We start from the raw sequence: 226,659 nt of genomic DNA, 5'->3' as shown, positions 1-226,659 counted from the left end.
ACCGGCGTCGGCAAGATCAGCAAGAAGCAGCTGCGCTCCGCCGCCGGACAGTCCTGACCGTATCGAGAGGCACCCCCCATGGCACTTCCCGCCATCGCCCCCTATCCGCTCCCGGAACCGGACGAACTCCCGGCGAACCGCGTGTCCTGGACCGTGGACCCGGCGCGTGCCGTCCTGCTCGTGCACGACCTCCAGCAGCACTTCCTCGGCGCCTTCCCGGCCGGCGAGCAGCCCCTGACCGGAATGCTCGGCAACACCGCCCGCCTGCTGAAGGAGTACCGCCGCCTCGGCGTACCGGTCGTCCACTCCGCCCAGCGCGGCGGTCAGACCCGCGACCAGCGCGGCCTCCAGTTCGACTTCTGGGGCCCCGGCGTCCCCGACGACCCGGAGCGGCTCGCCGCGCCCGGGGAGGCCGCCCCCGAGGACGGGGAGACGGTGCTCACCAAATGGAAGTACAGCGCGTTCGTCCGCACCGGGCTGGCGGACCTGATGCGCGAGCGGGGCCGCGACCAGATCGTCGTCGCAGGCGTGTACGCGCACATCGGCGTGCTGATGACCGCCGCCGACGCCTGGCAGCGGGACATCCAGGCGTTCGTCGTCGCCGACGCCGTCGCCGACTTCTCCCGCGCCGACCACGACATGGCACTGGGCTACGCCGCCGGCCGCTGCGCGGTCGTCACCACCACCGACGCGCTTCTTTCGAAGGACTGACCCATGACGCTGAGCATTGAGCGGATACGCGCAGACGTCGCCGACTGCCTCGGAGAGGACCCGGCGGACATACCCGTGGACGAGAACCTCGTCGACCACGGTCTCGACTCGATCCGCGTCATGACGCTCCTGGAACGCTGGCGCCGCGATCACGCCGTGACCGCTTCCTTCGCCGACCTCGCCGAGCGGCCCGCCATCGAGGCGTGGGCGCCCCTGCTGGGGGCGGTATGAGGGTCCTGCCCCTGACGGCGGCCCAGTCGGGCATGTGGTTCGCGCAGGCATTGGACCCGCTCAGTCCCGCGCAGAACACCGCCGAGTACCTGGAGATCGACGGTCCGCTCGATCCGGTGCTGTTCGCCCGCGCCCTGCGCCGGGTCGCGGACGAGGCCGAAGCGCTTCGGGTCCGGATCGAGGACGCCCCGGACGGCCCCGTGCAGCACGTGCCCGAAACGATCGAACTGCCGCTGACATTGCGTGAGTCGAGCACCGAGGCGGAGGCCGTGGCGTGGATGCGTGCCGACCTCGCGGAGCCGTTCGACCTGTCCTCCGGGCCGCTGTTCCACCACGCACTGTTCCGGGTCGGCGCCGAGCGGTGGCTGTGGTACCAACGTATCCACCACCTCGTCATGGACGGCTACGGCTACTCGCTCCTGGTGCGCCGCACCGCCGAGGTGTACTCGGCGCTCGTTTGCGGCGAGGAGCCCGCCCCACGCGACTTCGGCCACCTGGCCGACCTGGTCGCGGACGACACCGCCTACCGGGAGTCGGCCGCGTTCGAGGTCGACCGGGCGCATTGGGCCGAGGCGTTCGCCGACCGGCCGGAGGCAGCACGGCTCGCGGGCCGCGGTGCGCTGCCGTCCCGCACCTTCCTGCGCCGCACCGCCCACCTCTCCCCCGGCACCACCGGGCGGCTCAAGGACCTCGCGGCCCGGCTCCGCGCGACCTGGCCGGACGTGCTGATCGCCGCACAGGCCCTGTACACCGCCCGCGCCACCGCCCGTACCGATGTGGTGCTGGGCCTGCCGATGATGGGCCGCATGGGCTCGGTGGCGCTGCGCGTGCCCGGCATGGTCATGAACGTACTGCCGCTCAGGCTGGCCGTCTCCCCCGAGGAGACCTTCGCCGAACTGGTCCGGCGGGTGGTGCTCGGCGTCCGCGAGGTCCGCCGCCACCAGCGCTACCGCTACGAGGACATCCGCCGCGACCTGGGCCTGCTCGGCGAGAGCCGGGCGCTGGTCGGCCCGCTCGTCAACGTCATGCCCTTCGACTACGGTGTGGACTTCGCGGGCGCTCCCGCCCGGGCGAAGAACCTGTCGGCCGGCCCGGTGGACGACCTGACGGTCAATGTCTACGACCGCGCCGACGGCCGGGGCCTGCGCGTCGACCACGACGGCAACCCCGCGCTGTACGAGGACTCCGACCTCGCCGCGCACCAGGAACGGTTCCTGAACCTGCTGGACCGGCTGGCCGGCACCGACCCGCAGCAGCCCCTCGCGGTGCACACCGTCGCGACCTCGGCGGAGGTCGGCCTCGTCGTCGACGAGTTCAACCGCACGGAGCGGCCACTGCCGCCGACCACGCTCATCGGACCGATCGAGGCGCAGACCGCCCGCACCCCTGACGCCACCGCGCTGGTCCTCGGGGAGACCACACTGACCTACGCGGAGCTGAACACCCGCGCCAACCGGCTCGCCCGGCACCTCCAGACCCTGGGCGCCGGGCCGGGCACGGTGGTGGCGGTGGCGGTGCCGCGCTCGGTGGAGCTGATCGTGACCCTGCTCGCGGTGCTGAAGGCGGGCGCGGCCTATCTGCCGCTGGATCCGGACTACCCGGCGGCCCGCCTGACGTACATGCTGCGGGACGCGGCGCCGGTGTGCGCCGTCACCGACCGCGCCGACCGCCTCCCTGACGGCACCGACGCCGAGGTGGTCGTACTGGACGGACTCGACGTGTCGTCGTACCCCTGGACCGACCCGGCCCGCGCCCTCACCCCCGCCCATCCCGCGTACGTCATCTACACCTCCGGTTCCACCGGCCGCCCCAAGGGCGTGGTCGTGCCGCACCGCGCGATCGACAACCGGCTGCGGTGGATGCAGCACGAGTACGGGCTGACGGCCGCGGACCGGGTGCTCCAGAAGACCCCGTCGTCGTTCGACGTGTCGGTGTGGGAGTTCTTCTGGCCGCTGCGCGAGGGCGCGACGCTGGTCGTCGCCGAGCCCGGCGCCCACAAGGACCCGGTCCGCCTGGCCCGGCTCATCCGCGAACAGGACGTCACCACCTGCCACTTCGTCCCGTCGATGCTTCAGGTGTTCCTGGGCACCCCGGAGGCCTCCGGCTGTGCGGCGGTGCTGCGCCGAGTGTTCTGCAGCGGCGAGGCCCTCCCTCGCGAGACCGTGTCCGCGTTCGCCCGCGCCCTGCCCGGCGTGCGGTTGCACAACCTCTACGGGCCGACCGAGGCCGCCGTCGACGTGACGTACCACGCGTGCGACCCGGCGGACCGGGGCCCGGTCCCCATCGGGCGGCCGGTGTGGAACACCCGCCTGTACGTCCTGGACGCCGCTCTCCAGCCCTGCCCGCCCGGTGTCACCGGTGAGCTGTACCTGGCGGGCACGCAGCTCGCCGACGGCTACCTGGGCCGGCCGGAGCTGACCGCGGCCCGTTTCGTCGCCGACCCCTTCGGTCCGGCCGGCACCCGGATGTACCGCACCGGAGACCTGGCCCGGTGGACGGAGAAGGGCGAGGTCGAGTACCTCGGCCGCACCGACCACCAGGTCAAGCTGCGTGGCCAGCGCATCGAACTCGGCGAGATCGAGGCGGCGCTGGCCGCCCGTCCCCGCGTGGGCGCGGCGTGCGCCCTGGTCCGTGACGACCGGCTCGTCGGCTACGTGACCGGCGGCGCCGATCCGGCCGGGGTCCGGGCGGCGCTGGCCCGGGAGCTGCCCGAGCACATGGTCCCGGCGGCCGTCGTCGCGCTGGACGCCTTCCCGCTCTCTCCGAACGGCAAGCTGGACCGGCGTGGCCTGCCGGCCCCCGTGTTCGTCGGCGGCACCGGCGGACGGCCGTATGCCTCCGCCCGTGAGGAAGCGCTGTCCGGCCTGTTCGCCGAGGTTCTGGGCGTGGCGGGGATCGGCCCCGACGACGCGTTCTTCGACCTGGGCGGGACCTCGCTGCTCGCGGTGCGCCTGGTCGGCCGGGTCCGCGAGGAATTCGACGCCGAGCTGACCCTCGGCTCCCTGTTCGAGGCGCCGACGCCGGCCGCGCTCGCCGCCCGGCTGGACGCCGCCGCACCGGCTGCGGGGGACGCCCTCGGCGTCGTCCTGCCGCTGCGCACCGAGGGCGACCTGACGCCACTGTTCGGCATCCATCCGGCAGGCGGCCTCGCCTGGTGCTACGCGGGACTCGCCTCCCGGCTCGGACCGCGGCAGCCGGTGTACGGGCTCCAGGCCCGCGGCCTGACCGGTGACGAGGCCCTGCCGCGCACGCTCCAGGAGGAGGCCGAGGACTACGCCGGGCGGATCCGCGAGGTCCAGCCGCACGGCCCGTACCGCCTGCTGGGCTGGTCGGTCGGCGGCGTCCTCGCGCACACGGTCGCCGTACTGCTCCAAGAGGCCGGCGAGGGGGTCGAACTCCTCGCGCTGCTGGACGCCTTCCCCTCCGAACAGTGGCGCGATCGGGCTGCTCCCGAGGAGGGCGACGCGCTGACGGCCGTCCTGCGCATGGCGGGCTTCGACCGCACCGGCGAACGCACCCGAGAGGACGTGCTCGCCACGCTGCGCCGGGCAGGCAGCCCGCTGGCCGGACTGACCGACCGCGCCCTGTCCCGGATCGTCGACATCGTGCCCAACCACGCCCGCATGATGCGCGAGCACGAACACCGCCCGTACGACGGCGACGTGCTGTTCTTCACGGCCGCCGCCCCGCGCGCCGAGGACTGGCTGACCAGGGAGTCCTGGCGGCCGCACGTCACCGGCACCGTCGACAACCACGACCTCGACTGCACCCACCCGCAGCTGATGCGGGACCGGTACCTCGACGACGTCGCGACGGTCCTGGCCGCCCGGCTGAAGGAGCTGGACGCATGACTCCGGAACCGGCCGGCCCCTTCGGCCCCTGGCATTCGCCCGTCGGCCGGGAGGGCCACCTGCTGCTGGAGAACGCCGCGGGCCACCGGCCCTGTGGCCCGCGTGGCGAGCGGTGCCGTCCGGCTGGACTCCCCGCTTCGGCCCCGCACCGCGCGGGCGGTGCGTGCACCGGGTGACGAGGGGCCGGGGGTGACATCCGAAGCAAGACTCAGCGGCCCAGCAGTTCCACCAGTCCGTCCGCCAGTTCCGTACGCCAGCAGAGGTAGTCGTGACCGCCGTTGAACTCCCGGTAGGAGGAGTCGTGGTAGCCGAGGGCCGTCAGGGTGTCGCGCAGTCTGCGCGCGGCGGGCAGGGCCACCCATTCCTGTGTGCCGAAGGAGAGCCGGAACCGCACCGGCAGCCGGGGCAGACCGGCGAGGGCCCGGGTGAGCCACTCCGCGTCCGGCCCTACCGGCCACCAGAACGAGCCCGACTGGACGAGGGCGTTGCCGAAGCGGTGCGGTGCCGCCGCCGCGGCGTATGCGGCGGTGAGCCCGCCGAGGCTCTGTCCGGCGATCACGGTGTGCGCCGGATCGTCGCTGAGGGGCAGGAGTCCTGCCGCCCACGGCAGCAGCTCGCCCGCGAGGAAGTCGACGTAGTCGGGCCGGCAGGACAGTTCGGCCCAGCGGGTGGCCTCGTCCACGGCCTCCGGCAGTACGGCGGCGACGGGCGGGACCCGGCCGTCCGCGATGAGGTTGTCGAGGAGGTGGGAGAGCCCGAGGCGGGGCTGCCAGTGCTCGCCGTCGAGCAGTACCAGCACCGGCAGCCGCTCCGACTCCCCTACTGTGCCGGGCGGTTCGTACAGCCAGACCCGGCGGGAACCGCCGAGGCGGGTACTCGCCACGGTGTGCTCCGTGACGGTGCCGCGCGGGACGCCGGGCCGCGGCTCCCAGTCCACCGCGTGCGGGGCGGCCGGGAGTTCGGCGTACGACACCGGCTCGGCCTGCCAGCGATGAGGCAGCCTGCGGGGGTTGAAGGGATCGGTGCGGCGCAGGGCGCGCAGACGGCGCTGGTACGCGGGTGTTCCCGGGCCCGGACCGTCGCCGTCGTCGACGTACAGGTCGTAGGTGCCCCGCCAGTCGTGCCGCAGGCGCAGGGTCCAGTGCCAGACGTCCGTGCCGGGGACGTGCTCCATGAGGTTGCCGTCGGGGTCGCGCGGGTCGCCGAGCTTGTTCGGCAGCACCTGGACGGCCCGGGTGCCCGCAGTGCCGCGCCACAGGAACGTCACCGCCCGGTGGTCGGCGCTGCCTCGCGGGTCGGGGCCCACGAGGGGCGTACCACCGCGGGCCCGCACGTCTGCCCAGAAGGCGTCCTCGCCGCCCGGCCCGGGCAGCGTGCACGTCGGCCGGGCGAGACGGGGCACCGGATGCGGCCTGGGCAGGCGGGGCGGGTGACCGGGGGTGTTCTCCGGAGACCTCGGGAGATGCGTGGGTGCGGATCGCAATTGACTGTCCATGATCTATAGATTAGGTTAGCCTTACCTTACTAGGTCGCACATCGTGATCCGCGCCGGCTGTCGCCGCCCCGACGTGCCCTCTCTCTCGAACGTCCTCCTCCATGACGTTTCGCCTGCCAGGAGCAGCCCTCATGACCTCTGACAGATCCGCTTCGCCCTCCGGTGCCCGGCTGAGCCGCGTGGTCGCCCTTCCTCCCCCCACCTGAGCCACTTGTCCCTCTGCAGTTGTCCGTTGATTCCCCAGAAGAGGAGCTTCACCACCATGTCCAGCCCTGCCACCCCCATCCGCCGCCGCACCGCGGTCGCCACCGCCGTCGCCGTGGCGGTCGCCGCGGGCAGCACCCTGACCCTGGCGGGCACCGCCTCCGCGCACCCCGCCGGCTCGCAGGTCACCACCGCGAAGCTCACCAAGGGCCTGTACCAGTCCTCCTACTCCGAGCGGAACGACACGCTGTGGGTCACCGCCGCCGTCGGCCGCCCGCCGGTCACCGAGTCCCATCTGCTGAAGGTCGACCCGAAGACCCTGGAGATCGAGGCCGACCTCAACCCGCCTGTCACCGACACCACCACCGGCGCCGTCGAGGCCGTCTACGGCGTCGCCGTCGACGACGAGCACAACACCGTCTGGACGACCAACACCCGCAACAACACCGTATCCGTCTACAGCCAGCGCACCGGCGAGCACCTCGCCAGCCTGCCGAACGTCAACCACGCCCGCGAGATCGTCGTCGACGAGAAGCACAACACCGTGTGGGCGAGCGCATTCGGCGACGGCGCCCTGGTCGCCTTCGACACGAAGACCCTGAAGGAGAAGGAGCGCATCACCGTCGAGGGCGCCGGCCCCACCGGCCTGACCGTCAACGAGAAGACCGGCGCGCTCTACGCGGCCGACCTCAACAACGACCGCCTGATCGAGCTGCGGCGCGGATCCGCGACCCCGCGCTTCCTCCCGACCGGTGACGGCCCGATCTCGGTCTCGCTGTCCAAGAACGGCAGGATCGCCTACACCGCCGACCAGACTTCGGGCACCCTGTCCGTGGTCGACCTCCGCAAGGGCGTCCTCACCAAGTCCGTGGCGACCGGCGCCGGCGCCCTGTCCGTGGCCACCGACGAGCGCTCCGGCGACGTACTGGTGGTCAACCGCACCGACGCGAACGTGACACGGGTCGACGTGAAGAAGGGCGTGATCGAGGAGACCATCGCCACCGGCGCCAACCCGAACCACGTGGAGATCGCCGACGGCATCGCCTACGTGGTCGACAAGTCCGGCGCCACCGCGACCGAGGACACCATCACCCGGATCCGCCTCGCGCGCTGACGTCTCCGTACACCGGTGCCCGTCATCTCCCGTCGCCTTTCAGTGGCGGTAGGTGACGGGCCCCGTCCACATGCCGACGACGTTCAGGCCGACCAGGCCGTCGGCGGTCTCCCCCGCGGCGCCTTCGGACACCCGCGAGCGGCCGAGGACCAAGCGAACCGCGCAGGATTACCTTGCGCTCCCGGACAGGGTGTACGCCCTTCATACGGCTGTACCGTCTGCGCCGTCACGCGACTGCAGGAGCCGCAGCCACCCCGCGCGAACGCCGCAGCTGCCAGGCAGGCGGTGAACGGACGCATCGGACGCTCCCCAGTACACCCCGGAAAGGCGGCCCAGCCATGCCCACGTCCTCGCGTCGCCGAAGAGCCACGCACGTTCTGCTCCTCGGTGTCGGTCTGCTGCTCAGCGGCTGCGGCCTCTACTCGGACGACACCGATTCCGCGGACGGCGGCCCGCTCACCCTCGGGTTCGTCAACGGTGGCGAGAGCCAATTCCACACCTGCCTCCAGCAGTCCGTGGAGATCGCCGCCAAGAACAACTTCGCGCGGCTGGTCACGGCCAACTCCCGGCAGGACGCCTCGACCGAGCTGAGCAACATCGAGGACATGATCGCGCGCAAGGTCGACGCGATCATCCTGCAGACCGTCGACACCGACGCCTTGAAACGCGACATCGAGAAAGCCGAGGCGGCGGACATCCCCGTCTTCCTGACCTCCGTGAGCACCGACCCGGACAGCATCCTGGGGGCGGTGGTGGTCGACCTGAAGGCCGTCGGACGGCTCGACGCCCAGTGGATCACCGACGACGCCGACGGCCGGGACGTACAGGTCGCCGTCATCGCGGGGGCACCGGGCGCCGCCTCCGACCTGCTCACCGACGGCTTCACCGAGGCCCTGCCCGCCAACGCCGAGGTGGTCGCCGAGGAGCCCGGCATGTTCGACGCCGACAAGGCCGGAGAAGTCGCCGCAGGCATGGCCCGGACCCACCCCGGCCTGGACTACGCCTTCGTCGCCAACGAGCAGATGGCCTTCGCCGCCCGCGAAGCCTTCGACGCGGCCGGAGCGGACCGGGTCAGGATCGTCACGGTCAACGGCACCGACGAGGCCCTCGACGCGCTGAAGGACGGACGCTTCTCCGCGACGGTGTCCAACTCGGCCGGGAACACCGGTGAACTGGCCGTCCGCAACACCATCGCCCTGCTGCGCGACAGGAAGGCCGAGAAGATCGATCACACCCCGATCCGGCTGGTCACCAAGGGCAACGCCGACACGGCCCCTTTGTACTGCCCCGCCGACTACTGATCCGGTGCGGGCACCGGCCGACCTGCCGCCCGCCAGGTCGGGGGATCTACGACGGCCGATGCCGCCCCTGGGACCTGCACCGGCCGCCTCCCTGCTGCGTGTCCGGCACCCTCTGCCGACTCGCATCATGCATCATCCGAAACGAACCGCGACTCACGTGACGAGACGCGAACTCACGTCCATCACTGGGCGCGGCCCCGCGAGACGCCGGTGTACGGCGTCGGAGGCCGGGGCGTCGAAGATGTCCGGACCATGCCGTGTCCTCCGTCCCAGTGGCCTGTTCGGCCTGTTCCGGCGCGTGACAGGACCACCCGCCCCTGTTCCGGACACATCCCTGTGGGGTAGGGGCTGAACCGGATGCTCAGGCGAAGACGATGGTGTGGTTACCGTCGCGGATGACCCGGTCCTCGGCATGCCACAGCACCGCGCGGGACAGGACGGCCCGTTCGACGTCGGCGCCGCGGCGGGTGAGATCGGCGGCGGTGTCGGCGTGGCTGACGCGGACGACGTCCTGCTCGATGATCGGGCCCTCGTCCAGGTCCTCGGTGACGTAGTGGGCGGTAGCACCCACCAGCTTCACGCCGCGTTCCTTGGCCTTGGCGTAGGGGCCGGCCCCGATGAACGCCGGCAAGAAGGAGTGGTGGATGTTGATGACCGGGACGCCGACCCGTTCAATGAAGTCTCCCGAGAGGATCTGCATGTATCGGGCGAGGACGATGAAGTCGACGTTTCCCTTGAGCAGCTTGAGGTGCTCGGCCTCGGCGGCGGACTTGTCCGGGCCCATGGACGGTACGTGGAAGAACGGGATGCCGAAGCCGCGTACCTCCTCGGCCACATCGGGGTGGTTGGAGATCACCATCGGGATGCTGACGGGCAGCTGGCCCTGCCGGTGACGCCAGAGCAGGTCGAGCAGGCAGTGGTCGGACTTCGAGGCGAAGATCGCCATCCGCTTCGGCACCGACATGTCCCGCAACGTGTACGCCAGGCCGTACTTGTCCACCAGCGCCGCGTCGAGGTCGGCGCGCACCGCGGGCAGCGCGGCCCGCAGGCCGTCCAGGCCGAAAACGGTGCGCTGGAAGAAGGAGCCGCGCTGCGGATCGTCCGAGTACTGGTCGAGCGAGACGATGTTCGCGCCGTGTTCGCTCAGCACCGAGGCGACTGCCGCGACGATGCCGGTCGCGTCGGTGCCCTGGACGATCAGGGACGCCTGGTGACCGGCTCTCTTGTCCCTCCGGGCGGGGGTGACGGGGGCGGCCTGGGTGACCGTCATGCGCGAGCTTCCTTCCTGAACTGGACGATCCAATCGCAGGTGGCCTTCAGGCCGCCGAACGTGTAGAAGTGGACCTTCACTTCGCCGTGGCGTCCCCGGTCGTAGCCCTCCGCGAGGGCACCCAGGAACTTGTCCGGGCCGGCCGTTCCCATCAGGTTGGTGAGGGACAGTCCGTACTTCTTGGCGATGGAGGCACTGGTGCCGACGCCGAACCGGGTGGCGTACGACATCAGCCGCCGCACACCGGCGGGCCCGGGCACACCGACGCGGACCGGCAGCGTGATGCCGTGGCCGCGGATCTGTTCGATCCAGGTGAGGACCCGGTCGACGTCGAAGCCGAACTGGGTGATGACGCTGCCGTCCAGCCCCTGGGCGGTGAGGGCGGCATTCTTGCCGCGCAGCGCCGACCAGAGCACGTCTTCGACGATGGCGGGGTGACCCTCCGGGTATCCGCTGATGCCGACGTGCCGCACGCCGTACTCCGGCAACAGCCCCGACTCGATGAGGGAGAGGGAATCCTCGTACGGGCCCTCGGGCCGGGCCGGGTCGCCGCCGACGGTGAAGACGTCCGTGCCGGTTCCGCCGTCGCGCAGTCCGGCGAGAAACTGCTCGAAGGCCGCCCGGGAGCCGAGACGGCGGGCCGAGATGTGCGGTACGGGGACGAAGCCGAGGCGTTTGACCGCCCGGGCGGCGTCCAGGCGCATCCGCAGGGTCTCGTTGCCGAGGAAGGTGACGTTGACGCGGGTGCCCTGCGGGATGAGGCCGGCGGCCTCCTCCAGCTTGGGCATGTCCTTGCCGGTCATCTCCAGGGAGAAGTCCTCCAGCAGTGGCGTACTCACCGCTGGGGAGGGTGTGCTGACGGGGTTCATGATGCCTCCTGGGGAAGGATTTCGGGGCAGCCGGCCGGGCGCCCGGTTCCGACCCACCGAGCACGGGGGCCGGGCGGGCCGACCTGCATCGCACCGGTCGGGGCGGCATCCGGCCGACCGCCGCGGCACGGCGGCGTCCGCACACCTGCTGCCGGACTTGGTCAGGCGTCGCGGCGGTAGTCGGTGCGAGCGTGCCGGTCGAACGGGCTGGGCTGAACGGTGGCGCGGATGCGAGGGAACCCGAGGTCGGCCTCGGGGGCGGTACCTCGGCCCGGGTGCTCGCCCCAGACCACGGTGACCTCCGTGCCCGGTGCAGCGTGCGCCGGATCGATCAGGGTCAGGGACAGCACGGTGCCGACCGGGTCGATGGCAGCGGTCTGCATGGTGACACCGGCCAGACCGGCGGAGGTCTCCACCCGGTGGCGGGCGTAGCTGAGCACGAAGCCGGGGCCCGCTCCCCCGCCGACGACCCGGCGCACGTCGTCCGGGTCGAAGACGAGGGTCACCTTCTTGCGCAGGTTTTCGCTCTCCTTGGCCGCGAGCAGGGCGTCCCGGCCGTGGAACTCGTGCCCGAAGTGGATCATCTTCCCGTAGCCCAGCTCGAACGGGGAGACGTAGTAGTCCTCGATGTTCTCGGAGTAATAGCTGCCGTGGAGCGGGCGTTTGCCCTCGATACCGAACAGCGGGAGCCAGTCGCGATACCCGGCCAGCTCGGGATCGGTGTAGATGCCGGGGACCGGCGAGGGGATCCAGCCGCTCTCCACGCTCGGCGTGGCGTACGCCAGGGCGCCGACCTGGATCAGGCCGAGCGGCTCCCCGGCCTTCACGAACGCCTCGTGCACGTAAGCGGCGTGCTCCCACGGGCCGACGAACTCGTAGCCCGCCTGGCCGGCCATGCCGTGCCGCAGCGCCTTGAAAGCGCGGCCGTCCAGGGTGACCGGCGTGGAGTGGAAGAATTTGGTCTGCGGGACCGGGCTGCCGAAGATCTTCGCTATGAGTTCGAGGGCGAGCGGTCCCTGGATCTGGTAGCGGAACAGCTTCGGGTCACCACCGCCGGGCCGGAACGCGGACGACGGGTCGGTGGCGAAGGAGACGTCGTGGCCGGCCTTCTCCGCGTGGTACTGCACCCAGTGCTGGGAGGCGGGGACACCGCTGAGCACGTAGGCGTTCTCGGCCTCCCGGGAGAGGATGCCGTCGGTGACGATGTGACCGTGGCGGGTCACCGGCACGTACTGCTTGGCCTGGCCGACGGCGAACCTGTCGAAGTTGTTGGCGCCGTACTCGGCCAGGGTGCGGGTGGCGTCCGGGCCCTCGATCCACAGGTCGAACATGTGGTGCGACAGGTTCAGCAGCGCCACGCCCTCGTGCCAGGCACGCTGCTCCGTGCGCCAGCCCGCGTACTCGCGCTCCACCACCTCGGGCGTCCAGGGCTCGGCGTCCGGCTGCCACAGCAGGTCGACGGGCGAGCCCGCCTTGTCGATGCCGTCCTGAAGGCTGGGGGTTGTCATGCGACTCCTAGTTTCCAGGTGGTTGGGTCCCGTCGGCTCCGACCGGGGAAGTGCCGCGGCCCAGTGGCCACTTGCTCGGGCCTCGTGCTCGGGACGGAAACGGGGCAAGGGCCACTCGTCTGAGCTAGAACGATCTAGCGCAAGCTAACAGAAGGGCGGGAAGGCTGACCAGACTCGTGCGTCGACTACCGCGCCGAGGCGTCGGCGGCCTCCTCGGACAACTGCAGACCACCGGCCGGTGCGCTGGAATAGCCGAATCGATGTGGCAGGCACGTCACAACGCTTCGCCAAATCGTTCTAGGCCTGCGGTCATCTCTCCGGCGGTGAAGGGGGCGGTGAAGACGCCGGTGCTCAGCTCGGCGAGGGCTCACGAGCGCTGCGGTGAGCTGGTGTCCGGGAATGCCTCGGGCTACGTCGTACCGGCGCGAGGCGGGGTGCCGGCGGCCGGGCCGCGAGCGCGCGGTGCGGGCGAACGTCGTGCCGTCGCGGTCGCGACGTGGGAGGCGTAGAGCCGGAGGCTCCGGTGAGCCGCAAGGTCACCTTGCGCGCGGTGCCGGGCCCGGCCCGCCCATCGCCGCCGCTGCCGCTGCCGCCGCGGAGGACAGGCGGAACGGCTGAGCATGAGCACGGTCTCGACGGCCCCGTCGACCGGACCGGCCGACGTCTGACCTCACAACGGCCGGGCCGCAGGGGAGAGCTGTCAGCCGGGGTGTGAGCGCGTTTCCCACCACCCGCACCCGGCCACTGACCGCACTCTGGAACCGCCTCAGCGACGAGGCTCGTACGTGAGAGCCTTCACCTGCCGGAGGGTGGGCACCGTTTCGACGGCACGGACGCCTCGTATCGAGCCGACCCGGTCGGCCAGGTAGGCGAACAGCTCCTCCGGGGTGCGGCACAGCACCGAGACGACGACGTTGGCCTCGCCGCTGACCACCGCGGCGAACCGCACTTCGCGGTGGCCGGCAAGGAGCTGTCCGGCCGAACGGAGCCGTGTCGGGTCCACTCTCAGCCACAGCACCGCCTCGGTGCCGTGCCCGAACGGTTCGAGGTCGTACTCGATGTCGAAGTACAGCACTCCTGCCCGGCGCAGCGCTCGCAGCCGTCTTTTGACCACCGTCTCGGTCTGCCCGGTCGCGGTGGCCAGATCGGTGCCTGTGGTCCGCCCGTCCTTGCGCAGCAGCTCCAGCAGTTCCTCGTCGAGACGGTCGAGGAGGGCCGTCTCCGCCGCGTTCCCTGGCGGTTGCGGCCGCAATGCCGCCTCCTGCGCCGGGTCCAGCGCGTCGATCTTGTTCAGCCGGCCGAACGGTCCGCCGTAGAATTGGTGCAGGACGCAGCAGGCATCGACCGAGGTGACCCGACGGGTCTTCGGAAGCCGTTCCAGCAGGAGGTCGTCGCGGTCCTGCCGACTGCGCGGCTTCATCGCGCACATCACCTCGGTGCCGCCGGACATCAGCCCGATGTACGAGGTGTCGGGCCGGCGGGCCAGCGCGTCCGCCAACTGCTCTGCGGCATCGGGGTTGCAGCGCAGCCGGACGATCCAGTTGGTGCGGCCCAGCCTGGTGTGGTCGGCCATGCCCAGCACTCTGAGCCGGGCCTCGGTGCGCAGTCTGCGGTATCGGCGGGCGATCGTCTGGTCGGAGACGCCGAGGACGTTCGCGATCCGGCTGAAGGGCGCGCGGCCGTCCAGTTGCAGGGCCCGCAACAAGGACAGGTCGAGCGCGTCGGGCTGGTACACGAGGGTCGCCTTTCCTGAGAACGCGGTCTGCAGCGGAGGGTCACACGGGGCGGGGGCCACGCGGGCGCTGCGACACGCGAACGCTGTGTCCCTGGCCCTCGCTCGGTGAGGGCCAGGGACGGGGCGGCCGGTGCCGCCCCGTCCCCACGGATGGGCACGGGGTCGCCGCGCTGCCGCCGCGGCGGGGCAGAGGTCCGGGGATCCGCGGCGGGCGAACTCCCGTCCCGGGGGAGCATGTCGGTTACGTCCGGTCGGCCACCACGCCGGTCGTGGTGGTCCGGGCCTGCCCCGTCTCGGCCGGCCGGCCACCGGCCGAGACGACGGCACGGCCGCCACCCGCGGGCCGCAGCAGCAGGCCCGCGACGGCGGCGCCGAGCAGCATGACCACGCCCGAGACGACCAGGCACAGCCGCAGTCCGTCCAAGAAGGACTGGGACAGGGCATGCATGGCCGGCCCGGTGTCCGGGCCCAACGGCAGGCCGGCGACGGCTCCGAGGCCGTCGACGTCCACGGCCCGCAGGATCTCGCCGCTGACCGGTCCGGACAGTCCGACGGCGGCAAGATGATCGGGCAGGGTGGCGAGCCCCCTGCCGGTCAGCAACGCGCCCAGGATGGCGGGCCCCAGAGCGCCGCCGACCTGTCGGAAGGCGTTGTTGCCCGCCGCCGCCATGCCCGCCTGGTGGTGCGGCACCGAGGAGACGGCGGTCGCGGTGATGCAGGGGAAGGCCAGCCCGAGCCCGAGGCCCAGCAGGGCCAGGCGCCATCCCAGCGACACGAAGGACGTGTCGGTCCCCACGCCCGTCAGGGTGAAAAGGGCCACTGCCGTGGCGGTCAGCCCACCGGTGATCAGAACACGGGGCGACAGGTAGCGCATCAACCGTCCCACGACGGCGCCCAGGACCATGGGCGGCGCCGTGACCATCAGCAGCCGCAGACCGGCATCCAGGGTGCTCAGCCGCTGCACCGTGCCCAGGTAGAGGCTGAGGACGAAGAAGAAGCCGATCAGGCCCAGGAAACTGATCATGACGACCAGTGCCGAGCCGGTGAAGGCGGCACTGCGGAACAGTGTCAGGTCGAGCATCGGGCTCGGGCTGCGCCGCTCGCAGACCACGAAGGCCGCGCCGGAACAGACCGCGACCGCCAGGGCGACGATCACCCGGGTGTCCCCGAAGGAGCCGGCGCCGCCCTCGATGACGCCGTAGACCAAGGCGACGATGGCGAGAGCGGCGGTGGTCTGCCCCGGCCAGTCCAGCTTCCGGCCCGCCTGGCCGGTGGACTCCGTGAGGACGAATCCCGCGACGACCATGGTGGTCAACGAAAGCGGGATGGGCAGCAGGTAGATCCAGCGCCAGGCGGCGTGCGCCGTGACGACGCCGGCGATGAGCGGGCCGACGGCCAGTGAGCCCATCATCGAAGTCGTCCACAGTCCGATGTACTTGCCCCGCTCGCGCGGGTCGGGAACCGCGTGGCTGATGAGCCCCAGTGTCATCGGCAGCAGCGCGGCAGCACCCACGCCCAGCAGGGCCTGTCCGATCCACACCTGGGTGATGGACCGGGCCGACAGGGCGACCGCGGCACCCACCACACAGAATCCGAGACCCGCCTGGAAGACCTTCTTGCGCCCGTGCACGTCGCCGAAGACCCCAGCCGTCAGGATCAGCGCGGCCACCGGCAGCACGAAGGCGTCGGACACCCAGGACAGGTCGGCCGTCGACGCGCCGAGTGCCTGTTGAATGACCGGCAGGCTGACGGAGACCGTGGTCACCGGGAAGTAGCCGACGAACACCCCCAGACAGGCCATGACAAGCGCCGCTGTTCGCCGGTCACGGCGTTGTTCCACTGCTGCACCCACTCCGAACTCCTTCTCGACCGCGGACGTGCCGCTGTCGGTCGAATGACTCGGGAACCATGGAGCGCAGCCGGAGGACGAGGCGAACCACATTCCCCGTGAAGCCCGAATCCGACAGAACCCACACCCGCGGAGGCGGAAACTGCCGTCGCGATCACACGCGCGGCGACGGCCCGGAACGCACGCCGTGTGACGGCAGTGCACCCGGCGCCGGCCGGGGATCCTAGAATGTCCGTGCGCCGGCCCGCAGGGCGAACGGTGCGCCGACCGCATCGGAGCAGGGGTAATGGGCAGTTCCGGAAGAGTCACGCTGAACGACGTGGCAGCGGCCAGCGGTGTGTCCCGCGCCACGGTGAGCTTCGTCCTCAACGACGACCCCCACCAGACGATCTCCGCCGCGACCCGGGACCGGGTCAAGCAGACCGCCCGGGAACTGGGGTACGTACCGCACGGAGTCGCCCGCGCCCTGCGCGAGGGCTCGTCGCGTGTCGTCGTGCTGAACATCGACGCCGGCCTGGAAGGGCACTATTCCCGGAGCTACATCCAGGGCCTGGACGCCGAGCTCGCCGCCCACGACCATGTGCTGCTCGTCCGGCACGGTCGGCACACCCCGCAGTCCACCCAGCAGATCCTGGACGTCATAGCGCCCCGCGCGGTCATCCGCTTCGGCGAGACCTACCTCACCGGCCGCGAACTCGACGACCTCGGTGGCGGCTGGCGCGACGGCCTCGCCGCCCACGCCGCGATGCAACTGCGTCACCTGGTGGAGTCCGGCCACTCCGCCGTCGCCGTTGCCCTGCCCGACACCGAGTCCCCGCTGGCCGCGACCCGGCTGAAGTTCACCGGGCACGCCGCGCGCGATCTCGGCATTCAGGTCCCCCGGACCTTCGTCACCCCGCCGGAGCGCTCCGCCTGCGCCGAAGCCGTACAGGCGTTCCTGACCGGCGCTCCCGAGGTGACCGCCATCGCCGGCTTCAACGACGACATCGCCCTCCGCGTCCTCATGGCCCTGCGCGACCTCGGCCGTCGGGTGCCGGACGACGTAGCCGTCATCGGCTTCGACGACAACGGCTACGGCGCCTACACGACCCCCGGGCTGACCAGCGTCCATGTCGACGCCGAGGCCCACGGCCGGCTCAGCGCCCGCCTCGCCCTGAACCTCGACACGGACGGCCTGCGCCCGCCGCCCGCCCGGGTCGTCGTCCGCGAATCGGTCTGACCGACCGTTCCCTCGGCGCGCGCCGTCGGCCGGACGCGACCACAGTCCTGTGGTGCGTGCCGGCGCGGGCACTGTGACAAGTCGTGACCGCCGTGGACCGGCCGTGCCTGATGCTCACCCTGCCGACCGGGGCGCGGGCAGCCCTCCGGCCGGGGCACCTGCGCCCCGCGACGGTTCCGAAGCCGCCGGGGCGCCGCTCGTCCTGCCGGTCCCACCCGGGTGCCGTGTTCCGGGCCCGAGGCTTCGTCAGAGGCCGAGGTCGCCCGCGCCACCCGGTGGTCGTCCCAACGAGCGGCGCGGGCGGGTCGTCGCCGCATCGGGGCAAGGCCGCGCCGCCCGCCCTTCTCGGAGCGTGCCGACGACTCAGCGACCGTGTCCGGAGGCGAGCGGGTCGCCGGCCTTGCGGACGACCTCGGCGATCCAGGCCATGGCCTCGGGCACGTCGTAGTTGCCGGCGTGCGGCTGATTCCAGGCGAGCTGGTAGTCGAGGTTGTCGACCTGCTTGTCGCCGGCGAGGGCGCGGTCCAGGTTGACCGAGACGGTGAACGCGGTGTCCCGGTCGCGGGTGCCGTGGCGGACGTACCAGTTCGGCGCCGTGTCCGCCTTGGTGCCGATGAAGTCCATCGGGTTGATCAGGTGCACCTGGTCGTCGACGGTGGTGCTCTTCTTCGCGGTGTACTGCTTCCAGGTCAGCCCGGTGTCGTCGAGGCCGCTGCCGTCGCCGGCCACGTCGTTGTGGTCCCAGCTGTAGGCGGTGTAGTTCATGTACTTCTGCGTCGGCGGGCCGAAGAGGTCGGTCTCGGTGCCGCTGGTGATGTTGCCGTCCACGCCCACGGCGTCGAAGGCCGGTGTCGTCTTCAGCCTGTTCTGGGTGGCGACGAACGCGAGGTACTTCGTCATGTCGACGGAGCGGACCTTGCCGGTGGCCGCGTCCACGTCGATCCAGTCGTTGACGTACGACTTGGTGGCCGAGCCGGACGCGATCTCGAAGGTGCCGCCCAGCGGCGGGATGGTGTGAGCCGGGTCGGCCTTCAGGTAGGTCTCGGCGGAGTCGATGACCTCCTGTTCGACGGTGTCGAGCATGGAGGCGGCGGTGAGCCTGGAGCCGTCGGGGTTGCGCAGCCCGAGACTCCTTTCGTACGCCGCGAAACGGGACGCCATCTCCTCGGCCGCCTCGGGCGAGGGGTTGGAGCCGACGGTGTCGCGGGTGTCGAGGACGTTGTACAGCCACTCGTAGGCGACGTCGGCGTTGCCCAGGTCGGTGATCGGGCAGTACGCGTTGACGGCGAAGACGTCGTCGCGCAGGGTGCTGCGGCCCTTGGCGTCGATTCCGGCGGCGCCGATCTCGGCGAGGTAGGGGTCGTACTCGGCGGTGTTGCCGGAGGCGCCCAGGATCGACACCAGCGCACCGCCGCCGCTGGTGCCGTTGACGACGATGCGCTCCGCGCTGCCGGGCATCGCGGCGTCGTTCAGACGCAGGTAGCGGACGGCGGCCTTGGCGTCGACCGCCGCGGCGGGGGCCTTGCCGGGAGCCGTACCGTCGGCGCCGGCCAGACCACGGCTGCGGTTGGCGACGTCGACGAACACGTAGCCCGCCTTCAGGGCAGCACCGACCTTGCTGGTCGCGCTGGTGTAGGAGGCGCCGGCGGTCACGCTCGCCCGCAGGTAGCTGGCCTTCCAGCCGCTGTTGTTGACGGCGAAGTAGATCGGGGTGCGCTGGTTGCCGAAGGCGCTCTCGGGGACGAACACGTTCATGCTCTGGTAGCCGCAGGCGGTGTCGGTGATCGTGGTCGTGCCACCGCCGGGGCCGCCGGGCTGCTGGGCTGCCGCCGCGACGGGCTTCGCGACGTAGCAGATCTGCTTGTACCAGCGCACGTTCACCGGACTGCCGTCCACGGTCACGGTGATCGTCGTGTAGGCGGCGGAGTCGAAGTCCAGCGCGGCGTCCTGCGGGTCCACCGTGTGACCCCGGCCGGCGGTGGGGGCCGCCACGGCGGCGGAGGTGGGCACCGCGAGGGCCGCGAGCGCGAGGGAACCCGCGAACGCCACACCTCTGAGCAGGCGTGTGTGGGTCACCGGACGTCCTTTCCGTATACCGGTCGAGTGGCTGAGTGTGTCGCGTCCGTGGGACGCCGAGAGCCGCTGCACGGGGTCTCCCTCACTGGGCATCGAATGAGTGGCCGATGCCTCGGGATCGAGGCGTCACGCACGCTACAAGATTGTTAACAATATGCACAGCAATCTCGCGGCCGTTTTCTGCGACTCACGCTCACCTCTCCCTCGTGAAGGGTTGCCCGCCTCCCGCCCGCCGGCTTCCCTGTGCCCTGCGACAAGACCGTTGACATGTTGATCGCGCGAACGTAAAAGATCGTCATCAGCCGTACTTTTCCTTCGGCTTCTGAATGGGCCGCATCTCAGCTCACGCCCCCGAGCCGCCGGGTGCGTCGGGACCACCAGCAACCACCTGACCCAGTGACGTGCGCGGACCGATTCGCCGTACGCCCGATACCGGCTCGCCGCACACAGTGTGGCCGGGACCACCGCAGCCCCGGCCGTCATCCATCAGGCCGTTCGAGGCCGAAGCCGATGTCTGAGCGGCTGCACGGCGACGACCGATCCCGCCAACCCTGCCTGGAACACGACCGGGTCGGCAGCCGTGTACAGCCAGGTATACGTCCCGTCGGACAGAGCTGAAGTCGGCGCTGGCGAAGGTTTCGGTCTTCGTCGGCGGCGGCTGGCAGGACCCCATCAATCAGAGGTACCTGACTCACCACCGCGGCCCGCTGCGCGCGCTACGGGACCTGACCGCGGCCGGTGTGCACGTGCAGAGCGACTTCATCGACGGCGGCCACCAATGGTCCGTGTGGCGCATCCTGCTCAGGGACTTCCTGACCCGGGTGGCCTTCCTGCCGCAGACCTCCGCCACCGCGGACTGGGGTGCCTGAGCCGGCCCGAGCCGAATTCGCCGGCGTCTTGTGCGGGAGCTGTCAAGGCGTGGCGCGTGTCCGACCGTCCGGTCGGCGGCGCGGCGGGACAGCTCCCGCACAGGTTTCCACAGCGGTCCCACTGGTGGCTCTGCCATATGCGCGCAGGGGTTTCCCAACGACGCACGCGATCAACCCTCATTTTCTGCAAGGGAGATGACACCGTGCACCGATGGAAGGGAACCCGCCAGTGAGGGTGAACGACGCGGACGACGAGAAGAGCCGTGGCCATCGCAGACCGCTGCGCCGCCGGGCGTTCCTGGGCGGTTCTGTCGTGGCGGCGACAACGACCGCCGCGGGCGGCGCCTGGGCGGTGACCGCCGACGCGGAGACCGGTAGCGGCGAACCGCGGGCCGGCGCGGAGCGGGCGGTGATCGAACTGCCGTCGTCGACGCTCCCGCTGGACGGCTTCACCACCGTCCACGACGACCTCTTCGTACGGGTGCTGCTGGTGCGCGGCGCCGAGCAGAGCGGCGCACTGGTCGTCCTCGATCTGACCTCGATCAGCTCCAAGGGGGTCGCCGCGCTGCGCACGATCGCCTCCGACGCGGCCGACGTCGAGCCGGCCGACATTCTCTTGACCGTCACCCACCCCTTCTCCACCCCGCACATCCAGCCGGGCAGCGGCGTGTCGTCACCGTTCATGGCGCAGGTCTCGCCAGCCGCCTCCACCGCGGTCGCGGCGGCCGTCGCCTCCCTGCGCGCGGCCTCCCGGTGGTCTCGGGTGTCTCAGTGATCATGATCAGCAGCAGCCCTTCGCGTCGGCGTCGGCGCAGGACCGGTCGGTCTCGACGGCCACGACGGCGGTGCGCAGGTCGTCCAGGGCGTGGCCGATGCGGTCGTCGGTCAGTTCGTATCGGGTGCGGCGGCCGTCGGGCACGGTGACCACCAGGCCGCAGTCGCGCAGGCAGGCCAGGTGGTTGGAGAGCCGCGTGCGGGAGACCCCAGTGCGTCGGCCAGGTCGGCCCAGTGGTCCTCGTCGGCGGGCAGCCGCCCCGTCTCGGACGTGGTGCAGACCAGCCAGGGCAGGGTTCGCGGCACCGACCGCACCGGCTACGACGCCTGGCTGGGCATTCCCTACGCCGGCGCCGGCCGCTGGGACGCGCCCCGGGCCGCCGCCAAGTGGTCCGGCGTCCGCGACGCCACCTCCTTCGGCGACCGGTGCGCGCAGAACACCGGCTGGGACCCCGGCTACGAGCAGACCATCACCACCGAGGACTGCCTCGACCTGAACATCTACGTCCCCGACACCGCCCGCGCCAGGACACCCGTGCTGGTGTGGATCCACGGCGGCGGCTTCACCGGCGGCGCAGGCCAGGACACCGACCCGCGCAAGTTCGTCACCCAGACCGGCGCGATCGTCGTCACCATCAACTACCGCCTCGGTGTCCTGGGAACCCTCAACCTGCCCCAGCTGCAGGCCGAGAGCAAGGACGGCCCCGGCAACTACGGCCTCCTCGACCAGCAGGCCGCGCTGCGCTGGGTGCACTCCAACATCTCCCGCTTCGGCGGCGACCCGGACAACGTCACCATCGCCGGCCAGTCGGCCGGCGCCGGCTCGGTCTGCGACCACCTGGCCTCGCCCACCGCCAAGGGACTCTTCTCCCGCGCGGTCATCATGAGCGGCGGCTGCAACCTCCAGTCCGCCGCCTCCGGCCAGGCCCAGAGCACCGCCTTCGCCAAGGAGGCCGGCTGCGCCACCGCCGCCGACGTCCTGGCCTGCCTGCGCGCCAAACCCGCCGCCGAGCTGCTCGCCGCGCAGAAGGAGTCCGGCGTCAGCCTGTCCACCGGCGGACGCGCCTTCCCGGTCAACCCCGCGACCGCCGTCCGGACCGGCGCGTTCAACCGGGTCCCGGTGATGCTGGGCCAGACCGACAGCGAACGCGGCCTGTCCACCTTCCAGAACTACGACGATCTCGGCACGCCGATGACGGCCGCCCAGTACGAGTCCGCCGTCCGCTCCGCCTACGGTGCGGACGCCGTCGCCGTACTCGCCGAGTACCCGCTCGGTGACTACGCCACCCCGGGCGAGGCGTGGACCGACGCCCAGAACGGCTCCACCTCCTACACCCGCTGGCAGCTCACCCGCACCCTGTCGAAGTGGGTGCCCACCTACGCCTACGAGTTCGCCGAGAGCGACACCCCGCACTTCACGTCCATCTTCCGCATCCAGCAGGAGAACCCGTCCGCCCGCGACTTCCCGTTCGGCGGGGCGATCCACGTCGAGCGGCGACGCCCCGGCCACCTGCTCCAAGGCGAGCCGTGACTTCCCCGCGGAACACAACCTCGCCTTCTGGCAGAAGCCGCTGGCCTGACCGGTCCGCACAGCGGCGGTGCCCGGCACGCATCCCGCGTGCCGGGCACCGCCGCTGTTCGGTTCAGCGCACCCTGGGCAGCACCTCCTCCCCGAAGGCGCGCAGCGTGCGTTCCAGTTCGTCGAGGCCGCCGCGGTTGGCCAGCCACATGCGGCGCGCGCCGCGGCCGGCCAGTTCCTCGATCCTCCGTATCCAGTCGGATGCGTCGCCCGCCATGCCCCAGCGGTCCATCGCGAAACCCGCCAGCCCCAGCTCCCCCATCAGCCGCGCGTTGCCGCCGTCGGCCCGCTGGTGGTCGGCCAGGGCGTAGGCGTCCACGTACTCCCGTACGGCCGCGTGGTGGCGTTCGGGCACCAGCCGGTCCTCGACTCCGTGCCGCATGCTGTGGTGCAGGATCGAGGCGAGCGAGGGAAGCAGCCGGTCCCGCGCGGCCTCCCGGTCGGCGTCCAGAGCGCTGCGGACGGTGAACCACGGCTCGGCGGCCGTCCGCCGGCCTCGCTCCCGCGCTCCTTGACGGAGCTGTTCCAGGGACCACGCCACGACCTCGGGGGTGAGGCCGGTACCGATGGAGGCGGCGTCGCCGACGGCCCCGGCCAGCCGCAGCATGCGCGGTCCCTCCGCGCCGACCGAGATGCGCACCGGGTCGCGCGGGCCGGTGAATACGCGGATGTCGCGTCCGTCGTAGCGCCCGTGGCCGGTGGCCAGGAGGTCGCGGACGCAGGTGACGTACTCCTCCAGGCGGGCCCGGGTGGCGGGCCGACGGCCGACACTGCGCACAGCGGAGTCACCCGTGGCGACCTCCATGAAGGCACGGCCGCCGGTGATGCCGTCGATGGTGGCCAGGAAGGCCGCCGTGATCTGCGGGTCACGCGTCCAGGGGTTGGTGGGGCGCATTCCGACGTAGGTGTGGGTGGTGCCAAGCGCGAGCAGGGTGACCCGGGCCGCCGCCTCGTTGAGACGGAAGCCCGTGTCACCGACACCGATGGAGTGCAGTCCGTAGTCGTCCGCCATCCTGGCCAGGTCGGTCAGCCGACGGGCATGCTCGCGGGTGAGGATCGGTTCGAGCACGGTGAACTGCATGGCGAACCGCGGTGCCCCGGTCATCTCACTCCTTCTCGCGGGGCACCAGGGCCACACCGTCCTCATCCACGTGCACGGTGTCACCCGGTGTGAACACCACGCCGCCGAACACCACCGGCTGCCCGGCCGTGCCGGTCCCGGCCTTGCCGCTGCGGCGCGGGTTCGACCCGAGGGCGAGCACCCCCAGGTCGGTGTCGCGCAGCCGGGCAACGTCCCGCACCGCGCCGTGCACGATCACGCCCGCCCAGCCGTTGCCCCTGGCCAGTTCGGCCATCGCGTCGCCCATCAGCGCCGTGCGCAGCGATCCGGCCCCGTCGACCACGAGCACCCGGCCCTGTCCCGGCCGGGACAGGGCGGCGCGCACGAGCACGTTGTCCTCCAGGCACGAGACTGTCTCGACGCGACCGGAGAACCTGGTCCGGCCGCCGTAGGACCGCAGTTGGGTGGTGCAGGTCTGGACCGTGCCGTCCAAGCGGTCGCAGATGTCCGCCGTGAGTTCCTCGCTCACTGTCCGGCCCCGTCGTTCTGCCCGGTCAGCGTGTGCGGAAGCCGCATGTGCCGACTGAGCACGGACCGGGCGGTGCGTACGTCGACGACGGCGAGCCCGGGGCGCAGCGCCTCCTTGAGGATCTCCCCCGCTCCGGCCGCGTCCAGGGTCGCCGACCGCGCGCCGAAGGCTGCGGCGAGCGGGGCGATCGCGGGCGGCGGGACGACGGCGGCCCCGGCGTTGTCGCCGTCGCGGTGCAGGCGCTGGTACTCGGTGCCCAGCGCCTGGTCGTTGAGGACGAACACGGTCAGGTCGGCCCCGGCGCGGGCCGCGGTGTCCAGTTCCTGTATGTGCATCATGAACGCGGCGTCCCCCTCGAAGACCACGGTCTTGCGGTCCGGGGTGCCCAGGGCGACGCCGATGGCCGTGGTGAGCGCCTGGCCGATGGAACCGAAGCCCTGGGCGGCGAAGAAGCGGCCCCGTGCGGGCACGGTGACGAACGCGGCGGCGAAGCCCGAGCAGTGGCCGTTGCTGATGACGACGGTGGCGTCCTCGGGCAGGCGCTCGCTGATCCCGGCGACCGCGCGCCGTGGGTCGACAGTGCCGTCGGCAACCGGCGGGGCGAAGTCCCGCAGGTCCTCCCGCCAGCAGTCGGCGGCCGGGCCGACCGGGCCGAACCACGGTCGGCGCGCACCGCTCAGCGCCCGCGTCAGGGACACGGTGCGGCGCAGGGTGCCCGCCGCGTTGCCGCGCAACGTCTCCGTCCGGCCGCCGCCTCCCGGCGCCCCCGCAGAGCTCCCGCCCGGTACCTCGTCGACGACCCTGACGACGTGCGCCCGGGCGAACAGGCGCCGGGACTGGGTGGTGCTGCGGCCCATGGAGGCGCCGAACGCCACGACCAGGTCGGCGGAGCCGAGCAGGCGCTCGGCGGCGGGGTGGGCCAGACCGCCGGCGATGCCCAGGTCGAGGGGGTGGCCGTCGAACATGCCCTTGGCGGGCAGGGTCGTGGCCAGGCCGGCGCCGAAGTGGTCGGCCAGTGAGCGCAGGAGGTCGGGAGAGTGACCGTCCGCCGCGCCGCGGCCCGCTAGCAGCACCGGGCGTTCGGCGTCGGTGAGCAGCCGGGCCAGCCGGTCGGCCGCGACGGCGTCGTCCTCGGCGGACGGTGCCCCGGACGGAGCGGGGAACACCGCCGGTCCCCGCGTTGCGCGTTCGGCCGCAGGGGCGGTGAGGAGGTCCGCGGCGATTCCCAGGACGACCGGCCGCGACCGGTTCCGGGCCACGGCGAGGGCCGCGGTGAGGGCTTCCTCGGGGTCGTCGTCCCGTCCCATGGTGCGGTAGACGGCTTCGCAGGAGGCGGCGAAGGACGCCTGGTCGAAGCGCTGGGCACCCTGGTAGCCGGCGGGTGTCTCGGCGGCGATCACGACGAGCGGCGTGCGGTTGCGCGCCGCGACCACCAGGGACGTCGCCACATGGGTGAGTCCCGGTCCGTGGGTGACCGAGCAGATACCGGTCCGCCCCGCGGACCAGGTGTATCCCTCGGCCATCGCCACGGCGGCGCTCTCGTGCCGGACCTCCACCACGCCGACGCCGCGTTCCTCCAGCGCCAGCAGGAGGTGCATGTTGCCGTCTCCCATGAGGGCGAAGACATGGGTGCAGCCGGTGCGGGCCACGGCGTCGGCCAACGCCGTGGCACCGGTGGCGGTGCGGGCCCGGGTGCCGGTGGCGGCGGCCAGGTCGGTGTTGCTCAAGAGGACTCCTTCGCCGGCTTCCGTGCGAGGTACTTGGAGAAGAAGGGCAGCACTTCGTCCTCGAAGCGCTCGGGGACGCGGTTGCCGTGGTTGCCTTGGTAGACCTCGAAGGTGTGCGGCACGTCGTACGAGGTCAGGACCCGGTCGAACTCGGTGAGGTTCGCCAGGATGTTGGTGTCCTCGTTCCCGACGTCGAAGGCGATGTGCTGCTTTCTGAGGTTGTTGACGTACTGGTCGACCATGGCGAGCGGCCGGTTGGCGGTCATCCGGGCGAACACCGCCGGGTCCAGCTCGCCGTTCCGGACCGGGGAGTCGTAGTAGAGCGGCGGGTTGTCGGGGTCGGGGGCCCACGCCGCGGCGGCGGCGACCGCCGTCCTGATGTTGGACGGGACCTGGGTGTAGTCGTCGGGGCGTTCGGTGAACGCCTCGAACGCCGCCATCTCCTCGGGGGTGTCCGGGATGTTGCTGGTCGGCGAGATGCAGCAGGAGCTGAGGATGTAGAGGGAGGAGAAGACCTCGGGATGCTTCATCCCGATCCGCATCGCGCCGTAGCCGCCCATGGAGTGGCCCGCCAGCCCGCGGGCCTCGACCCGGTCGATGGTGCGGAAGTGCTTGTCCACGTACGACACCAGGTCCTGGGAGACGAACGACTCCCAGTCCCCCGTGGTCGCGCCGCTCGAGTAGTTGCTGCCCCCGTAGACGGTCATCGCGTTCGGCGTGACGATGATCATGTCGCGGGCGGTGCCGCCCTCGATCGCCCGGTCGGTGATGGTCGGGATGTGGGTCCCGGCACCGTCGCCGAAGTAGCTCAGGTCCGTGTTGGTGAATCCGTGCAGCATGTACAGCACGGGATAGCGCCGGTGGGAGTCGGACTTGTAGCCGGGAGGCAGGTACACCGAGACGTCCCGGTCCGGTGAATCGCCCTCCAGGTTTCCCTCGAGCGACTTCCCGTGCACCTTCACCCGCAGCACGGTTCCGGTGGAGTCCCGGCCCGCCCGGGCGGCGGCGTCCGTGGCGTCGGCGCCTCCGGCGGCGGACGGGGCCGCCGCCGCAAGGCACATCGCGACGAGAACGCCGGACGTCACCACACTTGCCGCGCGACGGCCGAAGCCGCGTCTCTTGCCTGGGGATGTCATGTGACTCTCCTCTCCGGTTCCCGCCATGGTCGGAAGCCGGGGCCGGAGAGCGCAATGCCCGGTTCGAAAGCATCCGTGATGAGCCGATAAGCAGCCGTGGTGCCCCGTGCGTCAGGTGGTCCGCCGGGGAAGGTGTCTGCGGGCGTGGGCCGGCAGGAGCAGCGCGGCCAGCGCGGCCAGCGCCGCGACCGCGGCGCACGCGGCGGCCAGGGACAGCGCGCCGGCCAGCGCGGCGACGGCGAACGGCGCCACGGACGGACCCAGTTCGGTGGCCAGCCGCCAGGAACCGAGGAACGGTGCGGGTGACCGCGGGTCCGCGAGGTCGGAGCCCACGGTGGGCACCACCCCGCCGCTCCACCCGTTGGCGATCGCCATCAGCGCGGTGCTGCCGAGGAACCAGAGCACCGCGAACGGCAGTCGCGGCGCGAACGCGAGGCCGAGGTGGCAGACACCGAAGACCACCAGGGCCGGCAGGGCCACCGCGACTCTTCCCCAGCGGTCGGTCACCACTCCGCCCGCGTAGAACAGGGAGAAGTCGAGCCCGGCGGCCAGGCCGACCACGACGGTGACGGTGACCTCGTCCAGCCCCACCGCGGTCCCGACCAGCGGCACGAGGATGCGCCGGGTGGTCCGCATCGTGCTGACCACGGAGAGGGTGAGACCGAGAGTGAGCAGCACCCGGCGGCGCTCCCAGACGGTACGCAGCACGCGTGGCGCCGCCTCGTCGCCCGCGCCGTCGCAGCCCGCCTCCTGGAAGGGGGCCGACCCGACCAGCACCGCCAGCGGGACGCACGCGACGACGACCACCAGGAACCCGCCATGGACACCGCTGGTGAGGCGCATGGCGGCGGCGGCCAGCAAGGGGCCTGCGAACAGACCGAGCCGGGTGGCCCCGGCGAGTGCGGACAGCGAGCGGCCGCGCACCGGGGCCGGCACCGCGACGGTGACCCAGGTGTGGCGGGCCATGGTGAAGACGGCCGCACCGCTGCCGATCACCAGCGCTCCCCCAGCGAGCAGCCACACCGAGTGCGCCAGGTACGCCGTCATGCCTCCCGCCGCCGTCACCGCAGTCGCCAGCAGCATGACGCGCCGCTCCCCGTACCGTCCGACCAGCCATCCGGCCGGCAGCGCCAGCAGCAGCTGTCCCACGGTCAGCAGAGCCGTGACCGTCGCGGCGGCGGCCGAGGAGCCGGTCAGCGCCTTCGCGGCCAGCAGCGTCACGGGCATCGCGGCGCCCTGGCCGCAGCCGTGCAGCACGTTGGGGACGAGGGCGGTCGGCAGCAACTGCCGCCAGGGAACGGCCGGCTCTGACACGCGCATCGGTCTCCTTGGCTGTCACGGGTGGAGCACGGCCCGGCCCAGCGGACGCGTTCGGTCACGTCGGCACCGTTTCGCACGCGCGGTGTGACGTGTACTGTCCCTGACGTCATCGCTGCTGCCGACGATATTGTCGACGATTCGCCGTAACCGATCAGTGCGCAAGAGGGCCGCCCGTGATGTTCTCCGTCCCGGCGATAAGACCGGGCTTATCGGTGAAGTAGAAACCCGACGCTTACCGGTCCTGACGCACGGCCCTACTGTTTCCCAGCAGTTACGGACTTTTGCGTCTCCCCCCGAGAACAAGGAAGTTGGAGGCTGGGGCAGCATGAGAATCCGAAAGGTACTCGTCGGAATAGCGGCCGTGAGTTCGCTGTTGCTGGCCGGGTGCGGCGGTTCCGGGAGCGGCACCTCCGAGAATTTGCCGAAGAACGTCGCCGACGCGGGGGGCATGGACTCGCTGATCGAAAAGGCCAAGGAAGAGGGCGAGGTCAGCCTGTACGCCGCCACGACGGAGAAGTCGACCACGGCCTGGATTGAGCATTTCGAGAAGAAGTACGGCATCCAGGTCAAGCTCTACCGCGACGGCAGCACCACGCTCTTCCAGAAGTGGGCGCAGGAGGTCGGCGGCGGTGTGGACAACGCGGACGTCGTCATCCAGAACGTCTACCAGCTCTGGCAGGACGCCGAGAAAGAGGGCTGGATCACCGACTACCAGACCCAGAACTACGACGCCTACGACTACGACAAGGTCCTGCCCGGCACCGGACTGGCCGGGAAGATCTACCCCCTGCACCAGAGCATCGGTGCCATCGCGTGGAACACCGAGGTGACCACGCCCGAGCAGCAGAAACTGCTTCGCGAGGACCCGGTGGCCGCCCTGGCCGATCCCGCGTTCAAGGGCAGGATCGCGCTGGGCGACACCGGCGGCGCGACCACGGCGGGCAACTACGCCAACGTGATCCTGCACCAGTCCGACAAGTACGGCTGGGACTGGCTGGACGGGGTGGCCGACAACGACCCGGCACTCTTCGAGAGTCAGATCCCCATCGCCGAACAGCTGGTGAAGGGCGAGTACGCCGTCACGTTCGGCACCGACACGCTCTACAACGACTACATCGACGAAGGCGCCCCCGTCGAGTACGCCTACCCGACGCCCACCAACGCCGCCCTGTGGATGATGGGCCTGCCGACGGCGACCCCCCATCCGTACGCCGCTCGCCTCTTCCTGGAGTGGGCCAGCTCCGACGAGGGTCACGACCTGATGGCCACCTACGGGACCGGGGCCGGCAGCCGGACCGGGTGGGTGGACGAGCGGGCCATCGCCAAGGAGACCTGGTACTCCAAGCCGGAGATCTGGTACGGCATGGCCACCCAGCCCGAGTTGCAGGGCGACGGCTTCGCCGACTTCGTCAGCAAGGTCAACGCCACGCTGAAGAAGTGAGCGGCCGTTCCTGACGCCTCCCACCCGTCCCGGGGAGGGCCTGGCCTGCCAGGTCCGCCCCGGGCTTACGCCTGCCCGGTCCTGCTCGCCCGACAGGAGGAACCATGATGTTCGAAACCAGCGCCTGGCGTCACACCAGCCGCCAACGGCTGATCGCGGGACTGACGTTCGACCAGATGTACACCTTCCAGACCCTCGTCCGCGCCGGCTCCTTCCGCGCCGCCGCCGCCGAGCTGGCCCTCACCCAGCCCGCGGTCTCCCAGCGCATCCGGCACCTCGAACGCCTGCTGGGCTGCACCCTGCTGGAACGCCGGCAGGGTGCACGGTCCGAACTGACGGCCGCGGGGCGGGAGCTGCTCGGCTTCGCCGAGGAGGTACTGACCCGCACCGACCGGTTCCACCAGCGGTTGGAGCGGATGAAGGAGCTGCCGGAGAGCTCGGCGGTGACCGTCGTCAGCGACTCCGACCACATCAAGCACCTGCTGGTCGGCGCGGTCATGGCCATGAAGGAGACGGCGCCGTCGGTCCGGGTCGTCATCAAGCACGAGCCCTCCCGGCAGGCGTGCACGCGGGCCCTGGCGGACGGCCGGGCCGACTTCGGCATCTGCCGTTACCCGGCGCCCAGCGAGTTCCCCACCCTCGGAGCGATCGAGGAGCGGATGTACCTCTACGCGCGGCCCGACGACGAGATCCACGCCCTGCCCGAGGCCGACCGCGTCCCGTATCTCGCGCAGGCCGACTTCGCCACGTTCGCGGACGGCATGCGCAGCCGTCAGCTGGTCGAGTGCTGGGCCGAGAAGGTGGGTGTCTCACTGCGGGTGGTGCTGGAGTCCCGCGGTCTGGAGGCGATGCGCACCTACGTCACCCGGGGGCTGGCCCTGGCCGTCCTCCCGGAGTTCTGCGTGCACGAGGACCAGCGGGCGGGCCTGCTGCGCCGGGCCGTGGCCCCGGGACTGCCCCTGACCCGGGGCGCCGTCATCCTCGCGCCGCCCGACCGGGAGGTCTCCCGGGCCGCCCGTGCCTTCCTCGGCATGCTGCCGGCCAAGATCGAGTCCTCGCTCAGCCCGGCCCAGCGCACGGCCGCGCCGGTGCCCGCGTGAGGGGCACCGGCGCGGCGCGGTGACGTCAGTTGCCGAGCACCTCCGTGCGCGCACCGACCGGCAGGCCCTCACCCTCGTCCACGGTCGTCGCCGGGCCCGCGTCACCCTGCGGGTCGGCATCCTCGGCGGGGAACCAGGTCACGTTGTCCGGGGTCAGCAGCAGCGTCTGGTCTGCGCCGATCTCCGGTGGCCGGGAGGTCGGCCCCGTGACGGCCTGGACGCGCAAGCGGTGCTCCCCCGCTTCGTAGGTGCGCTCGAAGTGGTCGCCGAGGAACTCGCTGGCCACCAGCCGGGCCCGGAACTCGTTGGCATCCAGCCGGTCCGGCAGCGGTCCGGTCTCCCGGCCCACCCGTATCCACTCGGGGCGGAACACCACCGAGAGCCGGTCGCCCCGGGAGGGGCTGACCGCGGCGGTGGCGTGGGCGATGTCGAGCACGGTGTCCGGGCCGAGCGTGGGCACCTTGACGGTGAAGGTGCGCACGCCCACCTCGACGACGACCGCGGGTACCACGTTGGCCTCGCCGACGAACGTCGCCACGAAGCCGTTGGCCGGCCGGTGGTAGAGCGACCAGGGGTCACCGACCTGCTGGATGACTCCCTTGTTCATCACCACCACCCGGTCGGACATGGACAGCGCCTCCGACTGGTCGTGCGTCACGTAGAGCACCGTGATGCCGGTACGGCGCTGGATCTGCCGGATCTCGTCCCGCATCCGCGCCCGCAGCTGGGCGTCGAGGTTGCTCAGCGGTTCGTCCATGAGCACCAGGCTGGGTTCGGTGGCCAGCGCGCGGGCCAGTGCGACGCGCTGCTGCTGTCCGCCGCTGAGGTCGGTGGCGTTGCGATGGGTGAACTCGCCGAGGCCGACCAGCTCCAGCATGTGCTCGGCCTGGGAGCGGGCCCTGGCCTTCGGCGTCTTCTTCGCCTTCAGGCCGTACATGACGTTCTCCACGGTCGTCATGTGCGGCCACACCGCGTAGGACTGGAACACCATGTTGATGTCCCGCTTGTGCGGTGGGATGTTCGCGTCGGACGCGTACAGCGGCCGTCCCCCCAGGGTGATCTCGCCCGAGGAAGGGGTGTGCAGGCCGGCCACGCAGCGCAGCGTGGTCGTCTTCCCGCATCCGCTGGGCCCGAGCAGGGTGACGAATTCCGAGCGTCCGATCTCCAGACTGAGGTCGGAGACCGCCGTCGTGCCACCGTATTCGGCGAAGAGTCCTCGCACTACCAGGCCGTGGTCCACGGGGTCGCGGTGCGGCTCGTCCATCGATCTGTTCACCTCGTTCACGTTTCGGGCGGCTTGGTCCGTGCGCGTCAGGCGCGCTGGTGCAGTTTTCCGGGCCTCAGCAGCAGCCGCATGACGACGATCCAGGCGATCATCAGGGCGGTCTCCAGGAGACCGACGACGGCGGCGGCCGGCAGTGACGCCTGCTGGGCGTAGTTGAAGGAGAGGATGGACAGCAGCATGGTGTCCGGGGTGTACAGCAGGATCGCGGTGTTGATCTCCCGCACCGTGAACAGGAACACCATGATGACGCCCGCTGCGATCGACGGCCGCATCAGCGGCAGCAGGATGGTCCACAGCATGCGGCCCTGGCCCGCCCCGCACATGCGGGACGCCTCCTCCAGGGACTTGTCGATCTGGGCGAAGCCGTTGCCGGTGACGCGGGTGGCGTGCGGCAGGTAGGAGGCCACGTAGGCGACCACCATGATGGCGAGCGAGCCGTACAGCGGGGTGCCGAGGTAGAGGGCGAATACCCCGGTGGCGAAGACGATGCCCGGAACGGCCAGCGGGGACATGGCGACGGCGTTGAGCAGGCCGGAGCCCCGGTGCCGGACCCGCTCGGTGACGTAGGAGGTCAGGATGCCGACGGCCACCGCACACAGGGCCGTGGCCACGGCCACGATCACCGTGTTGCCGAGCGCGTTCTTCAGCTCGGGCGCCCGCCACACCTGCCGGACGACGTCGAGGGTGAGGTCGATCTCGTCGAGGTTGGTGGACTTGCTGAAGGCCCGCAGGCCCAGGGCCGCGTAGGGCAGCACGGTGGTGATCAGGGCGTAGAGGACCAGCAGGAGGACGAAGAGGTACTTGACGCCGCCCAGGTGAATGCGCTTGCGGTTGCGGGACTTGCCGGTGACGGTCACGAACTTCGAGGACTGCCGCAGCCCGCGCTGGTACAACCACAGTCCGATCACACTGAGCAGCACCAGCATGGTGCCGAGGGCGGCGGCCAGGGCGTAGTCGCTCGGATAGCCGTTGGTGGCCCGGTAGACCGTCACGGCCAGCGGCTGGAAGTCCATCTTGGCGCCCAGCAGCGCCGGCACGGAGAACATGCCGGTGGCGCTGATGGTGACGAACATGACCGACGACAAGGTGGCGTGCCGGACGGCCGGCAGGGAGATCCGCAACGCCGTGTGGAGGGTCCCCCGCCCGTTCATGTGGGACGCCTCCTCCAGACTGGCGTCCATGTTCTGCAGGCTGCCGGAGACCAGCAGGTATCCGTACGGCACGTAGTGCAGGGCCAGGATGACGATCAGCCACTGGAAGGTCATGACGTTGATCGACACCCAGCCGGGCAGTCCGATGTCCCGGGCGAGCTGGTTGAGCAGGCCGGTGCGCGGCGCCCCCAGTTCCAGGAACGCCAGCGCACCGATGAACGGCGACAGGAACAGCGGGGCGATCACGACCAGTTCGAAGAACCGTCGCAGCGGCACGTCGGTGCGGGCCAGCACCCAGGCGAGTGCCCCGCCGATGGCGGTGGCGATGACACCGCAGGCCAGCGACATGGCCATGGTCTCACCCAGCACCCGCCAGATCTCCCACGAGCCGTAGGAGTCCTTCAAGGCGTCCAGGGTGAAGGTGGACAGGGCGTCGCGCGGGTCTTCCGAGACGGCACGGACGAACACCAGCGCGGTGGGCAGGAAGACGAGGACGGCGAGGAGCAGGACGACGAGGACCATGAGGACCCCGGGGCCCCGTCGTCGCGTCCGCGTCCGCTTCCGGTCCGCCCGCGGCGGGGAGGTCGGCTGTCGGGTCAGCGTAGCCATGCGTCTCGGTACCTCCTGTTCGTGATCGTGTGGGGATCAGTCGCCGAGCCGCAGCCGGGCCACGCGTCCGTCGGTCTCCAGGGTGGTGCCGTACTCGGCGGACAGCTGCCGGTAGCGCTCCAGCACCTCGGCGCCGTTGACCTGGTCCGCGGCGAGCGGACGCCCCTCGGTCACGGGGTGCTGCGCCGACTTGCCGGTACCGCGGGTGATCTTCGCCTCCTTCGACACCTCACGGCCCAGCTCGACGGGGTGCAGGGTGATGCCGGTGAGCCGGCCGTCGGTGAGGTGCACCTCGATCACGGCTGAACTCCACCAGGTCGGGGTGGGAGTGTCCAGACCCGGGTGCAGGGGGTGCGCGTCCGGGGTGAGCGTCGGCAGGGCGTCGACGTCGTGGCCCCAGGTCTCGTAGCTGTCGTAGGGGACGCGTTCGAGCAGTTCGGACTGGGCGAAGAAGTTGCCGAGCCCGTAGAAGATGGGCTTGCCCCGGTAGATCTCGATACCGAGGGTCTTGTGCCAGCCGTGGCCGACGAAGATGTCGGCGCCCTCCTCGATGGCGCGGTGGGCGAACTCCCGGACGAACCGCGGCGGCCGGTCGCCGCGCGGGCCCTCGGCGATGTTGAAGTGGTGCGCGACCATGACCAGGTCGGACATGTGGGCCGCCGACCGGATCGCGCGCAGGTTGCCTTCCAGGTCACCGGCGTGGCACTCGGTGAGGATCTGGTAGTCGTCGCCCTCGCGGAAGACCATCTCGCCGGCGGCCGACTGCCCGCCGGGCAGGTTGTACTGGAACTCGTCGTCGCGCAGGACGCGGCCGGTCTTGCCCGGCTTCCAGTCCTTACCGGTGCGCAGGATGTTCAGTCCCTCGGCCGTGGCCTTGAGGTGCTGGGCGGCCTCCCGGGGAATGACGTAGGTCGTCGTGACCCGCAGCGGATTGATGCCGGGACGCCCCTGCATCGTCTCCTTGGGCCGGCCGGCCCACTCGTGCGGCCGGTTGCCGGAGGTGGTCGAGATCAGCGCCATCCGGCCGCGGGGGGTCTCGACGTAGGTGGGCATCCGGGCGTCGTCCAGGTCCCGGCCCGTACCGGCGCCGGCCACTCCGGCGTCCTTGAGGGCCTGGACGGTCGAGAACAGTCCCTTGGCGCCGAAGTCCAGGCTGTGGTTGTTGGCCGTCGACATCACGTCCACGCCCAGCCACCGCAGGTCCTTGGCCACATGGGGCTCGGCCAGCATGTAACTGCCGTACCAGTCGCCGCGGCCCGGGTGCAGATCGGCGGCGTCGCCGAAGTTCATCTCCAGGTGCGCGTAGGCGACATCGGCTTTCTCGAACAGTTCCCGGATGTGCAGGAACTCCGCCTCGGAGTGCATGGAGAACGGCCTCGTCACCATGCACTCGCCGGCGATGGCGACCGACCAGTCGGCGGTAGGGGGCATACGACTCGCACTTCCTTCCGGGTTGCCGGACACAGTCGCCCGTGAACGCGCGGCGACACCCGAGGTGATCGGGCTGTGTTCAAGCTAGGTCGGCACGGACGTGCGCAGAAGCACAGAGTTCCTACTGCGGTCATCACCGGTGGTTATCGCCTGGGCGGCGACGGTGCAGGGGAGCTGTCCCGATGGCCGGTTGCGGATTCGGTCGGGGCGTTCCCCGGAGTCCTGGCCGGCCGAGCGGCCGCGCACGACGGGGCAACGCATGCTCCGCCCGCCACCGGTCGGCGCCCATCACGTAGAGCACGACCGGGTGGTCCGGCCGGGTGAGGGAGTAGCCCCTCAGCCGGCGGCCCAGCCACTCGACGTTCATGCCGGCGTAGTCGACGGCGCCGCCCGGGAAGACGCTGCCGAACTCGTTCCGGGTGAAGCCGCCGTGTCCCCACGGTTCCATCACGAGCCGCTGGGCGTCCCGCACGGCGGGGTCCGCGTGGTCCCTGGTCAGGCAGTACTGCCGGACCGTGTTGGCCGGGAAGTGGGCCAGCCAGCTGCCGATGTGCAGGAGCGGCACCTTGACCTGCTCGGCCTCCGGCCGGGCGAACCTGCTCTCGGCGAAGAAGTCCGGGTCATCGCGGTGCGCGAGGGGCGGCGCCCCGGCCGGCCAACCGACCGAACCGCTCGAGCGCATCATCCGGTCCCGCTACTCCTTCACAGTCACCTCAAAGGCGCGCCTCACGATTCCCTCAGCCGGCGTCCGGACAATCGCCGCATGAACACCTCTCACCTGCCGCGACGCGGTTTCCTCGCCGCCTCGCTCGGCGCCGTCTTCCTTGGGGTCACCGCCTGCGGCACCTCCTCTGACAGCTCCGCCGCCGCCTCCAGCAGCACCCTCACCGCCGAGGCCACCGAAACCACCAAGGCGACCAGCGTCGGGGAACCGCCCAGTCTGGACAACCTGACCTCACAGGTGAAGAGTTCATTCAAGCAGTTCACCTACGAGGACTCGCAGACGGGTGAGTCCCTGCCCTACAACCTGTACATCCCCGAGGGCTACGACGCGTCCAAGTCCTACCCCCTGGTCCTCTACATCGCCGACTCCAGCCTGGTCGGGCAGGACGTCACCGCCCCGCTGTCCCAATACGGCGCGCTCATCTGGGCCAGCGCCGACGAGCAGGCCAAGCACGAGAGTTTCGTCTTGGTCCCCGAATACCCGTCCGTCATCATCGACGACCACGGCAGCTTCACCACCACCGACTACGTCGAGATGACCACCCGTCTGCTCAGCTCGATCACCGGCAAGTACAGCGTCGACGACAAGCGGATCTACGGCACCGGGCAGTCGATGGGCTGCATGACGGTGATGTATCTGACCGCCAAGCACCCCGGCCTTTTCGCCGCCGAACTCTTCGTCTCCGGCCAGTGGGACATCAGCGAACTCGACAACCTCGCCGAGGAGAGGTTCTTCTACATCGCCGCCGGCGGCGACGAGAACGCCTCCGGCGGCCAGGACGACGTCAAGGCCATGCTCAAGGAAGCCGGAGTCTCGTACCAGAGCGCCACCTGGGACGCCACCTGGTCCGCCGCAAAGTACGCCACTGCCGCCGAGAAGCTCTTCGACGCCGGTGACAGCATCAACTTCGCCACGTTCAAGACAGGTACGGTGCTGGAGGCATCCGACTCCGCCTCCTCCGACCCCGCCATGAACAGCGAGCACATGGCGTCCTTCGAACCGGCCTACAAGATCACCCCGCTGCGCGACTGGCTCTTCGAGCAGAGGGCCGCCTGACAGCCCGGTGTCGGGGATGCCCGGTCCACGCGGTACCTGGAATGCGGGTGAGTTGCCGACCGTGAGCGATCAGCAACTCGATCAACAGGACTGACTCACCACCGGTCGTTGCCGAGGCCGGAATGGCGTACGGAAACGAGCCCCCGCCCCGTCGCCCCCGAGCCCAGGTGACAGCGATGCGATGCCGGACGCCGATGGCCGGCGGTCGCCGCGCGGGTCAGTGACCTCAAGACGAACCGCACAGGTGTGGAGCCCCGGCCCTGGCCGGAACAGGAGCCGTGCCCTCCGGTACACAGCGTCTCGGCTCACTCCCGATGCGAGCAGGCCGGTACAACGCGTGAGGGCCGGGCACGCAAGTGCCCGGCCCTCACGACGTCGAACGTCAGGCACCGGGGAACCAGGCACTGGGCGACGGCCCGTACAACGATGTTGTCCTGCGCGACACCCTCTACGAACGGGCCGGCAACGGAGACTGGAGGCGGGACGGCACTGCCGCTGACGCCGTTGAACCGCAGGAAGACACGCATGGCGAGCCATGCGGTGTGCTTGTTGCCGTCGACCAGCGGGTGATTGCGGGCGACGGAGTGCAGGAGCGCCGCGGCCTTCTCGTGCAGCGTGGGATACAGCTCGGCCCGAACACGTTCGTCCGGGGTCGCTCAATCGCCGACACCAGAAGGTCCACGTCGCGCACGCTGTGCTCCGTTCCGTTGACTCCTTCGTCCGGGCCAGGTGGTATGACAAAACTCCGGTGGCTTTGACCTGCGACTGCTCTGATTCAGGTCCTACCGCTTGGGAGGTCACCTGGTCTCTTTACAGGTCTGCTTCACTTCTCGGTCAACGGCCCAGGCGTCGGCGACCGGACCGAGGTGGCCGAGCTTGTCGGGGTTGATGACCGAGCGGATGGTCTGGATCTGCCCGTCGAGCATGTGCTCCTCCACATTCGTCGATGCCTTCACCCCCGAGACGAGGCGGCCCTCGCTCCTGTGACACGGCGCGGTGTGACCCACGTCTCCGCACCGTTCGGGTTCGGGCATGTCACAGGCCCAGGCGCTATCTCGTCTCGGGTGCGGAAGTCCTCGATCAGGGAGTTGACGATGAACGTCGCGCTGTGGATCACCGCTGGAGTGCTCGCCGCTGTCTGTCTGGTGGGCAGCTCAAAGATGTTCGTGCCGCAGAAGAAGCTGGCCGCGGTGGGCGCCTCTGCACAGTGGGTCCTGGAGTTCAGCCCCGGCGCTCTCAAGGCCATCGGCGCAATCGAACTGCTGGCTGCAATCGGGCTGATCCTGCCCGCAGCGCTCGGCATCGCGCCGGTGCTGGTGCCGCTGGTCGCCACCGGACTCGTTCTGCTCTTCGCCTGCGCGGTCACCATGCGCCTGCGCCGTGGCGAGAAGGCCACCATCACCGGCGACCTGATCTACCTCGCCCTGGCTGCCTTCATCGCATGGGGCCGATTCGGTCCCACGCCCTTCACCGGCTGACCACCGGGGCCGGATACCGTCCAGGCCCGACCCGCTCCACCTTGCCGCCGCCCTCCTCGCCGCGCTGCACGGGCTGCACCCGGGCACGGCTTCCTCACCCGACCAGAAGGGGATGGACATGCCTCTGGCGGGCCCAGCGATCTGTCCTGTCGACGTACGGCGCACCGCATCCGCAGGTCAGCGCGCCCTTCGCCGCGGCTTCAGAGGCGCGTTCGGCAGTTCCGGCGCGGGCAGCGGAGCCCCGTCGTAGCCGCGCACCTCGCCGAAGCGGTCGCCCTTCATCCAGTCCTCACGCGCCTGCACGATCTCGTCGTGCGACCGTCCGACGAAGTTCCACCACATGATGATCTCCTCGGGGAACGGCGGTCCGCCGAGCAGCACCAGCCGGGCGGTCGCCGCCGACTCGTTGGTCAGGGTCAGCGTCCGGCGGCCCGGCGCGAGGTAGCCCAGTTCGGTCGGCCGTACGGTGTCGCCGTCGACGCGTACGTCACCGCTGTCGACGAGAACGCCGTGCTCGAACCCCGCGTCGACGTCCAGGGACATGGTGGCCCCCGGGTCCAGCGACACCTCGGCGCCCAGCAGCGGCGTGAAGGTGCTGACGGGTGAGGTGTCCCCGGCGAGCGAGCCGAGGAAGACGCGCACCGTGCCGTTGTCGAGGGTGACCGGTACGGGCGCGTGGTGCTGGAAGTCCCGGCCGGTGCCGCGGTGTTCGTCCGGCAGGGCCACCCAGAGCTGGACACCGTGCAGAAGGGTGGTGCCGGAGGTGGACACCTCGGAGTGGGCGATGCCGGAGCCGCCCGTCATGAGGTTGAGTTCGCCCGGCCTGACCAACGCGTGGGTGCCCAGGCTGTCCCGGTGCTCGATCTCCCCGCTGAAGAGCCAGCTGACCGTCTGGAGACCGGTGTGCGGGTGCGGTGGGACGTTCATGCCGCCCGACCCGGCCACGTCGTCGGGACCGTAGTGGTCGGCGAAGCACCAGGCTCCGATCAGCGTCCGGGCCCGTTGGGGCAGCGTGCGCCGCACCTTCATGGCGCGGGGGCCGCCGAGGGGGACGTCACGGGCGGTGAGGACCTCGATGCCGGCGGCGGGTACGTCGCCCTCCGACGCGCCGCACTTCATCTCCGCGGGGTGTGTCTCCGTGTTGCTCACGCTCACCGCGCCTTCCCCGCCGACGCCGACATGAAAGTTCCACTTTCAACATCCATGGGGTGATGATAGAGCCGGACTAGGACTTCACGAAGTCCAGCAGGTCGGGGTTGAGTACTTCGGGGTGGGTGGCGAGCATGCCGTGCGGGAGTCCCTCGTACGACTTCAGCGTGCCGTTCTTGAGGAGCTTCACCGACAGCGGCGCCGCGTCCTCGTACGGCACGACCTGGTCGTCCGTGCCGTGCGCGACCAGCACCGGGACCTCGATCCGCTTGAGGTCCTCGGTGAAGTCGGTCTCGGAGAACGCCTTGATGCACTCGTAGTGGGCGTTGGCCGCGCCCGTCATTCCCTGCCGCCACCAGTTGTCGATGAGCCCTTGGGAGACCTTCGCGCCCTCCCGGTTGAAGCCGTAGAACGGGCCGGAGGGCACGTCGATGTAGAACTGCGCGCGGTTGGCGGCCAGGGCCGTCCGGAATCCGTCGAAGACCTCGATCGGGGTGCCGCCGGGGTTGGTCTCGGACTTGACCATCACGGGTGGCACGGCGCCGACGAGCACCGCCTTGGCCACCCGGCCCGGCTCGGCACGTGCCACGTAGCGCGCGACCTCGCCGCCGCCGGTCGAGTGCCCGATGTGCACGGCGCCCTGAAGGTCCAACGCGTCGGTCAGCGCCGCGACGTCGGCGGCGTAGGTGTCCATCTCGTGGCCCGTCGAGGGCTGGCTCGAACGCCCGTGGCCGCGCCGGTCGTGGGCGATCACGCGGAAACCGTGGGCGAGGAAGAACAGCATCTGGTTGTCCCAGTCGTCCGCGGTGAGCGGCCACCCGTGGTGGAAGACGACCGGCCGGCCGTCGCGCGGCCCCCAGTCCTTGTAGAAGATGCTCGTGCCGTCGGAGGTGGTGACCCTGCCCATCACTGTTCCTTCCGCGTCTCCGTCAGTTCTGTCAGAAGCGGCCGGCGGACCTGGTTGCGCGACCAGCAACCCCGGTCGAATCCACGCCAGCCACCCTACGCCCATGTCCGGTATGTCTCACCGGGAGAATGCGTTCGGGGCCCCGCGGCCCACGGAAGAGGGAGAGATGGCAACGAGACCGCATGACGTGGGCGTCCTCGTGTTCGAGGGCATGAAGATGCTCGACCTGTCCGGCCCGGCGGAAGTCTTTGCGGAGGCCAATCGGTACGGCGGCCGGTACCGGCTGAGCATCGTCTCGCCGGACGGGGCGGCGGTGCGTTCGTCCATCGGCATGCTGGTGCCCGCCGACGCGGACGCACGGTCACCCGCCGCCTACGACACGCTGGTCGTCGTGGGCGGTGACGTGCCGCCCGCCTCGTCCGTCGATCCGGCGCTCAGCGAGGCCGCGCGGTCGCTGGTGAAGCGGGCGGGGCGCGTCGCCTCGGTATGCACCGGCGCCTTCGTCCTGGGCGCGGCCGGGCTGCTGGAGGGCAGGCGGGCGACGACGCACTGGCAGCACGCCGGCACGCTGGCCCGCCGCTGTCCGTCGACGCGGGCGGAGCCCGACGCGATCTTCGTCAAGGACGGCGCCACCTGGACGTCCGCGGGTGTGACGGCGGGCATCGACCTGGCCCTCGCCCTGCTGGAGGAGGACCACGGGCCCGACCTGGCCCGGAAGGTCGCCCGCTCACTGGTGGTGTACATGCAGCGGGCCGGCGGCCAGTCCCAGTTCTCGGCCTCGCTGCGGGGTCCGGCCCCGCGGACGCCCGTGCTGCGCCGCATCCAGGACGCGGTGCAGGCCGATCCGGCCGCCGACCACAGCCTGGAGGCGCTGGCGGCGCGCGTGCGGGTCAGTCCGCGGCATCTGACCCGGATGTTCCGGGCGGAGCTGGACGTCACGCCGGTGAAGTACGTCGAGCTGATCCGTTTCGACATGGCCAAGGCCCTGCTCGACGCCGGGCACAACGCCACGGAGGCCGCCGCGCTGTCGGGTTTTCCCAGTTACGAGAGCCTGCGCCGCGCCTTCGCACGGCATCTGGGCCTGTCCCCCGCCCGCTACCGGCACCGCTTCGCCACCACGGGGCGGGGCGCCCGCGCGCGGCCGGACGGCGGGTGAGGCGTGGCGGGGTGCCACGGCCGTTTCCGAGGGGTTGTCGGCCATCGGGCAGCGGACACCGGGGTGGTGCCCGGCGGAAAGTGGGGACACGAACGACGGCACCGATCCCCTGGAGGGCAGCCATGGCCGAGACGATCGCCGGTATCGAGATTCCCGACAGCAGGCTCGCGCGGGAGGCGACCGACCTGATCCGGGACACCACACCGCCGCTGATCTTCCACCACTCGCGCCGGGTGTACCTCTTCGGCAGTCTCCAGGCCGCCGCCCTGGGCATCCGCCCCGACCCTGAGCTGCTCTACGTCGCCGCGCTCTTCCACGACACCGGCCTGGTGCCGCCCTACCGCGGTGACGACCAGCGTTTCGAGATGGACGGCGCCGACCAGGCCCGCGCCTTCCTGCTCGCCCACGGCGTCCGCGAGGCCGACGCCGACACCGTGTGGACGGCCGTCGCCCTCCACACCACGCCGGAAGTGCCGTACCGGATGGCCCCCGAGATCGCGGCGACCACCGCGGGCGTCGAGACCGACGTACTGGGCCTGCGCCTGGAGGGGCTCACGCGGGCGCAGATCGACGCTGTCACCGCCGCGCATCCCCGCCCGGATTTCAAGAAACAGATCCTGCGGGCGTTCACCGACGGTTTCGAGCACCGCCCGGAGACCACGTTCGGCACGGTGAACGCGGACGTGCTGGAGCACTTCGTGCCCGGCTTCCGGCGTACGGACTTCGTCGACGTCGTCGAGAACTCCGCCTGGCCGGAGTAGCCGGTCCTCCCCCGTTACGGGCGCACCCCAGCTCGGCCACCAGGTCGGCTGCGGTCGCCCGGGGCGGGGCCCGCGTCGCGTCACCGGGGGCCGGGGAGGAGCCGGACGGGCCCGGCGCCCGCGGGAAATGTTCCTCGGCTTTCTTCCGGGACGACAACCTGAGCGGATTCCGGTTCCGGAGACACCACGGCGAGCCGTGCGAACCGACGCGGGTCGACGATCGTCATCAGACAGGCCTTCGCCGGAGTGGGGCGCCGCGTCCCGGCCGTACACCAGGGCCGGGCTCGCGGGCCCCGCGGAGGGTTCAGTGCCCCGGCACGGCCGGCCCCGCGAGGGCCTTGCCGTGCTGTGCGGCGGTCAGCCGGCGTACGAAGAGGATCGCGAGCACCGCGGCCAGGGCGTCGAAACCGGCACTGGCCATGACCAGTCCGGCCGCGTCGTGGATCGCGTCGATGTCCTGGGCCTTGTCGTACGTCCTGGACGCGTAGCGGTCGAAGACCATGGCCCAGACCCAGGCACCCCACCAGGCGTTCAGGAGTCCCCGGTGCCGCGGCGCCCCGCCGTAGGGGTCGGGCTGGGCGGCTCGCAGCACGTCGGCGGCGATGCCGCGCGGGATCCAGAGGTTGGCGATCGGGATGAACCAGCAGGCGATCGCCCAGCCGGGGGTCCTGCTCTGAGTGTCGGGCGCGAAGACCTCCGCGTTGTGACGGACCCGGTGGAACCAGATGACGAAGACCACGGCCGTCGCCAGCATGGCGAGGACGTACAGCATGGCCGACCCGGCCATCGCGTAGTCGGCGCGGTTCGCCTCGCCCTCGTCGAAGTCGACCACGCCGCCCGAGGCGACCTTGCCCATCAGGGACCGCATGTTGAGCGATGCCGCGACGATCAGCAGATCGGCGACGATGACGACACCGAGCAGCACGGTGACGGCCTGCGCGAGGCCGACGGGCGAGCGCAGCACAGGGCCGGGCGCGGGCGGGTGCGAACTGGGCATGGGTGTGGACGCATACGTCATGACGGGCCCCCCGGGGATGGTGTTGAACGCGGCGACCTGTCCGAGGACGGCGCGGCAGACGACCGTGCGTGCGGTCGGCCTCGGGACTTTATCCCATGTCGGCGGGCGGCTTCCGCCAGCACCCTCGGAGTCACCAGACCGGCCTTCGACCTGGGCCGCGCGTCCGGCAGCCGTCAGGCCGTCAGTTCGCTCTGGACCGGGGCCACGCGGGCGGGCGGGTGCCGGACGAACCACTCCGTCGCCAGCAACCGCTCCCGGGCCTCGGGCGTGAGTCCGGCGATCACACCCGGCAGCGCGCCCCGCCGCACTTCGGAACGGTGGGCCAGGACCGCGGCGATCTTCCGGTCCAGCCAGGGGCGGACGTCGACGGTCGCGGTGATGTGCTCGTCCGGGACGGTGAACCGCGCCTTGCGCGCCCCGACCACCTCGTTCAGGGCCGGGACGGCCGAGTGCGGGTGGGTGGCGAGGTAGAGGGCCCGGGGGCTCCAGGGGGCGCCGGCGTCCGGGTGGAGCAGGTCGAGCCCTGCCGCCTGGACCGCCAGTACGGCCACCCGGTGGGTGTGCAGGTGGTCCGGGTGGCCGGTCAGCCCGCCGTACGCGTCGTGGGTGACGACGATCTCCGGGCGGAAGTCCCGGATGTGCGCCACCAGTTTCCGCACCGCCTCGTCGAGCGGCGCGTCGCGGAGCCTCGGCCTGCCCGGCGCCGACGACGGGACACGCGCGTCGGCGTAACCGAGCATTCGCGGCGCGCCCGCGCCGAGCGTCCGCAGGGCTTCGGCCAACTCAGCGGCCCGCGGGCTGTCCTCGGCCCAGGTCGCCGTGACGACCGCGGTGCGACCTCCCGCGGCGGCGTGCCCGGCGAGCACCCCGCCCGCCGACAACGACTCGTCGTCCGGGTGGGCGAAGACGGCCAGCAGGCTCGGCGGGGGCACGGGCACGGGCATGGACGGAACCTCCGGATCGGACGGGCAGATCGTATGTGTCGCCCGCCCGGAGGGGAACGGACGCCGGCGGCCCGGCCTCACGGAATCTTCGGGCCGACCGGTTCGGGGGTCCCTCCGACCGCGGACGGAGAGCCGGGGGGGAGGACGGCGGCGTACTGCGCCGCGGCGGTCCGGCCGTGCGCACCGAACGCACCGTGTGGGCCGCACGCCGTCCCTGACCGCGTCCCGTTCCCGCGGGCCGGCTCTCTGGAGCCCGTCGCCCCGCCGCCACCGGGCGGCCGGGCGAGTCGACAGCTCCCCGTCGGAGGGAGAGGATGTGAGACATCGGCCCGTCCACCCAGCAGGCCGCCGCTCTCGGTGCGAAGGAGTAGCGATGACCGATCGACCGGGCAGGGTGATCGGCGACATCACGATCTCGGTCGACGGGTTCTCGGCCGGGCTCAACCAGACGCAGGACCGCCCCTTCGGCGACGACGGCGGCGACGGCTCGGGGGCCGGACTGCACGCCTGGATGTTCGACACCCCCGACGAGAACCGGGCCGAGCTCGAGCAGTTGGCCGCCGCGAAGGCGTTCATCATGGGACGCAACATGTTCGGCCCGGTGCGCGGCGCCTGGGACCGGCCCTGGAACGGCTGGTGGGGCGACGACCCTCCGTTCCACGCCCCGGTGTTCGTGCTCACCCATCACGCGCGCGAGCCGCGGCCGATGGAGGGCGGCACCACGTTCCACTTCGTCACCGACGGGATCGCGTCGGCGCTGGCGCGGGCCCGCGAGGCGGCCGGCGACGGCGACGTACAAATCCAGGGCGGCGCCACCACCGTGAACCAGTACCTCGCCGCCGGCCTGATCGACGAACTGCGCCTGCACATCGCGCCGGTGACGCTCGGCGCGGGTACCCGGCTGTTCGACGGCGTACCGCCCTCGCGGTTGGAGCAGGTGTCGTCGCGGTCGGCGAGCCTGGTCACGCACGTCACCTATCGCGTCCGGGGTGTGGTCTGAGGCCCGCCGTCCGGTGACCGGGCGTGGCGAGGGCCGTCTGCGCGGACCGTCGGCCGTTCAGCCCATGAGGGCCTGGGTGATCTGCCGGGTGGTCTGTGCCGCGACCCTCGGGCTGACGGCGGCGTAGTTCGTGAAGGCGTTGAGGCCCGTCGCGAGGGCCCAGCCGCGCCCCCGGGTCCAGGTGGCGTCGTCCACACCGAGCGCGGCGCGGAAGGCCGCTCGCGGCGCGGCCGACATCAGGGTGAAGGCGATGGTCAGGTCGCGGGCGGGGTCGCCGATGCCGAGTCCGCCGAAGTCGATGACCGCGCTGAGGCGGCCGCCGGCGGTCAGCAGGTTGCCCGTGTGGAAGTCGCCGTGGAACCAGACCGGAGGACGGTCCCAGTCCGGGGCGTTCAGCGCCGCGTCCCACAGCCCGGTCATGGCGGCGGCGTCGAACACGCCGTCGAGCTCAGCGATGGCGGCGCGCGTCGCGCGGTCCCGGGCGGCCAGCGGCGAGCCGGCTAGGTCCGCACGGGTGCCCAGTGACGCGGTCTCGCCGGGCGCGAACCGTTGAAGTGCGCTCAGGAATCCGGCCAGTCCGACGGCGGCCTCGCAGGAGTCGCCCAGAGTCCGGACCGTGGCCGCCTCACCGTCCAGCCACCGCGTGACCGCCCAGGCCCACGGGTAGCCGAAGCCGGGGGCGCCCACCGCCACGGGAACCGGGATCGCCAGAGGCAGGTGCGGGGCGAGCCTGGGCAGCCACTCGGAGTCCTTGCTCGCCTGCCCGAGGGCGCCGGCGTGGCAGGGCAGCCGGACGGCGAGGTCTTCGCCGAGCCGGTGGATCACGTGGTCCGAGCCCGCCGGTTCGAACCGCTCCAACGGCAGTTCCGCCCACTGCGGGAACTGGCTGTCCACCAGGTGTCTCACCAGTTCGGTGGTGATCGAGGGGCGGTCCGGAGTGCTTCCGGTCGGCAAGGACGTCTCCTGACGTCTGCCCGCTGCGGGCGGCGGGCGGTCGAAGCCATGGAACGGCGTCGCCCGTCGCCGTGTCGACCGGATTTCTCCGACGCGTCCCGTCCAGGAGTGGCGGGCTCACACGGCCGGGCCTCCGGCCGGGAGGCCGTCCACGTACGTCTCCACGACCTCGATGTCCCCGATGCGCGAGGTGCCGACCCGCCTGGGGTCGTCGCCGAGCACCACCAGGTCGGCCCGCTTGCCCGGGGTGAGGCTGCCCAGGTCGTCCTCCCAGTGGCAGGCGTGGGCGGCGGCGACCGTGTAGGCGTGCAGGGCCTCGTCGACGGTGATCCCCTCCTCGGGGCCGATGGTCAGGCCGGACTCGGAGGCGCGCTCGACCATGAACTGGACGGCGCGCAGCGGTGATCCGTCCGTGACGGGGCGGTCGGAGCTGCCCACCAGTGGGACGCCGTGGTCCAGGAAGGCCCTGCCGCGGTAGAGCCAGGGGGCGCGCTCCTCGCCCATGATCGCGGCGTAGTCGTCGCCGAAGTACCGCAGGAAGTTGGGCTGCACGACCGCGCTGACGCCGAGCCGTGCGAAGCGCGGGAGCTGGTCGGGACGGATCAGGCCGGCGTGCTCGACGCGGTGCCGGACGTCGGGGCGCGGGCGCAGCCGCTGGGCGCGTTCGAGGGCGTCGAGGGCCACGTCGGCGGCACGGTCGCCGATCGCGTGCACGGCGAGCTGCCAGCCGGCGAGGTGGCCGTCCACGATGGTGCCGGCGATGACGTCCGGGTCGTCCTGCAACTGGCCCGCGTGGTCCAGCCCTTGGTACGGGGCGGTGAGTGCGGCGGTGCGTGCCATCATGCCGCCGTCGGTGAAGACCTTCAGCGCGCCGACGGACAGCCGGTCGTCGCCGAAGCCGGTGCGCAGGCCCAGGTCGAGCGACCGGGGGATGCCGTCGCGCTCGTGTGCGGCGACCGGGTGCAGGGTGTCGGCGGCCACCATGAGCCGCACCCTCAGCGGCAGCAGGCCCTTGTCGCGGGCGAGTTGGTAGGCGCCCAGTTCCACCGGGCTGTGTCCCAGGAGGGCGCCGCCGATCCCCGCTTCGGCGCAGGCGGTGACCCCCTCGGCCAGGCAGGTGCGGGCAGCCCGCCCGATCGCCTCGGCCAGCTCCTCCTGGGCGTACGGCAGCCGCAGCGCGCGGGCGGCGCCCATGGCCCCCTCGGCGAGGAAGCCGTTCTCGTGCGGGGTGCCGGCGGGGAGCAGGTCCAGGACGGCGGAGTTGACGACGCAGCCGTGTCCGGAGTCGTGCGTCACGTACAGCTTGTGGCCGTGGCTGACCTTGTCGAGTTCGGCGGCGGTCAGGTGGCGGCCCAGCACCCGCTGGTCGTATCCGGCGATGCTCACCCAGGTGCCGGGCGAACCCGTGCGGGTGACGGCCTCCTCGACGCGGGCGAGGACGTCGTCGATCCGTGTGCGCCCGGCGATGCTCGGGGTGCTCTGCTTGAACCCGGTCCAGGCCAGGTGGACGTGGGCGTCGATGAAGCCCGGCAGTACGGTGGCGCCCTGCAGGTCGACGACCTCGCGGGCGGGCAGGGACGTCACGGCGTCGTCGAGGCCCACGATCCGGCCGCGCCAGACGCCGAGGTCGTGGGCGACGGGGTGGCCGGGGTCCATGGTGAGGAAGCGGGCGTTGGTCAGCCGGGTGTGGAGCACGGTGCCTCAGGCCTCGGTGGCACGGGTGAGGGAACGGGGGCGCAGGTCCGTCCAGTTGGCCTCGACGTAGGCGAGACAGGCGTCGCGGGAGTCCTCCCCGAAGACGGTCGTCCACCCGCCGGGCACCTGGGCGAAGGACGGCCAGAGCGAGTGCTGGCCCTCGTCGTTGACGAGAACGAGGAAACGGCCGTCTGCGTCGTCGAATGGGTTGGTGCTCATACGCGGGGCCTCCCGATGCATTAGGTTAGGCTCGCCTAAATCGAGATCGAGCTTAGCTTTCCCGCTTTCCGCTCCACAAGGAGACATCGATGAGGCTCGTGGAGGAAGAGGCGTTCGCCGTGTACGGGTTGCGCGGCACACCGGGCGGCGACGGCTTCTGGGCGGCCGCGAGCGCGCCCGTGGCGGTACCCGACGGCGACGGCTGGACGACGCTGTTCCTGCGGCGCGGGTCCGAGGCGGCGAGCGTCGTCTTCGAGAGCTGGTCGGAACCGGTGGAGCTGCGCCGGTGGGGTGACACGGACTGCTGGTACGCCGAGGTGCGGATGCCCGCACGGCTGCGGGTGACGTACTGGTTCCGCGTGGGCGGCGCGGCGTACGCCGACCCGCTGAACCCGGTGGGGGCGGGCGGCGACCGGTCCATCGCCGCGACGCCCGACGCACCGGCCCAGCCGCACTGGCCGGCCGTCGGCGCCGACGACGTACTGCCGCTGCCCCGCACCCGGTTGCGCTGGATCGGTGGGCTGCTCGGCGGGCGGCGCACGGTGCGGGTCCACCCGGTGGGCGGCGGTGGGCCGGTGGTTGTGCTGCTGGACGGGGACGACTGGCTGCATCTGCACCCGGCGACGACCGCGTTCGAATCGGCGGTCGCCGGCGGTGACATGCCGCCGGTCACCCTCGTGTTCCTGCCGGCCAGGGACCGGACGGCGGAGTTCGGGTGCCGTCCGGAGCTGTGGGAGGCGGTCCGGGACGAGTTGCTGCCGCTGGTGGCGGATTCCGGGGTGCCCGCCGACCCGGGGCGGCTGGTGGTCGCGGGGCAGAGCCTCGGCGGGCTGAGCGCCCTGTACGCGGCTCTCAGGTTTCCGGACCTGGTGTCGCGGGTCGCCTGCCAGTCGGCGTCGTGCTGGTGGACGCCCGGTTCGGCGGAGCTCGCGGACCCGCTGGGCGGTCCGGTCGGCGGGTCTCTCGCCGAGCTGCTGCGGGAGGGGCCGGATCTGTCCGGCCTGCGGGTCGCCTTCGACGTGGGAGAGCATGAGCGGCGGATGCTTCCGCACTGCGAGCTGGTGGAGAGCCTGGCCGCGGGGGCCGGTGCGACGGTGCGCATCGCGCGGTCGCCCTCGGGCCACGACCGGGCGGGCTGGCGGCACGCGCTGCTGAGGGACGTCGCCTGGGCTCTCTCCGGGTCCTACCGCCGGTCGTAGCGGTGACCCCGCGGCCCCGTTGCGGGCGCCGCGGCGTCCGGGGTGGGTGGCGTCGGCCACCCACCCGGTGCTTCGTACCGCCCTCAGCTCTGCGGACGGCTGCCGTGGTTGGCGCCGTTCTTGCGGCGGGCCTTCTTCTTGCGACGTCGCTTCGAGGACATCGAAACCTCCTGTTTCTCATATTTCCGGACAGTGTGCACCGGATTGTCACCACCGGTGATCACAGAGCCCCTTTCCCAGTCACGCTGTCGCAAACACGCGAAACGGAAGCAAACAGGTGGCGCGCGTCACCGCTCCCGGAGGTCACCGGGCCACCGCCAGGCAGTAGCCCTCGTCGGTGGCCAGGAGGTTGCGGTGCGTGTCCTCGGCGGTGATCACGCCGTCGTCCAGGACGAGGACCCGGTCGGCCACGTCCAGCAGTGCGGGACTGCTGGTGATCACGACGGTGGTGCGGCCCCGGCGCAGCCCGGCCACATTGCGCGCGATGAGCTGCTCGGTCACGGCGTCGACGGCCGTCGTCGGGTCGCGCAGCACGAGGACGTCGGCGTCGGCGGCGAGGGCGCGGGCCAGGGAGAGACGCTGGCGCTGTCCGCCGGACAGGTTCGCGCCCCGGTCGCGGACGGGGTGGTCGAGGCCGTCGCGGTGCAGGGCGACCACGTCGGTCAGCATGGACGCCTCGACGGCCTCGGGGACCGTACGGCTGGTGCCCGAGGGGTCGATGTTGGTGCGCAGGGTGCCGGCGAAGATCTCCCCGTCGTACGGATTGACGAGGAGCTGCGCGCGGAGTGCCTCCACCGACAGGTCCGCGAGGTCCCGGCCCGAGACGCGCACCGCCCCCTCGTAGGCGTCGGGCGGCACCCGCAGGGCGAGCACCGCCGCGAGGTCGGCGGCGGCGCGCGGCTGGTAGGCGGCGATCGCCACGAACTCCCCGGCCGCTACGTGGAACTTCAGCTCGCGCAGGGCGCCGTGGCGCACGCAGTCGACCTCCAGCCCGCCGCCGGCGGCCGGCCGTTCGGTCCCCGGGGTCGTCACCGGCGGCGCGTTCAGCACCAGCGCCATCCGTTCGGCGGAGGCGCGGGCGACCATCACGTACTTCGGCATCTCGGAGAAGAGTTTGAGCGGCTCCATGATGAACTGCGCGAGCCCCACCGCCATGACGAGTTCACCGATGTTGATCCGGCCCTCGAACGCCAGCCAGCCGGCCGTGAGCGTCACGGCGGCGGCGAGGACCGCGTTGAGGGCCAGCGCGGTGCCCGCGTACACGCCGTTCACCTTCGCGACGGTGACGGCCTGCCGCTTCGCCTCCGTGCTGACCCTCCGGTAGGACCGGAACGCCGCGTGGTTGCCGCCGAAGCCGTGCAGCGGACGCAGGCCGGTGATCAGATCGGCGACCTTGGCGCCAGCCCGCGCCACCCGGGCCTGCTGCTCCTGGGTACTGGAGCCGATCCGTCCGGACATCACGCTCAGGACCGTCAGGATGGCGACTGTTCCCGCGATCACGAGCACCCCGAGCCGCAGGTCGGCGAGCCCGAGGGCGACGGCCGCGATCAGCACCGCCACCAGCGAGCTGATCAGCAGCGGCACCACCTCGATGATGTCGGCGGTCTGGTCGGCGTCCTCGGTGGCGATGGTCAGCACCTCGCCGGACTTGAGGTCGACGTCCCTGGCCACCGGCTGGAGTCCGCACTCCGCCACCCGTACGCGCCAGCGGTGGGCCTCGGTGGTGTTGGCCTTCTGCAGGACGCGCATGCCGAACCGCCACGACAGCGACACCGTCGTGATGATCACCGCGAGGGCGGCGATCGACACACCGAGGGAGCCGGGGCTCCGGTCGCGCATCGTGTGTTCGACGATGAGGCCGAGGGCGATGGGGAAGGCGGTCTCACCGGCCTGGTACAGGCCCATGAGGAACGTGCCCCCGGCCATGGCGCCCACATTGCGGCGCAGGGCGGTCCGCAGGATGTCGGACCCCGGTCGGGGCCGCTTCGTGTCAGCAGTGGTCATCTCGTGTCAGTGGTCGTCGAGGTGGCGGGCGATCGCTTCGGGGGTTCGCAGGGTCAACAGGTCGCGGATGGTGATCACCGGACCGTACTCCCGGCGGAGCAGCCCCGTCAGCCGCACCGCCAGCATGGAGTGTCCGCCGAGGGACACGAAGTCGCTCACCGCGCTCACCTCGTCGTCGTCCAGGTCCAGTGCCTCGGCGAAGAACGCGCACACCGCGGTCTCGGTCTCCGTCACCGGACCGCGCTCCCCCGCCGTCGTCAGCGCGCCCAGCGGTTTGGCCTCGGGCAGCGCCTTGGTGTCGGCCTTCCCGTTCACGGTCAGCGGGATGGCGTCGACCTGCGCGTAGTGCGTCGGGCGCAGGAAGTCCGGCAGCCCGGCGCCCACTTCCGCGGCGACCTCCGCCAGGTCGGCGCCGTCCAGCACGAGGTAGGCGGCCAGCCGGTAGGCGCCGTCGACCCGCGGGTCGGGCTGGGCGACCGCGGCGACGAACCGCACTGCCGGGTGCGCCGCGAACACGGCCTCGACCTCGCCGAGTTCGACCCGGTGGCCCCGGATCTTGACCTGCTGGTCGGTGCGGCCCAGGTACGTCAGGTTGCCGTCGGGCCGCCGCGCCACGAGGTCCCCGGTGCGGTACATGCGCTCGCCGGGCGCGCCGAAGGGGCAGGCGACGAAGCGGTGCGCGGTATGCGCGGGCTGCCCGAGGTAGCCGCGCGCGATGCCGATGCCGGAGACGTACAGCTCGCCGGGCACGCCGTCCGGCAGCGGTCGCAGCCACGGGTCCAGGACGTACACGTCGGTGTTGTCGATCGGCACCCCGACCACCGGGTCGGGGCACTCGAAGGTGCCGACGCCGAGGGTGTTGATGGTGTACTCGGTGGGCCCGTACAGGTTGTAGCCGGCCGTCCCCTCCGTGTCCGCGAGCCGCTGCCACAGGGCCGGGGTGACGGCCTCGCCGCCGAGCAGCACCAGCGCGGGCCTGCGCGCCGGGTCGTCGAGAAGGCCCTCGGCGGCCAGTTGCTGCGCGTAGGTCGGGGTCACGTTGACGACGTCGATGCCGTGCTCCAGGCAGTAGGCGACCAGCCGGGGCGCGTCGCGGCGCAGTTCCTCGTCGCAGATGTGCACCTCGTGGCCGTCGGCGAGCCACAGCAGCTCCTCCCACGACATGTCGAACGCGAACGACACCGTGTGCGCGATCCGGAAGACCCGGTGCCCGTGCTCGGCCAGCACCGGTCCGAAGATCCGCCGCTGGTGGTTGACCAGCATGTTGGTGAGTCCGGCGTACTCGGTCACCACGCCCTTGGGCTTTCCGGTCGAACCGGAGGTGTAGATCGTGTACGCGGGGTGCCGCAGCCGGCCGGGGTCGTCGGGGTCGAACGTCGCGAACGGTTCGGCCTCGGGCAGCGGGCGGTCCAGTTCGATCAGGTCGCCGGTCAGGCGGGGCGACACGGCGCTGACCGTGAGGATCACCTCCGGGCGGGCGTCGGCGACGATCGCGGCGATCCGCTCGTCGGGGTGGTCCAGTTCCAGGGGCACGTACGCGGCGCCGACGCGCAGCACGGCGAAGAGCGCCACGATCGAGTCGAGGGAGCGCGGGACCGCGATGCCCACCGTCGTCTCGGGACCGATGCCGCGCCGGGCGAGCACACCGGCCACCGCGCGGCTGCGGTCCCGCAGCTCGGCGAAGGACATGGCCGCACCGTGGGCGACCAGCGCCACCCGTTCCGGGTCGCGGTCCGCGGCCAGGTCGAAGCGGTCGACGACGGTGTCCGTGCCGACGTCCGTGCGGCGGGCGGGAGCCGGCTCGGGCCCCGCCCCCGGCAGTGCGCCGACGGGTCCGGCCGACCGTGTCAGGTCGTCGAGTACACGCAGGTAGTCGTCGAGCAGGCGGCGGGCTCGGTCGGTGTCCTGGTCGCGGTACTCCAGTTTGACGGTGAGCCGGTCGCCGGGGGTGACGACCCAGGTGAACGGGTAGTGCGTGGAATCGTCGGCGCGTACCGAGGTGATGCCGTGCTCGGCGTTCAGCTCGGCGAGGGCGTCCAGGTCGAGGAAGTTCTGCAGCACGAACAGGTTGTCGAAGAGGGTGTCGTGTCCACTGGCCCGCTGGATCTCCCCGAGCCCGAGGTACTCGTGCTCCATCGCCTCGGTGCGAGCCGTCTGCACGGCCGTGAGGTACTCGCGCACCGTGTCGCCCGGCCGGGGCCGCGTCCACGTCGGCACGGTGTTGAGCAGGACGCCGACGACGCCGGACAGTCCCTCGCCCTCCCGGCCGGAGACGGTCACGCCGAACACGGCGTCCTCGCGGCCCGTGCGGGCGCCCAGCAGCAGGCCGAAGGCTCCGGTCAGTACCGAGTTCAGGGTGACGCCGTGGGTCCTGGCGGCCGCCCGCAGCCGGTCGGAACGCTCGGCGGAGAGCGTGTGCACGAGGGCCCGCGGCAGGTCGTCGGGGAGGTCGGGGGCCGGTCCGGCCAGCAGCGTCGGTCCGGACAGGCCGGACAGGTGCCCGGCCCAGAAGCGTTCCGCGACGGCGGGGTCCTTGGCGGCGAGTGACCGGGCGTGGTCCTCGAAGCCCGGCGTGGCCGGGACCGGGGCCGGTGGCTTCCCCGCCAGGACGGCCCGGTAGGCGTCGAACAGGTCCCGCAGCACGATCTCGCGGGACCAGCCGTCCCACAACAGCAGGTGGTAGCTGAACAGCAGTCCGTCGCGGTCGCCGGGCAGGCGCACCACGGTGAGCCGGATCAGCGGGGGCCGCGCCGGATCGAAGCCGGTGCTCCGGTCCCTGGCCCGCAGCGCCTCCACCTCCGCGTCGGTCGCCGCCTCGACCGTGGTGACGTCGACCCGTCGGCCCGCCGAGAGGACCTGTACCGGGTTTCCGTCCGCGTCGGTGGTGAAGCCGGCGCCCGCGACGGGGTGCCGCGCCACCACGTACGCCATCGCGTCGGCCAGCGCGCCCGCGTCCAGGCGCCGGTCGAAGGTGAACCAGTTCTGCGCGACGTAGTGTCCGGCCGGGCCCGTCAGCTGGGCCTGGAAGTACAGGCCGCGCTGGAGCGGGGTGACCGGTGCCGTGCGCTCGGCCGTCGCGGCGGCGTCCGCGATGCGGGCCAGTGCCTCGTGCCAGTGCCCGGTGATCCCGTCGGGGACGCCCTCGGCGAGCGTGAAGGCCGCGTGCAGGCCGCCGGTGGCCTCGTCGGTCCAGGCGTTGACCTCGACTGCGTACGGGCTGCCCTGGTCTCCGGGGGCGAGGGGCAGCGCGCGGGATTCGCTGCCCCGGCCCAGGTAGTTGAGGAGCACCTGGGCGCGGGCGGTCAGCAGGGGCGCCGTCTGCGGGTCGAGGTACCTGAGCCGTCCGTAGGCGGCGTGGGCGTCGTCGTCGGGGCGGCGTGCGTCGGCCTCCTTCGCGGCCGCCACGGGGTCGGTCTGCGCCGTCAGCCGCACGGGCGCGATGGCGGTGAACCAGCCGACGGTGCGGGTGTAGTCGTGGTGCGGGAGGGCGGGCAGGCGGCCGTGCCGCTCCAGGTCGATCGCGAGGTCGGTGGGCTCGGGCTGGACGCGGGTGAGGGCGGCGCGCAGGGCGCCGCAGAGCAGTTCGGTGACGTCGATGCCGAGCGCGGCAGGTGCGGTGCGCGTCAGGCGTTCGCTCACGTCGGGGGCGAGCACGACCGTGGACTCGCGCCGTGCGCCGCCGGTGGGCAGCGGCGCGGGCGCCTGGAGCGCGGTGATCCAGCGGTCCAGGTCGTCGGCCTCACAGACGGGTCGGGAGGCGAGCGCTGCGGCGTACTCGGCGTAGGGGGTGGTCGGTGGGGGCAGGGGCGCTCCGCGCATGGCGGCGGTCAGGTCGTCCAGCAGGATCAGCCAGGAAACCGAGTCGACGGCGAGGTGGTGGACGGTGACCACCAGGGTCCGGGTCGTCTCCAGCCAGGAGAACGCGACGACGTGTCCGGATTCGGGGTCGAGCCGTCCCGCGGCTTCGTTCGCCGCGGTGGTCGCGTCCGAGTCCGCCCGTTCGACGGTGACCTCGCGGGCGGGCCCGGTACGCAGGGACCACACCCCGTGGTCGACGCGCAGCCGCAGCCGCAGGACCGGATGGGCGGCGACGACGGCGCGGGCGGCGCGTTCGGCGTCGGCGAACCCGGTGCCCTCGGGCGCCGGTACTGCCCTGGCCTGGGCGAACCGGGCGAGTGAACCTCCCAGTTCCCGCTGGCGCAGGACGATGGGGGTGGGCGGCAGCGGACCGTCCTCGTGACGGACGGTTGCCTCCTTCGCCACCGGTCGTGGGCCCGCTCCCTCCGTCGCCAGGTGTGCGGCGAGCGCGCGGGGGGTCCTGCGGAGGAACACGTCCTTCGGGGCGACCGACAGGCCGAGGGCGCGGGCTCGGTTGATCACGGTGATGGCGACGATGCTGTCGCCTCCGGCGCGGAAGAAGTCGGTGTCGGCGTCGACGGGTACGCCGGGCAGGGCGTCGGTGAAGATCCCCACCAGGGCGTCGAGCGCGGTACCGTCCGCGCCCCGCGGCACGCCCTCCGCGTGTTCCCGTGCCGCGCGCTCGGTCAGTGCCTTGCGGTCCAGTTTGCCGTTGACCGTCAGCGGCAGGGCGTCCAGGCGCAGCACCCGGCCCGGCACCATGTACGCGGGCAGCCTGGCCGCCAGGGCCCCGGTGAGGTCGCCGGGCGCCCGGCCCACGACGTGCGCGACGAGGTGGTCGCCGCTGTCCGCGACGGTGACGGCCACGTCGGCCACGCCGTCCAGTTCCCTGATCGCGGCCTCCACCTCGCCGAGCTCGATGCGGAACCCCTTCAGCTGGACCTGGTCGTCGGCGCGGCCCGTGAACTCCAGCTCGCCGTCGAGCGTGCGGCGGGCGAGGTCGCCGGTGTGGTACATGCGGGAGCCGTCGCCCGTGAACGGGTTCGCCACGAAGCGGCCCGCGGTGAGTCCGGGGCGCCCCAGGTAGCCGAGCGACAGCTGGTCACCGGCGACGTAGATGGCTCCCTCCTCCCCCGGCCCGACCGGGCGGAGCCGGTCGTCGAGCAGGTGGGTGACCAGGCCGGGCAGCGGGCCGCCGATCGGGCTGGCGTCGTCATCGGTGGTGAAGTCCGCGTCGGTGAGCACTCGGTGGGTGACGTGGACGGTGGTCTCGGTGATGCCGTACATGTTGACCAGTTCGGGCGAGGCGGTGCCGTGCCGGGCGACCCAGTCGCGCAGCCGCCCGAGGTCCAGTGCCTCGCCTCCGAAGACGACGCGGCGCAGTGCGGGCAGCGGTTCGCCGGCCTGCCGGTCGGCCTCCATGAACCGGTAGAACGCCGACGGCGTCTGGTTGAGCACGGTCACCCCCCGGTCGCGGACCAGGCGGTGGAAGTCGACCGGGGAACGGGTCAGGCCGTACTCCGGTACGAGCAGTTCCCCGCCGTGCGCCAGCGCGCCCCACAGCTCCCAGACCGCGAAGTCGAAGGAGAAGGAGTGGAACTGGACCCAGACGTCGTCCGGGCCGAAGGCCATGTCGCGCCGGGTGTTGGCGAGCAGCGTCACCACACTGGAGTGCGGGACGACGACGCCCTTGGGCCGGCCGGTCGATCCGGAGGTGTAGATCACGTACGCCGGATCGTGCCACCCCGGTCCGGTGTCCTGGCCGGTGACGCCTCCCGGCGGCTCGTCCCCCCGGACGAGTACCCGGGCCCGTACACCCGCCCGGGACAGCAGCCGGCTGATCCGGTCGTGCCGCTCCGAGTCGACCAGGACGACCTGCGGGGAGGCGTCGGCGAGGACGTACTCCAGGCGGTCGTCGGGGTAGGCCAGGTCGAGCGGCACGTACGCGGCGCCCGCGCGCACGGTCCCGACCAGGGCGACGACCTGTTCGACGGAGCGTGGGACGGCGACGGCGACCAGTCGGCCCGGTCCCGCGCCGGCCGCGCGCAGTGCCGAGGCCGACGCGGCTGACGCGGTGTCCAGTTCGCCGTAGGTCAGGGATCGCCTGGCGCCGTCGAGAGCGCACTGGGTGACGGCGACGGCCGCGGGATCGCGGCGTGCGGCGGCGTCGAAGAGCCCGGCCAGGGTGGTCCGGACGACCGGTTCGGGGAGTCGGGTCCCCTCGGTGGCCACGTCGTCGACCAGGGCGTCCGGCCGGGTGAGCAGGCCGGTGAGGGTCCGGACGAACGTGCGCAGGAGCCCCTGGGCGCTCGTCTCCCGCAGCAGTTCGCCGTCGTAGATCAGGTTGAAGCGCGGACGGCCGTCGCCGGTGCGTTCCGCCACCAGCGTCAACGGGTAGTGCGGTGCGCCCTCGTTCTCGACGCCGGTGATGACCAGCGTGTCGCCGGGCCGCCGCAGAGCCTCGATGTCGGGCGCGACGTCGAAGACCACCAGGGTGTCGAACAGGGTGCCGGTGCCGGCGGCGCGGGCGAGCGCGGACAGCGAGACGTGCTGGTGGGGCAGTACCGCGCTCTGGTGGTCACGGACCGAGGCGAGCAGTTCACGGGCGCTGGTGTCGGCGGACCACCGGGCGCGCAGGGGGATGGTGTTGATGAACAGACCCACCATGTCCTCGACGCCGGGCACGTCGGCGTCCCGTCCGGACACCGTGGAGCCGAACACCACGTCGGTGCGGCGCAGGAGCCCGCCCAGCGTCACCGCCCAGGCGCTGTGCACGGCCACGCTCAGCGGTACGCCGGCCGACCGGACGGCCGCGTCGATGTCGTCCGCCGGTTCCACCGCCGTGTCGGCGAACCGGTCGGACGGGGTGTGTCCCTCGGCGACGAGTGAGGGGCCGGCGATTCCGGCGAGCTGTTCGCTCCACACCCGGTCACCGAGCCCGTCGTCGCCTCGTGCGAGCCGGCGTACGTGGTCGGGGAAGCCGCCGAGCGGGTACGCCGTCCCCGGCGCGTGGTACTCGGCCAGCAGGGTGCGGAGCATCGGCGTCACCGACCAGCCGTCGGCGACGATGTGGTGGACGGTCTGCACGAGGACGTTCCTGCCGGTGCCCGCGCGGACGAGCGTGCAGCGCATCAGCGGGCCGGTGGCCAGGTCGAAGCCGGCGCGGCGGTCCCGCTCGGCCAGGTCGCGGATCTCGTCGTCGGTGATGCCGGGCCGGTCCAGGGTGGTGAAGGGTGCCTCGGTCCCGCCTTCCAGTACGGAGACCACCCGGCCGTCGGCGAGGGGCACGAACCTGGCGGCGAGGTTCGGGTGGAGCGTGAGCAGACGGGTGGCCGCCGCGGCCAGCCGGCCGGCGTCCACCTCGCCCTCCAGGGTGAGCAGTTGCTGCTCGATGTAGCTGCCGGTGGCGTCCTCGTCGTAGACGGAGTGGAAGTACAGCCCCTCCTGGAGCGGGGTCAGCGGCAGGATGTCCCGCAGCGCCGGGCCGTCCAGGGCGTCGACGTCGGACTGGGTGAGTGTCAGCGGGGCGAAGTCGCTGGGCGAGTGGCCGCCGTGTTCGAGGGCGGCCAGCCCGGTCAGGGCCTGGAGGTAGTAGGCGCCGAGGGTGTCGATGTCCTCCTCGGTGAACGCTCCGTCGGGCCAGGAGAGGGTGGTGGCGAGCCGGTAACCGCCGGCCGGGTCGGGTTCGGCGATCGCGTTGAATTCCAGGAGCCGCGGCAGACGCATCCTCGGGTCCCGGCGTTCGCCCAGCTGCCCGGTGGTGTCGGAGAGTTGCCAGTCGCCGGGCGCACCCGCCTCGAAGCGGCCCAGGTAGTTGAAGAGCACCTGGGGCGCGGGGGCGTCGAACTCGCTGTCGGCGAGGTGGCGCAGGGCACCGTAGGAGACGCCGTTGTCCGGGACCCCGGCGAGGTCTTCCTTGACGGCCTTGAGTGCGGCGGCCAGGTACTCGGGGGTGGTGGGGTCGGCGACCGGTCCGGGGTCCACGGTCACCGGGAAGAGAGTGGTGAACCAGCCGACGGTCCTGGACAGTTCGGGCTCGAAGCCGGCGGTGGGTGCCACGAACCGCGGCTCGCGGCCATGGCCTTCGAGTTCGACGTGGGCGAAGGTCTGGTCCTGTCCGAGGTCGCGGCGCCGGCGGGCGAGGGCGACGGCTAGCGCGGTCAGCAGGACGTCGTTGACGCCCGCGTGGAACTTCGCGGGCGTCTCGCCCAGCAGCGCGGCCGTGACCTCGGGGTCCACCGAGACGGTGCGCAGCCGTTCCCGGGCGACGGTGTCCGACTCGTTCAGCGCCCGCCTGCCCAGCGGCCGGTCCGGGCCCGGCAGGGGCCGGCGGTAGTAGGTGCTGTCCGCGTCGAACGCCGCGCGTTCCAGCAGTTGGGTCCAGCGGCGGAACGACGTGCCGGCCGGGGGCAGTTCGACCGGCGTTCCGGAGGCGTGCTGGCGCCACGCGGTGGCCAGGTCCTCCATCAGGATGCGCCAGGAGACGCCGTCGATCACTACGTGGTGGGCGACGAGGACGAGTCGGCGGGCGTCCCGGTTCCACACGGCGCTGAGCATGGCGCCGTGGTCCGGGTCCAGCCCGGCCGTGGCGAGGGCCAGGCATGCGTCGAGCGGCCGGTCGCTCTCCCGCCACCGGGGCGTGGAGCCGTCCGCCTCCGGGATGTCGAAGCTCCAGCGTTCGCCGCGGACCAGCCGGGCGCGCAGCATGGCGTGCCGGGCGACGAGGGCGGCGAGCATCTCGTCGAGGGCGTCCGCGGTCAGTTCCGCCGGGGTGTTGAGGACGACCGACTGCACGAAGCCGTCGACGGCGTCCGTGGTCTCGCCGAGCCACTGCACGACGGGGGAACCGACCACGGGACCGGTCGCCACGTCGCGGTGGTCCACGACGGCGGTGTCCTCGCCGCTCGCCGCCACCGCCGCGAGCGCCCCCAGGGTGCTGTGGGTGAGGATCTGCCGTGTCGTGACGTGGAGTCCCGCCTCGCGCAGGGCGGCGAGCAGGGAGATCGCGAGGATGCTGTCTCCGCCGAGCTGGAAGAAGTCCTGGTCGACGCCGACCCGGTCCAGTCGCAGCAGTCGCGCGACCGCCGCGCACACCGCGCGTTCCCTCTCCGTCGTCGGCGGCACGGCCGAGGCGGTCGTGAGCTCGGGTTCGGGCAGCGCGTGCCGGTCGAGCTTGCCGTTCGCGGTGAGCGGGAACTCCGCCAGGACGACGACGTGGGCGGGCACCATGTACTCCACCATGTGTTCGCCGGCCCAGGCCTTGACGTCGGCGGCCCGCAGCGTCTCGGTTCCGGCCGGGATCACGTAGCCCACCAGGTAGGTGCCGCCCGCGGCGTTCTTCTTGGCGACGACGCAGGTGTGCCGGACGCCGGGGTGTTCGGCGAGTCCGGTCTCCACGTCCTCGATCTCCAGCCGCATCCCGCGGATCTTGATCTGGTTGTCGGCCCGGCCGAGGAAGTCCAGTGAGCCGTCGGGGTTGTAGCGGGCGAGGTCGCCGGTCCGGTAGAGCCGGGAACCGTCGTCGGCGAAGGGGTTCGCCACGAACCGGGACGCCGTCAGGCCCGGCGCGTTCACGTATCCGCGGCCCAGGAGGAGGCCGCCGACGTACAGTTCGCCGCCGACGCCGACCGGGACCGGGCGCAACTCGTCGTCGAGCACGTACAACTGAGTGTTCGGGTTGGCCTTGCCGATCGACGTCGACAGGCGTTCGGCCGCGCCCCGGTAGACGACGTGGGAGACGCCGATGGTCGTCTCGGCGGGCCCGTAGCCGTGGTACATGGGGATGCCGAGCCGGGTGCGGAACCTTTCGTACAGCTCGGGGGTCAGCACCTCGCCGCCGCACCAGACGTGCCGCAGGCCGTCCAGGCGCCCGGAGTCGCCCGCGATCTCCAGCAGTACGTCGAGCATGGACGACACGAGGTAGGTGAAGGTGACGCGCTGCTCGGCGATGACGCCCAGCAGGTGGTGCGGGTCGCGCTCGCCGCCGGGGCCCAGGACGACCAGGCGGCCGCCGCGGACCAGCGGCAGGAAGATCTCGTTGACGGAGATGTCGAAGGACAGCGGCGCCTTGAACAGCGAGGCGTCGTCGGGACCGAAGCCCAGGATCTCGTGGGCCTGCCACAGCAGGCGCTCGCTGATGGCCTCGTGCCGGATCATGGCGCCCTTGGGACGCCCGGTCGAGCCGGAGGTGAAGATCACGTAGGCCAGGGCGTCGCCGGGGACGGGGACCTCGGGCGCCTGGGCGGGGAGTGCGCCGTGGTGCCAGTCGGCGAGGTCCACGGCGACCGCGGCCGGTTCACCGGCCGGGTGCTCCCCCGAGGCGTTGAGCTGTACGACGACGCCGGCGTCCTCGATGACGGCGGCCCGGCGCTCGGCCGGCCAGTGCGGGTCGAGCGGCACGAAGGCGCACCCGGCCTGGAGCACGCCGAGCAGTCCGACGACCATGTCGGCGGAGCGCTCCAGGGAGATGCCGACCAGTTGTTCGCCGGTGAGCCCCAGCGTCACGAGGCGGTGGGCCAGCTGGGCGGAGAGCTCGGCCGTCCGGCGGTAGGTCAGCGTCCGCCGTTCGTCGACGACGGCGACGGCGTCCGGCCTGGTCCGCGCCTGCTCGCGGAACATCTCCATCAGGGTCGGGCGGACGCGGTCGGCGCCGGTGTCGTTCCACCGGGCCAGTTGCTCCCGCCGCGCCGCCGCGTCGGCCGGTGCGATGGTGCCGAGGGGCCGGTCCGGGAAGTCGGCGAGGTCGTCCAGGGCGAGCCGCGCGTCGTCGGGTGCGACGCCCGCCGGCAGCACGACGCTCCGGCCGTCGGCGCCGGCCGCCCCGCCACCGCTCGCGGAGCCGCCGTTGTCGACCCAGCCGAGTACGTCGGGAAAGAGGGTGCTTGGTGCGAGGTCGATGCCGTCGGGACTGCGGCCGGTGGCCCAGTACTCCAGCCCGACGGCGCAGGCCTCGGCGATGGTGCGGTCGGAGAAGTCGCCGGTGCGGCGGCGGACGCCGGCCAGTTGCCCGGGGGAAAGCGGTATGTGACGAGCGCTCGGTTCCATCATCGAAGACTCAACGCCCCTTCCAAGGAATGAAGGCAGGCTAGCCTGACTTAGGGTTACCTAACTAGGCCGCCTGGCTGCCCTCCCGCCAGGCTCGCCACAGCCGTGCGTACCGGCCGCCCAGGGCGACCAGTTCCTCGTGCGTGCCTTCCTCGACGACCCGCCCCGCGTCCAGCACTACGATCCGGTCGGCCGCCATGGCCTGGGTCAGCCGGTGGGCGACGAAGAGGGTGGTCCGGCCCGCGCAGGCGGCCAGCACGGCGCGTTCCAGCTCGGCGGCGCCCTCGCTGCCCGCCTCCGCCGTCGACTCGTCCAGCACCACCACCGGCGACCGGCTCAGCACCAGCCGCGCCAGCGCGATCTGGGCGACCTTGGTGACGTCGAGGCGTTCACCGCCCTCGCCGACCGCGGTGTGCAGTCCGTCGGGCAGCGCGTCGGCCCAGTAACCGGCTCCCACCGTGCGCAGAGCGTCCGTGAGTTCGGCGTCGGTCGCCCCCGGCGCGGCCAGCCGCAGGTCGTCGGCGAGCGGGCCGGAGAACACGTGCGTCTCCTGGGTCAGGATGCTCACCAGGGCCCGCGCCCCGGCCTCGTCGAGGGACGCCAGGTCGGTCGTACCGATCCGCACCGACCCCGCCTCGGGGGTGCCGATGCCCGCGATGAGCGCGGCCAGCGTGGTCTTGCCCGCGCCGGTCGCCCCGACCAGGGCGAGCGAGCCGCCGGCCGGGATGGTCAGGGAGACGTCCCGCAGCACCGGCTGCTCGGTGCCGGGGTAGCGGAACGTCAGCCCCTTCACCGTCACGGGGTACGGCCCGGCGTCCGCCGTCGCGGACGCGTCGCCCACCAGCCGCTCCTCGGCCTCCTCCCCCAGTACGCCGACCAGCCGGGTGAGTCCGGCGCCCGACTTCTGCGCCTCGTCGAAGGTGAACATGATGGCGCCCAGGGGGGTGAACAGCCGGTGGAAGAGCAGCGGGGCGGCCGAGACCTCGCCCAGGGTGGCGGCACCGGCCTCCAGCAGGGCGTACCCCACCACGATGATCAGGGACAGACCGATGAACTCGGCGCGGTTCTCCCGGCCGACGAACCGGCCGAAGAAGCGGAACACCTCGATGCCGAGGTCGCGCACCCGCCAGGACTCGCGGGTGACCTGCTCGCGGAAGACCTCCTCGAGCCGGTACGCGCGGACCGTGTCGATGCCGTCGAGTCCGCTGATCAGGGCCTGCGCACGGTCGGCCTGGGCCCTGCGCTGCTTCCGGTAGAGCGGCGCGGACCTGGGCAGGTACCAGCGCAGGGCCAGCGCGTACGCGGGCAGCGCGCCGGCGCCCGCGAGACCGAGTCGCCAGTCCAGGCCGAACATCCCGGCAGTGGCGATGGCGACGAGGACGCCCGCCGAGAACACCGTGGGGACGGCGGTGCGGATGCCCTTGGAGATGACGGCCACGTCGTCGCCGACCCGGGAGAGCACGTCTCCCCGGCCGACCTGCTCGACGCGGGCGCTGGGCATCCCCAGTACCGCCCGCACGGCTCCTTCCCGCAGCCGGGCGAGCAGGTCGGCGCCGAGCCGCCCGACGAGGTACGTGGACGCCGCGCCGGCCGCCGCGCCGAGCAGCGCGGCGGCCACCATCAGGGCCCCGATCGTGACCAGGACCGACTGCGACTCGCCCTCGACGACGGCGTCGACCACGCGGCCCAGCAGCAGTACCGGGAGCACCTGGAGCGCGGCTCCAGCCACCGTGGTGAGCACGGTGGCGGTCGTCAGCCACGGCACCTCGCGGCAGTGCGCCGCGACCCAGCGGGCGGCCTCGCGTCCGGTCGCCGTGCGCAGAATCGCCGGGGCGACGGCTGTGTCGGTGCGGCTCACCCCTGCGCTGCCGCTTTGACCAGTTCGTCGATGGCGTAGGGCATGGACAGCAGGGTGCCCTGGGAGATGGCGGCGCCGACCGCCGGGCCCTCGCTGTCGAGCAGGTACGACACCTTGCCGTTCTTCACCGCGTTCAGGTTGTTGAACAGCTCGAACTTCTTCAGCGCGTCCTGGTCCGCCCGGTCGTTGATGACGAAGACGCGGTCGACGTCGACCAGGTCGAGCCGCTCCGGGGAGAGCGTCGTGTAGAAGTCGCCGCCCGCCACCTCGTCGATCTTCGTCTGGTACTTGAACCCGATGCCGGTCACGAGGCGCCCGCGTACGTCGGTGGAGGTGAAGGGCGCCACCGACTTGTCGTACCAGGACAGCACCACCGCGGTCCGGTCCGCGAACTCGGGGTGCTCCTTCTTGGCCGTGTCGAGCTTGGCCTGGATGCCGGCCACCATCTTCTCGCCCTCCTCGGCCTTGCCGAGCGCCTTGGCGATGTGGAGCGCGTTGTCCTGCCAGGGCGCGCTGAAGGGCTCCTTCTCGGTCTTGGTGCGGGCCACCGTCGGGGCGATCTTGGACAGCTTGTCGTAGGCGGCCCGGTCGATCTCGGAGTAGACCGCGACGATCAGGTCGGGGCGCAGGGCGGCGATCTTCTCGTAGTTGGGGCCGTCGTCGCCGTTCTTCATGACGACCTCGGGCCTGGTGTCACCCCACTTGTCCTTCACCCAGGGCCACTGGGTGTTGATGTCGGGACTCTGGCCGGCCGGGTTCGGGTACTGGTCGACCATGCCGACCGGCTTGATGCCGAAGGCCAGGACGGTCTGGTCGTCGGTGTAGCCGACGGAGACGACCCTCTCGGGAGCCTCGGTGACCTTCGTGGTGCCGAACGCGTGCTCCACGGTGACCGGGAAGTCGCCGCCGGCGGACGGGGCGTCGCCCGCCGCCTTGTCCGCCGGGTCGTCGGATTCGGAACCGCATCCTGCGAGGAGGCCGGCACCGAGGGCGGCGGCGGACAGTGCCGCCGCCAGTCGTCGCCAGGACCTGGTACGCGTCGTTCTGAGGAAGAGCATCCGGGGATCCCTTGCTGTCGCGCTGTCCGTGCGCCCCGTCTGAGGGCAGCAAACCTTATCGCGGTTGAGTGAGGTTAGCCTACCCTCACTACGACAACTCCGTTGCCGGTCAGTGGAGTTCGACGTGGGTCCGGCCTATCGGCACGATCAGCGGCCGGTCCCCCACCGGGTCCTCGATCACCTTGGCCCGCAGCCCGAAGGCCTCGTGCAGCAGTTCGGCGGTGATCACGTCGCGGGGGTGCCCCTGCGCCAGGATCGCGCCCTCCCGCATCACGACCAGGTTGTCGCTGTAGCGGGTGGCCAGGTTGAGGTCGTGCAGCACCATGACCACCGTGCACCCGGACTCGTGCAGGTCGTCCACCAGGTCCAGGACGTCGATCGCGTGCGCCAGGTCCAGGTAGGTGGTCGGCTCGTCCAGCAGGAGCAGGTCGGTGCCCTGGGCCAGGGTCATCGAGATCCACACACGCTGGCGCTGGCCGCCGGAGAGGGAGTCGACCGGGCGGTCGGCGAGGTCGGACACGCCGGTCATGGCCAGCGCGCGTGCCACCACGTCGGCGTCGTCCGAGGACCACTGCCGCAGCCAGCTCTGGTGCGGGTGACGGCCCCTGGCGACCAGGTCGGACACCGTCAGCCCCTCCGGCGCGACCGGCGCCTGCGGCAGCAGGCCGAGCTTCTTCGCCACGTCCCGGGTCCGGAGCTTCGCGATGTCGTCGCCGTCCAGCACCACCTTGCCGCCGGCCGGTTTCAGCAGCCGCGACAAGGTGCGCAACAGGGTCGACTTCCCGCACCCGTTGGGGCCGATGATGGTGGTGACGACCCCGGGCGGGACGGTCACGTCCAGGTCGTCGATGACGGTCCGGGCGCCGTACCCGACCGTGACGCCCCTGGCCGCCAGCCGTGCGGCGCCGTCGTTTCCGTCGGTTCCGTCGTTTCCGTCGTTTCCGTCGGTTACGGGCTTCACTCCGGTGATGGACTGAACGACCACAGGGCCCCCTTGTTTAGGCTCGCCTTACTTTGTACCAGCTACCGGCGGTTCGCCCGTACCAGCAGATAGACCAGGAACGGGCCGCCGATCGCGGCGGTGACGACACCGACGGGCAGGGAGACCGGCAACACCGCGCGGGCGACCAGGTCGGAGCCGGTCAGCAGCAGCGCCCCCACCATGCCGGAGGCCACCATGGGCGGGGTGGGATGTCTGCCCAGGCGCATCGCCACCTGCGGCGCCACCAGCGCGACGAACGGGACCGGTCCCGCCGCGCTCACGGCCGCGCCCGCCAGCAGCACCGCGCACAGCAGCAGCACGGCCCGCACCGTCGCGTACCGGACGCCGAGGCCGGCCGCGATCTCGTCGCCGAAGTGCAGGGGCTTGAACTGGAAGGCGACGCACGCCACGACGGCCAGCAGGGCGAGCGTGCACCACAGGGCGAGCGACACCTCGTCCCAGGACCGGTCGTCCAGCGAGCCGACCAGCCACGCCTGGGCCCTGGCCACGTCCCTGAGGTCGGCGGTGACGAGCAGCCAGGTGGTGATCGCCTGCATCATCGCGGTCACCGAGATGCCGATGAGGATCAGCCGGAAGCCGTCGATCCCCCGGCGCCAGGCCAGGAAGTACACCAGCAGACCGGTGCCGAGCCCGCCCGCGAGCGCCGCCGCCGACAGCCCCACGGAGTCGGTGATCGCCGCGGCGGTGCCGCCCGACACGGTCACCAGGAACACCGCGACCGCGCTCGCGCCGCTGGTGATGCCGAGCACGTCGGGGCTGGCCAGCGGGTTGCGCGCGATGGACTGGGTGATCGCCCCCGATACTCCGAGCGCGACGCCGACGACGAGCCCGGCCAGGGCGCGCGGCATCCGCAGGTCCATGATGACGAACGCGTCGACCTGATCGCCGCCGCCGAAGACCGTCGCGACCACCCGGGGCAGGGCGATCGGGAAGTCCCCGACACCGATGGACAGGCAGAACAGCAGGAAGGTCCCCGCCGCCAGCAGCAGGGTGACACCGGCCAGCCAGGGCCGCCAGACGAACGACACACCGCCGAGCCGCACGCCCGGCGCCAGGGACGTCTTCGCGTCCGTCCGATCGGTCCTCACGTCCGCCCCGTTCACGCGCTCTTGAACTTTCCACGCCACACCAGCACCGCGAAGAACGGGGCGCCGAGGAGGGAGACGACGATCCCCGCGTCCAGTTCGCCCGGCCGCACCACCAGGCGTCCCACGATGTCGCAGACCAGGAGGACGACGGCCCCGAGCAGCCCCGCGTACGGCACCAGCCAGCGGTAGTCCGGGCCGGTCAGGTACCGGGCCACGTGAGCCACCATCAGCCCGAGGAACGCGATGGGCCCGCACGCGGCGGTCGCCGCGCCCGCCAGCAGCGTGACGGCGACGATGCCGACGGTCCGGCTCCGTGCGATGTTCAGCCCCAGCCCCCGCGCCACGTCGTCGCCCAGGTTCAGCAGGTTGATCGCGGGCAGCGTGGACAAGGCCAGCAGCAGGCCGAGCGCGATGAACGCCGTCACGGGCCAGATGACGTCGAACCGGACGCCGGCCACCGAGCCCGCGTTCCAGAACCGCAGCGCGTTGAGCGACTCCTTGTCCGACAGGGCGACGGCGGTGGTCATCGCCGCGAGGAACACGGTGACCCCCTGCCCGGCCAGGGCGAGCGTCAGCGGGTTGCCGGCGCCCCGGCCGATGCTCGCCAGCCCGAAGACCACGACACCGGCGGCCGCGGCGCCCAGGAAGCCGAGCCAGACGTACTGGAACGGGCTGGTGAACCCGAACAGGGCGATCCCCGTCACCACGGCGAACGAGGCACCGGAGTTCACGCCCAGCAGGCCGGTGTCGGCGATGGGGTTGCGCGTGTAGCCCTGGATCAGCGCACCGCCGACGCCCAGGGCGACGCCCGCCACGACCGCGAGCACCGTGCGGGGGACCCGTACGGTCTGCACGATGAGCCTGATCTCGGTGAGCCGTTGACCGGACCCGGGTTCCGCGAGCAGCCCCTGCCACACGTCGGCGGGGCTCAAGGCGCGCGCGCCGACCGCCAGGGACGCCGCCGACGCCGCCACCAGGAGCGCCACGAGCACACCGAGGCCCACAACGCGCTTTCGGCGGGCCGGTGTTGTGCCCGGAGGCGCCGTGCTCCGGGGCGCAGTCGTGGTCATGGCGACGTACACTAACGCGCCGCGCTGCCGGTCCCGTCGGTGACCGCGCCGGAAGCGGTGCCGACGCCCCGGCCGAGGAGCGACCGCAGGATCTCGCCGACCCGGATGGCCGTGTTGGACAGCAGGGACGACGTGATGCCGTGGGTGTGCTCCGTGCCGCCCTGGAGGTAGATGCCGCAGCGCAGGCCGGAGTCCGTGGCGACGCGGTAGTCGCGCTCGACCTTGACCAGGCCCTCGTCGTCGCGCAGGCAGCGGTCCGCGACCTCGCCGAGCAGGCCGAGGGGGTCGGCCGGGCGGTAGCCGGTGGCGAAGACCACGACGTCCGCGTCCAGCAGGGTCTCCTCGCCGGTGACCAGGGAGGTCACGGTGGCCCGGACCTTCTCCGGCGTCTCCTTGACCTCGGTGAGCCGGGAGACGTTGAGGAAGCGCAGCCGCTCGGTGCCGAGGACCTTCTCCCGGTACGTCTGCCGGTACAGGTCGTCGATCAGGTCGATGTCCACCACGGAGTAGTTGGTGTTGCCGTGGTAGTCCATCAGCCGGCGTTTGACACCGGCGGGGGCGGCGAAGTACTCGTCCACCGCCTCGGGGTCGAAGATCCGGTTGGCGAAACCGCTGTCGTCGGCGGGGCTGTAGCCGTAGCGGGCGAAGACCGCGCAGACCTCGGCGCGCGGGAAGCGCCGGTGCAGGTAGGCGACGTTCTCGGCGGCGCTCTGCCCGGCGCCGACGACGACGAACCGGGACGGCGAGGTGCCCTCCAAGGCGTCCACCTTGGTGAGGAGTTCGGAGTTGTGCCAGACGCGGTCGCCGCGCTCGACGCCCTCGGGCAGGAGGGGTCGCAGCCCGGTGCCGATGACGAGGTTGCGGGTCCGGTGCACCTCCAGCCCCTCCCCCGAACGGACCGTCACCTCCAGGTGCCGCACGGCCCCGTCCCGCTCGACGGGTGCGACGCCGACGACCTCGTGGCCGTAGGAGACCATGTCGTCGACCTTGGCCGCGGCCCACTCGAGGTAGTCGTGGAACTCGACCCGCAGCGGGAAGAGGTTCTTGTGGTTGATGAAGTCGATCAGCCGTCCCTTGCTCTGGAGGTAGCAGAGGAAGCTGAACTCGCTTGCCGGATTCCTCAGCGTCACCAGGTCCTTGAGGAAGGACACCTGCATGGTGGCGTCGTCGATCAGCATGCCCCGGTGCCAGCCGAAGCGCGGCTGCTGCTCGAAGAAGCGGGCGGTGACCGGCTCCCGTCCGTCGGGGCGTGCGTTGTGCTCACTCAGTGCGATCGCCATGGCGACATTGGACGGCCCGAAGCCGATGCCAATGAGGTCGTGGACCAGTGTTGCGTCATCAGGAAGAACCTGTGACATGTCACTCCCATCCTGCGGCCGCCGAAACTTAGGTGAGCCTAAGCTAATGCGATGCGGACTGTCGATAGGGCGATCGGGAAGCCTCCACCCCCAACCGGGGTGCCGCGCAAGGCCGTTGTCCACTAAGGTAAGCCTTGCTTTACTGCCCGGGCCGCCGTCCCCTGCCTCGAGGAGGTACCCCATGCGGGTCGTCATGTTCGGCTACCAGACCTGGGGGCACCGCACCCTGCAAGCGCTCCTGGACTCCGAACACGACGTGGTGCTGGTCGTGACGCACCCGAGGAGCGAGCACGCGTACGAGAAGATCTGGAGCGACTCCGTCGCCGACCTCGCCGAGGAACACGGCGTCCCGGTGCTGATCCGCAACCGTCCCGACGACGACGAGCTGTTCGAGCGCCTCAAAGAGGCCGACCCCGACATCATCGTGGCGAACAACTGGCGGACGTGGATCCCCCCGCACATCTTCGGGCTGCCGCGCCACGGCACGCTGAACGTGCACGACTCGCTGCTGCCCGAGTACGCCGGCTTCTCCCCGCTGATCTGGGCGCTGATCAACGGCGAGTCCGAAGTGGGCGTCACCGCGCACATGATGAACGACGAACTCGACGCCGGGGACATCGTCCGGCAGGAGGCGGTGCCCGTCGGACCGACGGACACCGCGACCGACCTCTTCCACAAGACCGTCGACCTCATCGCGCCGGTCACCATCGGCGCACTGGGTCTCATCGCCGCCGGCCGGACCGAGTTCACCAAGCAGGACCGGTCCAGGGCCAGCTTCTTCCACAAACGGTCCGCCGAGGACATCCGGATCGACTGGGGCTGGCCGGCCCAGGATCTGGAGCGCCTGGTCCGCGCCCAGTCCGAGCCCTACCCCAGCGCCTTCACCTACCACCGGGGCAGGCGGCTGGAAGTGCTCGCCGCAGTGGTGTCCCAGGGCCGTTACGGCGGCACTCCCGGCCGCGTCTTCTACCGTGAGGGCGACGGCGTGGTGATCGTCGCCGGCGCCGACGCCCGGACCGGCCGCAACCACGGCCTGGCCATCACCCGGGTACGGACCGAGGACGGCCGGGAGCTGCCCGCGACGGAGTACTTCACCTCCATGGGCGGATACCTGACCAGCCGTCCCTGATCCGCACGGCGCGCCGACGGCACGGCCGCCGTCAGAGGCGACCTCCCCGGACCACCCTGAACGTGCCCGGACCGGCGGGCAGTTCCACCGTGTACCGGCTCAGGTACGTGTCGAGGAACGGGGAGCGGTCGCCGGGGGTGGCGACGTCGTCGGCGGGGTCGTCCAGGGCCAGCCGGAGCCTGGCGCCCCGGACCTCGACGGTCTCGCCGGAGGGCGTGTCGCGCCATGAGCCGGTCTGGATCGAACCGATCTCCACGGCCAGGACGTGCCCCGCCGCCAGCGTCCAGTCGGTGGCCTTCAGGTCGACGGTCAGCCGGCCCCGGTCCACCAGGGACACCTGCTCGTCGAACATGACGGCGGTGCCGTCCGGGGCGACGTCGTACAGCTTGAGCATGATGTTGCCCTCGCCCTTGGCGGTCAGGGACACCTGCGGGGTGCCGGTGACGCGCACCGCCTGCTTCAGCGGCTTCGACCACACGAAGAAGCTGGAGCCGACCGCACCGCCCCGCTGCCGCTTCGCCGCCTCCCCGGCGAGTCCCTCAGGGGCGGTGTGCTCGGTGGCCGGTGCGTTCTCCATGTCCCACCGGCCGGCCGGCGGCGCGGGCGGACGCGGTGCCGGGGTGCCGGACGCGGTCAGCGCCGCGCGGGCGGACGCGCCGCCGTCGTCCACGTACGAGCCGCCGCCGAGCGGCAGGGTGACCGACCGCTCGGTGACCGGCCAGGTGCGCTGGGCGCGCCAGGCGCCCGTGGAGTCCTCGACGGCGTAGGCCGGGTAGCGGACTTCCGGCCTGACGCCCTTGAGGTACTGGTCGTAAAAGGACAGCGTCTCCTCGTACCAACCCTCGCGGCCCATGGCGAGACGTCCGTCGGGGGTGCGGTCACCGCCGCGCACGTGGTCCCACTGACCGAGCCAGCCGCGCTCGGGGCCCTCGTGGTTGTCGAGGTACTCCTGCATCTCCTCGGGTTTGGTGTTGGGCTCGACGAAGCCCTGCGTGACGAAGAGCGGTGTGTCGCTGCCCCTGGCCATCCGGGCCAGGTCGCGGGAGGCCCAGTGCTCGTCCCGCTGGTCGGCTCTTCGGTACCCGGCGGAGTTCTCCGTCAGGCACTGTGGACGCGTCTGCTCGTAGCGGGCGTTCGCCCGGTAGCGCGGGTCGTCGTCCGCCATCGGGGGCATCGTGGCGATGGAGTTGTACGCGCCGGCGGTGCCGGTCACGTTCGGGCGGGGCACGCCGTTGGAGTAGATGTACTGGTACATGTCCCACAGGGGTTCCTGGGCGACGACGGCCTTGAGCGCGCGCTGGTCCAGGTTGTTGCCGATGAGGCCGGTTACGGCGTCGTAGGACTTGCCGTACATGCCCACCGCGCCGGTGGACCACGGCTGCTTCGCGGCCCAGTCGATCGCGGCCCTGACGTCGGCCTGCTCGCCGGGTCCGCCCCAGTCGAAGCAGCCGGTGGAGCCGCCGAAGCCGCGCAGGTCCACCATGACGAAGGCGTACCCCTCGTCGAACAGGTCGGTGCCCTCGACGAAGTCCTGGAAGCGGGCCGAGGGCCCGGTGTGGCTCCAGCCCTCCGGGCCGGTCTGCCCGGCGTGGGCGAAGTACGGGCCGACCGAGAGGATGACGGGCACCTTGTCGTCGCGGGACAGCCCCTCGGGCAGCAGGACGTCGGCGTGCAGCTCGGTGCCGGAGTCGTCGGAGGACGGGAAGTAGTGCTGCGTCCAGACCGAGCCCTCGGGGACACGGTCGTTCTCCTCGTGCGTGACGGGGTCGGTCGCGGTGGCGACCGGCGGGGCCTGCGCCTCTCCCGCCGCTGCGGCGGGGCCGGCCAGGCCGGCGGTCAGGGCGAGGGTGGCGATGAGCGCGGAGGTGCTTCGGGCGGCCGCGCGACGTGCTCTCACATGCTCCTCCTCGGACGGTGGGTGCAGGTGGTGCATGTGACGCAGGTGTAGCAGTGATGCGGTCGTACGTCGATGGGGCCTACAAGTTCCCTCCTCCGGCCAGAGTTTGGGGAGCGACGGCGGTGACCGGGCGTCAGTCGCGCAGCTCGGCGAGACGTTGGAGGTCCTCGCGGAGCGACTCCCGTTCACCGGCCGTGAGTCGGACGGCGGCCGCCCGGGCGAGCGCCGACGCCCTGGCTCCCTCGTCGCCCAGCCGCCCGGCGACGTCCGCCCGCAGCACGAGGAGCCGGAGCAGTTGCGCCGGCGTGGGCCGCTCGTCGTCGAGACCGAGCACCCGGTCGACGACCTTCGCGGCGCCCGCCGGGTCCTCCTTCGAGTCCGCGAGGAGCAGGGCGTGGTGCAGGGCACGGGCGAAGGTCTCCTCGGGGGCGCTCCGGCGGCGGGGGCCGGCGGAGGGCTGTCCGACGCGGACGCAGTTGCCGCCCGGGTCGGTCATGAGGAACTGCCGCACCCCGTACGACATGTCCCTGAGCGGCCCGATGCGGGGCAGCCCGCGCGTGGGGATCCTGCCGTACGCCGCCTTGAGCCCCGCCCGGAAGGAGGCGTGCAGCCCGTCCACGTCGTCGGTGAGGACGTAGCAGGTGCCGAGTGACGCGGCGGGCTCGTGCGCCTTGAGCGCGAAGAACTGCAACTCGATGCCGCCCCGCTCGACGACCGCGTACGGGTTGGGGCTGTTCTGCCGGTACGTCACCTCGAAGCCGAGGGCGGTGTAGAAGTCGAGCACGGGCTGGAGGGTCCGGCACGGCAGGATCGGGATCGTCTTCTCGGCCATGCGGCCCAGTCTAGTCAAATTTGACCAGCAAATGTCATCCGTTCACCGTCCACCCCGTCACGCCCACCACCTCCCGGGCGATGTCCACGACCCGGCGCCCGTCGGTTCCCACCCGGACGGTGTCCGCCGGCGCCCCCTCGTCCAGCAGCCGCGCCTTGCGGGCGCTGCCGGCCAGCTCCTGCTGGAGCTCCGAGCCGAGCTCCCGCCCCGTCAGACGCGCGCCGGCGGTGGCGTCGGACGCCGTGAGCAGGACCCGGACGAGCCGCACGTCCGCCCCCATCGCGCGCCGGAACATGCCTTCCGCCTCGGGCAGTACGCTCACGGTGTTCGTGTAGACCATGCGACGGTGGCCGAGCCGGGCGTAGTTCGCCCACACCGCCGTCAGATTGCTCTCGGTGATGCGCGACCTGCGGGGGTCGCCTTCCGGGGCGGGGTGCACCTGGCCCAGGAAATCGCCCTCGACGACCACGTGGGCCACCGAAGCGGCCCGCAGCAGCACCGAAACCTCCCACGCCACCGTCGTCTTGCCGACACCCGCACGTCCTCCGATGAGCAGCACTTCCGTGTGATTCATGGGAGCAGCCTGCCAGTCGCGCGAAATCGCCCGCACGCCGTCCGGTGCCTAAGGTTGGGCACACTGAGGCATACCGGAACTGGGTCGAACCGGGGAGGTACGGCGACATGGCGCGCAGCGTCGAAGCGGTCCGGCGAACGGTCCTGGGCTCCCTGGGGGGCGTACTGGTCGCGGTCGGCCTCGCGCTGCTGGTGCTGCCCGGTCCGGGCCTGCTGCTCGTGTTCGCCGGAATGGTGCTGCTGTCGCGCGCCGTCCCCGCCCTGGACCGGTTCGTCGGTCCCGTCCGGCGGCAGGCCATGCGCGCGGCCGAGGAGAGCGTGTCCTCGCCGTGGCGGATCGCCGGCTCGGTCACGGCCGGGCTGTGCCTCGTCGGCGCGGGCGTGGCCTGGGGCCTGATGCCCCGGCTGCCGTACTCCGGATGGGCAACCGGGGCGAGCCTGATCGTCTCCGGCGTCGTCCTGTTCGCCCTGCTCGCCTGGAGCCACCGGCGCGTCCGCACGGGCCGGCGCGACTGAGCGGGTCCCGTCTTCCGCCGGGCCTGGCACCGGGCCACTTTGAACACAGCGATGACAAAGTATGGACATGTCAAGCGGAAGTCTCCTACCTTGGCGGCGGAACCACAGTCGTACCGCACGAAGACCGGAGCGACATCCGGCACGGTCCGGTCCCCACGTCCCGGAGGACCAATGCGCCCACGCCTGTTCCCGCGTGCCCGAAGACACCTCATCCTCCTGCTGGCGTCGGCCGTCTCGGCCGGCGGCTTCCTCGCCGCCCCCGCGTCCGCAGCGGACCGCGCGGACATCCCGCCGCAGGAACCCGGAGTCACCCTGCGCGTCTTCGACGTGCAGACGCCGCTGAGCGAGATCTGCACCCTCAAGCCCGGCCAGACCCCCAACCACGACAAGCTGATGCCGACGGTCGACTGGTCGACCACCGCCGACTTCGGAGGCATCGCCGACAACTTCGTCTCGGAGGCCACCGGTTACCTGGTCGCGCCGCGCGACGGCACCTACGCCTTCCGGCTCACCAGCGACGACGGCTCACGGCTGACCCTGGACGGCACCACGGTCATCGACCACGACGGACTGCACGGGGCCGAGCCGAAGGACGGCGCGCTCGACCTCACCGCGGGATCGCACCCGCTGCGCGTCGAGCACTTCGACCGCGGCGGCGGACAGCAGCTCACGCTCTCCTGGCGCCCGCCGGGCGAGACCGGGTTCACCGTCGTACCCAACGAGGCGCTGACCACCGACGCCGGGGTCGTCCGCGTGACGGCGCCGGGGCGCAAGGAGTGCGAGGCCGGCACCGACACGCCCGGCGACGGGCTGCCGCTGACCTCGGTGCGTCCCGACCTCACCCTCACCGACCTGCGTCCCGAAGGGTTCGAACCGCAGGTCACCGGCATGGACTGGCTGCCCGACGGACGCCTCGCGATCAGCACCTGGGGCGGCACCGACAACGTTGCCGGTGAGGTGTACCTGCTCGACAACGTCACCGGCGCGACCAGCCGGGACAAGGTCACCGTGAAGAAGGTGGCCGACGGGCTGCGCGAGCCCATGGGCATCAAGTACGTCGACGGTTCGCTCTACGTCTCCCAGAAGCACGAGTTGACGCGGCTGGTGGACGAGAACGACGACGACGTGACCGACGCGTACCGCACGGTCGCCACCTGGCCGTACGGCGGCAACTTCCACGAGTTCGCCTTCGGCCTGCTCTACCGCGACGGCTACTTCTACGTGAACCTGTCCGTCGCCATCGACCTGGGCGGCGCGACCACCGACCCGCAGCCCGCACCGGACCGCGGGACCACTTACAAGATCAGCAAGAAGACCGGGAAGATCACCCCGATCGCGGGCGGTCTGCGTACGCCCAACGGCATCGGCTGGGGCCCCGGCGGCGGTCTCTTCGTCACCGACAACCAGGGCGGATGGCTGCCCGCGTCGAAGCTCGTCCAGATCAAGCAGGACCGCTTCTTCAACCACTACACCGAGCCCGCGGGCCCCTTCGAGGACTCCCCCGTCACCGAGCCGGTGCTGTGGCTGCCGCAGAACGAGATCGGCAACTCGCCCTCCACCCCGCTGCACCTGAAGAAGGGGGTGTTCGCCGGCCAGATGCTGATCGGCGACGTCACCTACGGCGGTCTGCAGCGCGCCTACCTGGAGAAGGTGAAGGGCCAGTACCAGGGCGCCGTCTTCCGCTACACCCAGGGCCTGGAGGCCGGCGTCAACCGCGTCACCATGGGACCGGACGGGGCCGTCTACGCGGGCGGCCTGGGCGCGGACGGCAACTGGGGCCAGGCGGGCAAGCTGAAGTTCGGCCTGCAGAAGCTCACGCCCAACGGCCGCGACACCTTCGACATCCAGAAGATGCGAGCCGTGCCCGGCGGCTTCGACCTGACGTACACCCAGCCGGTGTCCGACGAGACCGCGGCGAAGCTGGCCGAGCGCTACGACGTCCGGCAGTGGCACTACACCCCGACCGCCGACTACGGCGGCCCCAAGATCGCCGAGGAGGAGCTGTCCGTGCGCTCGGCGACCCTCTCGAAGGACGGCCGGACCGTCCGACTGCGCCTGGACGGGCTCAAGCCGGACCGCGTGGTCCACGTGCGCTCACCGCGCCCCTTCACCTCCGCGTCCGGTGAGACGCTGTGGAGCACGGAGGCCTGGTACACGCTCAACGAGATGCCCGGCAAGCAGCCGCCGCCCGCCACCCTCTACGAGGCCGAGGAGGCCCGGCTCACCGGCGAGGCCGGCATCGACACCGACCACGTCGGCTACTCCGGCAGCGGATTCGTCGACCGCTACGCCACCGAGGGCGAGGCCGCCACGACCTTCGACGTGACCGTTCCGAGGGCGGGCACCTACGACGTGGGACTGCGCTATTCCAACGGCCCGCACCCCTTCGAGGGCACCAAGTCCCTCTCCCTGTACGCCAACGGGAAGAAGGTGCGACAGACGGACCTGCCCTCCACCGGGGACTGGGACACCTGGTCCACGCGGACCGAAGGCGTGCGCCTGCGGGCCGGACACAACACGGTCTCCTACCGGTACGACCCCGGTGACACCGGCCATGTCAACCTCGACCTGATCACCGTGCACCGGCGGGGCGCGCCCGTCGACCTGTTCGACGGCACGGCCGCCTCGCAGGACCAGTGGCAGCACACGGACGGCAGGGACGTGGCCTGGCCGCTGGCCGAGGAGCGGTCGATGGAGGTGTGCTGCGGCGACATCCGCACCAAGGACGCCTACCAGGACTTCAAGCTGCACGTGGAGTTCCGCGTCCCGCAACTGCCGCCGGACGTGACGGGCCAGGACCGCGGCAACAGCGGCATCTACCTCCAGGACCGCTACGAACTCCAGATCCTCGACTCCTACCGGGACACCACCCTCGCGGACAACGAGGCCGGGGCGCTGTACCTGAAGAAGGCCCCCGACACCAACGCGGCGACCGCGCCCGGGACGTGGCAGACCTACGACATCGTCTTCCGCGCGGCCCGCTACGACGACAGCGGCCGCAAGACCGCCGACGCGCGGGTGAGCGTGGTGTGGAACGGCGAGAAGGTCCACGACGACGTGGTCCTCGACGGTCCGACCGCGGGCGGCCGGGCCGAGACACCGGCGGCCGGGGCGATCCGGTTGCAGGACCACGGGAACAAGGTCCGGTTCCGTGACATCCGGATTCAGCCGCTGAGCTGATCCCGGGCGGGGCGAGGTGTGCGGGGTGGCCGTCGGCGGCCGCCCCGCACGTCGTGCGCCGTCCGACACTCGGCCCGTATCCGCCGGGGACCACTGGGTACGCTGAGTGAGGAGTCACCGCACATCGAACAAGGAGCGGAATTGAGCGAGCCGGCGTCCATCGCCCTGCAACTGGAGATCGCCCGGGAACTGGAGGTCGCCGAGACCTTCGACGCCGAGCGGGAGATCGAGCGCCGGGTGGCCTTCCTGACCGAGCGGCTGACCTCCACCGGCCTGCGCTGCCTGGTCCTCGGCATCAGCGGCGGTGTCGACTCGACCACCGCGGGGCGGCTGTGCCAGCTCGCCGCGGAGCGGGCCCGGGCCGAGGGGCACGAGGCGAGCTTCTACGCGATGCGGCTGCCGCACGGCGTCCAGGCCGACGAGCACGACGCCCAGCGCGCGCTCTCCTTCATCCAGGCCGACCACGTGCTGACCGTCGACATCAAGCCCGCGAGCGACGCCATGCTCGACGCGCTGCTCGCCGCCGACGTGGCCTTCCGCGACGCCCACCACCAGGACTTCGTGCACGGCAACATCAAGGCCAGACAGCGCATGATCGCCCAGTACGCCGTGGCCGGCGCGCACAACGGGCTGGTCGTGGGGACGGACCACGCCGCCGAGGCGGTCTCCGGCTTCTTCACCAAGTTCGGCGACGGCGCCGCCGACCTGGTCCCGCTGACCGGACTCACCAAGCGCCGGGTGCGTGCCGTCGCCGAGGCGCTGGGTGCGCCGGCCGAGCTGGTGGGGAAGGTCCCGACGGCCGACCTGGAGTCCCTCGCCCCCGGCAAGGCCGACGAGGACGCCCTCGGTGTCACCTACGACGACATCGACGACTTCCTGGAGGGCAAGCCGGTGAAACAGGACGCCTTCGAGAAGATCGTCTCCCGCTACCGGGCGACGGACCACAAGCGCCGGATGCCCATCGGCCCCTGAGGCTCCACCCACGCCCGTCAAGCCGCACTCTATGTGCGGCTTGTCGCTTATCACCTTAATGTGTCGACTGAGAGACGCGGTCGGTCGACGCCGGTCCAGCCGGCGGAAGGTGAGCTTCCATGGCTGCACGGCTCAAGAAGTCAGGTCTGCTCGGTGAACTGTCGGCGGAGTTCGCCGGCACGATGATCCTCATCCTCTTCGGCTGCGGTGTGGTGGCGCAGGTGGCCGCGGGCGGGGCCCTCACCGATCCGGAGGGCGGCCTCGGGGACCACGACAGCATCTCGTGGGCGTGGGGCCTCGGCGTCACACTGGGCGTCTATGTGGCCGCGCGGCTGAGCGGCGCCCACATCAACCCCGCGGTGACGCTCGGCCTCGCGGTGTTCAAGGGCTTCCCGTGGCGGAAGGTCGCGCCCTACGCGCTGGCCCAGACGGCCGGCGCCTTCGTGGCCGCGCTCCTGGTCCGCTGGAACTACTCCGAGGCGCTGGCGAAGGCCGACCCCGGACACACCATCAAGACGCAGACCGTGTTCTCGACGCTCCCCGCCAACGGGAACACCGCGCTGCCGGTCCACGAGTGGGGCGCCTTCCGCGACCAGGTCATCGGCACCGCCATCCTGCTGTTGCTGGTCATGGCCATCACGGACCTGCTCAACACACCGCCGGGCGCCAACCTGGCCCCGTTCATCATCGGCCTGGTGGTGGTCGCCATCGGCATGGCCTTCGGCACCAACGCGGGCTACGCCATCAACCCGGCCCGCGACTTCGGCCCCCGGCTCGCGAGCTTCCTCACCGGATACGGCGGGGCCTGGCGGGACCAGTACGGGAACCTCTACTTCTGGGTACCGATCCTCGGGCCGCTCATCGGCGGCGTGCTCGGAGCGGGACTGTACAAGGCGCTCGTCGGCCGGTTCCTGCCGACCGCGGAGCCCGAGCCGACAGGGCGCGTACCGGCGCCCGAGGACTGACACACCGGCCGGAGAGGCGGCACATCATGGCGGACTTCATCGGCGCGGTGGACCAGGGCACCACCAGCACCCGATTCATGATCTTCGACCACGGCGGCAACGAGGTGGCGAAGCACCAGCTGGAGCACGAACAGATCCTCCCCCGCCCGGGCTGGGTCGAGCACGACCCCGTCGAGATCTGGGAGCGGACCAACTCGGTGATGCAGAACGCGCTGCGCCACAGTGGTCTGTCGGGGACCGACCTCGCGGCCATCGGCATCACCAACCAGCGCGAGACCACGGTGGTCTGGGACCCGCGCAACGGGCGCCCGTACTACAACGCCATCGTCTGGCAGGACACCCGCACCGACACCATCGCGGCGAACCTGGAGCGGTCGGGTCGGGGCGAGGTCATCCGGCGCAAGGCGGGACTGCCGCCGGCGACCTACTTCTCGGCCGGCAAGATCCAGTGGATCCTCGAGAACGTGGACGGCGTCCGGGAGGCTGCGGAAGCGGGCCACGCCGTGTTCGGCAACACGGACACCTGGGTGCTGTGGAATCTGACCGGCGGTCCCGACGGCGGCATCCACGCCACCGACGTGACCAACGCGAGCCGCACCATGCTGATGGACCTGGAGACGCTCGACTGGGACGACGAACTGCTGGGCTTCTTCGGCATCCCCCGCGCGATGCTGCCCACCATCAACCCCTCCTCCCACCCGGAGGCGTACGGCGCGACCCGCACCTCCCGGCCGCTGCGCGCCGCCGTGCCCATCGGCGGGGTGCTGGGCGACCAGCAGGCGGCCACCGTCGGACAGGTCTGCTTCGCGCCCGGCGAGGCCAAGAACACGTACGGCACCGGGAACTTCCTGGTCCTCAACACCGGTACGGAACTGGTCCGTTCCCGCAGCGGACTGCTCACCACCGTGGCCTACCAGTTCGGTGACAGCCCCGTGGTCTACGCGCTGGAGGGCTCCATCGCGGTGACGGGGTCCGCCGTGCAGTGGCTGCGCGACCAGATGAAGATCATCAAGACCGCCGCCGAGAGCGAGGTACTCGCGCGCGCCGTCGAGGACAACGGCGGCATGTACTTCGTGCCCGCGTTCTCCGGACTGTTCGCGCCCTACTGGCGTTCCGACGCTCGCGGCGCGATCGTCGGCCTCGCCCGCTACAACGACAACGCGCATCTGGCCCGGGCGACGCTGGAGGCCATCTGCTACCAGAGCCGCGACGTCGTCGAGGCCATGGAGCAGGACTCCGGCGTCCACCTCGACGTACTCAAGGTCGACGGCGGGGTGACGGCCAACGACCTGTGCATGCAGATCCAGGCCGACGTCCTCGGCGTCCCCGTCAGCCGCCCCGTGATCGCGGAGACCACCGCGCTCGGCGCGGCCTACGCGGCGGGGCTCGCCACGGGGTTCTGGCGGGACACCGACGAACTGCGCACCCACTGGCACGAGTCGAGGCGCTGGGAGCCCCGGTGGTCCGAGGACCGGCGCGCGCAGGGGTACGCCGGCTGGAAGATGGCGGTCCAGCGCACGCTCGACTGGGTCAAGGTCGAGTGAACCGGACCTGACGACCGCTTCGGGCGGGAGACGGGCGTCACCATAAGGTGATCCCCATGTCTCCCAGATTGAGTTCCGCGAGGACGCGCGCCGCGGTGCGCACCACCGCGCGTGTCTCTGCCGAGTTGCTGCTGATACTCGCCATGCTCGCGGTGGCCCTGTGGCTCCTCGGCCGCATGTGGCCGGTCGTGTGGCCGCTGATAGTCGGTCTGCTCCTGACCACGCTGACCTGGCCCGCGGCCCGCTTCCTGCGGCGGCACGGCTGGCCTCCGGCACTCGCCGCCTCCGTGGTGACCGTGGGGTTCCTGCTGGTCGTGGCGGGTGTCGTGGCGCTGATCGCGGTGCCGATGTCCTCCCAGACCGACGAGTTGACCGAGGGCGTGGTTCAGGGCATCGATCGGCTGCGCGAGTGGGCCGCGGGTCCGCCGCTGAACATCGACGACGCCCAGATCACCGGGGCGCTCGACACGGCGCTGGCCCGCGTCCAGGACAGCGTCGACAGCGTGGTCACCGCGGTGGCCACCGGGGTGGGCACGGTGGTCAACGGTCTCATCACCGCCGTCCTGGGCGTCTTCCTGATGTTCTTCTTCCTCAAGGACGGGCCGCGTTTCCTGCCGTGGCTCGGCCGCCAGCTGCCCGGTCGCCTCGCCGCGGACGTCCCGGCCGTCGCCCTGCGCAGCTGGGAGACCTTGGGCTCGTTCGTCCGCTCGCAGGCGCTGGTGGGCCTGCTCGACGCGGTCTTCATCGGCCTCGGGCTGTGGATCCTGGATGTGCCCCTGGTGCTGCCGCTCGCGGTGCTGACGTTCGTGTCCGCGTTCGTGCCCATCGTGGGCGCGCTGTTCGCCGGCTTCGTGGCCGTCCTCATCGCCCTGGTGTCGAACGGCCTGACCGACGCGCTGATCGTGCTGGCGATCATCGTCGTGGTGCAGCAGCTGGAGGGCAACGTGTTCCAGCCCATCATCCAGAGCCGCGGCCTCGGGCTGCACGCCGCGGTGATCCTGCTGGCGGTGACGCTGGGCGGCAGCCTGGCCGGCATCGTGGGCAGCCTGCTCGCCGTGCCGGTCGCCGCGCTGATCGCGGTGGTGTGGAACTACGTCCGCGAGCAGCTCGTCGACCCGCCTGAGCAACCGGCGCCGGCGGACGCCTGAGGGCGGACGGCGCGGGCGGCGGCGGCTGCCGGGCCGGTCCCGTGGCGCGGGTTCCTGGGACGGGTCCGTGGCCCCCGGCGCCTGGACCGGCCCCTCAACCCGGCTCCCCGGGCCAGCCCCACAGCCCCAACCCCTGAACCGACCCCATGACCCGGGCACACGGCTGAAGGCCGCGCCCCCTCCCCCGCACCCGGGTCCGTGGCCCGGGACCCTGCTGGTTCTCCGGGCCGGTCCGTGCCTGCTCTCCGGACGAGTCCGCCCTCCCGCTCTCCGGCCGGGTCCGTGAACCGTCCCCGTCGCACGGCCGCTTGCTGCCGGCTTGCGGCCGTGGCTCTCTTCTCGCGCTCCTGGTCGGCGTTGCGCGCCGCGGTCGCCGGGCTGCGTGACGAGGACTACGCGCGGCCGTCCGGCTGCGCCGGCTGGCTCGTCCGGGACCTGGTGCGCCACCTGGTCGTCGACGCCCAGGACGTCCTGATCACGCTGGCCACCCGCCACCGCGGAACCGACGCGGGACGCGGTGACGTACTGGGACGTCGTCGCCGTCCCGACCGGTGACGACCCGCTCGACGCGCTCATCGTCCGGCTGGCCGCCGCGTACCGGGAGCCCTGGCCCCTCAAGTTCCAACTGGACGACGTCGGTTCCGCCGCCGGCCGGGCCGCCGCCCTCGCGGACCCCGCGGGGCGGGTCGGTACGCGCGACGAGATGCTCACCGCGGGCGACCACCTCGGCGCGTACGTCCTGGAGGGGACATTGCACCACCTCGACCTGGTCGCGCACCTGCCGGACGTGCCGGGACCGGCGAGGCGGGGGGGCTGGCCCGGTCGCGGGAGATGCTGGAGCGGATCGCCCAGGTGGCGTTCCCGCCCTCGTTCGGCGACCACACCGACCGGCGCGGAGCGGGCCGCACCGGGCCGGACGGCCGCGCGGCTGCCCTTCCCGGTCGGCTGACCAGCACCCGGCGCCCGGACGGGTCGTCCGATCGGATGACATGCCCGTCATCCGTCCCGCGAACCGGAAGGAACCGGTGTGCCGACCGGCTCCGCCGCCCGCGGGGTGGAGGCTGGGGCCACCAGCACCCGAAACTCCGGAGCTCCCTCCCCATGACGAACTCATCAGCCGCTCCAGCCGACCTCGCCCTGCTCGCCGCCGCGCACCGCGGGGACACCGATGCCGTCCGGGCGGCGCTCCTGGCGGGCGCCGACGTGGAGGCACGCGACGAGGAGGGCCGTACGGCACTGCTGCGGGCCGCGCTGGCCGACCGGGTGCCGGTCGCGGAGCTGCTGGTCGCCCGGGGCGCCGACGTCAACGCGCAGGACGCCCGCGAGGACAGCGCGTGGCTGGTCACCGGGGTCACGGGCAGCGTCGCGATGATGCGGGCGCTGCTGCCCGGCGCCCCGGACGTGACGCTGACCAACCGCTTCGGCGGAGTGTCGGTGATCCCGGCGAGCGAACGCGGTCACGTGGCCTATGTGCGGGCCGTGCTCGCCGAGACGGCGACCGACGTCGACCACGTCAACCGGCTCGGCTGGACCGCGCTCCTGGAGGCGGTCGTCCTCGGCGACGGCGGGCGTCGGCACCAGGAGGTGGTGGAGGCACTGCTCGCGGCGGGCGCCGACCCCCTGCTGCCGGACGGCGACGGCGTCACGGCCCGGGCCCACGCCGAACGCAGGGGATTCCGCACGATCGCGGACCTGCTGCGGCGCGCCGAAGCGGACGGCGCCGACGCCCACCGCAAGGGCGGACAGCGGTGAACCGGCGCCTTCTCGCTCCGCGCCTCGCCGTGCTGGCCGCCGTGACCGCGACGCTGGCCGGATGCGCGTCCGGCGGCGGCACGGAGGCCGGTGGGCCGGGGTCCGCCCCGCCCGCCGCCACGACCCCCTCCCGCACTCCGGCCCCCGGCACGGACACGGCCACCACGCACGAGGGCATGCTGCTGGTGACGGACTTCGGCGCCGACACCGTCACTTTCGTCGACCCCGGCCGGCGGGGCGCGGCGGCCGGCCTGGGGTCGGTGCGGGTGGGGACGGCTCCCTACGGTCTCGCCGTCGACGACGACGGCACGGCATGGGTCGCGACGGCACAGGGCGTCGCCGTCGTGGACACCCGCACCCGCGAGCGCACCGACCTGATCCCCTACACGACCGACGCCGGTCCCGTGACGACCGGCGAGTACCGGGGCGGCGGCATGGGCATCGCCCTGTCCCCGGACGGCAGCCGGGTCTACGTCGGCGTCAACGTGCCCGGCGGCAACGGCACCCTGGAGGTCATCGACGCCGAACGGCGGAAGGTGACGCGGACCGTGCCGGTGGGGCGCCGGCCCTTCGACGTCGACGTCTCCCGCGACGGGCGGCACGTCTACGCCACCAACCACGACTCCTTCGACGTCACCGTCGTCGACACCGGCGCCTGGACGACCCGCGGCATCGAGGTCGCCCCGTACGGCACCGAGGGCGGCCTCGGTTCGTGGCTCAAGCCGCACTACACCGCCGTACGCCCCTCGGACGGGGCCCTGCTGCTGCCGTTCGAGGGCGAGCGCCTCGCCGTGGTCGATCCGCGCACCGGACGGGTGCGCGTCGAGGACATGACGGCCAACACGCACCAGCACGGCGTGGCGGCCGGTGCCGACGGGACGCTGTACGTCGTGGGGACCGGTCCGATCGATCCGTCCGAGGACGACGGTCCGTCCCTGACGGTACGGACGCCCGGCGGCGACGAGCGGGTGATCCCGCTGGACGGCCCGCACGAGAGTGTCGTCCCCTCGGCGGACGGCCGCACCGCCTACGTCTCCGGCGGCTTCACCCGTGCCGGCTACTGGAACGGTCTGAGCGTGGTCGACACCGCCACGGGCCGGGTGACACGGCTGCCGGTCGGTGAACGGCCTCTGGGCATCGCCGTGCTGCCGGGGATACGTTGAGCCCATCCTGATCATCTCGCTGAGAGGGCACCATGTCCGCCGACGGCCTGTACGAGATCCTGGACGACCGCTTCCGCACCGGGCGCTGCGCGAGCGGCGACAGCAGGCTGGAGGTCCTGCACGACGGCTGCCGCTGGGCCGAGGGCCCACTGTACGTGCCGGCCTGGCGTCAGCTCGTGTGGAGCGACATCCCCAACGACCGCATCCTGCGCTGGGACGAGGCCACCGGCACGGTCGGCGTCTTCCGCTCCCCGGCCGGCCACAGCAACGGCAACACCCTGGACCGGTGGGGCCGCCTGGTCACCTGTGAGCAGGGCAACCGCAGGGTCACCCGCACCGAGGCCGACGGGACCGTGACCGTCCTCGCCGACCGCTACGACGGCAAGCGGCTCAACAGCCCGAACGACTCCGTGGTGCGCTCGGACGGCACGATCTGGTTCTCCGACCCGGACTTCGGCATCCTCAGCGACTACGAGGGGCACCGCGCCGAGTCGGAGATCGGCGCGTGCAACGTCTACCGGATCGACCCGGTGTCAGGTCGGGTGAGGCTGGCCGCCGACGGCTTCGACGGCCCCAACGGCGTGATCCTCTCCCCCGACGAGAAGCGGCTGTACGTCTCGGACTCCCGGGCCGCCCGGATCCACGTGTTCGACGTCCGGGAGGACGGCACGCTGTCGGGCGGCAAGGTCTTCGCCGAGGCCCGCGGCGACGTGCACTTCGACAACATCCGCTTCGACGACGCGGGCCGACTGTGGGCCGCCGCCCTCGCCGACGGTGTCCACTGCTACGACCCGGACGGCACCCTGATCGGACGGCTGCGGGTGCCCGAGCCGGTGTCCAACATCGCCTTCGGCGGTCCCAGGAACAACCGGCTGTTCATCACGGCCACCACCCGTCTGTACTCGCTGGTGATGTCCGTGACGGGCGCGCCGCGCGTCTGAGCAGGCGAACCGGTGTGCGGGCGAGGGCAGTTGCGGCGTAGGTTGTGACGAAGCACCCATGACTCGGCTGAAAGACGGACCGTACCCATGAGCGACCCCGTGACGACCCCCGGACCCGCAGCGCACCAGAGGATCGACACCTCGGTGCCGCACTCGGCCCGGATCTGGAACTACTGGCTGGGCGGGAAGGACAACTACCCGGTCGACGAGGAGGCCGGCGACGCGTACACGGCCGTCTTCCCCGGCATCGTCACCATCGCCCGCAGCAGCCGCGCCTTCCTGCGCCGCAACATCACGTACCTGGTCGCCGAGGCCGGTGTCCGTCAGTTCCTCGACATCGGCACCGGCCTGCCGACCGCCGACAACACCCACGAGGTCGCCCAGCGCATCGCCCCCGAGTCCCGGATCGTCTACGTGGACAACGATCCGATGGTCCTCGCGCACGCCCGCGCGCTGCTCTACTCCACCCCCGAGGGAGCGACCGCGTACATCGACTCCGACGTGCTCGACCCGGACAGCGTCCTGCGGGACGCCGCCGGGACGCTGGACTTCGAACGGCCGGTCGCCCTCATCCTCAGCAACATCCTGGGGCACATCGCCGACTACGACCGGGCGCGTTCCGTCGTCACCCGGCTGATGGACGCACTGCCCTCCGGCAGCTACCTCTCCGTCAACGACGGCTCCCGGGGCATCGATCCGGGGTTCGAACAGGCCCAGGACGCGTACAACGAGAGCGGCGCGGTGCCGTACAACCTGCGCACCGTGGACGAGATCACGGCGTACTTCGACGGGCTGGAGCTGGTGGAGCCCGGGGTCGTCTCCGTCCCCCTGTGGCGTCCGGACGCCGCCTCCCCCGCGCCGGAGCCCATCGGCGAGCACGGCGGTCTGGCCCGCAAGCCCTGAGCGCCGGCCGGCGAGAACATCCAGCCCGGAGAGGAAGGCAAGCACATGTCCACGTGGGAGCTGCCCGAGACGTTCGCCGGCAGTACGGGGGCCGTCCGCTGGAACCGGCTGGGTGAGGCGGGCCGGCAGCCGCTGGTGCTGCTGCACGGCACGCCGTTCTCCTCCTACGTCTGGCGCGCGGTGGCCCGTTCGCTGGCGCGGGACCACGAGGTGTTCGTCTGGGACATGCCGGGCTACGGGACGTCGGAGAAGTTCCCGGGCCAGGACGTGTCCCTGGCCGCCCAGGGCCGGGTCTTCACCGAACTGCTGGACCACTGGGGTCTGGCGGAGCCGGTCGTGGTCGCCCACGACTTCGGGGGCGCGGTGGCGCTGCGCGCCCATCTGCTGCACGGGGCCCGCTACCGGGCTCTGGCCCTGGTCGATCCGGTCGCGCTGGCTCCCTGGGGGTCGCCGTTCTTCCGGCTGGTCCGCGACCACGCCGAGGTGTTCGAGGCGCTGCCGCCGTCGCTCCACCGGGCTCTGGTCGCCGAGTACGTGGGTTCCGCCAGCAGTGCGGGCCTGCACCCGGCGGTACTGGAGCGGCTGGTGGGGCCGTGGCTCGGCGAACCGGGCCAGTCGGCCTTCTACCGGCAGATCGCCCAGGCCGATCAGCGGCACACCGACGAGATCCAGGACCGGTACGCGACCATCGGGGTACCGACGCTGGTCTGCTGGGGCGAGGACGACGCCTGGATCCCGGTGGCGAAGGGACGCGAGCTCGCGGCGGCCGTACCCGGTGCCCGCCTGGAGCCGATCGCCGGCGCGGGCCACCTCGTGCAGGAGGACGCGCCCGCCGAACTCACCGCCGCGCTGCTCGCCTTCCTGCGGCGGCTTGCCTGACGGTGGTGCGAGGGCCTGCGGCAACGGCACGGTGCCCGGGAGCCGAGCGGCTCCCGGGCACCGTGCTCATTTCGGCGGTCTCCCGGTCAGGCGGGGGTGATGTTCTCCGCCTGCGGGCCCTTCTGGCCCTGGGTGATGTCGAAGGTGACGGCCTGGCCTTCCTGCAGCTCGCGGTAGCCCTGGGCGTTGATGTTGGAGTAGTGCGCGAAGACGTCGGGGCCCCCGCCGTCCTGCGCGATGAAGCCGAAGCCCTTTTCGGAGTTGAACCACTTGACGGTTCCGCTGGCCATGCCTTTTGCCTTTCAGCCGATATCGGATCCGCACCGTGCGAACCCGGAGGTGGTCGTCCTGGTCCTCCGGCATTGCACAGCAAACCGCCCGCACTCCGGCGCGGGCGGTCTGGGCGAACCACGACATCTGCTGCTGACGCTACACGGCATGTCCGAGCCCCACCAGTGAGTAAGGGGTCCGAGCGGGAACGATGTTGCGTTCCGGCCGGCCTCGGCGGCACGACGGCCCGGTGCCGCCGGGGCTTTCGGCGGGCGGCCGCGCGGTCGCCTCCTCGGCCATACGGGGGAGACGGCGAGGCGGCCGCACAACCCGGATCCGTTAGTGGAGAAGCAATGAGTAGTCCACCAACGGAGTCGGAGATCGTTATGACCGTCACAAGAGCGCTGGCCCTGGTGATCGGCGCCGTCGTGTGCACCGGCGTACTGGGGACCGGGTGCGCCCAGCAGCCGTCGGAGGAGGCCTCGTCCCGGGACTCGCAGCCGCCCGTCACGTCCGTGTCCCCGCAGGCCGGTCCCCCGCGCGCCTTCCCCAGGCCCCTGCCCGGGGTCGGGCCGGCCATGCGCGCCAGGCTGCCCGACGCCACCCGGCAGGCGCTGGTCGTCACCGGTGCGACGGAGAGTTCGAACCGGGCCCGGGCGGTCCTGTACGAGCGGTACCCCGCGCAGGGCTGGCGTGCCGTCGCCGGTCCCTGGCCCGCGCACAACGGACTGCGCGGCTGGACCGACGACCACGAGGCGGGCGACCTGCACACACCCGTCGGCGTGTTCCGGCTGAGCGACGCCGGGGGCAGACTGCCCGACCCGGGGACCCGGCTCCCCTACGACCAGGACCCGCAGTTCGCGGTGTCGGGCACGGGGCATCTCGGAGAGCCGCTGGAGGGTTCGTTCGACTACGTGATCGCCATCGACTACAACCGGGTGCCCGGCACCACCCCGCTGGACAAGACCCGCCCGCTGGGTGAGGACAAGGGCGGCGGCGTCTGGATCCACGTGGACCACGACGGGCCGACCAACGCCTGCGTGTCCCTGAGCGAGGAGCACATGCGCGCACTGCTCACCTCCCTGGACCCGGACAAGGAGCCGGTCGTCGTGATGGGGCCGGAGCCGGTCCTGGCGCGGTAGGGCGCCCCACGGCGGGTGTCCACCCGCGTCGGACATCCGTTACCGGCTCGTGGAGCACCTGCGAATCCTCATGGACCCCGCGTTCACCGCGGCCGTGGGGGCGGTGAGGCCGGGGGCCGGGGTGGCGGTGCCGCGGCAGGACGGGTCCGCGGTGGGGTACTTCCCGCACGAGCGGGGTCTCGTGGGGCGCGGGCGGGCCGTCGGGCCGGGGCTGTCGGTCAGTCAGGGCGCCGTGCGGGGCCGGGGCGTGCGGCTCGACGCCCGGACGCTGCTGCGGGCCGGCCCGGCCCGGCCCGCTTCGTGTGCGACGGCCGTGCGGCCTCCCGGCCACGGCTGCCCGGAGGGAGCCGTGGCCTGGAACTGGTCCGTCCGGTTCAGCCGACGGGCGGCATGTCGGTGGGGGCCGAGTCGAGGCCGGGCCTGCGCTCACGCCAGGCGCCCCGGGTGAAGTCGGGGATCTCAACCGGGCGTCCGCCCCTGGCCAGCGACTTCACGCTCAGCGGGACGGGCGAGCACCAGGCGGCGGAGTCGTACACGTCGATGTCCGGTACCAGGCCCGCCCGCATCGACTGGACGATGCGCCACTGCAGCACGTAGTCCATGCCGCCGTGGCCGCCGTTGTTGGCCGCGTCGTCGCCGACCTTCTGCCAGAGCCAGTGGTCGTACTCCTTGCGGTAGCCCTCGAAGTCGCGCCAGGTGTGGCCGCTGTGGTCCGGTTCGACGTAGATCCGGGCGCCGGTCGGGGCGGGCCCGGCGTAGTCCTCGACGATGCCCCGGCTTCCCGCGAGGGTGTTGATCCGGCTGTAGGGCCGGGGCGAGCTGACGTCGTGCTCGGCGCGGATCGTCCTGCCCCTCGCCGTCTCGATCATGCAGGTGACCAGGTCGCCGTTGACGTACTCCTCCTTCCAGGACGGGTGGTCCCTCGGGACGAAGCGTGCGCGGTAGTCTGCCAGGCCCTTCGGGGCGGTCGAGGTGGCGCTCAGGGTGGCCATGCGGTCGCCGCGGTTGACGTCCATGGCGGCCGCGATGGGCGCCAGCCCGTGCATGGGGTAGAAGGACGCGGTGCTGCGGGTGTGCCACAGGCGGCGCCAGGAGTCGGTGTAGTAGGTGTCGGAGAACAGAAGTTCCCGCAGGTCGTGCAGGTAGCCGCCGTGGCCGTTGGTGAGGTCGCCGAACAGGCCGTCGTGCGCGGCCTTGAGCATGGCCAGTTCGTTGCGGCCGTAGCTGCAGTTCTCGGAGAGCAGCAGGTGCCTGCGGGTGCGCTCCGAGGTGTCGACCAGGTCCCACAGCTCGCGCAGTTCCGTCGCGACGGGGAGTTCCACCACGGCGTGCCGGCCACTGAGCAGCGCGGCCCTGCCCTGCTCGTAGTGGAACTCCCACGGCGTGGCGATGTAGACGAGGTCGATGTCGTCGCGCCTGAGCATCCGGGCGTAGGAGTCGGCGGAGCCGCCGTACTCGGCGGGCCGGGGGCGGCCCTTGCTCTCCAGGCGGTCGGCGGCGCGCCTGGCGCGGTCGGCACGGATGTCGCAGACGGCGGTCACGGTGCAGCCGGGTACGGCCGCCCAGCCCGTGATCATGCCTCCGCCCCGGTTGCCGAGGCCGACGACGGCGACCCGGACGGTTCCGTGGACGTCGAACGGCACGCCGATCATCGACTTCTGACCGTGCCTGCGGCGGGGGGCGGGCTCGGCAGCCGCCGCGGACGGGGCCGACGCGGTCATCCCGGCCGCGAGCGCGCCGGTGGCGACGGCACCGCCCAGGAGGAGTCGGCGTGAGACAGCGGGCGTTTCGGACATGACGGCAACACTCCTCGTGGGCGGTCGGCATCACGGTGGGGGCACGCTTTCGGGGCATGACTCTGCGGCCTCGACCGTTACATGTCAATACATGCTCGATACAAAGCCGTTCCGAGCACTTCCACGCACCGGGCGTCGCCGCGCACGGCTGAAGCGTCCGCCCGCGACGCGTACGCGGTCCGCGCGCCGTGACTCCGGACCGATCCCCGGCCGCGGCGGTCAGAACAGGCGTTCCTGGGCGGGGGCGGGCCGCCCTCGCCGGCCGCGGCGCGGGGCGGACCGTACGGGCGCCGTTTCACCGAACAGGGGTGCGGTGCCGTACTCGTCCGGCTCGGCGGGGACGGTGGCGGGCCCGGTGCCCACGTTGAGGACGAGTGGCGCGTCCCGGTCGAAGTCGCCGGGTGTCATCGCCACCCACTCACGGTCCTGCCGCTCTGTCACGCGCCGCCACCTCCCTCGCTCCGCCCGCCGCGACCACGCGACGCTACCAGCACCGCGCCGGCACCGTGATCACGGCTCCCGCCCCGGCCGGTCACCCGACCGGCGGACGACGGCGGCCCGAGGTCGCGGCCCGCCGGTACGGCGCGCTGCGCGGCGGGCCGTAACGGGCACACACTGAGGACATGGGTTCCCTCGATCCGGCGACGGTGTCACGACGATTCCCGGGCGGGCCGGTGAGCGTGGCGGCGGCCCGCGGGTTCGTGCGGGCGGCGCTGGACGGAACCACCTCGGACCTGGTGGACACTGCGCAGCTCCTGGTCAGCGAACTGGTCACCAACGCGGTGCTGCACGCGCGCACCGACGCGGAGGTGACGGTGGCCCGCCTCGACGGCCGGGTGCGGGTACGCGTCGGCGACCGGCGGCCCGGCCGCGGCCTGGTGCCGCAGGACTGCCCGCCGTACGCGGGCACCGGGCAGGGGCTGGCCCTGGTGGAGCAGTTGGCGTCCCGGTACGGGGTCGACGTCGGCGATGACGGCAAGACGGTGTGGTTCGAGCTGTGGCCGGACGGGCCGCCCCCGCCCTCGTCCGGCTGGGAGACCGGCCTGGCGCCCTGCCCCGGGGAACGGACGGTGACGCTCGTCGACGTACCGGGCGCCCTCGAGTCGACGTGCCGGCAGTACCGGCACGCCGTCCTGCGGGAGCTGACCCTCCTGGCGTCCGGCGAGGGCCCCGCGGGCGTGCCGCCCGAGGACCTCGACGCCGCCGTCGACGTCAACAACGTGATCAGCGCCTGTGTGACGGCCTCGCCCGGAGAGCCGCTCGCCGAATCCGGCCTGCGCTCCCTGCTGCTGCCGCTGCCGGCCGACGCGGCGGCCGACGTGCGGGCGCTGCGCCGCACCCTGGCCCTGGCCGACGCGGCCGCGCGGGAGGAGAGGCTGCTCACGCTGCCCGCCATGCCGCGCTGCCGGGCGTTCCAGGACTGGTTCTTCGACCAGATCGCCGACCAGTTGGACGGGGGGCGGCCCACCGCGTGGACCGTGATGCCCCACGTTCCGGAGGTCAGCTCCGCCGAGCTGGTCCCGTGGGAGCCCGATCAGGTGCGGACCAGCCGGATCCCGACCATCGCGGCCGACGACGGCAACCGGATCATCGCGGCGAACGGGTCGGCGGCGGACCTGCTGGGCTGGGTACCGGACGACCTCGTGGGACGCCGTCTCACCACGCTCATTCCCGAGCATCTGCGCGGTCGGCACACGGCGGCGTTCAGCTCGATGCTGCTGACGGGCCGCACCCGCATCGTGGGCCGCTCCGTGCCGCTCCCGGCCCGGCACCGTGACGGCGGTGTGGTTCCGGTACGGCTGTTCATCCAGACGCAGGAGACGGCCGACGGCCGCACCGTGTTCGTCGCCCAGCTCGCCCCGCGGGCCACCGCGGCCCTGGACGGGCCGAGTTCTCTCGGCGGCGTCCGGGAACCCGTCCGGACGCCCGGCGGAGACTTTCCGGCCCCCGCCCGGCCGGACGACGCGGGGGCGGACGGTGACGAAGGCCCCGTGCCGGCGCTGGAAGGGCTCTCCCTCCTGGCCGACCTGGGCGCCCAGCTCAGCGACGCCCTGGACCTGGACGAGGGTCTGCAGCGCGCCGGTCGGTTGCTGACGCGGTGGCTGGCCGACTGGTGCGTGCTGGACCTGTTCACCGAGCACGCCCAGGTCGAGCGGGTCTGTGTCGTCCACCGCGACCCCCGAGCCCTGCGCCCCGCCGCGTACGAGGGCAGGCTCCCGGCCGTCTCGGAGGAGGCACGCGGCCCGCTCGCCCGGGTGCTGCGCGGCGCGGGGCCGCTGCTGCTCACCGACGTACCGCCACCGGGCCAAGCGGACAGCGCGCTGGACCGGAACTACCGCGAACTGTTCCACTCGCTGGGGGCGGGCAGCGCCGTCGTCGCCCCGCTGCGGGCCCGTCGGAAGATCTTCGGTGCCCTCACCCTCGCCCGCGCGTCCGGCGGACGGCCGTTCGCCGAGGAGGACCTGGCCCTCGTGGACGACCTGGTGCACAGTCTCGCGCTGGGGGTCGACAACGCCCGTCTGTACCAGGACACCCGCTCCATCGCCGAGCGGCTGCAGCGCTCCCTGCTGCCGGTGCTGCCGCGGGTGGAGGGGCTGGAGCTGGCCGCACGCTACGCCGCGTCGTCGACCACCGCGCAGGTCGGCGGGGACTGGTACGACAGTTTCGTCGTACCCGGCGGGGACACCGCCGTGGTCATCGGCGACGTCACGGGGCACGACCTCGACGCGGCCATCGCCATGAGCCAGTTGCGCAGCATGCTGCGCGGCATCGCGGTGGACCGTGAGGAGCCTCCCGAGGAAGTCCTGCGCCGGCTGGACCTGGCGAATCACAGTCTCCACCGGGAGGCCACCGCCACCTGCGTCTACGGCCTGCTCAGGGGCCGGGCGCCGGGCCGCTGGGAGTTCCGGCACTCGTCCGCCGGCCATCTGCCGCCGCTGCTGACCACGGCCGGGGGCGAGACCCGCTACCTGGACGAGGGAGCGGGCCTGCTCCTGGGCATGGACCCCGAACTGCCGCGCCGCACGGCCCGTCACGTGCTGCCGGCCGGCTCGACGCTCCTGCTGTACACGGACGGCCTCGTCGAGCGCCGGGACGAGCCGCTCGACGAGGCCCTGGGCCGGCTGCGGCGGCACACCGCCGACCTGGCGCGCGAGCCGCTCGACACGTTCTGCGACGAGCTGATGATCGGTCTGGGGGCCGACAACGGCGACGACATCGCCCTCCTCGCCGTCCGCCCCTCGTGACCGCGTCTGCCGGGCGTCAGTCCGTACGGTGTCCTGACAGCAGGCCGGCGATCCGCTCGTGCAGCTCCTCGGGCACCCGGACGGACCAGCGGCCGGCGGCTTCGGCGCTCAGCTCCCGGCTCCACTGCCAGCCGCTCCGGGCCGCCGTGCGCACCTCTGCCTCCCGGGCGGCGGTGGTGGTGGCGATGTAGCGGTCGGTGTCGGCGGCGGGCAGGTCCTGCTCCAGGGCCCGGCTGGGGGTCAGCCAGTGGGCGGTGGAGTCGCGCAGGAGCCGGCACAACTTGAGCTGCAGCGGTGCGACGACCGAGTGCAACAGGCTGTGGGCGCGGGCCACTTCGCCCCGGGCCAGGACGTGGGCCAGCATCAGCGTCCAGTTGGCCAGTTCGTCGCAGAGCTGCTGGGCGGTGCCGGCCGGCTCCGGCGGGCGGAACGCGGCCAGGCGGCGGGCGGCCCGGGTGAGGCGGCCGGTGCGGTCCAGGAGGACGGCTGCCTCGGGTCGGGGCAGATGGACCATGCCCTCCCAGGCCGGGACCTCCTCGATGCCCTCACCGGCGGGCGTGATGTGGAACTCGCCGCGCATCAGGTCGTCGAAGACGACGGCGAGGATGCCGTACATGTTGGTGTACGCCAGCTCAAGCGGGGCGAGCTTCTCGAGGAACGCCCGGGCGTCGAAGTCGTCGAGGTGCTCGTCCTCGACGTACAGATACGCCTCGATGTCGGAGTGGGCGTCGGCCTCGCCGACCGTCCAGGAGCCGTAGAGGAGGACGCCTTCGAGCCGGGGTTCCGACTCGGCGAGCCGGCGCAGGCGGGCGATGCGGTCGTCCAAAGCGGGAGAGGCGGAGCGAAGGGACATGGGTGGCTGTCTCCTGAGTGAGCGCGCGGGCGCGTTGGATCGACGCCCGGCGTGTGCGGGGCGGATGGCTGCGGACCGTGCGGTCGGTTCAGGAGACGCCCATGGCGGGGAGTCTACGCGTTGCCGGTGGGTCAGGGGGTGACGATCGGGAAGCGGTGATCGGGGCGTTGCATGAGGCCGCCCAGGGTGATGAGCGCCGTGAGGTCGCCGTCCGGGACGATCCGACCGGCCGCGACGGCGTCGGGGAAGGTGGTCGCGCGGCCGACCACGGCGTCGAGCGTCGCGCGGGTCAGACGCAGGGTGAGGTGCGGCTTCTCGCCGCGCGGGGCGTCGCCGGGCATCGGGGTGAGGGCGCCGTTGGAGAGCAGCAGCGTCCAGACCTCGGCGGGGGCGTCCGGGGTGCCGTCGGTGATCTCCCAGCGCAGGAGGAGGCGTCCGGCCTCGGCGGCGCGCGGGCCGTCGATCCGTACGGCCATGGACTGGAAGATCTGCTCCGCGGTCAGCGCGGCGACCATGCCGGACCCGCCGCGGCCCGGGGCGCCGAGGACTCCGCCGCGCAGTTCGGCGGCGCCGGTGAGGTAGAAGTTGCGCCAGGGGCCGCACTCTGAGCCGTGGCCGAGGCGTTCTAGGGTGTCGGCCTGGAGGGCGCGGGCCTCGGCGTGTTCGGGTTCGGCGAAGACGACGTGGTTGAGCACCTCGGCGACCCAGCGCAGGTCCCCGCGGTCGTAGGAGAGACGTGCCTTGGCGACCACGGCGTCGGCGCCGCCCATGAACTCGGTGTAGCGGACGGCGGCTTCGCGGGGCGGGTGCTGCCACAGGTGTGCCGGGTTGCCGTCGAACCAGCCCATGTAGCGCTGGTAGACGGCCTTGGCGTTGTGGTTGAGGGAGCCGTAGTGGCCGCCGATGTGGGTGCGTTGTTCCAGCGCGGGCGGGAAGCGCAGTTCCTCGGCGATCTCGGCGCCGGTGTGTCCGGCGTTGATGAGGCGTACGCACTGGTCGTGCAGGTAGGCGTAGGCGTCGCGCTGTTCCTCCAGGAACCGCAGGGCGCGCTCCTGGCCCCAGGTGGGCCAGTGGTGGGAGGCGAAGACCACGTCGGTGGTGTCGGCGAACAGGCGCAGGGTCTCGGTGAGGTAGCGGGCCCAGGCGCTGGGGTCGCGGACCAGGGCGCCGCGCAGGGTGAGGACGTTGTGCAGGGTGTGGCAGGCGTTCTCCGCCACGCACAGCAGCCGCAGGCCGGGGAAGTGGACGTTCATCTCCGCCGGGGCCTCGGTGCCCGGGGTGAGCTGGAAGACCATGCGGATGCCGTCCACGGTCTCGCTCTGGCCGGTGGTGCGGACGTCGAGGTTGGGTGCGATGAGGCCGACGCTGCCCAGGGACGTGGTCTGGCCGAGGCCGCAGCCGATCTGCCCCGCGGGTCCCTTGGGCAGGGCGGCGCCGTACATGTAGACGGAGCGGCGTGCCATGGCGGGGCCGGTGATGACGTTCTCGCCGGCGGCGTGTACGAGGAAGCCGGCGGGTGCGATGACCGGGAGCCGTCCGGCGGAGGCGTCCTCGGGGTCGGCGACGCCGTGGACGCCGCCGAAGTGGTCGACGTGCGAGTGGGTGTAGAGGACACCGGTGACGGGGCGGTCGCCGCGGTGCTCCCGGTAGAGGGCGAGTGCGGCGGCGGCCACCTCGGCACTGATCAGCGGATCGATGACGAGGACGCCGCGGTCGCCCTCTACGAAGGTGACGTTGGACAGGTCCAGGCCGCGGACCTGGTAGACGCCCGGCACCACCTCGTACAGGCCCTGCTTGGCGGTCAGGCGGCTCTGCCGCCACAGGGACGGGTGCGCGGTGGGCGGGCAGTCGTCGTCCAGGAACGCGTAGGCGTCGGCGTCCCAGACGGTGCGGCCCTCGGCGTCGCGCACCACACCGGGGCTGAGCCGGGCGATGAAGCCCCGGTCGGCGTCGGCGATGTCCCGGTGGCCGTCGGGGAGGTGGGCGGAGGGGGTGGCGGGCATGGTGATTCCTCGGTTGGGGGGGCGGTCAGGCGAGGGTGGCGAGACCCTTGGCGATGCCGTTGCGCTGGATCTCCGACGTGCCGGTCAGCACCCGGAACATGCGCATCTTGCGGAACAGGTACTCGATCTCGTGGCCCTGGGTCAGTCCGTCCTTGCCGTGGATCTGCACCGCCTCGTCGAGCAGCCGGAAGGCCGACTCGGCGACGAAGAGCTTGCACATGAACGCCTCGGTGCGCACGTCCTCGCCCCGGTCGAGGGCGGCCAGCGCGGTGTAGGTCATGGAGCGGGCCGCGTAGAGGCCGGCGGCCATGTCGGCGAGCTTGTGCTGGATGGCCTGGAGGGCGAGCAGGGGCCTGCCGTTCACCGTGCGGGTGAGGGCACGGTCGCGGGTGAGGTGGAGCGCGCGGCGGGCGGCGCCGATGGCCGAGGGACAGTGCAGGAGGCGGTTGACGGTGACGCGGCCCAGCGCGATGCGCAGCCCCTTGCCCTCCTCGCCGAGGAGGTTGGCGGCGGGGACGCGGCAGTCGTCGAGGACGATGTCGCTTTCGATGTGTTCCCCGGACATGGGGGTGGCGCCGTCGGTGACCCGGCAGCCGGGGCTGTCGAGGTCGAGCAGGAAGGCGGAGTAGGACTCCTCCTCCGTGCCGGCCATGCGCGCGACCACGATGGCGAAGTCGGCGAAGGGGCCGGCGGAGCTGAACACCTTGTGGCCGGTGAGCCGGTAGCCGTCGCCGTCCCTCACGGCGGTGGTGCGCATGGCCCGCACGTCGGAGCCGGCGTCCGCCTCGGTGAGGGAGAAGCAGCAGGCGCGTTCACCGCGCACCAGCGGCAGCAGGTAGGTGCCGAGCTGGTGCTCGGTGGCGTGGCGGAGGATGTCGCCGGCGCGCAGCGGGCCGCCCATGTCACCGAGGACGCTGTGCCCGAGGACCCGTCCGGAGGCGGCGATCTCCTCCTTGAGCACCGCGAGTTCGGTGTACGTCAGGCCCTGGCCGCCGTACGCCTCGGGGAGGTGGATGCCGTAGAAGCCGAGTTCGCGGCAGCGTTTCCAGACCGGTTCCAGGTCGGCGCGGGTGAGGCGGGAGGTGTGGGTGATGCCGTTGTCGTGTTCGTACTGGGCGAGTTCGCCGTCCAGGTAGCCGCGCAGTCGCTCGACCAGGTCGGCCAGGCGCGGGTCGTCGGGGACGGGGCGGAAGGAGAAGGTCATGGGGGCGGGTCTCCGGGGAGTTCGGTGCGGGGCGGTGGCTTCGCGGCGGCTCGGTGCTGGGCGCCGGGTTCGCGGCGGCTCGGTGCTGGGCGCCGGGTTCGCGGGAGCTCGGTGCGGGGCGGCGGGTGTCGGGGGCTCGGTGCGGGGCGGCGGGTGTCGGGGGCTCGGCACGGTTCAGTGCACGCGGCGAGTGGCGTGCGTCCAGTACGGTTCGCGGACGGCCTTGCGGTCGAGCTTGCCGTTGCGGTTGTGCGGGAGTATGCCGACGAAGTCGACGGAGCGCGGTTTCTTGAAGCGGTCCAGCCGCTCGGCGCAGAAGTCGGCCAGTTCCTCGGCGGTGACCGGGGTGCCGGGGCGGGTGACGACGACGGCCTTGACCGCCTCGCCCCACTTCTCGTCCGGGACGCCGATCACGCAGGCCTCCTGTACGGCGGGGTGCTCGTACAGCACGGTCTCGACCTCGGTGCTGTAGATGTTGAAGCCGCCGGAGATGATCATGTCCTTCTTGCGGTCCACGAGGAACAGGTAGCCGTCCTCGCGCATCCAGGCGAGGTCGCCGGTGTGCACCCAGCCGTCGCGGAAGGTCTGGGCGGAGAGTTCGGGTGCCTGCCAGTAGCGGCGGACGCAGTCGGGTCCGCGCACGATGATCTCGCCGACCTCGCGGGGCGGGAGCTGGCTGCCGTGCTCGTCGACCACCCGGACCTCGGTGTCGTAGGCGGCCCGTCCGCAGGACTGGAGCAGCTCGGGGTCGTCGGTGACGGCGCGGGCGATGTCGGCGCCGGACATGCCGGCCACCACGCTGGTGGTCTCGGCCAGGCCGTACCCCTGGGCGACCACGGGGCCGAACAGGGCGACGGCGTCGCGCAGTCGCTGCGGCGAGACGGGTGCCCCGCCGACACGGACGCTGGTGAGACTGGACAGGTCGCGGCCGGCGGCGCCGGGATGGGCCAGTACGGCGTTGAGCATCGCGGGCACCAGGAACGTGGCGGTGATGCGCTCGCGCTCGACGGTGTCCAGGAACGCCTCGGCGCTCCAGCCGGGCAGCACATGGGTGGTGGAGCCGCCGAAGACGCCGGCGAGCAGCACCATGCCCGTGGCGTGGGTGATCGGACCGCAGGCGAGGTAGCGGGTGTCGGGACGGGGGCGCGACTCGTCGTTCATGAGGGTCTTGCGCATGTTGGCGAGCCGGTTGCCGAAGGTCTGCACCGCCGCCTTGAGCGAACCGGTGGATCCCGAGGTGAAGTTGAGGACGGCGGGCGCGTCCTCGGCGGTCTCCACGGCCACGGTCTCGGTGCCGCCCTCGGCGATCAGGCCGTCGTACGACAGGGAGGTGCCGCGCGCCCCGTCGTCGGACGCGGAGGCGTCGAGCGCCACGGGGAGGCAGTCGGTGCCCGCCGCCGCCACGGCCGCCAGGGCGTCCTCGCGGTGGGCCTCGTCGAAGACGAGGACGCGTACGGGGGCGTCGCGCAGGATGTGCTCGATCTCCGCGCGGCCGAGCCTGGCGTTGACCGGCACCCGGATCAGCCCGGCCTTGTACAGCGCGAACTCCACCTCCACCAGTTCACCGCGGTTCCAGGCCAGAGAGGCCACGGCGTCGTCGGGGCCGAGTCCGCGCCGGACGAGCGCGGAGGCCAGCCGGTTCGCGCGCTCCTCGAGGCGGGCGTAGGTCCAGGTGCGGTCGCCGCAGACCAGCGCGGGGTGTTCGGGCCAGTGGCGGGCGCTGCGGGTCAGGTAGTTGCCGAGGTTCAACGACGGACTCCCATACGAGAACATGAACTCGATGAATGTTTCCAGACAGGTTGTTCGGTAACGCTTGAGCTGTCAAGAGTACGTAGACTGACTGCCGCTCGGGCGGACGCGGACCGCCGGGCCGAGAGGGACGGGACACCGGACAGGGAGACGGACGACGGGGATGGCCGAGGACCGACGCATTCGCAAGACGCGCAGGGCGCTGCGCGACGCCCTGGTCGGACTCGTCCTGGAACGGGGCTTCACGGCGCTGAGCGTCGAGGACATCACCCAGCGCGCGGACGTGGCGCGGGCGACCTTCTACAGCCATTTCCGGGACAAGGACGAGTTGTTCGCCCGGGTCACCCGGGACCTGCTCGACGAACTCGACGAACGGCTGCGCCCGGCGATGGCGGAGACCGCGGTCGGCTTCACCGGCAGGCCGGTGCTGGAGATGCTGCGGCACGCCCGGCAGGAGCGCGACCTGTACCGGATCGTGCTGCGGGGCGAGGGGGACGGCAAGCCGCTGCGGATGTTCACCGAGGCGTGCGCCCGCGTCGCCGCCGAGGAGTTCCGCGGCCGCTCCGAGCGCAACGACGTCAAACCGCGGATCGACGCCGAACTCCTGGCCCGGGTCTGGGTCGGTGAGCAGGTGTCGGTGCTCCAGTGGTGGGTGGAGCACGAGACCCCGCCGCTGCCGGCCGAGGAGGTCGTGCGCATGCTGCTCGACTTCGCGCTGCACGGCCGGTACTGGGCCACCGGGTTCGACCGGCCCGAGTGACGGCGGACCGCCCGCCCCCGCCCGCCCGGCCCCAGGGCCTGTCCGGCAGTTCCCGTCTGCCGCCCCTCGGGCGACGACGGGGACTGCCGGACAGGCCTCACCCGCCGAGGGCGCGGGCGTCGCGGTCCGGGCGGATGGCGAGCATCGCGACCGTGCCGCACACGGCCATCACGGCCGCGGACAGCAGGAAGGCGATCGAGTAGCCGGTCGCCTCGGAGGCCGCGCCGCCCACCAGGCGGCCGGTGAGGTAGGGCACGAACATGCCCGGCAGTGTGCCGGTCGCCGCGACCACGCCGAAGACGGCGCCGCGCCGGGTCGCGGGGACGACGGCCGCCGTGGTCACGTAGTGCAGGGGGATCGCCACCGCGTGGGCGGCGAACGCCACGGCCACCAGCACCAGTTGCGCCGCGCGCTGCTCGGCGAACGGCAGCAGGGCGAGCGCCGCGCCGGACACCAGGACCGCCGCCCCCTGGGCGAGCCCGTCGGCGGCGGGGCCGGCCCGGCCGCGCCGCTTGCGCCGGTCGACGAGGGCCGGGACGGTCAGCAGCAGGAGCAGGCTGAGCACCGAGACCGCGCTGAGGGCGACCGACGCGGTCGACGCGGCCAGGTCGAGCTGGGTCTGCAGGTAGACCGGCAGCCAGGCACTGGAGATCGCGAGCGCCCAGTGGGACCCGAAGGCGGAGAGGACGCTGCCCACGACGGTGCCGCTGAGCAGCAGCCGGGACAGCAAAGGCGCGGGCGTCCGGGCCGCGGGCCGGGAGGCGTCCCGCTCGGGTGCGGCCTCCCCCGCGGCACCGGCGTACGGGCCGTCCTTGCCTACGGCGTACCAGGCCAGGCACCACGCGGCGCTGGTCAGCGCCAGCGCGACGAAGGCCGAACGCCAGCCCAGGTGCACGATGAACCAGGTCAGCACCGGAGCCGCGACGGCGGTGCCCAGGGCCGCGCCGCCGATCTGCAGGGCCGAGGGCATCCCGCGCCGCCCCGGCGGGAACCAGCCGTAGAGGGTGTGCATGGACATCGACGCGGCGGGCCCCTCCGCGGCGCCCAGCATCAGCCGCCCCACGACGAGGGCCGGGACGGTCGCCACCAACGCCGGCAGCTGGGCCACCGCCCACAGCGCCGCCATCACCAGGAGCATGGTGCGCGTCGACCAGCGGGCCGACAGCAGCCCGACGACCAGCCCCGAGACGCTGAACAGCACGTAGAACGAGCTGGAGATCAGCCCGTAGGTGCTCTCGTCGATGCCGAGTTCGTCCATGAGCGGCACCGCGGCGAGGCCGAGCACGGACTTGTCCGCGTAGTTGATCATCATGAAGACGACGACCATCACGAGGATCAGCCAGGCGCGGCGCCGGTCGTACGCGGTCGGGTCCGGGGGCCGCGGGGCCGGGGGACGTCGGGACGGGAGGGGGCGAACGACCACAGCGGCTCCAGGTGGCTACCGGACAAGTCGACGGACGAGTTGATGAGCGCGAGATAATGGACGCTCTGTCCATTAACCTTCGTCTAGTCCGGCAAGGTAGTTCGCGTCTTCCGTGGGGTCAACGGTCAGGAGTGGGCCTTCGTACGGGCGGAGGCGGCCGTACGGCTTGGCCGGCTCTGCCCGTTCGGGCATCGCTTCGTGCCTCGGCGTCCCGTGTGGTCCGCCGGAACCGGGCGTTACCCTCCGTCCGTGAGCATCACGTCCCGGCGGGCGGCCGGGTGAACGACGAACGACCGGAAGAACATCCCGGGCAGCAAGGACGGCAGGAGCCGGCGCCGAGGCGCAGGCGCCGCGGTCCGGGGCCCTTCACCCTGCTGGTGCTCCCGGGCCTGGTGACCGTCACCGGCGTCGCCGCGTTCCTGGCGTTGACGGGCGGCCTGCCGACGCCGTGGCCCCAGGACGCGAAGGCGGAGCAGGCGGCGGTCGACATCGACCCGTCCTACATTCCCTGGCTGCGCAAGGCGGCCTCGGCCTGCACGGTCCTGGAACCGTCGGTACTCGCCGCGCAGATCGACCAGCTCTCCGGCTGGAGCGACGACACGGACGAGCTCTCGGGCCAGAAGGGCATCGCCGCCTTCACCGACAGCGAGTGGCGGACCTGGGGCGGGGACGACGACGGCAACGGAGACCCGTCCCCCCGTGATCCGGCGGACGCGATCATGGCACTCGGCCGGCAGGACTGCGCCCTGGCCGAGAAGGTGACGGAGCTGCGCACCGAGGGCAGGGTCAACGGGGACCTCGTCGACCTGACCCTGGCCGCGTACGCGGAGGGAACGGACGCGGTGACGCAGGCGGGGCGCGTCCCGTCGGCGGCCGCGGCCTACCTCGCCGAGGTGGAGGCGCTGGTCCCGCGCTACCAGGCGCTCGACCGGGCCGACTCCGCCGGCGGCGCGGGCCGGGCGGCCGGAGCGCTCCTCGCCGCCCCGGTGAGTCCGCTCACCATCACCTCGCCGTACGGCTCGCGGGAGCACCCGCTGACCGGCGTGACCAAACTGCACACCGGTGTGGACTTCGCCGCGCCCCAGGGGACGGCGGTCGCCGCCGCGAGGCCGGGCCGCGTCGTGTTCGCCGCGCCGACCACGGCGTACGGCAACCGCGTGGTGATCGACCACGGGACCATCGAGGGCAAGCGGCTGGAGACGACCTACAGTCACCTGTCGTCCCTGGAGGCCGCCGTGGGCCGGTCCGTGGAAGCCGGGACGACCATCGGCCGGGTGGGCTCGACCGGCTTGTCCACCGGCCCCCACCTGCACTTCGAGGTGGTCCTCGACGGCTACTACACCGACCCGCGCCCCTGGCTGGCCCCCGGAGGCTAGAACCGGTCCGGTGCCGTGTCGCCGCACCCGGCACGCCGGGCGCGTTTGATCCGCCGGATACCGTCCAGGGTCAGAGCATGACCGAGTCGAAGCGCGAGACAGAGCGAAAGTACGAGCCGTCCTCCTCAGGCCTCGGCGGGCTGCCGGACCTCACCGGTGCCGGGCCCGTGGCCTCGGTCACCGCGTCGGGGCCCGAGGAGTTGGACGCGGTGTACCACGACACCGCCGACCTGCGGCTGGCCGGCTCCTCGGCGACGTTGCGCCGGCGCACGGGCGGGCCGGACGCCGGCTGGCACCTGAAGCTGCCGCTCGCCGGGGACACGCGGGAGGAGATGCGGGCACCGCTGTCGGACGAGGTGCCGGACGCGCTGCGCGCGTTGCTCCTGTCCCGCACCCGCGGCGCTCCCCTGCGTCCGGTGATGCGGATCCGGTCGACCCGTTCCGTGCGGCACCTGCGGGACGCCCAGGGCGCGGTGCTGGCGGAGCTGAGCCTGGACGAGGTGCGCGCCAACTCGCTGCTGCCCGGCGGCGGCCGTGCCGAGTGGCAGGAGGTGGAGGCCGAACTCGCCGACGGGGTGGGGGCCGGGCTGTTCGACACCGTGGAGAGGAAGTTCCGCAAGAAGGGGATCAACCGGGCGGACAGCCCTTCGAAGTTCGTCCGGGCACTGCGGGACACCGGAGCCGCGGCGGAGGGTGCGCGGCGCCCCGGGTACGCCACCGCGGCGGCTCCCGGGTCTCCCGGCCGGTACGTGCTGACGTACCTGGAGGAGCAGGTCGCGACCCTCGTGGCCCTGGACCCGGCCGCCCGGCGCGATCTGCCCGACGCGGTGCACCGGATGCGGGTCACCTGCCGCCGCCTGCGCAGCTGCCTGCGCTCCTACCGGTCGGTGCTGGACCGGCGGGTCACCGATCCGGTGCGCGCGGAACTGAAGTGGCTCGCCGGTGAACTGGGGTTGGCGCGGGACCAGGACGTGCTGCGAGAGCGCCTGACCGCCGGGCTCGCCGCGCTGCCCGGCGACCTGGTGCTCGGTCCCGCCGCCGCCCGGCTGCGGGTGTGGGACGTGTCGGAGGGCGAGGAGGGCAGGACGCACACCCTCGAGGCCCTGGCCTCGGACCGCTATCTGCGTCTCCTGGACGCGCTGGAGGGTCTGCTGCGGCAGCCGCCGCTGCGCGCCGGGGCCGCGGGGAAGCCCGCCCGGACGATGGCCCGGGCGGTGCTCAAGGAGTACGACCGCCTGGCCGGGCGGGTGGACCACGCACTGGAACTGCCGCCGGGGGCCGACCGGGACGCGGCGCTTCACCAGGCGCGCAAGGAGGCGAAGAAGCTGCGTTACGCCGCGGAGGTCGCGCGTCCGGTGCTCGGCAAGCCCGTCAAGCGCCTCGGCAAGCGCGCCAAGGGGCTCCAGCAACTGCTGGGCGACCACCAGGACTCCGTCGTCGCCCAGGAGACGCTGCGGGAACTGGCGGTAGCGGCGCACGCGGCCGGCGAGACCGCGTTCACCTGGGGAGTGCTGCTCGGCCAGGAGCGGGCGGGGGCCCGGGCGCGGGAGGAGGCGCTGCCTTCGGTGTGGCGTACGGTGTCGGAGCCCGCGCTCCGGGCCGCCCTGGCGCCCTGACGACGGGCCCGGCCGACGCCTGGGAGGCCGGCCGTTCCCGTCCGCTCCGTCCGGTCAGGCGGCCCGCGCTCGCGGCCGCGTCCGGACCCGCTCCGCGCGTGCGGGCGCGGGCGCCGTCGCCCCGGCCCGTACGGCGGTGACGCGGTGGGTGGTCCGGGCCGGGTCGGTCAGCGGCTCGCCCAGGGCTATCCGGCCGGCGGCGTACAGCCTGTCGCACTCGGCGGTGGGCAGCGCCGCGTAGCAACCGCCCCGGCCGGTGGCCGAGTCCAGCGGCCGCCAGTAGCTGTATCTGCGCCGGCCGCCCTCGCGCACGGTCACGAACACGGGGGTGCGCGCGTCGGCGACGATGCGCAGGACGTCGGCCTCGGCGGTGCTGAGCGGGCCGCACGGGCGGGGCCCGCGGCGACGGGTCGCCCGTGGGTCGGCGGTCTGCGCGTGAACGGCGGTAAGCGGCATCGGCTGCGGCCTTTCCGGGACAGGGGACTCGAGACCGCCTACCCGCTCCGGCCGGTATTGATCTCGCTTGCCCGCATTGTTGTGCACGGCACTGACAATGGGGACCCGCTCCGCCGGGGAACCACGGGTCAGGCCTTCGACGGGGCCGCGGGGCGCACCGGGTGGGGGTTGAGCCGGGCGAAGCCCTCCTGGCGCTCGTAGGGGAAGTACGGGTAGGGGGCCGTCCGCGCGCTCGCCGCGTCGAGCCTGGCCACCTGCTCCTCGGTCAGGCTCCAGCCGACGGCGCCGAGGTTCTGCCGCAGCTGCTCCTCGTTGCGGGCGCCGATGATGACCGAGGAGACGGTCGGGCGGCGCAGCAGCCAGTTGATCGCGATCTGCGGCACGGTCCGGCCCGTCTCCTCGGCGACGGCGTCCAGGGCGTCGACCACGCGGAACAGGAGCTCGTCCGGCACGGGCGGGCCGTAGTCGGCGGTGGCGTGCAGCCGGCTGCCGGCCGGGAGCGGGGTGCCGCGGCGGATCCGGCCGGTGAGCCGGCCCCAGCCGAGCGGGCTCCAGACCACGGCACCGACGCCCTGGTCGAGACCGAGCGGCATCAGCTCCCACTCGTAGTCCCGGCCGACGAGGGAGTAGTAGACCTGGTGGGCCGCGTAGCGCCGGCGCCCGTGCGTGTCGGCGTCGGCCAGTGACTTCATCAGCTGCCAGCCGCTGAAGTTGGAGACCCCGGTGTAGCGGATCTTGCCGGCCCGTACGAGGTCGTCGAGGGTGGCGAGCACCTCCTGGACCGGGGTGCCGGCGTCGAAGGCGTGCAACTGGAAGAGGTCGATGTAGTCCGTGCCGAGGCGGCGCAGGGCCCCGTCGACGGCGGTGATCAGGCGTGTGCGCGAGGTGCCCGCGTCGGCCGGACCGTCGCCGGTGGGCAGCCCGGCCTTGGTGGAGAGGATCACCCGGTCGCGCCGGCCCCGGATCGCGGCGCCCAGCACCTCCTCCGACGCTCCGCCGGAGTAGACGTCGGCGGTGTCGAACATGTTCAGCCCGGCCTCCAGGCAGATGTCCACCAGCCGGCGGGCCTCCGCGGCGTCCGTGGTGCCCCAGGCGCCGAACAGCTCGCCCCGGCCGCCGAAGGTGCCCGCTCCGAAGCTCAACTCGGGCACCATGAGGCCGGACGCTCCCAGTCTCCTGAATTCCATGACCGTCTCCCCTTCGTCACGCGTCACTCTAACGGGACGAGCATCCCGTTAAGATGTTGAGAGACTAACAGGAGTGAGCGACTAATGGAACCGGAGTACCGTTATGGCGTCTGAAGCCGCGAACCCGGGCAGCGTCCGTCCCGGCGGGCGCACCGCGCGCGTACGCTCCGCCGTCCTGCGGGCCGCGGGTGACGCGCTGGCCGAGCACGGCCTGGCCGGGCTCGACCTCGCCGACGTGGCCCGTCGTGCGGAGGTCGGCAGGACGACCGTCTACCGGCGCTGGGGGACTCCGGTCGCCCTCGTCGCCGACCTGCTCGCCGACATGGCGGAACAGTCGCTCCCCCGCACGGAGACCGGCACCCTCCTCGGCGACCTGCGCGCCAACGCCCGGCTCGTGCGGCGCACCCTGGCCGACCCGCGCCAGGGCGCGCTCTTCAAGGCGGTGATCGCCGCGGCGACCTGCGACACCCGCGCGGCGGCAGCCCTGCACCGGTTCTACGAGACCCGGGTCGCGGAGTGGGCGCCCTGCGCCCGGCAGGCCGTCGAGCGCGGCGAGCTGCCGGCGGGCACCGACGCCCGCGAGGTGATCCGCGCCGTCTCCGCACCCCTGTACTACCGCCTGCTGACCACCGACGAGGCTCTCGACGAGGCGGCGGCGGACCGCGCCGCCGACGCCGCCGCGGCGGCGGCGCGAGCGGGAGCCTTCGTCACACCGGCGGACTGACGGGCCGCCGGGCCGTCCGGCGGGCACCCGGAACGCGCCATTGCCGCCAGGACGCCGGACAGCCGGCACGGCGCGGGGCCGCGCGCCCCCCGACCCCGCCCTGTAGTGCGCCGACAGCGGCCGCCACACGCCGTGACAACGTCATCACAACTCCTTCACCAGACGCACACTTCCGGCCGGGCCTCGTTCCGCACCCTCCGGACGGTGCAGACGGGGCGGCCGGGCCGTGCTTAATCTCCCGGGCCATGCGATCCACACGAACGAGACGCCTCGGTCTCGCCACGATCATCGCCCTCGCCCTCGCCCTGTTCGGCCTCGCGCCCTCCGCGAGCGCGGCCGAACCCGCCCCGGCCGAGCTGACGTTCACCACCGACGCGGCGACCACGCAGCCGGGCGGCACGGTGAACCTGTCGATGACGATCAAGAACAACAAGACGTACGACATCTGGTTCGTCTACCAGACGATCGACCCGACCTGGCTGACCACCCAACGGCCCGACCTCAAGTACGCCTTCACCGGATGCAGCCTGGCCTCGGAGGCCGGCGCCGTCCCGTGCACCGGCACCGGACCCGCCAACCTCGGCACCAACTACGGAGCGACCATTCCGCCCGGCCAGAGCCGCACCGTCACCCTGACCCTGCAGGTCGCCGCCGACTCCGGCTGCAACGGCAACATCGGCTTCTACTCGTACTTCTACGTCGAGTTCAGCGACAGCACGAGCGTCAACGGCGGCCCGGTCCACACGCCCGAGACCCGCGTCCTGTGCGCCTGACCGCGACGGCGCGACTGACCTGATCTCGCTCCGGCCCCGGTTGGCGCACTGGTCGAGACCACTGACACCAGGCGGCCCCGGAAGCAGCACTTCCGGGGCCGCCGCTCGGCGACTCGCGGCAGCACAGGGGCTTGATGCCCCGTCCGCCGCACACGGCCGACGCGTCGGCCGACCGCTCACGACCGTGCCCGTTACGGGCACATGGACACACGCACTTTTCCGTCAAGTTCCGCAGCGGGCACACAAAAGCTCCACACGCGCATCACTATGTGACGCGACGGAAACGTCGACGACCGGCGTCTCAGGGGGGCGACGGCGTGGTCACGGGGAGGAGCGGGCTCCGGCAGGAGCCTGTCCGCCCCTGCCCGGGGGAGGGAATCACACCGCATGAAGCGGACCATACGCACCACGGCGCTCGCAGTGGGCGCGCTGATCGCGTCGCTCGCTCTACCGGCCGGGCCGGTACATGCCGACGCACCGGCCCCGCGCATCGACCTGCGGGTGCTGGTCGTGACCGACGGCGGCCCGGCCACCGACGCCGTCGCCGCCGAACTGGAGACCGCGGGCACGCCGTACACGGAGGTCGACCTGCGGGACGCCGGCCGGCCCGTGATCGACGCGGAGTTCCTCGCGGACACCGTGGACGGACGTCCGCGCGCCCGGTTCCAGGCCGTCGTCCTGCCCAACGACAACCCCTTCCCGACGGGCTCCGCCGAGATGACCGCGCTCGCCGACTACGAACGCGCCTACGAGATCCCGCAGGTCGACGCCTACACGTACGCCCGCCCCGAGGTCGGACTCCAGCCCGCCGTCGGCGCCGGGTACGCCGGCAGCGTCGACGGTGTCCGAGCCGAGGTGACCGAGGCGGGGCGGTCCGGGCCCTTCGGGTACCTGGACGCAGCGGTGCCGTTCGAGGACAACTCCCCCACCGTGGGCGAGTCCTACGCCTACCTCTCGACACCCGCCCCCGGCGCCGACTTCGTGCCCTACGTCCAGGCCGCGATCCCGGGGCGGCCCACGAAGGGCTCGCTGGTCGGCGAGTACCGGCACGACGGGCGGCGCGAACTGGTCGTCACCTTCGTCTACAACCGGCACCAGCAGCAGTTCCGGCTGCTGGCCCGGGGCATCGTGGAGTGGATGACCGGGGGCGTCCACCTGGGCGCCGACCGCAACTACTTCGCCGTGCACGTGGACGACGTCTTCGCGGCCGACGACCGCTGGGACACCGAGCTCAACTGCACGCCGGGCGACGTGGACTGCCCGCCGGGCGAGGGCACACCGAACCCGATCCGCATGGTCCCGGCCGACGTCGACCACGCCACCGCCTGGCAGGAGAGCCGGGACTTCACCCTCGACCTCGCCTACAACGGCTCCGGGAGCGTCGACCACCGCCAGGACAACGGTGGCGCGGACCCGCTCGCCGACAAGCTGATCGCCGACCGCGGCCGCTTCCGCTGGATCAACCACACCTACACGCACGCCTTCCTGGGCTGCCGGCAGGACGTCACCGTCGTGCCGTGGAAGTGCGCGACCGACCCCGACGGCAGCACCCAGTGGGTCAGCCGGAACGAGATCGCCGACGAGATCGCCACCAACCGCGTCTGGGGCGAGACGGCCGGACTCCCCCAGAGGAACGACGAGTTGGTGACGGGCGAGCACTCCGGCCTGAAGGTCACCCCGCAGCAGCCCGAGGACAACCCCAACCTGGGCCCCGCCCTCACGGACACCGGCATCGCCTGGCTCGCCTCGGACAACTCCCGCGACCCCGTCCAGCGGCGGGTCGGCAGCGCCACGACGGTCTCCCGCTACCCGATGAACATCTTCTACAACGCGGGCCGGGCGGCCGAGCAGGTCGACGAGTACAACTGGATCTACACCAGCCGCGCCCAGGGCGGCAGCGGCATCTGCGAGGACAACCCCGCGACGTCCACCTGCCTGTCCGCCCCGCTGGACCCGGCCACCGGCTACGCAGGGCACATCGTGCCGCTGGAGACGCGGATCGCGCTCGGACACGTCCTGTCCAACGATCCCAGGCCGCACTTCATCCACCAGTCGAACCTCGCCGAGGACCGCATCGCCTACCCCGTCCTGGACGGCGTACTGGGGGGCTACGACAGCCTGTTCGCCGACAGCGCCCCCGTGGTGAACCTCCGCATGGCGGACATCGGCGTCGAGATGCGGCGCCGCGCCGCCTGGCGGAACGCGGTCGACGCCGGACAGGTCACCGCCTACCGCGTCGGCGACGCCGTCACCGTGCGGGCACCCGACGGGGTGGCCGTGACGGCGACGATGCCCGAGGGCACCCGGCAGGGCGGCACGGGCTTCGGCGACGCCTACGCCGGCGCGCTCTCCGGCTGGACGAACACGTCCGGCGGAACGCTCGCCCTCACCCTCCCGCCCTCGGCCGCCGTGCCCGGCGACGGGGTCACCCTCCCGGCCGACCGGACCGGCCCCGCCGTCCCCACCGCGCCCCGCACCCGGGTGCCGGCCGGCGTGACCGAACCGGTGCCGTACGGCGCACAGCGCTGAGCACGGCACGTCACCGGAGGACCGCACACCCACCTCGGCCGTGGAGCACAGCCATGCACGTTCCCCACGGCGCGCGACGCTCCGGCGCGTCGCGCGTCACCCTGCTCACCGAAGGCACCTACCCGCACAGTCACGGCGGCGTGAGCGTCTGGTGCGACCAGCTCGTCACCGGCATGCCCGACCTCGACTTCGACGTCATCGCCGTCACCGGCACCGGCCGTGAACCGGTGGTCTGGGACGTTCCGGCGCACGTCGGCCGGGTCGTCTCCGTCCCCATGTGGGGGGCCGCTCCCGACGGGCGCGCTCCCCGGCGGCGCCGGGCCGACCGGCTCGCCGCCGACTACGAGCGGTTCGTGACCGCGCTGCTCGATCCGCGTGCCGAGGACGGGTTCGCTCCCGCCCTGTACCGGCTGGCGCGGGCCGCCGCGGACGGCGTGCTCAGCCCGTTCCTGCGGGGCGACCGGGCGATCTCCGTCCTCACTGCGGTCTGGAACCGGCCGGGGCTGCCCGTGCGCGAGGCCCGGCCCTCCCTGCACGACGCGGTGACCGCGACCGCGCTGCTGGAGCACGCCCTGCGTCCGCTGGCCGCGCCGTACCCGGAACAGGGCGTGGCGCACGCGGTCAGCGGCGGTGTCGCCGTGCTGCCGGGCCTGGCCGGGCTGGAACGTCACGGGGTGCCCCTGCTGCTGACGGAGCACGGCGTCTATCTGCGCGAGCGCTACCTCGGCTACCGCACCGCCCCCTACCGCTGGCCGGTCAAGGCGCTCCTGCTGGGCTTCTTCCGGCTGCTGGCCGAGGAGACCTACCGGCGGGCCGCCCTGATCACCCCGGGCAACCGCTACAACCGGCTGTGGGAGGAACAGGGCGGCGCCGCGCCCCAGTCCATACGCACGGTCTACAACGGCGTCGACCCGGCGGCGTTCCCGCCGGCCGGGCCCGAGCCCGCGCGACCCGTGCTCAGCTGGGCCGGGCGGGTCGACCCGATCAAGGACCTGGAGACCCTGATCCGCGCCTTCGCCCTGGTGCGGGCCGAACTGCCCGACGCCAGGCTGCGGTTGTTCGGCGGCACGCCACGCGGCGGCGAGGCCTACCGGGACCGCTGCGAGGCGCTGGCGGCGGAGCTCGGCCAAGGGGACGCGGTCGCCTTCGAGGGCCGGGTCGAGGACATCAAGGACGCCTACGCCGCCGGAAACGTGGTGATGCTGTCCAGCATCAGCGAGGGCTTCCCGTTCACGCTGATCGAGGCCATGTCGTGCGGGCGGGCGACCGTCTCCACGGACGTCGGCGGCGTCCGGGAGGCGGTCGGCGGCGCCGGGCTCGTGGTACCGCCGCGCGACCCGGCCGCCATGGCCGCCGCGGCGCTGGAGCTGCTGCGCGACGCCGGGCGGCGCCGGGCGATGGGCGAGGCGGCCCGGCTGAGGGTGATCGAGCAGTTCACCCTCCGCCAGACCATCGACACCTTCCGGTCCGTCTACCTGGAGCTGTCGGCGTTCGGCGGCGCGGCCACGCCCGCCTCCGTCACCGACGGCGCGTTCGCGGCGGCGGGCGGGACACCGGTGGGGAGTGCGACCGGATGAGCGGACCCATGGCCCTCGAACCGGGCGGCCCGGAACAGGACACGCTGGCGCTCCGGCTCGCGACCGGACGCGCCCCCGCCGTGCGCGGGTCCGACCAGCACACGCTCGCCCTGGTCCGCCCCGGCCACGACGTCCGGCGCGAGGCGGTCGACCGGCTGGCCGCCGAACTCGCCGACCGCGTCGCACCCGCCGTCCATCCGTACGAGGTGGCCGCGCTGCTGGAGTCCGAGGGGCTGACCGGCGAGGTGATCGCGCAGCGGTACGGGCACCGCGACCTGTTCTCGCTCGCCACGGCACTGTACGAGCGGGTGCCGCGCAGCTTCCCCGACCCTCCGCGCCCCGCCGACCCCTGGCGGCCCGACCACGTGCGGTGCGCGCTGCGGGGCGCGTTGTTCGCGCTGCCGGGCCTGGCCTACGCGCTCGCGGGGCACCTGCTGCCCGCCGAGGGGACGGTACGGGCCCTGGTGGTGGCCGGCCTCCTGTCCTGGGCGTGGAACCAGGCGCTGGGCCACCGGGCGTACCTGCGGCTGACGACCGGGCGGCGGGAAGCGGGCCGCACCCTCGCCAAGGGAGCGCCCGTGGGCGCCCTCGCGGCGACCGCGGCCGGGGTGTGGCTCGCCGGGTCCGGGGCGGCGGCCCTCGCGGTGACGGCGCAGTCGGGGTATCTCGCGGCGGCCGGGGTGCTGCTGGTGCTGGGCCGGGAGCGGCTCCTGCTGGCCGCGCTCGCGCCGGTGACCGCCGGTGCGGCGACGCTGCCGTGGTGGGATCCCGGCGACGTCCTGCGGGCGGGGCTGCCCCTGCTGTCCCTGCTCGGCGCGGTGACCGCGGCGGGGTGGGCGCTGCGCGGCGCGCTCGGCACCGCGCCGGCCCCCAACGCCGCCCGCCCGCACCCGCTGGGCTCGCTGCCGTACGGCCTGTTCGGGCTGGCCGCCGGGTCGCTGGTGTTCCTGGCGGGGCGTCACCACCCGTGGGCGGTGGTCGTGCTGACGCTGAGCATGGGACCGGCGGAGTGGCTGCTGTACCGGTACCGGGGCCTGTCGGTGGCCGCGCTGCGGAGCACCGCCACCCCCGCCGGCTTCCGGGTGCGGTCCGCCGCCGTCCTCGCCGGCTGTCTGCTGGCCTACCTCGGCCCGCTGCTGCCCGCCGCGCTGCTGGTGGACGCCGATCCCGTCACGCTGCTGCTGCTCGCGGCGGTGCTGTGGACGTCCCTGCTGCTCCAGGCCTTCGGGGTGGCCTGGCTGCCGGCCGTCCTGTGCCTGACGGCGGCCGCCGGCACCGGCACGGTCCTCCTGGCCGGGCTCCCGCCGGGTCCGGCGACGGCCCTGGCCCTGTGCTGCGGCGGCGCGGCGCTCTGTCTCACCGCGAGCGTGCTGCGGCTGCTGGGCCGGCCGGCGGCCCATGCGTGAGACCCGCGGCGCCACCGCCGTACCGCCACCGGACACGAGCGGTCCGCCGCCCGCGCCTCACAACCCAGCGATCCACCCGCCCGTCCACCGACCGGAAGGACCCCGCGTGACCGCCACACCGCTCGCCGCCGTCACCGGAGCCGAGGGCTTCATCGGCTCCCACCTTACCGAGGCGCTGGTCGCCTCCGGGCACCGCGTGAGGGCCATGGCGCAGTACAACTCCTTCTCCTCCTACGGCTGGCTGGAGACCCTCTCCCCCGACGTCCTCGACCAGGTCGAGATCGTCCTCGGCGACGTCCGCGACCCCGGCTCGGTCCGCCACCTCGTCGAGGGCGCCGACTGCGTCTACCACCTGGCCGCGCTCATCGCGATCCCGTACTCCTACCAGGCACCGCACAGCTACGTGGACACCAACGTCACCGGCACCCTGAACGTGCTGGAGGCGGTGCGCGCCCAGGGCACGCCCCGGCTGGTGCACACCTCCACCAGCGAGACCTACGGCACCGCGCGGACCGTGCCGATCACCGAGGAGCACCCGATCCACACCCAGTCGCCGTACGCCGCGTCCAAGGCGGGCGGCGACCGGCTGGCGGACAGCTACCACGCCAGTTTCGACACGCCGGTGGTGACGCTGCGGCCGTTCAACACCTACGGGCCCCGCCAGTCGATGCGGGCGGTGATCCCGACGGTCATCGGGCAGGTGGCGGCCGGGGAGCGGACCATCACCCTCGGCGACCTGCGCCCCACCCGGGACTTCACCTTCGTCAAGGACACCGCGCAGGCCTTCCTCGCCGTCGGCACCGCCCCCGCCGAGCGGGTCGTGGGCCGTACCTTCAACGCCGGTACCGGTGGCGAGATCTCCGTCGGCGACCTGGTCGCGCTCATCGGCAAGGTGATGGACACCGCGCTCGACGTACGGGAGGACGAGCGGCGGTTGCGGCCCGCGAACTCCGAGGTGATGCGGCTGGTCGCGGACGCGACCCGGCTGCGCGGGGCAACCGGCTGGGCTCCGGCGCACGACCTGGTGCAGGGCCTCGCGCAGACCGTGGAGTTCTTCCGCGACCCGGCCAACCTCGCCCGCTACAAGACCGGCATCTACAACATCTGACCACGTCCGGCACACGTCCACCGAGGGGGAACCTCATGCACGCAGTGATCCTGGCCGGCGGCAAGGGCGTCCGGCTGCGGCCCTACACCACCGCGCTGCCCAAGCCGCTCGTGCCCATCGGCGACCAGCACGCCATCCTGGAGATCGTCCTGCGCCAGCTCGCCTCGGCCGGCTTCACCGGCTGCACGGTCGCGATAGGCCACCTCGGCGAGATCATCCGCGCCTACGTCGGCGACGGCTCGCAGTGGGGCCTGACCGTGGACTACTCGACCGAGGAGAGCCCGCTGGGGACCATGGGCCCGCTGCTCACCATGCGCGAGCGGCTGCCGGAGCACTTCCTGGTGATGAACGGCGACATCCTCACCGACCTCGACTACGCCGACGTACTGAACCGGCACCGAGCCTCCGACTCGCCGCTGACCATCGCCACCTACGCCAGGAAGGTGCACATCGACTTCGGCGTCCTGACCACGGACGCGAGCAGGGTCGTCGCCTTCACCGAGAAGCCGAGCATGGACTACCGCGTCTCCATGGGCGTGTACGGGCTGTCCCGGTCGACGCTCGACGGGTACACGGCCGGACTGCCCCTGGGCTTCGACGAGCTGGTGCTCGACCTGCTGAAGTCGGGCAACCCGCCGCACGCCTACGACTTCGACGGCTACTGGCTCGACATCGGCCGCCCCGACGACTACGACCGGGCCAACGCGGAGTTCACCAGCCGCAAGTCCCTGCTGCTCAAGGGAGCCTGAGCACCGCATGCGCATCCTCGTCCTGGGTTTCACCGGCTATCTGGGCGGCCACGTCGCCGAACGGCTGCACGCCCTGCCCGGCGCGCGGGTCCTCGGCGGCGGCCGCTCCCCCGCCGCCGACCTGCCCGTCGACCTGGCCACCGACACCGTCGAACGGCTCACGCGGGTGCTGGCGGCGGCGGACGTCGACACCGTGGTCAACTGCGCGGGCGCGACCGGCGGTGATCCGGTGACGCTCGCCGAGGTCAACGCCCGCGGTCCGGCCGCGCTGTGCGCGGCGCTGCGCCGGGCCCGTCCCGCGGCCCGCCTGGTCCACCTGGGGTCGGCCGCCGAGTACGGTCCGGGCACGGAGCGTGTCCCGGTGCCGGAGTCGGCGCCGACCCGGCCCCTGACCGCCTACGGCGCCACCAAGCTGGCGGGCACCGTCACCGTCGCCGCCGCGGAGCTGGACTCCGTGGTCCTGCGGGTCGGCAACCCGGTGGGGCCCGGCGCGCCGGTCACCTCTCTGCCCGGCCGGGTCACCGGTCTGCTGCGCGCGGCGGGCACGGACCCGGACGCGGAGCTGCGGCTGGGCGACCTGTCGGCGTACCGGGACTTCGTCGACGTACGCGACGTCGCGCGGGCCGCCGAGCGCGCGGTGACCGCCACCGGTCCGCTGCCGTCCGTGCTGAACGTCGGCGGCGGCGAGGCCGTGCCGGTGCGCCGGCTGGTGCGGACGCTCGCGGGCGTCGCCGGCTTCCGCGGCCGGATCGAGGAACAGGGCGCGGGCTCGGCACGCTCGGAGCGGGTGTCCTGGCAGTGCTCCGACATCACCGCCGCCCGCACCGCCCTCGACTGGCGGCCGTCGTACTCGCTGGACGAGTCACTGGCCGCCCTGTGGTCGGCCGGCGCCCCGTCCCGGCCCCCGGAAGGCGACCGTCCGTCGTGAGCCTGCTGATCCCGCTGTACGTCCACCCGGCCGAGGACCCGGGCTCCTGGCACCGGCTCGTCAGGGCGGCCGACCGCACGTACGGGGTCGTCCTCAACCCCGCGAACGGCCCGGGTGACGAGCCCGACCCCGCCTTCGCCTCGGTGGCGTGCGCGCTGCGCGCGGCGGGCGCCCGGCTGCTCGGTTACGTCGACACGGACTACGGCACGCGGGCGGCGGCGGAGGTCGCCGAGGACGCCCGGCGGCACCGGGAGTGGTACGGGGCCGACGGGTGCTTCCTGGACCGGGTGAGTGCGGCGGCGACCGAACTCGCCGCGTACCGGGCGATGGTGCGCGCGCTGCGCCGACGGGGCTCGGCGACCGTCGTGCTCAACCCGGGGGTCCATCCCGCACCGGGCTATGCGCGGATCGCCGATCTCCTGGTCACCTTCGAGGGGCCCTGGCCGGTGTACGTGTCCGCGTTCAGCCGGCCGGACTGGACGCTGCGGCACCGGCCGGAGCGGATGTGCCACCTGGTGTACGGGGTGCCGGAGGCGCTGGCACCGCTCGCCGTGCGCACCGCGCGGGAGCGTGGGGCGGCGGTGTCCGGGCCGGTGCCGGGAGAGCTGCCCAATCCGTGGGCGCGGCTGACTCCCGTACTGACCGGAGCGCGGTCATGAGGCGGCGCGGGCGGGCGTTCGCCGCGACGCTGACCGCACTGGCCGCCCTGGTGGTGGCCGGGTGTTCCGGTACGGACGGTCCACCGCCACCGGAGCCGTCCGCCACCGAGGTGTGGCGGCCCCGGCCGGGACTGGCCTGGCAGTGGCAGCTCGACGGGCGGGTCGACCCGTCGGCCGACGTCCCGGTCTACGACATCGACGGCTTCGAGAACGACGCGTTCGACGTGGCGCGGCTGCACCGGGCCGGCCGCAAGGTGATCTGCTACGTCAACGTGGGTGCCTGGGAGGACTTCCGTCCCGACCGGGACGCCTTTCCCCGGTCCGTGCTGGGCGAGCCCAACGGCTGGCGGGGCGAGCGCTGGCTGGACATCCGCCGGCTGTCCGTACTGCGGCCGATCATGGAGCGGCGGTTCGACATGTGCCGGGACAAGGGCTTCGACGCGGTGGAGCCCGACCTGGTGGAGGGCTACGCCGAACAGACCGGCTTCCCGCTGACCGCCCGGGACCAGCTGGCGTACAACCGCATGATCGCCGCCATCGCCCACGAACGCGGCCTCGCGGTGGGCCTGAAGAACGACCTGGCGCAGATTCCGCAGCTCGTGGACGACTTCGACTTCGCCGTCAACGAGCAGTGCGCCGAGTACGGCGAGTGCGCGCGGCTCGCTCCGTTCACGGCGGCGGGCAAGGCGGTCTTCCACGTGGAGTACGGCGAGCCGACCCGGCGCTTCTGCGCCGAGTCGCGCAGGCTCGGGCTGTCGTCGATGCGGAAGCGGCCGGAACTCGGGGTCTGGCGCGAGCCGTGCTGACGGTGGCGCCGGGCGCATGGGGCAGGATGGGGCCATGAGCGTAGTCAAGATCAACGTACTGACCGTCCCCGCCGAGCAGCGCGAGACGCTGGAGAAGCGCTTCGCGTCGCGGGCGCACGCGGTCGAGAGCTCCGACGGCTTCGAGTGGTTCGAGCTGCTGCGGCCGGTGGAGGGCACCGACAACTACCTCGTCTACACGCGGTGGCGCGACGAGGCGTCGTTCCAGGCGTGGATGGAGGGCCCGATGAAGGCGGCCCACCAGGGCGGCGGCGCGGAGGGCGGGGAGCGGCCGAAGCCCGCGGCGAGCGGGTCCACGGTGTGGTCGTTCGAGGTGGTGCAGCAGGCGGCGCCGAAGGAGGCATGACGCGACGGTGGCGGCCCCGGACCGGGGCCGCCACCGTGCTCAGGCGAGCTGGACGAGGAGGTCGCCGCCCTCCACCTGCTGGATGCGGTTGATGGCGAGCCTGCTGACCGTGCCGGCCTTCGGGGCGGTGATGGTGGCCTCCATCTTCATCGCCTCGATGGTGGCCACGGTGGCGCCGGCCTCCACCTCGTCCCCCTCGGCGACGGCGAGGGTGACCACCCCCGCGAACGGCGCCGCGACGTGCCCGGGGTCCGACCGGTCGGCCTTCTCGGTGACCGGGACGTCGGAGGCCGCCGACCGGTCGCGGACCTGGATCGGGCGGAGCTGCCCGTTGAGCGAGGACATCACGGTGCGCATGCCGCGCTCGTCGGCGTCGCCGACCGCCTGGAGCTCGATCAGCAGCCGGACGCCCGGATCGAGGTCGACCGTGTACTCCGTGCCGGGGCGCAGCCCGTAGAAGAAGTCCTTGCTGTCCAGGACGCTGGTGTCGCCGAACGAGGCACGGTGGTTGTCGAACTCGCGGGCCGGCCCGGGGAACAGCAGCCGGTTCAGGGTCGCCCGGCGCTCCTTGGCGAGCCCGGTGCGGTCGTCGGCGGACAGCTCCGGCACCGGCTTGGCCTCGGCACGGCCGCGCAGCGCCTTGGTGCGCAGCGGCTCGGGCCAGCCGCCGGGCGGGGTGCCCAGCTCGCCGCGGAGGAAGCCGATGACGGAGTCGGGGATGTCGAACCGGTCCGGTTCCGCCTCGAAGTCCGCCGGGGAGACGCCCGCGCCCACCAGGTGCAGGGCCAGGTCGCCGACCACCTTGGAGGAGGGCGTCACCTTCACCAGGCGGCCCAGCATCCGGTCGGCGGCGGCGTACATGGCCTCGATGTCCTCGAAGCGGTCGCCGAGGCCGAGCGCGATGGCCTGGGTGCGCAGGTTGGAGAGCTGGCCGCCGGGGATCTCGTGGTGGTAGACGCGGCCGGTGGGTGCGGCGAGGCCCGCCTCGAAGGGTGCGTAGACCTTGCGGACGCTCTCCCAGTACGGCTCCAGGTCGCCGACGGCCTGGAGGTCGAGGCCGGTGGGCCGCTCGGTGTGGTCGGTGGCGGCGACGATCGCCGACAGGGAGGGCTGCGAGGTGGTGCCCGCCATGGACGCCACGGCCCCGTCGACCGCGTCGGCGCCCGCCTGGATCGCGGCCAGGTAGGTGGCGAGCTGACCGCCGGTGGTGTCGTGGGTGTGCAGGTGCACCGGCAGGTCGAACTCCCGGCGCAGCGCGGACACCAGGGTCGCGGCGGCCGGGGCGCGCAGCAGCCCCGCCATGTCCTTGATCGCCAGGACGTGGGCGCCGGCGTCCACGATCTGCTCGGCGAGCCGCAGGTAGTAGTCGAGGGTGTAGAGCCGCTCGTCGGGGTCGGACAGGTCGGCGGTGTAGCACAGGGCGACCTCGGCGACGGAGGTGCCGGTCTGGCGCACGGCGTCGATGGCGGGGCGCATCTGGTCGACGTCGTTGAGGGCGTCGAAGATGCGGAAGACGTCGATGCCGGTGGCCGCGGCCTCCTGCACGAAGGCGTCGGTCACCTCGGTCGGGTACGGCGTGTAGCCGACGGTGTTGCGGCCGCGCAGCAGCATCTGCAGGCAGATGTTGGGGACCGCCTCGCGCAGGGCGGCCAGCCGCTCCCAGGGGTCCTCGGCGAGGAAGCGCAGGGCGACGTCGTAGGTGGCGCCGCCCCAGCACTCCAGGGACAGCAGCTGGGGCAGGGTGCGGGCGACGACCGGGGCGACGGCGAGCATGTCCTTGGTGCGGACCCGGGTGGCGAGCAGCGACTGGTGGGCGTCGCGGAAGGTGGTGTCGGTGACGCCGATGGTGGGCGACTCGCGCAGCCACCGGGCGAAGCCCTCCGGGCCGAGTTCGGCCAGCCGCTGCCGGGAGCCGGCCGGGGGGTCGCCCGCGGGCACGGTCGGCAGCTTGGTGAGCGGGTCGGCGAGTCGGGGGCGTTCGCCGTGCGGCTTGTTGACGGTGACGTCGGCGAGGTAGGTGAGCAGCTTGGTGCCGCGGTCGGCGGAGTGGCGGGAGGTGAGCAGGTGCGGGCGCTGCTCGATGAAGGACGTGGTGACCCGGCCGGCCTGGAAGTCGGGGTCGTCCAGCACCGCCTGGAGGAAGGGGATGTTGGTGGCGACGCCGCGGATGCGGAACTCGGCCACGGCGCGCCGGGCGCGGCCCACGGCGGTGGTGAAGTCCCGGCCGCGGCAGGAGAGTTTCACCAGCATCGAGTCGAAGTGGGCGCTGATCTCGGTGCCGGCGTGGGTGGTGCCGCCGTCGAGGCGGATGCCGGAGCCGCCCGGTGAGCGGTAGGCGCTGATCTGCCCGGTGTCCGGGCGGAAGCCGTTGGCGGGGTCCTCGGTGGTGATACGGCACTGGAGGGCGGCGCCGCGCAGGGTGATGTTCTCCTGGGCGAGGCCGAGGTCGGCGAGCGTCTCGCCGGCGGCGATGCGCAGTTGGGACTGGACGAGGTCGACGTCGGTGACCTCCTCGGTGACCGTGTGCTCGACCTGGATGCGCGGGTTCATCTCGATGAAGACGTGGTTGCCGTCGCGGTCGACGAGGAACTCCACGGTGCCGGCGTTGCGGTAGCCGATCTGCCGGGCGAAGCTGACGGCGTCGGCGCAGATGCGCTCGCGCAGGACCGGGTCCAGGTTGGGGGCGGGCGCCAGCTCGATGACCTTCTGGTGGCGGCGCTGCACCGAGCAGTCCCGCTCGAAGAGGTGGATCACGCCGCCCTCGCCGTCGGCGAGGATCTGCACCTCGATGTGGCGGGGTTCGACGACCGCCTTCTCCAGGAAGACGGTGGAGTCGCCGAAGGCGGAGGCCGCTTCCCGGGACGCGGCCTCGACGGCCTCGCGCAGCTGGGCGGGTTCCTCCACGCGGCGCATGCCGCGCCCGCCGCCGCCCGCGACGGCCTTGACGAACACCGGGAAGCCGATGTCGTCGGCGGCGCGGACGAGTTCGTCCACGTCGGTGGAGGGCGCGGAGGATCCGAGGACCGGTACCCCGGCCTCGCGGGCGGCGGCGACGGCGCGGGCCTTGTTGCCCGTCAGTTCGAGGATCTGCGCGCTCGGTCCGACGAAGGTGATGCCGGCTTCCTCGCAGGCGCGGGCGAGTTCGGGGTTCTCGGAGAGGAATCCGTAGCCCGGGTAGACGGCGTCGGCTCCGGCGCGGCGGGCCGCGCGGACGATCTCCTCGACGGAGAGGTACGCGCGCACCGGGTGGCCCGGCTCCCCGATCTCGTAGGCCTCGTCGGCCTTCAGGCGGTGCAGCGAGTTGCGGTCCTCGTGCGGGAAGACGGCGACCGTGCGCGCGCCGAGCTCGTAGCCCGCTCGGAACGCGCGGATCGCGATCTCACCGCGGTTGGCGACCAGCACCTTGCGGAACATTCTTGATCCCTTCAGCCTGCCGGGTGACGAGACCATGGTGTCGGCGCCGCCTCCGGTACGCCATGTGAGCCGGGCCACTCACAGGCCGGCACCCGGCCGTGTGAGGTCACGGTCGGGTCGGGTCAGACGTCGGAGTCGATCCCGGTGACGACCGTGGGACCGAGCGGCGCGCTGCCGTCGTCCAGGCCGGCCGCGCGCAGGGCGGAGTCGGCGACCTCGCGGGCGCGTCCCTCCGCGTGGGCGGCGGTGTCGGCCTCGACGGTGAGGCGGATGGTGAAGGTGCCGTCGTCGTTGACCGAGAGGGCGTCCAGGTCCTCCTCGTCTCCCAGGTGGGTGGTGCGGTGCGGGTCGGCGGGGCGCAGTGCGCGGGCCAGCTCCTCCCTCGCGGTGTCCTGGACCGCGCCGGTGAACGTGCCCGGCACCGAGATGACGTACGTCGTCATGGCACTCCTCCTTCGGCTCCCCTCCGCCTACCCCGATACCGCCGCGGGACCCGGCCCGGCGGCGTCGTCACCGCAGGGCGGCGGCGAGGCGCAGCCGCAGCCGGTCGACTCCGGCCGGTGTGCGGGCGGGGGCGGCGGTCGTGCAGTCCGGCAGCCCCACCCTGGCCAGGGCGCTCAGCAGGGCCCGGGGACCGCTGTCGAGGTAGGTGGTGAAACCCGCCCGGCGCAGTGCGTCCAGGGTGCGGTGGAAGACCATGGGTTCGGTGAGGTGCGCGGCCGCCGCGGAGCGCAGCCCTGCCGGGGTGCGTACGGAGCGGTCCGTGGTGGCCGTGTACACGGGGAGCGCGGGCGGGGCGACGGGCTCGGTGCGCAGGTGGCGGCGGAAGGTCCGGTGGACCTCGGTGAGCAGGGGGTGGTGGTAGGCGGTCCGGCTGGTCAACGGGGTGGCGCGGTGGCCGAGTTCCCGGGCCGTGCGCCGTACGGCGGCCAACTGGTCGTCGGGACCGGCCAGGACCGTCTGGTCGGGTGCGTTGCGGGCGGCGACGCGCAGCCGGGCCAGGTCCTCGGTCCGTATCAGGTCCGCCGCCCGGTCGGCGGTCAGGTCGGTGGCCAGCAGGCCGGCCGCCGGGAGCGCGGCGTCCCGCAGCAGCCGGTCGCGCAGGTGCAGCAGCCGGACGCCCTGCTCCGGGGTGATCGCCCCGGCCACGGTGAGCGCCGCGAGGTCGCCCACGCTGTGGCCGAGGACCGCGTGGACGGGCGGGTCCGCGAGGTCGAGCAGGAGGGTCGCGCAGGCGGTCACCGCGGCGTAGGTGGCGAGGTCGAAGGCCAGGGGTGCGGCGAGCACGAGCTGCTCGGGGCCGGGCGCGCCGGGGTCCGTGAGGAGGAGCCCGGCGGGCGGTCCGCCGCTGCCGCCGAGCTCCGCGCTGTGGTCGTCCACTCTCCGCAGCACCCGCGCGACGGACGGTACGTCGCGCAGGTGGCGCAGGGCGCCCGGGAGGTAGGCGCCCTGGCCGGGGCACATCAGCACGGTGCGCGGTGTGCCCGCGGCCGGGAGCGGGGGGCCGTGGTTCATGAGGCGGCGGCGAAGGCGAGGGCGACGTTGTGCCCGCCGAAGCCCATGCTCGTGCTGACGGCCGCGAGGGGCCCCGGGGGCAGGGGCACGGGGCTGCGGCCCACGACGTTCAGGCCGATCTCCGGGTCGACGCGTTCCAGGCTGCACGCGGGCGGCGCGGTGCGCTCGCGCAGGGTGAGGACGGTCAGGACGGCCTCGATCGCGCCGGCCGCCCCCAGGGTGTGCCCGAAGGCGCCCTTGGTGGCGCTGACCAGCACGTCGTCCAGGCCCTTGGCGAAGACCTGCTCCAGGGCCTGGGCCTCGCCGAGGTCGCCGAGCGGTGTGGAGGTGGCGTGGGCGTTGACGTGCCGGACCTCCTCCGGGTGGAGCCGGGCGTCGCGCAGGGCCTCGTCGACGGCGGCGGCGCAGCCCGTACCGCCGGGCGCGGGCTGGGCGACGTGATGGCTGTCGTTGGTGATGCCCGCGCCGGTCAGCCGCCCGTGGACGCGGGCACCGCGGGCGGCGGCGTGCGCGGCGCTCTCGACGACGAGCATGCCGGCGCCCTCCCCCATCACGAAGCCGTCCCGGCCTGCGTCGAAGGGCCTGGACGCGCCCTTGGGATCGTCCAGGCGCTGGGAAAGGGCGCCCAGCCGCGCGAACCCGGCGAGGGCGAGCGGGTGCAGCGCGGCCTCGGTACCGCCCGCGACCACGATGTCGGCGCGGCCGTCCCGGATCATGCCGAGGGCCTGGCAGAGCGCTTCGGCGCCGGAGGCACAGGCACTGGCGGGGGCGTGCACCCCGGCCTTGGCGCCCACCATGAGCCCCACCTCGGCGGCCGGGTGGTTGGGCAGCATGACCGGGATCGTACGCGGGCTCACCCGGCGGGCGCCGCGGGTCCGGAGGCGGTGGTTCTGCTCCAGGGTGCTGGTGAGCCCGCCGAGCCCCACCCCGACGACCACGGCCACCCGCGCACCGCTCGCGCCCAGGGACGACGCCTCCTCGAACCCGGCGTCGCGGACGGCTTCCCGGGCGGCGACGAGCGCGAACTGCGCCGAGCGGTCGCAGTGCGCCGCCTTGGCGGGCGGCAGCACGGTGGTGGGCTCCACCGCCGCCGGGGCCGCCAGATAGGCCGGCGCGGGGCCGTCCGGTGCCTCGAACTCGAAGTCGAGGCGTCCGACGCCGCACACGCCGGCCAGCAGGGCCCGCCAGGTGGAGGGGACGTCGCCGCCCAGCGCCGTCGTCAGACCCAGTCCGGTGACGACGGCGGCCCGTTCCCCGGGGGCCGGGCCGGCCGCGTGGCGTGGGCTCACGCGGTCCCGCCCGCGGGAGCGGTGACGACTTCGGCGAGGTGGGCGGCGACCTGCCGCACCGTGGTGAGCCGGTCCGCCTGCTCCTGCGGCACCTCGATCTGCCAGCGGTCCTCGATCGCGGCGATCAGTTCCAGCATGGCCAGGGAGTCGACGCCCAGTTCGTCCCGGAGGGAGGAGTCCGGTCCGATCTCCTCCACGGACAGGTCCTCGACCGTCGCGGCCAGCAGGTCCCGCAGTTCGTCGAGCAGCTTTCGTTCCTCGGCGGTGGACGGCATGTGCGTACCTCTTTCTTCTCGGTGCGCGGCGCCCCCGGGGGTGCGGTGGGCGGGAGGTCCCTGCCTCCCCGGGGGCGCCGGCCGCGCGGCGGCGATCTGCCGGGCGCACGCCGACAGGTTGTCCGGCGGCCCGGCACGGCAAGCGCCCCGCAGGGGGTGACGGCGGGGTACTGGGAGCACGCGAGGGGCTTCTGCGGACCGCGGTGTCCGCTCTTCACGTTGAAGCGCCCCGCGGCGGACCGAGGGTGCCGGCCGGCGGGCGCGTAACCGCCGGAGGGCCACCATCCGTTCCTCAGCGGACTTTGGCGGCTCTTTTAAGGCTTCTTGAAGATGACCTTCGAACGGGCGTTTCCGCGCCCGCCGGGTCCTAGGCTCTCGACCACCCCCCACAGTCCCGGTGGACGCGATCGCGTCCACCGGGTACGGGGGCCGAGCCAGCCGACCGACAGACCGAGGTGTCCTGCATGGGTTCCCGCCGAGCCGCTCGCCCGTCCCGCTCCCACGCCCGTCCCCGCGGCGGGCTCAGGACCCGCGGCACCGCGCTGGCCCTGGGCGCCGTCACCGTGACCGCGGGCGTCGGGATCACCCTGGCCGTCGCCGGCGGCGAGGACGGCGGGGCCTCGGACCGGGTCGCGGCGAGCAGCGCCGGTGAGGCGCCGGGCGCCGAGGAGGCGGCGGGCGGCGCGGTGCCGCTCGCCTCCGGCTCGGCGAGCCCGAGCGCCCCGGCGAGCCCGAGCACCTCGGCGAGCAGCTCGCCGAGCGGGAGCGCGAAGCCGACGGAGAAGCCGAAGCGGTCGGCGAGCCCCACCTCCGGTGCGGAGCGGAAGTCGGCCGAGCCCGCGTCGAAGGCGCCCGTGCGGACGACGGCGAAGAGCGGCGGCGACCGTCGGGGGAGCGGAAGCGGCGACTCGGAGCCGGGCGGCACCGGGGCCGACTCGGGACCGGGTTCCGGTTCCGGTGGGTCCGGCGGGCCCGAGGCGCAGGTGCTCTCGCTGGTCAACGAGGAGCGGGCCGCGGCGGGCTGCTCGCCGGTCACGGCGAACGCCCGGCTGACCCGGGCCGCCGACGACTACAGCGACGTCATGGCGAGCAGCGGTGTGATGTCCCACACGGGTCCTGACGGCTCCACCATGACGACCCGGGTCGAGGCCGCCGGGTACCAGTGGTCGACGCTGGGCGAGAACATAGCCCGGGGGCAGGCGGACGCCGCCTCGGTGATGGAGTCCTGGATGAACAGCCCCGGCCACCGCGCGAACATACTCAACTGCTCCTTCAAGGAGCTGGGCGTCGGCGTCCACTTCGGCGACGGCGGCCCCTGGTGGACGCAGAACTTCGGCGCCCCTCGCTGACGCCCGTCACCGTGTCCCGGCGCCGCCCGCGCCGGCCAGTACGAACGACACCCGCACCCGTGCGCCGCCCAGCGGCGCGCGGGTGATCGTCAGTTCGCCGTCCGCCGCGCGGGCCGCCCGCGCCACGATGTCCAGGCCGAGTCCGGTGGAGCCGCCGACGCTGACGCCCCGGGTGAGCGCCGCCTCGGGGTCCGCCACGCCCGGGCCCGCGTCGTCGACCGTGAGGATCACGTGCCGGTCCGCCCGCTCCACGCGCACGGTGAAGGCGGTGCCCTGAGGGGTGTGCCGGAAGACGTTGCCGATCAGGGCGTCGACGACGGCCGCGAGATCGTCCTCGGGGAAGGCGACGGGCGCCGGGCGCGGGGTGAGGGAACGCTCGCAGGGCCGGCCCTGCTGGGTGGCGAGGACCGACCAGAAGTCCAGGCGCATGGCGACCACCTCGGCGACGTCGCACGGTTTCGACGCGCCCGCCCCCGCACCGGCCAGGTGCGCGGAGGCCAGCGGTGTGCGGGCCGCGGCGATGATCGAGTCCAGCTCGCTCTCCAGTTGCCCGGCCGCCTCCGTGACCCGCCGGGCACTGGGCGTCGCGCCCATCCGGTCGGCCTCCAGGTAGAGGGCGGTCAGCGGGGTGCGCAGCCGGTGCGAGAGGTCGGCGACCAGTTCGCGTTCGACGGCGAGCAGATCGACGACCCGGTCGGCCATCGTGTTGAACGCCGCGCCGGCCTCCTGCAGCTCGGGCGGCCCGCCCGGTTCCACCCGTACGTCCAGATTCCCGGAGCCGAGGGCCAGCGAGGCGCGCTTGAGGCCGCGGGAGGAGCGGACGACGCGGGCGCCGAGCCGGTCGGCGACCAGCACCGAGCCACCGACCAGGCCCAGCGCGAGGAGCGCCATCACTCCCCAGGACGCGGCCACGCCCCGGGTGAGGTCGGCGGCGGGCACGAAGGCTTCCACGACCGCTACCCGGTCCCCGCGCAGGACGACGGGCTGAAGGTAGACCCAGCCCTCGTCAGTGTCCACGGCGAGCGTCTCGCGGCCGCGCACGGCCCGGTCGAGCGCGTCCCGGGGCGCGTGCGGGGTGCCCACGAAGCCGCCGTCGGGCAGCCGTACGACGAGCTGGTCGGCGGAGCCGAGTTCGGCGACGGCCTGCTGCACGTCGGCGCGCCGGGTGGTGAGGGCGAGCACCGGGGACAGGGCGGAGGCCCGCTGCTCGGCGGCGGTGGTGACCCGGTCGCGGGCCTGTTCGCGGACGAGGAGGGCGAGCGGGATGAGGAAGGACAGCGCCACCATCGAGGTGACGGCCAGGGCGATCCCGGCGAGGGCACGTCTCATGGCGAGCTGACCAACTTGATGCCTATGCCGCGCACGGTGTGGAGGTAGCGGGGCTTTCGCGCCTTCTCTCCCATTTTGCGGCGGAGTGCGGAGAGGTGGACGTCGACCGTCTGGTCCTCGACATACGGCTGCTGCCACACCTCGGCGAGTATCCGCTGCCGGGAGATGACCTGGTCGGCGTTGGCGGCGAGGTAGGCGAGCAGGTCGAACTCGCGGCGGGTGAGCGGGAGCTCCCGGCCGGCGAGGTGGGCGGTGCGCGCGGTGGGGTCGATGCGCAGGTCGGCGACCTGGAGGACGGGCCTGCGCGCCGCCCTGACGTCGGCGGGCACGGACCGGCGCAGTACGGCGGCGAGCCGGGCGGCGAGCTGGCCGCCGGAGAACGGCTTGACCATGTAGTCGTCGGCCCCGGCGTTGAGCAGCCGGATGATCTCGCTCTCGTCGTCACGGGCGGTGGCGACGAGGACCGGGACGCGGGAGATGCCCCGGATCATTCGCAGCACGTCGAGACCGTCGAGGTCGGGCAGCCCGAGGTCCAGCACCACGATGTCCGGCGGGCTCTGGGTGATGTCGCGCAGCGCCTCGAAACCCTGATGGGCGGTCTTGACCGCGTAGCCGTGCCCGGTCAGGACCTCGATCAGCGCGGCCCGGATCACGGGGTCGTCCTCGACGACCAGTACGGAGGCCATGGGCAGGCACGTTAGCCGGTCCGTCACTATGGTGTCGTGTCCCGCCTCCTGCGCTACCTGATCATCTGGCTGTCGTGCACGGCAGCCAGTGTCACGGCCGTCATCATCACGATCCACTTCGTGGTGGGCTCGACCCGGCCGACCGCGCCGGTCGCGCAGTCGGCGCCGAGTGAGCCGCCCGAGTCCCCGAGGCCCAGCCCGTCGAGGACCGCGGAGCCCTCACCCAGTCCGTCGGCGACCAGCCGCAGGCCCAGCCCCACACCGTCCCGGAGCAGCGAGAAGCCGCCCGAGCCGAGCCCGACACCGACGCCGACACCCACCGCCCGCACCACTCCCCCGGGCACGCCGGCCGGATCGGCCGAGCAGGGCGGCTCGGGGTGCGAGGGCGGTGCCGGCGTCTACACGGTGCCCTCCGAGGGCGGCAAGGCCACCGTGCGGTTCGGCGACGACGGAGTGTGCCTGGTCTCGGCGGTGCCGAACCGGGGGTTCACGGTGAGCACGGAGCAGAGCGGCCCGCAGACACTGACGGTGACCTTCTCGGCGAGCCGCCACCGGTCGGAGATCACGGCGACGACCCGGCCGCAGAGCCGGGCCGACGTCCGCGAGGTGTCGTGGTGACACCGGTCACGCGCAGGCGTTCCCGTTGACGCTGAAAACAGCCGGGGCGGTGTTCGCGGTCCCCTTCCCAGCGGTGAACCCGAGGGTGACCGTGCCACCGGCCGGGACGGTGGCGGTGTAGGGGGCCGGGGCGACGCTCACCGCGCCGCCGGTCTGCGTCGGTGTCCCGCCCCACATGCTGGTGACGGTCTGGCCGTCCGGGAAGGTGAAGTCGAGCGTCCACGGGCCGAGGGGGGTGGTCCCGGTGTTGCGGACGGCGATCTCCCCCTGGAAGCCGCCCGGCCACTCGCCGACGACGCGGTACGTCACCGCGCACGTGGCGCCGGGGGTGCCGCCGCCCTCGCGGGTCGTGACGTCCACCGTGGCGGAGCGGGCCGAGCGGTTGCCGGCCGCGTCCCGGGCGTAGACGGCGAAGGTGTAGGCGGTGCCGGCGGTGAGGTCCGTCACGGTGACCGATTCGGTGGTGGAGGTCGCGACCGGCGTCTCGGTGCCGCCGTCGACGCGGACGACGTCGTATCCGGTGACTCGGGTGTTGTCGGTCGCCGCGGCCCAGCTGAGGGTGACGGCGGTCTCCGTCACGGCGGAGGCGGCCGGGGCCCCCGGGACGGTGGGCGCCTCGGTGTCGTCCGGGGTGCCGCCGCCGAAGACCGTCGCTTCCTTCGAGGTCCGCGCGATGCCGTCGGCGCCGTGGAAGATGCGCTCGCCCCAGGAGCTGAGCCGGCTCGGGTCGAAGTCGAGGGCGAGGTCCAGGACCGGGTCGGTGTTGCCGCTCCACGACCAGGCCAGGTAACCGAGGTCCAGCCGTTCGGCGGCGGCCATCATGGTGTCCTCGTCGGGGTCGCCCCACTGGTCGGCGGGACCGCCGAACTCGCCGATGAGGATGGGCAGTCCGGCGTCGACGTAGGCCTGGAGGTAGTCGGTGATCTCCTGGGCGGTGTCGTAGACGCTGTACATGTGGATCGAGAAGATCAGGTTGCCGGTGGGGTCGGCGTCGTACACGGTCCGCGCGTTGGCCCGCATGACGCCCTGCCAGTCCTGGCCCCAGTTGGGCGCGTCCACCATGATCGTGTGCCGGAATCCGGCGTCGCGGAGCTTCTTCACCGCCGCGACGGTCGGGTCCGTCCAGCCGGCGGGGTCGGTGTTGCCCCACGGCTCGTTGCCGATGTTGACGATGACGTAGTCCTCTTCACCGGCCAGCACGTCCCTCAGGCCGATCCAGTAGTCGGCGGCGTGGTCGAGCGTGCCGGCCGCGGCGTCCTCGCCGTAGCCGGTGGTGTCGTGCACCTCCAGGACGCAGATCAGCCGGTTCGCCTTGCACTGGGCGACGACGCCCGCCACGTCGGCGGGGCTGTTCTCGCTCCAGCGGTGGCCGTCGGAGAGGACGACCCGGACGCTGTTGGCGCCCAGTGCCTTGATGTCGGCGAGCGACTGGGTCTCGCCGGGGTACCAGGTGTGGGCGTGGTTGACGCCGCGCATGACGAAGTCGTTGCCGTTGGCCTCCAGGAGCCGGCCCCCGCCGATGTGCAGACCGGTGGCCGCCCGGGCGCCGGGCGGCGACTGGGCCAGGGCGGCCACCGGAGAGAGTGCGCCGAGGACGAGCAGGCCGGTCATGGCGGCCAGCGCCGTGAGCAGGAGGGCTGATAAATGCTGCCGGGATGCGCGAGACGCGGTACGCACGGGGACTCCAGGGAGTGGGGAGGCGGGGAAGCGCTTACTATTGTGGGAGCGCTCCCATATACCCACGAAGGCGCGTACACGTCAAGACGACGTGCGCCGTGAAACGCATGTCGAGGGGAACGGGTACGTCCCGCTCACGCGGATGAGCGGGACGTACCGGGTCCGGTGCCCTCAGGATCAGGTCAGGGCAGGGTCCACTTCTGGTTGGGGCCGGTGTGGCAGGTCCACAGGTGGACCGGCGTCCCGTCGTTCCACGTACCGCCCGACGCGTCCAGGCACTTGCCCGACTGCGGATTGCGCACCGTGCCGTCCGGCTGCGCCGCCCACTTCTGCGCACCCGTCCCGTTGCACGTCCACAGCTGGACGCGCGTACCGTCCGCACTCGCGCCACCGGACACGTCCAGACACTTCCCCAGCGCCCGCAACGTGCCGTCAGCGGCCACCGTCCACTCCTGCGCGGACGACTGGTTGCACGACCAGAGCTGCACCGCCGTACCGTCCGCCGTCCCCGCGTTGTCCACGTCCAGGCACTTGCCGTTCACCCCCCGCACCGGCCCGGTCCCAGGATCGGGCCCCGGCGTACCGGCGTGCTTGACGCGGACGTCGCGGAAGGCCACCTCGTCGCCGTCGCCGTGGTTCTGGAGGCCGATGTACCCCTGCCGCAGGCTCCGCGCCGGATCGGTGTTGGTGAAGTCGTTGATCTTCACGCCGTTGAGGAAGACCTCCAGCCGCTCGCCGGTGACGCGGAGTTCGTACGTGTTCCACTCCCCCGGCGGGTTCAGCGCGGCGTCGCGCGCCGCGAGGTCCGCCGACTGGAACCCGTAGACGGCACCCGTGGTCCGGTCGGCCGCGTCCGTGGCGTCGATCTGGATCTCGTAGCCGTTGTCCACCGCCGACCAGGGGTCGGAGGAGGCCGGGAAGCCCACGAAGACGCCGGAGTTGTCGTCCCCGGCCGCCTTCCAGTCGAGCTTGAGGGAGTAGTCCCCGGTGAACTCCTCGGCGGAGTACCAGAGCATGCCCAGCCCGCCGTGCGAGGTGAGGGTACCGTCGGCGAGGGTGAACCCGCCGGGACCGGCCTGCTGCCAGCCCGTGGTGCCGGAGCCGTCGAAGAGGGAGGTGTAGCCGCTCTCCGGGCGGCAGTCGGCGTTGGTCATGCCGGCCGCCCAGCGGACGCCGCCGAGGAGGTGCCTGCGGAAGGCGGGGTCGGCGTAGGACTCGTCGGTGTGGCCGCCGCCGGTGTAGAAGGCCCGGCCGCCCTCGTAGTCCTTGCACCAGGCGATCGGGTGGTCACCGTTCATGTTCCCGCCCGAGTAGCTGGACTCGTCGAGCGAGGCCAGGACGTGGGCCGTGGTGCGCGGGTTGGTGCGGTAGTTGTACCACTCGTCGGTCCGCTGCCAGGTGCCGCCGAGGTGCGCGGTGGCGTCGTGCGCGCGGTCCTCGACCTCGACGGTGGCGGGCTGGATGGCGGGGTGGGAGTGGAAGAGGGCGCCCGCCAGCCCCGCGTAGAAGGGCCAGTCGTACTCGGTGTCGGCCGCCGCGTGGATGCCGACGTATCCGCCGCCGGCGTTGACGTAGCTCTCGAACGCCGTCTGCTGGGCGTCGCCGAGCACGTCACCCGTCGTCGACAGGAAGACGACCGCCTCGTACCGGGCGAGGTTCCCGGTGGTGAAGGCCCCCGGGTCCTCGGTGGCGTCCACGGTGAAGTTGTTCGCCGCGCCGAGATCCCGCAGGGCCGCGATGCCGTCGTCGATCGAGGAGTGGCGGAAGCCGGCGGTCCGGGAGAAGACGAGCACTTCGTACGCGGGGTCGGCCGCGGCCTGTGCCGCGGTGCGGGCGGTGGCGGTGTCGGGGGTGGCGCCGGGCAGGGCGGTGGCCTGGGGCGCCGCGCACAGTACGGCGGCGGCGAACAGGCCGAGGGCTGTTCTCAGATGGTGGCGCATGGAGGTCGCCTCCTCTCTACAGAAGGGTCCACTTCTGGTTGGGGCCGGTGTGGCAGGTCCACAGGTGGACCGGCGTCCCGTCGTTCCACGTACCGCCCGACGCGTCCAGGCACTTGCCCGACTGCGGATTGCGCACCGTGCCGTCCGGCTGCGCCGCCCACTTCTGCGCACCCGTCCCGTTGCACGTCCACAGCTGGACGCGCGTACCGTCCGCACTCGCGCCACCGGACACGTCCAGACACTTCCCCAGCGCCCGCAACGTGCCGTCAGCGGCCACCGTCCACTCCTGCGCGGACGACTGGTTGCACGACCAGAGCTGCACCGCCGTACCGTCCGCCGTCCCCGCGTTGTCCACGTCCAGGCACTTGCCGTTCACCCCCCGCACCGGCCCGGTCCGGGCACCGCCTTCGTCGGTGGTGAAGGAGAACTCGTCCACGTCGAAGAGGGAGCCGGGGCCGCCCTTGAAGACGAGGTGGAGTGTCGTGGAGCCGGCCGGCTGATTGCTCAGGGCGGCCGTCACGTCCTGGAAGGTCTCCCAGCCGCCGGTCACCGGGACCGTCGCGGTGCCGAGCAGGGTGCCGGTCGGGGAGCCGGCGCGCAGCTCGATGGTGCCGCCGGTTCCGGCCGAGGAGACCCGGGCGGTGAAGGCGGTGACGTTGTCGAGGGCGTACGGCCGAAAGGAGATCCAGTCGCCGTTCTCGATGTGGCCGACGGTCCTGCCTCCGTGCGCGGGCGCGTGGTTGACGACCTGGACACCCGAGGAGTCGCCGTAGTGCTCGGCCTGGCGGTGGCTGGGCTGGGTGATGTGCTGGTCGTGGGTGGTGAGGGCGGGCTGGCCGTTCGCGCCGTTGTCGGTGTACTCGGCGTCGATGACGCCGAAGATGTTGGCGTTCGGGTCGTGTTCGCCGTCCGCCAGGGTCTGGAGGGTGCCGGTGCAGCCGGTGGCCGAGGTCTGCGGGTGGCCGTGGCTGTCGTGGCCGATGATGAAGGTGACCTTCACCTTGGCGCAGTCGACGGTGCCGTCCTCGGGGTCGGTCACCGTCACCTTGAAGGGGATGGCGGCGCCGAAGTCGTAGACGCGTCCGTCGGTGGGCAGGTCGATGCGCACGCTGGGCGCGGTGTTGCCCACGGTGATGTGGACGGAGGCCGTCGCGGACTTGCCCGTCGTGTCGGTGACCTTCAGGGTGGCCGTGTACCGGCCGTTCGTGGTGTAGGTGTGGGTGGGGTCGGCCGCGGTGGAGCTGGCGCCGTCACCGAAGTCCCAGGCGTGGGTGAGGGCGTCGCCGTCGGCGTCGGAGCTGCCGGCGGAGGAGAAGGCCACCGTCAGCGGGGCGGTGCCGGAGGTGGTGTCGGCCCCGGCCTGGGCGACGGGGGCGTGGCCGCCGGTGATGTGCTCGATGCGGTAGAGGGCGGAGTTGGCGTCGCCGTTGAAGTAGCCGGTGCCGTAGTCCAGCACGTAGAGGGCACCGTCCGGGCCGAAGGCCATGTCCATCACCTGGGTGCCGCTCCAGGGGAAGGCGTTGATGGACTGCACGGTGCCGTCGCCGCCGGTCTCGACGCGCTTGATCCAGCGGCGGCCGAACTCGCCGGCGAAGAAGTCGCCGTCGTACGCCTCGGGGAACTTCACGTCGGAGGCGGAGTTCGCGTCGTAGCGGTAGACGGGTCCGCCCATGGGTGACTCGGAGCCGCTCCCGAACTCCGGTACGGAGCCCCCGTCGTAGGGAATCCAGGCGGGCTGGGCGGGCGGCAGGTCGGTGAGGCCGGAGTTGCGCGGCGAGGTGTTCCTCGGGGCGGCGCAGTCGAACGTGGCGCCCGCGCCGCCGGTGGCGAAGTCGTGGTCGACGTAGGCGTCGTTGTCGCCGGTGCAGTAGGGCCAGCCGAAGTTGCCGGCCTCGGTGACGCGGTTGAACTCGACCTGTCCGGCGGGGCCCCGGGAGGCGCTCGCGGTGCCCGCGTCCGGGCCGTAGTCGCCCACGTAGACGGTGCCCGTGGCCTTGTCGACGCTCATCCGGAACGGGTTGCGGAAGCCCATGGCGTAGATCTCGGGCCGCGTCCGGGCGGTGCCGGGCGGGAAGAGGTTGCCGGACGGGATGCCGTACGAGCCGTCGGCGTTCACCTTGATGCGCAGGATCTTGCCGCGCAGGTCGTTGGTGTTGCCGGCGGAACGCTGGGCGTCGTAGGCGGGGTTGCGCGAGGCGCGTTCGTCGATGGGGGTGTAGCCGTCCGAGGCGAAGGGGTTGGTGTCGTCGCCCGTCGACAGGTAGAGGTTGCCCGCCGCGTCGAAGTCGATGTCGCCGCCGACGTGACAGCACAGGCCGCGGGAGGCGGGCACGTCGAGGATCTTCTTCTCGCTGGCCTGGTCCAGGGTGCCGTCGGTGCGCAGCACGAAGCGGGAGAGCCGGTTGACGCCGTCGAAGGGGGCGAAGTCGGACGCCGAGCCCTCCGCGGGTGCGTCACCGGCCGGTGTGCCGAGCTCGGGCGCGTAGTAGAGGTAGACGAAGCGGTTGGTGGCGAAGCCCGGGTCCACCGCGACGCCTTGCAGGCCCTCCTCGTCGTGGCTGTAGACGTCGAGCCTGCCGGCCACGGCGGTGTTCCCCGCCGGGTCGGTCAGCCGGAGCGTGCCGTCGCGCGAGGTGTGCAGTACCGAACGGTCCGGCAGGACGGCCAGGGTCATGGGTTCGCCGGTCTCGGCCACGCCCTTGGCGAGGGTGACCTGTTGGAACTCTTCGGCGGCCACGGCGGCACCGGTTCCGTCGCCGCCGGGGTCCGCCGGGGCGGCGGTGGCCGGACTCACCGGCAGCATCAGGCCGAGGGCACACACCAGGGCCGGCAGTAAGGAGCGGACACGTCTGTGTCCGAGCGGTCTCGTGCGCACAGGGTTCTCCCGGGAAGTGTGGGGTGGCGGCAGGCGTGTGAGTCCTGCCGTGAGGGAGTACGGGCGCGCGCCGTCGCGCCGTCGAACGCCGGTCGGGAGACACTCATGACCGGTTCATTTCAAGGAAGTTAGCGGGCTTGGTCCGAACCTGTAACCCCTTCCGCACAAGATCTCGATTCTTTTTCCCGTCGCGGGACAAAGTGGCCGGTGCACCGAGTGGAGGCGCACCAGCCGGTGGGTCACTCCACCGTCACCACCACGGAGTGCCATCCGTCCGCGCCGTCGGGGACGGTGCGGGTGCGCTTCTGGGTCTGCACCTCGCCGGTACGGTCGGTGGCCCGCACGGTGAGGGTGTGGCCGCCCTTCGTGGCCTGCCAGGCACAGGACCACTGGCGCCAGGTGTCGCGGGTGTCCTCGGCCGCGAGGGTGGCTTCCTGCCAGGGACCGTCGTCGACGCGGACCTCCACCTTGTCGATGCCGCGGTGCTGCGCCCAGGCGACGCCGGCCACCATCACGGCGCCCTCCTCCGGCCGCGCGAACGGCTTCGGCGTGTCGATCCGGGACTGCGTCTTGACCGGGGCCTCGCGGGCCCAGTCGCGCTTGACCCAGTAGGCGTCGTACGCGTCGAAGGTGGTCAGCTCGATGTCCTCGATCCACTTGCAGGCGGACACGTAGCCGTACAGGCCGGGGACCAGCATGCGGACCGGGAAGCCGTGGTCGAAGGGCAGGGGTTCGCCGTTCATGCCGACGGCGAGCATCGCGTCGCGGCCGTCCATGACGTCCTCGACCGGGGTGCCGATGGTCATGCCGTCCACCGAGCGGGCGACCAGCTGGTCGGCGGGGCCGCCCTTCGAAGGAGGCCGCACCCCGCACTCCTCGAGCAGGCCGGCGAGGCGGACGCCGATCCAGCGGGCGTTGCCCACATAGGGGCCGCCGACCTCGTTGGAGACGCAGGTGAGGGTGACGTCGCGCTCGATCAGTTCGCGGCGCAGCAGGTCGTCGAAGGTCAGGGTCTTCTCCCTGGTGACTCCGTCCCCGTGGATGCGCAGCCGCCAGGCGCCGGCGTCCACCTTGGGGACCACCAGTGCGGTGTCCACCCGGTAGAAGTCCGCGTTGGGCGTGATGAACGGGCTGACACCGGCGACCCTCACCTGTGCTCCCCGGGGCACCGCGGGTGCCCGTGAGGCGGGCGGCGGCAGGTCGATGTTCCTGCGGGAGGCCACGGCCTCCCGGCCGCCGGCGCCGTTCAGGGCCCGGCCCACCGCACCCGCCCCGGCCGAGGCGGCGGCAGCGGCGGTCGCCGCGAGGACGAAGCGGCGCCGGTCCCAGCCCTCGCCGGGCTCCTGCCCCGCGCCCCGGGGCACCGCCGGGAGGCGGCCGGCGAGGAGGTGCAGGAGTGCGGCACCGGCGAGCGCCCCGACGACGGACGGGAGGGTGTCGGTGAGGCTCGTGGAGTCGGGACGGCTGGTGGCGGCCGCCGCCCCGACGGCACCGAAGACCAGGACGCCCGCGGTCCCCGTACGCCGGTGGCGGGCGGCGAGGACGCCGAGGGCCAGGGCGAACAGGGCCAGGACGGTGAGGATGCCGAGCCGGAGGACCAGCTTGTCGTCGGTGCCGAAGGCGCGGATCGCCCAGTCCTTCACGGCGGCCGGGGTGCGGTCGATGGCGGCACCGCCGACCGCGACCACCGGACCGGCCTGCGGACGCACCGCCGCCGCCACCAGTTCGGCGACGGCGAGCGCGGCACCTCCTGCCAGGAGTCCGCTCAACGCCCCCAGCGAGAGCCGTGTGGTCGTCCGGGGGTTCCGCCGCGGTGCGTTCGCTTCGTCGCTCACGCCGGTAATCCGGGGCCGGGCACCGGGTGGATTGGTGCGGCGGTGACCGTCGCGGCCGTGGGAGGCCCGTGTCCCTGGCGGCTGCCGCGCTGCGCCGCCCGGGGACCCGCGGCACCGATCCGGTGCCGCGGGCCGGTGTCCGTGTGCGCGCCTACCGCGTACCCGGCCGGCCGAGGCGGGCCAGGACCGCGCGCATCGCGCGGCGCACGGCTTCGCGGGACTCGTCCGTCGGGTCGACGGTCTCGAAGGCGTGGTGGCCGTGCGGCACGTCCACCACCTCCACGTCCGCCCCGCCCTCCTCGGCCGCGGCGAGGAACTTCTCGACGGTGGCGGCTATCTCGGGCATCTCCAGTCCGACGCGCGTGAGGACGACGGGCAGGGCGCCGGCGTTCGCCACCGCGTCCGCCGGGTGGAACCGGCCGCCGGACAGTCCCCAGTTGGGCAGTGGCGCCAGGACCGGGTAGGTGGCCGCCAGGCAGCGCAGCCAGGACGGCGGCGCGTCCAGCCAGTCCGCCGCGATCGGGCCGCCGCCGGAGAAGAACCACAGCGCGACCCGGTCCGCGTCCACACGTGGGTCGGCCCGGACCCGCTCCACGGCGGCGGCCACGTCGGCGGCGGCCCGCTCGTAGTCCGACAGGTCGTGCAGACGGTGGTCGACGACGGCGCCCACCGCACCGCCCGCCGCCGCGCAGCGCGCGTACCCCGTCAGGGTCGGCCAGTCCCTCGGTGTGGGCCGTGCGTCGGCGGGGACCGGGCCGCCGTGCACGAACAGCACCGCGGGCCGTGGTTCCTCGGCCTCGGGCAGGTGCAGGTCGACGTTTCCGTGCCGCTCCCGCGGGGCTTCGGGGACGTCCAGCAGGAACGGCCGCAGGTGCGGGGGCGGTTCGGTCGCTTCGACGGGCTCCAGCCGGTGCCCCTCGCCGGCCGCGGCCCGCAGCAGTACGTCCGTCAGTCCGGCCGGGCTGGAGAGCATCGGCCAGTGACCGGTGGCCAGTTCGAAGAAGGTCACCCGGGGGTCGACCAGGGCCCGCAGCGCGGGATCGCCGAAGCCCACCATCATCTGGACCATCTCGATGCTCGTGCCGTTGCCGGTGCACAGCACGCCGGTGGTGGGCACCGAGGCCACCGCACCGGTCAGCCGGAGCGGCTGGAGCAGGGTGCCCGTCGGCTGCGGCGCGGCGAGGGCGGTGAGCCGGTCCAGCGCCGGGCCGGGCACGCCCTCGGTGCTGCCCCACAGGCGCCACTCGTCGTGGGTGGCCGGCGGCGGCAGCACGTCGTCGGCGTCCGCGTCCCCGGCCGCCGCGGCCAGCCGCTCGCGCAGGGACTGGTCGGGCACCGCGGCCAGGGCCGGGACGCCGTCGCCGGGCATGCCCGAGTCCAGGTAGACGATCCGGTCGACGCGCGGGGCCCTCCGGTCGGCGGCGCCCAGCGCCGGGTGGATGCCGTAGTCGTGGCCGACCAGCACGATCTTCCGGTCCGTCGCGTCGATCGAGTCGATCACGGCGAGGACGTCCGCGATGTGGGTCTCCAGGTCGGTGCGGGTCCCCGCCGGGCCGGGCGGGCCGTCGAGCCCGGTCAGGGCGACCGCGTGCGCTTCGGCGCCCGCGGCGGTCAGACGGGCGGTCGTCTCCTGCCAGACGTGGGTGCCGGTGAACATGCCCGACACCAGGATGAAAGCGGTCATGGTCTCTCCTCCGTACCTCGGCGGTCCGGCCCGGTCACCGGCCCGCGCTCGCCGGTACGGTAGAAACTCCCCCTGAGGGAGGTTCAAGTGATCACGTCGTCCGACGGTCTGTGCGGCATCGGGGACCTGGCCGCCCGGGCGGGCGTCACCGTGAAGACCGTCCGCTTCTACTCCGACCGGGGCCTGCTGCCGGAGGCCTCCCGCAGCGCCGGCGGGCACCGGCGGTACGGCTCCGACGCGCTGGGCCGGCTGCGCCTGATCCGTTCCCTGCGCGCGCTCGGCCTGTCGGTACCCGAGGTGCGCCGGGTCCTGGCGGAGGAGGACGCGGCGGGCGGCGAGGGCGGACGGGAGGGTGGCGCGCTGGAGGACGCGGTCGCCGGGCGGCTGCGCGAACTCGGCTCCGAGATGAGGGCCTTGCGCTGGCGGGAGGCGGCCCTGCGCCTGGTGCAGGAGTGTCCGCCCGGGCAACGGGCCGAACGGCTGAACCTGATCGGGGCGGTGTCCATGCCGCCCAGCACGGAGCCGCTGGTCCGGTTCTGGCGGGGCTGGCTGCCGCCGCGGATGCCGGCCCGGTCGGTCCGGGCGTTCCTGGAGGTCGCCGTACCGCAGCCGCCCGAGGACCCGGCTCCGGCCCAGGTCCTCGCCTTCGCCCACCTCAACGCCCTCGCCCTCGCGCCGTGCCCCGGCACCGCGCGGCCCCAGCCCGAGGCGCACCGGGCCGCCGGTGCCCGGGGAGCCGCCGTGCTGTACGCGGGACTGGCGGAGGCGTACGAGCTGGCGGGTGTCCAGATGCGGCGGGGCCGGGACCCGCGGCCGGGGGAGGCGCTGGACGGCTTCGTCGACGCGTACACCAGCGCGTACGGAATCCGGGACAGCCCGGAGTTCCGGCTCCGGCTGGCCGGGCAGCTCGCGGCCGACCCGCGGATCGACCGCTACTGGGACCTGGTGACCGAGGTCGTCACCGAGCCGGGCCGCCGGCCGGAGCCGACGCCCGGTTCCGCCCACGACTGGCTGTACGCGGCCCTGGTGGCGCAGACGGGAGCCCCGTCGCCGCCGGCGGTGTGACGTCAGGGGACGTCGCCGCGCCAGTCGAGGCGGCGGGGATCGCCCGGCCTCGGCGCGTACGCGGAACGGCCGCCCGGACCGTAGCGGCCTATCTCCGTGGCCAGTGACACGCCCCGGGCGTACTCCTGCTCCGACAGGTCCGTGACGTCCAGGAGCAGACCGTCCAGCGGACCGCCGACCAGTTGCGCGTATGCGCGTCCGGGGCGCGGTCCGGGGTCGTCGTGCTCCGCTCCGTAGACCCGGCCGCGCATGAACTCCACCTCATCCATGCCCCGCAGCCTCGCATCCGCCACTGACAACGGCGGCACAGTGGCTCAGAACGGTGGCTCGTCGAACAGCTCCAGCAGGCAGCGGGCGCCCTCCGCCGCCACCTCGGCACCCGCGGCCCCGGACCCGGGGAAGACCCTGCCGTACGCGCCGGCCCGGTGCAGGGCGCTCAGCCGCCAGGCGAGGACGAGCGCGCGCCGCAGCTCCCGGGTGGTCCGGCCGGAGCCCGTCCACGGCTCCAGGTAGGCGTCGCGCAGGCGCGGCAGTACGTGCGGGCCGTGCCGCTCGCGGGCACGGCGGGCGGGGACCGCCAGGCTGCAGAAGGGGTGGGAGACGACGGCGTCGCCCCAGTCGAAGACGGTGAACGCGCCCGGCCCGGGGTGGAAGAGCTGGCCGTCGTGCAGGTCGGCGTGGTCGAGGGAGTCCGGGACGCCCAGGGCGTCGAGTTCCGCGCACCAGTCCAGGAGGCGGGGGCCCAGGCGGCGGAGCCGGTGCCGTTCCTCCGGCTCCAGCGGCGTGTCGTCGAGCCGGTCGAAGACGCCGGGCAGGGCGGTGACGGGCGTGCCGGGGACCCCGAGCCGTTCGATCTCCCGCGCGCGGGGCGTCAGGGCGTGCTGCAGGGCCGCGTACCGGCGCAGGAGCCCTTCCCACGCTTCGGGGCCGGCGCCCCGGCGGTCCAGTACGTCCCGCAACAGCGGTCCCCCGTCGGGCAGCAGGGACCAGCCGCGGACGGCGTCCACCGCGAGCGGTTCCAGGACGTGCCCCGGTGCCCAGCGGGCCAGCGCCGCCGTCAGCAGGCCCTCGAAGGCACTGGCCGGCGGGTTCGCCTTGAACCAGACCGCGTCGCGCCCCTCGACGGACAGCCGCGCCAGGACGGACCACGGCCGTGACCGCACCCGCCACTCCCCCGTCGGGCGCACGCCCAGGGCGGCGAGCGAGGCCGTCACCCAGTCGAGGACGCCGGCCCGCCAGACGTCGTCGTCCCAGGGCGTCACCGCGTCCTGGAACCGCCCGCGGTCCACGGTCGCCGAGATCTCGCTGCGCATCCGGTCATCCCAGCACCGTGCGTCCCGGGCGGCCAGCGCTTTTCGGGCCGCCCGGCAGCGAGAGGGTGGCAGAATCCGGCCGTGAGCCAGGCATTGGGCGAGGGATGAGGGGTGAGGCAGTGCACCGTGTGGTGGTCTACGTACGTCCCGGACTGCTGCCGATGGAGCTGGGGATCGTGCACCGTCTGTTCGGGACCGCCGTCGACGACGCCGGCCGGCGGCTGTACTCGGTGCTCACGTGCGCGTCCGAGCCCGGCGAGATCGCCACGGACACCGACTTCAGTGTGAACGTCGCGCACGGGCCGGACGTACTGGAAGGCGCCGACACGGTGGTGGTGCCGGCGGCCGTGGAGGACTACGCGCCGCAGGAGCGCGGGCGGCTCGCCGCACCGGTGCGCGCGGCCCTGGAGCGGATTCCCCCGACGGCCCGGCTGGCGTCCATCTGCACCGGTTCGTTCGTGCTGGCGGCGGCCGGGGTGCTGGCGGGGCGGCGGGCCACGACGCACTGGAAGTCGTGCGCCGAACTGGCCGCGCTCTACCCGGAGGTGGACGTCGATCCGGACGTGCTCTACACGGACGACCGTGGTGTGCTCACCTCGGCCGGTGTCGCCGCCGGGATCGACCTGTGCCTGCACATGATCCGCGGCGACCACGGCGCCGAGGTGGCGAACACCGTCGCGCGCGGCACCGTGGTGCCACCGCACCGCGAGGGCGGCCAGGCCCAGTACGTCGACCGCCCCATCAGGCAGGCGGACGACTCGACGACGGCCGCCGCCCGCACCTACGCGCTCCAGCGGCTGGGCGAGCCCCTCACCCTGCAGGACCTGGCCCGGCAGTCGGCGATGAGTGTGCGGACCCTCAGCCGGAGGTTCCGGCAGGAGACCGGGGAGACGCCGATGCAGTGGCTCGGCCGGCAGCGTCTGGACTACGCCCGGCGGCTGCTGGAGCGCGGCGACGAACCGGTGGACCGCGTCGCCGCCCTGGCCGGCTTCGGCACCGGTACGGCGATGCGCCAGCACTTCCGTGAGGTGCTCGGGGTGTCGCCGCGGGCGTACCGCAACACGTTCCGCGGCGGCGCGTAGGGGCGGCGGCGTCCGGGCCGGCCGGTTCCGGCCGGCCCGGACAACAGCGGATCAGGCCAGGTCGAACCGGTCGAGGTTCATGACCTTGACCCAGGCGGCGACGAAGTCGTGGACGAACTTCTCCTTCGCGTCGTCGCTCGCGTAGACCTCGGCGAGGGCCCGCAGCTCGGAGTTGGAGCCGAAGACCAGGTCGGCGCGGGAACCGGCCCACTTGACCTCGCCGGTGGCGGCGTCGCGGCCCTCGAACGTGGTCTGGTCCTCGGACGTCGCCTTCCAGGTGATGCCCAGGTCGAGCAGGTTGACGAAGAAGTCGTTGGTCAGCGAGCCGGGCGTCCGGGTGAGGGCGCCGAGCTGGGACTGCTGGTGGTTGGCACCCAGCACGCGCAGGCCGCCGACCAGGACGGTCATCTCCGGAGCGCTCAGGGTGAGCAGGTTCGCCCGGTCGAGCAGCAGGAACTCGGCCGGCAGCCGGTTGCCCTTGCCGAGGTAGTTGCGGAACCCGTCGGCGGTCGGCTCCAGCGCCTCGAACGACTCGGCGTCGGTGTGCTCCTCCGTCGCGTCCACGCGGCCCGCGGTGAACGGGACCTCCACCTGGTAGCCGGCTTCCTTGGCGGCCTTCTCGACGGCGGCACAGCCGCCGAGGACGATCAGGTCGGCCAGGGAGACCTTCTTGCCGCCGGCGCCGGAGTTGAACTCCTCCCGCACCCCTTCGAGGACGCGCAGGACCTGCGCCAGCTCGTCGGGCTCGTTGACCTCCCAGCCGCGCTGCGGCTCAAGGCGGATGCGGGCGCCGTTGGCGCCGCCGCGCTTGTCGCTGCCGCGGAAGGTGGACGCCGAGGCCCACGCGGTCGACACCAGCTGCGGGACGGACAGACCGGACTCGAGGAGCTTGGTCTTGAGGGTCTCGATGTCCTCGGCGTCGACGGCCTCTCCCTCGGGCTCGGGCAGCGGGTCCTGCCAGACGAGGGTCTCCTCGGGGACCTCCGGGCCGAGGTACAGGGACTTCGGGCCCATGTCGCGGTGGGTCAGCTTGTACCAGGCGCGGGCGAAGGCGTCCGCGAACTCCTCCGGGTTCTCGTAGAACCGGCGGGAGATCGGCTCGTAGACCGGGTCGTAGCGCAGCGACAGGTCGGTGGTGAGCATCTTCGGGCGGTGCTTCTTCGCCGGGTCGTGGGCGTCGGGGATGATCTCCGGGGCGTCCTTGGCGACCCACTGGTGTGCGCCGGCGGGGCTCTGCTCCAACTCGTACTCGTACTCGAAGAGGTTCTTGAAGAACCCGTTGCCCCACTGGGTCGGGGTGGAGGTCCAGGTGACCTCCAGGCCGGAGGTGATGGCGTCCGCGCCCTTGCCGGTGCCGTAGGTGTTCTTCCAGCCCAGGCCCATCTGGTCCATGGAGGCGGCCTCGGGGTCGTCGCCGACGTGGTCGGCCGGGCCGGCGCCGTGGGTCTTGCCGAAGGTGTGGCCGCCGGCGATCAGCGCGACGGTCTCCTCGTCGTTCATCGCCATGCGGCGGAACGTCTCCCGGATGTCGCGGGCGGCGGCGATCGGGTCCGGGTTGCCGTTGGGCCCCTCGGGGTTGACGTAGATCAGGCCCATCTGGACCGCGCCGAGCGGGTTCTCCAGCTCGCGGTCGCCGGTGTAGCGCCGGTCGTCGAGCCAGGTGGTCTCGGGACCCCAGTAGACGTCCTCCTCGGCCTCCCACACGTCGGCGCGGCCACCGGCGAAGCCGAAGGTCTCGAAGCCCATCGTCTCCAGGGCGACGTTGCCGGTGAGGACCAGCAGGTCGGCCCAGGAGATGCTCTGGCCGTACTTCTTCTTGACCGGCCACAGCAGGCGGCGCGCCTTGTCGAGGTTGCCGTTGTCCGGCCAGCTGTTGAGCGGGGCGAAGCGCTGCTGCCCGGCGCCAGCGCCGCCGCGGCCGTCGCTGATGCGGTAGGTGCCCGCGCTGTGCCAGGCCATACGGATCATCAGGGGGCCGTAGTTGCCGAAGTCGGCGGGCCACCAGTCCTGCGAGGTGGTCAGTACCTCGGCGATGTCGCGTTTGACGGCCTGGAGGTCGAGCGCCTGGAAGGCCGCCGCGTAGTCGAACTCCTCACCCAGCGGGTTGGCCACGGCGGGGTTCTTGGCGAGGATCTTCAGGTTGAGCCGCTCCGGCCACCACTGACGGTTGCCGCCGCCCTGGGTGGGGTGCGGGGCACGTCCATGGGCGACCGGGCAGCCGCCCGTCTCCTCCGTCTTCGCGTCGGTGACGATGGCGTCGTGGTTCTCGGACATGGGAATCCTTCCGAACGGGGCGGATCAAGGTGCTGGGGAACTGCGGGTGGTGGAGCAGTCGGGGCACAGGCCCCGGTAGATGACCTCGGCCTCGTCTATCGAGAAGCCGTGGTCGTCGGAGGCGGTCAGGCAGGGCGCCTCGCCGACGGCGCAGTCGACGTCGGCGAGAACGCCGCAGGACCGGCACAGGACGTGGTGGTGGTTGTCGCCCACCCGTCCCTCGAACCGCGCCGGGCCGCCGGGCGGCTGGATGCGGCGCACGAGTCCGGCCGCGGTGAGCGCGCGCAGCGCCTCGTACACGGCCTGGAGGGAGACGTGGCCCACGCGGCGGCGCACCCCGGCCGCGATCGCCTCGGCGTCGAGGTGATCGCCCCGCCGGACGGTCTCGAGCAGCGCGGCACGGGCGGCGGTCACTCGCAGTCCGGCTCCGCGCAGTTGGGAGGCGACGGCCGGGTCCCGGGATGCGGTCATGGCGGTGAACCTACTCCCGCAAACACGAACGACTCAAGGAAACGAACCGATCCATTTCGGTGACCGTCCGGTGCCGGTGTGCCGCCGCCGTGTCCGGCCTGCCGGGTCGGCCCCGGACGATCGTGTAGACAACGTGGGTGGTGGGCACCGGCAGGGAATGCCGTGTCCCGGCACGACCCGACAACAGGAGTGAGTGATCAGCCCGTGCTGTTGAAGACGTTCCGCTGGGCCTTCGCCGCCACCGCCCTCGGTCTGGTCCTGGGAGTGCTCTACGACGGGTGGACCGCCTTCGGCCTCGTGGCGATCCTCGCCGTGCTGGAGGTCTCCCTGTCGTTCGACAACGCGGTGATCAACGCCGGGATCCTGAAGAAGATGAGCGCCTTCTGGCAGAAGATCTTCCTCACCGTCGGCATCCTGATCGCCGTCTTCGGCATGCGCCTGGTCTTCCCGGTGGTGATCGTCGCGATCAGTGCCCGGCTGAACCCGTGGTCGGCGGTCCATCTGGCCCTCACGGACAAGCAGCGCTACCAGGAGCTGGTGACGGACGCCCATCCGTCGATCGCCGCCTTCGGTGGCATGTTCCTGTTGATGATCTTCCTGGACTTCGTCCTGGAGGACCGGGAGATCAAGTGGCTGGGGTGGCTGGAGCGCCCGCTGGCCAGGCTCGGCAGGGTCGACATGCTGTCGGTGTGCGTGGCGCTGATCGTGCTGCTGGTCTCCGCGCTCACCTTCGGCGCCCACGCCCACCAGCACGGCGGCACCCACGTCGACAAAGCGGAGACGGTGCTGCTCGCCGGTGTCGGCGGGCTGATCACCTACATGGTCGTCGGCGGCCTGTCCGGCTTCTTCGAGGAGCGGCTCGAACGGGAGGAGGAGCGCGAGCGGGCCGCCGAGGAACGGGCGGCGCGCGGCGGCGGACCCCGCTCGGCCGTGGCCCTGACGGGCAAGGCGGCGTTCTTCATGTTCCTCTACCTGGAGGTCCTGGACGCGTCGTTCTCCTTCGACGGCGTCATCGGCGCCTTCGCCATCACCAACGACATCGTCCTGATGGCCCTCGGCCTCGGCATCGGCGCCATGTACGTCCGGTCCCTGACCGTCTACCTGGTCCGCCAGGGCACGCTCGACGACTACGTCTACCTGGAGCACGGCGCCCACTACGCCATCGGCGCCCTCGCCGTCATCCTCCTGGTGACCATCCGGTACGAGATCAGCGAGATCGTCACGGGCCTCATCGGCGTCGTCCTGATCGGGTCGTCGTTCTTGTCCTCCGTCCGCCGCAACCGGGCCCTGGCCGCGGCGTCCTGACCCCGCGTCCGGCGGGCCGCCGGATCGCCGTACCGCGGGTCGGGGGACCGAACGCGTGCGCTACATTTTGCGCGCTGCGTCTCGCACCACCCCGACCACGCTTTGACCACGATCACTCACGATCCCTGACGCTACGGAGCCGGCAACCCCATGAGCGACATCGTCAACGGACTCGGCCGCGCCACCGCCTACGGCGGTCTCGGCCTGGTCCTCCTGGTCCTCGGCATCGTCCTGGTCGACGTGCTGACGCCGGGAAAGCTCGGCCGGCTGATCTGGGAGCAGCGCAACCGCAACGCGGCCGTGCTGCTCAGCTCCGCGCTGCTCGGCATCGGCGGCATCGTCTTCACCTCCATCTGGACGACGTACGAGGACTTCGGCAAGGGCCTGGTGTCGACCGCGGCGTTCGGGCTGCTGGGGCTCGTGATGATGGCCGTGGCCTTCCTGGTGGTGGACCTGATCACGCCGGGCCGGCTGGGCGCGACGCTGGTCGAGCCGGAGCCCCACCCCGCGGTGTGGGTGACGGCCTCCTGCAACGTCGCCGTGTCGGCCGTCATATCGGCGTCCATCGCCTGACGCCCGGCCGCGCGCCCGGTGTTCAGGAGACGGTGGCGGGCGGCGGGGTCCAGCGGCGGGTGCGGGATGCCGCGCCCGTGACGCCGTACTCCTTCCTCAGTTGTTCCGGGATCGCGTAGTGCATGACGCGCCCGCGGGTGAGGGTGGACAGTTCCAGGACCGTGGTGAGGTGGCCGAGCCGGTCCAGCGCCCACGCCCCGAAGGGTGAGCGGTCCTCGATCGTCTCCAGCACGCCGAGGAGGTGCGGTGCGGCCTTCACGGCGGTGTCCCAGGCGGTGCGGGGGACCTCCAGCCAGTCGGCGCACGTGTCGCCGACGAGGTAGCGGATCAGTGCGGACACCACCGGGTCGAAGAGGCTGCCCGGGACGACCTCCTCGTACAGGTCGATCAGCTGTCGCGTGAGGTGGGCGCCCTCCTCGGAGGGGCCCATGTGGCGCAGCATGTACAGGTCGAGGAACTGCCGTCCCTCGTCGAGCGTCGTGGGTACGGCCGTCTGGTCGACGCCGAGGACGGCGCCGACCACGCGCCAGGCGTAGAAGTAGGCGTCCGCCCCTTCGGCGGACATGTGGATGCCGAGGCGGTGCAGGCTGTCCAGGACGAGCAGGGAGAAGAACATCTGCCCGCCGATCATGTCCTCCTGGCAGATGGGGGTGCCGAGGTTCTCGGTGTCCCAGCGGTCCTCCCGCTTCAGGTGGTGGCGGACGGCGGCGTGCAGCAGGCGTACCTTCTGGGCCGCCGGAATGAACCGGCCGCCGGCCTCGAAGGCGTCGGGCTGCATCAGGTGGACGGTGAACTGCCCGGTCTCCGCCATGCGTTTGGAGGGGTAGCTCAGTCCGTGGGTGGCCGACAGCAGCCTGGCCACGTGCGGGACGACGTAGCAGGCGGGCATGGACGCGAACGACAGTGCCGTGGAGATGTGCACGTTGTTGTCGATGAAGAAGAGGCGGGCCTTCTCCATCTCGGCCCAGTCCACCCAGTCCGGCGGGGTGCCGGTGGTGCGCAGGTACTCGCGGGCCACGCCGGGCAGGCCGTCGGGCAGTTCCTGGCCGGCGGTGGAGACGTAGCGCATCAGGGAGTTGAACTTGCCGATCTCGCCGCGCTCGAACAGAGTGGCGACGACGGCGTCGGCCAGTTCGTCGCCGCCGCGGCGCAGGGCGTCCATCGACGTCTCGGTGTAGGTCATCACGGTCTCCTCGTCAGTGGACGCGGTCGGTGGCCTGCCGGGCGAGGTCGCGCAGCGCCCGGCGGGCGTGCGGCGGTGCGCCGGCGGTGTCCAGGGCGCGGGTGGCCTGCTCCACGCGGGTGTGGATCATCTGCTCGACCCGCTGCGGCGCCCCCAGTTCCCGCATCAGGTCGCGTACGTCGTCGAAGTGCGTGTCGTCGAGGTCGCGGCGGCCCAGCACGCCGCGCAGCCGCTCGCGCTGCCGGGCGTCGGCCGCCCGCCAGGTCTCGGCGAGCAGCGCGGTGGGGCGGTGGGCGCGGACGTCGTCCAGTTCCTCCTTGCCGGTGTGCCGCGGGTCGCCGAAGAGGCCGAGCAGGTCGTCGCGCAGCTGGAACGCCTCCCCGAGGGGCACGCCGTAGGCGGAGTAGGCGTCCCGCAGCGCGGGGCCCGCGCCGGCGAGCAGGCCGCCGATGAGCAGGGGGTGCTCGACGGTGTACTTGGCGGTCTTGTACCGGACCACCTTCAGTGAGGTGCCGGTGTCCGGTGGTCCGCCGGTGTGCAATATCTCCAGGCATTCCCCGGCGACGAGTTCACGGGCGAGCGCGGCCCACAGGGGGCGGGCCCTGGCGAGGTAGGCGGCGGGCAGGCCGCTGGTGGCGAACAGCTCCCCCGCCAGGGCCATCAGGTGATCGCCCACCAGCATGGCCAGGGACCGGGCGGCCGGGCGGACCCGTGGGCGGCCCGACCGGGACAGTGCGGTCTCCAGGGCGACGTGGGCGGTGGGCAGGCCGTGGCGCAGGGCGCTGTCGTCGATGAGGTCGTCGTGGACGACCGCCGCGGCGTGCACCAGTTCCATCGAGGCCGCCGCCCGCAGCAGGGCGTCGCTGTCGGGCTGTCCGGCCGCCCGCCAGCCCCAGTAGCAGAAGGCCGCGCGCAGCCGCTTGCCGTGCCCCGCCGCGTTCCGGAGCTGCCCGGCCACGGGTGCGAGGGTGTCGTCGATGGCCAGGAGGTGGCGGGACTCCTCGTCCAGGAAGCCGTGCAGCACGCCGTCGACGCGCGCCTTGAAGGCGTCCCGGTCCCAGCGGTCAGTCATCGCCGGCGTCGGCCGCCCGGCGCGCCCGCACGTGCCGTGCGAGCACCTCCAGGTGGGCGGGCGGAACGTGCGCGTACCGGTCCAGGGCCAGCCTGCCCCGGGACCGGATGTCGTGCTCCGCTTCCCGGACCAGGTCGGCGGTGTCCGAGCGGCGCAGGAGTCCGCGCACCGCGCCGACCGCCGAGCCGAGTGTGCTCACCGCCAGGTCGGCGAGTCCGGCCGCCAGCAGCACGGCCCGGTCGTCCCCTCCCGCGCCCCGTCGCGCCGAGTGCGTCATGTTCTCCCCCAGGGATCACGTCGTGGCCGATGCGCCTGGTCAGCGGCGCATCCGGTCAGAGCATGACCCGGCGGTCCGGGCGGAAGATCCGGTTTTCCCCTTTGAGCGACATGGGGAACAGGCGTCGGAGGGGGTGCGAGTCATGCGTCGCGGTCGACGCTCCACCGGGGCAGCAGCTCGAAAAAGGCGACCGCGTCCTCGCGCCACCGCGGGCGCCAGCCGGCCGCCACCTGCGCGGCCTGCTCGGCGTGGCGCCGCATGTCGGCCCGCAGGCGGGCGGCCACGCCGTGGCGCTCGCCGATCTCACGGATCGTGGCGACGGTCTCCTCGGCGCAGTCCCGGTCGCCGAGGGCCCGCTCCACGAGCGCCCGTTCCGAGCCGCCCACGGTGGCGAGCAGGCGGGCGACCGTGTAGCTGCGCCTTCCCTCGCGGATGTCGCCGCCCGTCGGTTTGCCCATCGCGGCGGCGTCGCCGAACAGGTCGAGGTAGTCGTCGCGCATCTGGCCGCAGATGCCGACCAGCCGTGCGTAGCGGCGCAGTTCCGTCTCGTGGGGGCCCGGTTGCTCACCGGCGGCGAGGAGCCCCAGGCGCAGTGGCGCGAGGACCGAGTAGCGGGCCGACTTGTGGTCGGCGACGTCGTGGAGGACCTCGTCGTCGGGTGTGCCGGGGGTGAAGTCCCGTTCCAGGTCGGTGATCTGGCCGACGAAGGTGTCGGTCGCGGCCCGGACCTGGACCTCGGTCATCGCCTGCCGCAGCTCGGCCGGGAGCCCGGCGTCCAGCAGCACCCGCAGGGAGAGGGCGAGCGCCAGGTCGCCGGCGAGGACGGTCAGTCCGAGTGCGGCCCGCGGGTCGCCGGGGAACCTGTCGAGGTAGGCGTGGTAGGTGGTGGGCCCGCCCCTGCGGGTGGCGCTGTCGTCGATGAGGTCGTCGTGCACGAGGCCGTGGGTCTGCAGCAGCTCGATGCTCAGCGCGGCGGCGTCCAGTGCCTCGGACGGTGCGTCCTCACGCACCAGTCGTGCGGCCTCGTGCAGCAGGGCGACCCGCATCCGCTTGCCTCCCCGCAGGGACAGGTCACGCAGCAGCGCGAGGCAGTCCGGGGTGAAGCGGCTGAACGCCGGGGCGTCCAGCGTCGTGCCGAGAGTGTCGAAGTACTCCGCGAAGACCCGCTCGAAACGGCGCCCGTACCGGGCGACCCGGTCGCGCGGTTGCTCGGTCATGGCGAAGTCCTCCTGAACGCCTGGCGAATGACACCCCGACAGTCTCCCAAAAGGAGTCGCCGGCGGCCGACGCCCGCCGAGAACAGGGCGAAACCGGATCAAGCGGCGTTCGAGTTGAAGGAACCGTGGACGGAGCTCCATCCTTTCTCCATGTCTGTCACGTCAGCCGCTCCCGGCTCCTCCGCCGTGCTCGACCATCGCCACGAGTGGGCCCTGGTCGACGTCGAGACCTCCGGTCTGGTCCCCCGTCGTGACCGGGTGCTGTCCCTGGCCGTCGTGACGCTCGGCCCGGACGGCGAGCAGACCGGTGAGTACTCGACCCTGCTCGACCCCGGCTGCGACCCGGGACCGGCGCACGTGCACGGACTGACCGCACGGCGGCTGCGCGGGGCACCGGTCTTCGAGCAGGTGGCCGAGCGGATCGCCGCGCTGCTGGAGGGCCGGGTCCTGGTCGCCCACAACGCCCAGTTCGACTACGACTTCCTCGCCCACGAGTTCGCACGGGCGGGACTGCGGCTGCCCGTCGCCCGGCGACTGTGCACCCTGGCCCTGAACCGCCGCGTGGACCCGCCGACCGACGACCTGACGCTCGGCACGCTCGCGGCCCACTACGGCGTCGTGCAGACGCGGGCGCACGACGCACTCGACGACACGCGGGTGCTGGCGGGCGTGCTGCGGGCCTCCCTGCGTGAGGCGGCACGTCTGGACCTGCCGCTGCCCCTGGTGGCCTGCCCGCCCCGGCAGGACCCCCGGTTCGCGCCGAAGCCGCCGAAGACGCCGTGCGCGTTCCGCAATCCGGGACGGCTCGCCGAGGGCGGGCCGCTGGTGCAGGGCATGAAGATCGCCGTGACCGGGGAGACCGGGACCTCGCGGGCGGACCTGCTGCTGCGGGGCGCGGCGGCGGGGCTGAACATGATGACCTCGGTCAGCCGGCACACCAGCGCCCTGGTCGCCAACGACTCCGCGACCGGCTCCGCCAAGGCCCGGCGCGCACTCGCCGAGGGCGTACCGCTCATCGACGAGGAGACCTTCCTGCGGCTGCTCGCCGACGTCCGGGCCGGCGTCCCGCACGAGGAAGGGGAGCCCCGGGCCGACGCCGCCTCCCCGGCGCTGCCCGCCGTCCCGGCCCCGCGCCCGCCGGAGACACCCGACACCGACGCCGTGGAGCCCTCCGCGCCGGAAACCGGGACCACCGCCCCCGCCGCGCGGACACAGCCGGCCTCGTCGGCCGAGGCCCCGAAACCCGCTCGGCGCGCCCGCCCGCGCGGCCCGCTGACCGGCCGGCGCGTCCTGGTGCTCGGCGGCACCCACCCCGAGGCGGTGGCCGCCCGTACCCGTGTCGTCGAGTTGGGCGGTGCCGCGGCCGTCAACCTGTCCGCCGGCGTCACCGACGTGGTGATCCTCGACGGCGGAGAGGCCGACCGGCGGCTGCCCCGGATCAGGGCGCTGCTCCTGCCCACCCACGACGCCGCGTGGCTGGTCGCGCCGGTCGTCACGGACGCGCCAGGGGCCGGCGACCGGCGCGCGGCGGCGCACGTGCTGCCGCGCGGCGGTGTCGTCGACCTGCCCCTGCAGGGCGGGCGGGGGCCCGCCCACCGCTGGACGGTCACCGCGTCCTGGGCGCAGCAGACCGCCTGCGACATCGACGTGGTCGCGTTCGTGCTGGACGAGGACGAGCAGGTCTCGTTCGACGAGGACTTCGTCTTCTACGGCGCCCCGGAGAACCCGGGCGGGACGGTGCGGCTGCTGAGCGACGGCCCCACCGAGCAGACGATCAGCGTGGACCTCGCGACGCTGCCGCCGTCGGCCCGCAAGGTGGTCGTGGCCGCCGCCGTCGACGGTTCCCCGGTCTTCGGCGACGTCGGCGCCCTGCACATCGTCTCCGGGCCGGGCACCGGAGCGGCGGCCCTGGTGCAGGCGACGCTGGACGCCGCGACCACGGAACGCACCATGCTGCTCGCCGAGATCTACCGGCGCGGGCAGAGCTGGCGGCTGCGGGCGGTCGGCCAGGGCTACGACCACGACCTGAAGGCCCTGGCGCGGGGCTACGGCGTCGACGTGGCCGACTGACCGCACCCCGCGACGCGGCACACCACGGCCCGGCCCCCGGTACACGCCGGGCCGTGGTGTGCGGGTCCGGGGCTCGGAGCCGGGTCGGCGTTCCTCGCGGAACGGAACGTGCACCCCGGGCCGTCCCGGTCAGCAGCTGTGCCGCAGCCGGGTCAGCACCCGCACGCCGAAGCGCAGTCCTTCCAGCGGCACCCGTTCGTCGACGCCGTGGAAGAGGCGGCCGTAGCCGAGGTCGTGCGGCAGCTTGAGGCCCTTGGAGCCGAAGCAGCGGATGTCCAGCTTGGTGAATGCCTTCGCATCGGTGCCGCCCGGGTTGCAGTACGGCACGGGATGGACGTCGGGGTCCTCGGCGCACACCGCCGCGCACAGGGCGTCGACGAGCGGACCGTCGAAGGTGGTCTCCAGATGTCGTGGTTGACCCACTCCCGGGAGACCGAGGGCAGGAGCAGGGCGTCGATGGTGTCGACCAGCTCCTGCTCGTGGCCGGGCGGGAAACGGCCGTCGACGCGGGCGGAGGCCCGGCCCGGGAAGACGTTGGTCTGGTAGCCGGCCACGCGCTCGGACGTGTCCGGCCTGCTGCGGGTGACGGCCCGCGTTCGACGCGCGGGCGTAGGCACGGGAACGCGGGCGCCCGCGCGGTCTGTCGGGCCCGCCCGGTCGTCAATAGCCTGGTGCGGTACGGCCGTTGTCGACCGAGGAGCCCCATGTCCACCGCGCAGCAGGTCCCCGACATCCTCTCCCCCGAGTTCGCGGCGAACCCCTACCCGGCCTACCGGGTGATGCGCGAGAGCGCGCCGCTCATCCGGCACGAGGCCACCCAGAGCTGGATCGTGTCGCGCTACGAGGACGTGGAACGCGTCTTCAAGGACCGCGCCGGGCAGTTCACCACGGAGAACTACGACTGGCAGATCGAGCCCGTGCACGGCAGGACGATCCTCCAGCTGAGCGGCCGCGAGCACGCGGTGCGGCGCGCGCTGGTCGCCCCGGCCTTCCGCGGGGCCGAGCTGCGGGAGAAGTTCCTGCCGGTCATCGAGCGCAACAGCCGCGAACTCATCGACGCCTTCCGGCACACCGGGCGGGCCGATCTGGTCGCCGACTACGCGACCCGGTTCCCCGTCAACGTCATCGCGGACATGCTGGGCCTGGACAAGGCCGACCACGACCGCTTCCACGGCTGGTACACGTCCGTCATCGCCTTCCTCGGCAACCTCTCCGGCGACCCCGAGGTGACGGCGGCGGGCGCCCGCACCCGGGTGGAGTTCGCCGAGTACATGTTCCCGGTCATCCGGGAGCGCCGCGAGAACCCGGGCGACGACCTGCTGTCCGCCCTGTGCGCCGCGGAGGTGGACGGGGTACGGATGAGCGACGAGGACATCAAGGCGTTCTGCAGTCTGCTGCTCGCAGCGGGCGGCGAGACCACCGACAAGGCCATCGCGAGCATCTTCGCCAACCTGCTGGCGCACCCGGAGCAGTTGGCGGCCGTGCGCGAGGACCGGAGCCTGATACCCCGCGCCTTCGCCGAGACACTGCGCTACACACCGCCCGTCCACATGATCATGCGGCAGACCGCGACCGAGGTGGAGCTGAGCGGCGGCATCATACCGGCGGGCGCCACCGTCACCTGTCTGATCGGCGCGGCCAACCGGGACGGGGACCGCTACCGCGACCCGGACCGTTTCGACATCCTCCGCGACGACCTCACCACGACGACCGCGTTCTCGGCCGCCGCCGACCATCTCGCCTTCGCGCTCGGACGGCACTTCTGCGTCGGCGCGCTGCTGGCGAAGGCCGAGGTCGAGACCGGCGTGGACCAGTTGCTGGACGCCATGCCCGGCCTGCGGCCGGCCGACGGCTTCGACGTGGTGGAACAGGGGGTCTTCACCCGGGGCCCGCAGTCGCTGCCGGTGCGGTTCACTCCGCCCTCGCCCGTCACGGCACCACGGGCGTGAAGAGGGCCGGCAGGGCCGTCAGTCCGCGCATCCAGACGGAGGGCCGCCAGGTCAGCTCGTCGGGGTCCACCGCGAGCACCAGGTCGGGGAGGCGTTCCAGCAGCGTCTCGACCGCCGTGCGGGCCATGACGTCGGCGAGCAGTGGTGCCGGGTACGGGCACCGGTGCTCGCCGTTGCTGAAGGACAGGTGCGCGGAGTTCTCGGCTCCCACGTGCGCCTCGGGCCACAGCTGCGGGTCGGTGTTGGCCGCGGCCAGGCCCAGTACCAGGCAGTCGCCGGCCCGGATCTGGCGGCCGCCGAGCTGGGTGTCGTTCACGGCCCAGCGGCCGATGAAGTTCTGGGTCGGCGTGTCCAGCCACAGCACCTCGTTCAGCGCCTCGCCGACGCTGAGCCGGCCGCCCGAGACGTTCAGGGCGAAGCGTTCGTCGGTGAGCAGCAGCCGGAGGGTGTTGCCGATCCAGTTGGCGGTGGGCTGCTGGGCGGCGGCGATGACGGAGATCAGATCCTGGACGGTCTCCTCGTCGGTCAGCCCCGCCGGGTGCGTCAGCATCCGGGAGGTGACGTCGGGGCCGGGCCGCTCCCGCTTCCGGCGTACCAGCCCGTGGATGCGCTCGCCCACCCGCGCGTACGCCGCGACCGGGTCGTCGCCCTCCGCCGCGTCCAGGGAGACGCGCAGGTCTTCGACGAGCTGCCGGGTCTCGTCGCCGCTGTGCGGCATCCCGCACATGCGCACGGCGGCGCGCATCGGCAGGGCGTGGGCGTAGTCCCGCATCAGCTCGGCCCGGCCGCTGCCCGCGAAGGACGCGATGAGTCCGTCGGCGAGCTGGCGGCAGTCGCGGGCCAGTTCGAACTGGTCGACGCCCGCGAGGGCCTGCGAGATCACACCCGCCCGCCGCCGGTGTTCCTCACCCTCGGTGAACAGGACGGACGGCTGGTGGCCGACGTAGGGCAGCAGCGGCCAGTCGGGCGGGATGGCGTCCCACTGGTTCCAGCGGCGCGAGTCCCGGGCGAACAGCTCGTCGTGGCTGGTGACATAGCTGACCTCGGTGTAGCCGAGGACCAGCCAGGCGGGGACGCCACCGTCCAGGAGCACCGGGGCGACGGCGCCGTGCTCGGCGCGCAGGCCTCGGTAGAGCTCCGACGGTGTCTGCTGGTACTCCAGTCCGGCGAGCGCCACGGCCTTGTCGTGCGCGGGGCACGCGGGCGGTGCGGTGCGGTCGGGAGCGGGGTCGATGTCGGTCACGGTGCGCTCTCCTGGGCCAGTGCCAGTCGGTAGAGGTGGTCCACGAGGGTGACCAGTACGTGCTTGCCCGAGGTCCGCACCCGTGCGTCGCAGTCGATCAGCGGTACGTCCTCGGACAGGGCGAGTGCCTGCCGGATCTCGTCGAGGGAGTGGCGGGCACGGTCGTCGTCGAAGCGGTTGACGGCCACCACGAACGGGGTGCGGTGGTGTTCCAGCCGGTCTATCGCGTACCAGGAGTCGTCCATCCGCCGGGTGTCGACGAGGACGACCGCGCCGAGGGTGCCGGAGAACAGCCGGTCCCAGAGGAACCAGAAGCGTTCCTGGCCGGGGGCCCCGAACAGGTACAGCACCATGCGGTCGTTGAGGCTGATCCGGCCGAAGTCGAAGGCCACGGTCGTGGTGGTCTTGCCGGTGACCTCGCCGGTCTCGTCGACGCCGACGCCGGCCTGGGTCATCACCTCCTCGGTGTTGAGGGGGCGGATCTCGCTGACGGAGCGGACGAGGGTGGTCTTGCCGACGCCGAAGCCGCCCACGACGACGATCTTCAGGCCGGTCTCCGCGGCGTGGGTCAGGGGCGTGCGACCCAAGGCCGTGACGGCCGGTGAGGGTGGGTCAGAGGTTGCGGAGCCCATGGAGCACCTCCTGGAGAAGGGCGGTATCGGGGTGCGACGCGGCGGACTGCCCCAGGCGGGGATGGCGGGCGGTGATCCGGCCGGTGGCGAGCAGGTCGCCGAGCAGGATGCGGACCACCGTGATCGGCAGGCTCAGCTCGGCGGCCAGTTCGACCACGGCCGTCGGGTGCCGGCACAGGTCGAGGATGCGGACGTGTTCCGATTGCATGCCGGCCGCCGGCTCGCATTCGCTGACCACCAGCGTGACCAGGTCGAACGAGTCGTCGGCGCGGCTGCGTCCGCCGGTGACCGTGTAGAGCCGGTCGGGTTCGCCGGTGTCCACGGGCCTGCGCGTCACGGCGTACTGCTCCCGGGGACGGCGTGGCGCGGCTCGGCACGCAGGTGCTCACCGATCTGCTCGACCATCTCGGTCATCTGGTGGCCGACCACGCCAGGGTCGGCGTCCTCCACCGCGACGACGGCCAGGTGCGCGCCCTCGCCGGCCTCCACGATGAACAGCAGTCCCCCGTGGAACTCGGTCATGGAGTGCCGCACGCCGCCGGTTCCGTCGCCGAACTCGACGGAAGCGCCCTGGGCGAGGGCCTGGATGCCGGAGCAGATCGCGGCGAGCTGGTCGGCCCGGTCGAGGGTGAGGTGTTCGGTCCAGCACAGCTTGAGGCCGTCGCGGGAGAGGACGAGAGCGTGCCGGGTGCCGGGGGTGCGGTCGAGGAGGTTCTGCAGGAGCCAGGTGAGGCTGTTGTCGGTGGTCTGCATGGTGGGTGGGGGGACGGTGGTTCCTGGTTCTGCGGTCACCGGCCCGTTCCTCCAATCTCACGAGCTCGAAGGGCGAGGGGCGCCGATGCGCGCCGTGGGGTGCGGCGGGGGCGAGTGCGGCGTGGCTACCCGTGGGCGGGCGGTTCGGTCCCGGGTGCCCCGCCGGCCGCCCCGCTGCGGCGGCCGCGGTGGAAGGCGCCGAAACTGGAGCCGGCGTCCCGGGGCGCCGTCGCCGCCCGGTCCGGGGCCCGGCGGTGCTGCTCCCGGCGTTCGCGTTCGGCCGCGGCCATCGTGCGGCCCGGGGAACGCACCGGCAGCCCTCCCTCGGTGGCGGGTGCGGGGCGGGGTGGCGTCGGCGGCTGTTCGGGGAGGTCGGGGCGGACGTCCGGGACGCGCCGCCGGTCCGCGGGGGCCGGCGCGGGGCCGGGGACGGTGAGGGCACCGGTGGCCGTACGGCCGAGGGTCGCGTACGGGCCGGGGTCCCGCTGCTGGGCGAGCAGTTGCGGCGGGACCAGGACGACGACGCCCGTGCCGCCGCGCGAGGAGGGCCGGTAGCTGACGCCGATCCGGTACTTGGCGGCCAGCCGTCCGACCACGGCGAGGCCGAGCCGCGTGCCCTGGAGCTGGGCCAGGTCGTTCATGCGTCCCGACACCGCCTGTTCGGCGTGGCGCATGGCCGCGTCGGCCATCTTCAGTCCGCTGTCCTCGATGGTGATGACGATTCCGGCGGTACGTTCCTCCACGTAGACGTGGACCTCGTCGATGGGCGGCGAGAAGTTGGCGGCGTTGTCCATCAGTTCGGCGAGGAGGTGCATCACGCCCTCGGCCGCGTACCCGGAGATCGCGGCACTGGTGGAGCAGTGCATGCGGACCCGGCGGTAGGCGGCGATCCGGCCGACGGCGCCGCGCAGGATGCTCTCCATCACGATGGGCTTGTTCCAGGCCCGGCTGGAGCGTCCGCCCATCAGGAGGGCCAGGCGGTCGGTGACGAGGCCGAGCTGCGAGGTGCTGTGGTCCAGGCGGAGCAGGTCGCCGAGGACTTCCTCGCCGTGGCGGTCCTGCATCTCGCGCAGGTCGGCGAGCATGCCGACGGCCTTGGCCTGGACGCGGCTGAGGGACTTGGCGGCGGCCGCCTGCGCCGCGGCGGTACGCCGTTCGCTGTGGGCCAGTTCCCGGACGAAGAGCTCGGCGCAGGCGCGTGCCTGCGGGCCGCGCGGCCACTGAAGTTCGGCGAGGACGACCTCCGCCGAGGTGCCGTCGCGCAGTTTCTCCACCGCGGCGGGCAGGGTGCTGCTCGTGAGGTGTTCCAGTTCCCCGGTGAGCCGGCGCGTCTCCTGAACCGCCCGACGGTGGCGGGAGTCGGCGTCGGCGGACTGCCGGGCCGCGTCCTCGGTCAGCGCGGCGAAACTCTGCACTACCTGGCGCAGGTGGGCGCCGGAGACGGGCGCGGTGTTCGCCACGGCCTCCTCGGCGCTCACGCCGTCGCGGACCTGCTGGGCGATGCCCGGCAGGGCCACGTTGACGAGGTGTGCGAAACCCGCGCTCTCGTGGGCGATGCGGGCCTTGAGGGCGCTGATCTCCGCCCTCCGGTCGGACGCGGTCCGGCGCGCCCGACCGACCAGGTGGGAGCCGAGTACGACGGCCACGGCGACGCACAGCCAGGACGACACGGCGAGGGTCGCGGTCCAGCTCCGGGCGGTCTCGGGGGCCGCCGCCCAGGCGGCGCCGGCGGCCGCGGCGGCCGCCGGCAGCACCAGCAGGGGCACGGCGGGGGTGGTGCGGCGGGCTTTCTGCGTCCGGGGCGGGGTGGGGGGTGCAGACACTGACATTCCGCGGTCCCTCTGGTCCTTGAGAGCGGGGAAAAGGGGCGGGCCGACAGGTGTCGGCGGGCCTGCGGCTCATGCTAGTCAGCGCCCGGTGCGCGTAAGCCGGACCGACCGCGGACCCCACCGAGGAGCGAACTTCCCCGGCATCTCGCCGATCGAACCCGGCGATGTGATACAGGCGTTCCGGGCGGTTGCTCTCCACCCGGCGGGGGGTATGTAGGGTGGCTTCCGCACACGTCCCCGGGTCGTCCCCGAGTCAGCCCCCGATCAGTCCCTGCGGTAGGAGCCGTCCCCATGTCCCAGCGCGGCAGGCACACCCGAGCGGTGACGCTGCTTCGCTGTGCGCTGGCGATGGTCACCGTGGTCGTCGCCGTGCTGTGCGTGGCGGGGGCGGGCCGTTCACCGGCCTCGGGCGCCGCTGAGGAGAGCGCGGTGGCCGGTTCCCCGTCCGCGGTCGCCGTACTCGCCGTCGGTCATGCCCCGGGGGACGAGGCGTCGCCCGCGGCGCCGCGTCCGTGCGAGAAGAAGGGCCTGGCCGAGCAGTCGTCGACGCGCGGGGACCTCCGCGTTCCGGAGGCGCCGACCGCCGGCACCGCGGACTCGGCCGCCCAGCGCGGTACGGCCCCGTCGCCGCCCGTCCGTGTGACCGCCGGGCCCGCGCCGCCCGCGAGTTGTGCCATGGGTACCTCGACCACCGTTCTGAGGATCTAGACCGGCCCGTTCGTGCCGCGTCCGCCGCATCCTCTCGAACGGAGCACTCCCATGCCCTCCTCCTCCCGGTCACTGCGCCGGGCGGGAGCGGCCCTCGTGTCCTGGCGGCCCGCCCAGTGGGCCGCCGCCGGGGCCGGTGCCGTCCTGACCGCCGTCGTCGTGGGTGTCCCCACCGCGGTCGTGCCCTCGCCCTTCTTCTCCCGCTCGGTCCCCGTCCAGTGGTGGAACCATCCGGTGCTCGCGGCCACCGCCGTGCTCGCCGGCCTGGTGCTGGCCACCTTCGTGCGCCCGCCCGGCGCTTCCGGCACGCCGCGGACCGACGGTCCCGGCAGCAGGCTGGGCCCCCTCGGCGGGGTGCTCTCCTTCCTCGCCGTGGGCTGTCCCGTCTGCAACAAGGTGGTCCTGCTGCTCCTCGGCAGCTCCGGCGCGCTGACCTACTGGGCCCCGCTCCAGCCGGTCGTCGCCGTCGCCTCCCTGGCGCTGCTCGCCGAGGCGGCGCTGCGCAGGCTGTCGACGGCCGAGGCCTGCCCGGTGCCGGCCCGCGTCTGAGCGCCGGCCGCGGCCCTTCCCCCCTTCGTCCTCCCTCTTTCCTCCTTCCGTGGAGTCGACCCATGAACGCTGCATCACGCCTGCCCGGCAAGTCCCGTCCGACGCCGCGCCGCCGGCTGCGGGTGGTCCTGGCCGCCCTGGTCCTCGTGGCCGCCGTCACCGTCGCCGCCGTCTCTCTGGGCGGTGGCGGCGAGTCGGCCGACCGTCCGGCCACCGCCTCGTCCTCCGGCCCCGCCTCAGCCGCCCCGCCCGCCGATCCCGCGCTGCTCGCGCTGGCCCGCCGGGACGCCGACGACCCGTACGCCCTGGGCGAGCCGGACGCACCCGTCGTACTGATCGAGTACTCGGACTTCCAGTGCCCCTACTGCGGCCGGTTCGCCCGCGAGACCAAGCCCGAACTGCTGCGCGACTACGTCGACAAGGGCGTCCTGCGGATCGAGTGGCGCCACTTCCCGATCTTCGGCGAGGAGTCCGAGCAGGCGGCCCGGGCCTCGTGGGCGGCGGGACGGCAGGGCCGGTTCTGGGATTTCCACGACACCGCCTACGGCGAGCCGCGCGAGCGCAACAAGGGCGACTTCGCGGAGAAGGAACTGGTCGCCATGGCCGAGGAGGCGGGCGTCGGGGACCTCGACCGCTTCCGCGCGGACATGGCCTCCGCCGCGGCGGACGAGGCCGTGAACCGGGACGTCGAGGAGGGGTACGCGCTCGGCGTCAGCAGCACCCCCGCCTTCCTCGTGAACGGACGGCCGATCCTGGGCGCCCAGCCCACGGACGTGTTCGCGGAGGCGGTCGAGGCGGCCGAGGCCGCCGCCGGGGAAGCACGCGCACAGGGCGGGACCGATGAGTGACCCGGGGTTCGCGGTGGCCTTCCTCGGCGGGCTGCTGGCGCTGCTCAGCCCCTGCTCGGCCCTGCTGCTGCCGGCGTTCTTCGCCTACTCGTTCACCAGCCGCACCCGACTGCTGGGGCGGACCGCGCTGTTCTACGCGGGACTGTGTCTGACCATGGTGCCCCTCGGCGTGGCGGGGTCGCTGGCCGGGCGCCTCTTCTACGGGCACCGGGACCTGCTGGTCACGGTGGGCGGCTGGCTGGTCGTCGCCCTCGGAGTGGCACAGGTGCTGGGCCTGGGGTTCGGTTCGCGCCGGATGCAGCAGGCGGCCGGGGCCCGCCGGTCGGGTTCGGCACTGTCCGTGACGGCGCTCGGCGCGGTGTACGGGCTGGCCGGCTTCTGCGCCGGGCCCATCCTCGGCAGCGTCCTGACGGTGGCCGCGATGGGTGGCGACCCGTGGCGTGGTGGGGCGCTTCTCGCGGTGTACGCCCTGGGGATGGCCGTGCCGATGTTCGTGCTGGCCGGCCTGTGGGACCGGTTCGACCTGGGCCGGCGGAACTGGCTGCGTGGCCGGCCGGTACGGCTGGGCCCGCTGCGGACGCACTCCACGTCGCTGGCGGGCGGGGTGATGTTCATCGTCCTGGGCGCGGTCTTCCTGCTGTTCGACGGTACTTCGGCGCTGCCCTCGCTGCTGGGTGTGGACACCGAGTTCGCCTGGGAGCAGCGGATGAGCGGCATCGGGGAGGCCGTCTCCGACCGTGCGCTGCTGGGTGTGCTCGCCCTGGCCGTGGCGGTGGGGGCGCTGGTCGTCCTGGTACGCGGGGTGCGGGGGCCGCGGCACGGCGGTCCGGAGGAGCGTTAGGGGCTTTGCCAACACCGTCTGGGTGACTGTGAGATGCGGCCGGGCGGGACAGCGGATCGGATGGGTGCCATGCGCAAACCCATATCCGTGGCGTCCCGCCACTCACGCCGCCTGCTCGCGTCGGGCGTCCTCCTCGCCTCCCAGTCGCTCCTGCTGGCCCTGTCCGCGGTCCCCGCGTCGGCCGACGGCGCGGACGCGACACCCGCCCGCGGCACCGCCCACATGGGCATGGGCGTCCTGGCCCACGAGGGCGTCCAGGGTGTGCCCGCCGGTACCCGCGTCGCCCAGACCGAGGGCGTCGACGTCTCCAGCCACCAGGGCAACGTGGCCTGGTCCACCCTCTGGAAGAGCGGGGTGAAGTGGGCCTACGTGAAGGCCACCGAGGGCACGTCCTACCGGAACCCCTACTACTCGCAGCAGTACGACGGTTCCTACGACACCGGCATGATCCGCGGCGCGTACCACTTCGCGATCCCGGACGGCGCGAGCGGCGCCGCGCAGGCCGACTACTTCGTCGACCACGGCGGCGGCTGGTCCAAGGACGGCCGGACCCTGCCGGGTGTGCTCGACATCGAGTACAACCCGTACGGCGCCACCTGCTACGGCAGGACGGCGAGTCAGATGGTCGACTGGATCGGCGACTTCCTGGACCGCTACAAGGAGCGCACCGGGCGTCACGCGGCCATCTACACCTCCACCAACTGGTGGAAGCAGTGCACCGGCAACTACAGCGGCTTCGGCGACACCAACCCGCTGTGGGTCGCCCGGTACGCGTCGAGCGTGGGCGAGCTCCCGGCCGGCTGGGACTTCCACACGATGTGGCAGTACACCTCGACCGGGCCGACCGTCGGGGACCACGACAGGTTCAACGGGGCGCTCGACCGCGTCAAGGCGCTGGCCAACGGCTGACGCCGACGTACGCCCGCCGTACGTCCTCCGTCCGTCCGCCGGCCCCCCCGAGGCCGGCGGACGGCTGCGTCAGGAGAGGGAGGCCAGGACGCCGGCGACCTGCTCACGCACGATGTCGCGGGCGCCGGAGGGCAGGGCGCCGACGTCCGTGCGTTCCAGGGCGGCGGCCACCTGCTCGGCGCTCCCGTCGTCGCACGGCGCGCTCTCGCTGAGCACCTCGTAGCCGTCGCGGACGGCCACCCGCAGGTGGCGGCCCTCGTCGTCGGTGTGTACGGCGGTGGCGACGACCAGGGGCGGTGGGCCGCCGGCCTCGGCGGGCTGCTTGCGGTAGCCGCTGGCCACCGGGGTGCGCCAGCGCAGACCGAGCAACAGGTGACGCTTGGCCAGGACCTCGGCCAGGTCGGTCTCGTAGGCGCCGTCCGGTCCCAGGACGGTCGGACGGGCGTCCAGGACGAGGGCGGCGGGCAGCAGGCAGCGCAGGCTGCTGCCGACTATGTTCCCGCCGACCGTGGCGGTCCGGCGTACGGCTCCGGTGCCCACCGTGCCGGCCGCCCGGCGCAGCACCTCGGGCACGCGGTCGTCGATGCGGTGCAGGACCACGGCGCTCCCGAGTGCCTCGGGCTCGAGCACGTTCGCCTCCGGCAGGTCGCGCAGCGACATGGCCAGCGCCGGGAAGCCGTCCCGTTGCCAGGCGGCCCACACCAGGGTGGCCCCGCCGATGGGCACCGCTCCCTCCGCCATGCACTCCTGCGCTTCGGACACGGACGTGGGCAGACGCAACAGCATGGCGATCGACCTGCTTTCCCGGCGGGCGGCGGTACGACGACGTCTCGCCTCCCGCCGCGTGATCACGGCCACTGCGCATTGTCCGTTCGGTCACGGGGGCGCGTACAGGGCTCACTCACCGGCGATGTGCGCTGTTCACGCGCCAGAGCACTACGCCGGAACGCGGGCCGGCGGTCACAGGCGCTCGGCGAGGAAGCGCAGCAGCGCGGCGTTGAAGCGCTCGGGCTGCTCGACGCCGGGGAGGTGGCCGGCCCCCTCGATCACGGCCAGGGCGGCGTGCGGGACGAGGCCCTGGACGGCCTCGGCCTCCGCCACGGGGGTGTAGACGTCGTCCGCGCCGACCAGCACCAGGACCGGTACCCGGACCGAAGCCAGGACGTCCCGGTAGTCGGGGCGTTCGGCCCGGCCGCGCAGCGCGGCGGCGGCGCCCCGCGGGTCGGTGGCGCACATCGTCTTCAGGACGCGGGCCGCCACGTCCGGCATGGCGGTGACGTTGTAGGCGGCGAGCATCTTGTCGATGACCTCGTGCGCGTACCCCTCCATGCCCTCCGCGAGGAGCCGGTCGGCCAGCCGGTTGCGGAACACCTTGCCCTCGGCGGTCTCCGCGGGTGCCGAGGTGTCGGACAGCACCAGTGCGCGGACCCGCTCCGGGTGGCGCAGCTGGAACTCCATGGTGATCTGCCCGCCCATGGAGACGCCGCCGACCACCGCGCGTTCGATGCCCAGGTGGTCCAGGAGCGCGGCGAGGTCGTCGGCGAAGTCGGCGAGCAGCACCTTGCCGGCGGTGACACCGCTGCGGCCGTAGCCGCGCAGGTCCGGGGTGACCACCCGGTACCCGGCCGCCGTCAGGGCGGTCACCTGGGGCGCCCACAGGGTGCGGTCGAACGGATGCCCGTGGACCAGCAGCAGCGGGAGCCCCGACGCAGGGCCAAAGTCGTCGTACTCGATCGTGGCGCCACGCACGGATACGGAGTTCATTCGGACACTCTATCCGTGCGAAGGGACGCACAGGTGCCCGGTCAACTCCGCGCGCAGTTGCTCCACTTCCTTCCGGACCATACTGGGCACCTGTGCGTTCCACTGTGCCGCGGCACCGTCCAGCGCCTCGGCGAAGGCCCGGTGCGCGCGGCGTCCCGCCACGGCCGTGGCGACGGGGAGCAGGGGACGCGCGAAGGAACGGCCCCTGACGCGCGCCTTCACGGTCACCCGCCAGCGTCCGTCCGGAGCCGGTCGCGGCACGACCGTCACGGTGGCGCGGGCGAGTGCGTGCGTCACGGTCCCGCGCACCGGTGCGGCGGAGGACCGTCGGCCGTGTCCGGCCGCCGACGCCCACCATCTGCCGAGATCCAGGCGCAGCCGTCCGGTGCCGCCGAGGTACTTCGCCCCCTTCCCCGCGCCGGTCCGCACCGTCGTCTCGAGCCACGCCTCGCGCGGCCGGTCGGCGCTCCGGACGCCCAGTACGCAGGCCAGCCGGGCGGGATGGGCCGGATCGTCGTCCTGCGTGACGACCTCGAGTGCCGTCTCACGGCGGCGGTCCCAGGCGAACACGGTGACGGTCGGTTCGGTCTCCGGGCGTCCGTCCGCCCCGCCGGTGGCCCGGTAGCGGGCGCCCGGCCGCAGGTGGCGCCCCTCGGTCAGGACCAGACCGGTCAGCGGGCGTCCGTCGGGCAGCCGCAGCGCCGCTCCGTCGGCTTCCGTGCCTTCGGCTTCCGTGCCTTCGGCGAGGTCGTGGAGCATGCCGAGGCACGACTCCAGCAGGCGGCGGGGCACGGGGACGAGCGTGACAGTGTGCTGGAAGCGGGCCATGGGGACAGGATGGCTGCCCAAGAGCGTCGGGTCGTGGGGGCGGTCCGGCAGGGTCGGCCCGCAGTTGGCTGCCGGTTTCCGGACCGCCCGTCACCGTCGTGCGTCACGCGGCTCGCGCGTCACGCGGCGGTGGTCACCGGCACGGGACGCTCCGCGTCGTTCAGCCACTCGATCAGGGAGCTGCGGGCCCGTGCGACCCGGGAACGCACCGTCCCTATCGGGCAGGCGCTGACGTCGGCCGCCTCCGCGTAGGGCAGTCCGAGCATCTGGGTGAGGACGAACGCCTCGCGCCGCTCGTCGGGGAGGGTGGCCAGCAGGTCGGCGAGGGCGATGCCGTCGTCGAAGCCCGGCAGACCGCGCGGCTGGGTGCGTTCGGCGGCCGACTCCCAGTCCTCCGTCGCCGCCGGCCGTGGCCGGGAGGAATCGTGGCGGATGTTGTCGACCACCGCGCGGCGGGCGATGGAGAGCAGCCAGGTGCGGGCCGAGGACCGTCCCTCGAAGCGGTGCAGGCTGCCGAGGGCCCGCAGGAACGTGTCCTGGGTGAGGTCGTCGGCGCTCTGCGGGTCGGCACCGAGGAACGTCACGTAGCGGCGGACGTCCCGGTGCAGGGCGCGTACGAAGTGCTCGACCGCGTCGGGGTCGCCGGTGCCCGCGGCGAGCGCCCAGGCCGTGATGGACGCCTCCTCGGCGTCCGGGTCCGGGCGCCGGCGGGCAGGGGGCGAGGCAGGAGTGATCACCTGTGTCCGTCCTTGTGTCGGGATCAGGAATCCGGTCTCCGGGCGGGCCCGCCCGCGCGGGACGGGCAGGCGGCACTCAGGGACCGGTGACGGGGTTGCGGCCGGGCGCGGGAGCGCGCGGCCGGGGCCCGGGGCGCGGCGCCGTCGGCTCGACGGCTCGGCGGGGTCGCCGGCGGCCTCGGGGAGCCGCTGTCGTCAGGCGACAGCACTCCGGGCGGGCGGTCCCCGGGAGGTGATCGCATGGGCGAGGGTGAGGCGGCGCGGCGCCCGGTCGGAAGCCGCCCGGCCGGGACGGACCCGGGGCCGGTGCGGCGGCGCGGCCGGCCTCAGCAGCAGGCGCAGCGGGGCGACGAGCCGGGCGGCGAGCGACCGCACGATGCGGAACGCGGCGCGCTCGCCGTGGGCGAGCCACAGTCCGCACAGCAGCGCGGCCACCAGGTGGGCGGCGAGCATCCCCGTGGATGACATGCCGCCCATGGCGTGACCGACGGCGTCCGTGGCGTGCGTGGCGTGCCCGGCATGGCCGCCGTGGTCCGCGGCGCCCATCGGCATCGGCACGGTGCCCGGCTCCGCGCCAGGGTGCGACGGAATCCGGCACAGCAGGACGTCGAGCCACCGGCGTACGAGGGACGCGTCGCCGGTGGAACCGGGGTGGGCCGTCGCCTGGGCGAGCGAGAAGGCGGCGTGCAGGACGGTCTGGGCGGCCACCGCGAGCAGGACGACGGCGACGGGGCCGCGCTCCCGGCCGGCCAGCCACCAGGCGGCCGTGCCCGTCGCCGACGCGCCCGCCGCCACGGCCCACCAGGGCACGACCGCGCCGGACATCAGGAGGTGGCCCAGGGCGGCGAGCAGCACACAGACGGCCGCGAACACCCCGGCCCGTACCGTGCGACAGCACCACCCTGCTCTCATCGCGGCCTCATCCTCGCATCCGGGCTTTCCTGATCGCCGGTGAGTACGGATTCCGGTCCGGTTCCCCACTCAATCCGACACGTGTGAGGCACGCCATACCCCTGCACAGCCGACCTCTCACACGCCGCGGCTCACGCACGTACGGTCGGACGGCGGCCCCTTCTGGTTCCCGGCCGTCCCCGTGTCGTCGAAGCGGCGGGGGCGGAGCGGGGTGCACCGGCGCACGGTGGCCGTCCGCCGTGCCTCCGCGCCGGGCGCGGTCCGCGCGTCCGCGGCCGGCGCGGCGGGTATCTCCCCGGCAGCCCCACGGCCGCCGGTGCGGTCGCTCGTTCCCCACGGAAGGCGCAGGAGTATGACCGACCTTCACGGGCTGGAGCCCGTCGCGACGTTCTGCGGCAACTGCGACTGCGGCTGCCCGCAGCTGTTCGTCGATCCGGCCGCCCCCGCGGAGCAGCGGATCGTCCTGACCGACGACTTCGGCCAGCGCGTGCAGATGAGCGCCGACCAGTTCTCGTCGCTGGTCGAGGACGCGAAGCGGGGCAGGCTGGACGCCATCGCGGCGCCCTGACGGGCCGCGCCGGGCCGCCGGACACCCGCCCGCGACCGCCGTGCGGCCGGGCGGGTGAACGCCTTCCCGCCACCACGGTCACGAGCCGTCTCGCGGGGAACAGGGTCAGGCATGCGCGCACTCGTCATCAACTGCACCCTCAAGCCCTCCCCTCAGCCCTCGAACACCGAGGCCCTCGCCGGCACGGTCATCGCGGCTCTCAAGGGCCACGGCGTCGAGGTGGACGTCGTACGAGCCGTCGATCTCGACCTGAAACCCGGGGTCCGGACCGACATGGGCGAGGGCGACGACTGGCCCGGTGTGCACGAGAAGCTGCTCTCGTCGCAGATCCTGGTCATCGCGTCGCCGACCTGGCTCGGCCGCCCGTCCTCCATCGCCCAGCGGGTCCTCGAACGCATGGACGCCATGCTCTCCGAGACCGACGACGATGAGCGCCCCGTCGCCTACAACCGCGTCGCCGGCGTCCTGGTCACCGGGAACGAGGACGGCGCCCACCACGTGATCAGCGAGATCGCCGGGGCGCTCACGGACATCGGCTACACCATCCCCGGCCAGGCGTGGACCTACTGGCACCTCGGCCCCGGTCCCGGCCCGGACTACCTGGACGACGACCGCGGCCACGACTGGTCGGCCTCCACCGGCCGGGCCATGGCCTCCAACCTCGTCCACGCGGCCCGAGCACTCAGCGCGATGCCGCTGCCCGCGCCGCCTTCCTGACGATTGGCTCGTCGCCGGCGGGAGACCCGTCCTCCCCGGCCGTGCATGTCTGCCGCCGCCGATGCGGGGCATTCGTGCATGTGCAACGACGTACGAACCGCATGAGGAGCTGAAGTCCGCCATGACGCACGACCTGACCCCGAAGTACACGGTCCCCGGCATCGAGCGCGAGGCCGCCGGGCGGCTGATCGGCGTGCTGCGCATGCGTCTGCACGCCCTCAACGATCTGCACCTGACCCTCAAGCACGTGCACTGGAACGTCGTGGGACCGCACTTCATCGCGGTGCACGAGATGATCGACCCCCAGGTCGACCAGGTGCGCGAGATGGCCGACGACGTCGCGGAGCGCATCGCCGCGCTCGGCGGGGTGGCCCAGGGCACGCCCGGCGCCCTGGTCTCCGAACGGAAGTGGGACGACTACTCCATCGGACGGGCCGACGCCATCGCCCACCTCGGCGCACTCGACGTCGTCTACACCGGCGTGGTCGAGGGGATGCGCGCGGCGGTCGAGGAGGCCGGGAAGATCGACCCGGCCACGGAGGACCTCCTGATCGGGCAGCTCAGGGACCTCGAGCAGTTCCAGTGGTTCGTGCGGGCCCATCTGGAGAGCGCCGGCGGCACCCTGGCCACGGGCACCGCGACCTCCGAGACACAGGCGGCGGAGCGCGGGGCGGAACTCGGCTAGGGACTGTTGTTCGGACCAGGTCGCAGGGGCAGCCGGCGACAACGCCGCTGGGGGGCACCTCCGCCACTCCTTCAGGCAGTGGGGGAGTACGTGCCGGACCCCGCGTCTGCGGCGTGATCCGAACGACAGCCCCTGGGCGTCCCGGGAGGGGATAGCACGGGGCCGACCGCCGAGCAGTACGCGCGGTCGGCCCCGTGTGCGCTCCCTCTTCGCCGGGCAGGTGCTCAGCGTCCGCGGCGTGTCCGGCGCCCGATGAGCACGCCGGCGAGGATCAGGTCGGCGACCAGCACCCCGACGCCGACGACGAACAGGTAGAACAGCCCTTCGGCGGCCAGTCCGATCACCCCGAGGACCAGCGCCACCAGCAACAGCAGCAGGAACAGGCTCATGGCCGTCTCCCCTCGGGAAGCATCGCCGGACGGTTCAGCGCCGGCCGAGCCGCCGCTCGCCCCGGCTGCCCTGCTCGTACGGCAGGTCGTAGTGGGCGAAGACCGCGCCCTCGTCCTCGGCCGCGAGCTCGCCGTCCGGGTCGATGCCGGGCGCGTCCTTGACCAGGCCCTTGTCGTAGGTGACCTTCAGGTAGCTCGGTCCGACGGTGGCCTTGTCGACCGGAACGAACACCAGACGCCGACGGGTCGGCAGGCCGATGGTGACCGCCGCGAACGCGGGCCGGTCGGTGGCGGTGTCGAAGTAGATGGACTCCAGGGTGCCGATCTTGTGGCCGCCGCTGTCCACGACGTCCTGGCCCCGCCAGTCACGGATGTTGTCGGCTTCGAACATGTTCTGTGTTCCCTTCGGAGGAGGCGCTCACTGTCTTGTTCCCCGCTTCGCTCGCCCGTCGCATGTTTTGTCCTCTTTCCGGCGTACGGCGCCCGCCCCGCGATAGGCTCCTGGCCGGAGAGGGCACCCGGGCAGGGACGGGGCACCCGGCGGATTTCCGAAGGAGACCGAGTGTGGATGCCACAGGCCCCACGGGCGGGCCGTCCCGGGACCGGGGCGGTGCCGTGCTGGAGGTGGGCCCGTTGCCCGGCCGTCCCGGCATCCGTGCCAGCGGAGAGATCGGCGTGACCACCCGCCGGTCCTGGGAGAACGCTCTCACCGACCTGTCCCGGCGGCACGCGGACGTGTCCTACGTGGAACTGTCCGGCCTGCGCTTCGTCGACGTGGCCGGCGTGGCGGCTCTCGCCGTCACGGCCATGAACCTGTCCGGCGGGCGGGTGGTCGTGGAGCGGCCGCCGCCGCAGCTGCCCCGGGTGCTGGAGCTGTTCTGGCCATCGCTGCGACGGATCGAGGTGGCGCCGCGATGACCACGACGGGCACCGAGGAGGCCTTCTCGCATCCGGCCCTGTTCTACCGCTCCGAGGGCGAGTACACCGACCGGACGGTGTCGTTCGTACGGGAAGGGCTGGCCGCCGGTGAGCCGGTGGCGGTGGCGGTGCCGGCCCCCAATCTCGAGCTGATCAGGAACGGGCTGGGCACGGACGCGCGGGAGGTCACCTTCCTCGACATGAGCGTGGCCGGGCGCAATCCGGGGCGGATCATCCCCGGCGTGCTCCGGGCGTTCGCCGACGGCCACGACCGGGGACGGGTGCGGATCATCGGCGAGCCGGTCTGGGCCGGGCGGAGCGCGGCGGAGTACCCGGCGTGCGCGCAGCACGAGGCGTTGATCAACGAGGCGTTCGCGGGGCGTGCGGCGACCATCCTGTGTCCGTACGACGAGACCCGGCTGGACGCGGACGTGCTGGCGGACGCCCTGGTCACCCATCCGACGGTCATCGACCGGGGCGGTGAACGGGCCAGCGGGGCCTACGACTGGCGCGCGGTGGTCGCCCGGTACAACGAGCCGCTGGGACCCGGGCCGGACGCCGCCGTCCTGGGTTTCGATACCGCGGAGCTGCCCGAGGCGCGCCGCTTCGCCGTCGAACGGGCCGGCTCCCTCGGCCTGTCCGAGCGGCGGCTGCCGGACGTGGAGCTGGCGGTGGCGGAGCTGACCACCAACAGCGTGGTTCACGGCGGTGGCCGGGGAAAGCTGGCGGTGTGGGCCGAGGCGGGGCACGTGGTGTGCGAGGTCCGCGACACCGGACGGCTGACCGATCCGCTCGCCGGGCGCCGTCCCCCGCGGCCGGGGCAGATCGGCGGGCGGGGGCTGCTGCTCGTGCACCACGTGGCCGACCTGGTCCGGACCTACACGGGGGACGAGGGCACCGCGGTCCGCTTCTACGTCGGTCTCTGACTCCGTCGCCGACTCCTGCCGTATGTCCGTTTGAATCGGGTTTTTGACGCTTCGTCGTCCCGGTCGGCGAGCGGGCAGGCATGAGAGCCATGGCCGGGGGTAGGCGGTGAGTCGTCGGCCGGTGAGCCGACGGTGACGGGGGCCGATCGACTGGGAGGGCACATCATGGCGACGACGACCGCACAGACCACCGCGCACACCACCACGGGCATGCCGGAGGTCGCGGACCCGTCCAAGGTGGCGCCCAAGGACGCGCGGGAGTTGTCGAAGCTGTTCTTCGAGCAGCTGACCCTGCTGGAGGAGGGCACGCCCGAGTTCCAGTACGCGCGCAACACGCTGATCGAGATGAACATGTCCCTGGTCCGCTTCGCGGCCGGCCGGTTCCGCAGCCGCGGTCCGGAGGAGATGGAGGACATCGTCCAGGTCGGCATGATCGGCCTGATCAAGGCCATCGACCGGTTCGAGCTGACCCGCGAGGTCGAGTTCACCTCCTTCGCCGTGCCGTACATCGTCGGTGAGATCAAGCGCTTCTTCCGGGACACCTCGTGGGCGGTGCACGTGCCGCGGCGGCTCCAGGAGGCCCGGGTGCAGCTGGCCCGCGCCACCGAGGAGCTGCGCAGCCGGCTGGGCCGCAACCCCACGACGAAGGAGCTGTCCGAGCTGATGAGCCTGCCGGAGGACGAGGTCGTCGAGGCCCGCCTCGCGGCGAACGGCTACAACTCCGCCTCGCTGGACGCGGCCATCGGCGGCAGCGAGGACGGCGAGTCGGCCCTGGCGGACTTCATCGGCGCCGACGACGCCACGCTGGCGCTCGTGGACGACTTCCACGCGCTCGCCCCGATGATCGCCGAACTCGACGAACGGGACCGGCAGATCATCCACTGGCGGTTCGTCGAGGAGCTGACCCAGAAGGACATCGGCGAACGCCTGGGCGTCTCGCAGATGCACGTCTCCCGGCTCATCTCGCGCCTGCTGGCCCGCCTGCGCGAGGGCATGCTCAGCACGGCCTGAGCCGGCCGGCGGCCGCTGCCGACTCTCAGGCGGCGGCCGTCTTCTTCCGCCGGCGGCCGCCGGTTCCGGTGAGGGCGTCGATCAGCTCGTCGCGGCTCATCCTGGAGCGGCCCGCGACGTCCTGGTCGGTGGCCCGCTGGTAGAGCTCGGCCTTGCTCAGCTCCCGCAGCTCGCCGCGTGTGGGCGGCTTCCCGCGGGAGGGGGCGGTGGCCTTCCTGCGCGCCCCGGCGGGGCGTTCGCCGCTCTTCGCCTTCCCGGCCGGTTTTCCGCCGCCCGTGCCCGCGCCCGCGCCCTTCGCCTGCTCGAGGCTGCCCTGGAGCACCTCCATCAGGTCGACCACGTTGGTCGCCTGCGGCGCCTCCTGCGCCACCGCGACCTCCTCGCCCTCGGCCTTGGCCCGCACCAGCTCGCGGACCTTCTCCTGGTACGTGTCGTGGTAGCGGTCCGGCTCCCAGGGGCCGCTGAGGGCGTCCACGAGGCGCAGCGCCATGTCGAGCTCCTTGCCCCGGCCGGCCCGGTCCGAGGGCAGTTCGGGCAGCTCCCTGACCGGGTCGCGGACCTCGTCGGCCCAGTGGAGGGTCTGGAGCACCAGGACGTCGTCCTCGGCGCGCAGCGCGGTCAGGTACTGGCGGTTGCGCATGACGAAGGTGGCGACGCCGGCCTTGCCGGACTCGGCGAGGGCCGCGCGCAACAGCTCGTAGACCTTGAGGTACTCCTTGCCGCGCGGGGCGACGTAGTAGGTGCGGTCGAAGTAGACCGGTGCGATCCGGTCCAGTTCGACGAAGTCGGTGATCTCCAGGGCGCGGGAGCGGCCGGGCGCGATCTCGTCGAGTTCGTCCGGTTCGACGACGACGTACTCGCCCTCGCCCACCTCGTAGCCCTTGACGATGTCGCCGGGGTCGACCTCCTTGCCGGTGCGCTCGTTGACGCGCCGGTTCCGGATGCGGTCGGAGGTGCCGCGCTGGAGCTGGTGGAAGTGAACCGTGTGGTTCTCGGTCGCCGTGAAGAGCCCGACGGGCACCGAGACCAGCCCGAACGTGATGACGCCTGTCCAGATCGCCCGTGCCATCGCCGTCCGCTCCGTCCGTCCTGCCGTACCGCTCGGGCGTTCCACACTGACACCGCGCCCGCGCTCCCGCGCGCCGGGCGGCGCACTCGGGTGGGCGGCGGGCCGGCAGCGCGCGGATCGGCCGCCGCCGGGTTTCCCTGTGAGGTGCGGGACGGCGACCGCGCCGGCCGTACCACGAGGAAGCACACGTCGAAGCCGCAGAGCCGAACAGAGGGGCGCCGCCCATGAGCCGTCACGTGAAGCCGATCAGTCGCGAGGAGCACCTGCGGTTCGTCGCGGCCCGGCCGTCCGTGAGCCACCTGCAGACGCCCGCTTGGGGCGAGGTGAAGCCGGACTGGCGGGCGGAGAGCCTGGGCTGGTTCGACGAGCGCGGCGAACTGGTGGGGGCCGGACTGGTGCTGCTGCGTCCGCTGCCGCGGCTGAAGCGGTACCTGGCCTATCTGCCCGAGGGTCCGGTCATCGACTGGGACGCGCCCGACCTGGAGCGGTGGCTGGAGCCGATGCTCGCGCACCTGAAGCGGCGGGGCGCCTTCTCGGTGAAGATGGGGCCGCCGGTGGTGGCCCGGCGCTGGAGCCCCGAGGCGGTCAAGGCGGCGATCGCCGACCCGGAGGCCGGGCGGCTGGGGGACGTGGAGGCGACCGAACGGGAACCCGGGGCCGAGGCGGTGGCCGAGCGGCTGCGCCGGACGGGCTGGCGTCGCTCCGCGTCCGGCGGCGAGGACGGGTTCGCCACCGGACAGCCGCGCTACGTGTGCCAGCTGCCGCTCGCCGGGCGGACCCCGGAGCAGCTTCTCAGCGGCTTCAACCAGCAGTGGCGGCGGAACGTCAAGAAGGCCGAGAAGGCCGGCGTCAAGGTCGTCCGGGGTGACCGCGAGGACCTGAAGGCGTTCTACGAGCTCTATGTCGAGACCGCCGAGCGGGACCGGTTCGTGCCGCGACCGCTCGGCTACTTCGAGCGGATGTGGACGGCGCTGACGGCCGAGGACCCGGACCGCATGCGGCTCTACCTCGCCCACCACGACGGGGAGGTGCTGGCCGCGGCCACGATGCTGACGGTCGGCGAGCACGTCTGGTACTCCTACGGCGCGTCCACCGTCCGCCGGCGCGAGGTGCAGCCCAGCACCGCCCTCCAGTGGCGGATGATCTGCGACGCGCTCGAACTGGGCGCCTCGGTCTACGACTTCCGCGGCATCACCGACACCCTCGACGCGGACGACCACCTGCTCGGGCTGCTGCGCTTCAAGGTGGGCGCCGGCGGCCGGGCCGTCGAGTACCTCGGCGAGTGGAACTACCCGCTCAACAAGGTGCTGCACAAGGCGCTGGAGCTGTACATGGCGCGGCGCTGACCCCGGCCGGGGTGGGACCGTCCTTCAGGGCGTCGGCGTCCGGAGTGCCCCGCCGCGGGACAGGGCCGCGTAGAGCAGCGAGGCGGTGACGAGACCGGCCGGCAGGGCGAGGTCCACCCCGCCGAGGGCGTGGGCGATCGGCCCGGTGTAGAGGGTGTTCACGCACAGGGCCGCGACGGTGACGCCTCCGGCGAGGGCGAGGGCGCCCGCCGGGTTGACCCCGGCGCGGTACCAGAAGGGGCTGCCGGGCGTCTCGTCCATCAGCGCGGGGCCGTCGTACCGGTTGCGGCGCAGCAGGATGTCGGTGGCGTAGACGGCCAGGGCGGGGCCCAGCAGGACGACGGTGAGCTGGAGGACGTTGCTGACCGTGTCGAGGAAGTCGGAGACGAGGAGCCCGTACAGGGTGAGGGCGACCGCGGCGGTGCCGTCGGCGAGCACGCTGAGGGAGCGGCGGATGCGGATGCCGACGGCCTGGAGGGCGAGGCCCGCGCTGTAGGCGGTCAGGGCGTTGATGGCGATGGTGCCGAGGACCAGGGCGAGCAGGAGGACCGGGCCGAACCAGTCGGGCAGGAGCTGCCGCAGCCCCGCCTGCGGGTCCGTCATGTCGGCCACCGTCGCGGCGAGGGCGCCCAGCGAGCAGACGGCCACGCCGGGCAGGAAGCCGCCCAGGAAGGTCCAGCCGACGACGGCCCGGGCGGGCGTGGTGCGCGGGAGGTAGCGGGAGAAGTCGGCGCTGGTGGTGTACGACAGCGGGGCGGAGGCGATGAGGGTGACGCCGGCGACCACGACGGTCAGCAGGTCCGTGCCGGTGAGCGGTTCGGCCGGCACGTAGGAGAGGTCGGCGTGCCGGAACACGCCCACGGCGACGACCGCGAAGGCGGCCGTCAGGGCCAGGGTGATGGGGAGGTACAGCTTCATGATCATGGCGTGGCCGTAGACGCCGATGACCAGGGTGAGCGCGGCGACCACCATCACCACGACGACCTTCACACCGGTGTTCGCGGTGATGCCGGCCATCTCCACGAGGGCGAAGGCGGCGGTCGCGGCGGCGGCCAGGTTGAGGGCGAAGTAGCAGACGGAGATCAGCCAGCCCACGATCGCGTTGTTGACGCGGTTGCCGCGCACCCCGTACATCGCCCGGGTGATGACCTCGCTCGGCGCGCCCGCCGCCGGCCCGGACATCGAGAGCAGACCGGTGAGCAGCCAGAAGAGGTTGCCCGCCACGATCACCGCCAGCGCCTGCCACAGGGTCAGGCCCATCAGGACCAGGGCGCCGCCGGTCACCAGGCTCAGGTAGTTGACGTTGGCCGCCGCCCACACCGAGAACAACTGCCGCGGCCGGCCGTGGCGTTCGTGGTCGGGGATGTGGTCGATGCCGTGGGCCTCGACGCGGCCCGCCCGGTCCGACGGCGGCGGGTGCGGTGCCTCCCGGGGCGCGGCGCCGGTGCCGGGGTGCGGGTCGGGGATCGTGGACGCCATGAGGCTCCTCCGGGGTGCTGGTGTCCCACCTGCTTGCTTGTTGGTCGCACACTCAATAGCATCGATTCCATGCCGTCAAGCATTCCGAACAAGCGAATCCGCAAGTCTCCCGCCACCAGACGTGCGGAAATCGTTGTAGCGGCGTCCGGGGTCGCAGTGACCGAAGGGCTGGAGTGCATCACTCTGCGGCGGGTCGCCGAGGAGCTGGACGTGCGCCCCGGACTGATCAGCCACTACTTCCCGGCGGTGGAGGACCTGGTGGCCGAGGCGTACGGCGACGCCGCCTCCGCCGAGCTCGACGAACTCCTCCCCGCCGACCTGGACGGCGCGACGCCGACCCGGCGGCTGGCCCGGTTCTTCGCGCGGGCGACCGGGCCGGACTTCGACGACATCAGCCGGCTGTGGCTCAACGCCCGGCACCTGAGCCGCTACCGGCCCGCCCTGCGCGCGAGGGTGGCCGTCCAGGAGGCGGCCTGGCGCGACCGGCTGGAGGCGGTGATCCGCGACGGCGTCGAGCGGGGCGAGTTCCGCACCGACGACCCGCTGGTGGCCGCCGTCCAGATCCTGGTCGTCCTCGACGGCCTCGGCATGCTCGTCAACAGCGCCGACACGGGTGGCGACCCGCCCGCGGTGCGACGAATGCCGATCACCACCGCCGAGCGTGAACTCGGCCTGCCCGCCGGCGCCCTGACGACCACCGACCCCAACTGAACCGCCCCTCAAGGAGTGACTGTGCGCACCTCTCTCGTCCTGCTCTCGGCCCGGCTGCTCGACCCGGTCACCGGCGCTTTCCTGCCGCAGACCGCGCTGGCCGCGGCCGACGGCAGGATCAGCGCCCTCGGTGACGACCGGGAGATCCGTGCGCTCGCGGACGCCTCGACCACGGTCGTCGACCTGAAGGGCGCCGTGGTGACCCCCGGCCTGGTCGACGGGCACATCCACCCGGTCACCGGTGCCGAACTGACCCACGGCCTCGACCTGTCGGGCTGCACCGACGTCGGCCAGGTGCGCGAGGCGCTGGCCCGCGCGGTGCGGGACCTGGCCCCCGGCGCGTGGCTGCACGGCTGGGGACTGGACCCCAACGTCTTCGGCGACCGGCCGGTGCAGACGGCGCCCTTCGACTCCGTACTCGACGGCGTGCCGGCGCTGCTGCTGCTCTTCGACGCGCACTCCATGCTGGCCAGCCGGCGGGCCCTGGAGCTGGCCGGGGTGGACGGGCCGCGCACCTTCGAGCAGGCCACGGCCGAGGTGGTGTGCGACGCCGAGGGGCGGCCCACGGGCCTGCTGCTGGAGGACGCCGCCTGCGAACTGGTGGAGCGGATCGCCCCGCAGCCCACCCGGGCGGAGCGCCTCGACCGGCTGGCGGCGGCCCTGCGTGCCATGGCGGCCACCGGCTTGACGGGCGGTCACGTCATGGACGCCAATGGCGACAGCCTCGACCTCTTCACCGAGCTGGACCAGTCGGGACGGCTGCCGCTGCGGCTCCGGGTGGCGCCCTGGTGCCAGCCGGGCACCGGCGCGGACGGGGTGCGCGCCCTCGTCGAGGGGCAGGGCAGGGGCGGCCGGTTGTGGCGGACCGCCGGCGTCAAGATCTTCATGGACGGGACCGTCGACAACGGCACCGCCTGGCTGGAGCAGCCGGACTGCCACGGGGAGTCCCGGCACGCCTTCTGGCCGGACCCCGCGGAGTACACCCGCGTCGTCGGCGAGCTGCACCGGGCCGGCGTGCCCACGGCCACCCACGCGATCGGCGACGCGGCCGTACGTCACGCCCTCGACGCGGTCGAGAAGGCCCAGGCGGGTGGCGGACGCGGGGTGCGGCACCGGGTCGAGCACATCGAGACCGTCCCCGACGACACGCTGCGCAGGTTCGCCGAACTCGGGGTCGTGGCCTCCATGCAGCCCACCCACTGCTGCGACTTCACCCGGGCCGACCACACCGACAACTGGTCCCGGCGGCTGGGCGAACCGCGCGCCTCGCGGGCCTGGCGCTGCCGCGACCTGCACGACTCCGGCGCCGTCGTGGTGCTCGGCTCCGACTGGCCCATCGCCCCCTACCCGCCGCTGGGCATCATGGCCGGCGCCCGCCACCGCCGCCCGACCCGCGACCTCAGCCGGGCGCCGCACGGCCCCGAGCAGGCGCTGTCGGCGCTGGAGGCGCTGCGCGGCACGACCGTGAACGCGGCGTACGCGGCGGGCGAGGAGGACGAGGCCGGGCGGATCGCCGTCGGTCACCGCGCCGACCTCACGGTGCTCGCCGCGGACCCACTCACCGTGCCGGCCACCGAACTGGCCGACGTACCCGTTCTGTTGACCGTCCTGGACGGCGATCCGACACACCGCGCCGCGAGTCTGTGACGCGTGACGGGGTTGCGGGCCGGAGCGCCCCGGGCAGGGTGGTGGTGTCCTAGGGTCTGAGGCGGGGAGTGGGCGATGGCGCGGCTGCTGGTGGTGCAGAACGGTCCCGGCGGCGGGCCGGGCCGGTTCGGTGACTGGCTCGTCGCGGACGGCGTGTCACTGGACGTCGTGCGCGCCTACGCCGGCGCCCCGCTCCCCCGTCGCCTCACGCACGACGGTGTCGTGGTGCTCGGGGGCGGTTACCTGCCCGGCGACGACGTGCGCGCGCCCTGGCTGGCGCCCACGCGCGCTCTGGTCGCCGAGGCGCTGGAGCGGGGCGCCCCCGTGTTCGGGATCTGCCTCGGCGGGCAGCTCCTCGCCCACGTCGCGGGCGGCACGGTACGGGGCGAGCACGGCGAACCCGAGTTCGGCAGCACCCCGCTCACCCTGCGGCCCGGCGCCGGTGACGATCCGCTCTTCGGCGGGCTCCCGGAGCGGGTGACGGCCGTCGAGCACCATGTGGACGCCGTCACCGCCCTGCCGCCGGGCGCCGCCTGGCTGATGGAGAGCGAGCGGTGCCCGTACCAGGCGTTCCGGGTCGGCGACCGGGCCTGGGGCGTGCAGTTCCACCCCGAGGCGGGCGCGGACCGGATGCGGTCGTGGGATCCGCAGCGGTTGCGGGCGCGGGGGCTGGACCCGGCGGAGCTGTGCCGGCCGGGCGGAGCGCGACGAGCCGGCCGCCGAAGCGGTCTGGCACGGGGTCGCCCGGTGTTTCGCCGCGGTCGTACGGGGCCGCGGCCGTGGGGAGCCGGGCTTCAGCCGCTGAAGGCGCCCCGGTCGCCGAAGGCCAGCTGGGCGAAGCGTTCGCCCATGCGGCGGTGGGTGGCGGCGTCCGGATGGACGTTGTCGGGCAGGGGCAGCTCGGCGGCGTCGGCCTCGCCGTAGAGGTCGCGGCCGTCGAGGTGGTGCAGGTTCGGGTCGTCGGCCGCCCGCTGGGCCACGATCCGGGCCAGCTCCTCCCGGATGACGTTCAGGGTCAGCTTCCCGCTCTGGCGTTCGGCCGGGTCGCCGGTGGCCACGAAGCGCAGCCGCCCCTCGGCGGCCTCGCCGAAGTCAGGGGCGAGGGGGCCGGGCGTGTCCTCGTGGACGGGGCACAGGACGGGCGAGACGACCAGCAGCGGGGCGGTGGGGTGGCCCTCGCGGATCGTGTCGAGGAAGCCGTGCACGGCGGGGCCGAAGGCGCGCAGCCGCATGAGGTCGGCGTTGACCACGTTGATGCCGATCTTGACGCTGATCAGGTCGGCGGGGGTGTCGCGCATGGCCCGCGCGGTGAACGGGTCGAGCAGGGCGCTGCCGGACAGCCCCAGGTTGATCAGCTCGACGCCGCCGAGGGAGGCGGCGAGCGCGGGCCAGGTCGTGGTGGGGCTCGCGGCGTCGGAGCCGTGGCTGATCGAGCTGCCGTGGTGCAGCCAGACCCTGCGGCCGGGGTCCCGAGCGGGTTCCACGGGGGCGTCGGTGCGCAGGGCGACGAGTTCGGTGGTCTCGTTGTGCGGCAGCCAGACCTCGATGTCCTTGTCGCCCTCGGGCAGGTCCGGGAAACGGAGGGTGCCCACCGGGCCGGGCTCGACGGAGGCCGTGCCGGCGGTCATGTCGATGGTGAGGGTGTTGCCGCCCGCGACGCTGCCCCGGCCCGCCGGGCGGCCGTCGACCAGCAGGTCGTACACGCCGTCCGGGCGCGGCGGGGCGCCCGCGTAGAGGCGCTTGGTGGGCAGCGTGTCCAGTTCGAGGACGGTGGCGCGGGTGCGCAGCGCCAGGCGTACGCCGGAGGGCTGGGACTCGGCCATGGCCAGCTGTCCGTCGGTGTTCTGGGCGCGGGCCCGGGCCGGCAGCCGGTGCGGCAGCAGTCCGTGTTCGGTGCGCTCCAGGTCGAGGGCGCCGCGGATCAGGTCCGGGGTGATCGGCGTGGTGATCAGGCCGTCGTGGGTGTGCATGTGGTTCTCCGGCTGTGGTGGTGTCTCGCTCCGCGGTACGGGGTTCAGGGGGCCGGCCAGTTGCGCAGCAGGGCGTCGAGGGCGTCCACGATCCGGGTCCAGGTCTCCTGCGTGTCGGGGGCGCTGTGGTCGAAGCCGCCGCCCATCTCGAGACTGACGTAGCCGTGGAAGACGCTGCCCAGCAGCCGGACCGCGTGGGTCTGGTCGGGTTCCGTCAGGTCGTAGCCCCGCAGGACGGCCCGCGTCATCCGCGCGTGGCGGACACCCGCGCTCGCTGCCGCCGTCTCCGGGTCCAGGCGCAGCTGGGCCGCGGCGTAGCGGCCGGGGTGCTCCCGGGCGTAGTCGCGGTAGACGTCCGCGAAGGCGGCCAGGGCGTCCTTGCCGGCCCGCCCGGCCAGCGCGGTGGCGGCCCGGTCCGCCAGCTCCTCCAGGGCGAGCAGGGCGATGCGGGTCCTGAGGTCCTGGGAGCCCCGCAGGTGCGAGTACAGACTCGCGACCTTGACGTCGAACTGCCGGGCCAGTGCGGAGACCGTCACCTGGTCGAAGCCGACCTCGTCGGCCAGTTCCGCGCCCGCCCGGACCAGGCGTTCCGTGGTCAGCCCCACGCGCACCATAACCATCCTTCCGTTTACCTGAACCGATTATGCATTTGCCTAAGGCTTTTAGGCAACCTACTCTCCGTCGTATGAGACCCCTGACCGACAAAGAGATCCGCGCCGCCTTCGTGAACTGCTCCAAGGGCGCGGCCAAGCGCCTGTCCGTGCCGCACGACCTGGCCGACCGCCCGTGGGACGACCTGGACTACTTCGGCTGGCGGGACCCGCAGGCGCCGGACCGCGCCTACCTCGTGACCGAACTGGACGGCCGTCCGACCGGGCTCGCGATGCGCGCCTCCGGCGCGGGTTCCGGGCAGACCCGGCGCAGCATGTGCTCGATGTGCCTGACGACCCACTCCGGCGGCGTCTCGCTGATGGTCGCGCCCAAGGCCGGCAAGGCCGGGCAGCAGGGCAACTCGGTGGGTGCCTACATATGCGGCGACCTGGCCTGTTCGCTGTATGTGCGGGGCATCCGGGAGCCGGACGCCGGGGCGCGCCTGCACGAGACGATCACGCTGGAGGAGAAGATCCGGCGGACGGTCGCCAACGTCGCGGCGTTCGTCGACCGGGTGGTCGCCTGACGTGGCGTTCCCGACAACTTCCAACGGGAAAGTGCCACGGCGGCAGGAAGGCTCCTGACCTGTCTCCGACCTGCGTTTCAATGGGCTGGTGGCCGGCCACGGCCACGGCCGCCGTCCGGTGAGGAGGTCCGTTCCGGCCATGCACACCGTCGCCGTACTCGCGCTGGACCAGGTGATCCCGTTCGACCTGTCCACCCCGATCGAGGTCTTCGCCCGCACCCGCCTCCCCGACGGGCGGCCCGGCTACCAGATCCGCGTGTGCGCGGAACACCCCGAGACCGACGCCGGGGCCTTCACCCTGCGCGCGCCGTGGGGGCTGGAGGGCCTGCGGGACGCGGACACGGTCATCGTGCCGGGTACGGCCACCGCCGGCGCCCCGCTCCCCCCGGCCGTCCGCGACGCCCTGCGCGCGGCCGCCGCGAGCGGCACGCGCATCGCGTCCATCTGCTCGGGCACCTTCCCGCTGGCCGCCACCGGGCTGCTCGACGGCCTGCGGGCGACCACCCACTGGGCCGCCGCCGACGTCCTGGCCGCCGCGCACCCGGACGTCGAGGTCGACCCGGACGTCCTGTACGTCGACAACGGCCAGTTCCTCACCTCGGCCGGCGCCGCCGCCGGACTCGACCTGTGCCTGCACATGATCCGGCGGGACTACGGCTCGGCGGTCGCCGCCCACGCCGCCCGGCTGTCGGTCGTGCCGCTGGAACGCGAGGGCGGCCAGGCGCAGTTCATCGTGCACGACTGCCCGCCCACGCCCCGCGGGTCCGCCCTCGAACCCCTGCTCGCCTGGCTGCGGGACAACCTCTCCCGCGAACTCGCCCTCGCCGACATCGCCGACCACGCCGGCATGAGCACCCGCACGCTGATACGCCGCTTCCGGGAACAGACCGGCTCCACCCCGCTGCAGTGGCTGCACCGGGCCCGCGTCCGGCAGGCGCAGCACCTGCTGGAGACCACGGAGCACTCCGTGGAGCGCGTCGCGGCACAGGTCGGCTTCGGTTCGCCCACCGCGTTCCGGGACCGTTTCAAGCGGACCACCGGAGTCAGCCCGCACGCCTACCGGCGCTCGTTCGGCCGGGCGGTGCCGCGGGCGCGCGGCCGGGAGGCATGAGCGCGGGCGGTGCGGGGACCTGGGTCACATGTCGCATCCCCACCTGGTCACGTTCGGACACGGCACCGCGGGCCGCGCCGCACTGGCCGAGCTGCTGCGGGGCGCCGACGTGCCGGCCGTGGTCGACGTCAGGACGGCGCCGGGCAGCCGGCGCGACCCCGACCTGCTGCGGGAACGGCTCGCCCGGTGGCTGCCCGAGGAGGGTGTCGCCTACCGGTGGGAGCAGCGGCTGGGCGGCTTCCGCAAGCCGGCGCCGGACTCGCCCGACGTGGTGTGGCGCAACGAGTCCTTCCGCGGGTACGCCGGCCACACCCGTTCGCCGGAGTTCGTCACCGCCATGGACGAGCTGCTGGAGCAGGCCGCGCGGGAACGCACCACGGTGATGTGCAGCGAAACGGTGTGGTGGCGTTGCCACCGGCGCCTCATCGCCGACTTCGCCGTGCTGGCCCGGGGCACTCCGGTGGACCACCTCATGCACGACGGCCGCCTGACACCCCACTCCCCCACCCCGGGGGCACGGCTGCGGACGGACGGGCTCCTCGTGTACGACGACGAGGACGAGGCGGCGAGGCACGCGCGGTCGTAGCGGGTTCGCGGCCGTCGGTGGCGGACACACGTCGAGGTGGAGGCGGAGGACCATGCAGCGCGAGGGCGGCGACCACGACGCGGAGCCGGTCGAGTCGGTGCTCGACGAGCTCTACACGGCACCGCCGTCCGGCTTCGTCGCCCTCCGCGAGGAGCACGCCAAGGCCGCCAGGACCGCCGGCCGCAAGGAGGACGCCCGCCGTATCCACGCGGCCCGCCGGCCCACGCTCGCGGCATGGGCGGCGAACCTGCTGGCCCGTTCCCGGCCCGAGGAGAGCCGACGGTTCCTGGACCTGGGGCAGGCGCTGCGCGAGGCCTACCGCACCCTGGACGCCGACGGTCTCAAGGAGCTCTCCGCGCAGCGGCGGAGCATCGTCTCCGCGCTGTCCCGGCAGGCCGCCCTGCTCGCCCGCGAGGCGGGGCACCGGCTGTCCGAAGCGGCGCAGCGGGAGGTCGAGTCGACGCTGCAAGCCGTCCTCACGGACCCGGACGCGGCCGCGCGATGGGCCGGCGGGCGGCTGGAGGGCTCGCTCACCCCGCCCTCGGAGTTCCCCCCGGACACGGTCCCGGCCGAACCCGCGCCGCGCGAGCGTCCCTCCCGGGCGCGGACTCCCGCCGCGGGCCGCGCGAAGGACGAACTCGCCGAGCGGCGCCGCAAACGGCAGCAGGACGTAGCCCGCGCCGAACAGGCCGCCGAGCAAGCCGAGCGGCAGCTGCGCGACCGCCGGGCGGAACACGCGGACGCCGACTCCGCGCTCCGGCGCACCGGCGACGAACTCGACCGGGCACGCGGGGAGGTGTCGTCGGCCGAGCGGCGGCTGCGGCAGGCACGACAGCGACTGGAGCGGGCCGAGCGGGAACGGCGGGAGTCACAGGAGCGCGAGCACTCGGCGGCGGACGCCCTGGACCGGGCCGCGCACGAGGCACGCGAGGCCGCACGGCAGGCCGACCGGCTGGCCGGCCGGGTCGAGTAGTACGGCGGACAAGACTGAGTACCCGTACTCATGAGGAGCCGGACCACGCCGGAGGAGGCTTGCCGTGTCAGTCTGCCAGAAGGAGCAGGACATGGGCGTCGTCAGCCGAGTTCACCGTCCGTCAGCCGTGCGCCGCGAGCAGCGCGCCGTACGTTCCGTCATCGGTCTCGCACTGGTCTGCGCGACCGCGGCCGCGGTGCTGACCGGATGCTCCATGAAGGAGGCGATCTGCGGCGGCGGCGAGTACCCGGTCGTCGGCGTCGGCGGCACCGGCAGCGCGTGCGTGCCCAACGGCGAGGAACCGCCCGGGGGTTACACCCGTTACCCGGCGGGCAAGGTGCCCGAGCACGTCGATGACGAGTGGGACACCTACTGGCGGACACACACCGTCGACAAGGACGGGCACACCGTGGAGTTGCCCGAGGGCCGGTAAGCGCGGGGTGTTCGCGGGCCGAACGCACGCACGAGGAAACACGGCGGCACATACCGCGATGACGGCCATACGTGGTATACCGGCCGGGCGCCGATCGGACATGGTCCCCATGTCCCGCGCCCGAAGTCCCGTCGTCCCTCCCGAGCCTTCACGGCCGCGAATCGAGGAGAGTCAGCAGCATGTCCGAGAGCACGACGCAGCCCGCCACCGAACTGGCATCGCAGTACAGCGTCCAGGTGACCGACGACCTGGAGCGCAACCTCAAGGAGCAGGAACGCATCAGCGCGGAGATCACCTCCCTCCAGCAGCAGCTGGCCGCGCTGCAGCACGACCACGCCCTGCTGGTGAACATGCAGCAGGCGCTGGGCATCACCCCGCCGCCCTCCCCGCCGGTGACCGCGGCGGAGCCCGCCGCGGCCGGCTCGGCCACCGTTCCCGCACCTCGCGACGGTGACACCGCGGAGCCGGCCGCCGGGAAGCGGACGCGGGGCCGCAGGACGGCCGCGGCTCCCAAGCGCGCCGCCGCACCGAAGCCGGGTGCCAAGCCGAGCGGCAAGCCGGGCGTCAAGCCGGCCGCCAAGTCCGCGGCCAGGTCCAAGCCGGCCGCCAAGTCCGCGAAGTCCGCTCCCAAGCAGACCCCGAAGCCGTCCGCCAAGGCCGCCGGGAAGGCGGCGGCCAAGAAGCCGTCGCCGCAGGCCGCGTCCGCCCAGCAGGCCGCCGCCCAGCCCACACTGGTCGAGCTGGTCCGCACCCACCTCGCCGAACAGAGTGAGCCGCGCTCCGCCGCCGAGATCACCACGGCGCTCGGCCAGGCACACTCCGGACGCACCATCAAGACCACGGTCGTGCGCACCACTCTGGAGGGGCTCGTCGCCAGGAACCAGGCGCAGCGCACCAAGCAGGGCACCTCGGTCTACTACACCGCCACCGACGCGCCCGAGGCGGCGAAGCAGCAGGACACCGAGGAAAAGGCGACGTCCGCGCAGAGCGGAGACTGACGGCCGCCGCGCGCGGCCGCAGGGAAACCGGGCGAGTATCGGTGGATGGGTGTCGTACTGCCGGTGCTCTTCGCACTCCTCGCCGCGTTCAGCAACGCGCTGGCCACCGTGCTCCAGCGCCGGGCGGCGTTGACCGTGCCCCAGACACAGGGGTTCCGCCCGGGGCTCGTCGTCGACCTGTTGCGGCGGCCGGTGTGGCTCGGCGGCATGCTCGCCGTGGTCGTCGCCGGCGTGGCACAGGCGGTGGCCCTGGCGACGGGGCCGCTGTCACTCGTACAGCCGCTGTTCGTGCTGGAACTTCCGCTGGCGCTGCTGCTGGCCTCGCTGATGACCGGCCGCCACCTGGCCCCCGCCCTGTGGCTGGCCGTGGGCGCGGTGGTCGTCGGGCTGGGACTCGCGCTGGTGTCGGCCGCGCCGGACGCGGGCCGGGAGGACGTTCCCCTGGACCGCTGGCTGCCCGCGCTGGCGGCCTGTGCCACAGCGGCGGTGCTGTTGGCGGCGGCCGGTCTCAGGCGCCCCGTCGGCAAGGCCCGCGCCGGCTGCCTCGGTGCGGCCACCGCGGTCTGCTACGCGCTGACGGCGGCCCTCATGAAGGACGCCATGCGCGTCCTGGACACGGACGGACTGGCCGGCTTCCTGACCACGTGGCAGACGTACGGCTTCGCCGCGGCCGGGGTCGGTGCCGTGCTCCTGCTGGAGCACGCCATGCAGGGCGGCCCCCTGGTCGCCTCCCAGCCCGCCCTCACCCTGGGGGACGCGGCAGTGAGCCTCATGCTCGGCGTGTTCCTCTACCGCGAGGACGTGCGCGGCGGCTGGTGGGTCCTGCCGCAGCTGCTCGGGGTCGCCCTCATCGTCGTGGGCGTCCTGACGCTCGCCCGGCGAGGGGCGGATCTGCGCGCCGGAGGGTGAGCGTCACCGGCGACCGGGTGACCGACGAACAAGATGCCCCAAGCCACCATATGGGGCACAGTGGTCGCGAATCGCCCGGCGACCCAGAGGGACGGCATGTCGCAGGCCGCTGCCACGGACACCGGCGGGGAGGCCCCGCCGGCCGCCAAGCTGCCCCTGTTCACCCTGACGGCCATGGTCGTCGGGTCGATGGTGGGTGCCGGGGTGTTCTCGCTGCCGGGGCGGTTCGCCGAGGCGACCGGCGTCGCGGGCGCGCTGATCGCCTGGGCGATCGCCGGTACCGGCATGCTGATGCTTGCCTTCGTCTTCCAGTCCCTCGCCGTGCGCAGACCCGATCTGGACGCCGGTGTGTACGCGTACGCCAAGGCCGGCTTCGGCGAGTACCTGGGCTTCTTCGCGGCCTTCGGCTACTGGGCCAGCACCTGTGTGGGCAATGTGACCTACTGGGTGCTCATCATGTCGACGATCGGCTCGATCTGGCCGGAGCTGGGTGACGGCGACACCGCCCTCGCCGTGGTCCTGTCCTCGGCCGGGCTGTGGGCGTTCTTCTGGATGATCCGGCGCGGGGTGAAGGAAGCGACGGCCATCAACAAGATCGTGACGGTGGCCAAGCTCGTCCCCATCGTCCTGTTCGTGATCCTGGCGCTGGTGTACTTCCGGCCGGGTGTGTTCGCCGACAACTTCGGTGGGTCGGACTACGCGGGCTCCCTGTTCTCGCAGGTGCGCGGCACCATGCTCGCCACCGTGTTCGTGTTCCTCGGGGTCGAGGGCGCCAGCGTCTACTCCCGGCACGCGGGGCGCCGCTCGGACGTGGGCAGGGCGACGGTGCTGGGCTTCCTCAGCGTGTTCGCGGTCTTCGCGTCGGTGACCATCGTGTCGTACGGCATCATGCCGATGGCCGAGATCGCGGACCTGCGCCAGCCGTCGATGGCGGGCGTCCTGGAGGAGGCCGTCGGGACCTGGGGCAGGGTGTTCATCAGCGTCGGCCTGATCGTGTCGGTGCTGGGGGCCTATCTGGCGTGGACTCTGATGGCGGCCGAGGTGCTGTTCGTCGCGGCCAAGGACGACGACATGCCGCGTTTCCTGCGCCGCGCCAACGCCGTCGACGTGCCCGTGCCGGCACTGCTGATGACGTCGCTGCTCACCCAGGTGGTGCTGATCGCCACCAGTTTCTCGGACGACGCCTTCAACTTCGCGCTCAACCTGACCAGCGCGCTGTCCCTGATCCCGTATCTGCTGGCGGCCGCCTTCGCGGTGCGCATCGGCGTTGGCGACGACCCGCGCACGGAGGGCGGGCGGACCTCCCGGCGGGAGCTTGCCGTCGGTGTCGTCGCCACGCTGTACACCGCGTTCCTGCTGTACGCGGCCGGACTGAAGTTCGTCCTGGTCTCCTTCATCCTCTACGCCCCGGCCACCGCCCTGTTCGTGATGGCCCGCCGCGAGCAGGGCCGACGCCTGTTCTCCCCGGCGGAACTCGTCGTCCTGGCCGTCTCCGTGACCGGCGCGGTGCTGGGCCTCGTGGCGCTGGCGGCCGGATGGATCAGCCTGTGAGCCACATCCCCTCTCCCCCACATCCCGCGCCCTTCAGGGAGGCCGTGTGACCAGCAACGACAGCGCCCCGATGCCCCCGCTCGGCGTCCACTCCGAGGTGGGCAGGCTGCGCAAGGTCCTGGTGTGCTCCCCCGGCCTCGCGCACCGGCGGCTCACCCCGACCAACTCCGACGACCTGCTCTTCGACGACGTGATGTGGGTGGAGAACGCCCAGCGCGACCACGCCGCGTTCGTCGGCGAGCTGCGCCGGCGCGGGGTCGAGGTGGTGGAACTGCACGACCTGCTCGCGCAGATCATGGCGATCCCGCAGGCCAAGGCATGGCTCCTGGACCGCAAGATCACCGCCAACCAGGTCGGCGTCGGCCTCATCGACGCCACCCGCGCCTACCTGGAGACCCTCTCGCCCAGGGAACTGGCCGAGTACCTGGTCGGCGGACTCGCGGTCGGTGATCTGCCCGAGGACTTCCGCTCCCCGTACCTCGCCCTGGCCCGCGAGTCGACCGGCGCCCGCGAGTACCTGATGCCGCCGCTGCCCAACACCCTCTACACCCGCGACACCACCTGCTGGCTGTACGGCGGAGTCACCCTCAACCCGCTGTACTGGCCGGCGCGGCACGACGAGACGCTGCTGATGAAGGCGCTCTACCTCTTCCACCCCGACCTCAGGGACTCCAAGGTGTGGTGGGGCGATCCCGAACAGGACTGGGGCCAGGCCACCTTCGAGGGCGGCGACATCATGCCGGTGGGCAACGGCGTGGTCCTCATGGGCATGAGCGAGCGCACCTCGCGGCAGGCCGTCACCCAGGTGGCCTCGTCCCTGTTCCGCGGCGGAGCCGCCGAGCACGTCGTCGTGGCCGGGATGCCGAAGCTGCGGTCCGCCATGCACCTGGACACGGTGTTCACCTTCGCCGACCGTGACGTGGTGACCCTCTACCCGCGCATCATGGACGCGGTGCACACCTTCTCGCTGCGCCCTGGGGACCGGGCCCCGGGCTTCGACGTCGTCGACGAGGGCACGACGCCGTTCACCGACGTGGTCGCCAAGGCGCTCGGGCTGTCCTCGCTGCGGGTGGTGGAGACGGGCGGCGACGCCTACGCCTCCGAACGCCAGCAGTGGGACAGCGGCAACAACGCGGTCGCGATCGAACCGGGCGTGGTGTTCACCTACGACCGCAACACGCTCACCAACGCCCTGTTGCGCGAGGCCCGCGTCGAGGTCGTCACCATCGTGGGCGCGGAGCTGGGCCGGGGCCGCGGTGGCGGGCACTGCATGACCTGCCCGCTGGTGCGGGACCCGGTCGACTTCTGACCGCCCCGGGGCCCTCGGCCGTCCGTCACCGGCAGAACCCGTAGGCCTGCTCCAGCCACCGGTGCAGTGCCGTGTGCACGCTGCCGGGGAGCTCGCTGAGCCGCTCGATGGCGGCCCGGTCCCCGGCGGAGGGCGCGATGCCGGCCGTGGTGAGCAGGGCCAGCAGGTCCAGGCGTCGCAGGTCGACGGGGTCGACGCGGCAGGGCACGCGTTCGGCGGGGTGGGGCGGCTGGAGCAGGAAGTCGCCGTCGGTGTCGCCGGAGCGCGCCGGGTCGGCGGCGGTCGGGGCAGTCATGGTGTGCATACCGCGGTCCTCCACTTGGTGGGTCGCCTTGGTGGGTCGGCGTTCTCGAGGGCAGGAGACACCGGCGAGGCGGCGGCTGGTTGCGGGCCGTCCGCCGGACCACACGGTGGATGCAATCGGCGCCTTATCGCACGAACCGGCCGGGCACGGGCGTCAGCCGGTAGGCGTCCTGGTGGCCGACGACCCGGCCCGCGGTGGGCGGCGGGAAGTGGGTACCCAGCACCAATGTGCCGGTGCCGGCCAGGGAGGCGAGCAGGGAGCGCCTGGTCGACTCGGCGAGGGCGGGGTCGATGTCCACGCAACTGCCCAGCGCGGGGTGGGCGAGTTGCACGGGATGGTGGACGCAGTCCCCGGTGACGAGGGCGTCGGCGCCGGGTCCGCCCACCCGCACGGCGACGTGGCCCGGGGTGTGGCCCGGGGTCGGCAGGAGGCGCAGGCCGGGCGCGAGGTCGGCGCCCTCGGGGGGTACGTCCACGAGGTCGAGCAGCCCGGCGTCCTCCACCGGGTGCACGGAGTCCCGGAACATCTGGCGCCGGGGCTCGTCCATCGGGTACGCGGCCCAGAAGTCGCGCTCGGCGCGGGAGACGACGTAGCGGGCACGGGGGAAGGTGGGGACCCAGCCGTCGTCGGTGCACCGCGTGTTCCAGCCGACGTGGTCGGTGTGCAGGTGGGTCAGGATCACCAGGTCGACCGTGTCCGGGTGGAAGCCCGCCGCCGTGAGCCGCTCCAGGTAGCCGGTGCGCAGGTCGTGCCAGGCCGGGTTCGCGCGCGTCTTGCCGTCGCCGATGCCGGTGTCGACGAGGACGCGCAGCCCGCCGGTGGTCAGGGCGAAGGTGTGGCTGCCGAGGCGCAGGACGCCGTCGTCGTCGGCGAAGTCGGGGCGCAGCCACTTCTCGCGGGTGACCAGGTCCGGGGTGGCTCCGGGCAGCAGCCAGGGGCCGGTGGCGGGCGGCAGGGGGGTCTCGTCGACGCGGTGGACGGTGGTGTCGCCCACGGTCCAGGAGGGGGTGTGCATGGCGGTGCCGTCTTTCGTCGAACTCGTTAAAAGCCATTGGTTTGCGTTTAGCCACCGTAGAACCCTATGGTCCCCTAACGCAAACAGTTAGCTTTAAGTGACCTCAGAGCGAAGGAGAGGGCCTGTGCCCATCCCCGAAGAGGAGCGCCGGGCCGTGGTGACGGCCACCGCGCGGCACATTCACGGCGTCGTCTCGGTACTGCGGGAGCTGGACTTCGGCGACACCCCGCCCGCTGCCGCCTTCCACGCCGCCGAGGCGTCGGACACCGGGAGCGAGGAGGTGCGTCGTGCGGCCGTATGAGTTGTCCCTGACCGCGGCCGCGGACGCCATCCGCACCCGGCGGCTCTCGCCGGTCGAACTGGTGGACTCGGTACTGGAACGCGCCACGCAGGTGCAACCGGAGCTCGGCGCGTACGTGACGCTGACGGCGGAACGGGCCCGCCGCTCGGCACGCGCGGCCGAGCGGGACGTGGCGAGGGGCAGCGTCCGGGGCCCACTGCACGGCGTACCGATGGGGCTCAAGGACCTGATCGACGTCGCCGGCACGGCGACCACCGCGAGCTCTCGGGTCCGCGCCGGGCATCGCGCGCGGGCCGACAGCACGGTCGCCGCGCGGCTGGCGGCGGCCGGAGCGGTGCTGGCCGGCAAGACCCACACCCACGAGTTCGCCTACGGTCTGACCACGCCCCAGACGCGCAACGCCCGGGACCGCGGCCGGATCGCGGGCGGCTCCAGCGGCGGCTCCGCCGTCGCCGTGGCGGCGGGCGCGGCCACCTTCGCCCTCGGCACCGACACCGGGGGCTCGATCCGCGTGCCCGCCGCCCTGAACGGCGTCGTCGGCCTCAAACCGACCTACGGTCTCGTCCCCCGCCACGGGGTGACGTCGCTGTCGTGGTCGCTGGACCACGTGGGGCCGATCACCCGCACCGTCGAGGACGCGGCCCTGGTCCTGGCCGCGGTGGCGGGCCACGATCCGCGCGATCCCGCCTCCACGCCCGCCCCGGCGGCGGACCACCGGCCGGCCGCGTGGCCGGGGGACCTGACGGGCCTGCGCGTCGGCGTGCCCCGCACCTACTACTTCGACCACGTCGACCCGGACGTCGAGACCGCCGTCCGGGGCGCCGTCGCGCGGCTGGCGGAGCTCGGCGCGCACCTCGTCGACGTGGAGATTCCCATGGCGCGCTACGTGCAGGCGGTCCAGTGGGGCCTGATGGTGCCCGAGGCCACCGCCTACCACGAGCGGACCCTGCGCACCGCCGCCGACCTGTACGAGGACGACGTACGCGTGCTGCTGGAGGCCGGGGAGCTGATGTCCGCCGGGGACCACCTGCGGGCCCAGCGGGCGCGGACGCTGATGCGGCGGGAGTGGGCGCGCCTGCTCCGGGAGGTCGACGTCGTCGTCGCACCGACCGTGCCCCTCACCGCGGTACCGGCCGGGCAGTCCGCCGTCACCTGGTCCGACGGCACGGTGGAGAGCGTCTCGGACGCCTACGTCCGGCTCTCCGCGCCGGCCAACATCACCGGTGTCCCGGCGCTGACCGTCCCGGTGGGCGCCGACCGGGCGGGCATGCCCATCGGCATGCAGGTGCTCGGGCGCCCGTTCGACGAGGCCACCGTGGTGCGTGTGGGCCACGCCTACGAACGGAGCACCGCTTGACGCAATCGCTTTGCTTTAGGCTGTCGGCATGAGTCCCAGACCGATGGCCCGCCCGGGCGGGCGCAGCGCCCGGGTCCAGGAGTCGGTGCACACCGCCGTACGCGAACTCACCGCCGAGGTGGGCCGCGACGCGCTGACGGTGCCGCTGGTCGCGGCCCGCGCCGGGGTCACCCCGTCGACGGTGTACCGCCGCTGGGGGGACCTCCAGGAACTGCTGTCGGACGTGGCCGTCGAACGGCTGCGCCCCGACGCCGGCCCCGAGGACCACGGCGGCCTGCGCGCGGACCTGACGGCCTGGGCCGAACAGTTCCTCGACGAGATGGCCTCTCCCCCGGGTCGCGCCTACATCCGTGACGCCCTGCTGGGCGATCCGGACGGCGGCAACGCGGGCCGGTGCTCGGCCTACGCCGCCGAGCAGATCGACATCGTCCTCGCCCGAGCGGCCGACCGCGGCGAGGCGGTGCCGGACACGGAGACGGTCGTGGACCGCGTCGTCGCCCCGGTCATGTACCGGATCCTCTTCCGCCCCGGCGGCCTCGACACCGGGTACGCGCGCCGCCTGGTGGCCGGGCTGCTGGACACGCCCGGTTAGCCCAGGGCGCTGCTCCGTACGAGTGGTGCGTTCGCGGAGTCGGCCGTACGGTCGGGTACGGGGAACGGAGCGGAGACAAGCGACCCCGAGACGGCTGGGAGCAGACATGGGCAGAAACCCGATGAGGGCAGCGATCACCCTCTGTGCCGCCGCCGCGCTCGCAGTACCCATGGGCACGGCCTCCGCGGCACCTTCGGCGCAGCACGCGACCACCGTCCGGACGGAGCACGGCCGGCACACGCAGGACCCGGTGCTGGTCGACTGCGCCTTCCAGCCCCAGGTGCGGCCCGAGGCGTTCATCCTCGCCTGCGGGGACGGCAACAGCCGTCTGGTCTCCCTGCACTGGATGCGCTGGGACGCCAACGCCGCGGTGGGCCGGGGCACCAACGTCGTCAACGACTGCGACCCGTACTGCGCCGCGGGCACCTTCCGCCCGTATCCCGTGATCGTCCGGCTCGACCAGCCGCAGGCGTCGCAGACGGAACCGGGCGAGCGGCACTACACCCGGCTGACCCTCACCTACACCGAGGGCAGGCCGGACGGCTACCCGCGCACGGTGACGTACCCCCTGTCGGGCTGACCGGCCCCGCGCTCCCGGCGGTCACTCCGGGAGCGCCAGCCGGCAGGTGTCGCCGGGCGCGAGCCGCACCTCTCGGTCCGGCAGCCGGATGTCGATGGGCAGCGGGCCCGAGGCGGGCACGGCGACCTCCAGCCGGCCGTGCTCCAGCCGGAACCGCACGCCCCAGTGGCCCTGGTAGCGGACGGAGAACCCGTACGACGACAGCTCCGGCAGCGGCACCGGGTCCAGCCACAGGGCGCCGGAGCGGGTCTCCAGCCCGGTCAGGCCCCGCTGCACCAGGTCGAGGGTGCCCGCCATGGCACCGAGGTGGATGCCCTCGCCGGTGGTGCCGCCCTGGAGGTCGGCGACGTCGCCCTTGAGCGCCTCCAGGCAGTAGGACCACGCCTCGGCGCGGCGGGCGCGGGCGAGGATCCAGCCGTGCACCAGGCCGCTGAGGGTGGAGCCGTGGCTGGTGCGGGCCAGGTAGTAGTCGACGGTGCGCTGCCAGGTCTCCTCGTCCAGGCGGTACCCCAGCCGGCCGAAGAGCGAGCGCAGTTCGGCCGGGGAGAACAGGTAGCCCAGCATCAGCACGTCGGCCTGCTTGGACGCCTGGTAGTTGTTGGGGCTGTCGTCCTCGGCCTCCAGGACTCGGTCCAGGCGCCGGATGTCGCCGTACCGCTCCCGGTAGCCCGCCCAGTCGAGTTCGGCGAGGTCGCCGTACCCCTCGAACTGGCTGACCACCCCCTGGTGGAAGGGGACGTGGAGGGTGCGGGAGACGCTCTCCCACTGTTCGAGCTCGGCGTCGTCCAGGTCGGTGCGCTCGACGAGTTCGCGGCGGCGGGGCTCGGGGAGGTCGCGCAGGACCTCCAGGGCGCGGGCCAGCACCCAGGCGGCGGTGACGTTGGTGTACGCGTTGTCGTCGAGGCCGGGCCGTTCCGCGCCCGGGTACGCCTCGTGGTACTCGTCGGGGCCGACGACGCCCCGGATGCGGTGCCGGCCCAGCTGGGCGTCCCAGGTGGCGGAGTCCGCCCAGAAGCGGGCGATCTGCAGCAGCATCTCGGCGCCCTTGGTGTGCAGGAACTCGGCGTCGCCGCTCGCCTCGCAGTACTGCCACACGTTGTACGCGATCGCCGATCCCACATGGTGCTGGAGGTGCGAGTGGTCCGGCAGCCAGCGGCCCGAGTGCGGGTTCAGGTGGAGCTGCTGGGTCTCCTCGCGCCCGTCGCTGCCGCTCTGCCACGGGTACAGCGCGCCGCGCCGGCCGGTCGCGCGGGCCGCGGCGCGGGCCCGCTCCAGACGGCGGTGCCGGTAGTGCAGCAGGGCCCGGGACACCTCCGGGAAGTGCAGGTTGAGGTAGGGCAGGACGAACAGTTCGTCCCAGAAGACGTGGCCGCGGTAGGCCTCCCCGTGCAGCCCGCGCGCCGGTACGCCGACGTCCAGGTCGGCGGTGTGCGGGGAGAGGGTCTGCAGTACGTGGAAGAGGTGCAGGCGCAGGATGCTGCCCGCCTCGCCGGGCACGTCGAGTTCGGCCCGGCGCCACAGCTGGCCCCAGGCCGTGCGGTGGGTCCGCAGCAGGTCGTCGAAGCCGGGGGCGTCGGTCACCCGGTCGACGGCGGCCTGCAGGGGGTCGCTGATCGCCGGGTCGCGCGAGGTGTGCAGCGCGACGACCTTGTCGACGGTGACGGTACGGCCCGGCTCGGCGCGCACGGTCGTGTACTGGGTGACCCGCTGGTGCTCCCGGGCCGGAGTGACGGGCACCCCGGCCGTGGTGCGCGCCGCCAGGCCGATCCGGATGTCCGAGGTGCGGGTGCGGCAACGCAGCCACACCGTGGTGTCGTCGGTGACGCCGGTGTGCACGTGGGTCAGGTGACGGCCGTCCAGGTCCCGGTAGCGCGGCACACCGGAGTTGGTGACGGCGCCGTCGAGGGCCGCCTCCACCTCCAGGTCCACCGCGCCGGCGTCCACCGTGAACTCCGTGCGCAGCGCGGCGAGGTGCGGGTCGGCCATGTGCACCAGGCGCAGCTGACGCAAGGTCAGCACGCGCCCTTCGCCGATCCCGAAGTGGGTGCGGCGCTCCAGCACGCCCGAGTCCAGGTGCACGGTCTGCCGGTGGTCGAGCACCTCGGTGGTGTCCGGCGTGATCCAGTCCCCTCCGGCGGTCCGGAAGCGCAACGGCAGCCAGTTGGGGAGGTTGACCACGTCCTCGTTCTCCACCTCCCGTCCGGCGACGGAGGAGGTGAGCCGGTTGTAGCAGCCGGCCCCATAGGTGCCCGGGTAGTGCACGTCGTCCGCGGCGCACTCGGGCAGCGCGCCGCGGGTGGCGAAGTAGCCGTTGCCGAGCGTGCACAGTGACTCGCGCAGCCGCTCCTCAGCCGGGTCGTAGTGGTCGTAGTCCCAGGTCGAGGGTGTCGCGGTCACCGTGCGCCCTCCCAGGTCCAGTCGGCGACCTCGGGCAGGTCCACTCCGTGTTCGCGGATCCAGTCGTGGTGGCGCAGCCGGGCGTCCGCCATCCGCTGCCGCACGGCGGCCGCGCGCACGGCGAGGCCGGGGACGCGGTCGATGACGTCCATGACGAGGCGGTAGCGGTCCATGTCGTTGCCGACCACCATGTCGAAGGGCGTGGTGGTGGTCCCGATCTCCTTGTAGCCGCGCACGTGCAGGTGCTGGTGGCCGGTGCGCCGGTAGGCAAGGCGGTGGATCAGCCAGGGATAGCCGTGGTAAGCGAAGACGACCGGCTTGTCGGCGGTGAACAGGCCGTCGTACTCGAAGTCGCTCATGCCGTGCGGGTGTTCGCCGCTGGGCAGCAGCCGGGCGATGTCCACCACGTTGACGACGCGCAGGGCGAGGTCCGGCAGGTGGCGGCGGACGAGCTGGGCGGCGGCGAGCACCTCCTGGGTGGGGACGTCGCCCGCGCAGGCGAGCACCACGTCGGGTTCCCGGCTGCCGTCCTCGGTGCCGGCCCAGTCCCAGATGCCGGCGCCGCGCGCGCAGTGCACCCGGGCCTCCTCGATGGAGAGCCAGTCGAAGCAGGGCTGCTTGCCGGCGACGATCACGTTGACGTAGTCGCGGCTGCGCAGGGCGTGGTCGGCGACGGAGAGCAGGGTGTTGGCGTCCGGCGGCAGGTAGACCCGTACGGCTTCGGGGCTCTTGTTGAGGATGTGGTCGACGAAGCCGGGGTCCTGGTGGGAGAAACCGTTGTGGTCCTGGCGCCACACGTGCGAGGTGAGCAGGTAGTTGAGGGAGGCGATGGGCGCGCGCCACGGCAGCCGACGGGTCACACGCAGCCATTTGACGTGCTGGTTGACCATCGAGTCGACGATGTGGACGAACGCCTCGTAGCAGGAGAACAGTCCGTGCCGGCCGGTCAGTAGGTAGCCCTCCAGCCAGCCCTGGCAGGTGTGTTCGGACAGGATCTCCATGACGCGGCCGTGCCGGTCGAGGTCCTCGTCGACGGGCAGGGTGCGTTCCTGCCAGGCCTTGCCGCTGGCGCCGTAGACGGCCTGGAGGCGGTTGGAGGCGGTCTCGTCGGGGCCGACGAGACGGAAGTCGCGCCGGTCGGCGGTGGCGGCCATGACGTCGCGGAGCAGGTCGCCGAGGACCCGGGTGGGTTCGTGCGTGCTCGCGCCGGGCTGGTCGACGGGGACGGCGTACCGCTCCAGCGGGGGCATGGGCAGCTCGCGCAGGAGGAGACCGCCGTTGGCGAAGGGGGTGGCGCCGAGGCGGCGCGGGCCCTCGGGGACGGCGGCGAGGACGGCGGGGCGGGGTGCTCCGATTTCGTCGAACAGTTCCTCGGGGCGGTAGGAGCGCAGCCACTGTTCCAGTTGCCGCAGGTGGTCGGGGTCGGTGCGGACCGCCGAGAGGGGGACCTGGTGGGCGCGCCAGGTGTTCTCCACGGGCAGGCCGTCGACCTCGGCCGGGCCGGTCCAGCCCTTCGGGGTGCGCAGGACGATCATGGGCCAGCGGGAGCGGTCCGTGGCGCCGTCCTCGCGGGCGGCCCGCTGGAGGGCTGCGACGCGGTCCAGGGCGGTGTCCATCGCCTGGGCCATCACACGGTGGACGGCGGCCGGGTCGTCGCCGGTGACGTGGATCGGGTCGTGGCCGTAGCCGCGCAGGAGTTCGTCCAGCTCTGCCTCGGGGAGGCGGGCGAGGACCGTCGGGTTGGCGATCTTGTACCCGTTGAGGTGCAGGATCGGCAGGACCGCGCCGTCGTGGACCGGGTCGAGGAACTTGTTGGAATGCCAGGACGTCGCCAGCGGCCCGGTCTCGGCCTCGCCGTCACCGATCACACAGGCGACCACCAGCCCGGGGTGGTCGAAGGCGGCGCCGTAGGCGTGCGAGAGCGCGTAGCCCAGCTCGCCGCCCTCGTGGATGGAGCCCGGCGTCTCGGGGGCGACGTGGCTCGGTACGCCGCCGGGGAACGAGAACTGCTTGAAGAGGCGGGCCATACCCGACGCGTCCCGGGTGATGTCCGGATAGGTCTCGGTGTACGAACCCTCCAGCCACGCGTTGGCCAGCACGGCGGGGCCGCCGTGCCCGGGGCCCCAGACGCACACGGCGTCGAGGTCGCGGGCCTTGATCACCCGGTTGAGGTGGGTGTGCACCAGGTTGAGTCCGGGTGAGGTGCCCCAGTGGCCGAGCAGGCGCGGCTTGACGTGCTCGGGGCGCAGCGGCTCGGTGAGCAGGGGGTTGGCCATGAGGTAGATCTGTCCGACGGAGAGGTAGTTCGCGGCGCGCCAGTGGGCGTCCAGTGCGGCGAGCTCCTCGTCCGTGAGCCCCGAGGGCGCCTGCTGCGTGTCGGCGGACATCGGGAGTCCTTTCCGTGTCGGGACAGCGATCGGGCCGCGCGGGCACCGGGTGCCCCGTGCACATCCCAACCCCGCGCGGGCCGGTCGGGTACCCGACAGGACCGTTCGGGTCACGCCGGAGTACGGACCGGACGGATACGGAGACCGGCACGGAGTCGGGTTACGGAGTCGGGCACGGAATGGCACGGCCGCCACCGGCGCCGACCCCGGTGCCGGCCGTGCTGAAGCACCGTTTACCCCAACTTTCGGATGGCACGCAGGAGTTGCGCGAGGCCTGCACCGCCCCGGTACGTACCCTGCACCGGCCCCACCCGTCCCGACAGTCGCCCCGATACCCCCCTGGGTATATCTGTTACGGTGGGAACGGATACCCCAGGGGGTAATCGGAAGGAGAGTGCCGTGTTCTTTGTCGACGTCCTGGAGACCGAGGGACTGGGCAACCGCAGCTACCTGGCCGGCGGCGCCCGCGCGGCCGTGGTCGTGGACCCGCCGCGGGACATCGACCGGGTGATAGCCGAGGCCGCGCGGCGCGGGGTGCGGATCACCGCCGTCGCCGAGACGCACGTCCACAACGACTACGTCACCGGCGGCCTGGAGCTGGCCCGCCTCACCGGCGCCCGCTACCTGGTGCCGGCCGGGGCGGACGTGGCGTACGCGCGGGTGGCGGTGACCGACGGGGACGTGGAGCCGGTCGACGAGGGACTGGAGCTGCGCGCGGTGGCCACGCCCGGTCACACCCCGCACCACACCTCGTACGTCCTTCAGGAGTCGGGCCGTGCGGTGGCCGCGTTCACCGGCGGCTCCCTGCTGATCGGCAGCGTGGGCCGCCCCGACCTGGTGGAACCGCGGCTGACCGAGGAGCTGGCCCGCGCCCAGCACGCCTCCGTCCACCGCCTCGCCGACCAGCTGGACGACGGGGTGACCGTGCTGCCGACGCACGGGTTCGGCAGTTTCTGCTCCTCGTCCCAGGCGGGCGGCGAGCACAGCACCATAGGCGCCGAGAAGGCGGGCAACCCGGCGCTCGTGCAGGACGTGGAGGCCTTCGTCGCCCAGCTGCTGGCGGGGCTGGACGACGTGCCCGCCTATTACGCGCACATGGGTCCGGTCAACACGGGCGGTCCCGCCCCCGTGGACCTGACCGAGCCCCGCCGGGCCGACGCCGACGAGATCGCCCGGCGGCTGGCCGCCGGTGAGTGGGTCGTGGACCTGCGCGGCCGGGTGGCCTTCGCCGCCGGGCACGTGGCCGGGTCGTTCAACTTCGAGGTCGACGGGCAGCTCGCGACGTATCTGGCGTGGATGATCCCGTGGGGCAAGCCGGTGACGCTGCTGGCGGGGAGCGCCGCGGACGTCGCCCGCGCCCAGCGGGAGCTGACCCGGGTGGGCATCGACCGGCCGGCCGCGGCGGCGGTCGGCTCCCCGGCCGACTGGCTCCCGGACGGCGCCCGGCCGGCCTCGTTCCGGCGGGCCACGTTCGCCGACCTGGCCGCGGCGCGCCAGCAGGACGCGGACGTGGTGGTCCTCGACGTGCGCCGGGACAGCGAGCGCGCACACGGCTGGGTCGAGGGCAGCGTGCACGTCCCCGTCCACGAGGTGCACCGCCGTCTGGACGAGGTGCCGCCGGGCACGGTGTGGGTGCACTGTGCGGGCGGCATGCGCGCGGCCGTCGCCGCGTCCGTGCTGGACGCCGCCGGCCGTGAGGTGGTCGCGATCGACGACGGCTTCGCGGCGGCGGGGGACGCCGGCCTCCCGCTGTTCACGCCGTCGGGCGGCCGGGCCGTATGACCGCGCTCGTCCTCGCCCTCGCGGCCGGTGCCGTGGCCGGCCTGGCCCTGGGCGCGCTGGGGGCGGGCGGCAGCATCCTCACCGTCCCCGCGCTGATCTACCTGCTCGGTTTCACCCCGGCCGCGGCGACCACCGCGAGCCTGGTCGTCGTGATCGTCTCGTCGGTCACCGCACTGGTCGCCCACGCCCGGGCCGGCGCGGTGCGCTGGCGGGCCGGGCTGGTGTTCGCGGCGGCGGGTCTGCTGCCCGCCGCGGCGGCCGGCGCGCTGTCCGCGCGGGTCCCCGAGACGGTGCTGACGCTGCTGTTCGCGGCGCTGGCCGCACTGGCCGGGGCGCGGATGCTGCGCCGCCGCGCGCCCAGCGAGGGCGGCCCCGCCTCGGGAGTCCGGGCGGCCGGGGCGGGGGCCGGGCTGGGCGCGGTGACCGGGTTCCTCGGTGTCGGCGGCGGCTTCCTCGCGGTACCCGCGCTGGTGACGGTGCTGGCCGTGCCGATGGGCGCGGCGGTGGGCACGAGTCTCCTGGTCGTGACGGCCAACGCGCTGGTGGCCCTCGCGGCCCGGGCGTACGGCGCCGCACACCTGGACCTCGCGCTGCTCCTGCCGTTCCTGGCCACCGCCGTCCTCGGGGCGTGGGACGGCAGGCGGCTGGCGGCCAGGGTGCCCGCTGGGACGCTGCGGCGCGTGTTCGGTGCCGTACTGCTCGCCGTCGCCGTGGCGATGGGCGTCACGGCGGCGCTGTGACCGGCCCACCGCGCCTGCCGGCCCGTCGGAGCCGGTCAGGCCAGGGAGAGGAAGAGCTTCTCCAGGCGGGCGCGCATCTGGGCCGAGTCCCGCACCTCGGGGTCGTCACTGGTCATGCACTGCTGGAGTCCCGTCGCGATGATCGAGAAACCGGCCCGGTCCAGGGCCCGGGAGACGGCGGCGAGCTGGGTGACCACGTCCTCGCAGTCGCGCCCCTCCTCGATCATCCGGATGACTCCCGCCAGCTGCCCCTGGGCACGCCGCAGCCGGTTGAGCGCCGACTTCAGCTCGTCGGCCGACATGTCGAGTTCCACGCTTCCTCCTCCACCGGACCCCACATACCCCCGCGGGTATCCTACCCCGGGGTCGTACGCAACGAGAAAGGTTCTTCCATGACCACCCGCACCGCACCGCCCGCCGAACTGACCCCGCAGGAGGCGGTGGACCGCCTGGGCGACTTCACCGTCGTCGACGTCCGCTCCCCCGGCGAGTACGCCGGCGGCCACCTGCCCGGCGCGCACAACGTCCCGCTGGACCGGCTGGACGAGGCCGCCGCCGCGCTCGGTGCGGCCGCCGCGCGCGGTCCGCTGCTGCTCGTGTGCGCCTCCGGGAACCGGTCCGCGCAGGGGCGCGCCCGGCTGGCGGCACGCGGCGTCGAGGCGGCCACCCTCGAAGGCGGCACGAGCGCCTGGGCGACGGCGGGCCACCCGGTCGAGCGCCCGGCCGGCACCACCCGTACGCCGTGGCCGATGGACCGGCAGGTCCGCTTCGCCGCCGGTTCGCTGGTCGCCCTGGGCTTCCTGGCGGGCCGCGCCTGGCGCCCCGCGCACTGGCTGTCCGGCGCCGTCGGCGCGGGCCTGGTCTTCTCCGGGGTGACCGGCACCTGCGGCATGGCGGCGGCACTGGCCCGGCTGCCGCACAACCGGGCCGCCGGGAGCGCCGCCCCCTTCGAGGAGACACTGGCGCGCCTGGCCGGCTGAGCCGGGCCACCTCAGGCCGGCGGGCGCCGACCCCTCACGAGGGTCGGCGCCCGCCAATTTTGCATGCCGTGCATCTTTGCATACCATGCAACTTATGACGGAGAAGAGTGCCGCGGGGGGCGGTCTGCGGGAGCGGAAGAAGCGTGCCACGCGTGCCGCTCTCGCCGAGGCCGCGGTACGGCTCGCCGCCGAGCACGGGGCGGAGAAGGTCACCGTGGAGGCGATCAGCGCCGCGGCCGGGGTCTCGGTACGCACCTTCTTCAACTATTTCGACACCCGCGACGACGCCTTCGTGGTCATCGACGCGGACGCCAGCGCCCGCATGCGGCGCGCCGTGCTCGAGGCACCGGCCGGGCACTCCCCGCTGGAGGTCGTGCGCGACGCCATGGCCGCGGAGATCGCCGAGGCGGAGCAGCAGCACGAACTGTGGCGGCTGCACGCCGAGGTGCTGCACGCCTCACCGCACCTGCTGGCGCGCCGCGTCGGCGCGCACATGGCGGCCGAGGCGGAACTGGCCGCAGCCATCGCCGAGCGTCTCGGCGGCACCGGCGGTCTCTACCCGCGGCTGCTGGCGGCGGTGGCCGCCACCGCGGTGCGCACCACCATGGACCACTGGTCGGCCCACCAGGAGGAAGCCGCCTTCCTGGACGTCTTCCACGAGGTGTTCTCCCTCCTGGCCGCCGGTCTCCCGGCCCCTCCCGTGTAAGCGCCTCCACTCCCACCTCCGCCCTCACTCCCACCTCCGCCGCCGCGCCGGGCGCCGGCGCGACTCGTCAGACCACCACCGAAAGAGATGCCGTGACCGCAGCTCAGGCGCCCGCCGACGCGCCTCCCGCCTCCATGAACCAACGGCAGATACTCCAGGCCATGTCCGGCCTGATGGCCGGCATGTTCGTCGCCATCCTCGCGGGCACCGTCGTGTCCAACGCGCTGCCGACGATCATCGCCGACCTGGGCGCCAGCCAGTCCTCCTACACCTGGGTCGTCACCGCCGAACTGCTGGCGATGACCGCGACCGTGCCCCTGTGGGGCAAGCTGTCCGACCTCTTCAACAAGAAGCTGCTGCTCCAGCTCTCGCTGCTGATGTTCGTGATCGGCTCGCTGCTCGCGGGCTTCTCGCACGACACGACGCTGCTGATCTTCAGCCGGGTCGTGCAGGGCATCGGCGCGGGCGGTCTGACCGCGCTCGCGCAGGTCGTCATGGCCGCCGTCATCCCGCCCCGGGAACTGGGCAAGTACTCGGGCATCTTCGGTGCCGTCTTCGCCGTCGGCACCGTGGCCGGGCCGCTGATCGGCGGTGTGCTGGTGGACACCGACTGGCTGGGCTGGCGCTGGTGCTTCTTCATCGGTGTGCCGTTCGCGCTGCTGGCCATCTTCCTGCTCCAGCGCACGCTGAAGCTGCCCACCGTCAAGCGCCAGGTGAAGATCGACTGGCTCGGCGCCTTCCTGATCGTCGCCGGTGTCTGCGCGCTGCTCATCTGGGTCTCCCTGGCGGGCAACCGCTTCGACTGGGCGTCCTGGCAGACCGCAGCGCTCGTCGTCGGCGGCGTGGTGCTGCTGGGCCTGGCGGTCCTCGTCGAGGCCCGCACCGACGAGCCGGTGATCCCGCTCGGCATCTTCCGGAACCGCACGGTCACCCTGACCACGGTCGCCAGCCTCCTGGTCGGCGTCGCCATGTTCGGCGGGACCGTCTTCCTCTCCCAGTACTTCCAGGTCTCCCTGGGCAAGTCGCCGACCGTCGCCGGTCTGATGAGCCTGCCGATGATCCTGGGTCTGCTGGTGTCGTCCACCGTCGCCGGACAGCTCATCAGCCGGACCGGCAAGTGGAAGGGCTACCTGGTGGCGGGCGCGGTCATCATGACCGCCGGTCTGGCGCTGCTCTCGCTGATCGACGCCGACACCCCCTTCGGGCTCCTCAGCGTCTACATGGCCGTCCTCGGCATCGGCGTCGGCATGCTGATGCAGAACCTGGTGCTCGCGGCGCAGAACGACGTCCCTGCGGCCGAACTGGGCGCGGCCACCTCCGTGCTGTCCTTCTTCCGCAGCATGGGCGGCACGATCGGCACCAGCGTGCTCGGCGCGATCCTCGCCAACCGGGTCGCGACCGAGATGACCAGGGGCCTGGAGAAGGCGGGCGCCACCGGCGCCGCCGAGGGCGGCTCGGGCGGCGGTCACGGGGCCGTCCCGGACATGAGCGAGCTGCCCGCCCCGATGCGGGAGATCGTGCAGCACGCCTACGGCGTCGCCACCGCCGACCTGTTCCTCGTGGCCACCCCGTTCGCGCTGCTGGCTCTGGTCGCCGTGGTCTTCATCAAGGAGAAGCCGCTGAAGACCACCAGCGGCATGGAGCGCCTCGCCAAGGAGGCCGGCGAGTCCGCCGCCGCCCCGGCGGACAAGGGCCCCGCGGCGCCTGTCGCCTGAGGCACCCGGCACACACGGCAGAGGGGCTCCCGCGGTCAGATGCCGAAGGGAGCCGCGTACCGGACGGTGCCGGCCGGCAGCGGGTGGGCGGCGTCCAGGGTGAGCGCCATGAGCGCCTCGTCGGGGACGTCGATGGTCAGGCCGATGCCGTGGGCGGAGGCCCGGCCGAAGCCGAACCGGGGGTAGTACTCCGGATGCCCGAGCACGACGACGTGGTGCTCGCCGAGGCGTCCGGCCGCGGCGAGTGCCGCACGGACGGCCGCGGCGCCGGCGCCGGTGCGCTGGTGGTCGGGGAGCACGGCGACGGGTGCCAGGCAGAGCGCCGGGCTGTCCCCGATGTGGCACCGGGTCAGCAGTGCGTGGCCCACGGGGCGGTCGTCGTCGTCCACCGCGACGAGGGACAGGCCGTCGATCCAGGCCCCGGGGTCGGCGCGCAGCGCGTCGACGAGGGCGGCCTCCTCCGGCGTGGGGAAGGCGGCGCGGACGATGGCACGGACGGCGGGGACGTCGGCGCCGGTCTCGGCGCGGGTGATCCAGGTGTGCGGCATGGCTGGGTCAGGATCCGTTCCTGGTTGCGTTCGGCTGGGTCAGGACGTGGCCCGGGGCGCGAGGGAGACCCGGGCGCCGCGAAACGCGGCTTCGAGCGCGGTCATCGACCTCACCTCCCCGTCGTCCCGATCCATGGGCGCGTCGAACGCGAACGGCCGCAGTCTACCCGTGCGGCGCCGGCGGGGTCACCCGCTGGGCGTGGGGCTGGTGTCGTAGGCGGGGACCTGCGACTGGATGTTGAAGGTGACGGACCCGGCCTTCTCGAAGTTCAGTGTGATCTTCATGAAGTCGCCGCCGCGGACGACCTGGCGCACGTCCCGCAGCAGCAGGTGGCTCTTGCCCCGCTCCAGTTGCTGGAGCTGGTTCGGCGGCAGCTCCACCCCGTCCGGCAGACGCTTGCCGTCGGCGTCCACGATGTCCACCGACTCGGCGTTGGAGCTGCTCGCACCCACCAGCCGGTCGGTCTTGTCCCCGTCGTTCAGGAGCCAGACGTACGCCGGTATGTCGTCACCGATCTGCCACGGCTCACCCTTCGGCTCGGCCACGTGGGCATAGCGGACCAGCACGTCGCCGACGCTCGCGTTCTGGCCGGGCGCGTGCCAGTCACGCAGCTCGAAGCTGTCGTCCCCGCCGCATCCGGTCAGGGCCAGCGCCGTCGCGGCCACAACGGCGGCGGCTGCGGTCCGAGCGGTTCTCCCACGGGTGAGCACCATGGCACCTCCAGTGCGGCGGTCGGCATCCGCACCCGGGTTGCCCGCGGCCCGGAGTGCAAACGGCTGGTGCCGCGCCGGCACCGCCCCGCCGGGCACCGTGGGAGGCTCGCGACCAATCCGCGGGCCGTGCGGCCCCGGATTACCCGGGGACACCCCCGCCCGTCGCATTCTTTTTGGAGACACCCTCGTGAAGGAAGCCGTACACATCGGCAGAAATCCATCGGCCCGGCCTGATCTGCAACAGCTCATCCGTGAGGTGGCCCTGGGCGATCAGGACTCCTTCGCCGCGGTCTACGACGCGGTGGCGGGGCCGGTGCTCGGGGTCGTCCGGGCGGTGCTGCGCGACCAGGCGCAGTCGGAGGAGGTCGCGCAGGAGGTGCTGGTGGAGGTGTGGCGCACGGCGCCCCGCTACCGGCCCGAGCGCGGCACGGTGATCAACTGGATCCTGACCCTCGCCCACCGGCGGGCCGTGGACCGGGTGCGGTCGGCGGAGGCCGCCGCCGCCCGCGACCACAGGGCGGCCCTGCTCGACCGTACGCCGGAGTACGACGAGGTGACCGAGCAGGTGGAGACGCGGCTGGAGCGGGAGCAGGTACGGCGGTGTCTGCGCACCCTCACCGAGATCCAGCGCCAGTCCGTCACCCTCGCCTACTACCGCGGCCTGACCTACCGGCAGGTCGCCGAGGCGCTCGCGCTGCCGCTCGGCACGGTGAAGACACGGCTGCGCGACGGGCTCATCCGGATCCGTGACTGTCTGGGGGTGAGCGCGTGATGCGCACCGAGGACCTGCACAGCCTGACGGGCGCCTACGCCCTGCACGCGCTGCCCGACGGCGAACGGACCGCGTTCGAACGGCACCTGGCGCACTGCGGCCCCTGCGAGCAGGAGAGTCTGGAGCTGGCCGCGGCGGCGGCCCGGCTGGGCCTGGCCACCACCGTCACCCCCGGCCCCGTCCTCAAGGACCGGGTGCTGCGGCGAATCACCACCGTGCGCCAGGTGCCGCCGAACGGCGGGACGGTGGAGCGGGCGCGGCGCGTCGTGCCCCGGGGGCGGGGTCTGGCCCGGTGGGCGCTGGCCGCGTGCGTGGCGGCGGCGGCCGGGCTCGGCGGCACCACCGTCTGGCAGTACCAGCGGGCCGAGGACGCCGGGGAGCGGGCGGCACGGGCGGAGCAGCGGGCCGGCACCCTGGTCGGCGTGCTGGCCGCACCCGACGCCGAGTCCCGCACGACGCGCCTGGCGGGCGGGGCGACCGGGACGCTGATCGTGTCCGAGCGCGAGGACCGGGCCGTGTTCCTGGCCTCGGGCATGGCCGAGCCGCCGCAGGGCAAGGTGTACCAGCTCTGGTTCGACGACCACGGCACGATGCGCCCGGGGGGCCTGATGGAACCCGGCCGCACCAGTCAGGCGGTGCTGATGGAGGGCGCCGTTGACGGCGCGGCGGGTGTCGGGATCACGGTGGAGCCGGCGGGCGGCTCCGCGCGGCCGACCTCCGCGCCGATCGCGCTGCTGAACATGCCGGCCTGAGCCCGGTGGCCCCGCGTCAGCCGCGCCCGCCCCCTCGGTGCCCGCCGGGCGGGCGCGGATGCAAGGCTTCGGCCATGACTCTCTCACCCACGCCGGACACCGTCACGACCCGCAGCGCACGTCCGGAGGATTTCGACACGATCGTCGCGGTGGTCGACACCTGGTGGGGACGCCCGGTGTCCGGCCTGCTCAACCGGCTCCACCTGGACCACTTCCACCGGACCAGCCTGGTCGCCGAGGGTGAGGACGGGCAGCTCGCGGGCTTCGTCGTCGGCTTCCTCTCCCCGTCCCGGCCGGGTGAGGCGTACATCCACTTCACCGGAGTCGCCCCGGGGATGCGCCGGACCGGACTCGCCCGGTCGCTGTACGAGCGGTTCTTCGCCGGGGCGCGCCAGGCCGGCCGCACGGTCGTCAAGGCGGTCACGTCGCCGCACAACACGCGCTCCATCGCCTTCCACACGGCCCTGGGTTTCGAGTGCTCCGAGCCGGTGGCCGACTACGACGGTCCGGGGCAGGACCGGGTGGTGTTCTCCCGCCGACTGTGACGGACAGGCGGGAACGAACGGCGGGGACGGCGAGGCGTCCCCACCGTCCGCTCCGTTCCCGGGCCGTCCGTTCCGTTCCCGGGCGCGGTACCGCCACGGGCCGGGCGGATTGGCGGAGGTTTCGACGACCGGGCCCGGGCCGTCCGGCGGGCGTGCGGCAACGGGTCAAGGATGGTCGCGGTGAGCGGTGGTGACCGCGGTGGACGACGAGGGGAGCGGATGGGCACGCGGGACGAGGCGTCGACGAGGGCTCTGGTGGTACGCCGTCGGCCGGCGCGGGCGCGCGCGGCCGTGCTAGTGCTGCACGGCGGCCGGGCGGAGAGCCGCCGGACCGCACGGCCCTGGCACCTGGCGGCGCTGCGGATGCACCCTTTCCTGCGCACCCTGAGGTCACGGACCGACCGGGACGACGTGCTGCTGGGTCAGGTGCGCTACCGCCGGCGCGGCTGGAACGGCGCGGGCGCGGAGCCCCTGAAGGACACCGTGCGGGCGCTCGCCGAGCTGCGTGAACTGGTGGGTGACGTGCCGGTGGTGCTGCTGGGGCACTCCATGGGCGGCCGGGCCGCGCTGCGGGCCGCAGACGCCCCTCAGGTGCGCGGTGTGGTGGCCCTCGCTCCCTGGTGCCCGCCCGGCGAGCCCGTCGCGCAGTTGCGGGACCGGCACGTCCTCGTCCTGCACGGCAGCCGCGACCGGATCACCGACCCCGGGGAGTCCGCCGCGTACGTCTCCCGCGCCCGCGCCGCCGGCGCCCGGGCCGGCATGCTGCTGGTGGCGGGCGGCGACCACGCCATGCTCCGCCACCACGACCGCTGGCACCGCACGGCGGCCTCGGCGGTGGCCCACCTCCTCGCCCCCGCCACGGCCCCCTCCCGGCTCTTCACCCGGGCCACCACGACCGTCGATCCCGTGGTCCTGTGACGGCGCCGTGCCGGTGGGTGGGCAGCCGGACCGGGGTGGCGTTCCTTGCCCCCGCGGGGCGTCGGACGGCAGGCTTCGGGTGTGACCACTTTGCTGATCGTGCACCACACACCGTCGCCGAACTGTCAGGCGATGCTGGAATCCGTCGTGTCCGGGGCGACCGATCCGGAGATCGAGGGCGTACGGGTGGTCCGGCGCGCGGCGCTGGCGGCGACCGCGGCCGACGTGCTGGAGGCCGACGGATACGTGCTGGGCACGCCGGCCAACCTGGGGTACATGTCGGGGGCGCTGAAGCACTTCTTCGACCAGGTCTACTACCCCTGCCTCGACGAGACGCGGGGCCGCCCGTTCGGCTACTACGTGCACGGCGGCAGCGACACCACCGGCGCGGTGCGCGGCATCGAGGCGGTCACCACGGGCCTCGGCTGGCAGCGGGCGGCGCCGGCGGTGACCGTGGCCGGTGAGCCCGGCAAGGCCGATCTCGAGGCCTGCTGGGAGCTGGGGGCCGCGCTCGCCGCCGGACTGATGGACTGAACCGGAGGCAGGCACGGGGCGGCGCCGGGTGCGGCCGTCTGCCCGACCGCACCCGGCGCCGTCCGCCCGCACGTCAGCTCTTGGGCATGAGGACGGTGTCGATGATGTACACGTTGGCGTTGGCGGTCTTCACGTTGCCGCAGACGACCTTCGCGGAGTCGTTGACCGTGTAGGCCTCGTCGGAGCCGGAGGTGGTCAGCTTCGACTTCTGCAGCGTCTCGAAGGAGCCGTTCTCCAGGTCCTGGGGCGCGAGCTGCTGACCCACGACGTGGTAGGTCAGGATGTTGGTGAGCATCTCCTTGTCGGCCAGCACCTTGTCCAGGTCGGCCTCCGGGATCTTGGCGAAGGCGTCGTTGGTCGGGGCGAACACCGTGATGTTCTCGGCGTTGTTGAGCGTGTCGACGAGGCCGGCCTTCTTCACCGCCGTCACCAGGGTGGACAGGGCCGGGTTGTTGGAGGCGGCGGTGGCCACCGGGTCCTCGGCCATGCCGTCGAAGGAACCGGCGCCCTCCTTCGGCACGGAGGAACAGGCCGGGCCGAACGGCTCGTCGGTACCGGCCGTGTCGCCGCCGGCGGACTGGTCGTCGCCCGCAGACCGGTCGTCGGTGGCGGCGGGGGCGGAGGAGGCCGCCTGGGCGGAGCCCGACGAGCCGCTGTCGCCGTCGTCGGAGCAGGCGACCAGGGCCAGGGGCAGCACGGCGGCCGCGGCGACGGCGACGGCGGAGCGGCGAATACGGGCGTTCATGGATTCTCCCGGAAAAAAGGGCAGCACAGAGGCCGCGTTGGTGCGGAGTACGGTGAAGTGGTGGTCGGTCGGCGGGGTGCGCGGCCCCGCCCGTCGTCAGTCGGTGGACCCGCGCCGGTCCCCGTCGGCGTCCCTCTTCGCGGCGAGCGCACTCGGAGGTTCCGCGCTCGCCGCGGGGCCGAGCCCGCTCGACGGGGGTTCCGGCGCGGGCAGGTGGGGGCCGAGCCGCCCCGCGCGTACGGACGGCGGGGAGGACGGTCGGTCGGTGCGCTGTCGGTGTGTCCTCGGTTCTTCCCTCACACGGGGAATCCGGAGCCGGCCCGGCGCCGGATTGGCCGCTCACCCGATCGAGTGAAAGTGTGTCGCGGCTGAGCCTGTGACCTGCGCCTTCTCCGGGAAAAGAAGGTCGCTCAGAGAGGCGTGGCAGCGCGCAGGATCAAGAACATCGTGACGGCGGCGTTCGCCGACGACATCGCCGACACGGCGGTTCCGGCGGCCGCGGCCCACGCCGCCAGGCCCACCGAGGTGAACAGCGAGGGCCAGGTGCGGACCGCGGGAGCCGGCCCCAGCAGCGCCGCCACCCGGCGCGGCACCGGGCCGGGCGCCGCGAGCCCGGCGAGGGTGGCGACGGGGGTGCCCCGGGAGACGAGGGCCGCCTTGCCGATCGCCGTCGCCACCGCGCGGCGGTCACCGACCACCCGCGCGGCCGCCTCGTCGGCCCACCGCTCCGCCGTGTAGGCCACGGCGGTCCGCAGGGGCCGCAGGAAGGGGTTGGCCAGCGCGGCGAGCCGGACGGCGAGCAGGAAGCGGTGGTGGCGGGCGGCCAGGTGGGCCCGCTCGTGGGCGAACAGCGCGCGGCGCTCGGCCGGTTCGAGGCGGTCGAGCAGAGCCGTGCTCACCACCACCCGGTCCCGGCGTCCGCCGGGCAGCGCGTACGCGTAGGGCACGTCGTCCGGCAGCACGGCCACCCCGGTGCCGGGCAGCCCGGCCAGGGCCCGGTGGGCGCGGCGGCGCACCCTGCCGTGCCGCCACAGGGCCCGCGCCGAGGCCGCCACCACGGCGCACAGCGCGGGGATCGCCGCCTTGCCCACGACCTCGTCGTACGGCACCGCCGCCCGCACCTCGGGATCGGACCAGCCGTCGGGCAGGGGGTTGCCCGGCAGCTGGGCGGTACCGACCACCATCACCAGGGCCAGGCACACCGTGCTGCACAGGGCCATCACCGCGGCCACCGCGGTGAGCAGTCTGGTGGCGGTCCGCGGATGCAGATGCTGTTCGGCCAGCCGGGCGATCGGCCACGCGGTCAGCGGCAGGACCAGCGGCAGGAAGACGAAGACCCCCATGCGGTGTCAGCCGTCCCCCGCGTCGGGTGTGTGTCCCAGCAGCGTGCGCAGCAGCCGCTCGTCGTCCGCGTCGAGTCCGGTCACGAAGCTGGCCAGCACCGCCGAACGGTCGCTCTCGGAGTCCAGGACCTTGCGCATCTTGCGGGCGGCCAGGCCCGCCTGGTCCGAGGCGGCCGTCCAGGCGAAGGACCGGCCGACGCGCTCACGGTCGACCGCGCCCTTCTCCAGCAGGCGGGTGAGAATCGTGATCACCGTGGTGTACGCGAGGTCGCCGCCCAGGTGCTCCTGCACCCAGCCGGCCGTCGCCGGGCCGTCCGCCTCGCGCAGCGCCGACAGCACCAGTGCCTCCAGCTCGCCCTGGCCTCGCCGCCGCGGACGCCGGTGATCCGTCACGGTCCGCCTCCTTCCGCCGCAGTCCCTTGTCCGAGGCGACATCGTATAGACCGGCCGGCGCGCTCACCGGCTCCGGTGGCCCCGCCACCACTTCCGCACAGCCCTGCCGGGCGCGGCAGCGGCGCGGGAGGCGAACGACTCGGGGACGCGGACAGCGACCGGCCTGATCTCTCAGGAGGGCGGTCAGCGCTCCGGGCCGCAGCAGGCGCCGGTACCGTCGGTGTCCGGGGCCGTGCCGAGGCGGCAGAAGCAGGAGGCGCCGACCGGGACGTCCGCCAGTGCCGCGGCGAGCCCGAGCTGCTGCGCCACGATCCGCGCCTCCCCCTCCTTGCCCAGCCGCTCCAGGCACTCGTGGAGTCCGTGCAGGGACCAGACGTTGCCGGGGTGCCGCAGGGCGCGCGGAAGGGTGTCGTCCAGACCGAGGTCCGCCCGGTAGACCGCCTCGGCCTCCTCGACGCGGCCCTGTTCCAGGAGCAGGGCGCCGTAGGCGTGCCGGGTGGGTTGCATCCAGCCCCACGGTTCGTCGTAGGGAAGGTTGTCGTCCAGTTCGACCGACCGCTCCAGGGCGGCGAAGGCGGCGGCGTGGTCGCCCTTGCGGTACTCCAGTTCGCCGTCGAGCATGGCGGCGGCGATGGCGAGGATGTCGGCGCAGGTGTTGTTGAACAGGGTGCGCGTCCCGGGCACCCGGGCGACGGCCTCGCGGAAGCGCGCCCGTTCGGCCTCCGCCTCGTCGACCCTGCCGGTCGCCGAGAGGGCGATCCCGCGGGCGTAGTGGAGCATCGCGGTCGTCACGCAGTACAGGCGCGGGTCCGTGGGCAGCGGCAGCCCGAGGATGTCCGCCCAGCGGCCGAAGCGGATCAGGACGTGCACCCGCATGGCGAGGAAGCCCTCCAGCCAGTCGGCCATGGGCGGGCTCTCGACGCGCAGCAGTTCCTCGGGGACGGACGCCTCCAGCCGCGCTGCGGCGTCCAGGGCGGTCTCGTACTGGCCGAGGAACATCGCGCCGTAGATCCTGAAGTGGTGGTTGTGCGCACGGTAGAGGGTGTAGAAGTTCATCGCGCCGGCCCGGGCGCGGTACTTCTCGTCGGCGGCGATCGCCGCGGCGTTGTCCGACACCACACGCCGGTAGTCGCCGCACAGCACCTCCAGGTGGGAGGGCATGTGGTGGAGGTGTCCGGCGTCGGGGACCAGTCCGCGCAGCCGGTCGGCGACGGTGAGGGCCGCCTCCGGGGTGGCGGACATCTCCATCAGGTGGATGTAGAGGTGCAGCACGCCGGGGTGCGCGCGCCCGCCCTCGGTGGCCAGGGCCCGGTCGAGGACGTCCTTCGCCTCCAGGGTCCGGGCCCCCTCGGCCGGACGCCCGGTGCGCAGGTCCCACAGCTGCCAGGGCGTCAGGTTCATCAGCGCGTCGGCGAAGAGGGTGGCCACGTCGAGGTCGTCCGGGGCGAGTGCGTGGACGGCCCGCATGCTCTCGGCGTACGGCGCGTTCCACACCGAGCAGTCCTCGACGGCCCGGGACTGCGGGTAGCGGGCGCGCAGGGCGCCGATCAGGGCGCGTTCGACCGGGGTGGCGGCCAGGGTCGCCCTCTCGTGGGCGCGTTCGACGGCGACGTGGGTGCGGTCGACGGTCCGGGTCAGCTCCTCCGCGTCGAAGGCCTCCCACGGCTTGTTGTAGTTCGGGCCGAGGGCGTAGGCGATGCCCCAGTGGGCCATGGCACAGTCCGGGTCGGCCGCGGCGGCGGCCTCGAAGCAGGAGACCGCCTCCTCGTGGTGGAAGGCGTACGTCCACACCAGCCCGCGGTCGAACCAGCGCTGGGCCTCGGGCGACGAGGTCGTCACGGGGCGGCCGTGGGTGCCGAGGTCGTAGTAGTCCGTCGGGTCCATGAGGGGACGTATACCTCAGCCCGCGGCGGCCTCGGCGCACTTCGGCGGGACTGTCACACCGACCGGTGTCCCCGCCGGGCGCGGTGCGCCCGGCGGGGGTGGGGGGACGGGATGGCGCGAATCAGCCGAAGTCGACGTCGCTGCACAGGAAGTACGTCTGGTCCATGTGCGACGCCTGCCAGATCGTGTAGACGACGTGCCGGCCGCTCAGGCCCGAGGTGCTCACCGGGATCTCGTAGTTCTGGCTGGGGGCGTAGCGGCCCGTGGTGGTGAGCAGCTGGAGGTCGTCCCAGCCGAGGGCCTGCGTGGTGGGGTCGAAGCCCTGCCGGGAGACGTAGACCTTGAAGTAGTCGGCGCCGTGGCTGGCCTGGTCGTACAGCTTGACGGTGAAGTCGTCCGCGACCGCGGTGGTCTTCCAGGCGCCGACGGTGTCCAGGGAGTTGTAGCGCCCGCCCTCGGTGCGGCCGCCGCTGCACAGCTGGCCGTCGGGGACGACTGCCTCGAAGTTGCCGCCGGAGCCGTTGCGGTACAGGCCGTTCCAGTTCCACATGGCGTTGGGGTTGTCCTGCCAGGCCTGCCAGCACATGGGGTCTTCCTGGGCCATGGCGGGGTTCTGGAAGTCGCCGCCCCAGCGCAGCCAGCAGCCGTAGTTGCGGGAGGCGGGGTCGACGACCGAACCGTGGGCGACGGCGGTGCCGCTCCAGGGGATCAGGGCGAGAAGCGCGGCGGTCAGGGCGCCGAGGGCGAGGGTCGCGGCCCGGCGGGCTCTCCCGGCGCGACCCTGAATGACGTGATCATGACAAGCCATGACGTCCTTCTCTCGTGGGGGGACGGTGTGGGCGGGTAAGTGGTGAGAGCGCCAGTGGGAGCGCTCCCAGAACCGGTTCGGAGACCAGGCTGCGCCCGGGGAAACGGAATGGCAATAGTTGAAATGCGCCAGTTCCCGTCGGGCGGTGGCGGGTTCGGTTCGGTCGGCACGTCGGGTGGGCGGGGCCGGCGTCCCGCCCACCCGACGTCCGAGTCATGGCGTCACGCGGGGTTCACAGCGCGCGCTTGCGCGAGCGGAACAGCAGTACGCAGCCCCCGGCGAAGAGGACGCCGCCGACGGCCGCGGGCCACAGCCCCATGCCTGACCCGGTCTCGGCGAGTCCGCCCTGGGCCGCCTGGGGCTCGGTCGCGGAACCCGGGGCCACGTCGTCACCGCCGTCGCCTCTGCCGCCCGCGCCCTGGGTCCCCCGGGGTGCGGCTGCGGCGTCGTCGCGGTCGTCCGCGGTGCCGGCGGATGTCGTGGCCGCCCGGGGCTCGGCGCTCGGGGAGGTGGCGCCGGCCTGCGGGGCTTCGGTCCGCGGGGCGTCATTGTCCTGACCTCCGGTGTCCTGGCCTCCGGTGTCCTGGCCTCCGGTGTCCTGACTTCCGTTGCCCTCACCGCCGTTCTCCTCAACCGGAGGGGCGGGCCGGCCGTCGTCGTGCTCGCCCTGTCCCGGGTCCGCGGGCGCCGGAGCCGTGGCGGTCCGCTCGGCCGGGGGCGCGGAGGCACCGGGCTCCTCGGTGGGCTGCTCCTGCGGGTGCTCGCCCTGACCTCCGTCCTGACCCCCGTCCTGTTCCGGGTCCGGGGGCGCGCCCGCACCGCACTCGCGGCCGGCGTTGATGCAGTCGACCATCTCCCGCATCAGGTCCTCGTCGAAGACGTTGATGAAGTCGCTGTGGTCCGTCACCGGCTTGTGCAGCTGCTCGGGGAACGAGTCCACGGCGAACAGCGGAACCGTCCTCCCCCCGTCCTGGAGGCTCGGCGCGTCCACGTCGTACACGACCCGCTGCACCAGGCGGGGAATGGGCCGGAACCCGTCCGGGCAGCTCCCGTCCGCGGCGGCGAAGGCCACGTGGGTGCGGTGGTTGGCGCTGTCGATGTTGCGGCCGTCCCAGCAGCTCTGGAAGGTGAAGGTGCGCACCACGTCGCTGCCCGCGGGGCAGAGCGGGTACTTGTCCTTCAGCTGCCGGTCCTCGAAGCCGGTGCAGCTCCAGGAGGCGTTGGCGTTCGCGTCGCCGTTGACGAACGCCTTCGCGTCGCCGGTGATGATGCGCAGCAGCCGCGGCATCTCCGTGACCTCGCCCTGCTCGTTGCCCTCGAAGGTCAGCGTGACCGCGGCCGGCGTGACGATCTCGCCGGCGTTGCCCTCGATGCCGCCGCCGGGCGACTGGGCGTCCTGTTCGACGGTGCCGTTCTGGAGGCGGAGCACGGGCCAGTAGTACGAGGACTTGTCGCCCTGGTCGGCGCAGCTGGTGTCGGCGGCGGCCAGGTCCTCGTCGCTGGAGAAGGCGTCGTTGTCCTGGTTGCCGACGTAGTCGTGGAAGTGGTGGGCGCCGTTGCCGACGCCGGGTGCGGCGATCAGGTTGTCCGAGTTGAACAGGCCTTCGGCGTTGACTCCGCAACTGGTGGAGAAGGAGCCGTCGGAGGCGTCGCGCTGGCGCGGTGCCTCGACGACGTTCGGCTGGATCGACTTGATGTCGGCGTAGTCCGCCGCGACGGGACCGTTGCCCGCCTGTCCGCCGTTGCCGGGCGGCTGCTGCTCGCCGCCGTCCCGCCCGTCCCCGCCGTCACCGGCTTCCTCGCCCCCGCCGTCCTGCTGCCCGCGCTCCTGGTCCGGGCTGCCGCTCGCCGCCTGCGTCGGCGCCGCCTCGATGCGGCGCAGGGTGCACTCCGCCTCGGTCTCCAGGCCCTCGGGGCGGTCACCGGCCTTGTCGACGGCGGCGACGATGCGCTCGATCGTCGCGGCCCGCTCCTTCTCCAGCGGGTCGAGGACGGCGGCCTCGTCGAGCTCGCCGTCGTCGGCGGTGCGGGCCGCTTCCTGGAGTTGGCCGTAGGCGGTGGCGATCTGCTGGTCGAGCCGGGCGAGCTCGGTGTCGACCTCCGGCCGCGCCGGCTCCGGCACCGCCGTCAGCCGCTCGCTCAGGTCGGGGCAGTCGATGGTGGCCGCCACTCCGGAACTGCCCAGGGGAACAGCGGTGTCGCCGGCCTCGGTCGCGGAGGCGAACACGTTGACGGCCACCAGGCCGCCGCCTCCCAGAATGAGCGCGAATGCTCCGAAGGTCGCGCGCCGCGCCCCGGTCGGGCGTCTGCGCCTGTTGTGTCCCAAGACGTGCTCCTGTGTCGTGGCGGACTCGGACATGAAATGCCCCCGGCTCCATACGGAGCCGGGGGCCGGAGCGTTCAGCCGTCCCGGGAATTCTCAGCGATCCCTCACTTCACATACGCGATCGAGCACCTCAGAGACCCGATCCCGCACCTCAGAGACCCGATCCCGCACCTCACGGACGCAGGATCAGCCGGATCGGGTCGCCCTCCTTCTTCTCCAGCCGTGCGACGGCCTCGGCGGCCTCGGTCAGCGGCAGTACGCCGCTGATGGACCCGGAGAAGTCCAGCCGGCCGCCCTGGATCATCCGCAGGAGCTGCGGCAGCGCGACCGGCATGTCGGAGCCGTAGTGCCCGAGGATGCGCTGCTGGAGGTAGCTGAAGCGGGTCCCGTCCGTGACGGTGAGCGGCTTGTCGGTCAGCCCCACCAGGACGAGCCGTCCCTTGGGCGCGAGCACGGACAGCGCCTGCTCGCGTACGGGCGGCACGCCGGCGAAGTCGAAGGCGGCGGCGAGCCCGGCCCCGCCGGTCACCGCGCGCACGGCCTGGCGCAGCTCCGGGTCGGCGGAGTCCAGGGCGAGGTCGGCACCGGCCGCGAGGGCGCGTTCACGGGCGACGGGGCTCGGGTCGACGGCGACGACCGGGCAGGCGCCGATCGCGCGCAGGAGCTGTACGGCGTGCACGCCGAGGCCGCCGACACCCCACACGCCGACCGCCTCGGCGGGACGGACGGCGCCGGTCTCGGTGATCGCGCCCCAGGGCGTGGACACGGCGTCGGGGATGATCGCGCCCTGCTCGAAGGGGATGGCGTCGGGCAGCGGGGTCAGGGCGGTCTCGGCCGACAGCGCGTACTCGGCCCAGCCGCCGTCGTAGTCGACGCCGCGGGTGTACGTGACGCCGTCGCGCACCTCACCGGCGTACAGCACCACCCGCTCCCCCGGCGACCAGGCGGTGACGCCCGGGCCGACCTCGGCGACGGTGCCGGAGACCTCGTGGCCGAGGGTGACCGTGTCGCCCTGGAGGAGCAGCGGGGTGAGCGTGCCGTCGATGAGGTGCGCGTCGGACAGGCACACCCCGGCCGCCTCGACCTTGACCAGCACCTCCCCGGGGCCGGGTTGCGGGCGGGGCACCTCTTCCAGCCGCAGGGTGCGGCTCGGGACGTGCAGGCGGGCGGCGAGCATCTGCGCCATGACGGGACCTCCTCGGTGCGGTGGCGACCCCGGACGGCCCCCGGCGGTCCAACGGACGGCCTCGGGCGGTCCATCGCAGGTCGACTTGCGTTAACCGTACACCCAGTGCAAGTCGACTTGCGTCAGCCACTCAACGCAGGTCGGCCTGCTTTAGGCTGGGCCGCATGACGTCTCCCGAACCCGCCGCCCCTCCCCTGCGCCGCCGGGGGGAGCGGATGCGGCGGGCGGTGCTCACCGCCGCCGTGGACCTGCTGTCCACGCGGGGGCTGGCGGGCGCGACCGTCGGCGCCGTCGCCCGGGCGGCGGGGGTGCACGAGACCTCCGTCTACCGCCGCTGGGGCACACGGGAGAACCTGATCCTGGACGCGCTGACCACGGAACTGGACTCCGCCCTGCCGGTCCCGGACACCGGGCGCGTCCGGGACGACCTGCTGGCCTTCTTCTCCTCGCTGGCCCGGCTGCTGGACACCGCGCAGGGCCGGGCGCTGCTGCGGCTGAGCGTCGAGCACGACGACACCCTCCAGGACCGGCGCGGCCCCTACTGGAGCGAGCGTCTGGACCGCGCGGTGGTGATGGTCAGGCGGGGCGTGGAGCGGGGCGAACTGGCCGCGGACACCGACGCCGGTCTGCTGGTCGAGGCCGTCAGCGGTCCGCTGTTCGTCCGCGTGCTGCTCAGCGGGGCGCCGCTGGACGACGCGCTCGTGCGGGGGTTGGTGGACCTCGCCCTGGAGGGGGCTCTTCCCCGCCCGGAGTGACCGCGCCGCCGGGGCCGGGGGCGCGGTCGGCTCTGTTAGGCACCTGGGTTCGGGGAACCCGGGGCGCGCAGCTACCGTCCGCGCGCGCCAGCGCCCACGCCGAGGGAGCCCCCGCATGTCAGTGACCAAAGGCCTCGTCGCCGGAGCGGCGGGGACCATCGCGCTGAACCTCACCACGTACGGCGACATGCTGCTGCGCGGCCGGGGGTCCAGCGACGTGCCCGCGCAGGTGGCGGACCTGCTCGTCGACCGGGCCGGCGTCGACCTGGGCGACGAGGAGACCAGGACCAACCGCGAGCAGGCCGCCGGGGCCCTCCTCGGATACGTCACCGGCCTCGGCGTCGGCGCCGCCTACGGGCTGCTGCGGCGCCGGAGCGGCCCGCTGCCGGACTGGGTGGCCGGCCCGCTGCTCGGCGTGGCCGCCATGGCGGGCAGCGACGTGCCGGCGTCGCTGCTCGGGGTGACCGACCCGACGTCGTGGGACCGGGTCTCGTGGGTGTCGGACCTGGTGCCGCACCTCGTGTACGGCTTCACCACGGCCTCGGTCTACCAGGCTCTGCGGTGAACGGGGGAAGCATGGCGGGCGGCAGGCCGCTCGCCCTGGTCACCGGGGCGTCCAGCGGCATCGGGTACGAACTGGCCGGACTGTTCGCCGAGCACGGTCACGACCTCGTGGTCAACGCCGAGGACGACCGGCTGGAACACGCCGCACAGCGGCTGCGCGCGACCGGCGCCGAGGTGCGGGCCGTGCGTGCGGACCTCCGGACCGCGGAGGGCGTGGACCGGCTGGTCGCCGCGCTGACCGGGCTCGCGGTGGACGTGGCCGCCCTCAACGCCGGGGTGGGGCGGGGCGGCGCGTTCGTCGACACCGACCCCGCCGACGACCAGTCCGTCATCGACCTCAACGTGACGTCGACCGTGCGGCTCGCCAAGCCCTTGCTGCGGGACATGGTGGAACGCGGTGTGGGACGGCTGATGTTCACGTCGTCGGTCGCCGCGACGATGCCGGGTTCGTTCCAGTCGGTGTACAACGCGTCGAAGTCGTTCGTGCAGTCCTTCGCCCAGGCGTTGCAGGAGGAGGTCGCGGGCACCGGCGTCACGGTCACCTCCTTCATGCCCGGACCCACGGAGACCGACTTCTTCCGGCGGGCCGGCATGACGGACACCAAGGTCGGCACCATGGACAAGGACGATCCGGCGCAGGTCGCGCGGCAGGCGTACGACGCCGTCATGAAGGGCCGGGGGAAGCTGGTCACGGGTTCGGCGAAGACGAAGGCGCAGGGCGTGGCGGACAAGGTGCTGCCGGACCGCGTCAAGGCGGCCGTGCACCGGAGGATGGCGGAGCCGGGGACGGCACCGGATGACGACGACCGGTAGGGCAGAACGGGACGGCGGACGCCGGCGGCCGGCAGGGCGGGGCGGCGTGGCCGGCCGGTCACCCGTAGGGGCCCTTGTCGGCGGCCGTGCGCCGGTGGAACGATGCCTGCGGCACCGGCCCGCCCCACCGAAGGGAACGTCGTGACCGACGAGCAGCAACGGCCGCAGGCCGCCGCCGCGTTCGACGCGCTGGGCGCCGACTACGAGAAGGCCTTCGCCGGGTCGAAGACACACCGGCGCTCCCTGGAGTGGCTGCTCGCACACCTCGCGCCGGGCAGCCGGGTGCTGGACGTGGGCAGCGGCACGGGCCGGCCCACCGCCGAGATCCTGGCCGGCGCCGGCCACGACGTCCTGGGCGTCGACGTCTCCCCCGTCATGGTGGAACTGGCGCGGCGTCAGGTGCCGGCCGCCACCTTCCAGTGCGCGGACATCCGGGAGGTACGGCTCCCGGACGCCTCGTTCGACGCGGTCTGCGTGTACTTCTCGCTGCTCCAGCTCGACCGGCGGGAGCAGGCGGACCTCGTCCGGCGACTGGTGCGGGCGCTGAAGCCGGGGGGTCACCTGGTCCTGGCCACGGTGCCGCTGGACGTCGAGGGGGTCGACGCCACCTTCATGGGCCAGCCGGTGCGGGTGACCAGCTTCACCGCACAGGCCCTGACCGCCGTGGCCGAGGAGGCCGGCCTGGAGGTGCTGGCGCAGGAGGCGTCGATGTTCACGCCGGCCCACCCCGAGGCCCGGCCGGAACCCCACCTCTTCCTGCACTGCCGGCGCGCGCCCAACCCCGCGCCGGGCGCCTGAGCACCACGGGCGTCACGCCGCGCCCGGCCCCCTCGCAGCCCCGGATGGGGTAACTGCGCACGCGCCGGCCGGGGCCCGCGGCCAGAGTGGGCAGCATGACAGAACCTGGCGAGCGGCGGCGCGGCACGACTTCCACGACCACGCGCGAGCGTTCCGTGCGGGGCGCCCGGGGCGCCGCCGAACGCGCCGCGGACGCCCTGGCCGAGCTGATCAGGCACCGCGTCGAGGGGGTCTCGGCGGTGTGCCGTAGCGAGGACGACGGCTGGATCGTCAACGTGGACGTGCTGGAGGTGGCACGCATCCCCGACACCACCAGCCTCCTCGCCACCTACGAGGTCGAGCTGGACCCGGCCGGCGACCTGCTCCAGTACCGCAGGGTCGCCCGCTACCGGCGCGGTGCCCAGGACCAGTGACCGCCGTGAGGCCCGTCCCCGGAAGGACCACCGCATGATCGCCTACGACGACGAAGTCGTCTGCGCGCCCCGCGCCGGCACCCTCTACGACGTCCTGGAACTGATCCTCGACCGCGGCATGGTGATCGACGTCTTCGTCCGCGTCTCGCTGGTCGGCATCGAGATCCTCAAGGTGGACGCCCGCATCGTCGTCGCGAGCGTCGACACGTATCTGCGGTTCGCCGAGGCCTGCAACCGGCTGGACCTGGAGCACGACGTGCGCTCCAAGACCGTGCCCGAGATGTTCGGCTCCCCGGTCGCCAAGACGATAGGCCGGGCCGGCGCCAAGCGGACGGCCCGCTCCCTGACCGACAAGGTGCGCGACGTCCTCACGCCCGAGGAGGAGGCGGCGGCGGAGGACACCCGCTCCCGCGCTCCGGAACGGGAGTACGCGGAGCGCGGCCGGAGCAGCGCCGAGCGGCCTCGCCGCCGGCCGGCCGCACGCCCCCGCGACGAGGACGACCGCCCGCGCAGCCGCCCCCGCCGGCGCACGGAGACGGAGGACGAATGACCGCGCCAGCCACCACCACAACCACGAGCACCACCCGAACCCCGACCGCCGCCGGAAACCCGGCCACCGCCGGGGCCGCCACCGACCGCAAGGCCCTGTACGTCTACGGCATCACCCCCGCGGGGGTCCGGGCCCCCCGTTCCCCGGGCGTCGACGGCGTCACAGTGCGGCTGCTGACCGGCTCGGGCCTGTGCGCCGCGGTGTCGCCGGCGCCCCTGCGGCTCCGGCCCCGGCGCCGGGACCTGCTGGCGCACCAGGCCGTACTGGACGAACTGGCCGCCCAGGGGCCGCTGCTGCCCATGCGCTTCGCCGTTCTCAGTCCCCGGCCCGACGCGCTGCTCTCCCAGCTGCGGGCGGACGCCGCCCACCTGTCGCGGCAGCTCGACGAGGTGCGCGGGTGCGTCGAACTCAACGTCAAGGGGACGGTCGTGCCCGGTCACTTCGCCGAGCTGGTCCGCCGGGACGAGGGACTGCGGTCCCTGGCCCTGCGCACCCGGCGCCGTCCGGACTACGAGGCCAACGTCCGGCTGGGCGAGGCGATCGCCAAGAGTGTCCGCCGCGAGGCACGCCGGGCGGCACGGGAGGCGCTCGACCGCCTGACCCCGCTCGCGGTCCGCACCGTACCGGGCCGCACCGACGACGAGCAGGTGCTGAGCGTCTCGTTCCTGCTGCGCTCGGCCGACGAGCGACGCTTCCGTCAGGAGGTGGACGCCCTGGCACGCGACCACGGCGACCGGCTGGCGCTCAGCCTGACCGGGCCCCTGCCGTGCTACAGCTTCGTCGACCCGGGTCCCGCACAGGCCAGGCGGTGACGCGGTGGGCATCGTGAGCGGCCTCCTGCTGCTGCCCCTCGCCCCGGTGCGCGGCACGGCGTGGATCGCCGACCACCTGCTCCAGGAGGCCCGGCGCCAGGCCCACGACCCGCGCGTCGTCCAGGCGCGCCTGGCCGCGCTCAACCGGGCGCTGGACGAGGGCGCCCTCGACGAGGCGGCGTTCGAGCGGGAGGAGGAGCGTCTGCTCGCCCTCCTCGAACGCCGGGCCCGGCCGAGCGGCCGCACCACCACCCATCGAGCGCAGAGAAGGCACGCATGAACGACAGCAAGGCGGCGCTGGCGGCGGCCGTGGCCGGCGGCTATCTCATGGGCCGAACGAGGAAGGCCAAACTCGCCCTCGCGGTCGGTTCCTACCTCATGGGCCGGCGCATCGGCCTCTCCCCCGGGCAGATTCTTTCCCAGGGCATGTCCGGTCTCCAGCGCAATCCACAACTCCAGGAACTGACGGACCAGTTGCGCGGCGAACTGCTGACCGCCGGACGCACGGCCGCCACCGCCGCGGCGAACCGCACCCTCACCGGCCTCGCGGACAACCTCCGCGACCGCACCGACGCACTCACGGGCGCGGGCCGGAAGGACGACGGCTACGACGCGGACCACGAGGACTACGACGTTTACGAGGACGAGGGTGGTCCGGACGAGGACGCCTACTTCGACGACGAGGACCGGGCGGAGGCCCGGAGGGCCGCGCCGCCCCGGAAAGCGGCCAAGAAGGCGCCTGTGCGCAAGACCGCGCCTCCCGCGAAGACCGCGAAGAAGACGGCCGCCAAGAAGACCGCCCCGGCGAAGCGGACCGCGAACCCGGGGCGGCGCGGAGGTGAGCTCGGATGAGCCCCGACCGGCAGGGCGACGGCGGGCCGTCGCCCCTCGGCGACCTCAAGGAAGCGCTCGGCGGTTACCTCTCCGCCACGGGGCACAGCCTCGTCGGCAAGGCGGGGGAACGGATCGGTGGGCTGACGGAGCGCCTGACCGCCTCCGCCGACGGCGGTGGTTCCGGCGGTGGAAGCGGCTCCGGGAGCAGTGGTGGCAGCGTCAAGGCCACGCACATCATGGAGAGCGTCGACATCGGCGTCCCCCTGCGCACCGTCTACGACCAGTGGACGCGGCTCCAGGACTTCAGCGGCTTCACCAAGGGCGTCCAGAGTGTCAGCTCCCACGACGAGGTGACGTCGGACTGGACCGCCAAGATCGCGTTCTCGACCCGCAGTTGGAAGGCGACCGTCCAGGAGCAGATTCCCGACCAGCGAATCGTCTGGACCTCCGAGGGTGCCAAGGGCAGTACCAACGGGGTGGTCACCTTCCACGAACTGGCACCCCGGCTGACCCGGGTCGTCGTGGTCGTGGAGTACTACCCGGCGGGCTTCTTCGAGAAGACCGGCAACCTCTGGCGTGCCCAGGGACGCCGACTGCGCCTGGACCTCAAGCACTTCGCCCGGCACGTGACCCTGACGGGCGACGACGAGGAGGTCGAGGGCTGGCGCGGCGAGATCCGCGACGGCGAGGTAGTCCGGAGCCACGAGGAGGCGCTGGAGGAGGAAGGTGAGTACGACGACGACGCTCGTGACGACGAGTACGAAGATGAGGACGAAGACGAGTACCAAGACGACGATGAGGACGACGAGTACGAGGAGCCCGAACGTGCCCGCCCCCGCCGCTGACCCCTCGGGGAGTACGCGGTGACGGATCTCGACCACCGCTACGCGGCCCCGGACACCCAGCCCTACGCACCCGTCACCGGCAACCTCGCCGACCTCCTCGAACGGGTCCTCGACAAGGGCATCGTCATCGCCGGTGACATCAAGATCGACCTGTTGGACATCGAACTGCTCACCATCCGCCTGCGCCTGTTCATCGCCTCGGTGGACACCGCGAAGAAGGCGGGCATCGACTGGTGGGAGACCGACCCGGCGCTGTCCTCCCGGGCCGCGCGGGACGCGCTCGCCGAGGAGAACGCGCGGTTGCGGGCCCGGCTCGACGCCCTGGAGGACGCCTTGGAGGAAGCCCCGGGCCAGAGCGCCGAGAACGAGACGACGGAGGTCGCACGGTGAGCGAGTACCCCGCCGGACCGGCGGACCCGGACCTCGTGTGCGCCTTCGCCGTCACCCGCACCGCGCCGGACGGCGCCCGGCTGGCCGCGGCGACCGGGCACGAGGAGGGCGGCCCGCTGCGCGTCCTGCGCGCGGGCGGTCTGTGCCTGGTCGTGCAGGACGTCCCGGCCGCACTGTTCGACGAGGAGGCGCTGGCCGAGCGCCTGAACCGGCCCGGTGACCTGGAGCGCTGCGCCCGCGCCCATCACCGGGGCGTGGAGGTTGCCGCCGCCGGCGGCCCGGTCGTACCGCTGCCGATGGCGACCCTGTACCGCGGGGACCGGAGCGCGGAGCAGGCCGTGGCCGGCCGGGAGGCGGCGCTGGACGCGCTGCTCGACCGTCTTGGGGACCGCACGGAGTGGGCGGTGAAGGTGCACGCCGTCGAGGGACCGGCGGAGCCCGCAGCCGGTTCCGGTGCTCATCGCCACCGCGGCGCCGGCGGGCGTGACTACCTCAGCCGGGCCAGCGCGAGGCGCCGCGACCGGCGCGACGGGCATGCCAGGGCACAGGCCGAGGCGGAGGCCGTGGACGCGGAACTGAGGCGGTACGCCGTCGCCGCGACCCGCCACCGGCCGCAGAGCGAGCGGCTCACCGGCCGGCGCTCCCCGCAGGTGCTCAATGCCGCATACCTGGTGGAGAACGCGGAGTCGGACGCCTTCACCCGCGCGCTGTCCCGGCTCACCGCCGACGGGCGGTTCACGGCCGTGGAGGTCGGCGCGTCGGGCCCCTGGATCCCGTACTCGTTCGCCCGCTGGGACGTGGACCCGGCGCGCGCACCGCAGGTGGTGGGCGCGTGATCGGCCCGGACACCCGTACGCCCGGCCCCGCACCCGTGCCATGGGGCGGGCCCGAGCCGTACGCGCCGGTGGGCGTACCACTGGTCGACCTCCTGGACCGGGTGCTGGCCACCGGTGTCGTCGTCAGCGGGGACCTGGTGCTGGCCGTCGCCGACGTGCCGCTGGTGCGGATCTCGCTGCACGCGCTGCTGTCGTCGGTGAACGAACGGG

Annotated in this window: 201 protein-coding genes and 6 pseudogenes (2 of these 207 running past the window's edge); 107 read left to right on the top strand and 100 right to left on the bottom strand. The window is 72.9% G+C overall.

Going from position 1 to position 226,659, the window contains the following annotated elements:
• The 5 genes in view from M6G08_RS24060 to M6G08_RS36035 are tightly spaced (at most 28 nt apart) and all read left to right on the top strand, a layout consistent with a single transcriptional unit that may run on beyond the window.
• Positions 1-57, top strand: partial view of a (2,3-dihydroxybenzoyl)adenylate synthase gene (locus M6G08_RS24060; RefSeq protein WP_272589245.1) — the 3' end only. It extends 1,572 nt beyond the left edge of the window; the window shows 57 of its 1,629 coding nt (coding positions 1,573-1,629); its start codon lies off the left edge, out of view; it ends in the stop codon at positions 55-57.
• Positions 58-78: 21 nt separating this feature from the next.
• A complete protein-coding gene (locus tag M6G08_RS24055) occupies positions 79-711 on the top strand; it encodes an isochorismatase family protein (RefSeq protein WP_272589244.1) in 633 nt (210 codons plus the stop codon).
• A gap of 3 nt (positions 712-714) precedes the next feature.
• The gene (locus M6G08_RS24050; RefSeq protein WP_272589243.1) at positions 715-942 is read left to right on the top strand and encodes a phosphopantetheine-binding protein; all 228 of its coding nucleotides are present in this window, start codon (positions 715-717) and stop codon (positions 940-942) included.
• Positions 939-4,793, top strand: a complete 3,855-nt coding sequence (locus tag M6G08_RS24045) for a non-ribosomal peptide synthetase (protein ID WP_272589242.1) — start codon at positions 939-941, stop codon at positions 4,791-4,793. Before M6G08_RS24050 ends, M6G08_RS24045 begins: the two co-directional genes overlap by 4 nt.
• Before the next feature lie 28 nt (positions 4,794-4,821).
• Positions 4,822-4,986 carry an MbtH family NRPS accessory protein gene (locus M6G08_RS36035; RefSeq protein WP_443049017.1) on the top strand — a complete coding sequence of 55 codons (165 nt, stop codon included), beginning with the start codon at positions 4,822-4,824 and terminating at the stop codon, positions 4,984-4,986.
• Positions 4,987-5,001: 15 nt separating this feature from the next.
• On the opposite strand, the gene fes is transcribed toward M6G08_RS36035, so the two are convergent.
• Positions 5,002-6,288: an enterochelin esterase gene (gene fes / locus M6G08_RS24040; RefSeq protein WP_272589241.1), complete on the bottom strand. Its 1,287-nt coding sequence runs from the start codon at positions 6,286-6,288 to the stop codon at positions 5,002-5,004.
• A 262-nt stretch (positions 6,289-6,550) separates the two neighbouring features.
• Here fes and M6G08_RS24035 point away from each other — a divergent pair, with 262 nt between their 5' ends.
• Both M6G08_RS24035 and M6G08_RS24030 read left to right on the top strand, forming a co-directional pair.
• Positions 6,551-7,606, top strand: a complete 1,056-nt coding sequence (locus tag M6G08_RS24035) for a YncE family protein (protein WP_272589240.1) — start codon at positions 6,551-6,553, stop codon at positions 7,604-7,606.
• A 338-nt stretch (positions 7,607-7,944) separates the two neighbouring features.
• Positions 7,945-8,907, top strand: a complete 963-nt coding sequence (locus M6G08_RS24030) for a sugar ABC transporter substrate-binding protein (protein WP_272589239.1) — start codon at positions 7,945-7,947, stop codon at positions 8,905-8,907.
• A 361-nt stretch (positions 8,908-9,268) separates the two neighbouring features.
• Here M6G08_RS24030 and purU read toward each other — a convergent pair whose 3' ends face one another.
• The 5 genes from purU to M6G08_RS24005 form a co-directional block, all read right to left on the bottom strand.
• Positions 9,269-10,177, bottom strand: a complete 909-nt coding sequence (gene purU / locus M6G08_RS24025; RefSeq protein ID WP_272589238.1) for a formyltetrahydrofolate deformylase — start codon at positions 10,175-10,177, stop codon at positions 9,269-9,271.
• Positions 10,174-11,046: a methylenetetrahydrofolate reductase gene (locus M6G08_RS24020; protein WP_272589237.1), complete on the bottom strand. Its 873-nt coding sequence runs from the start codon at positions 11,044-11,046 to the stop codon at positions 10,174-10,176. Before M6G08_RS24020 ends, purU begins: the two co-directional genes overlap by 4 nt.
• A 161-nt stretch (positions 11,047-11,207) precedes the next feature.
• Complete coding sequence (locus tag M6G08_RS24015) at positions 11,208-12,554, bottom strand: aminomethyl transferase family protein (RefSeq protein ID WP_272589236.1); 1,347 nt, start codon at positions 12,552-12,554, stop codon at positions 11,208-11,210.
• A 766-nt stretch (positions 12,555-13,320) separates the two neighbouring features.
• A complete protein-coding gene (locus tag M6G08_RS24010; RefSeq protein WP_272589235.1) occupies positions 13,321-14,289 on the bottom strand; it encodes an Lrp/AsnC family transcriptional regulator in 969 nt (322 codons plus the stop codon).
• Positions 14,290-14,530: 241 nt separating this feature from the next.
• Entirely contained in the window at positions 14,531-16,141 is a 1,611-nt protein-coding gene (locus M6G08_RS24005; RefSeq protein WP_443048903.1) for an MFS transporter, read from the bottom strand.
• Between the two features lie 316 nt (positions 16,142-16,457).
• Here M6G08_RS24005 and M6G08_RS24000 point away from each other — a divergent pair, with 316 nt between their 5' ends.
• Entirely contained in the window at positions 16,458-17,357 is a 900-nt protein-coding gene (locus M6G08_RS24000; RefSeq protein WP_272589234.1) for a LacI family DNA-binding transcriptional regulator, read from the top strand.
• 363 nt (positions 17,358-17,720) lie between these two features.
• On the opposite strand, the gene M6G08_RS23995 is transcribed toward M6G08_RS24000, so the two are convergent.
• Complete coding sequence (locus M6G08_RS23995) at positions 17,721-19,433, bottom strand: subtype B tannase (protein WP_272589233.1); 1,713 nt, start codon at positions 19,431-19,433, stop codon at positions 17,721-17,723.
• A gap of 740 nt (positions 19,434-20,173) precedes the next feature.
• On the opposite strand from M6G08_RS23995, the gene M6G08_RS23990 reads away from it, so the two are divergent.
• Positions 20,174-20,302, top strand: coding sequence for a hypothetical protein (locus M6G08_RS23990; protein ID WP_272589232.1), 129 nt, complete (start codon positions 20,174-20,176; stop codon positions 20,300-20,302).
• Between the two features lie 229 nt (positions 20,303-20,531).
• A complete protein-coding gene (locus M6G08_RS23985; protein WP_272589231.1) occupies positions 20,532-21,077 on the top strand; it encodes a hypothetical protein in 546 nt (181 codons plus the stop codon).
• A 6-nt stretch (positions 21,078-21,083) separates the two neighbouring features.
• Here the strand turns inward: M6G08_RS23985 and M6G08_RS23980 are convergent.
• Positions 21,084-21,307 (bottom strand): annotated as a pseudogene (locus M6G08_RS23980) (helix-turn-helix domain-containing protein); the annotation flags it as partial.
• Between the two features lie 40 nt (positions 21,308-21,347).
• Here M6G08_RS23980 and M6G08_RS23975 point away from each other — a divergent pair.
• Positions 21,348-22,607, top strand: coding sequence for a carboxylesterase/lipase family protein (locus M6G08_RS23975; RefSeq protein WP_272589230.1), 1,260 nt, complete (start codon positions 21,348-21,350; stop codon positions 22,605-22,607).
• A 112-nt stretch (positions 22,608-22,719) separates the two neighbouring features.
• Here M6G08_RS23975 and M6G08_RS23970 read toward each other — a convergent pair whose 3' ends face one another.
• The 5 genes from M6G08_RS23970 to M6G08_RS23950 form a co-directional block, all read right to left on the bottom strand.
• On the bottom strand, positions 22,720-23,760 hold the full coding sequence (locus M6G08_RS23970) for an LLM class flavin-dependent oxidoreductase (RefSeq protein ID WP_272589229.1): 1,041 nt from the start codon (positions 23,758-23,760) through the stop codon (positions 22,720-22,722).
• Position 23,761: 1 nt separating this feature from the next.
• Entirely contained in the window at positions 23,762-24,244 is a 483-nt protein-coding gene (rraA, locus tag M6G08_RS23965) for a ribonuclease E activity regulator RraA (protein WP_272589228.1), read from the bottom strand.
• On the bottom strand, positions 24,241-25,971 hold the full coding sequence (locus tag M6G08_RS23960) for a thiamine pyrophosphate-binding protein (RefSeq protein ID WP_272589227.1): 1,731 nt from the start codon (positions 25,969-25,971) through the stop codon (positions 24,241-24,243). Before M6G08_RS23960 ends, rraA begins: the two co-directional genes overlap by 4 nt.
• The gene (locus tag M6G08_RS23955) at positions 25,968-27,107 is read right to left on the bottom strand and encodes an alpha/beta hydrolase (protein WP_272589226.1); all 1,140 of its coding nucleotides are present in this window, start codon (positions 27,105-27,107) and stop codon (positions 25,968-25,970) included. The genes M6G08_RS23960 and M6G08_RS23955 overlap by 4 nt, the downstream gene beginning before the upstream one ends.
• A gap of 111 nt (positions 27,108-27,218) precedes the next feature.
• Positions 27,219-28,427 (bottom strand): MFS transporter, encoded by a 1,209-nt coding sequence (locus M6G08_RS23950; RefSeq protein ID WP_272589225.1) that lies wholly within the window; start codon positions 28,425-28,427, stop codon positions 27,219-27,221.
• A 325-nt stretch (positions 28,428-28,752) separates the two neighbouring features.
• On the opposite strand from M6G08_RS23950, the gene M6G08_RS23945 reads away from it, so the two are divergent.
• On the top strand, positions 28,753-29,868 hold the full coding sequence (locus M6G08_RS23945) for an ABC transporter substrate-binding protein (RefSeq protein ID WP_272589224.1): 1,116 nt from the start codon (positions 28,753-28,755) through the stop codon (positions 29,866-29,868).
• Between the two features lie 104 nt (positions 29,869-29,972).
• Complete coding sequence (locus M6G08_RS23940; RefSeq protein WP_272589223.1) at positions 29,973-30,968, top strand: LysR family transcriptional regulator; 996 nt, start codon at positions 29,973-29,975, stop codon at positions 30,966-30,968.
• 25 nt (positions 30,969-30,993) lie between these two features.
• Here M6G08_RS23940 and M6G08_RS23935 read toward each other — a convergent pair whose 3' ends face one another.
• From M6G08_RS23935 to M6G08_RS23920, 4 genes are all read right to left on the bottom strand, one after another.
• Complete coding sequence (locus M6G08_RS23935; RefSeq protein ID WP_272589222.1) at positions 30,994-32,232, bottom strand: ABC transporter ATP-binding protein; 1,239 nt, start codon at positions 32,230-32,232, stop codon at positions 30,994-30,996.
• Between the two features lie 47 nt (positions 32,233-32,279).
• Positions 32,280-34,013, bottom strand: a complete 1,734-nt coding sequence (locus M6G08_RS23930) for an ABC transporter permease (RefSeq protein ID WP_272589221.1) — start codon at positions 34,011-34,013, stop codon at positions 32,280-32,282.
• Between the two features lie 36 nt (positions 34,014-34,049).
• A complete protein-coding gene (locus tag M6G08_RS23925; protein WP_272589220.1) occupies positions 34,050-35,444 on the bottom strand; it encodes a CapA family protein in 1,395 nt (464 codons plus the stop codon).
• 133 nt (positions 35,445-35,577) lie between these two features.
• On the bottom strand, positions 35,578-36,129 hold the full coding sequence (locus M6G08_RS23920; RefSeq protein ID WP_272589219.1) for a hydrolase CocE/NonD family protein: 552 nt from the start codon (positions 36,127-36,129) through the stop codon (positions 35,578-35,580).
• 78 nt (positions 36,130-36,207) lie between these two features.
• Here M6G08_RS23920 and M6G08_RS23915 point away from each other — a divergent pair, with 78 nt between their 5' ends.
• Positions 36,208-37,224, top strand: a complete 1,017-nt coding sequence (locus tag M6G08_RS23915; RefSeq protein ID WP_272589218.1) for a carboxylesterase family protein — start codon at positions 36,208-36,210, stop codon at positions 37,222-37,224.
• Between the two features lie 398 nt (positions 37,225-37,622).
• On the opposite strand, the pseudogene M6G08_RS23910 reads toward M6G08_RS23915, so the two are convergent.
• Positions 37,623-37,960: pseudogene (locus M6G08_RS23910) on the bottom strand (type II toxin-antitoxin system death-on-curing family toxin); the annotation flags it as partial.
• 61 nt (positions 37,961-38,021) lie between these two features.
• Positions 38,022-38,150 (bottom strand): annotated as a pseudogene (locus M6G08_RS23905) (RNA polymerase subunit sigma-24); the annotation flags it as partial.
• Between the two features lie 168 nt (positions 38,151-38,318).
• Between M6G08_RS23905 and M6G08_RS23900 the strand changes: the two are divergent.
• The gene (locus M6G08_RS23900; protein WP_272589217.1) at positions 38,319-38,702 is read left to right on the top strand and encodes a DoxX family protein; all 384 of its coding nucleotides are present in this window, start codon (positions 38,319-38,321) and stop codon (positions 38,700-38,702) included.
• A gap of 177 nt (positions 38,703-38,879) precedes the next feature.
• Here M6G08_RS23900 and M6G08_RS23895 read toward each other — a convergent pair whose 3' ends face one another.
• Both M6G08_RS23895 and M6G08_RS23890 read right to left on the bottom strand, forming a co-directional pair.
• Positions 38,880-39,851, bottom strand: coding sequence for a pirin family protein (locus M6G08_RS23895; RefSeq protein WP_272589216.1), 972 nt, complete (start codon positions 39,849-39,851; stop codon positions 38,880-38,882).
• Positions 39,852-39,927: 76 nt separating this feature from the next.
• Positions 39,928-40,758, bottom strand: a complete 831-nt coding sequence (locus M6G08_RS23890) for an alpha/beta fold hydrolase (protein WP_272589215.1) — start codon at positions 40,756-40,758, stop codon at positions 39,928-39,930.
• Between the two features lie 166 nt (positions 40,759-40,924).
• On the opposite strand from M6G08_RS23890, the gene M6G08_RS23885 reads away from it, so the two are divergent.
• Positions 40,925-41,914 (top strand): GlxA family transcriptional regulator, encoded by a 990-nt coding sequence (locus M6G08_RS23885; RefSeq protein ID WP_272589214.1) that lies wholly within the window; start codon positions 40,925-40,927, stop codon positions 41,912-41,914.
• A 122-nt stretch (positions 41,915-42,036) separates the two neighbouring features.
• Positions 42,037-42,675 carry an HD domain-containing protein gene (locus tag M6G08_RS23880; RefSeq protein ID WP_272589213.1) on the top strand — a complete coding sequence of 213 codons (639 nt, stop codon included), beginning with the start codon at positions 42,037-42,039 and terminating at the stop codon, positions 42,673-42,675.
• A 304-nt stretch (positions 42,676-42,979) separates the two neighbouring features.
• Here the strand turns inward: M6G08_RS23880 and M6G08_RS23875 are convergent, their stop codons facing one another.
• Both M6G08_RS23875 and M6G08_RS23870 read right to left on the bottom strand, forming a co-directional pair.
• Positions 42,980-43,672: a DUF4328 domain-containing protein gene (locus tag M6G08_RS23875; protein ID WP_272589212.1), complete on the bottom strand. Its 693-nt coding sequence runs from the start codon at positions 43,670-43,672 to the stop codon at positions 42,980-42,982.
• A 194-nt stretch (positions 43,673-43,866) separates the two neighbouring features.
• On the bottom strand, positions 43,867-44,637 hold the full coding sequence (locus tag M6G08_RS23870) for a PIG-L deacetylase family protein (RefSeq protein WP_443048899.1): 771 nt from the start codon (positions 44,635-44,637) through the stop codon (positions 43,867-43,869).
• Between the two features lie 373 nt (positions 44,638-45,010).
• Between M6G08_RS23870 and M6G08_RS23865 the strand changes: the two genes are divergently transcribed.
• A complete protein-coding gene (locus M6G08_RS23865) occupies positions 45,011-45,637 on the top strand; it encodes a dihydrofolate reductase family protein (protein ID WP_272589211.1) in 627 nt (208 codons plus the stop codon).
• 57 nt (positions 45,638-45,694) lie between these two features.
• On the opposite strand, the gene M6G08_RS23860 is transcribed toward M6G08_RS23865, so the two are convergent.
• The 3 genes from M6G08_RS23860 to M6G08_RS23850 all read right to left on the bottom strand — a co-directional run bounded on the left by M6G08_RS23860 (position 45,695) and on the right by M6G08_RS23850 (position 48,505).
• The gene (locus M6G08_RS23860; RefSeq protein WP_272589210.1) at positions 45,695-46,591 is read right to left on the bottom strand and encodes an aminoglycoside phosphotransferase family protein; all 897 of its coding nucleotides are present in this window, start codon (positions 46,589-46,591) and stop codon (positions 45,695-45,697) included.
• 117 nt (positions 46,592-46,708) lie between these two features.
• Positions 46,709-48,286, bottom strand: coding sequence for an amidohydrolase (locus M6G08_RS23855; RefSeq protein ID WP_272589209.1), 1,578 nt, complete (start codon positions 48,284-48,286; stop codon positions 46,709-46,711).
• A 6-nt stretch (positions 48,287-48,292) separates the two neighbouring features.
• Positions 48,293-48,505, bottom strand: a complete 213-nt coding sequence (locus tag M6G08_RS23850; protein WP_272589208.1) for an MbtH family protein — start codon at positions 48,503-48,505, stop codon at positions 48,293-48,295.
• An 89-nt stretch (positions 48,506-48,594) separates the two neighbouring features.
• On the opposite strand from M6G08_RS23850, the gene M6G08_RS23845 reads away from it, so the two are divergent.
• On the top strand, positions 48,595-49,704 hold the full coding sequence (locus M6G08_RS23845) for an alpha/beta hydrolase-fold protein (protein WP_272589207.1): 1,110 nt from the start codon (positions 48,595-48,597) through the stop codon (positions 49,702-49,704).
• A gap of 83 nt (positions 49,705-49,787) precedes the next feature.
• On the opposite strand, the gene M6G08_RS36030 is transcribed toward M6G08_RS23845, so the two are convergent.
• The 9 genes from M6G08_RS36030 to M6G08_RS23805 all read right to left on the bottom strand — a co-directional run bounded on the left by M6G08_RS36030 (position 49,788) and on the right by M6G08_RS23805 (position 70,045).
• A complete protein-coding gene (locus M6G08_RS36030) occupies positions 49,788-49,865 on the bottom strand; it encodes a 50S ribosomal protein bL37 (protein WP_370443954.1) in 78 nt (25 codons plus the stop codon).
• Between the two features lie 142 nt (positions 49,866-50,007).
• Complete coding sequence (locus M6G08_RS23840) at positions 50,008-51,708, bottom strand: ABC transporter transmembrane domain-containing protein (RefSeq protein WP_272589206.1); 1,701 nt, start codon at positions 51,706-51,708, stop codon at positions 50,008-50,010.
• Between the two features lie 6 nt (positions 51,709-51,714).
• Positions 51,715-62,613, bottom strand: a complete 10,899-nt coding sequence (locus M6G08_RS23835) for a non-ribosomal peptide synthetase (RefSeq protein WP_272589204.1) — start codon at positions 62,611-62,613, stop codon at positions 51,715-51,717.
• A 61-nt stretch (positions 62,614-62,674) separates the two neighbouring features.
• Positions 62,675-64,468: an ABC transporter ATP-binding protein gene (locus M6G08_RS23830; RefSeq protein WP_272589203.1), complete on the bottom strand. Its 1,794-nt coding sequence runs from the start codon at positions 64,466-64,468 to the stop codon at positions 62,675-62,677.
• A complete protein-coding gene (locus M6G08_RS23825) occupies positions 64,465-65,526 on the bottom strand; it encodes an iron-siderophore ABC transporter substrate-binding protein (protein WP_272589202.1) in 1,062 nt (353 codons plus the stop codon). The genes M6G08_RS23830 and M6G08_RS23825 overlap by 4 nt, the downstream gene beginning before the upstream one ends.
• A 109-nt stretch (positions 65,527-65,635) precedes the next feature.
• On the bottom strand, positions 65,636-66,487 hold the full coding sequence (locus tag M6G08_RS23820; RefSeq protein WP_443048896.1) for an ABC transporter ATP-binding protein: 852 nt from the start codon (positions 66,485-66,487) through the stop codon (positions 65,636-65,638).
• A gap of 62 nt (positions 66,488-66,549) precedes the next feature.
• Positions 66,550-67,617: a FecCD family ABC transporter permease gene (locus M6G08_RS23815; protein ID WP_272589201.1), complete on the bottom strand. Its 1,068-nt coding sequence runs from the start codon at positions 67,615-67,617 to the stop codon at positions 66,550-66,552.
• Between the two features lie 11 nt (positions 67,618-67,628).
• Complete coding sequence (locus tag M6G08_RS23810) at positions 67,629-68,687, bottom strand: FecCD family ABC transporter permease (protein WP_272589200.1); 1,059 nt, start codon at positions 68,685-68,687, stop codon at positions 67,629-67,631.
• 11 nt (positions 68,688-68,698) lie between these two features.
• A complete protein-coding gene (locus M6G08_RS23805) occupies positions 68,699-70,045 on the bottom strand; it encodes a lysine N(6)-hydroxylase/L-ornithine N(5)-oxygenase family protein (protein WP_272589199.1) in 1,347 nt (448 codons plus the stop codon).
• Positions 70,046-70,226: 181 nt separating this feature from the next.
• On the opposite strand from M6G08_RS23805, the gene M6G08_RS23800 reads away from it, so the two are divergent.
• On the top strand, positions 70,227-71,174 hold the full coding sequence (locus M6G08_RS23800) for a methionyl-tRNA formyltransferase (protein ID WP_272589198.1): 948 nt from the start codon (positions 70,227-70,229) through the stop codon (positions 71,172-71,174).
• 31 nt (positions 71,175-71,205) lie between these two features.
• Here the strand turns inward: M6G08_RS23800 and M6G08_RS23795 are convergent, their stop codons facing one another.
• From M6G08_RS23795 to M6G08_RS23785, 3 genes are all read right to left on the bottom strand, one after another.
• Entirely contained in the window at positions 71,206-73,071 is a 1,866-nt protein-coding gene (locus M6G08_RS23795) for a CocE/NonD family hydrolase (protein ID WP_272589197.1), read from the bottom strand.
• 133 nt (positions 73,072-73,204) lie between these two features.
• Entirely contained in the window at positions 73,205-73,903 is a 699-nt protein-coding gene (locus M6G08_RS23790) for a bleomycin resistance protein (RefSeq protein WP_272589196.1), read from the bottom strand.
• Between the two features lie 34 nt (positions 73,904-73,937).
• Positions 73,938-74,477 (bottom strand): P-loop nucleotide/nucleoside kinase family protein, encoded by a 540-nt coding sequence (locus M6G08_RS23785; RefSeq protein WP_272589195.1) that lies wholly within the window; start codon positions 74,475-74,477, stop codon positions 73,938-73,940.
• Positions 74,478-74,584: 107 nt separating this feature from the next.
• Between M6G08_RS23785 and M6G08_RS23780 the strand changes: the two genes are divergently transcribed.
• The 12 genes and pseudogenes from M6G08_RS23780 to M6G08_RS23725 all read left to right on the top strand — a co-directional run bounded on the left by M6G08_RS23780 (position 74,585) and on the right by M6G08_RS23725 (position 88,439).
• Positions 74,585-74,992 carry a PGPGW domain-containing protein gene (locus M6G08_RS23780; RefSeq protein ID WP_272589194.1) on the top strand — a complete coding sequence of 136 codons (408 nt, stop codon included), beginning with the start codon at positions 74,585-74,587 and terminating at the stop codon, positions 74,990-74,992.
• Positions 74,993-75,163: 171 nt separating this feature from the next.
• Positions 75,164-78,172 (top strand): 3-keto-alpha-glucoside-1,2-lyase-like domain-containing protein, encoded by a 3,009-nt coding sequence (locus M6G08_RS23775; RefSeq protein WP_272589193.1) that lies wholly within the window; start codon positions 75,164-75,166, stop codon positions 78,170-78,172.
• A gap of 141 nt (positions 78,173-78,313) precedes the next feature.
• A complete protein-coding gene (gene nadE, locus M6G08_RS23770) occupies positions 78,314-79,144 on the top strand; it encodes an NAD(+) synthase (RefSeq protein WP_272589192.1) in 831 nt (276 codons plus the stop codon).
• A 119-nt stretch (positions 79,145-79,263) separates the two neighbouring features.
• Entirely contained in the window at positions 79,264-80,109 is an 846-nt protein-coding gene (locus M6G08_RS23765; RefSeq protein ID WP_272589191.1) for an MIP/aquaporin family protein, read from the top strand.
• A 26-nt stretch (positions 80,110-80,135) separates the two neighbouring features.
• Entirely contained in the window at positions 80,136-81,653 is a 1,518-nt protein-coding gene (gene glpK / locus M6G08_RS23760) for a glycerol kinase GlpK (protein ID WP_272589190.1), read from the top strand.
• A gap of 56 nt (positions 81,654-81,709) precedes the next feature.
• Positions 81,710-82,801, top strand: a complete 1,092-nt coding sequence (locus tag M6G08_RS23755; protein WP_272589189.1) for an AI-2E family transporter — start codon at positions 81,710-81,712, stop codon at positions 82,799-82,801.
• Between the two features lie 327 nt (positions 82,802-83,128).
• A pseudogene (locus M6G08_RS23750) lies at positions 83,129-83,750 on the top strand (maleylpyruvate isomerase N-terminal domain-containing protein).
• A 152-nt stretch (positions 83,751-83,902) separates the two neighbouring features.
• Entirely contained in the window at positions 83,903-84,553 is a 651-nt protein-coding gene (locus tag M6G08_RS23745) for an ankyrin repeat domain-containing protein (protein WP_272589188.1), read from the top strand.
• Positions 84,550-85,716 carry a YncE family protein gene (locus tag M6G08_RS23740; RefSeq protein ID WP_272589187.1) on the top strand — a complete coding sequence of 389 codons (1,167 nt, stop codon included), beginning with the start codon at positions 84,550-84,552 and terminating at the stop codon, positions 85,714-85,716. The genes M6G08_RS23745 and M6G08_RS23740 overlap by 4 nt, the downstream gene beginning before the upstream one ends.
• Before the next feature lie 32 nt (positions 85,717-85,748).
• Positions 85,749-86,657 carry an SMP-30/gluconolactonase/LRE family protein gene (locus M6G08_RS23735; RefSeq protein ID WP_272589186.1) on the top strand — a complete coding sequence of 303 codons (909 nt, stop codon included), beginning with the start codon at positions 85,749-85,751 and terminating at the stop codon, positions 86,655-86,657.
• Positions 86,658-86,744: 87 nt separating this feature from the next.
• The gene (locus M6G08_RS23730; RefSeq protein ID WP_272589185.1) at positions 86,745-87,560 is read left to right on the top strand and encodes an SAM-dependent methyltransferase; all 816 of its coding nucleotides are present in this window, start codon (positions 86,745-86,747) and stop codon (positions 87,558-87,560) included.
• A gap of 45 nt (positions 87,561-87,605) precedes the next feature.
• Positions 87,606-88,439, top strand: a complete 834-nt coding sequence (locus M6G08_RS23725) for an alpha/beta fold hydrolase (RefSeq protein ID WP_272589184.1) — start codon at positions 87,606-87,608, stop codon at positions 88,437-88,439.
• A gap of 86 nt (positions 88,440-88,525) precedes the next feature.
• On the opposite strand, the gene M6G08_RS23720 is transcribed toward M6G08_RS23725, so the two are convergent.
• Positions 88,526-88,729, bottom strand: coding sequence for a cold-shock protein (locus M6G08_RS23720; protein ID WP_003978336.1), 204 nt, complete (start codon positions 88,727-88,729; stop codon positions 88,526-88,528).
• A gap of 366 nt (positions 88,730-89,095) precedes the next feature.
• Between M6G08_RS23720 and M6G08_RS23715 the strand changes: the two genes are divergently transcribed.
• Positions 89,096-89,851, top strand: a complete 756-nt coding sequence (locus M6G08_RS23715; protein ID WP_272589183.1) for a L,D-transpeptidase family protein — start codon at positions 89,096-89,098, stop codon at positions 89,849-89,851.
• Positions 89,852-90,225: 374 nt separating this feature from the next.
• Here the strand turns inward: M6G08_RS23715 and M6G08_RS23710 are convergent, their stop codons facing one another.
• Both M6G08_RS23710 and M6G08_RS23705 read right to left on the bottom strand, forming a co-directional pair.
• Positions 90,226-91,647 carry a Gfo/Idh/MocA family protein gene (locus tag M6G08_RS23710; RefSeq protein ID WP_272589182.1) on the bottom strand — a complete coding sequence of 474 codons (1,422 nt, stop codon included), beginning with the start codon at positions 91,645-91,647 and terminating at the stop codon, positions 90,226-90,228.
• 219 nt (positions 91,648-91,866) lie between these two features.
• Positions 91,867-92,088 (bottom strand): hypothetical protein, encoded by a 222-nt coding sequence (locus M6G08_RS23705; RefSeq protein WP_272589181.1) that lies wholly within the window; start codon positions 92,086-92,088, stop codon positions 91,867-91,869.
• 182 nt (positions 92,089-92,270) lie between these two features.
• Here M6G08_RS23705 and M6G08_RS23700 point away from each other — a divergent pair, with 182 nt between their 5' ends.
• Positions 92,271-94,892, top strand: coding sequence for a SpoIIE family protein phosphatase (locus M6G08_RS23700; RefSeq protein ID WP_272589180.1), 2,622 nt, complete (start codon positions 92,271-92,273; stop codon positions 94,890-94,892).
• Between the two features lie 16 nt (positions 94,893-94,908).
• Here the strand turns inward: M6G08_RS23700 and M6G08_RS23695 are convergent, their stop codons facing one another.
• The 4 genes from M6G08_RS23695 to M6G08_RS23680 all read right to left on the bottom strand — a co-directional run bounded on the left by M6G08_RS23695 (position 94,909) and on the right by M6G08_RS23680 (position 100,701).
• Positions 94,909-95,745, bottom strand: a complete 837-nt coding sequence (locus M6G08_RS23695) for a nucleotidyltransferase domain-containing protein (protein WP_272589179.1) — start codon at positions 95,743-95,745, stop codon at positions 94,909-94,911.
• 131 nt (positions 95,746-95,876) lie between these two features.
• Entirely contained in the window at positions 95,877-97,748 is a 1,872-nt protein-coding gene (locus M6G08_RS23690; RefSeq protein WP_272589178.1) for an alkyl/aryl-sulfatase, read from the bottom strand.
• 25 nt (positions 97,749-97,773) lie between these two features.
• Positions 97,774-98,952 (bottom strand): acyl-CoA dehydrogenase family protein, encoded by a 1,179-nt coding sequence (locus tag M6G08_RS23685; protein WP_272589177.1) that lies wholly within the window; start codon positions 98,950-98,952, stop codon positions 97,774-97,776.
• A 174-nt stretch (positions 98,953-99,126) separates the two neighbouring features.
• On the bottom strand, positions 99,127-100,701 hold the full coding sequence (locus M6G08_RS23680; protein ID WP_272589176.1) for a class I adenylate-forming enzyme family protein: 1,575 nt from the start codon (positions 100,699-100,701) through the stop codon (positions 99,127-99,129).
• A 163-nt stretch (positions 100,702-100,864) separates the two neighbouring features.
• On the opposite strand from M6G08_RS23680, the gene M6G08_RS23675 reads away from it, so the two are divergent.
• Complete coding sequence (locus M6G08_RS23675; RefSeq protein ID WP_073726989.1) at positions 100,865-101,461, top strand: TetR/AcrR family transcriptional regulator; 597 nt, start codon at positions 100,865-100,867, stop codon at positions 101,459-101,461.
• Positions 101,462-101,558: 97 nt separating this feature from the next.
• Here the strand turns inward: M6G08_RS23675 and M6G08_RS23670 are convergent, their stop codons facing one another.
• Positions 101,559-102,884, bottom strand: coding sequence for an MFS transporter (locus M6G08_RS23670; RefSeq protein ID WP_272589175.1), 1,326 nt, complete (start codon positions 102,882-102,884; stop codon positions 101,559-101,561).
• A 278-nt stretch (positions 102,885-103,162) separates the two neighbouring features.
• On the opposite strand from M6G08_RS23670, the gene M6G08_RS23665 reads away from it, so the two are divergent.
• Positions 103,163-104,260 carry a M23 family metallopeptidase gene (locus tag M6G08_RS23665; protein ID WP_272589174.1) on the top strand — a complete coding sequence of 366 codons (1,098 nt, stop codon included), beginning with the start codon at positions 103,163-103,165 and terminating at the stop codon, positions 104,258-104,260.
• A gap of 77 nt (positions 104,261-104,337) precedes the next feature.
• Positions 104,338-105,876 (top strand): CYTH and CHAD domain-containing protein, encoded by a 1,539-nt coding sequence (locus M6G08_RS23660; RefSeq protein WP_272589173.1) that lies wholly within the window; start codon positions 104,338-104,340, stop codon positions 105,874-105,876.
• Positions 105,877-105,930: 54 nt separating this feature from the next.
• On the opposite strand, the gene M6G08_RS23655 is transcribed toward M6G08_RS23660, so the two are convergent.
• Both M6G08_RS23655 and M6G08_RS23650 read right to left on the bottom strand, forming a co-directional pair.
• On the bottom strand, positions 105,931-106,332 hold the full coding sequence (locus tag M6G08_RS23655) for a hypothetical protein (RefSeq protein WP_272589172.1): 402 nt from the start codon (positions 106,330-106,332) through the stop codon (positions 105,931-105,933).
• A gap of 128 nt (positions 106,333-106,460) precedes the next feature.
• Positions 106,461-107,519 carry an aldo/keto reductase gene (locus M6G08_RS23650; protein WP_272589171.1) on the bottom strand — a complete coding sequence of 353 codons (1,059 nt, stop codon included), beginning with the start codon at positions 107,517-107,519 and terminating at the stop codon, positions 106,461-106,463.
• A gap of 103 nt (positions 107,520-107,622) precedes the next feature.
• Here M6G08_RS23650 and M6G08_RS23645 point away from each other — a divergent pair, with 103 nt between their 5' ends.
• The 11 genes from M6G08_RS23645 (at position 107,623) to M6G08_RS23595 (ending at position 119,142) form a co-directional block, all read left to right on the top strand.
• Positions 107,623-108,243 (top strand): TetR/AcrR family transcriptional regulator, encoded by a 621-nt coding sequence (locus tag M6G08_RS23645; RefSeq protein ID WP_272589170.1) that lies wholly within the window; start codon positions 107,623-107,625, stop codon positions 108,241-108,243.
• 245 nt (positions 108,244-108,488) lie between these two features.
• Positions 108,489-109,016 carry a COG1361 family protein gene (locus tag M6G08_RS23640; protein WP_272589169.1) on the top strand — a complete coding sequence of 176 codons (528 nt, stop codon included), beginning with the start codon at positions 108,489-108,491 and terminating at the stop codon, positions 109,014-109,016.
• 387 nt (positions 109,017-109,403) lie between these two features.
• The gene (locus M6G08_RS23635) at positions 109,404-111,545 is read left to right on the top strand and encodes a hypothetical protein (protein ID WP_272589168.1); all 2,142 of its coding nucleotides are present in this window, start codon (positions 109,404-109,406) and stop codon (positions 111,543-111,545) included.
• A gap of 53 nt (positions 111,546-111,598) precedes the next feature.
• Positions 111,599-113,122, top strand: a complete 1,524-nt coding sequence (gene pelF, locus M6G08_RS23630) for a GT4 family glycosyltransferase PelF (RefSeq protein ID WP_272589167.1) — start codon at positions 111,599-111,601, stop codon at positions 113,120-113,122.
• On the top strand, positions 113,119-114,528 hold the full coding sequence (locus tag M6G08_RS23625) for a hypothetical protein (protein ID WP_272589166.1): 1,410 nt from the start codon (positions 113,119-113,121) through the stop codon (positions 114,526-114,528). The genes pelF and M6G08_RS23625 overlap by 4 nt, the downstream gene beginning before the upstream one ends.
• 106 nt (positions 114,529-114,634) lie before the next feature.
• Positions 114,635-115,636: an SDR family NAD(P)-dependent oxidoreductase gene (locus M6G08_RS23620; protein ID WP_272589165.1), complete on the top strand. Its 1,002-nt coding sequence runs from the start codon at positions 114,635-114,637 to the stop codon at positions 115,634-115,636.
• A gap of 35 nt (positions 115,637-115,671) precedes the next feature.
• On the top strand, positions 115,672-116,385 hold the full coding sequence (locus tag M6G08_RS23615) for a nucleotidyltransferase family protein (protein ID WP_272589164.1): 714 nt from the start codon (positions 115,672-115,674) through the stop codon (positions 116,383-116,385).
• 7 nt (positions 116,386-116,392) lie between these two features.
• Positions 116,393-117,313 (top strand): NAD-dependent epimerase/dehydratase family protein, encoded by a 921-nt coding sequence (locus tag M6G08_RS23610; protein WP_272589163.1) that lies wholly within the window; start codon positions 116,393-116,395, stop codon positions 117,311-117,313.
• Positions 117,310-117,972, top strand: a complete 663-nt coding sequence (locus M6G08_RS23605; protein ID WP_272589162.1) for a spherulation-specific family 4 protein — start codon at positions 117,310-117,312, stop codon at positions 117,970-117,972. Before M6G08_RS23610 ends, M6G08_RS23605 begins: the two co-directional genes overlap by 4 nt.
• Positions 117,969-118,778 carry an endo alpha-1,4 polygalactosaminidase gene (locus tag M6G08_RS23600; protein WP_272589161.1) on the top strand — a complete coding sequence of 270 codons (810 nt, stop codon included), beginning with the start codon at positions 117,969-117,971 and terminating at the stop codon, positions 118,776-118,778. The genes M6G08_RS23605 and M6G08_RS23600 overlap by 4 nt, the downstream gene beginning before the upstream one ends.
• 34 nt (positions 118,779-118,812) lie before the next feature.
• Positions 118,813-119,142, top strand: a complete 330-nt coding sequence (locus M6G08_RS23595) for an antibiotic biosynthesis monooxygenase family protein (protein ID WP_043383968.1) — start codon at positions 118,813-118,815, stop codon at positions 119,140-119,142.
• A 39-nt stretch (positions 119,143-119,181) separates the two neighbouring features.
• On the opposite strand, the gene M6G08_RS23590 is transcribed toward M6G08_RS23595, so the two are convergent.
• The 5 genes from M6G08_RS23590 to M6G08_RS23570 all read right to left on the bottom strand — a co-directional run bounded on the left by M6G08_RS23590 (position 119,182) and on the right by M6G08_RS23570 (position 125,635).
• Positions 119,182-122,556, bottom strand: coding sequence for a pyruvate carboxylase (locus M6G08_RS23590; protein WP_272589160.1), 3,375 nt, complete (start codon positions 122,554-122,556; stop codon positions 119,182-119,184).
• 122 nt (positions 122,557-122,678) lie between these two features.
• Complete coding sequence (locus M6G08_RS23585) at positions 122,679-122,999, bottom strand: hypothetical protein (protein ID WP_272589159.1); 321 nt, start codon at positions 122,997-122,999, stop codon at positions 122,679-122,681.
• 67 nt (positions 123,000-123,066) lie between these two features.
• Complete coding sequence (locus tag M6G08_RS23580) at positions 123,067-124,071, bottom strand: ACP S-malonyltransferase (RefSeq protein WP_272589158.1); 1,005 nt, start codon at positions 124,069-124,071, stop codon at positions 123,067-123,069.
• Positions 124,068-125,360, bottom strand: coding sequence for a beta-ketoacyl-[acyl-carrier-protein] synthase family protein (locus tag M6G08_RS23575; RefSeq protein WP_272589157.1), 1,293 nt, complete (start codon positions 125,358-125,360; stop codon positions 124,068-124,070). Before M6G08_RS23575 ends, M6G08_RS23580 begins: the two co-directional genes overlap by 4 nt.
• Complete coding sequence (locus tag M6G08_RS23570; protein WP_272589156.1) at positions 125,357-125,635, bottom strand: acyl carrier protein; 279 nt, start codon at positions 125,633-125,635, stop codon at positions 125,357-125,359. The genes M6G08_RS23575 and M6G08_RS23570 overlap by 4 nt, the downstream gene beginning before the upstream one ends.
• 464 nt (positions 125,636-126,099) lie before the next feature.
• On the opposite strand from M6G08_RS23570, the gene M6G08_RS23565 reads away from it, so the two are divergent.
• On the top strand, positions 126,100-126,984 hold the full coding sequence (locus tag M6G08_RS23565) for a CAP domain-containing protein (RefSeq protein ID WP_272589155.1): 885 nt from the start codon (positions 126,100-126,102) through the stop codon (positions 126,982-126,984).
• 6 nt (positions 126,985-126,990) lie between these two features.
• On the opposite strand, the gene M6G08_RS23560 is transcribed toward M6G08_RS23565, so the two are convergent.
• From M6G08_RS23560 to M6G08_RS23550, 3 genes are read right to left on the bottom strand one after another with little or no spacing between them, the layout of a single operon-like run.
• Entirely contained in the window at positions 126,991-128,313 is a 1,323-nt protein-coding gene (locus tag M6G08_RS23560; RefSeq protein ID WP_272589154.1) for a sensor histidine kinase, read from the bottom strand.
• A complete protein-coding gene (locus tag M6G08_RS23555; protein ID WP_272589153.1) occupies positions 128,310-128,999 on the bottom strand; it encodes a response regulator transcription factor in 690 nt (229 codons plus the stop codon). Before M6G08_RS23555 ends, M6G08_RS23560 begins: the two co-directional genes overlap by 4 nt.
• Before the next feature lie 53 nt (positions 129,000-129,052).
• Positions 129,053-129,343, bottom strand: coding sequence for a hypothetical protein (locus M6G08_RS23550; RefSeq protein ID WP_272589152.1), 291 nt, complete (start codon positions 129,341-129,343; stop codon positions 129,053-129,055).
• A gap of 61 nt (positions 129,344-129,404) precedes the next feature.
• Between M6G08_RS23550 and M6G08_RS23545 the strand changes: the two genes are divergently transcribed.
• A complete protein-coding gene (locus M6G08_RS23545) occupies positions 129,405-129,617 on the top strand; it encodes a hypothetical protein (RefSeq protein WP_272589151.1) in 213 nt (70 codons plus the stop codon).
• A gap of 6 nt (positions 129,618-129,623) precedes the next feature.
• Here M6G08_RS23545 and M6G08_RS23540 read toward each other — a convergent pair whose 3' ends face one another.
• The 5 genes from M6G08_RS23540 to M6G08_RS23520 all read right to left on the bottom strand — a co-directional run bounded on the left by M6G08_RS23540 (position 129,624) and on the right by M6G08_RS23520 (position 139,628).
• Entirely contained in the window at positions 129,624-131,294 is a 1,671-nt protein-coding gene (locus M6G08_RS23540; RefSeq protein WP_272589150.1) for a cellulase family glycosylhydrolase, read from the bottom strand.
• 182 nt (positions 131,295-131,476) lie between these two features.
• The gene (locus M6G08_RS23535; protein ID WP_272589149.1) at positions 131,477-133,234 is read right to left on the bottom strand and encodes a lectin; all 1,758 of its coding nucleotides are present in this window, start codon (positions 133,232-133,234) and stop codon (positions 131,477-131,479) included.
• Between the two features lie 16 nt (positions 133,235-133,250).
• Positions 133,251-136,037, bottom strand: a complete 2,787-nt coding sequence (locus M6G08_RS23530; protein ID WP_272589148.1) for a PQQ-dependent sugar dehydrogenase — start codon at positions 136,035-136,037, stop codon at positions 133,251-133,253.
• A gap of 311 nt (positions 136,038-136,348) precedes the next feature.
• Positions 136,349-137,944, bottom strand: coding sequence for a molybdopterin-dependent oxidoreductase (locus tag M6G08_RS23525; RefSeq protein WP_272589147.1), 1,596 nt, complete (start codon positions 137,942-137,944; stop codon positions 136,349-136,351).
• 151 nt (positions 137,945-138,095) lie between these two features.
• A complete protein-coding gene (locus M6G08_RS23520) occupies positions 138,096-139,628 on the bottom strand; it encodes an alpha/beta fold hydrolase (RefSeq protein ID WP_272589146.1) in 1,533 nt (510 codons plus the stop codon).
• A gap of 87 nt (positions 139,629-139,715) precedes the next feature.
• Here M6G08_RS23520 and M6G08_RS23515 point away from each other — a divergent pair, with 87 nt between their 5' ends.
• Entirely contained in the window at positions 139,716-140,693 is a 978-nt protein-coding gene (locus M6G08_RS23515; RefSeq protein WP_272589145.1) for a MerR family transcriptional regulator, read from the top strand.
• 2 nt (positions 140,694-140,695) lie between these two features.
• On the opposite strand, the gene M6G08_RS23510 is transcribed toward M6G08_RS23515, so the two are convergent.
• Together M6G08_RS23510 and M6G08_RS23505 are read right to left on the bottom strand one after the other, a co-directional pair.
• Positions 140,696-140,962, bottom strand: a complete 267-nt coding sequence (locus M6G08_RS23510) for a hypothetical protein (RefSeq protein ID WP_272589144.1) — start codon at positions 140,960-140,962, stop codon at positions 140,696-140,698.
• Positions 140,963-141,007: 45 nt separating this feature from the next.
• A complete protein-coding gene (locus M6G08_RS23505; RefSeq protein WP_272589143.1) occupies positions 141,008-142,006 on the bottom strand; it encodes a phosphotransferase in 999 nt (332 codons plus the stop codon).
• A 119-nt stretch (positions 142,007-142,125) separates the two neighbouring features.
• Between M6G08_RS23505 and M6G08_RS23500 the strand changes: the two genes are divergently transcribed.
• Positions 142,126-143,088 carry a GlxA family transcriptional regulator gene (locus tag M6G08_RS23500; protein WP_272589142.1) on the top strand — a complete coding sequence of 321 codons (963 nt, stop codon included), beginning with the start codon at positions 142,126-142,128 and terminating at the stop codon, positions 143,086-143,088.
• A gap of 51 nt (positions 143,089-143,139) precedes the next feature.
• Here M6G08_RS23500 and katG read toward each other — a convergent pair whose 3' ends face one another.
• Both katG and M6G08_RS23490 read right to left on the bottom strand, forming a co-directional pair.
• Positions 143,140-145,362: a catalase/peroxidase HPI gene (katG, locus tag M6G08_RS23495; RefSeq protein WP_272589141.1), complete on the bottom strand. Its 2,223-nt coding sequence runs from the start codon at positions 145,360-145,362 to the stop codon at positions 143,140-143,142.
• Positions 145,363-145,386: 24 nt separating this feature from the next.
• Positions 145,387-145,833, bottom strand: a complete 447-nt coding sequence (locus M6G08_RS23490) for a Fur family transcriptional regulator (protein ID WP_272589140.1) — start codon at positions 145,831-145,833, stop codon at positions 145,387-145,389.
• 204 nt (positions 145,834-146,037) lie between these two features.
• On the opposite strand from M6G08_RS23490, the gene M6G08_RS23485 reads away from it, so the two are divergent.
• The gene (locus M6G08_RS23485) at positions 146,038-147,138 is read left to right on the top strand and encodes a DUF475 domain-containing protein (protein WP_272589139.1); all 1,101 of its coding nucleotides are present in this window, start codon (positions 146,038-146,040) and stop codon (positions 147,136-147,138) included.
• 150 nt (positions 147,139-147,288) lie between these two features.
• Positions 147,289-147,711: a DUF350 domain-containing protein gene (locus tag M6G08_RS23480; RefSeq protein ID WP_272589138.1), complete on the top strand. Its 423-nt coding sequence runs from the start codon at positions 147,289-147,291 to the stop codon at positions 147,709-147,711.
• Positions 147,712-147,733: 22 nt separating this feature from the next.
• Here M6G08_RS23480 and M6G08_RS23475 read toward each other — a convergent pair whose 3' ends face one another.
• From M6G08_RS23475 to M6G08_RS23460, 4 genes are all read right to left on the bottom strand, one after another.
• The gene (locus tag M6G08_RS23475) at positions 147,734-148,894 is read right to left on the bottom strand and encodes an oxygenase MpaB family protein (RefSeq protein ID WP_272589137.1); all 1,161 of its coding nucleotides are present in this window, start codon (positions 148,892-148,894) and stop codon (positions 147,734-147,736) included.
• 13 nt (positions 148,895-148,907) lie between these two features.
• Positions 148,908-149,966 (bottom strand): polyprenyl synthetase family protein, encoded by a 1,059-nt coding sequence (locus M6G08_RS23470; RefSeq protein ID WP_272589136.1) that lies wholly within the window; start codon positions 149,964-149,966, stop codon positions 148,908-148,910.
• Complete coding sequence (locus M6G08_RS23465) at positions 149,959-150,243, bottom strand: polyprenyl synthetase (RefSeq protein WP_272589135.1); 285 nt, start codon at positions 150,241-150,243, stop codon at positions 149,959-149,961. The genes M6G08_RS23470 and M6G08_RS23465 overlap by 8 nt, the downstream gene beginning before the upstream one ends.
• A gap of 140 nt (positions 150,244-150,383) precedes the next feature.
• Positions 150,384-151,460, bottom strand: a complete 1,077-nt coding sequence (locus tag M6G08_RS23460) for a polyprenyl synthetase family protein (protein WP_272589134.1) — start codon at positions 151,458-151,460, stop codon at positions 150,384-150,386.
• 150 nt (positions 151,461-151,610) lie between these two features.
• On the opposite strand from M6G08_RS23460, the gene M6G08_RS23455 reads away from it, so the two are divergent.
• Positions 151,611-153,530: a TerD family protein gene (locus M6G08_RS23455; RefSeq protein WP_272589133.1), complete on the top strand. Its 1,920-nt coding sequence runs from the start codon at positions 151,611-151,613 to the stop codon at positions 153,528-153,530.
• A 129-nt stretch (positions 153,531-153,659) separates the two neighbouring features.
• Here M6G08_RS23455 and M6G08_RS23450 read toward each other — a convergent pair.
• Positions 153,660-154,084: pseudogene (locus tag M6G08_RS23450) on the bottom strand (M20/M25/M40 family metallo-hydrolase); the annotation flags it as partial.
• 150 nt (positions 154,085-154,234) lie between these two features.
• Between M6G08_RS23450 and M6G08_RS23445 the strand changes: the two are divergent.
• On the top strand, positions 154,235-155,479 hold the full coding sequence (locus M6G08_RS23445; RefSeq protein ID WP_272589132.1) for a cytochrome P450: 1,245 nt from the start codon (positions 154,235-154,237) through the stop codon (positions 155,477-155,479).
• On the opposite strand, the gene M6G08_RS23440 is transcribed toward M6G08_RS23445, so the two are convergent.
• The 5 genes from M6G08_RS23440 to M6G08_RS23420 form a co-directional block, all read right to left on the bottom strand.
• A complete protein-coding gene (locus M6G08_RS23440) occupies positions 155,460-156,722 on the bottom strand; it encodes a cytochrome P450 (RefSeq protein WP_272589131.1) in 1,263 nt (420 codons plus the stop codon). The two genes, M6G08_RS23445 and M6G08_RS23440, sit on opposite strands and share 20 nt — an antisense overlap.
• Positions 156,719-157,354 (bottom strand): GTP-binding protein, encoded by a 636-nt coding sequence (locus M6G08_RS23435; protein ID WP_272589130.1) that lies wholly within the window; start codon positions 157,352-157,354, stop codon positions 156,719-156,721. The genes M6G08_RS23440 and M6G08_RS23435 overlap by 4 nt, the downstream gene beginning before the upstream one ends.
• Positions 157,335-157,691: a DUF742 domain-containing protein gene (locus M6G08_RS23430; RefSeq protein ID WP_272589129.1), complete on the bottom strand. Its 357-nt coding sequence runs from the start codon at positions 157,689-157,691 to the stop codon at positions 157,335-157,337. The genes M6G08_RS23435 and M6G08_RS23430 overlap by 20 nt, the downstream gene beginning before the upstream one ends.
• Positions 157,688-158,107 (bottom strand): roadblock/LC7 domain-containing protein, encoded by a 420-nt coding sequence (locus tag M6G08_RS23425; protein WP_217251431.1) that lies wholly within the window; start codon positions 158,105-158,107, stop codon positions 157,688-157,690. Before M6G08_RS23425 ends, M6G08_RS23430 begins: the two co-directional genes overlap by 4 nt.
• A gap of 125 nt (positions 158,108-158,232) precedes the next feature.
• Positions 158,233-159,936, bottom strand: coding sequence for a sensor histidine kinase (locus M6G08_RS23420; protein WP_272589127.1), 1,704 nt, complete (start codon positions 159,934-159,936; stop codon positions 158,233-158,235).
• Positions 159,937-160,227: 291 nt separating this feature from the next.
• Between M6G08_RS23420 and M6G08_RS23415 the strand changes: the two genes are divergently transcribed.
• From M6G08_RS23415 to M6G08_RS23395, 5 genes are all read left to right on the top strand, one after another.
• On the top strand, positions 160,228-160,644 hold the full coding sequence (locus M6G08_RS23415) for a hypothetical protein (protein ID WP_272589126.1): 417 nt from the start codon (positions 160,228-160,230) through the stop codon (positions 160,642-160,644).
• A 51-nt stretch (positions 160,645-160,695) separates the two neighbouring features.
• Positions 160,696-161,193: a hypothetical protein gene (locus M6G08_RS23410; protein WP_272589125.1), complete on the top strand. Its 498-nt coding sequence runs from the start codon at positions 160,696-160,698 to the stop codon at positions 161,191-161,193.
• A gap of 62 nt (positions 161,194-161,255) precedes the next feature.
• A complete protein-coding gene (locus M6G08_RS23405) occupies positions 161,256-162,041 on the top strand; it encodes a DsbA family protein (RefSeq protein WP_272589124.1) in 786 nt (261 codons plus the stop codon).
• On the top strand, positions 162,034-162,882 hold the full coding sequence (locus tag M6G08_RS23400; RefSeq protein ID WP_272589123.1) for a cytochrome c biogenesis CcdA family protein: 849 nt from the start codon (positions 162,034-162,036) through the stop codon (positions 162,880-162,882). The genes M6G08_RS23405 and M6G08_RS23400 overlap by 8 nt, the downstream gene beginning before the upstream one ends.
• 69 nt (positions 162,883-162,951) lie before the next feature.
• On the top strand, positions 162,952-163,791 hold the full coding sequence (locus tag M6G08_RS23395) for a lysozyme (protein WP_272589122.1): 840 nt from the start codon (positions 162,952-162,954) through the stop codon (positions 163,789-163,791).
• A 69-nt stretch (positions 163,792-163,860) separates the two neighbouring features.
• On the opposite strand, the gene M6G08_RS23390 is transcribed toward M6G08_RS23395, so the two are convergent.
• The 5 genes from M6G08_RS23390 to M6G08_RS23370 all read right to left on the bottom strand — a co-directional run bounded on the left by M6G08_RS23390 (position 163,861) and on the right by M6G08_RS23370 (position 168,032).
• A complete protein-coding gene (locus M6G08_RS23390; protein WP_272589121.1) occupies positions 163,861-164,577 on the bottom strand; it encodes an FAD binding domain-containing protein in 717 nt (238 codons plus the stop codon).
• A gap of 174 nt (positions 164,578-164,751) precedes the next feature.
• Entirely contained in the window at positions 164,752-165,555 is an 804-nt protein-coding gene (locus M6G08_RS23385) for an alpha/beta fold hydrolase (RefSeq protein ID WP_272589120.1), read from the bottom strand.
• Positions 165,556-165,564: 9 nt separating this feature from the next.
• Positions 165,565-166,383 (bottom strand): hypothetical protein, encoded by an 819-nt coding sequence (locus M6G08_RS23380; RefSeq protein ID WP_272589119.1) that lies wholly within the window; start codon positions 166,381-166,383, stop codon positions 165,565-165,567.
• A gap of 119 nt (positions 166,384-166,502) precedes the next feature.
• On the bottom strand, positions 166,503-167,120 hold the full coding sequence (locus M6G08_RS23375) for a sigma-70 family RNA polymerase sigma factor (protein WP_272589118.1): 618 nt from the start codon (positions 167,118-167,120) through the stop codon (positions 166,503-166,505).
• Positions 167,121-167,315: 195 nt separating this feature from the next.
• Positions 167,316-168,032: a hypothetical protein gene (locus M6G08_RS23370; protein WP_272589117.1), complete on the bottom strand. Its 717-nt coding sequence runs from the start codon at positions 168,030-168,032 to the stop codon at positions 167,316-167,318.
• A gap of 352 nt (positions 168,033-168,384) precedes the next feature.
• On the opposite strand from M6G08_RS23370, the gene M6G08_RS23365 reads away from it, so the two are divergent.
• The 3 genes from M6G08_RS23365 (at position 168,385) to M6G08_RS23355 (ending at position 170,002) form a co-directional block, all read left to right on the top strand.
• The gene (locus M6G08_RS23365; protein ID WP_272589116.1) at positions 168,385-168,600 is read left to right on the top strand and encodes a hypothetical protein; all 216 of its coding nucleotides are present in this window, start codon (positions 168,385-168,387) and stop codon (positions 168,598-168,600) included.
• Positions 168,601-168,711: 111 nt separating this feature from the next.
• Entirely contained in the window at positions 168,712-169,317 is a 606-nt protein-coding gene (locus tag M6G08_RS23360) for a flavodoxin family protein (protein ID WP_272589115.1), read from the top strand.
• 121 nt (positions 169,318-169,438) lie between these two features.
• Complete coding sequence (locus M6G08_RS23355; protein WP_272589114.1) at positions 169,439-170,002, top strand: Dps family protein; 564 nt, start codon at positions 169,439-169,441, stop codon at positions 170,000-170,002.
• A gap of 224 nt (positions 170,003-170,226) precedes the next feature.
• Here M6G08_RS23355 and M6G08_RS23350 read toward each other — a convergent pair whose 3' ends face one another.
• Together M6G08_RS23350 and M6G08_RS23345 are read right to left on the bottom strand one after the other, a co-directional pair.
• On the bottom strand, positions 170,227-170,391 hold the full coding sequence (locus M6G08_RS23350) for a hypothetical protein (protein ID WP_272589113.1): 165 nt from the start codon (positions 170,389-170,391) through the stop codon (positions 170,227-170,229).
• Positions 170,392-170,425: 34 nt separating this feature from the next.
• Positions 170,426-170,782, bottom strand: a complete 357-nt coding sequence (locus M6G08_RS23345) for a PRC-barrel domain-containing protein (protein WP_272589112.1) — start codon at positions 170,780-170,782, stop codon at positions 170,426-170,428.
• 173 nt (positions 170,783-170,955) lie between these two features.
• Here M6G08_RS23345 and M6G08_RS23340 point away from each other — a divergent pair, with 173 nt between their 5' ends.
• The 3 genes from M6G08_RS23340 to M6G08_RS23330 all read left to right on the top strand — a co-directional run bounded on the left by M6G08_RS23340 (position 170,956) and on the right by M6G08_RS23330 (position 173,246).
• Entirely contained in the window at positions 170,956-171,309 is a 354-nt protein-coding gene (locus M6G08_RS23340) for an STAS domain-containing protein (RefSeq protein ID WP_272589111.1), read from the top strand.
• Positions 171,306-172,235 carry an anti-sigma factor RsbA family regulatory protein gene (locus M6G08_RS23335; RefSeq protein WP_272589110.1) on the top strand — a complete coding sequence of 310 codons (930 nt, stop codon included), beginning with the start codon at positions 171,306-171,308 and terminating at the stop codon, positions 172,233-172,235. Before M6G08_RS23340 ends, M6G08_RS23335 begins: the two co-directional genes overlap by 4 nt.
• A gap of 165 nt (positions 172,236-172,400) precedes the next feature.
• Complete coding sequence (locus tag M6G08_RS23330; protein WP_272589109.1) at positions 172,401-173,246, top strand: RNA polymerase sigma factor SigF; 846 nt, start codon at positions 172,401-172,403, stop codon at positions 173,244-173,246.
• 25 nt (positions 173,247-173,271) lie between these two features.
• Here the strand turns inward: M6G08_RS23330 and ku are convergent, their stop codons facing one another.
• A complete protein-coding gene (ku, locus tag M6G08_RS23325) occupies positions 173,272-174,315 on the bottom strand; it encodes a non-homologous end joining protein Ku (RefSeq protein WP_272589108.1) in 1,044 nt (347 codons plus the stop codon).
• A gap of 224 nt (positions 174,316-174,539) precedes the next feature.
• Between ku and M6G08_RS23320 the strand changes: the two genes are divergently transcribed.
• Entirely contained in the window at positions 174,540-175,661 is a 1,122-nt protein-coding gene (locus M6G08_RS23320) for a lipid II:glycine glycyltransferase FemX (RefSeq protein ID WP_272589107.1), read from the top strand.
• Positions 175,662-175,685: 24 nt separating this feature from the next.
• Here M6G08_RS23320 and M6G08_RS23315 read toward each other — a convergent pair whose 3' ends face one another.
• Complete coding sequence (locus M6G08_RS23315; protein ID WP_272589106.1) at positions 175,686-177,140, bottom strand: purine-cytosine permease family protein; 1,455 nt, start codon at positions 177,138-177,140, stop codon at positions 175,686-175,688.
• 69 nt (positions 177,141-177,209) lie between these two features.
• Here M6G08_RS23315 and M6G08_RS23310 point away from each other — a divergent pair, with 69 nt between their 5' ends.
• The 3 genes and pseudogenes from M6G08_RS23310 (at position 177,210) to M6G08_RS23300 (ending at position 180,303) form a co-directional block, all read left to right on the top strand.
• A complete protein-coding gene (locus M6G08_RS23310; RefSeq protein ID WP_272589105.1) occupies positions 177,210-177,851 on the top strand; it encodes a TetR/AcrR family transcriptional regulator in 642 nt (213 codons plus the stop codon).
• Between the two features lie 21 nt (positions 177,852-177,872).
• On the top strand, positions 177,873-179,498 hold the full coding sequence (locus tag M6G08_RS23305) for an amidohydrolase (protein ID WP_272589104.1): 1,626 nt from the start codon (positions 177,873-177,875) through the stop codon (positions 179,496-179,498).
• 75 nt (positions 179,499-179,573) lie between these two features.
• A pseudogene (locus tag M6G08_RS23300) lies at positions 179,574-180,303 on the top strand (type 1 glutamine amidotransferase).
• Here the strand turns inward: M6G08_RS23300 and M6G08_RS23295 are convergent.
• Positions 180,293-181,468 carry a GDSL-type esterase/lipase family protein gene (locus tag M6G08_RS23295; RefSeq protein ID WP_272589103.1) on the bottom strand — a complete coding sequence of 392 codons (1,176 nt, stop codon included), beginning with the start codon at positions 181,466-181,468 and terminating at the stop codon, positions 180,293-180,295. The pseudogene M6G08_RS23300 and the gene M6G08_RS23295 sit on opposite strands and share 11 nt — an antisense overlap.
• Positions 181,469-181,512: 44 nt before the next feature.
• Complete coding sequence (locus M6G08_RS23290; protein WP_272589102.1) at positions 181,513-182,082, bottom strand: TetR/AcrR family transcriptional regulator; 570 nt, start codon at positions 182,080-182,082, stop codon at positions 181,513-181,515.
• A gap of 71 nt (positions 182,083-182,153) precedes the next feature.
• Between M6G08_RS23290 and M6G08_RS23285 the strand changes: the two genes are divergently transcribed.
• From M6G08_RS23285 to M6G08_RS23245, 9 genes are all read left to right on the top strand, one after another.
• Positions 182,154-182,645: an FBP domain-containing protein gene (locus tag M6G08_RS23285; protein ID WP_272589101.1), complete on the top strand. Its 492-nt coding sequence runs from the start codon at positions 182,154-182,156 to the stop codon at positions 182,643-182,645.
• Between the two features lie 139 nt (positions 182,646-182,784).
• Positions 182,785-183,756, top strand: coding sequence for a GlxA family transcriptional regulator (locus M6G08_RS23280; RefSeq protein WP_272589100.1), 972 nt, complete (start codon positions 182,785-182,787; stop codon positions 183,754-183,756).
• 28 nt (positions 183,757-183,784) lie between these two features.
• Positions 183,785-184,342 carry a DUF488 domain-containing protein gene (locus tag M6G08_RS23275; protein WP_272589099.1) on the top strand — a complete coding sequence of 186 codons (558 nt, stop codon included), beginning with the start codon at positions 183,785-183,787 and terminating at the stop codon, positions 184,340-184,342.
• Positions 184,343-184,394: 52 nt separating this feature from the next.
• Positions 184,395-185,315 carry a hypothetical protein gene (locus tag M6G08_RS23270; RefSeq protein ID WP_272589098.1) on the top strand — a complete coding sequence of 307 codons (921 nt, stop codon included), beginning with the start codon at positions 184,395-184,397 and terminating at the stop codon, positions 185,313-185,315.
• A gap of 91 nt (positions 185,316-185,406) precedes the next feature.
• A complete protein-coding gene (locus M6G08_RS23265; protein ID WP_272591410.1) occupies positions 185,407-185,748 on the top strand; it encodes an SCO0607 family lipoprotein in 342 nt (113 codons plus the stop codon).
• Between the two features lie 179 nt (positions 185,749-185,927).
• Positions 185,928-186,746: a hypothetical protein gene (locus tag M6G08_RS23260; RefSeq protein ID WP_272589097.1), complete on the top strand. Its 819-nt coding sequence runs from the start codon at positions 185,928-185,930 to the stop codon at positions 186,744-186,746.
• A gap of 45 nt (positions 186,747-186,791) precedes the next feature.
• Positions 186,792-187,655 carry a DMT family transporter gene (locus M6G08_RS23255; RefSeq protein ID WP_272589096.1) on the top strand — a complete coding sequence of 288 codons (864 nt, stop codon included), beginning with the start codon at positions 186,792-186,794 and terminating at the stop codon, positions 187,653-187,655.
• A 96-nt stretch (positions 187,656-187,751) separates the two neighbouring features.
• Complete coding sequence (locus M6G08_RS23250) at positions 187,752-189,206, top strand: basic amino acid/polyamine antiporter (protein ID WP_272589095.1); 1,455 nt, start codon at positions 187,752-187,754, stop codon at positions 189,204-189,206.
• 46 nt (positions 189,207-189,252) lie between these two features.
• A complete protein-coding gene (locus tag M6G08_RS23245) occupies positions 189,253-190,515 on the top strand; it encodes an arginine deiminase (protein ID WP_272589094.1) in 1,263 nt (420 codons plus the stop codon).
• Positions 190,516-190,540: 25 nt separating this feature from the next.
• Here M6G08_RS23245 and M6G08_RS23240 read toward each other — a convergent pair whose 3' ends face one another.
• Together M6G08_RS23240 and M6G08_RS23235 are read right to left on the bottom strand one after the other, a co-directional pair.
• The gene (locus tag M6G08_RS23240) at positions 190,541-190,819 is read right to left on the bottom strand and encodes a hypothetical protein (protein WP_217251253.1); all 279 of its coding nucleotides are present in this window, start codon (positions 190,817-190,819) and stop codon (positions 190,541-190,543) included.
• A 124-nt stretch (positions 190,820-190,943) separates the two neighbouring features.
• Positions 190,944-191,834 carry an MBL fold metallo-hydrolase gene (locus M6G08_RS23235; protein WP_272589093.1) on the bottom strand — a complete coding sequence of 297 codons (891 nt, stop codon included), beginning with the start codon at positions 191,832-191,834 and terminating at the stop codon, positions 190,944-190,946.
• A 124-nt stretch (positions 191,835-191,958) separates the two neighbouring features.
• Between M6G08_RS23235 and M6G08_RS23230 the strand changes: the two genes are divergently transcribed.
• The 4 genes from M6G08_RS23230 (at position 191,959) to M6G08_RS23215 (ending at position 194,664) form a co-directional block, all read left to right on the top strand.
• Positions 191,959-192,135 carry a hypothetical protein gene (locus tag M6G08_RS23230; protein ID WP_383141466.1) on the top strand — a complete coding sequence of 59 codons (177 nt, stop codon included), beginning with the start codon at positions 191,959-191,961 and terminating at the stop codon, positions 192,133-192,135.
• Positions 192,122-193,492 carry an amidase gene (locus tag M6G08_RS23225; protein WP_272589091.1) on the top strand — a complete coding sequence of 457 codons (1,371 nt, stop codon included), beginning with the start codon at positions 192,122-192,124 and terminating at the stop codon, positions 193,490-193,492. The genes M6G08_RS23230 and M6G08_RS23225 overlap by 14 nt, the downstream gene beginning before the upstream one ends.
• 28 nt (positions 193,493-193,520) lie before the next feature.
• Complete coding sequence (locus M6G08_RS23220; protein ID WP_272589090.1) at positions 193,521-194,084, top strand: TetR/AcrR family transcriptional regulator; 564 nt, start codon at positions 193,521-193,523, stop codon at positions 194,082-194,084.
• A gap of 121 nt (positions 194,085-194,205) precedes the next feature.
• Positions 194,206-194,664 carry a hypothetical protein gene (locus M6G08_RS23215; protein WP_272589089.1) on the top strand — a complete coding sequence of 153 codons (459 nt, stop codon included), beginning with the start codon at positions 194,206-194,208 and terminating at the stop codon, positions 194,662-194,664.
• A 21-nt stretch (positions 194,665-194,685) separates the two neighbouring features.
• Here the strand turns inward: M6G08_RS23215 and M6G08_RS23210 are convergent, their stop codons facing one another.
• Positions 194,686-197,061, bottom strand: a complete 2,376-nt coding sequence (locus M6G08_RS23210) for a glycoside hydrolase family 65 protein (protein WP_272589088.1) — start codon at positions 197,059-197,061, stop codon at positions 194,686-194,688.
• Positions 197,058-199,448: a phosphoketolase family protein gene (locus tag M6G08_RS23205; RefSeq protein ID WP_272589087.1), complete on the bottom strand. Its 2,391-nt coding sequence runs from the start codon at positions 199,446-199,448 to the stop codon at positions 197,058-197,060. The genes M6G08_RS23210 and M6G08_RS23205 overlap by 4 nt, the downstream gene beginning before the upstream one ends.
• 399 nt (positions 199,449-199,847) lie before the next feature.
• Between M6G08_RS23205 and M6G08_RS23200 the strand changes: the two genes are divergently transcribed.
• Both M6G08_RS23200 and M6G08_RS23195 read left to right on the top strand, forming a co-directional pair.
• Positions 199,848-201,230: an MBL fold metallo-hydrolase gene (locus M6G08_RS23200; protein WP_272589086.1), complete on the top strand. Its 1,383-nt coding sequence runs from the start codon at positions 199,848-199,850 to the stop codon at positions 201,228-201,230.
• Entirely contained in the window at positions 201,227-201,970 is a 744-nt protein-coding gene (locus M6G08_RS23195) for a sulfite exporter TauE/SafE family protein (protein WP_272589085.1), read from the top strand. Before M6G08_RS23200 ends, M6G08_RS23195 begins: the two co-directional genes overlap by 4 nt.
• 35 nt (positions 201,971-202,005) lie before the next feature.
• Here M6G08_RS23195 and M6G08_RS23190 read toward each other — a convergent pair whose 3' ends face one another.
• Positions 202,006-202,284 carry a metal-sensitive transcriptional regulator gene (locus M6G08_RS23190; protein ID WP_003978241.1) on the bottom strand — a complete coding sequence of 93 codons (279 nt, stop codon included), beginning with the start codon at positions 202,282-202,284 and terminating at the stop codon, positions 202,006-202,008.
• A 78-nt stretch (positions 202,285-202,362) separates the two neighbouring features.
• Between M6G08_RS23190 and M6G08_RS23185 the strand changes: the two genes are divergently transcribed.
• From M6G08_RS23185 to M6G08_RS23175, 3 genes are all read left to right on the top strand, one after another.
• Positions 202,363-202,950 (top strand): rhodanese-like domain-containing protein, encoded by a 588-nt coding sequence (locus M6G08_RS23185; protein ID WP_272589084.1) that lies wholly within the window; start codon positions 202,363-202,365, stop codon positions 202,948-202,950.
• 85 nt (positions 202,951-203,035) lie between these two features.
• Positions 203,036-203,656 carry a TetR/AcrR family transcriptional regulator gene (locus tag M6G08_RS23180; RefSeq protein WP_272589083.1) on the top strand — a complete coding sequence of 207 codons (621 nt, stop codon included), beginning with the start codon at positions 203,036-203,038 and terminating at the stop codon, positions 203,654-203,656.
• Positions 203,657-203,790: 134 nt separating this feature from the next.
• Entirely contained in the window at positions 203,791-205,371 is a 1,581-nt protein-coding gene (locus M6G08_RS23175; protein ID WP_272591409.1) for an MDR family MFS transporter, read from the top strand.
• 35 nt (positions 205,372-205,406) lie between these two features.
• Here the strand turns inward: M6G08_RS23175 and M6G08_RS23170 are convergent, their stop codons facing one another.
• A complete protein-coding gene (locus M6G08_RS23170; RefSeq protein WP_272589082.1) occupies positions 205,407-205,919 on the bottom strand; it encodes a GNAT family N-acetyltransferase in 513 nt (170 codons plus the stop codon).
• Between the two features lie 186 nt (positions 205,920-206,105).
• A complete protein-coding gene (locus M6G08_RS23165) occupies positions 206,106-206,633 on the bottom strand; it encodes a copper chaperone PCu(A)C (RefSeq protein ID WP_272589081.1) in 528 nt (175 codons plus the stop codon).
• Positions 206,634-206,820: 187 nt separating this feature from the next.
• Between M6G08_RS23165 and M6G08_RS23160 the strand changes: the two genes are divergently transcribed.
• The 5 genes from M6G08_RS23160 to M6G08_RS23140 all read left to right on the top strand — a co-directional run bounded on the left by M6G08_RS23160 (position 206,821) and on the right by M6G08_RS23140 (position 210,154).
• Positions 206,821-207,405, top strand: coding sequence for a sigma-70 family RNA polymerase sigma factor (locus M6G08_RS23160; RefSeq protein ID WP_272589080.1), 585 nt, complete (start codon positions 206,821-206,823; stop codon positions 207,403-207,405).
• A complete protein-coding gene (locus M6G08_RS23155) occupies positions 207,405-208,157 on the top strand; it encodes an anti-sigma factor (RefSeq protein WP_272589079.1) in 753 nt (250 codons plus the stop codon). Before M6G08_RS23160 ends, M6G08_RS23155 begins: the two co-directional genes overlap by 1 nt.
• A 74-nt stretch (positions 208,158-208,231) precedes the next feature.
• The gene (locus M6G08_RS23150; RefSeq protein WP_272589078.1) at positions 208,232-208,702 is read left to right on the top strand and encodes a GNAT family N-acetyltransferase; all 471 of its coding nucleotides are present in this window, start codon (positions 208,232-208,234) and stop codon (positions 208,700-208,702) included.
• A 219-nt stretch (positions 208,703-208,921) separates the two neighbouring features.
• Positions 208,922-209,620 (top strand): alpha/beta fold hydrolase, encoded by a 699-nt coding sequence (locus M6G08_RS23145; RefSeq protein WP_272591408.1) that lies wholly within the window; start codon positions 208,922-208,924, stop codon positions 209,618-209,620.
• Positions 209,621-209,701: 81 nt separating this feature from the next.
• On the top strand, positions 209,702-210,154 hold the full coding sequence (locus M6G08_RS23140; RefSeq protein ID WP_073728866.1) for a flavodoxin family protein: 453 nt from the start codon (positions 209,702-209,704) through the stop codon (positions 210,152-210,154).
• A gap of 73 nt (positions 210,155-210,227) precedes the next feature.
• Here the strand turns inward: M6G08_RS23140 and M6G08_RS23135 are convergent, their stop codons facing one another.
• The 7 genes from M6G08_RS23135 to M6G08_RS23105 all read right to left on the bottom strand — a co-directional run bounded on the left by M6G08_RS23135 (position 210,228) and on the right by M6G08_RS23105 (position 218,839).
• The gene (locus tag M6G08_RS23135) at positions 210,228-210,899 is read right to left on the bottom strand and encodes a fasciclin domain-containing protein (protein WP_272589077.1); all 672 of its coding nucleotides are present in this window, start codon (positions 210,897-210,899) and stop codon (positions 210,228-210,230) included.
• 410 nt (positions 210,900-211,309) lie between these two features.
• Positions 211,310-212,242 (bottom strand): M56 family metallopeptidase, encoded by a 933-nt coding sequence (locus tag M6G08_RS23130; RefSeq protein WP_217251279.1) that lies wholly within the window; start codon positions 212,240-212,242, stop codon positions 211,310-211,312.
• Positions 212,243-212,248: 6 nt separating this feature from the next.
• Entirely contained in the window at positions 212,249-212,677 is a 429-nt protein-coding gene (locus tag M6G08_RS23125; RefSeq protein ID WP_079187541.1) for a BlaI/MecI/CopY family transcriptional regulator, read from the bottom strand.
• Between the two features lie 141 nt (positions 212,678-212,818).
• Complete coding sequence (locus M6G08_RS23120; RefSeq protein WP_272589076.1) at positions 212,819-214,519, bottom strand: tetratricopeptide repeat protein; 1,701 nt, start codon at positions 214,517-214,519, stop codon at positions 212,819-212,821.
• A 121-nt stretch (positions 214,520-214,640) separates the two neighbouring features.
• A complete protein-coding gene (locus M6G08_RS23115; RefSeq protein WP_272589075.1) occupies positions 214,641-215,327 on the bottom strand; it encodes a lytic polysaccharide monooxygenase auxiliary activity family 9 protein in 687 nt (228 codons plus the stop codon).
• A gap of 232 nt (positions 215,328-215,559) precedes the next feature.
• The gene (locus M6G08_RS23110; RefSeq protein ID WP_272589074.1) at positions 215,560-217,653 is read right to left on the bottom strand and encodes a DUF1996 domain-containing protein; all 2,094 of its coding nucleotides are present in this window, start codon (positions 217,651-217,653) and stop codon (positions 215,560-215,562) included.
• Between the two features lie 172 nt (positions 217,654-217,825).
• The gene (locus M6G08_RS23105) at positions 217,826-218,839 is read right to left on the bottom strand and encodes a zinc-binding dehydrogenase (RefSeq protein ID WP_272589073.1); all 1,014 of its coding nucleotides are present in this window, start codon (positions 218,837-218,839) and stop codon (positions 217,826-217,828) included.
• A 164-nt stretch (positions 218,840-219,003) separates the two neighbouring features.
• On the opposite strand from M6G08_RS23105, the gene M6G08_RS23100 reads away from it, so the two are divergent.
• The 13 genes from M6G08_RS23100 to gvpJ (M6G08_RS23040) form a co-directional block, all read left to right on the top strand.
• Positions 219,004-219,594 carry a TetR/AcrR family transcriptional regulator gene (locus M6G08_RS23100; RefSeq protein WP_272589072.1) on the top strand — a complete coding sequence of 197 codons (591 nt, stop codon included), beginning with the start codon at positions 219,004-219,006 and terminating at the stop codon, positions 219,592-219,594.
• 115 nt (positions 219,595-219,709) lie between these two features.
• Positions 219,710-220,159: a hypothetical protein gene (locus M6G08_RS23095; RefSeq protein ID WP_272589071.1), complete on the top strand. Its 450-nt coding sequence runs from the start codon at positions 219,710-219,712 to the stop codon at positions 220,157-220,159.
• An 11-nt stretch (positions 220,160-220,170) separates the two neighbouring features.
• Complete coding sequence (locus M6G08_RS23090; protein WP_272589070.1) at positions 220,171-220,971, top strand: SDR family NAD(P)-dependent oxidoreductase; 801 nt, start codon at positions 220,171-220,173, stop codon at positions 220,969-220,971.
• A 102-nt stretch (positions 220,972-221,073) separates the two neighbouring features.
• Positions 221,074-221,769, top strand: coding sequence for a class I SAM-dependent methyltransferase (locus M6G08_RS23085; RefSeq protein WP_272589069.1), 696 nt, complete (start codon positions 221,074-221,076; stop codon positions 221,767-221,769).
• 95 nt (positions 221,770-221,864) lie between these two features.
• On the top strand, positions 221,865-222,182 hold the full coding sequence (gene gvpO, locus M6G08_RS23080) for a gas vesicle protein GvpO (protein ID WP_272589068.1): 318 nt from the start codon (positions 221,865-221,867) through the stop codon (positions 222,180-222,182).
• Positions 222,183-222,216: 34 nt separating this feature from the next.
• Positions 222,217-222,732 (top strand): gas vesicle structural protein GvpA, encoded by a 516-nt coding sequence (gvpJ, locus tag M6G08_RS23075; RefSeq protein WP_272589067.1) that lies wholly within the window; start codon positions 222,217-222,219, stop codon positions 222,730-222,732.
• Positions 222,729-223,544 carry a GvpL/GvpF family gas vesicle protein gene (locus M6G08_RS23070; RefSeq protein ID WP_272589066.1) on the top strand — a complete coding sequence of 272 codons (816 nt, stop codon included), beginning with the start codon at positions 222,729-222,731 and terminating at the stop codon, positions 223,542-223,544. The genes gvpJ (M6G08_RS23075) and M6G08_RS23070 overlap by 4 nt, the downstream gene beginning before the upstream one ends.
• 4 nt (positions 223,545-223,548) lie before the next feature.
• Entirely contained in the window at positions 223,549-223,824 is a 276-nt protein-coding gene (locus M6G08_RS23065; protein WP_272589065.1) for a gas vesicle protein GvpG, read from the top strand.
• The gene (locus tag M6G08_RS23060; protein WP_272589064.1) at positions 223,821-224,396 is read left to right on the top strand and encodes a hypothetical protein; all 576 of its coding nucleotides are present in this window, start codon (positions 223,821-223,823) and stop codon (positions 224,394-224,396) included. Before M6G08_RS23065 ends, M6G08_RS23060 begins: the two co-directional genes overlap by 4 nt.
• On the top strand, positions 224,393-225,223 hold the full coding sequence (locus tag M6G08_RS23055) for an SRPBCC family protein (protein ID WP_272589063.1): 831 nt from the start codon (positions 224,393-224,395) through the stop codon (positions 225,221-225,223). The genes M6G08_RS23060 and M6G08_RS23055 overlap by 4 nt, the downstream gene beginning before the upstream one ends.
• 18 nt (positions 225,224-225,241) lie before the next feature.
• A complete protein-coding gene (gene gvpJ, locus M6G08_RS23050) occupies positions 225,242-225,613 on the top strand; it encodes a gas vesicle protein (RefSeq protein ID WP_272589062.1) in 372 nt (123 codons plus the stop codon).
• Positions 225,610-226,449, top strand: a complete 840-nt coding sequence (locus M6G08_RS23045) for a GvpL/GvpF family gas vesicle protein (RefSeq protein WP_272589061.1) — start codon at positions 225,610-225,612, stop codon at positions 226,447-226,449. The genes gvpJ (M6G08_RS23050) and M6G08_RS23045 overlap by 4 nt, the downstream gene beginning before the upstream one ends.
• Before the next feature lie 35 nt (positions 226,450-226,484).
• Positions 226,485-226,659, top strand: partial view of a gas vesicle protein gene (gene gvpJ / locus M6G08_RS23040; protein ID WP_003978205.1) — the 5' portion only. 35 nt of this gene lie beyond the right edge of the window; 175 of the gene's 210 nt are visible here — the first part of the coding sequence; the start codon lies at positions 226,485-226,487; its stop codon lies off the right edge, out of view.

Origin of the sequence: Streptomyces sp. M92, from assembly GCF_028473745.1 — a bacterium.
Lineage (GTDB): Bacteria > Actinomycetota > Actinomycetes > Streptomycetales > Streptomycetaceae > Streptomyces.
The sequence above is the reverse complement of the archived record's forward strand: the minus strand, read 5'-3'. Positions and strand labels throughout refer to the sequence as shown.

Bases quoted from the DNA above. Each gene is read 5' to 3' on its own strand.
- M6G08_RS23490 (WP_272589140.1), bottom strand. From the start codon at position 145,833: ATGACCGCATCCCGGGACCCGGCCGTCGCCTCCCAACTGCGCGGAGCC.
- M6G08_RS23370 (WP_272589117.1), bottom strand. From the start codon at position 168,032: ATGAGAGCAGGGTGGTGCTGTCGCACGGTACGGGCCGGGGTGTTCGCG.
- M6G08_RS23755 (WP_272589189.1), top strand. From the start codon at position 81,710: ATGTCTCCCAGATTGAGTTCCGCGAGGACGCGCGCCGCGGTGCGCACC.
- M6G08_RS23915 (WP_272589218.1), top strand. From the start codon at position 36,208: ATGAACACCTCTCACCTGCCGCGACGCGGTTTCCTCGCCGCCTCGCTC.
- M6G08_RS24055 (WP_272589244.1), top strand. From the start codon at position 79: ATGGCACTTCCCGCCATCGCCCCCTATCCGCTCCCGGAACCGGACGAA.
- M6G08_RS23920 (WP_272589219.1), bottom strand. From the start codon at position 36,129: ATGATGCGCTCGAGCGGTTCGGTCGGTTGGCCGGCCGGGGCGCCGCCC.
- M6G08_RS23945 (WP_272589224.1), top strand. From the start codon at position 28,753: ATGAGAATCCGAAAGGTACTCGTCGGAATAGCGGCCGTGAGTTCGCTG.
- M6G08_RS23135 (WP_272589077.1), bottom strand. From the start codon at position 210,899: ATGAACGCCCGTATTCGCCGCTCCGCCGTCGCCGTCGCCGCGGCCGCC.
- M6G08_RS23360 (WP_272589115.1), top strand. From the start codon at position 168,712: ATGCGCGCACTCGTCATCAACTGCACCCTCAAGCCCTCCCCTCAGCCC.
- M6G08_RS23475 (WP_272589137.1), bottom strand. From the start codon at position 148,894: ATGACCTACACCGAGACGTCGATGGACGCCCTGCGCCGCGGCGGCGAC.
- M6G08_RS23120 (WP_272589076.1), bottom strand. From the start codon at position 214,519: ATGGACCCGACGGACTACTACGACCTCGGCACCCACGGCCGCCCCGTG.
- M6G08_RS23865 (WP_272589211.1), top strand. From the start codon at position 45,011: ATGACCGATCGACCGGGCAGGGTGATCGGCGACATCACGATCTCGGTC.
- M6G08_RS23810 (WP_272589200.1), bottom strand. From the start codon at position 68,687: ATGACCACGACTGCGCCCCGGAGCACGGCGCCTCCGGGCACAACACCG.
- M6G08_RS23480 (WP_272589138.1), top strand. From the start codon at position 147,289: ATGAGCGACATCGTCAACGGACTCGGCCGCGCCACCGCCTACGGCGGT.
- M6G08_RS24035 (WP_272589240.1), top strand. From the start codon at position 6,551: ATGTCCAGCCCTGCCACCCCCATCCGCCGCCGCACCGCGGTCGCCACC.
- M6G08_RS23780 (WP_272589194.1), top strand. From the start codon at position 74,585: ATGGCGCGCAGCGTCGAAGCGGTCCGGCGAACGGTCCTGGGCTCCCTG.
- M6G08_RS23155 (WP_272589079.1), top strand. From the start codon at position 207,405: ATGCGCACCGAGGACCTGCACAGCCTGACGGGCGCCTACGCCCTGCAC.
- M6G08_RS23320 (WP_272589107.1), top strand. From the start codon at position 174,540: ATGAGCCGTCACGTGAAGCCGATCAGTCGCGAGGAGCACCTGCGGTTC.
- M6G08_RS23790 (WP_272589196.1), bottom strand. From the start codon at position 73,903: ATGGCCGAGAAGACGATCCCGATCCTGCCGTGCCGGACCCTCCAGCCC.
- M6G08_RS23970 (WP_272589229.1), bottom strand. From the start codon at position 23,760: ATGACCGGGGCACCGCGGTTCGCCATGCAGTTCACCGTGCTCGAACCG.
- M6G08_RS24015 (WP_272589236.1), bottom strand. From the start codon at position 12,554: ATGACAACCCCCAGCCTTCAGGACGGCATCGACAAGGCGGGCTCGCCC.
- M6G08_RS23625 (WP_272589166.1), top strand. From the start codon at position 113,119: ATGAGCGGACCCATGGCCCTCGAACCGGGCGGCCCGGAACAGGACACG.
- M6G08_RS23265 (WP_272591410.1), top strand. From the start codon at position 185,407: ATGGGCGTCGTCAGCCGAGTTCACCGTCCGTCAGCCGTGCGCCGCGAG.
- M6G08_RS23395 (WP_272589122.1), top strand. From the start codon at position 162,952: ATGCGCAAACCCATATCCGTGGCGTCCCGCCACTCACGCCGCCTGCTC.
- gvpO (WP_272589068.1), top strand. From the start codon at position 221,865: ATGACAGAACCTGGCGAGCGGCGGCGCGGCACGACTTCCACGACCACG.
- M6G08_RS23150 (WP_272589078.1), top strand. From the start codon at position 208,232: ATGACTCTCTCACCCACGCCGGACACCGTCACGACCCGCAGCGCACGT.
- M6G08_RS23285 (WP_272589101.1), top strand. From the start codon at position 182,154: ATGAGACCCCTGACCGACAAAGAGATCCGCGCCGCCTTCGTGAACTGC.
- M6G08_RS23240 (WP_217251253.1), bottom strand. From the start codon at position 190,819: ATGCACACCATGACTGCCCCGACCGCCGCCGACCCGGCGCGCTCCGGC.
- pelF (WP_272589167.1), top strand. From the start codon at position 111,599: ATGCACGTTCCCCACGGCGCGCGACGCTCCGGCGCGTCGCGCGTCACC.
- M6G08_RS23390 (WP_272589121.1), bottom strand. From the start codon at position 164,577: ATGCTGTTGCGTCTGCCCACGTCCGTGTCCGAAGCGCAGGAGTGCATG.
- M6G08_RS23825 (WP_272589202.1), bottom strand. From the start codon at position 65,526: ATGCTCTTCCTCAGAACGACGCGTACCAGGTCCTGGCGACGACTGGCG.
- M6G08_RS23890 (WP_272589215.1), bottom strand. From the start codon at position 40,758: ATGGGCAGGGTCACCACCTCCGACGGCACGAGCATCTTCTACAAGGAC.
- M6G08_RS23365 (WP_272589116.1), top strand. From the start codon at position 168,385: ATGACCGACCTTCACGGGCTGGAGCCCGTCGCGACGTTCTGCGGCAAC.
- M6G08_RS23345 (WP_272589112.1), bottom strand. From the start codon at position 170,782: ATGTTCGAAGCCGACAACATCCGTGACTGGCGGGGCCAGGACGTCGTG.
- M6G08_RS23170 (WP_272589082.1), bottom strand. From the start codon at position 205,919: ATGCCGCACACCTGGATCACCCGCGCCGAGACCGGCGCCGACGTCCCC.
- M6G08_RS23085 (WP_272589069.1), top strand. From the start codon at position 221,074: ATGCCTGCGGCACCGGCCCGCCCCACCGAAGGGAACGTCGTGACCGAC.
- M6G08_RS23310 (WP_272589105.1), top strand. From the start codon at position 177,210: ATGCCGTCAAGCATTCCGAACAAGCGAATCCGCAAGTCTCCCGCCACC.
- M6G08_RS23935 (WP_272589222.1), bottom strand. From the start codon at position 32,232: ATGGACGAGCCGCACCGCGACCCCGTGGACCACGGCCTGGTAGTGCGA.
- M6G08_RS23875 (WP_272589212.1), bottom strand. From the start codon at position 43,672: ATGCCCAGTTCGCACCCGCCCGCGCCCGGCCCTGTGCTGCGCTCGCCC.
- M6G08_RS23270 (WP_272589098.1), top strand. From the start codon at position 184,395: ATGCAGCGCGAGGGCGGCGACCACGACGCGGAGCCGGTCGAGTCGGTG.
- M6G08_RS23570 (WP_272589156.1), bottom strand. From the start codon at position 125,635: ATGCCGTCCACCGCCGAGGAACGAAAGCTGCTCGACGAACTGCGGGAC.
- M6G08_RS23505 (WP_272589143.1), bottom strand. From the start codon at position 142,006: ATGCGCAGCGAGATCTCGGCGACCGTGGACCGCGGGCGGTTCCAGGAC.
- M6G08_RS23400 (WP_272589123.1), top strand. From the start codon at position 162,034: ATGAGTGACCCGGGGTTCGCGGTGGCCTTCCTCGGCGGGCTGCTGGCG.
- M6G08_RS23645 (WP_272589170.1), top strand. From the start codon at position 107,623: ATGGCGTCTGAAGCCGCGAACCCGGGCAGCGTCCGTCCCGGCGGGCGC.
- M6G08_RS23165 (WP_272589081.1), bottom strand. From the start codon at position 206,633: ATGGTGCTCACCCGTGGGAGAACCGCTCGGACCGCAGCCGCCGCCGTT.
- M6G08_RS23685 (WP_272589177.1), bottom strand. From the start codon at position 98,952: ATGACCTTCTCCTTCCGCCCCGTCCCCGACGACCCGCGCCTGGCCGAC.
- M6G08_RS24045 (WP_272589242.1), top strand. From the start codon at position 939: ATGAGGGTCCTGCCCCTGACGGCGGCCCAGTCGGGCATGTGGTTCGCG.
- M6G08_RS23940 (WP_272589223.1), top strand. From the start codon at position 29,973: ATGATGTTCGAAACCAGCGCCTGGCGTCACACCAGCCGCCAACGGCTG.
- M6G08_RS23690 (WP_272589178.1), bottom strand. From the start codon at position 97,748: ATGCCCGCCACCCCCTCCGCCCACCTCCCCGACGGCCACCGGGACATC.
- M6G08_RS23380 (WP_272589119.1), bottom strand. From the start codon at position 166,383: ATGGCCCGCTTCCAGCACACTGTCACGCTCGTCCCCGTGCCCCGCCGC.
- M6G08_RS23850 (WP_272589208.1), bottom strand. From the start codon at position 48,505: ATGAGCACCAACCCATTCGACGACGCAGACGGCCGTTTCCTCGTTCTC.
- M6G08_RS23425 (WP_217251431.1), bottom strand. From the start codon at position 158,107: ATGCAGACCACCGACAACAGCCTCACCTGGCTCCTGCAGAACCTCCTC.
- M6G08_RS23650 (WP_272589171.1), bottom strand. From the start codon at position 107,519: ATGGAATTCAGGAGACTGGGAGCGTCCGGCCTCATGGTGCCCGAGTTG.
- M6G08_RS24030 (WP_272589239.1), top strand. From the start codon at position 7,945: ATGCCCACGTCCTCGCGTCGCCGAAGAGCCACGCACGTTCTGCTCCTC.
- M6G08_RS23315 (WP_272589106.1), bottom strand. From the start codon at position 177,140: ATGGCGTCCACGATCCCCGACCCGCACCCCGGCACCGGCGCCGCGCCC.
- M6G08_RS23415 (WP_272589126.1), top strand. From the start codon at position 160,228: ATGTCCCAGCGCGGCAGGCACACCCGAGCGGTGACGCTGCTTCGCTGT.
- M6G08_RS23765 (WP_272589191.1), top strand. From the start codon at position 79,264: ATGGCTGCACGGCTCAAGAAGTCAGGTCTGCTCGGTGAACTGTCGGCG.
- M6G08_RS24020 (WP_272589237.1), bottom strand. From the start codon at position 11,046: ATGAACCCCGTCAGCACACCCTCCCCAGCGGTGAGTACGCCACTGCTG.
- gvpJ (WP_272589067.1), top strand. From the start codon at position 222,217: ATGATCGCCTACGACGACGAAGTCGTCTGCGCGCCCCGCGCCGGCACC.
- M6G08_RS23580 (WP_272589158.1), bottom strand. From the start codon at position 124,071: ATGAACCACGGCCCCCCGCTCCCGGCCGCGGGCACACCGCGCACCGTG.
- M6G08_RS23455 (WP_272589133.1), top strand. From the start codon at position 151,611: ATGTCTGTCACGTCAGCCGCTCCCGGCTCCTCCGCCGTGCTCGACCAT.
- M6G08_RS23105 (WP_272589073.1), bottom strand. From the start codon at position 218,839: ATGGCGCAGATGCTCGCCGCCCGCCTGCACGTCCCGAGCCGCACCCTG.
- M6G08_RS23330 (WP_272589109.1), top strand. From the start codon at position 172,401: ATGGCGACGACGACCGCACAGACCACCGCGCACACCACCACGGGCATG.
- M6G08_RS23435 (WP_272589130.1), bottom strand. From the start codon at position 157,354: ATGGGCTCCGCAACCTCTGACCCACCCTCACCGGCCGTCACGGCCTTG.
- M6G08_RS23070 (WP_272589066.1), top strand. From the start codon at position 222,729: ATGACCGCGCCAGCCACCACCACAACCACGAGCACCACCCGAACCCCG.
- M6G08_RS23870 (WP_443048899.1), bottom strand. From the start codon at position 44,637: ATGCCCGTGCCCGTGCCCCCGCCGAGCCTGCTGGCCGTCTTCGCCCAC.
- M6G08_RS23180 (WP_272589083.1), top strand. From the start codon at position 203,036: ATGCAACTTATGACGGAGAAGAGTGCCGCGGGGGGCGGTCTGCGGGAG.
- M6G08_RS23175 (WP_272591409.1), top strand. From the start codon at position 203,791: ATGAACCAACGGCAGATACTCCAGGCCATGTCCGGCCTGATGGCCGGC.
- M6G08_RS23055 (WP_272589063.1), top strand. From the start codon at position 224,393: ATGAGCCCCGACCGGCAGGGCGACGGCGGGCCGTCGCCCCTCGGCGAC.
- M6G08_RS23130 (WP_217251279.1), bottom strand. From the start codon at position 212,242: ATGGGGGTCTTCGTCTTCCTGCCGCTGGTCCTGCCGCTGACCGCGTGG.
- M6G08_RS23420 (WP_272589127.1), bottom strand. From the start codon at position 159,936: ATGTCAGTGTCTGCACCCCCCACCCCGCCCCGGACGCAGAAAGCCCGC.
- purU (WP_272589238.1), bottom strand. From the start codon at position 10,177: ATGACGGTCACCCAGGCCGCCCCCGTCACCCCCGCCCGGAGGGACAAG.
- M6G08_RS23185 (WP_272589084.1), top strand. From the start codon at position 202,363: ATGACCACCCGCACCGCACCGCCCGCCGAACTGACCCCGCAGGAGGCG.
- M6G08_RS36030 (WP_370443954.1), bottom strand. From the start codon at position 49,865: ATGTCCTCGAAGCGACGTCGCAAGAAGAAGGCCCGCCGCAAGAACGGC.
- M6G08_RS23275 (WP_272589099.1), top strand. From the start codon at position 183,785: ATGTCGCATCCCCACCTGGTCACGTTCGGACACGGCACCGCGGGCCGC.
- M6G08_RS23565 (WP_272589155.1), top strand. From the start codon at position 126,100: ATGGGTTCCCGCCGAGCCGCTCGCCCGTCCCGCTCCCACGCCCGTCCC.
- glpK (WP_272589190.1), top strand. From the start codon at position 80,136: ATGGCGGACTTCATCGGCGCGGTGGACCAGGGCACCACCAGCACCCGA.
- M6G08_RS23100 (WP_272589072.1), top strand. From the start codon at position 219,004: ATGACGTCTCCCGAACCCGCCGCCCCTCCCCTGCGCCGCCGGGGGGAG.
- M6G08_RS23775 (WP_272589193.1), top strand. From the start codon at position 75,164: ATGCGCCCACGCCTGTTCCCGCGTGCCCGAAGACACCTCATCCTCCTG.
- M6G08_RS23805 (WP_272589199.1), bottom strand. From the start codon at position 70,045: ATGTCACAGGTTCTTCCTGATGACGCAACACTGGTCCACGACCTCATT.
- M6G08_RS23595 (WP_043383968.1), top strand. From the start codon at position 118,813: ATGAGCGTAGTCAAGATCAACGTACTGACCGTCCCCGCCGAGCAGCGC.
- M6G08_RS23470 (WP_272589136.1), bottom strand. From the start codon at position 149,966: ATGACTGACCGCTGGGACCGGGACGCCTTCAAGGCGCGCGTCGACGGC.
- M6G08_RS23410 (WP_272589125.1), top strand. From the start codon at position 160,696: ATGCCCTCCTCCTCCCGGTCACTGCGCCGGGCGGGAGCGGCCCTCGTG.
- M6G08_RS23880 (WP_272589213.1), top strand. From the start codon at position 42,037: ATGGCCGAGACGATCGCCGGTATCGAGATTCCCGACAGCAGGCTCGCG.
- M6G08_RS23585 (WP_272589159.1), bottom strand. From the start codon at position 122,999: ATGACGACGTACGTCATCTCGGTGCCGGGCACGTTCACCGGCGCGGTC.
- M6G08_RS23405 (WP_272589124.1), top strand. From the start codon at position 161,256: ATGAACGCTGCATCACGCCTGCCCGGCAAGTCCCGTCCGACGCCGCGC.
- M6G08_RS23555 (WP_272589153.1), bottom strand. From the start codon at position 128,999: ATGGCCTCCGTACTGGTCGTCGAGGACGACCCCGTGATCCGGGCCGCG.
- M6G08_RS23845 (WP_272589207.1), top strand. From the start codon at position 48,595: ATGAGGCTCGTGGAGGAAGAGGCGTTCGCCGTGTACGGGTTGCGCGGC.
- M6G08_RS23520 (WP_272589146.1), bottom strand. From the start codon at position 139,628: ATGACCGCTTTCATCCTGGTGTCGGGCATGTTCACCGGCACCCACGTC.
- M6G08_RS23535 (WP_272589149.1), bottom strand. From the start codon at position 133,234: ATGCGCCACCATCTGAGAACAGCCCTCGGCCTGTTCGCCGCCGCCGTA.
- M6G08_RS23660 (WP_272589173.1), top strand. From the start codon at position 104,338: ATGACCGAGTCGAAGCGCGAGACAGAGCGAAAGTACGAGCCGTCCTCC.
- M6G08_RS23835 (WP_272589204.1), bottom strand. From the start codon at position 62,613: ATGATGGAACCGAGCGCTCGTCACATACCGCTTTCCCCCGGGCAACTG.
- M6G08_RS23195 (WP_272589085.1), top strand. From the start codon at position 201,227: ATGACCGCGCTCGTCCTCGCCCTCGCGGCCGGTGCCGTGGCCGGCCTG.
- M6G08_RS23290 (WP_272589102.1), bottom strand. From the start codon at position 182,082: ATGGTGCGCGTGGGGCTGACCACGGAACGCCTGGTCCGGGCGGGCGCG.
- fes (WP_272589241.1), bottom strand. From the start codon at position 6,288: ATGGACAGTCAATTGCGATCCGCACCCACGCATCTCCCGAGGTCTCCG.
- M6G08_RS23215 (WP_272589089.1), top strand. From the start codon at position 194,206: ATGAGGGCAGCGATCACCCTCTGTGCCGCCGCCGCGCTCGCAGTACCC.
- M6G08_RS23930 (WP_272589221.1), bottom strand. From the start codon at position 34,013: ATGGCTACGCTGACCCGACAGCCGACCTCCCCGCCGCGGGCGGACCGG.
- M6G08_RS23710 (WP_272589182.1), bottom strand. From the start codon at position 91,647: ATGTCCGAAACGCCCGCTGTCTCACGCCGACTCCTCCTGGGCGGTGCC.
- M6G08_RS23655 (WP_272589172.1), bottom strand. From the start codon at position 106,332: ATGCCGCTTACCGCCGTTCACGCGCAGACCGCCGACCCACGGGCGACC.
- ku (WP_272589108.1), bottom strand. From the start codon at position 174,315: ATGGCACGGGCGATCTGGACAGGCGTCATCACGTTCGGGCTGGTCTCG.
- M6G08_RS23095 (WP_272589071.1), top strand. From the start codon at position 219,710: ATGTCAGTGACCAAAGGCCTCGTCGCCGGAGCGGCGGGGACCATCGCG.
- M6G08_RS23600 (WP_272589161.1), top strand. From the start codon at position 117,969: ATGAGGCGGCGCGGGCGGGCGTTCGCCGCGACGCTGACCGCACTGGCC.
- M6G08_RS24050 (WP_272589243.1), top strand. From the start codon at position 715: ATGACGCTGAGCATTGAGCGGATACGCGCAGACGTCGCCGACTGCCTC.
- M6G08_RS23220 (WP_272589090.1), top strand. From the start codon at position 193,521: ATGAGTCCCAGACCGATGGCCCGCCCGGGCGGGCGCAGCGCCCGGGTC.
- M6G08_RS23885 (WP_272589214.1), top strand. From the start codon at position 40,925: ATGGCAACGAGACCGCATGACGTGGGCGTCCTCGTGTTCGAGGGCATG.
- M6G08_RS23280 (WP_272589100.1), top strand. From the start codon at position 182,785: ATGCACACCGTCGCCGTACTCGCGCTGGACCAGGTGATCCCGTTCGAC.
- M6G08_RS23145 (WP_272591408.1), top strand. From the start codon at position 208,922: ATGGGCACGCGGGACGAGGCGTCGACGAGGGCTCTGGTGGTACGCCGT.
- M6G08_RS23510 (WP_272589144.1), bottom strand. From the start codon at position 140,962: ATGGATGAGGTGGAGTTCATGCGCGGCCGGGTCTACGGAGCGGAGCAC.
- katG (WP_272589141.1), bottom strand. From the start codon at position 145,362: ATGTCCGAGAACCACGACGCCATCGTCACCGACGCGAAGACGGAGGAG.
- M6G08_RS23355 (WP_272589114.1), top strand. From the start codon at position 169,439: ATGACGCACGACCTGACCCCGAAGTACACGGTCCCCGGCATCGAGCGC.
- M6G08_RS23725 (WP_272589184.1), top strand. From the start codon at position 87,606: ATGTCCACGTGGGAGCTGCCCGAGACGTTCGCCGGCAGTACGGGGGCC.
- M6G08_RS23090 (WP_272589070.1), top strand. From the start codon at position 220,171: ATGGCGGGCGGCAGGCCGCTCGCCCTGGTCACCGGGGCGTCCAGCGGC.
- M6G08_RS23695 (WP_272589179.1), bottom strand. From the start codon at position 95,745: ATGTCCCTTCGCTCCGCCTCTCCCGCTTTGGACGACCGCATCGCCCGC.
- M6G08_RS23115 (WP_272589075.1), bottom strand. From the start codon at position 215,327: ATGGCTTGTCATGATCACGTCATTCAGGGTCGCGCCGGGAGAGCCCGC.
- M6G08_RS23720 (WP_003978336.1), bottom strand. From the start codon at position 88,729: ATGGCCAGCGGAACCGTCAAGTGGTTCAACTCCGAAAAGGGCTTCGGC.
- M6G08_RS23730 (WP_272589185.1), top strand. From the start codon at position 86,745: ATGAGCGACCCCGTGACGACCCCCGGACCCGCAGCGCACCAGAGGATC.
- M6G08_RS23635 (WP_272589168.1), top strand. From the start codon at position 109,404: ATGAAGCGGACCATACGCACCACGGCGCTCGCAGTGGGCGCGCTGATC.
- M6G08_RS23445 (WP_272589132.1), top strand. From the start codon at position 154,235: ATGTCCACCGCGCAGCAGGTCCCCGACATCCTCTCCCCCGAGTTCGCG.
- M6G08_RS23260 (WP_272589097.1), top strand. From the start codon at position 185,928: ATGTCCGAGAGCACGACGCAGCCCGCCACCGAACTGGCATCGCAGTAC.
- M6G08_RS23745 (WP_272589188.1), top strand. From the start codon at position 83,903: ATGACGAACTCATCAGCCGCTCCAGCCGACCTCGCCCTGCTCGCCGCC.
- M6G08_RS23125 (WP_079187541.1), bottom strand. From the start codon at position 212,677: ATGTCGCCTCGGACAAGGGACTGCGGCGGAAGGAGGCGGACCGTGACG.
- M6G08_RS23335 (WP_272589110.1), top strand. From the start codon at position 171,306: ATGACCACGACGGGCACCGAGGAGGCCTTCTCGCATCCGGCCCTGTTC.
- M6G08_RS23900 (WP_272589217.1), top strand. From the start codon at position 38,319: ATGAACGTCGCGCTGTGGATCACCGCTGGAGTGCTCGCCGCTGTCTGT.
- M6G08_RS23460 (WP_272589134.1), bottom strand. From the start codon at position 151,460: ATGACCGAGCAACCGCGCGACCGGGTCGCCCGGTACGGGCGCCGTTTC.
- M6G08_RS23235 (WP_272589093.1), bottom strand. From the start codon at position 191,834: ATGCACACCCCCTCCTGGACCGTGGGCGACACCACCGTCCACCGCGTC.
- M6G08_RS23800 (WP_272589198.1), top strand. From the start codon at position 70,227: ATGCGGGTCGTCATGTTCGGCTACCAGACCTGGGGGCACCGCACCCTG.
- M6G08_RS23350 (WP_272589113.1), bottom strand. From the start codon at position 170,391: ATGAGCCTGTTCCTGCTGCTGTTGCTGGTGGCGCTGGTCCTCGGGGTG.
- M6G08_RS23255 (WP_272589096.1), top strand. From the start codon at position 186,792: ATGGGTGTCGTACTGCCGGTGCTCTTCGCACTCCTCGCCGCGTTCAGC.
- M6G08_RS23735 (WP_272589186.1), top strand. From the start codon at position 85,749: ATGTCCGCCGACGGCCTGTACGAGATCCTGGACGACCGCTTCCGCACC.
- M6G08_RS23715 (WP_272589183.1), top strand. From the start codon at position 89,096: ATGACCGTCACAAGAGCGCTGGCCCTGGTGATCGGCGCCGTCGTGTGC.
- M6G08_RS23785 (WP_272589195.1), bottom strand. From the start codon at position 74,477: ATGAATCACACGGAAGTGCTGCTCATCGGAGGACGTGCGGGTGTCGGC.
- M6G08_RS23465 (WP_272589135.1), bottom strand. From the start codon at position 150,243: ATGACGCACTCGGCGCGACGGGGCGCGGGAGGGGACGACCGGGCCGTG.
- M6G08_RS23615 (WP_272589164.1), top strand. From the start codon at position 115,672: ATGCACGCAGTGATCCTGGCCGGCGGCAAGGGCGTCCGGCTGCGGCCC.
- M6G08_RS23250 (WP_272589095.1), top strand. From the start codon at position 187,752: ATGTCGCAGGCCGCTGCCACGGACACCGGCGGGGAGGCCCCGCCGGCC.
- M6G08_RS23060 (WP_272589064.1), top strand. From the start codon at position 223,821: ATGAACGACAGCAAGGCGGCGCTGGCGGCGGCCGTGGCCGGCGGCTAT.
- M6G08_RS23955 (WP_272589226.1), bottom strand. From the start codon at position 27,107: ATGACATCCCCAGGCAAGAGACGCGGCTTCGGCCGTCGCGCGGCAAGT.
- M6G08_RS23700 (WP_272589180.1), top strand. From the start codon at position 92,271: ATGGGTTCCCTCGATCCGGCGACGGTGTCACGACGATTCCCGGGCGGG.
- M6G08_RS23385 (WP_272589120.1), bottom strand. From the start codon at position 165,555: ATGAACTCCGTATCCGTGCGTGGCGCCACGATCGAGTACGACGACTTT.
- M6G08_RS23590 (WP_272589160.1), bottom strand. From the start codon at position 122,556: ATGTTCCGCAAGGTGCTGGTCGCCAACCGCGGTGAGATCGCGATCCGC.
- M6G08_RS23840 (WP_272589206.1), bottom strand. From the start codon at position 51,708: ATGACCACTGCTGACACGAAGCGGCCCCGACCGGGGTCCGACATCCTG.
- M6G08_RS23675 (WP_073726989.1), top strand. From the start codon at position 100,865: ATGGCCGAGGACCGACGCATTCGCAAGACGCGCAGGGCGCTGCGCGAC.
- M6G08_RS23560 (WP_272589154.1), bottom strand. From the start codon at position 128,313: ATGAGACGTGCCCTCGCCGGGATCGCCCTGGCCGTCACCTCGATGGTG.
- M6G08_RS23925 (WP_272589220.1), bottom strand. From the start codon at position 35,444: ATGCCCCCTACCGCCGACTGGTCGGTCGCCATCGCCGGCGAGTGCATG.
- M6G08_RS23530 (WP_272589148.1), bottom strand. From the start codon at position 136,037: ATGCTGCCGGTGAGTCCGGCCACCGCCGCCCCGGCGGACCCCGGCGGC.
- M6G08_RS23610 (WP_272589163.1), top strand. From the start codon at position 116,393: ATGCGCATCCTCGTCCTGGGTTTCACCGGCTATCTGGGCGGCCACGTC.
- M6G08_RS23950 (WP_272589225.1), bottom strand. From the start codon at position 28,427: ATGCGCGTGTCAGAGCCGGCCGTTCCCTGGCGGCAGTTGCTGCCGACC.
- M6G08_RS23205 (WP_272589087.1), bottom strand. From the start codon at position 199,448: ATGTCCGCCGACACGCAGCAGGCGCCCTCGGGGCTCACGGACGAGGAG.
- M6G08_RS23640 (WP_272589169.1), top strand. From the start codon at position 108,489: ATGCGATCCACACGAACGAGACGCCTCGGTCTCGCCACGATCATCGCC.
- M6G08_RS23295 (WP_272589103.1), bottom strand. From the start codon at position 181,468: ATGCACACCCACGACGGCCTGATCACCACGCCGATCACCCCGGACCTG.